Source organism: Ruegeria aquimaris (assembly GCF_025751555.1).
Taxonomy (GTDB): domain Bacteria; phylum Pseudomonadota; class Alphaproteobacteria; order Rhodobacterales; family Rhodobacteraceae; genus Ruegeria_B; species Ruegeria_B aquimaris.
On the sequence record NZ_JAOWLB010000004.1, the window covers coordinates 1 to 224125 of the forward strand.

At 64.0% G+C, this 224125-nt stretch carries 227 protein-coding genes and 1 other RNA gene (1 of these 228 cut by a window edge); 110 read left to right on the plus strand and 118 right to left on the minus strand.

From position 1 onward, the window contains the following. The 3 genes from OE747_RS07190 to OE747_RS07200 all read left to right on the plus strand — a co-directional run. The coding region (locus tag OE747_RS07190; protein WP_263827926.1) for a transposase at positions 1-252 on the plus strand (252 nt) is incomplete at its 5' end. Positions 253-265: 13 nt separating this feature from the next. Then, complete coding sequence (locus tag OE747_RS07195; RefSeq protein ID WP_263827927.1) at positions 266-598, plus strand: GIY-YIG nuclease family protein; 333 nt, start codon at positions 266-268, stop codon at positions 596-598. A gap of 63 nt (positions 599-661) precedes the next feature. Further along, the gene (locus OE747_RS07200) at positions 662-1129 is read left to right on the plus strand and encodes a DUF4177 domain-containing protein (protein WP_263827928.1); all 468 of its coding nucleotides are present in this window, start codon (positions 662-664) and stop codon (positions 1127-1129) included. A gap of 9 nt (positions 1130-1138) precedes the next feature. Here the strand turns inward: OE747_RS07200 and OE747_RS07205 are convergent, their stop codons facing one another. Continuing rightward, complete coding sequence (locus tag OE747_RS07205; RefSeq protein WP_263827929.1) at positions 1139-1393, minus strand: BolA family protein; 255 nt, start codon at positions 1391-1393, stop codon at positions 1139-1141. A 141-nt stretch (positions 1394-1534) separates the two neighbouring features. Between OE747_RS07205 and OE747_RS07210 the strand changes: the two genes are divergently transcribed. After that, a complete protein-coding gene (locus tag OE747_RS07210; protein ID WP_263827930.1) occupies positions 1535-2158 on the plus strand; it encodes a J domain-containing protein in 624 nt (207 codons plus the stop codon). A 222-nt stretch (positions 2159-2380) separates the two neighbouring features. Here the strand turns inward: OE747_RS07210 and betC are convergent, their stop codons facing one another. Further along, positions 2381-3835 carry a choline-sulfatase gene (betC, locus tag OE747_RS07215; RefSeq protein WP_263827931.1) on the minus strand — a complete coding sequence of 485 codons (1455 nt, stop codon included), beginning with the start codon at positions 3833-3835 and terminating at the stop codon, positions 2381-2383. Positions 3836-4024: 189 nt separating this feature from the next. Between betC and OE747_RS07220 the strand changes: the two genes are divergently transcribed. Then, the gene (locus OE747_RS07220) at positions 4025-4633 is read left to right on the plus strand and encodes a methyltransferase family protein (protein WP_263827932.1); all 609 of its coding nucleotides are present in this window, start codon (positions 4025-4027) and stop codon (positions 4631-4633) included. Between the two features lie 62 nt (positions 4634-4695). Here the strand turns inward: OE747_RS07220 and OE747_RS07225 are convergent, their stop codons facing one another. Next, complete coding sequence (locus OE747_RS07225) at positions 4696-6186, minus strand: arylsulfatase (protein WP_263827933.1); 1491 nt, start codon at positions 6184-6186, stop codon at positions 4696-4698. Between the two features lie 227 nt (positions 6187-6413). On the opposite strand from OE747_RS07225, the gene OE747_RS07230 reads away from it, so the two are divergent. The 3 genes from OE747_RS07230 to OE747_RS07240 all read left to right on the plus strand — a co-directional run bounded on the left by OE747_RS07230 (position 6414) and on the right by OE747_RS07240 (position 9281). Further along, positions 6414-7424: an AraC family transcriptional regulator gene (locus tag OE747_RS07230; RefSeq protein ID WP_263827934.1), complete on the plus strand. Its 1011-nt coding sequence runs from the start codon at positions 6414-6416 to the stop codon at positions 7422-7424. Positions 7425-7580: 156 nt separating this feature from the next. Continuing rightward, positions 7581-8567, plus strand: a complete 987-nt coding sequence (cobS, locus tag OE747_RS07235) for a cobaltochelatase subunit CobS (RefSeq protein ID WP_263827935.1) — start codon at positions 7581-7583, stop codon at positions 8565-8567. 12 nt (positions 8568-8579) lie between these two features. Beyond that, positions 8580-9281 carry an aspartate/glutamate racemase family protein gene (locus tag OE747_RS07240; RefSeq protein ID WP_263827936.1) on the plus strand — a complete coding sequence of 234 codons (702 nt, stop codon included), beginning with the start codon at positions 8580-8582 and terminating at the stop codon, positions 9279-9281. 4 nt (positions 9282-9285) lie between these two features. Here the strand turns inward: OE747_RS07240 and OE747_RS07245 are convergent, their stop codons facing one another. Beyond that, positions 9286-10491 (minus strand): chloride channel protein, encoded by a 1206-nt coding sequence (locus tag OE747_RS07245; RefSeq protein WP_263827937.1) that lies wholly within the window; start codon positions 10489-10491, stop codon positions 9286-9288. A 176-nt stretch (positions 10492-10667) separates the two neighbouring features. On the opposite strand from OE747_RS07245, the gene cobT reads away from it, so the two are divergent. After that, complete coding sequence (gene cobT / locus OE747_RS07250) at positions 10668-12545, plus strand: cobaltochelatase subunit CobT (RefSeq protein ID WP_263827938.1); 1878 nt, start codon at positions 10668-10670, stop codon at positions 12543-12545. Positions 12546-12687: 142 nt separating this feature from the next. On the opposite strand, the gene OE747_RS07255 is transcribed toward cobT, so the two are convergent. Then, entirely contained in the window at positions 12688-12864 is a 177-nt protein-coding gene (locus tag OE747_RS07255; protein ID WP_263827939.1) for a hypothetical protein, read from the minus strand. 139 nt (positions 12865-13003) lie between these two features. Here OE747_RS07255 and OE747_RS07260 point away from each other — a divergent pair, with 139 nt between their 5' ends. Together OE747_RS07260 and OE747_RS07265 are read left to right on the plus strand one after the other, a co-directional pair. Then, entirely contained in the window at positions 13004-14194 is a 1191-nt protein-coding gene (locus OE747_RS07260; protein WP_263827940.1) for an alpha/beta hydrolase, read from the plus strand. A gap of 6 nt (positions 14195-14200) precedes the next feature. Continuing rightward, positions 14201-15391: an alpha/beta hydrolase gene (locus tag OE747_RS07265; RefSeq protein WP_263827941.1), complete on the plus strand. Its 1191-nt coding sequence runs from the start codon at positions 14201-14203 to the stop codon at positions 15389-15391. 243 nt (positions 15392-15634) lie between these two features. On the opposite strand, the gene OE747_RS07270 is transcribed toward OE747_RS07265, so the two are convergent. Next, on the minus strand, positions 15635-16003 hold the full coding sequence (locus OE747_RS07270) for a hypothetical protein (RefSeq protein WP_263827942.1): 369 nt from the start codon (positions 16001-16003) through the stop codon (positions 15635-15637). A 110-nt stretch (positions 16004-16113) separates the two neighbouring features. Between OE747_RS07270 and OE747_RS07275 the strand changes: the two genes are divergently transcribed. Together OE747_RS07275 and OE747_RS07280 are read left to right on the plus strand one after the other, a co-directional pair. Beyond that, entirely contained in the window at positions 16114-17904 is a 1791-nt protein-coding gene (locus OE747_RS07275; RefSeq protein ID WP_263827943.1) for an aminopeptidase P family protein, read from the plus strand. Between the two features lie 81 nt (positions 17905-17985). Continuing rightward, on the plus strand, positions 17986-18330 hold the full coding sequence (locus OE747_RS07280; RefSeq protein WP_164128757.1) for a DUF427 domain-containing protein: 345 nt from the start codon (positions 17986-17988) through the stop codon (positions 18328-18330). A gap of 27 nt (positions 18331-18357) precedes the next feature. Here the strand turns inward: OE747_RS07280 and OE747_RS07285 are convergent, their stop codons facing one another. Next, positions 18358-18753, minus strand: coding sequence for a RidA family protein (locus tag OE747_RS07285; protein WP_176828106.1), 396 nt, complete (start codon positions 18751-18753; stop codon positions 18358-18360). A gap of 151 nt (positions 18754-18904) precedes the next feature. On the opposite strand from OE747_RS07285, the gene OE747_RS07290 reads away from it, so the two are divergent. After that, positions 18905-20575: a sulfatase-like hydrolase/transferase gene (locus OE747_RS07290; protein WP_263827944.1), complete on the plus strand. Its 1671-nt coding sequence runs from the start codon at positions 18905-18907 to the stop codon at positions 20573-20575. A gap of 93 nt (positions 20576-20668) precedes the next feature. Continuing rightward, on the plus strand, positions 20669-21301 hold the full coding sequence (locus OE747_RS07295) for a sulfotransferase family protein (RefSeq protein ID WP_263827945.1): 633 nt from the start codon (positions 20669-20671) through the stop codon (positions 21299-21301). A gap of 19 nt (positions 21302-21320) precedes the next feature. On the opposite strand, the gene OE747_RS07300 is transcribed toward OE747_RS07295, so the two are convergent. From OE747_RS07300 to OE747_RS07310, 3 genes are all read right to left on the minus strand, one after another. Continuing rightward, positions 21321-22325, minus strand: a complete 1005-nt coding sequence (locus OE747_RS07300) for a DUF1036 domain-containing protein (RefSeq protein WP_263827946.1) — start codon at positions 22323-22325, stop codon at positions 21321-21323. 40 nt (positions 22326-22365) lie between these two features. After that, positions 22366-23277, minus strand: a complete 912-nt coding sequence (locus tag OE747_RS07305; RefSeq protein ID WP_263827947.1) for a DMT family transporter — start codon at positions 23275-23277, stop codon at positions 22366-22368. Positions 23278-23344: 67 nt separating this feature from the next. After that, complete coding sequence (locus OE747_RS07310; protein WP_263827948.1) at positions 23345-23950, minus strand: LysE/ArgO family amino acid transporter; 606 nt, start codon at positions 23948-23950, stop codon at positions 23345-23347. A 91-nt stretch (positions 23951-24041) separates the two neighbouring features. On the opposite strand from OE747_RS07310, the gene OE747_RS07315 reads away from it, so the two are divergent. Then, a complete protein-coding gene (locus tag OE747_RS07315; RefSeq protein ID WP_263827949.1) occupies positions 24042-24926 on the plus strand; it encodes a LysR family transcriptional regulator ArgP in 885 nt (294 codons plus the stop codon). 41 nt (positions 24927-24967) lie between these two features. Continuing rightward, positions 24968-25660, plus strand: a complete 693-nt coding sequence (locus tag OE747_RS07320; protein ID WP_263827950.1) for a nitroreductase family protein — start codon at positions 24968-24970, stop codon at positions 25658-25660. 3 nt (positions 25661-25663) lie between these two features. Here OE747_RS07320 and OE747_RS07325 read toward each other — a convergent pair whose 3' ends face one another. From OE747_RS07325 to OE747_RS07340, 4 genes are read right to left on the minus strand one after another with little or no spacing between them, the layout of a single operon-like run. Next, positions 25664-27439 carry an SLC13 family permease gene (locus tag OE747_RS07325; protein ID WP_263827951.1) on the minus strand — a complete coding sequence of 592 codons (1776 nt, stop codon included), beginning with the start codon at positions 27437-27439 and terminating at the stop codon, positions 25664-25666. 59 nt (positions 27440-27498) lie between these two features. Beyond that, positions 27499-29004 carry a tripartite tricarboxylate transporter permease gene (locus OE747_RS07330; protein WP_011046822.1) on the minus strand — a complete coding sequence of 502 codons (1506 nt, stop codon included), beginning with the start codon at positions 29002-29004 and terminating at the stop codon, positions 27499-27501. Positions 29005-29031: 27 nt separating this feature from the next. Further along, positions 29032-29460, minus strand: coding sequence for a tripartite tricarboxylate transporter TctB family protein (locus OE747_RS07335; RefSeq protein WP_263827952.1), 429 nt, complete (start codon positions 29458-29460; stop codon positions 29032-29034). 10 nt (positions 29461-29470) lie between these two features. Next, positions 29471-30415, minus strand: coding sequence for a tripartite tricarboxylate transporter substrate binding protein (locus tag OE747_RS07340; RefSeq protein WP_263827953.1), 945 nt, complete (start codon positions 30413-30415; stop codon positions 29471-29473). Between the two features lie 203 nt (positions 30416-30618). Here OE747_RS07340 and OE747_RS07345 point away from each other — a divergent pair, with 203 nt between their 5' ends. The 3 genes from OE747_RS07345 (at position 30619) to OE747_RS07355 (ending at position 34024) form a co-directional block, all read left to right on the plus strand. After that, complete coding sequence (locus OE747_RS07345; RefSeq protein WP_263827954.1) at positions 30619-31359, plus strand: YebC/PmpR family DNA-binding transcriptional regulator; 741 nt, start codon at positions 30619-30621, stop codon at positions 31357-31359. Positions 31360-31560: 201 nt separating this feature from the next. Further along, entirely contained in the window at positions 31561-32295 is a 735-nt protein-coding gene (locus OE747_RS07350; RefSeq protein WP_263827955.1) for a glutamine amidotransferase, read from the plus strand. A 67-nt stretch (positions 32296-32362) separates the two neighbouring features. Beyond that, a complete protein-coding gene (locus tag OE747_RS07355) occupies positions 32363-34024 on the plus strand; it encodes an FAD-binding dehydrogenase (protein WP_263827956.1) in 1662 nt (553 codons plus the stop codon). Between the two features lie 41 nt (positions 34025-34065). Here OE747_RS07355 and OE747_RS07360 read toward each other — a convergent pair whose 3' ends face one another. From OE747_RS07360 to mgtE, 8 genes are all read right to left on the minus strand, one after another. Next, the gene (locus OE747_RS07360) at positions 34066-34491 is read right to left on the minus strand and encodes an ester cyclase (protein ID WP_263827957.1); all 426 of its coding nucleotides are present in this window, start codon (positions 34489-34491) and stop codon (positions 34066-34068) included. A 155-nt stretch (positions 34492-34646) separates the two neighbouring features. Next, positions 34647-35837, minus strand: coding sequence for a TPM domain-containing protein (locus OE747_RS07365; RefSeq protein ID WP_263827958.1), 1191 nt, complete (start codon positions 35835-35837; stop codon positions 34647-34649). 54 nt (positions 35838-35891) lie between these two features. After that, the gene (locus OE747_RS07370; RefSeq protein WP_263827959.1) at positions 35892-36617 is read right to left on the minus strand and encodes a YbaY family lipoprotein; all 726 of its coding nucleotides are present in this window, start codon (positions 36615-36617) and stop codon (positions 35892-35894) included. A 103-nt stretch (positions 36618-36720) separates the two neighbouring features. Then, a complete protein-coding gene (locus tag OE747_RS07375; RefSeq protein WP_263827960.1) occupies positions 36721-38499 on the minus strand; it encodes an SLC13 family permease in 1779 nt (592 codons plus the stop codon). 44 nt (positions 38500-38543) lie between these two features. Then, on the minus strand, positions 38544-39467 hold the full coding sequence (locus OE747_RS07380; protein ID WP_263827961.1) for a DMT family transporter: 924 nt from the start codon (positions 39465-39467) through the stop codon (positions 38544-38546). After that, complete coding sequence (locus OE747_RS07385) at positions 39464-40276, minus strand: TIGR00282 family metallophosphoesterase (RefSeq protein WP_263827962.1); 813 nt, start codon at positions 40274-40276, stop codon at positions 39464-39466. The genes OE747_RS07380 and OE747_RS07385 overlap by 4 nt, the downstream gene beginning before the upstream one ends. Positions 40277-40453: 177 nt before the next feature. Further along, positions 40454-41011 (minus strand): 5-formyltetrahydrofolate cyclo-ligase, encoded by a 558-nt coding sequence (locus tag OE747_RS07390; RefSeq protein ID WP_263827963.1) that lies wholly within the window; start codon positions 41009-41011, stop codon positions 40454-40456. 10 nt (positions 41012-41021) lie between these two features. Beyond that, positions 41022-42416, minus strand: coding sequence for a magnesium transporter (mgtE, locus tag OE747_RS07395; protein WP_263827964.1), 1395 nt, complete (start codon positions 42414-42416; stop codon positions 41022-41024). 137 nt (positions 42417-42553) lie between these two features. Here mgtE and guaD point away from each other — a divergent pair, with 137 nt between their 5' ends. Then, complete coding sequence (guaD, locus tag OE747_RS07400) at positions 42554-43837, plus strand: guanine deaminase (RefSeq protein ID WP_263827965.1); 1284 nt, start codon at positions 42554-42556, stop codon at positions 43835-43837. Between the two features lie 80 nt (positions 43838-43917). On the opposite strand, the gene OE747_RS07405 is transcribed toward guaD, so the two are convergent. From OE747_RS07405 to OE747_RS07415, 3 genes are all read right to left on the minus strand, one after another. Then, a complete protein-coding gene (locus OE747_RS07405) occupies positions 43918-45252 on the minus strand; it encodes an 8-oxoguanine deaminase (RefSeq protein WP_263827966.1) in 1335 nt (444 codons plus the stop codon). A gap of 119 nt (positions 45253-45371) precedes the next feature. Continuing rightward, positions 45372-46163 carry a histidinol-phosphatase gene (hisN, locus tag OE747_RS07410; RefSeq protein ID WP_263827967.1) on the minus strand — a complete coding sequence of 264 codons (792 nt, stop codon included), beginning with the start codon at positions 46161-46163 and terminating at the stop codon, positions 45372-45374. 49 nt (positions 46164-46212) lie between these two features. Beyond that, positions 46213-46584, minus strand: a complete 372-nt coding sequence (locus OE747_RS07415) for a helix-turn-helix domain-containing protein (RefSeq protein ID WP_263827968.1) — start codon at positions 46582-46584, stop codon at positions 46213-46215. A 348-nt stretch (positions 46585-46932) separates the two neighbouring features. On the opposite strand from OE747_RS07415, the gene OE747_RS07420 reads away from it, so the two are divergent. Then, positions 46933-47889 (plus strand): NADPH:quinone oxidoreductase family protein, encoded by a 957-nt coding sequence (locus tag OE747_RS07420; protein ID WP_263827969.1) that lies wholly within the window; start codon positions 46933-46935, stop codon positions 47887-47889. A 76-nt stretch (positions 47890-47965) separates the two neighbouring features. Here OE747_RS07420 and OE747_RS07425 read toward each other — a convergent pair whose 3' ends face one another. Next, positions 47966-48844, minus strand: coding sequence for a LysR family transcriptional regulator (locus tag OE747_RS07425; protein WP_263827970.1), 879 nt, complete (start codon positions 48842-48844; stop codon positions 47966-47968). A 120-nt stretch (positions 48845-48964) separates the two neighbouring features. Between OE747_RS07425 and OE747_RS07430 the strand changes: the two genes are divergently transcribed. Then, positions 48965-49174: a DUF1127 domain-containing protein gene (locus OE747_RS07430; protein WP_263827971.1), complete on the plus strand. Its 210-nt coding sequence runs from the start codon at positions 48965-48967 to the stop codon at positions 49172-49174. A 217-nt stretch (positions 49175-49391) separates the two neighbouring features. Next, positions 49392-50168 carry a Bax inhibitor-1/YccA family protein gene (locus tag OE747_RS07435; RefSeq protein ID WP_263827972.1) on the plus strand — a complete coding sequence of 259 codons (777 nt, stop codon included), beginning with the start codon at positions 49392-49394 and terminating at the stop codon, positions 50166-50168. Positions 50169-50237: 69 nt separating this feature from the next. Here OE747_RS07435 and OE747_RS07440 read toward each other — a convergent pair whose 3' ends face one another. Beyond that, a complete protein-coding gene (locus OE747_RS07440) occupies positions 50238-50747 on the minus strand; it encodes a hypothetical protein (RefSeq protein WP_263827973.1) in 510 nt (169 codons plus the stop codon). Positions 50748-50915: 168 nt separating this feature from the next. Beyond that, positions 50916-51083 carry a 50S ribosomal protein L33 gene (gene rpmG, locus OE747_RS07445; RefSeq protein WP_111731977.1) on the minus strand — a complete coding sequence of 56 codons (168 nt, stop codon included), beginning with the start codon at positions 51081-51083 and terminating at the stop codon, positions 50916-50918. A gap of 291 nt (positions 51084-51374) precedes the next feature. Between rpmG and OE747_RS07450 the strand changes: the two genes are divergently transcribed. The 3 genes from OE747_RS07450 (at position 51375) to OE747_RS07460 (ending at position 53266) form a co-directional block, all read left to right on the plus strand. Further along, on the plus strand, positions 51375-52010 hold the full coding sequence (locus OE747_RS07450; RefSeq protein ID WP_263827974.1) for a DUF1326 domain-containing protein: 636 nt from the start codon (positions 51375-51377) through the stop codon (positions 52008-52010). 13 nt (positions 52011-52023) lie between these two features. After that, positions 52024-52866 (plus strand): DUF2182 domain-containing protein, encoded by an 843-nt coding sequence (locus OE747_RS07455; RefSeq protein WP_263827975.1) that lies wholly within the window; start codon positions 52024-52026, stop codon positions 52864-52866. A 70-nt stretch (positions 52867-52936) separates the two neighbouring features. After that, positions 52937-53266 (plus strand): GYD domain-containing protein, encoded by a 330-nt coding sequence (locus tag OE747_RS07460; RefSeq protein WP_263827976.1) that lies wholly within the window; start codon positions 52937-52939, stop codon positions 53264-53266. Positions 53267-53275: 9 nt separating this feature from the next. Here OE747_RS07460 and rnpB read toward each other — a convergent pair. The 8 genes from rnpB to OE747_RS07500 all read right to left on the minus strand — a co-directional run bounded on the left by rnpB (position 53276) and on the right by OE747_RS07500 (position 60460). Further along, positions 53276-53669: RNase P RNA component class A (gene rnpB, locus OE747_RS07465), an RNA gene on the minus strand. A gap of 188 nt (positions 53670-53857) precedes the next feature. Next, on the minus strand, positions 53858-54517 hold the full coding sequence (locus OE747_RS07470; RefSeq protein ID WP_263827977.1) for an N-acetylmuramoyl-L-alanine amidase: 660 nt from the start codon (positions 54515-54517) through the stop codon (positions 53858-53860). 6 nt (positions 54518-54523) lie between these two features. After that, a complete protein-coding gene (locus OE747_RS07475; protein ID WP_263827978.1) occupies positions 54524-55315 on the minus strand; it encodes a hypothetical protein in 792 nt (263 codons plus the stop codon). Between the two features lie 35 nt (positions 55316-55350). Continuing rightward, complete coding sequence (gene gatA, locus OE747_RS07480) at positions 55351-56838, minus strand: Asp-tRNA(Asn)/Glu-tRNA(Gln) amidotransferase subunit GatA (protein WP_263827979.1); 1488 nt, start codon at positions 56836-56838, stop codon at positions 55351-55353. A 3-nt stretch (positions 56839-56841) separates the two neighbouring features. Next, on the minus strand, positions 56842-57129 hold the full coding sequence (gene gatC, locus OE747_RS07485; protein WP_263827980.1) for an Asp-tRNA(Asn)/Glu-tRNA(Gln) amidotransferase subunit GatC: 288 nt from the start codon (positions 57127-57129) through the stop codon (positions 56842-56844). Between the two features lie 76 nt (positions 57130-57205). Then, positions 57206-58360, minus strand: coding sequence for an MFS transporter (locus OE747_RS07490; protein WP_263827981.1), 1155 nt, complete (start codon positions 58358-58360; stop codon positions 57206-57208). Positions 58361-58475: 115 nt separating this feature from the next. Then, positions 58476-58958: a YHS domain-containing (seleno)protein gene (locus tag OE747_RS07495; protein WP_263827982.1), complete on the minus strand. Its 483-nt coding sequence runs from the start codon at positions 58956-58958 to the stop codon at positions 58476-58478. Positions 58959-59173: 215 nt separating this feature from the next. Then, complete coding sequence (locus tag OE747_RS07500) at positions 59174-60460, minus strand: FAD-dependent oxidoreductase (protein ID WP_263827983.1); 1287 nt, start codon at positions 60458-60460, stop codon at positions 59174-59176. 173 nt (positions 60461-60633) lie between these two features. Here OE747_RS07500 and OE747_RS07505 point away from each other — a divergent pair, with 173 nt between their 5' ends. From OE747_RS07505 to OE747_RS07530, 6 genes are all read left to right on the plus strand, one after another. After that, positions 60634-61326, plus strand: coding sequence for a metal-dependent hydrolase (locus OE747_RS07505; protein WP_263827984.1), 693 nt, complete (start codon positions 60634-60636; stop codon positions 61324-61326). Positions 61327-61329: 3 nt separating this feature from the next. After that, positions 61330-62301: an adenylate/guanylate cyclase domain-containing protein gene (locus OE747_RS07510; protein ID WP_263827985.1), complete on the plus strand. Its 972-nt coding sequence runs from the start codon at positions 61330-61332 to the stop codon at positions 62299-62301. After that, positions 62298-63269 (plus strand): adenylate/guanylate cyclase domain-containing protein, encoded by a 972-nt coding sequence (locus OE747_RS07515; RefSeq protein ID WP_263827986.1) that lies wholly within the window; start codon positions 62298-62300, stop codon positions 63267-63269. The genes OE747_RS07510 and OE747_RS07515 overlap by 4 nt, the downstream gene beginning before the upstream one ends. 210 nt (positions 63270-63479) lie before the next feature. After that, complete coding sequence (locus OE747_RS07520; RefSeq protein WP_263827987.1) at positions 63480-64448, plus strand: adenylate/guanylate cyclase domain-containing protein; 969 nt, start codon at positions 63480-63482, stop codon at positions 64446-64448. Further along, entirely contained in the window at positions 64445-65419 is a 975-nt protein-coding gene (locus OE747_RS07525; RefSeq protein WP_263827988.1) for an adenylate/guanylate cyclase domain-containing protein, read from the plus strand. Before OE747_RS07520 ends, OE747_RS07525 begins: the two co-directional genes overlap by 4 nt. Further along, positions 65416-66369, plus strand: coding sequence for a nuclear transport factor 2 family protein (locus OE747_RS07530; RefSeq protein ID WP_263827989.1), 954 nt, complete (start codon positions 65416-65418; stop codon positions 66367-66369). The genes OE747_RS07525 and OE747_RS07530 overlap by 4 nt, the downstream gene beginning before the upstream one ends. 93 nt (positions 66370-66462) lie before the next feature. Here OE747_RS07530 and OE747_RS07535 read toward each other — a convergent pair whose 3' ends face one another. The 3 genes from OE747_RS07535 to OE747_RS07545 form a co-directional block, all read right to left on the minus strand. After that, the gene (locus OE747_RS07535) at positions 66463-68220 is read right to left on the minus strand and encodes an AAA family ATPase (RefSeq protein ID WP_263827990.1); all 1758 of its coding nucleotides are present in this window, start codon (positions 68218-68220) and stop codon (positions 66463-66465) included. Between the two features lie 69 nt (positions 68221-68289). Next, positions 68290-68763, minus strand: coding sequence for a tRNA (N6-threonylcarbamoyladenosine(37)-N6)-methyltransferase TrmO (gene tsaA / locus OE747_RS07540; RefSeq protein ID WP_263827991.1), 474 nt, complete (start codon positions 68761-68763; stop codon positions 68290-68292). Between the two features lies 1 nt (position 68764). Next, positions 68765-69229, minus strand: a complete 465-nt coding sequence (locus OE747_RS07545; protein WP_263827992.1) for a nucleoside deaminase — start codon at positions 69227-69229, stop codon at positions 68765-68767. Positions 69230-69290: 61 nt separating this feature from the next. Between OE747_RS07545 and OE747_RS07550 the strand changes: the two genes are divergently transcribed. From OE747_RS07550 to OE747_RS07585, 8 genes are all read left to right on the plus strand, one after another. Continuing rightward, positions 69291-70382, plus strand: coding sequence for a pseudouridine synthase (locus tag OE747_RS07550; protein WP_263828250.1), 1092 nt, complete (start codon positions 69291-69293; stop codon positions 70380-70382). A gap of 176 nt (positions 70383-70558) precedes the next feature. Beyond that, the gene (locus tag OE747_RS07555) at positions 70559-71476 is read left to right on the plus strand and encodes a 5-bromo-4-chloroindolyl phosphate hydrolysis family protein (RefSeq protein WP_263827993.1); all 918 of its coding nucleotides are present in this window, start codon (positions 70559-70561) and stop codon (positions 71474-71476) included. Between the two features lie 28 nt (positions 71477-71504). Next, the gene (locus tag OE747_RS07560; protein WP_263827994.1) at positions 71505-72695 is read left to right on the plus strand and encodes a toxic anion resistance protein; all 1191 of its coding nucleotides are present in this window, start codon (positions 71505-71507) and stop codon (positions 72693-72695) included. 73 nt (positions 72696-72768) lie between these two features. Beyond that, positions 72769-73656: a DUF2927 domain-containing protein gene (locus tag OE747_RS07565; protein WP_263828251.1), complete on the plus strand. Its 888-nt coding sequence runs from the start codon at positions 72769-72771 to the stop codon at positions 73654-73656. 29 nt (positions 73657-73685) lie between these two features. Continuing rightward, complete coding sequence (locus OE747_RS07570) at positions 73686-74804, plus strand: SPFH domain-containing protein (protein ID WP_263827995.1); 1119 nt, start codon at positions 73686-73688, stop codon at positions 74802-74804. A 68-nt stretch (positions 74805-74872) separates the two neighbouring features. Next, positions 74873-75361 (plus strand): cytochrome b, encoded by a 489-nt coding sequence (locus OE747_RS07575; protein ID WP_263827996.1) that lies wholly within the window; start codon positions 74873-74875, stop codon positions 75359-75361. A gap of 3 nt (positions 75362-75364) precedes the next feature. Beyond that, positions 75365-76492, plus strand: a complete 1128-nt coding sequence (locus tag OE747_RS07580; protein ID WP_263827997.1) for a TFIIB-type zinc finger domain-containing protein — start codon at positions 75365-75367, stop codon at positions 76490-76492. A 67-nt stretch (positions 76493-76559) separates the two neighbouring features. Next, positions 76560-76715: a hypothetical protein gene (locus tag OE747_RS07585; protein ID WP_263388375.1), complete on the plus strand. Its 156-nt coding sequence runs from the start codon at positions 76560-76562 to the stop codon at positions 76713-76715. A gap of 108 nt (positions 76716-76823) precedes the next feature. Here OE747_RS07585 and OE747_RS07590 read toward each other — a convergent pair whose 3' ends face one another. Continuing rightward, on the minus strand, positions 76824-77729 hold the full coding sequence (locus tag OE747_RS07590; RefSeq protein WP_263827998.1) for a LysR family transcriptional regulator: 906 nt from the start codon (positions 77727-77729) through the stop codon (positions 76824-76826). Positions 77730-77835: 106 nt separating this feature from the next. On the opposite strand from OE747_RS07590, the gene metF reads away from it, so the two are divergent. Both metF and OE747_RS07600 read left to right on the plus strand, forming a co-directional pair. After that, positions 77836-78702 (plus strand): methylenetetrahydrofolate reductase [NAD(P)H], encoded by an 867-nt coding sequence (metF, locus tag OE747_RS07595; RefSeq protein ID WP_263827999.1) that lies wholly within the window; start codon positions 77836-77838, stop codon positions 78700-78702. A 59-nt stretch (positions 78703-78761) separates the two neighbouring features. After that, positions 78762-79247 carry a PaaI family thioesterase gene (locus OE747_RS07600; RefSeq protein WP_263828000.1) on the plus strand — a complete coding sequence of 162 codons (486 nt, stop codon included), beginning with the start codon at positions 78762-78764 and terminating at the stop codon, positions 79245-79247. 193 nt (positions 79248-79440) lie between these two features. Here OE747_RS07600 and OE747_RS07605 read toward each other — a convergent pair whose 3' ends face one another. Together OE747_RS07605 and OE747_RS07610 are read right to left on the minus strand one after the other, a co-directional pair. Next, entirely contained in the window at positions 79441-80541 is a 1101-nt protein-coding gene (locus OE747_RS07605) for a DUF2235 domain-containing protein (RefSeq protein WP_404818301.1), read from the minus strand. Beyond that, positions 80516-82807, minus strand: a complete 2292-nt coding sequence (locus OE747_RS07610; RefSeq protein WP_263828001.1) for a xanthine dehydrogenase family protein molybdopterin-binding subunit — start codon at positions 82805-82807, stop codon at positions 80516-80518. Before OE747_RS07610 ends, OE747_RS07605 begins: the two co-directional genes overlap by 26 nt. A gap of 160 nt (positions 82808-82967) precedes the next feature. On the opposite strand from OE747_RS07610, the gene OE747_RS07615 reads away from it, so the two are divergent. Next, a complete protein-coding gene (locus OE747_RS07615) occupies positions 82968-83696 on the plus strand; it encodes a dienelactone hydrolase family protein (protein WP_263828002.1) in 729 nt (242 codons plus the stop codon). Here the strand turns inward: OE747_RS07615 and OE747_RS07620 are convergent. Beyond that, positions 83669-84580, minus strand: coding sequence for a LysR substrate-binding domain-containing protein (locus tag OE747_RS07620; RefSeq protein ID WP_263828003.1), 912 nt, complete (start codon positions 84578-84580; stop codon positions 83669-83671). The two genes, OE747_RS07615 and OE747_RS07620, sit on opposite strands and share 28 nt — an antisense overlap. Positions 84581-84684: 104 nt before the next feature. Between OE747_RS07620 and OE747_RS07625 the strand changes: the two genes are divergently transcribed. The 3 genes from OE747_RS07625 to OE747_RS07635 all read left to right on the plus strand — a co-directional run bounded on the left by OE747_RS07625 (position 84685) and on the right by OE747_RS07635 (position 90679). Then, positions 84685-85572, plus strand: a complete 888-nt coding sequence (locus tag OE747_RS07625; protein WP_263828004.1) for a phytanoyl-CoA dioxygenase family protein — start codon at positions 84685-84687, stop codon at positions 85570-85572. A 358-nt stretch (positions 85573-85930) separates the two neighbouring features. After that, positions 85931-89098, plus strand: coding sequence for a valine--tRNA ligase (locus OE747_RS07630; RefSeq protein WP_263828253.1), 3168 nt, complete (start codon positions 85931-85933; stop codon positions 89096-89098). 183 nt (positions 89099-89281) lie between these two features. After that, entirely contained in the window at positions 89282-90679 is a 1398-nt protein-coding gene (locus OE747_RS07635; RefSeq protein ID WP_263828005.1) for an alpha/beta fold hydrolase, read from the plus strand. Between the two features lie 171 nt (positions 90680-90850). Here the strand turns inward: OE747_RS07635 and OE747_RS07640 are convergent, their stop codons facing one another. Then, a complete protein-coding gene (locus OE747_RS07640; protein ID WP_263828006.1) occupies positions 90851-91633 on the minus strand; it encodes a crotonase/enoyl-CoA hydratase family protein in 783 nt (260 codons plus the stop codon). A 73-nt stretch (positions 91634-91706) separates the two neighbouring features. Beyond that, positions 91707-92777 (minus strand): SMP-30/gluconolactonase/LRE family protein, encoded by a 1071-nt coding sequence (locus tag OE747_RS07645; RefSeq protein ID WP_263828007.1) that lies wholly within the window; start codon positions 92775-92777, stop codon positions 91707-91709. 92 nt (positions 92778-92869) lie between these two features. Between OE747_RS07645 and OE747_RS07650 the strand changes: the two genes are divergently transcribed. Together OE747_RS07650 and OE747_RS07655 are read left to right on the plus strand one after the other, a co-directional pair. Further along, on the plus strand, positions 92870-93976 hold the full coding sequence (locus OE747_RS07650) for a pyridoxal phosphate-dependent aminotransferase (protein WP_263828008.1): 1107 nt from the start codon (positions 92870-92872) through the stop codon (positions 93974-93976). A 50-nt stretch (positions 93977-94026) separates the two neighbouring features. Next, on the plus strand, positions 94027-94206 hold the full coding sequence (locus OE747_RS07655) for a hypothetical protein (protein WP_263828009.1): 180 nt from the start codon (positions 94027-94029) through the stop codon (positions 94204-94206). Position 94207: 1 nt separating this feature from the next. On the opposite strand, the gene OE747_RS07660 is transcribed toward OE747_RS07655, so the two are convergent. Both OE747_RS07660 and speB read right to left on the minus strand, forming a co-directional pair. Continuing rightward, entirely contained in the window at positions 94208-95413 is a 1206-nt protein-coding gene (locus OE747_RS07660) for a pyridoxal-phosphate-dependent aminotransferase family protein (RefSeq protein WP_263828010.1), read from the minus strand. Positions 95414-95465: 52 nt separating this feature from the next. Further along, entirely contained in the window at positions 95466-96443 is a 978-nt protein-coding gene (gene speB, locus OE747_RS07665) for an agmatinase (protein ID WP_263828011.1), read from the minus strand. A gap of 157 nt (positions 96444-96600) precedes the next feature. Here speB and OE747_RS07670 point away from each other — a divergent pair, with 157 nt between their 5' ends. After that, a complete protein-coding gene (locus OE747_RS07670; RefSeq protein WP_263828012.1) occupies positions 96601-98454 on the plus strand; it encodes an ABC transporter ATP-binding protein in 1854 nt (617 codons plus the stop codon). A gap of 12 nt (positions 98455-98466) precedes the next feature. Here the strand turns inward: OE747_RS07670 and OE747_RS24660 are convergent, their stop codons facing one another. Then, complete coding sequence (locus OE747_RS24660; RefSeq protein WP_404818302.1) at positions 98467-98670, minus strand: ArsR/SmtB family transcription factor; 204 nt, start codon at positions 98668-98670, stop codon at positions 98467-98469. Positions 98671-98848: 178 nt separating this feature from the next. On the opposite strand from OE747_RS24660, the gene OE747_RS07680 reads away from it, so the two are divergent. Then, a complete protein-coding gene (locus OE747_RS07680; protein ID WP_263828014.1) occupies positions 98849-99667 on the plus strand; it encodes an alpha/beta fold hydrolase in 819 nt (272 codons plus the stop codon). A 14-nt stretch (positions 99668-99681) separates the two neighbouring features. On the opposite strand, the gene eda is transcribed toward OE747_RS07680, so the two are convergent. The 5 genes from eda to OE747_RS07705 all read right to left on the minus strand — a co-directional run bounded on the left by eda (position 99682) and on the right by OE747_RS07705 (position 107893). Beyond that, positions 99682-100314: a bifunctional 4-hydroxy-2-oxoglutarate aldolase/2-dehydro-3-deoxy-phosphogluconate aldolase gene (gene eda / locus OE747_RS07685; RefSeq protein ID WP_263828015.1), complete on the minus strand. Its 633-nt coding sequence runs from the start codon at positions 100312-100314 to the stop codon at positions 99682-99684. 4 nt (positions 100315-100318) lie between these two features. Beyond that, positions 100319-102124 (minus strand): phosphogluconate dehydratase, encoded by a 1806-nt coding sequence (edd, locus tag OE747_RS07690; protein WP_263828016.1) that lies wholly within the window; start codon positions 102122-102124, stop codon positions 100319-100321. A 2-nt stretch (positions 102125-102126) separates the two neighbouring features. Next, on the minus strand, positions 102127-103578 hold the full coding sequence (gene zwf, locus OE747_RS07695; RefSeq protein WP_263828017.1) for a glucose-6-phosphate dehydrogenase: 1452 nt from the start codon (positions 103576-103578) through the stop codon (positions 102127-102129). A gap of 785 nt (positions 103579-104363) precedes the next feature. Continuing rightward, positions 104364-106607 carry a phosphoenolpyruvate--protein phosphotransferase gene (gene ptsP, locus OE747_RS07700; protein WP_263828018.1) on the minus strand — a complete coding sequence of 748 codons (2244 nt, stop codon included), beginning with the start codon at positions 106605-106607 and terminating at the stop codon, positions 104364-104366. 47 nt (positions 106608-106654) lie between these two features. Then, complete coding sequence (locus tag OE747_RS07705; RefSeq protein WP_263828019.1) at positions 106655-107893, minus strand: aspartate kinase; 1239 nt, start codon at positions 107891-107893, stop codon at positions 106655-106657. A 182-nt stretch (positions 107894-108075) separates the two neighbouring features. Here OE747_RS07705 and OE747_RS07710 point away from each other — a divergent pair, with 182 nt between their 5' ends. Beyond that, positions 108076-108429 carry a hypothetical protein gene (locus tag OE747_RS07710; RefSeq protein WP_263828020.1) on the plus strand — a complete coding sequence of 118 codons (354 nt, stop codon included), beginning with the start codon at positions 108076-108078 and terminating at the stop codon, positions 108427-108429. On the opposite strand, the gene OE747_RS07715 is transcribed toward OE747_RS07710, so the two are convergent. From OE747_RS07715 to OE747_RS07735, 5 genes are all read right to left on the minus strand, one after another. Next, entirely contained in the window at positions 108423-109061 is a 639-nt protein-coding gene (locus tag OE747_RS07715; protein ID WP_263828021.1) for an SDR family NAD(P)-dependent oxidoreductase, read from the minus strand. The genes OE747_RS07710 and OE747_RS07715 overlap by 7 nt on opposite strands. Before the next feature lies 1 nt (position 109062). Continuing rightward, the gene (locus OE747_RS07720) at positions 109063-109500 is read right to left on the minus strand and encodes a DUF1178 family protein (protein ID WP_263828022.1); all 438 of its coding nucleotides are present in this window, start codon (positions 109498-109500) and stop codon (positions 109063-109065) included. Between the two features lie 78 nt (positions 109501-109578). After that, complete coding sequence (locus tag OE747_RS07725; RefSeq protein WP_263828023.1) at positions 109579-109998, minus strand: NUDIX hydrolase; 420 nt, start codon at positions 109996-109998, stop codon at positions 109579-109581. Between the two features lie 173 nt (positions 109999-110171). Beyond that, on the minus strand, positions 110172-110930 hold the full coding sequence (locus tag OE747_RS07730) for an EcsC family protein (protein ID WP_263828024.1): 759 nt from the start codon (positions 110928-110930) through the stop codon (positions 110172-110174). A 56-nt stretch (positions 110931-110986) separates the two neighbouring features. Continuing rightward, a complete protein-coding gene (locus tag OE747_RS07735; protein ID WP_263828025.1) occupies positions 110987-111475 on the minus strand; it encodes a GNAT family N-acetyltransferase in 489 nt (162 codons plus the stop codon). An 82-nt stretch (positions 111476-111557) separates the two neighbouring features. Between OE747_RS07735 and OE747_RS07740 the strand changes: the two genes are divergently transcribed. Continuing rightward, complete coding sequence (locus OE747_RS07740) at positions 111558-112163, plus strand: flavin reductase family protein (RefSeq protein WP_263828026.1); 606 nt, start codon at positions 111558-111560, stop codon at positions 112161-112163. Then, positions 112163-112801 carry a CatB-related O-acetyltransferase gene (locus OE747_RS07745; protein WP_263828027.1) on the plus strand — a complete coding sequence of 213 codons (639 nt, stop codon included), beginning with the start codon at positions 112163-112165 and terminating at the stop codon, positions 112799-112801. Before OE747_RS07740 ends, OE747_RS07745 begins: the two co-directional genes overlap by 1 nt. 118 nt (positions 112802-112919) lie before the next feature. Here the strand turns inward: OE747_RS07745 and OE747_RS07750 are convergent, their stop codons facing one another. Next, positions 112920-114554, minus strand: coding sequence for a SulP family inorganic anion transporter (locus OE747_RS07750; RefSeq protein ID WP_263828028.1), 1635 nt, complete (start codon positions 114552-114554; stop codon positions 112920-112922). A gap of 161 nt (positions 114555-114715) precedes the next feature. Between OE747_RS07750 and OE747_RS07755 the strand changes: the two genes are divergently transcribed. The 6 genes from OE747_RS07755 to OE747_RS07780 all read left to right on the plus strand — a co-directional run bounded on the left by OE747_RS07755 (position 114716) and on the right by OE747_RS07780 (position 118645). Continuing rightward, a complete protein-coding gene (locus tag OE747_RS07755) occupies positions 114716-115297 on the plus strand; it encodes a hypothetical protein (RefSeq protein ID WP_263828029.1) in 582 nt (193 codons plus the stop codon). Positions 115298-115373: 76 nt separating this feature from the next. After that, entirely contained in the window at positions 115374-116246 is an 873-nt protein-coding gene (locus OE747_RS07760; protein ID WP_263828030.1) for an S-methyl-5'-thioadenosine phosphorylase, read from the plus strand. Positions 116247-116314: 68 nt separating this feature from the next. Continuing rightward, complete coding sequence (locus tag OE747_RS07765) at positions 116315-116944, plus strand: LysE family translocator (protein WP_263828031.1); 630 nt, start codon at positions 116315-116317, stop codon at positions 116942-116944. Positions 116945-116952: 8 nt separating this feature from the next. After that, positions 116953-117339 carry a hypothetical protein gene (locus OE747_RS07770; RefSeq protein WP_263828032.1) on the plus strand — a complete coding sequence of 129 codons (387 nt, stop codon included), beginning with the start codon at positions 116953-116955 and terminating at the stop codon, positions 117337-117339. A 115-nt stretch (positions 117340-117454) separates the two neighbouring features. Continuing rightward, entirely contained in the window at positions 117455-117994 is a 540-nt protein-coding gene (locus OE747_RS07775; protein WP_263828033.1) for an adenine phosphoribosyltransferase, read from the plus strand. A gap of 168 nt (positions 117995-118162) precedes the next feature. Then, entirely contained in the window at positions 118163-118645 is a 483-nt protein-coding gene (locus tag OE747_RS07780; protein ID WP_263828034.1) for a fasciclin domain-containing protein, read from the plus strand. Positions 118646-118687: 42 nt separating this feature from the next. Here the strand turns inward: OE747_RS07780 and OE747_RS07785 are convergent, their stop codons facing one another. The 13 genes from OE747_RS07785 to coxB form a co-directional block, all read right to left on the minus strand. Then, a complete protein-coding gene (locus OE747_RS07785; protein ID WP_263828035.1) occupies positions 118688-119122 on the minus strand; it encodes a DsrE family protein in 435 nt (144 codons plus the stop codon). A gap of 176 nt (positions 119123-119298) precedes the next feature. After that, positions 119299-120714, minus strand: a complete 1416-nt coding sequence (locus tag OE747_RS07790; RefSeq protein ID WP_263828036.1) for an FAD-binding oxidoreductase — start codon at positions 120712-120714, stop codon at positions 119299-119301. 39 nt (positions 120715-120753) lie between these two features. Then, positions 120754-121578, minus strand: coding sequence for an MBL fold metallo-hydrolase (locus OE747_RS07795; protein ID WP_263828037.1), 825 nt, complete (start codon positions 121576-121578; stop codon positions 120754-120756). 55 nt (positions 121579-121633) lie between these two features. After that, a complete protein-coding gene (locus OE747_RS07800) occupies positions 121634-122800 on the minus strand; it encodes an acyl-CoA dehydrogenase family protein (RefSeq protein ID WP_263828038.1) in 1167 nt (388 codons plus the stop codon). A gap of 103 nt (positions 122801-122903) precedes the next feature. Continuing rightward, on the minus strand, positions 122904-123488 hold the full coding sequence (locus OE747_RS07805) for a GNAT family N-acetyltransferase (RefSeq protein WP_263828039.1): 585 nt from the start codon (positions 123486-123488) through the stop codon (positions 122904-122906). After that, on the minus strand, positions 123488-124750 hold the full coding sequence (locus OE747_RS07810) for a M16 family metallopeptidase (RefSeq protein ID WP_263828040.1): 1263 nt from the start codon (positions 124748-124750) through the stop codon (positions 123488-123490). Before OE747_RS07810 ends, OE747_RS07805 begins: the two co-directional genes overlap by 1 nt. Next, complete coding sequence (gene thrC / locus OE747_RS07815) at positions 124747-126138, minus strand: threonine synthase (RefSeq protein WP_263828041.1); 1392 nt, start codon at positions 126136-126138, stop codon at positions 124747-124749. Before thrC ends, OE747_RS07810 begins: the two co-directional genes overlap by 4 nt. Before the next feature lie 5 nt (positions 126139-126143). After that, positions 126144-126815: an SURF1 family protein gene (locus OE747_RS07820; RefSeq protein ID WP_263828042.1), complete on the minus strand. Its 672-nt coding sequence runs from the start codon at positions 126813-126815 to the stop codon at positions 126144-126146. A 170-nt stretch (positions 126816-126985) separates the two neighbouring features. Further along, a complete protein-coding gene (locus OE747_RS07825; RefSeq protein WP_263828043.1) occupies positions 126986-127801 on the minus strand; it encodes a cytochrome c oxidase subunit 3 in 816 nt (271 codons plus the stop codon). Positions 127802-127823: 22 nt separating this feature from the next. Then, positions 127824-128399 (minus strand): cytochrome c oxidase assembly protein, encoded by a 576-nt coding sequence (locus OE747_RS07830; RefSeq protein ID WP_263828044.1) that lies wholly within the window; start codon positions 128397-128399, stop codon positions 127824-127826. Then, a complete protein-coding gene (locus OE747_RS07835) occupies positions 128399-128566 on the minus strand; it encodes a hypothetical protein (protein ID WP_263828045.1) in 168 nt (55 codons plus the stop codon). Before OE747_RS07835 ends, OE747_RS07830 begins: the two co-directional genes overlap by 1 nt. Continuing rightward, entirely contained in the window at positions 128566-129519 is a 954-nt protein-coding gene (gene cyoE, locus OE747_RS07840; protein WP_263828046.1) for a heme o synthase, read from the minus strand. Before cyoE ends, OE747_RS07835 begins: the two co-directional genes overlap by 1 nt. Before the next feature lie 86 nt (positions 129520-129605). Next, the gene (coxB, locus tag OE747_RS07845; protein ID WP_263828047.1) at positions 129606-130442 is read right to left on the minus strand and encodes a cytochrome c oxidase subunit II; all 837 of its coding nucleotides are present in this window, start codon (positions 130440-130442) and stop codon (positions 129606-129608) included. A gap of 177 nt (positions 130443-130619) precedes the next feature. On the opposite strand from coxB, the gene tldD reads away from it, so the two are divergent. The 3 genes from tldD (at position 130620) to topA (ending at position 136210) form a co-directional block, all read left to right on the plus strand. Further along, positions 130620-132041, plus strand: coding sequence for a metalloprotease TldD (gene tldD / locus OE747_RS07850; protein ID WP_263828254.1), 1422 nt, complete (start codon positions 130620-130622; stop codon positions 132039-132041). Between the two features lie 235 nt (positions 132042-132276). Beyond that, positions 132277-133425, plus strand: a complete 1149-nt coding sequence (gene dprA, locus OE747_RS07855; RefSeq protein WP_263828048.1) for a DNA-processing protein DprA — start codon at positions 132277-132279, stop codon at positions 133423-133425. 163 nt (positions 133426-133588) lie between these two features. Further along, positions 133589-136210, plus strand: a complete 2622-nt coding sequence (topA, locus tag OE747_RS07860) for a type I DNA topoisomerase (RefSeq protein WP_263828049.1) — start codon at positions 133589-133591, stop codon at positions 136208-136210. A gap of 20 nt (positions 136211-136230) precedes the next feature. Here topA and OE747_RS07865 read toward each other — a convergent pair whose 3' ends face one another. Further along, positions 136231-136812 carry a TetR/AcrR family transcriptional regulator gene (locus tag OE747_RS07865; RefSeq protein WP_263828050.1) on the minus strand — a complete coding sequence of 194 codons (582 nt, stop codon included), beginning with the start codon at positions 136810-136812 and terminating at the stop codon, positions 136231-136233. Between the two features lie 176 nt (positions 136813-136988). Here OE747_RS07865 and OE747_RS07870 point away from each other — a divergent pair, with 176 nt between their 5' ends. From OE747_RS07870 to OE747_RS07880, 3 genes are all read left to right on the plus strand, one after another. Then, positions 136989-137303 (plus strand): VOC family protein, encoded by a 315-nt coding sequence (locus OE747_RS07870; RefSeq protein ID WP_263828051.1) that lies wholly within the window; start codon positions 136989-136991, stop codon positions 137301-137303. Between the two features lie 132 nt (positions 137304-137435). Beyond that, on the plus strand, positions 137436-138140 hold the full coding sequence (locus OE747_RS07875; protein ID WP_164128854.1) for a CoA transferase subunit A: 705 nt from the start codon (positions 137436-137438) through the stop codon (positions 138138-138140). Beyond that, positions 138140-138769, plus strand: a complete 630-nt coding sequence (locus OE747_RS07880; RefSeq protein WP_263828052.1) for a 3-oxoacid CoA-transferase subunit B — start codon at positions 138140-138142, stop codon at positions 138767-138769. Before OE747_RS07875 ends, OE747_RS07880 begins: the two co-directional genes overlap by 1 nt. Before the next feature lie 46 nt (positions 138770-138815). Here OE747_RS07880 and OE747_RS07885 read toward each other — a convergent pair whose 3' ends face one another. Beyond that, complete coding sequence (locus OE747_RS07885) at positions 138816-139661, minus strand: lytic transglycosylase domain-containing protein (protein ID WP_263828053.1); 846 nt, start codon at positions 139659-139661, stop codon at positions 138816-138818. A gap of 353 nt (positions 139662-140014) precedes the next feature. On the opposite strand from OE747_RS07885, the gene OE747_RS07890 reads away from it, so the two are divergent. From OE747_RS07890 to pdeM, 16 genes are all read left to right on the plus strand, one after another. Further along, positions 140015-140203, plus strand: coding sequence for a hypothetical protein (locus OE747_RS07890; protein WP_263828054.1), 189 nt, complete (start codon positions 140015-140017; stop codon positions 140201-140203). 89 nt (positions 140204-140292) lie between these two features. Beyond that, positions 140293-140481 (plus strand): hypothetical protein, encoded by a 189-nt coding sequence (locus OE747_RS07895; RefSeq protein ID WP_263828055.1) that lies wholly within the window; start codon positions 140293-140295, stop codon positions 140479-140481. A gap of 171 nt (positions 140482-140652) precedes the next feature. Further along, positions 140653-141510 (plus strand): Flp pilus assembly protein CpaB, encoded by an 858-nt coding sequence (gene cpaB, locus OE747_RS07900; RefSeq protein ID WP_263828056.1) that lies wholly within the window; start codon positions 140653-140655, stop codon positions 141508-141510. 187 nt (positions 141511-141697) lie between these two features. Continuing rightward, a complete protein-coding gene (locus OE747_RS07905) occupies positions 141698-143104 on the plus strand; it encodes a type II and III secretion system protein family protein (protein WP_263828057.1) in 1407 nt (468 codons plus the stop codon). Positions 143105-143120: 16 nt separating this feature from the next. Then, the gene (locus tag OE747_RS07910) at positions 143121-143747 is read left to right on the plus strand and encodes an OmpA family protein (protein ID WP_263828058.1); all 627 of its coding nucleotides are present in this window, start codon (positions 143121-143123) and stop codon (positions 143745-143747) included. Positions 143748-143941: 194 nt separating this feature from the next. Beyond that, positions 143942-145180, plus strand: a complete 1239-nt coding sequence (locus OE747_RS07915; protein WP_263828059.1) for an AAA family ATPase — start codon at positions 143942-143944, stop codon at positions 145178-145180. A 93-nt stretch (positions 145181-145273) separates the two neighbouring features. Then, positions 145274-146644, plus strand: a complete 1371-nt coding sequence (locus OE747_RS07920) for a CpaF family protein (protein WP_404818303.1) — start codon at positions 145274-145276, stop codon at positions 146642-146644. A gap of 10 nt (positions 146645-146654) precedes the next feature. Then, positions 146655-147623, plus strand: a complete 969-nt coding sequence (locus OE747_RS07925) for a type II secretion system F family protein (protein WP_263828061.1) — start codon at positions 146655-146657, stop codon at positions 147621-147623. A gap of 10 nt (positions 147624-147633) precedes the next feature. Then, entirely contained in the window at positions 147634-148614 is a 981-nt protein-coding gene (locus OE747_RS07930) for a type II secretion system F family protein (RefSeq protein WP_263828062.1), read from the plus strand. Between the two features lie 52 nt (positions 148615-148666). Beyond that, positions 148667-149209, plus strand: coding sequence for a tetratricopeptide repeat protein (locus tag OE747_RS07935; protein WP_263828063.1), 543 nt, complete (start codon positions 148667-148669; stop codon positions 149207-149209). Between the two features lie 30 nt (positions 149210-149239). Then, entirely contained in the window at positions 149240-150088 is an 849-nt protein-coding gene (locus OE747_RS07940) for a tetratricopeptide repeat protein (RefSeq protein ID WP_263828064.1), read from the plus strand. A gap of 4 nt (positions 150089-150092) precedes the next feature. Beyond that, positions 150093-150638, plus strand: coding sequence for a prepilin peptidase (locus OE747_RS07945; protein ID WP_263828065.1), 546 nt, complete (start codon positions 150093-150095; stop codon positions 150636-150638). A 110-nt stretch (positions 150639-150748) separates the two neighbouring features. Continuing rightward, positions 150749-152056 (plus strand): P-loop NTPase family protein, encoded by a 1308-nt coding sequence (locus OE747_RS07950; protein WP_263828066.1) that lies wholly within the window; start codon positions 150749-150751, stop codon positions 152054-152056. Continuing rightward, entirely contained in the window at positions 152053-152862 is an 810-nt protein-coding gene (locus OE747_RS07955) for an NAD(P)-dependent oxidoreductase (protein ID WP_263828067.1), read from the plus strand. The genes OE747_RS07950 and OE747_RS07955 overlap by 4 nt, the downstream gene beginning before the upstream one ends. 84 nt (positions 152863-152946) lie before the next feature. Then, on the plus strand, positions 152947-155355 hold the full coding sequence (locus OE747_RS07960; protein ID WP_263828068.1) for a ligase-associated DNA damage response DEXH box helicase: 2409 nt from the start codon (positions 152947-152949) through the stop codon (positions 155353-155355). Positions 155356-155396: 41 nt separating this feature from the next. Beyond that, positions 155397-156059: a ligase-associated DNA damage response endonuclease PdeM gene (gene pdeM, locus OE747_RS07965; protein WP_263828069.1), complete on the plus strand. Its 663-nt coding sequence runs from the start codon at positions 155397-155399 to the stop codon at positions 156057-156059. Here the strand turns inward: pdeM and OE747_RS07970 are convergent. From OE747_RS07970 to ruvC, 19 genes are all read right to left on the minus strand, one after another. Further along, positions 156056-156730, minus strand: coding sequence for a LytTR family DNA-binding domain-containing protein (locus OE747_RS07970; RefSeq protein ID WP_263828070.1), 675 nt, complete (start codon positions 156728-156730; stop codon positions 156056-156058). The genes pdeM and OE747_RS07970 overlap by 4 nt on opposite strands. 317 nt (positions 156731-157047) lie before the next feature. Next, positions 157048-157938: a bifunctional methylenetetrahydrofolate dehydrogenase/methenyltetrahydrofolate cyclohydrolase FolD gene (gene folD, locus OE747_RS07975; protein WP_263828071.1), complete on the minus strand. Its 891-nt coding sequence runs from the start codon at positions 157936-157938 to the stop codon at positions 157048-157050. 43 nt (positions 157939-157981) lie between these two features. Next, positions 157982-158287: a chorismate mutase gene (locus OE747_RS07980; RefSeq protein ID WP_263828072.1), complete on the minus strand. Its 306-nt coding sequence runs from the start codon at positions 158285-158287 to the stop codon at positions 157982-157984. 56 nt (positions 158288-158343) lie between these two features. Further along, complete coding sequence (locus OE747_RS07985) at positions 158344-160020, minus strand: formate--tetrahydrofolate ligase (RefSeq protein ID WP_263828073.1); 1677 nt, start codon at positions 160018-160020, stop codon at positions 158344-158346. A gap of 165 nt (positions 160021-160185) precedes the next feature. After that, positions 160186-160761, minus strand: coding sequence for an MOSC domain-containing protein (locus tag OE747_RS07990; RefSeq protein ID WP_263828074.1), 576 nt, complete (start codon positions 160759-160761; stop codon positions 160186-160188). A 113-nt stretch (positions 160762-160874) separates the two neighbouring features. Continuing rightward, a complete protein-coding gene (gene ftsH / locus OE747_RS07995) occupies positions 160875-162788 on the minus strand; it encodes an ATP-dependent zinc metalloprotease FtsH (RefSeq protein WP_263828255.1) in 1914 nt (637 codons plus the stop codon). Between the two features lie 78 nt (positions 162789-162866). Then, positions 162867-164126, minus strand: a complete 1260-nt coding sequence (tilS, locus tag OE747_RS08000) for a tRNA lysidine(34) synthetase TilS (RefSeq protein WP_263828075.1) — start codon at positions 164124-164126, stop codon at positions 162867-162869. Further along, positions 164117-164932 carry a tol-pal system protein YbgF gene (gene ybgF, locus OE747_RS08005; protein ID WP_263828076.1) on the minus strand — a complete coding sequence of 272 codons (816 nt, stop codon included), beginning with the start codon at positions 164930-164932 and terminating at the stop codon, positions 164117-164119. The genes tilS and ybgF overlap by 10 nt, the downstream gene beginning before the upstream one ends. Positions 164933-164936: 4 nt before the next feature. Continuing rightward, positions 164937-165443 carry a peptidoglycan-associated lipoprotein Pal gene (gene pal, locus OE747_RS08010; protein WP_263828077.1) on the minus strand — a complete coding sequence of 169 codons (507 nt, stop codon included), beginning with the start codon at positions 165441-165443 and terminating at the stop codon, positions 164937-164939. Positions 165444-165534: 91 nt separating this feature from the next. Next, positions 165535-166854, minus strand: coding sequence for a Tol-Pal system beta propeller repeat protein TolB (gene tolB / locus OE747_RS08015; protein ID WP_263828078.1), 1320 nt, complete (start codon positions 166852-166854; stop codon positions 165535-165537). Further along, positions 166851-168017 (minus strand): energy transducer TonB, encoded by a 1167-nt coding sequence (locus tag OE747_RS08020; protein ID WP_263828079.1) that lies wholly within the window; start codon positions 168015-168017, stop codon positions 166851-166853. Before OE747_RS08020 ends, tolB begins: the two co-directional genes overlap by 4 nt. Before the next feature lie 9 nt (positions 168018-168026). Further along, the gene (gene tolR / locus OE747_RS08025) at positions 168027-168503 is read right to left on the minus strand and encodes a protein TolR (RefSeq protein ID WP_263828080.1); all 477 of its coding nucleotides are present in this window, start codon (positions 168501-168503) and stop codon (positions 168027-168029) included. A gap of 3 nt (positions 168504-168506) precedes the next feature. Beyond that, positions 168507-169202 carry a protein TolQ gene (gene tolQ / locus OE747_RS08030; protein ID WP_263828081.1) on the minus strand — a complete coding sequence of 232 codons (696 nt, stop codon included), beginning with the start codon at positions 169200-169202 and terminating at the stop codon, positions 168507-168509. 107 nt (positions 169203-169309) lie between these two features. After that, positions 169310-169693: a tol-pal system-associated acyl-CoA thioesterase gene (gene ybgC, locus OE747_RS08035; protein ID WP_263828082.1), complete on the minus strand. Its 384-nt coding sequence runs from the start codon at positions 169691-169693 to the stop codon at positions 169310-169312. Beyond that, positions 169690-170313 carry a hypothetical protein gene (locus OE747_RS08040; RefSeq protein WP_263828083.1) on the minus strand — a complete coding sequence of 208 codons (624 nt, stop codon included), beginning with the start codon at positions 170311-170313 and terminating at the stop codon, positions 169690-169692. The genes ybgC and OE747_RS08040 overlap by 4 nt, the downstream gene beginning before the upstream one ends. 27 nt (positions 170314-170340) lie before the next feature. After that, the gene (locus tag OE747_RS08045) at positions 170341-170964 is read right to left on the minus strand and encodes a TIGR02466 family protein (RefSeq protein WP_263828084.1); all 624 of its coding nucleotides are present in this window, start codon (positions 170962-170964) and stop codon (positions 170341-170343) included. A 42-nt stretch (positions 170965-171006) separates the two neighbouring features. Continuing rightward, on the minus strand, positions 171007-172029 hold the full coding sequence (gene ruvB, locus OE747_RS08050; protein ID WP_263828085.1) for a Holliday junction branch migration DNA helicase RuvB: 1023 nt from the start codon (positions 172027-172029) through the stop codon (positions 171007-171009). Positions 172030-172054: 25 nt separating this feature from the next. Further along, positions 172055-172729 (minus strand): Holliday junction branch migration protein RuvA, encoded by a 675-nt coding sequence (gene ruvA / locus OE747_RS08055; RefSeq protein ID WP_263828086.1) that lies wholly within the window; start codon positions 172727-172729, stop codon positions 172055-172057. Beyond that, a complete protein-coding gene (ruvC, locus tag OE747_RS08060; protein WP_263828087.1) occupies positions 172726-173223 on the minus strand; it encodes a crossover junction endodeoxyribonuclease RuvC in 498 nt (165 codons plus the stop codon). Before ruvC ends, ruvA begins: the two co-directional genes overlap by 4 nt. A gap of 333 nt (positions 173224-173556) precedes the next feature. On the opposite strand from ruvC, the gene OE747_RS08065 reads away from it, so the two are divergent. Beyond that, the gene (locus OE747_RS08065; protein WP_263828088.1) at positions 173557-173775 is read left to right on the plus strand and encodes a DUF1127 domain-containing protein; all 219 of its coding nucleotides are present in this window, start codon (positions 173557-173559) and stop codon (positions 173773-173775) included. 86 nt (positions 173776-173861) lie between these two features. On the opposite strand, the gene OE747_RS08070 is transcribed toward OE747_RS08065, so the two are convergent. From OE747_RS08070 to OE747_RS08085, 4 genes are all read right to left on the minus strand, one after another. Then, positions 173862-174206, minus strand: coding sequence for a hypothetical protein (locus OE747_RS08070; protein ID WP_263828089.1), 345 nt, complete (start codon positions 174204-174206; stop codon positions 173862-173864). A 99-nt stretch (positions 174207-174305) separates the two neighbouring features. Beyond that, positions 174306-175184 (minus strand): 50S ribosomal protein L11 methyltransferase, encoded by an 879-nt coding sequence (locus OE747_RS08075; protein WP_263828090.1) that lies wholly within the window; start codon positions 175182-175184, stop codon positions 174306-174308. Beyond that, complete coding sequence (locus tag OE747_RS08080; protein WP_263828091.1) at positions 175184-176542, minus strand: MATE family efflux transporter; 1359 nt, start codon at positions 176540-176542, stop codon at positions 175184-175186. The genes OE747_RS08075 and OE747_RS08080 overlap by 1 nt, the downstream gene beginning before the upstream one ends. 42 nt (positions 176543-176584) lie before the next feature. Then, a complete protein-coding gene (locus OE747_RS08085) occupies positions 176585-177817 on the minus strand; it encodes an MFS transporter (RefSeq protein ID WP_263828092.1) in 1233 nt (410 codons plus the stop codon). Between the two features lie 223 nt (positions 177818-178040). On the opposite strand from OE747_RS08085, the gene OE747_RS08090 reads away from it, so the two are divergent. The 4 genes from OE747_RS08090 (at position 178041) to OE747_RS08105 (ending at position 180882) form a co-directional block, all read left to right on the plus strand. Then, the gene (locus tag OE747_RS08090; RefSeq protein ID WP_263828093.1) at positions 178041-179105 is read left to right on the plus strand and encodes a YeeE/YedE family protein; all 1065 of its coding nucleotides are present in this window, start codon (positions 178041-178043) and stop codon (positions 179103-179105) included. 110 nt (positions 179106-179215) lie between these two features. Then, on the plus strand, positions 179216-179596 hold the full coding sequence (locus OE747_RS08095; protein ID WP_263828094.1) for a COG4315 family predicted lipoprotein: 381 nt from the start codon (positions 179216-179218) through the stop codon (positions 179594-179596). A 15-nt stretch (positions 179597-179611) separates the two neighbouring features. Then, complete coding sequence (locus OE747_RS08100) at positions 179612-180130, plus strand: sigma-70 family RNA polymerase sigma factor (RefSeq protein ID WP_263828095.1); 519 nt, start codon at positions 179612-179614, stop codon at positions 180128-180130. Beyond that, positions 180127-180882 (plus strand): anti-sigma factor family protein, encoded by a 756-nt coding sequence (locus OE747_RS08105; protein WP_263828096.1) that lies wholly within the window; start codon positions 180127-180129, stop codon positions 180880-180882. Before OE747_RS08100 ends, OE747_RS08105 begins: the two co-directional genes overlap by 4 nt. 148 nt (positions 180883-181030) lie before the next feature. On the opposite strand, the gene OE747_RS08110 is transcribed toward OE747_RS08105, so the two are convergent. Further along, positions 181031-183226 (minus strand): primosomal protein N', encoded by a 2196-nt coding sequence (locus OE747_RS08110; RefSeq protein ID WP_263828097.1) that lies wholly within the window; start codon positions 183224-183226, stop codon positions 181031-181033. 737 nt (positions 183227-183963) lie between these two features. Between OE747_RS08110 and fsa the strand changes: the two genes are divergently transcribed. The 4 genes from fsa (at position 183964) to OE747_RS08130 (ending at position 187258) form a co-directional block, all read left to right on the plus strand. Next, complete coding sequence (fsa, locus tag OE747_RS08115) at positions 183964-184617, plus strand: fructose-6-phosphate aldolase (RefSeq protein WP_263828098.1); 654 nt, start codon at positions 183964-183966, stop codon at positions 184615-184617. A 243-nt stretch (positions 184618-184860) separates the two neighbouring features. Continuing rightward, positions 184861-185568: a DUF484 family protein gene (locus OE747_RS08120; RefSeq protein WP_263828099.1), complete on the plus strand. Its 708-nt coding sequence runs from the start codon at positions 184861-184863 to the stop codon at positions 185566-185568. Further along, positions 185565-186485 carry a tyrosine recombinase XerC gene (locus OE747_RS08125; RefSeq protein WP_263828100.1) on the plus strand — a complete coding sequence of 307 codons (921 nt, stop codon included), beginning with the start codon at positions 185565-185567 and terminating at the stop codon, positions 186483-186485. The genes OE747_RS08120 and OE747_RS08125 overlap by 4 nt, the downstream gene beginning before the upstream one ends. Positions 186486-186550: 65 nt before the next feature. Beyond that, a complete protein-coding gene (locus tag OE747_RS08130; protein WP_263828101.1) occupies positions 186551-187258 on the plus strand; it encodes a CDP-alcohol phosphatidyltransferase family protein in 708 nt (235 codons plus the stop codon). 151 nt (positions 187259-187409) lie between these two features. On the opposite strand, the gene OE747_RS08135 is transcribed toward OE747_RS08130, so the two are convergent. From OE747_RS08135 to ileS, 5 genes are all read right to left on the minus strand, one after another. Further along, entirely contained in the window at positions 187410-187589 is a 180-nt protein-coding gene (locus OE747_RS08135) for a hypothetical protein (RefSeq protein WP_263828102.1), read from the minus strand. Further along, positions 187579-188037 carry a hypothetical protein gene (locus OE747_RS08140; protein WP_263828103.1) on the minus strand — a complete coding sequence of 153 codons (459 nt, stop codon included), beginning with the start codon at positions 188035-188037 and terminating at the stop codon, positions 187579-187581. Before OE747_RS08140 ends, OE747_RS08135 begins: the two co-directional genes overlap by 11 nt. A 67-nt stretch (positions 188038-188104) precedes the next feature. Next, the gene (locus OE747_RS08145) at positions 188105-188557 is read right to left on the minus strand and encodes a methylated-DNA--[protein]-cysteine S-methyltransferase (protein WP_263828104.1); all 453 of its coding nucleotides are present in this window, start codon (positions 188555-188557) and stop codon (positions 188105-188107) included. Positions 188558-188699: 142 nt separating this feature from the next. After that, complete coding sequence (locus OE747_RS08150) at positions 188700-189704, minus strand: P1 family peptidase (RefSeq protein WP_263828105.1); 1005 nt, start codon at positions 189702-189704, stop codon at positions 188700-188702. Beyond that, positions 189664-192651 carry an isoleucine--tRNA ligase gene (gene ileS, locus OE747_RS08155; protein WP_263828106.1) on the minus strand — a complete coding sequence of 996 codons (2988 nt, stop codon included), beginning with the start codon at positions 192649-192651 and terminating at the stop codon, positions 189664-189666. Before ileS ends, OE747_RS08150 begins: the two co-directional genes overlap by 41 nt. A 296-nt stretch (positions 192652-192947) precedes the next feature. Here ileS and OE747_RS08160 point away from each other — a divergent pair, with 296 nt between their 5' ends. Next, entirely contained in the window at positions 192948-193472 is a 525-nt protein-coding gene (locus OE747_RS08160; protein ID WP_263828107.1) for a hypothetical protein, read from the plus strand. A gap of 16 nt (positions 193473-193488) precedes the next feature. On the opposite strand, the gene OE747_RS08165 is transcribed toward OE747_RS08160, so the two are convergent. After that, positions 193489-194199 (minus strand): VIT1/CCC1 transporter family protein, encoded by a 711-nt coding sequence (locus tag OE747_RS08165; protein ID WP_263828108.1) that lies wholly within the window; start codon positions 194197-194199, stop codon positions 193489-193491. A 133-nt stretch (positions 194200-194332) separates the two neighbouring features. Between OE747_RS08165 and OE747_RS08170 the strand changes: the two genes are divergently transcribed. Further along, positions 194333-194746: a group III truncated hemoglobin gene (locus OE747_RS08170; RefSeq protein WP_263828109.1), complete on the plus strand. Its 414-nt coding sequence runs from the start codon at positions 194333-194335 to the stop codon at positions 194744-194746. Positions 194747-194822: 76 nt separating this feature from the next. Here the strand turns inward: OE747_RS08170 and OE747_RS08175 are convergent, their stop codons facing one another. From OE747_RS08175 to OE747_RS08185, 3 genes are read right to left on the minus strand one after another with little or no spacing between them, the layout of a single operon-like run. Then, complete coding sequence (locus OE747_RS08175; protein ID WP_263828110.1) at positions 194823-195818, minus strand: YcjF family protein; 996 nt, start codon at positions 195816-195818, stop codon at positions 194823-194825. After that, positions 195815-196255, minus strand: a complete 441-nt coding sequence (locus tag OE747_RS08180; protein WP_263828111.1) for a GNAT family N-acetyltransferase — start codon at positions 196253-196255, stop codon at positions 195815-195817. The genes OE747_RS08175 and OE747_RS08180 overlap by 4 nt, the downstream gene beginning before the upstream one ends. Continuing rightward, complete coding sequence (locus tag OE747_RS08185; RefSeq protein ID WP_263828112.1) at positions 196252-197667, minus strand: YcjX family GTP-binding protein; 1416 nt, start codon at positions 197665-197667, stop codon at positions 196252-196254. The genes OE747_RS08180 and OE747_RS08185 overlap by 4 nt, the downstream gene beginning before the upstream one ends. A 179-nt stretch (positions 197668-197846) precedes the next feature. Here OE747_RS08185 and gcvH point away from each other — a divergent pair, with 179 nt between their 5' ends. Beyond that, on the plus strand, positions 197847-198206 hold the full coding sequence (gcvH, locus tag OE747_RS08190; protein WP_164128912.1) for a glycine cleavage system protein GcvH: 360 nt from the start codon (positions 197847-197849) through the stop codon (positions 198204-198206). A gap of 76 nt (positions 198207-198282) precedes the next feature. Beyond that, positions 198283-199179 carry a YghX family hydrolase gene (gene yghX / locus OE747_RS08195; protein WP_263828113.1) on the plus strand — a complete coding sequence of 299 codons (897 nt, stop codon included), beginning with the start codon at positions 198283-198285 and terminating at the stop codon, positions 199177-199179. Between the two features lie 19 nt (positions 199180-199198). On the opposite strand, the gene OE747_RS08200 is transcribed toward yghX, so the two are convergent. Together OE747_RS08200 and OE747_RS08205 are read right to left on the minus strand one after the other, a co-directional pair. Further along, positions 199199-199956, minus strand: a protein-coding gene (locus OE747_RS08200) for an IS5 family transposase (RefSeq protein ID WP_263828114.1) whose coding sequence is annotated in 2 segments (ribosomal slippage) — positions 199199-199620 and positions 199620-199956 — 759 coding nt in all. Because the reading frame shifts where the segments join, the coding sequence is not laid out codon by codon here. A 194-nt stretch (positions 199957-200150) separates the two neighbouring features. After that, a complete protein-coding gene (locus OE747_RS08205) occupies positions 200151-201086 on the minus strand; it encodes a 2-hydroxyacid dehydrogenase (RefSeq protein ID WP_263828115.1) in 936 nt (311 codons plus the stop codon). Positions 201087-201218: 132 nt separating this feature from the next. Here OE747_RS08205 and OE747_RS08210 point away from each other — a divergent pair, with 132 nt between their 5' ends. Genes OE747_RS08210 through OE747_RS08225 form a run of 4 tightly spaced genes read left to right on the plus strand, consistent with a single transcriptional unit; the run spans position 201219 to position 204862 of the window. Further along, on the plus strand, positions 201219-202454 hold the full coding sequence (locus OE747_RS08210) for an acyl-CoA dehydrogenase family protein (RefSeq protein ID WP_263828256.1): 1236 nt from the start codon (positions 201219-201221) through the stop codon (positions 202452-202454). Between the two features lie 5 nt (positions 202455-202459). After that, positions 202460-203251 (plus strand): thioesterase family protein, encoded by a 792-nt coding sequence (locus OE747_RS08215; protein ID WP_263828116.1) that lies wholly within the window; start codon positions 202460-202462, stop codon positions 203249-203251. A gap of 58 nt (positions 203252-203309) precedes the next feature. Continuing rightward, positions 203310-203960: a DUF1007 family protein gene (locus OE747_RS08220; RefSeq protein WP_263828117.1), complete on the plus strand. Its 651-nt coding sequence runs from the start codon at positions 203310-203312 to the stop codon at positions 203958-203960. Then, positions 203945-204862 (plus strand): nickel/cobalt transporter, encoded by a 918-nt coding sequence (locus OE747_RS08225; RefSeq protein ID WP_263828118.1) that lies wholly within the window; start codon positions 203945-203947, stop codon positions 204860-204862. The genes OE747_RS08220 and OE747_RS08225 overlap by 16 nt, the downstream gene beginning before the upstream one ends. Positions 204863-204879: 17 nt before the next feature. Here OE747_RS08225 and OE747_RS08230 read toward each other — a convergent pair whose 3' ends face one another. Further along, entirely contained in the window at positions 204880-205827 is a 948-nt protein-coding gene (locus OE747_RS08230; protein WP_263828119.1) for a LytTR family DNA-binding domain-containing protein, read from the minus strand. A gap of 438 nt (positions 205828-206265) precedes the next feature. Between OE747_RS08230 and OE747_RS08235 the strand changes: the two genes are divergently transcribed. Genes OE747_RS08235 through OE747_RS08245 form a run of 3 tightly spaced genes read left to right on the plus strand, consistent with a single transcriptional unit; the run spans position 206266 to position 210025 of the window. After that, positions 206266-209088, plus strand: coding sequence for a Hint domain-containing protein (locus tag OE747_RS08235; RefSeq protein ID WP_263828120.1), 2823 nt, complete (start codon positions 206266-206268; stop codon positions 209086-209088). Beyond that, entirely contained in the window at positions 209082-209651 is a 570-nt protein-coding gene (locus tag OE747_RS08240) for a hypothetical protein (RefSeq protein ID WP_263828121.1), read from the plus strand. Before OE747_RS08235 ends, OE747_RS08240 begins: the two co-directional genes overlap by 7 nt. Next, positions 209648-210025 (plus strand): hypothetical protein, encoded by a 378-nt coding sequence (locus tag OE747_RS08245; protein ID WP_263828122.1) that lies wholly within the window; start codon positions 209648-209650, stop codon positions 210023-210025. The genes OE747_RS08240 and OE747_RS08245 overlap by 4 nt, the downstream gene beginning before the upstream one ends. A 39-nt stretch (positions 210026-210064) precedes the next feature. Here OE747_RS08245 and OE747_RS08250 read toward each other — a convergent pair whose 3' ends face one another. Further along, on the minus strand, positions 210065-210454 hold the full coding sequence (locus OE747_RS08250) for a VOC family protein (protein WP_263828123.1): 390 nt from the start codon (positions 210452-210454) through the stop codon (positions 210065-210067). 526 nt (positions 210455-210980) lie between these two features. On the opposite strand from OE747_RS08250, the gene OE747_RS08255 reads away from it, so the two are divergent. Further along, positions 210981-211523 carry a carboxymuconolactone decarboxylase family protein gene (locus tag OE747_RS08255; protein WP_263828124.1) on the plus strand — a complete coding sequence of 181 codons (543 nt, stop codon included), beginning with the start codon at positions 210981-210983 and terminating at the stop codon, positions 211521-211523. Between the two features lie 114 nt (positions 211524-211637). On the opposite strand, the gene truA is transcribed toward OE747_RS08255, so the two are convergent. Continuing rightward, entirely contained in the window at positions 211638-212414 is a 777-nt protein-coding gene (truA, locus tag OE747_RS08260) for a tRNA pseudouridine(38-40) synthase TruA (RefSeq protein ID WP_263828125.1), read from the minus strand. Between the two features lie 72 nt (positions 212415-212486). Further along, positions 212487-212840, minus strand: coding sequence for a hypothetical protein (locus tag OE747_RS08265; protein ID WP_263828126.1), 354 nt, complete (start codon positions 212838-212840; stop codon positions 212487-212489). A gap of 180 nt (positions 212841-213020) precedes the next feature. Between OE747_RS08265 and OE747_RS08270 the strand changes: the two genes are divergently transcribed. Continuing rightward, positions 213021-213848 (plus strand): bifunctional allantoicase/(S)-ureidoglycine aminohydrolase, encoded by an 828-nt coding sequence (locus tag OE747_RS08270; RefSeq protein ID WP_263828127.1) that lies wholly within the window; start codon positions 213021-213023, stop codon positions 213846-213848. A 124-nt stretch (positions 213849-213972) separates the two neighbouring features. Beyond that, on the plus strand, positions 213973-214290 hold the full coding sequence (locus OE747_RS08275) for a hypothetical protein (protein ID WP_263828128.1): 318 nt from the start codon (positions 213973-213975) through the stop codon (positions 214288-214290). Between the two features lie 74 nt (positions 214291-214364). Here the strand turns inward: OE747_RS08275 and OE747_RS08280 are convergent, their stop codons facing one another. Further along, a complete protein-coding gene (locus OE747_RS08280; protein WP_263828129.1) occupies positions 214365-214742 on the minus strand; it encodes a VOC family protein in 378 nt (125 codons plus the stop codon). A gap of 206 nt (positions 214743-214948) precedes the next feature. Between OE747_RS08280 and OE747_RS08285 the strand changes: the two genes are divergently transcribed. Together OE747_RS08285 and OE747_RS08290 are read left to right on the plus strand one after the other, a co-directional pair. Then, the gene (locus tag OE747_RS08285) at positions 214949-215269 is read left to right on the plus strand and encodes a hypothetical protein (protein WP_263828130.1); all 321 of its coding nucleotides are present in this window, start codon (positions 214949-214951) and stop codon (positions 215267-215269) included. A 54-nt stretch (positions 215270-215323) separates the two neighbouring features. Further along, positions 215324-216307 (plus strand): type I glyceraldehyde-3-phosphate dehydrogenase, encoded by a 984-nt coding sequence (locus tag OE747_RS08290; protein ID WP_263828131.1) that lies wholly within the window; start codon positions 215324-215326, stop codon positions 216305-216307. 108 nt (positions 216308-216415) lie between these two features. On the opposite strand, the gene OE747_RS08295 is transcribed toward OE747_RS08290, so the two are convergent. The 3 genes from OE747_RS08295 to puuE all read right to left on the minus strand — a co-directional run bounded on the left by OE747_RS08295 (position 216416) and on the right by puuE (position 219796). Next, positions 216416-217828, minus strand: a complete 1413-nt coding sequence (locus OE747_RS08295; protein ID WP_263828132.1) for a nucleobase:cation symporter-2 family protein — start codon at positions 217826-217828, stop codon at positions 216416-216418. 67 nt (positions 217829-217895) lie between these two features. After that, positions 217896-218384 carry an ureidoglycolate lyase gene (locus OE747_RS08300; protein ID WP_263828133.1) on the minus strand — a complete coding sequence of 163 codons (489 nt, stop codon included), beginning with the start codon at positions 218382-218384 and terminating at the stop codon, positions 217896-217898. Then, on the minus strand, positions 218381-219796 hold the full coding sequence (gene puuE, locus OE747_RS08305; RefSeq protein ID WP_263828134.1) for an allantoinase PuuE: 1416 nt from the start codon (positions 219794-219796) through the stop codon (positions 218381-218383). The genes OE747_RS08300 and puuE overlap by 4 nt, the downstream gene beginning before the upstream one ends. Before the next feature lie 221 nt (positions 219797-220017). On the opposite strand from puuE, the gene uraH reads away from it, so the two are divergent. Next, the gene (uraH, locus tag OE747_RS08310; RefSeq protein ID WP_263828135.1) at positions 220018-220374 is read left to right on the plus strand and encodes a hydroxyisourate hydrolase; all 357 of its coding nucleotides are present in this window, start codon (positions 220018-220020) and stop codon (positions 220372-220374) included. Between the two features lie 209 nt (positions 220375-220583). Here the strand turns inward: uraH and OE747_RS08315 are convergent, their stop codons facing one another. Further along, entirely contained in the window at positions 220584-221507 is a 924-nt protein-coding gene (locus tag OE747_RS08315; RefSeq protein WP_263828136.1) for a LysR family transcriptional regulator, read from the minus strand. A gap of 95 nt (positions 221508-221602) precedes the next feature. On the opposite strand from OE747_RS08315, the gene OE747_RS08320 reads away from it, so the two are divergent. Further along, the gene (locus tag OE747_RS08320; protein ID WP_263828137.1) at positions 221603-222832 is read left to right on the plus strand and encodes a urate hydroxylase PuuD; all 1230 of its coding nucleotides are present in this window, start codon (positions 221603-221605) and stop codon (positions 222830-222832) included. Between the two features lie 167 nt (positions 222833-222999). Then, positions 223000-224125, plus strand: the 5' portion of a protein-coding gene (locus tag OE747_RS08325; protein WP_263828138.1) for an autotransporter assembly complex protein TamA. It continues 680 nt past the right edge of the window; 1126 of the gene's 1806 nt are visible here — the first part of the coding sequence; the start codon lies at positions 223000-223002; its stop codon lies off the right edge, out of view.

Consider the following 224125-nt stretch of genomic DNA (forward strand, 5'->3'; position numbering starts at 1 on the left):
GATGGTGACAGCATCAGGGCGAAGCTGAATGCGCGCAACGTCCTGCCCGTTATCCCAATGCGAAAATCCCGTAAGAAACGTATCGGTGTCGACCGCTCGCTTTACCGCCTGCGCAACCTGGTCGAGCGCTGCTTCAACAAACTAAAGAACGCCCGCCGCGTGGCAACTCGCTACGACAAAACCATGGAAAGCTTCCTGGGTTTCATCGACATTACCTCCATCCGGCTTTGGCTCAGACATTTGTCAACATGACCTAACTCGCCGGTTGGAGCCTGATGATAGAGTAAAGGAACTGGGCGATGCCAGCGTACCTTTTAGCTTCGACACTCACGCCATGATTTATTCAGACGAGGCACCGGCACTTGAGGCCGCGTTGCATCGAGAGTTTTCAGAACGTCGGATCAATCAGATCAATATGCGCAAGGAGTTTTTCCGTGTGAGTTTGCGCGAAGTCGAGGAGGCAGTTCTGCGGTTGGCCCCAGACGCGAGCTTCTTTAAGGATCGCGAGGCTCAAGAATGGCATGAAACGCTTGCCCGTCGGAAACAGCTTCTTGACGATCTGCAATCAAGCGAGCCTCAGTTGCCAAGGGAAATCTGACCCTCTGGCCAATGCGCCCCGAGCTTGGTTATATGCGGCGCACGTCATCCGAGAGGCTTCTGCATGATCCGCTATGAATACAAGGTCGTTCCCGCCCCCGCCCGCGGCACCAAGGCCAAGGGGGTCAAGACGCCCGAGGGGCGGTTCGCGCTGTCGGTGGAAAGCCTCTTGAACCAGATGGGCACCGAGGGCTGGGAGTATCAGCGTGCCGAGCTCTTGCCCAGCGAGGAGCGGACCGGGCTGACCGGGTCGGTCACCAAGTGGCGCAACGTGCTGGTGTTCCGCCGGGCGTTGGCCGAGGGCGCGGTGGCCCCGGTGACCGCGGAAGGAACGCAACCGGAACCGGTTGCGCCCCCCGAGCCGGAAGACCTGGCCGAAACGGAAAAAGAGCCGGATGACGGTGTGCCGCGCGCCCGTCCGATTCCCGGCCCGGACGCGATGAAGGAGCAGTTGCGCGCGCCTGCCCCGATCTCCTCGCCGGTCAAGGACCCGCCGTTGCGGGTGGTCAAATCGGAGGCGGACGAGGACTGACCCTGCGCCTCATGTGCCGATGTCGAGCGCCAGCGCATGGATGCGCGGCACGATGTCGCCCAGCGCCGCATGCACCGCGCGGTGCCGCGCCACCCGGCCCATGCCGACAAAACCGGCGGCGCGGATGCGGATGGAGAAATGGCTTTCACCGCCTTCCTGGTACCCGGCATGGCCGCGATGACGTTCGCTGTCGTCGCTGATTTCCAGTTCGGTGGGCGCAAAGGCGGCCTGAAGGCGCGCGCGCATCTCCTCGGCGATGGGCATCGGCATAACTCCTCTTCTGGTCTGGTCCTGTGCTGATTTCCGCCCGGCGCCGGATATTTTTACCGCCGCCCTCTTCTATCTGTCGGCACATAGACTAAACTCCTGCCTCCGAGTCGAGAAGCATCAGCGAAAGGGCCCGAGATGAGCAAGCCAGATCCGTTCGGATTCGATATGTCCGTCTCCTCCGCAAAGAAGAAGAACCCGCGCGGGCGGCGGGGCATGTCGGGCGCATCCGAAACCTCGGTCCGGGTCTGCGAGCACGAGGGCTGCACCGAGGCGGGCAAGTTCCGTGCGCCCAAGGCACCCGATGTGCTGGACGACTATTTCTGGTTCTGCCACCAGCATGTGCGCGAGTATAACCAGAAGTGGAACTTCTTCGACGGCACCACCGAGGCCGAGATGAACGCGCAGATGTCCAAGGACAAGGTCTGGGAGCGCAAGACCCGGCCGATGGGCGACCCCGAGGCGCGCGCCTGGGCTCGGCTGGGGATCGAGGACCCGCATCAGGTGCTGGGCGCCAACGCGACCCAGAACCCCGGCCGGGCGGCCGCGGGCGGCCGCAAGCTGCCGCCGACCGAACGGCGCGCGATCGAGATCCTGGAGGCCAAGGACAGCTGGACCAAGGCGGAGGTGCGCGGGGCGTACAAGAAGCTGATCAAGGTGCTGCACCCGGACATGAACGGCGGCGACCGCAGCCAGGAAGACCAGTTGCAGGAAGTGGTCTGGGCCTGGGACCAGATCAAGGACAGCCGCAACTTCAAGTGATTGGCGACGACTGACGCATGCGTAGGCAGTCCTTGCCGCTCACAGACTTTTGGCTTCTTTCTGGTTACAAATACTCAAATTCCACCTTCGCCGCCAAGGCTACCGGTGACCTTTGTGGCCCTGACGTGACCGCGAGGCAGGCTTCGGTCGGAGCGAGGGGGCTGTCTGCCCCCTCGCGCTCCCCCGAGAGTATTTCTGACCAGAAAGAAGCAGGGCGCGGGATCAGCTGCGGATGTAGCGGGTCATCTCGCCCGGATCCGGGTGGTAATCCCATTCGGTGCCGTTTGTCGCCATGGCGGCGTTGACCACCTGTTTCTGCGCCAGCCGCGCCCAGATCTCCCGCTCGATGGCGTCGAGGTCGAAGCGCTCGGAGATGAGGGCGACCAGTTCGGCTTCGATCCTGGCTGTCTCTGGCGTTCCGGCGAGGTTCTCCCATTCGCCGGGATCGGTATCGAGATTGAAGAGCTGCGGGTTCGAGCGGTGGCAGTAGAGGTATTTCCACGGGCCTTTGCGGATCATGAAACTGGGGCGCATGATGCCCTCGCCGTGGTATTCCGAGATCACCGGCACCTCGTCCAGCGGTTGGCCGCGCAGGGCGGGCATCAGCGAGCGGCCCTCCATCGGGCGGGCGGGGGTGATGCCCACCAGATCGAGGAAGGTGGCGGGCAGGTCGATCAGCGAGACCGGCGTGTCGATGCGGCGATGTCCGGCGCCGGGATGGTCGATGATCAGCGGGATGCGGGCGGACCATTCATAGTGGCTGCGTTTCTGGATCAGGCCCTTTTCGCCCAGCATCTCGCCATGGTCCGAGGTCAGGATCACCATCGTGGTGTCGCGCAGGCCCTGCTCGTCGAGTACGTCCAGCAATTCGCCCAGCTTGTCGTCGATGTAATGCGCAAGCGCGGCAAAGCCGCGCCGCATGGCGAGCAGGTCGGTCTTGTTGCGGATGCTCTTGCGGTCGAGCCCGTACCAGCGCAGGAATGCGCGGTCGAAATCGGAATAGCGCGCGTCCATGTCCGCCGGGTAATGCGGCAGCGGCAGGTCGGCGTTCTTGTACATCTCCCAGTATTTGCGGGGCACGATATAGGGCGGGTGCGGGTTGGTGTAGGAGACCGTGAGCATGAACGGGCGGTCGGGCGCGTGGCGCAGGTATTCGAGGGCGCGGAAATGGGTTTCCTCGTCATATTGCAGCTCGGCGCTCCAGCCAGGGCCGATGTTCCCGGCCTGGTATTGGGGGGCGAAGTCGAAGGCCATCGCCTCGGGGTCGTTTTCGTCGAGCAGCGGGTAGGACCAGAGGAAGCCCGAGGGGTAGATGTCGGTGTTGAGGCGGCGGCGGAAGCCGTGCAGCTGGTCGGCGCCGATGAAATGCATCTTGCCCGAGAGCACGGTGTCGTAGCCCGCATTGGTCAGGTAATGGGCAAAGGTCGGGATGAAGCTGTGATAGGGGTCGCCATTGTCGTAGCAGCCGGTGGTCGAGGTATGCAGCCCGGTCATGAAACACGAGCGTGCAGGCACGCAGATCGGGCTGGGCGTATAGGCGGTGGTGAAATTCACCGCGCGGTCGGCCAGCGCCTTCATGTGCCTAGTGCGCGCGATCGGGTGACCGCAGGCCTCGAGCATGAAGGGGGTCATCTGGTCGGCCATGACCACAAGGATGTTCGGGGGACGCTGTGACATGATGGGCCGTGTCCTGTGCAAGGGCATTGCCGGAACGCTAAGGGCGGCGCGCGGGCCTGTAAATCCGGAAAGGCCGGGCGGGCGTCCGACGGGCTGGAGCATGTCTGTTACATTCGGCTGCTAGCAGGGATTGGGCCACGGCGGGATGCGCGCGGCCAGTATTCAACCTGATGATGGATTGGTTCACGGATGATCCCCGACCTTGCCCCGATGCTCCCCGACATCTCATTGTTCCTGGCGCTTGGCGCCGCGCTGGCGCTGGCCGCCTATCTGGCGCAGAGCCTGCGCCGCCCGGATTGGGGCCTGTGGCCCGCCGCCAGGGGCTGGCGGCACCATGCCGCCTTTGGCCTGTTCCGGCTTTACTGCGGCGCGACCGTCGTGTTCGCCCTGTCCGAGGTCTGGGTGGGTGGCTGGGGCCATTGGCTGCGCTATGCGGTCGGGGTGCCGCTGATGCTCACCGCCTTTGGCGTGACGCTGTGGGGGTACAGGTTCCTGGGTCTCGACAATACCTATTGCGAGAGCGGCGGGCTGGTGACCGGGGGCATCTATGCCTATTCGCGCAACCCGCAATATGTGACCTCGGTCCTGGCCACGGTGGGCTTGGGCATTGCCAGCGGTTCGGCTCTGACCCTGGTGCTGGCGGGCGGTCTCTTTGCGCTCTATTTCCTGTTCGTGCTGAACGAGGAGCGCTGGTTGCTCGACGGTTATGGCAGCGCCTTCCATGATTACATGGCGCGCACGCCGCGTTTCCTCGACGAGCGCAGTCTGCACCGTATGCGGGACGCGCTTCTGAACTGAGGCCCTGAAATGAAGAAGGGCGCGGCCTTTCGACCGCGCCCTGTTTCGTCAGGCCAGGGAACTCAGCCGCCCTGATTGGTTTGCAGGGTCGACAGGACCTGGTCGATGGAGAAGCTCGCCGGCTTTTGACGCGGCGGGTATTTCTCGAACGTGCTGAGGAACTGCGCCACGAAGGCCTGTGCGGGCACCAGCAGATAGGCCCGTTCCAGCCGCCATTGCGAATAGTTGATGGATTCGTGGTCGGCCTTCTCGAACGGGTCCGAGTACATGTTGAACACTTTCGGCAGTCGCAAGTAGGTAAGCGGATCCTGCCAAACCTCGAAACTTTCGGCGCGCTGCTCGGCAAAGACCACTTTCCACTGGTCATAGCGCAGGTTCATCAGGTCCCCGCCATCGGAGAAATAGAAGAACTCGCGCCGCGGACCCTTGTCGGCCTCACCCCGGAAGTAAGGCATGAAGTCGTACCCGTCGAGATGCACCGGTTCGTTGCCCTCGCCAAAGGGCGCCTCGGTCAGCATCCGCTCTTTCATGTCGCCATCGCCCAGTGCCGACATGAAGGTCGGGAACCAGTCGAGGTGGCTGATGATGGTGTTCGACTTGCGCCCCGGCTCGATCACGCCCGGCCACTTGATCATCATCGGAACGCGGAAGCCGCCATCCCAGTTGGAGTTCTTTTCGTTGCGGAACGGGGTGGTGCCGCCGTCAGGCCACGAGAAGACCTCGGCGCCGTTGTCGGTGGAATACATCACGACTGTGTTGTCGGCGATGCCCAGTTCCTCGAGCTTGTCGAGCAACTGGCCGACCATCTTGTCATGCTCGACCATGCCATCGGGGTAGACACCCAACCCGGTGACGCCCTGGCTCTCTTCCTTGAGATGGGTGAAGATGTGCATCCGGGTAGTGTTGTACCACAGGAAGAACGGCTTCTCCTCGTCATGCGCGCGCTGCATGAAGTCGAGCGCGCCTGCGGTGACCTCTTCGTCGATGGTCTCCATCCGCTTCTTGGTGAGCGGGCCGGTGTCTTCGATCGTGCCATCGACATTGGATTTGATCACGCCGCGGGGGCCGAATTTTTCCTTGAACGCGGGATCCTTGGGATAGTCGGCGTTCTCGGGCTCTTCCTCGGCGTTGAGGTGGTAGAGGTTGCCGAAGAACTCGTCGAACCCGTGGTTTGTGGGCAGATGTTCGTCGAGGTCGCCCAGGTGGTTCTTGCCGTACTGGCCGGTCATGTAGCCCTTGGACCGCATGTATTCGGCGATGGTGGGATCCTTTTCGCTCATCCCCTCCTTGGCGCCCGGCAGGCCGACTTTGAGCAGGCCGGTGCGGAAGCCCGACTGGCCGGTGACAAAGGAGGCGCGGCCGGCGGTGCAGGATTGTTCGCCATAGCCATGGGTGAACAGCATGCCTTCATTGGCGATGCGGTCGATATTGGGGGTCTCGTAGCCCATCATGCCCTGGTTATAGGCCGAAATGTTCCAATACCCGACATCGTCGCCCCAGATGATGAGAAAATTCAATGGCTTGTCTTGGGCGGCGGCGATGTTTCCGGTCATCGAAACGCCCGCGCACATCAACGCAACGGACGCCGTTCCCCTTATTTTCTTAAATACTTTAGTAGCAAGCATCGGAATCTCCCCTTTCCGTGTTGGTTTTCCGCTGCAATTCGTGTTCGCGATAGTAAGCCTTTTGCGGAAAGATGCTTAGCATTTTCGGCCAAAATCGATAACCTTGTCACATGGCAAGAACCGCTGACGGATCGCCATCGGCTCGGGAGATTGAAATGAACCGTCTCGACCTTGTGTATGCTCCAGCATTGAGTCCGGTCTTTGGAGCGGCCGCCCTGCCCAGTAGCCTGTTGGAACGTTTTGCGGAGAAGGCCGGGCTTCCTGGCAGTATCGTGGACGATCCGAAAGGGTTCGTGCCGCTCTATGCCACCGAGTTGTTTCTTGATCTGGTCCAGCGAGAAAAGGGGCAGGACACCTTTCTGTTCGACAGCCTTTCCATGGACCCGAGTGAGCGAAGCCAGGCGCATTCCGTTGTGGGGGTGCCCCTGCCGGAAGGCTTCACCAGCAAGGAAGCGCTGGATGTCATGACCCAATCCTTTAACGGGCATATTACCGGTGCCCGTTTCTCTAGCGAGATACAGGGGGGGCGGATCTGGGTGCTGCGAACCACCGCGGCAACCGAGTGGTCCGATTTGTGGTCGGTGCTGCAATACAACCTGAGTATCATGCTGGCCGGCGTGCGCCGGACTTTGAACTCCGAGATACGACCGGTCTGTCTACGCTTGCCGGCGCGCTTCAGCTCCGAGCATTTGCCAGAGATCCTGGACCTGCCGGTCGAGCTGGACGCAGGCCATTTCGGTCTCGCCTTCAATCTTTGCGACGTCATCCATGCGGACCGCATGTTGGATCAGACCTCGGCCTCGAAACCGGTCACTGTAGCGAACCCGTTATCCAACAATCTGATGGCTGCGCTTTCGGAATGCATGAACGAGTTCGCTATGTCTTCTCCCAACTGCTGTTCGGCAGATCGGGTGGCCAACGCATTCGGGTTAAGTACCCGCAGTTACCGACGAAAGTTGGCGGCGATTGGCACAAGCCACGCCCAACTGCTTTCGAATACCCGTCTGAAAAATGCGTGCAGGATGCTTGCAGGACAGTCACAAAGCGTCACCCAGGTCGCCTATGAACTGGGCTATGGCAACCCTGGCGACTTTACCCGCTTCTTCAAAGGGCGGATCGGCTGCACGCCGATGCAATACAACCAGATGCACGCAAAGGCGCAGTGAGGCGCGATCAACCTGTCGCGAAGCGCCGCAGCGTTCTGGCGCAAAAAGCGCCCGCCGGGGCGCTTTTCGCCTTTCCCTTGCGGCTGGCGACGATATGTTGCACCACGATCAGATCGGGCCCGGAGCGCGCGCGGGCCAAGCGACAAGGACGAAGGCATGGCTGACGGAATGACCGATATCAACGCAAAACCCACCGAAGAGATTTCCGTCCGCGAGGTCTTTGGCATCGACACACCGATGGTGGTCAAGGGGTTTGCCGAACGCAGCGACCGGGTGCCCGAGATCGACCCGACCTATAAGTTCGACCCCGACACCACGCTGGCGATCCTGGCGGGCTTCTCGCATAACCGCCGGGTGATGATCCAGGGCTATCACGGCACCGGCAAATCGACCCATATCGAACAGGTCGCCGCCCGGCTGAACTGGCCCTGCGTGCGCGTCAACCTCGACAGCCATATCAGCCGTATCGACCTGATCGGCAAGGACGCGATCAAGCTGCGTGATGGCAAGCAGGTGACCGAGTTCCACGAGGGCATCCTGCCCTGGGCGCTGCGCAACCCGGTGGCCATCGTGTTCGACGAATACGACGCGGGCCGCGCCGACGTGATGTTCGTGATCCAGCGGGTGCTGGAGCATGACGGCAAGCTGACGCTGCTGGACCAGAACGAGATCATCACGCCGAACAAGTATTTCCGCCTGTTCGCCACCTCGAACACGGTGGGTCTGGGCGATACCACCGGCCTTTATCACGGCACCCAGCAGATCAACCAGGCGCAGATGGACCGCTGGTCGCTGGTCGCGACGCTGAACTATCTGTCCCATGACGCGGAAACGGCGATCGTGCTGTCGAAGGCGCCGCATTACAACACCGCGCAGGGCCGCAAGACCATCGCCCAGATGGTGACCGTGGCAGACCTGACCCGGACCGCCTTCATGAACGGGGATCTGTCGACCGTGATGTCGCCCCGGACGGTGATCAACTGGGCGCAGAACGCCGAGATCTTCCGCAATGTGGGCTATGCCTTCCGGCTGTCCTTCCTGAACAAATGCGACGAGCTGGAGCGCCAGACGGTGGCCGAGTTCTATCAGCGCTGTTTCGACGAGGAACTGCCCGAAAGCGCGGCAAGCGCCAGCCTGGGCTAGGCCCGGCGCACCATGCATATCGGGCTGATCGGTGGCATAGGACCGGCAGCGACGGCGGCCTATTATCTGAAGCTGGCGGACAGGTGCCGCGCGGCGGGCGTGCCGCTGCACCTGACCATCGAGAATACCGAGATCTCTGAACTTGCGCGCAACGCGCAGACCGACCGTCGGGCCGAGCAGGCCGCGATCTATGCCCGCGCCATCGACCGGCTGGCTGCGGCCGGGGCAGAGGTTGCGGCGATCACCTCGATCGGCGGCAGTTTCTGCGAGGATGAGACCCGCGCCATTGCCGCATTGCCGCTGGTAAGCGCCTTTGGCGCGCTGGACGGCTGGTTCGTGTCCCGCGGCATTGGCACCATCGGCATTCTGGGCACCGAAACGGTGATGCGCAGCCATCTCTACGGACGGATGCAGCGGACACGCACCGTGATCCCCGCCGGCCGGGAGGCCGAGATCGGCCAGGCCTATGTCGCGACCGCGATGGCGGGGCACGCGTCGGACACGCACCGGGCGCTGTTCTTTGACGCCGGTCGGCGGATGATCGAGGACATGGGGGCGGAAGCCGTTCTGCTGGCGGGAACCGATCTGTGCCTTGCCTTCGACGGGCAGGATCCGGGGTATCCGGTGGTGGATGCCATCGACGTGCATGTCGAACAGCTCTTCGGGTTGGCCAGCGGCGCGGTGGGACTGGACGGGACGAACCCGGCCCCTTGATCCGTCAGTGTGACGGTTTCGGGCTGAACCGTGCGGCGATCAGGCCGACGGCGACGCCGATGCAGACCGCGGGCCAAGTCTGGGTTCCTACCAGAAAGACAACGATCAGCAACGCCGCAACCGGTTTGCCCATGCCTACCGTTGTCGCGGCCGCGAGCCCGGCGGCCAGCGCCACGGCCACCTCGCCGCCGCCTTGCAGGAGATGCGCGGCATAGCCCGCTGCCCCGCCCGCGAAGATGAGCGGAAAGATAGCCCCGCCCCGCCAGCCGGTGGACAGGCAAAGCACCATCGCCAGCACCTTGAGCAGCGCGATCCCGATCAAGGCCATGGCCGTGGTCTCTGCACCCATCGCGACCATGGCGTCGAACTCGTGATGGCCAGAGAAACGCACGAAGGGAAACAGTGCCGCGACCGCCCCGAATAGCAGACCGCCCAGAGCCGATTGCAAGACCGGGCTGGTGATGCGGCGCTCGACCTGTGTGGAGACAAAGGCGCGCGCATAGAGAAAAACCGCCCCCACAAGCGCCCCGAACACGGCAGGCAGAAAGGCACCAAGCAAATCCGACCCGTCGCCCGGGCTGGCGTAATGCGGCAAGTGCAGCCGGTGAAATCCCTCTTGGAACAGGACATGCCCGGCCAGTTTGAACCCGACGAAACCCGCCACGGCGGCGACGAAGCCGAGATAGGGGAAACTGGCATCCAGTGCCCGTTGCCAGCCGGTCTTGCCCTCGTCCTCAACGGTATAGGCGTAGCCGCCCGGCGGCGACGCATAGAGGCCCGCCAGCGCCGCCGAGATACTGGCCTGCCCGATCGTCCGCGCCTCGTCGGCGCTGCGCGCCAAGATCATCGAGACGAGGACCGATATCTCGGTGATCGCGGCGATCAGCCCGGCCTCGGGGCCGAGCGCGCCACCGAATCCCACCGCAAAGATGGCGCCCAGCGCGGTCATCAGGATGGTGCGCTGCTGCTCCTTCATCGGGTCCGAGGCGGCGGCGATCTGCTCCTCAAGTGTCTGGACATGGTTGCTGCCCCGCCGGGTCAGCCCGACCAGCACGCCCCCGGCAACGCAGGCGGCCAGGATATAGAGCGGCGAGGAGGCAATGTCTCGATGCCAGACGAAATCGGTGATCCAGATCATGCCTTTGAGGACCAGCGCGGCGAAGGCACCGGCCAGCAGACTGACCAGAACGGCAATAACGGTGATACGCATGTGCTCCCCCCGGGGCCATTCACCTTGGCAGGTCCAGACTAGCCCACCGGTACCGCCCCCGGTCAAGCTTTGGCTTTGTCGGGGCCGGAACCGCCGGTTTTTCCGACGGGCCCACTGGTCAATGGCGGACGATGGTTCTAGGTTGCCGTCCCAGAAGCGAAGAGATGCAGGGCGCCATGAGCAAACCGACCGACAACCCCGCCGATCCGTTCAAGAAGGCATTGGCCGAGGCGACCAAGGTCATGGCGCATGACCCCGAGCTGACGGTCAGCTATTCGGTCGACCCCTCGGGAGTGTCCGGCGACACAATGCGTCTGCCGCAGGTTAGCCGCCGGCTGACCCGCGACGAGGTGCTGCTGGCGCGCGGCACGGCGGATGCGCTGGCGCTCTATCGCCGTTATCACGATGACGCGACCCACAGCCGCTATGCCCCGCCGGGCGACATGGCGCGCGATCTGTACGAGGCGATGGAGACCGCCCGTTGCGAGGCGATGGGCGCCCGCGACATGCCCGGCACAGCGTCCAACATCGACGTGAAGATCACCCATGAGGCGCTGCGGCGCGGCTATGACCAGTGCAAGCAGCCCTCGGAAGCGCCGCTGCCGGTGGCGGCGGGCTATCTGGTGCGGCATCTGGCGACCGGGCGCGACCTGCCTGCGGCTGCCGCCAATGTGATGAACCTGTGGCGCGGCTTTATCGAGGAACAGGCTGGCGGCACGCTGGAGAACCTGAGCGATATCCTGTCTGACCAGGCCGAATTCGCCAAATTCGCCCGCCAGGTGATCAAGGACCTCGGCTATGGCGACCAGCTGGGCGATGACCCGGACGAAATGGACGAGGATCAGGAGGATCAGGCCGAGGACGACGCCGACGAGCAGCCCGATCCCGACAGCACCGGCCAGGACGATCAGGACGAGCAGGACGCCGACGCCGATCCCGAGCAGAGCCAGGAACAGCAGCAGGACGAAAGCCAGGCCCAGGTCTCGATGGACGAACTGGCCGACGAGGAGCTGGCCGAAGAAACCGAGATGCCCGATGGCGAGGCGCCGCTGGAGCCGCCCCCGCCGCCACCCGCCTCGGAGGCCGATCCGAACTACAAGGTCTATCTGGATAGCCATGACGAGGAGATCGCCGCCGAGGAGCTGGCCGAACCGGCCGAGCTGGAACGGCTGCGCGCCTATCTCGACCAGCAGCTCGAGCCGCTGAAAGGCGCGGTGAGCCGCCTGGCCAACAAGCTGCAACGCCGTCTTCAGGCACAGCAGAACCGCAGTTGGGAGTTCGACCGCGAGGAGGGCATCCTGGATGCCGGGCGGCTGGCGCGGGTTGTGGCCAACCCGACCACGCCGCTCAGCTTCAAGGTGGAAAAGGATACCGAGTTCCGCGATACCGTGGTGACGCTGCTCTTGGACAATTCCGGCTCGATGCGCGGCCGCCCGATCTCGATCGCGGCGATCTGCGCCGACGTGCTGGCGCGCACGCTGGAGCGCTGCAACGTCAAGGTCGAGATCCTGGGCTTCACCACCCGCGCCTGGAAGGGCGGGCTGGCGCGCGAGGCCTGGTTGAACGAGGGCCGCCCGCAGCAGCCCGGCCGCCTCAATGACCTGCGCCACATCATCTACAAGGCCGCCGACGCGCCGATGCGGCGCACAAGGCAGAACCTGGGTCTGATGATGAAAGAGGGGCTCCTGAAGGAAAACATCGACGGCGAGGCGCTGGAATGGGCGCATCGCCGGATGGTGGCGCGGCGCGAGCAGCGCAAGATCTTGATGGTAATCTCGGACGGGGCGCCGGTGGATGATTCCACGCTCAGCGTGAACCCCGCCAACTATCTGGAAAAACACCTGCGCGACGTGATCGCCATGGTGGAAAAGCGCAAGCAGGTCGAACTGCTGGCCATCGGCATCGGCCATGACGTGACCCGCTATTACCAGCGCGCGGTGACGATCACCGATGTGGAACAACTGGCCGGTGCCATGACCGAGCAGCTGGCGGCGCTTTTTGACAGCGACCCGCGCGCCCGCGCCCGGGTGATGGGGATCAAACGCGCCAGTTGAGTCCGAATGGCAGCGCCTGCAAAAGCGCCGGACGCCTCCGGCGGGAGTATTTGCGACCAGAAAGAAGCGCGAGGTTTTCTGCTTCTTTCTGGTTGGAAATACTTCGGGGGGTCTGGGGGGCAGAGCCCCCCAGCTTGCGGTCTCAAGAAACCTTCATCCCATGCCAGAAGGTGAAGAAGCGGGACAGGCGGTTTACAAGCCCGGATGTGAGAATGCGGCGGCGTGCAACCAACCGGGCTGCGGCCCGTTCTTCTTGCGAGAGGGGGTGCAGATGGGCGGGGCGGTGTTTCAGAAGCGCGGTATCGGTATGCAGGATCATGTCGGGTCTCCTTTGATGTGTTCCCACGATGGCGGGACCGGACGCGCGGCGCTTTCAGACGGTGCTGAGAAACCCTTGGGAAACGCCTTATTTTCACTCTGGACTTGCCGAACCTTGCAAAGCCGGGTGTTAATCACCCATGCGCTATGTCTTTTCCGACTGCGTCCTGGATGCCCGGCGGCATGTTCTGCTGCGGGACGGCGCGTCTGTTGCACTTGAACCGCAGGTGTTCGACCTGCTGCACCTGCTGGCGCGCAATCCCGGGCGGCTGGTGAGCCGGGACGAGATTCTGGCCGAGGTCTGGAACGGGCGGATTGTCTCGGAAAGCGCGATCAGCGCCCGCATCGCGGCCGCACGCAAGGCGGTGGGCGATGACGGCAAGGCTCAGCGGATCATTCAGACGGTCACCCGGCGGGGATTGCAGATGGTGGCGGAGGTTGTGGAACACTCCGACGACACCGGCTCTGCGGTTGGGTCAGAACCGATCGAAGAGCCGCGCATTCGTTACACCACACTGCCCACGGGGCACTCCTTGGCTTATTCGGTGTCGGGCACCGGCCCTCCAGTGATCCTGATCGGTCAGACCCGCTCGGACATTGCAGCAGAATGGCGCCTGCCATTCGAACGCCACCGGTTCGAAGCCTTGTCGCGTAAGAATACGCTGATCCGGTTCGACACCATCGGAGCGGGGCAATCAGATCCCCGGCCTGATCGTTCGGCGATCAATGAGCAAGCCGACGATATCCTGCACCTTGCCGATACACTGGGGCTGGATCAGTTCGCGCTTTATTCCCAATCCGGCGGCTGTTCCCAGGCCATTTACATTGCGGCGCAATATCCCGACCGCGTCACCCGCCTTGCCATGATGGGCGCCTATGCCGAGGGACGTGCGGTGCGCGACAGCGCGGATGGCAAGGAGGCCGAACCCTTGCAAGCCATGTTGCAAACCGCGCGGTCGCGTTCGGATAGCACCTTCTTCGAAGCCTTCCTGCTGGCGTATCAGCCCGAAGGACCGCTGGACTCCGTCCGGGCCTATGCCCGGATGATGCTGGACGCGGCGTCCAAGGACCATGACCTGCGCCATCGCGACGTGATCAATCATCATTCCAGCCTGCAATTCCTGCCCCGGATCACTTGTCCGACACTGATCCTGCATTCCCGCCATGACGCGGTTCATCCGTTGTCGGAAGCCCGCAAGCTGGCCGCTGGCATAGCAGGGGCCGAAATGGTGGTGCTCGAGGGCGCCAATCACGTTCCCTGGCAGGGCAATGCGGCCTATGACACCTACTTGGAAACGCTGACCAGGTTCCTTGCGACGGAGGCACGCTAGACCTTCATGCGCTATGTTTTCGCCAATTGCCTGCTGGACACCGACGCACTGACGCTGATGCGGGACTCCCAAGAGGTTGACATAGAGCCGCAGGTGTTCGACCTGTTGCACCTGCTGGCGCGCAATCCCGGGCGGCTGGTGAGCCGCGACGAGATCCTGGCCGAGGTCTGGAACGGGCGAATTGTCTCGGAGAGCGCGATCAGCGCCCGCATCGCAGCGGCACGCAAGGCGGTGGGTGATGATGGCAAGGCTCAGCGGATCATTCAGACGGTCACCCGGCGGGGTCTGAAGTTCGTGGCCGAGGTAACGGCGGACACGCCGCCTGCCCTGCCCCGGCCTGCCCCCATGGTCCAGCGCATCCGGTACACACGCACGGCGGAGGGGAAGTCGCTGGCCTATGCCGTCATCGGGACCGGCCCGCCAGTGGTGCGCGGCGGCTACAACACCACCGATCTGGAGGCGGAGTGGAACACGCCCTCGGAAAGGGCGATGTTCGATGCGATAGCCGAGCGCCACAGCCTGCTGCGGTTCGATCCGATCGGGTTCGGGCGGTCGGAGCGGTCACTGGAGGAATTCTCGTTCGATACCCTGGCCGAGAACCTGAAACAGGCGGCGGACGCGGCCGGGTTCGACCGGTTCGCGCTCTACAGCGAATCCGGCGGAGTTCTGTCGGCGCTGCGCTTTGCGGTCAAGTACCCGGAGCGGGTCAGCAGGCTGGCCATTGTTGGCGGTTATGCCGAGGGGCGCGGGCGGCGGAACCCCGAACTGAAATCCGACGTGATGCAATCGCTGGTCACCGAAGGCTGGGCCGCGCAGGAGATCAGCTTCGTCTCGGCGATGATGCTGAGCTATTTTCCCGAAGGTCCGCTGGAGGCGATCCACGACATGGCGCGCAACATGATCAACGCTTCGTCGCGCGAGACCATGCTGAAAGTGAGGGCAGCGATCCACGATGTCACGCTGATGCCGCTGTTGCCGCAGGTGCAATGCCCGACCCTGATCATCCATGCCCGGCATGACAATGTGCATCCGCTGTCGGAGGCGCAGAAACTGGCGGCGGGGATTCCGGGGGCCGAGCTGATGGTGCTGGAAACCGCCAATCACATCCCGATACCGGGCAACGCGGTCTGGGACGAATACCAGCGGGCACTGCTGGCGTTTCTGAGCTCAGAGACCGGATCGCCCACACCCGGGTGATGGGGATCAGGCGCGCGAACTGCCCCTCCGCGCGGTGGCGTTTGCGTCACGTGCGGACGCCTCCGGCGGGAGTATTTGTGACCAGAAAGAAGCCTGGGGTAGTGCTTCTTTCTGGTTAACAATACTCAAACCCCACCCTCTCAGCCTGGATATCGGTTTGCGGTGGCGCGATACGCTCGGCGATCAGAGACGGGCGCGCGGCGGGTTGAACAGCGATCGACGGCGGGCGGCGCCTGTCGGGAGCTACTGGCCCAGCATCTCGTTGAACGGTTTGTATTTTGCGCCATAGCAGGGCGACAGGAGGCCGGTCACGTTGCGGGTTTCCAGCACGGTCTTGCCATCGGCGCTGAGCGTCACCTCCCAATAGTCGCGGCCGATGTAGCTGCCGGTGCTGTTGCGGGCATCCGAGGTGGCGCAGAGTCTTATCGTTTCGCCCGCGCGGGTCAGGGGGGAAATCCGTGCCTGGCCTGGGTTTGCCGGATCGGCAAGCTGCTTGCCGATCGCCTCGGCGGCGCTGCGGCGGGCAATTTCGGCGGCCGGGCGCTCCTCTTCCTGCGCGGCGAGCGGCAGGGCAAGGCAGGCAAACAGCGGCAATGCGGTGAGGCGGATCATGCAGGCATGATAGGGGATGGGGCGCGCGCGACAAGTGTGGTCGCGGCGGTGCTGGACATTTCCGCCGCCGCGCCGCACCTTTCGCCGCGCAGGATGAAGGAGGCCGCAGCATGTATCAGTCGTTCGAGGTGACCGCCCGCCCGGATCAGGGACCGCCGCGACTGGCCCGGCTGCGCGAAGAGCTACAGGCCGAAGGGCTGAGCGGTTTTCTGGTGCCGCGCGCGGATGCACATCAGGGCGAATATGTCGCCGCCCATGACGAGCGGCTGGCCTGGCTGACAGGGTTCACCGGCTCGGCCGGGTTCTGCGCCGCGCTCATGGATGTGGCGGGCGTGTTCATCGACGGGCGCTATCGCACCCAAGTCAAGGCGCAGGTGGCGGGTGTCTATACGCCGGTGCCCTGGCCGGATGTGACCCTGACCGCATGGCTGAAGGAGAAGCTGCCGCAGGGCGGGCGCGTGGGGTTCGACCCCTGGCTGCATGCGGCGGGGCAGATTCGTTCGGCCGAGGCAGAGCTGGCGGGCAGCGGCATCGCGCTGGTCCGCTGCGATAATCTGGTTGATCGGATCTGGGAGGATCAGCCGCCGCCGCCGATGGAACCGGTCAAGGCGCATCCGCTGGAATTCGCGGGTGAAAGCGCGGCTGACAAGGCGGCGCGTCTGGCCGAGGAGTTGCGCCGCGCCGGGCAGAAGGCGGCGGTGATCACCCTGCCCGATTCGATCATGTGGCTGTTGAACATTCGCGGCGCGGATATTCCGCGCAACCCGGTGGCGCATGGTTTCGCCATTCTGCATGACGACGGGCGGGTCGATCTGTTCATGGCGGCGGCCAAGCTCTCGGGCTTGGGTGACCACCTGGGGACGGCCGTGACGCAGCACGAGCCCGAGGCGTTTCTGGACGCAGTGGCGGCGCTTGTCGGCCCGGTGCGGGTGGACCTGAGCACGGTACCGCAGATCGTGGCCGACCGGCTGGGCGACCGTCTGGCCGAGGGCGGCGATCCCTGCGCCCTGCCCAAGGCGCGCAAGAACGCCGCCGAGATCGCGGGCGCCGCCGAGGCGCATCTGCGCGACGGGGCGGCGATGGTGGAGTTGCTGGCCTGGCTCGACGGGCAAGAGCCGGGCAGCCTGACCGAGACACGGGTGGTCAGTCGGCTGGAAGAGTGCCGCCGCCGTGACAACGCGTTGCAGGATATCAGCTTCGAGACCATCGCGGGCACCGGGCCCAATGGTGCGATCATGCATTACCGGGTGACCGAGGAGACCGACAGCCGTCTGGAGAACGGGCATCTTCTGGTGCTGGACAGCGGCGGCCAGTATCTGGACGGCACCACCGACATCACCCGCACCATCGCCATCGGCACCGTGGGGGACGAGGAGAAAACCTGTTTCACCCGGGTGCTGAAGGGCATGATCGCCATGTCGATGCTGCGTTGGCCCGTGGGGTTGGCGGGGCGCGATATCGAATGCGTGGCGCGCCTGCCGCTGTGGCTGGCCGGGCAGGATTTCAACCACGGAGTCGGCCATGGCGTCGGCGCCTATCTCAGCGTGCATGAGGGGCCGCAGCGGCTGGCCCGTGTCAGTCATGTGCCGCTGGAACCCGGCATGATCCTGTCGAACGAGCCGGGATATTACCGCGAGGGCGCGTTTGGCATCCGGATCGAAAACCTTGTGGTGGTGGAAGAGGCCCCCACCCTGCCCGGCGGCGACGCGGAGCGCGCCATGCTGCACTGGCGCACGCTGACCTTTGCCCCGATCGACCGGCGGCTGATCGTCGCGGAGATGCTGACGGGTGAGGAACGCCGCTGGCTGAACGACTATCATGCCGAGGTCGCGTCGAAGATCCGTCCGAGGGTGGGCGAAGACGCGCGCCGCTGGCTGGATGCCGCAACCGCACCGATCTGACCGACATAGAAATGTTACACCACGGATACAACAAGGCGGCAACAGAACCCCGCTGGAAAGATGGACAGGAAGGAACCGAAAATGAGCGACCATATCACCATCCGCAAGGCACCGGGCAAGTGGAGCGTGCGCTCGGGCGGCGCGGTGCTGGGCGAAAGCGCCAATGCGCTGGAGCTGAGCGAGGGCGACTATGATCCGGTGATCTATTTCCCGCGCGAGGATATCGCCATGGCGTTCCTCGACCGCTCGGACAAGACCACCCATTGCCCGCACAAGGGCGACGCCAGCTATTATTCGATCGTCAACCGCTCGTCTGTGACCAAGGACGCGGTCTGGAGCTATGAGAACCCGCTGCCCGCGATGGAGCGGATCAAGGGCTATCTGGCCTTTGTGGTGGGCGACAGCGTCAAGGTCGAGCAGATCTGAGGCGACCCGCCCATCGGTCAGGCGAGGTCAATCGGCAACCACCGCATCGACCTCGATCTCGACCAGCCATTCGGGGTTCACGAACCGGTTTATCGCCATGATCGTGTCCACCGGGCGCGTGTCGCGGCAATATTCCTTGCGCGCCTCGATCGCCTGTTTCCAGTTGTCGATATCGGTCAGAATGACGCGTGTCCTGACGATGTCGTGCAGGCCGGACCCGGCCTGTTCCAGCGCGGCCTTGATGATTTCGAAACACTGCCGCGTCTGGGCATAGACATCGCCGATGCCGACGGTCTTGCCGTCCGGGCCCACCGGCGCCGTGCCTCCGACAGAGATATAGGGCCCCACCCTGACCGCGCGGCTGAAGCCGACGATCTCTTCCATCGGGTTACCATTCGAGATGAGTTGACGTTTGAAGGACATGGGCGCTCTCCTTGCACGACCGCGCAGGAACTGTAGCATGATCCCCGGTTTTCCGGTTCGGTAATCGTTCGGCGGCGATGCGTCTTTTGGTGGAATATGTTAACATGTTAAAGTACATTCCACGCAGACTGGCACGGACAGGAGCAGACACATGACCCGGAACATCCTTTTCATCATGTTCGACCAGCTCAGGTGGGATTACCTGAGCTGCTATGGTCATCCGCATCTGCACACGCCCCATATCGACCGGCTGGCGGCGCGCGGGGTGCGGTTCGACCGCGCCTATATCCAGTCGCCGATCTGCGGCTCTTCGCGGATGTCGACCTATACCGGGCGTTATGTGCATTCCCACGGGGCATCCTGGAACGGCATCCCGCTGAAAGTGGGCGAGATCACCATGGGCGATCACCTGCGCAAGGCCGGGATGGGCTGCTGGCTGGTGGGCAAGACCCATATGCGCGCCGATGCCGAGGGGATGGCCCGGCTGGGACTGGAACCCGACAGCCTGATCGGGGCGCGGGTCGCCGAATGCGGCTTTGACGTGTTCGAGCGTGACGACGGCATGCTGCCCGAAGGGCCGGATGGCGCCTATGACCCGGACGGGGCCAAGACCTATAACGAATGGCTGCGCGACAAGGGCTATGACAGCGACAATCCCTGGCACGATTTTGCCAATTCGGGGCTGGACGCGGACGGCAACGTGCTGTCGGGCTGGTTCCTGAAGAACTCTCCCGAGGCGGCCAATATCGCCGAAGAGGATAGCGAGACCCCTTATCTGACCGGGCGCGGCATCGAATTCATGCAGCAGGCCGAAAGGCCTTGGTGCTGTCACCTGAGTTACATCAAGCCGCACTGGCCCTATATCGTGCCGGAACCTTATGCCAGCATGTACGGGCCCGAACATGTGCTGCCGGTGGTCCGCTCGGAGGCGGAGCGGCAGAATGCGCACCCGGTGCTGAAGGCGTTCATGGACACCAAGATCGGCCAGACTTTCTCGCGGCAGGATGTGCGCGAGGCGGTGATCCCGGCCTATATGGGGCTGATCAAGCAGGCCGACGACCAGATGGGGCGGCTGTTTGCCTGGCTGGAGGAGACCGGGCGCGACAAGGATACGGTGATCGTGCTGACCAGCGACCATGGCGATTTCCTGGGCGATCACTGGATGGGGGAAAAGACGTTTTTCCACGATACATCCACCCGGGTGCCGCTGATCATCTTTGACCCCAGCCCCGAGGCGGACGCGACGCGCGGCACGGTCTGTGACGCGCTGGTGGAATCGATCGATCTGGCGCCGACCTTTGTCGAGATCGCGGGCGGCACGGTGGCAAACCACATCCTGGAGGGCGAGAGCCTGATACCGATCCTGCGCGGCGAGCGCGCGGGCACGCTGCGCGACTATGTGATCTGTGAATACGACTATTCCGGCTCGCCGCTGGCCAAGCTGCTGGGCGTTTCGGTGCGCGACGCGGTGATGTTCATGATCGCCGATGCGCGCTGGAAGCTGATCCATTGCGAGGGCGGCTATCGCCCGCTGCTCTTCGATCTGGAGAACGATCCGCAGGAACTGGTGGACCTGGGCGAGAGCGATGCACATGGGGAGGTGATTGCGGCGATGTACGACAAGCTCTTCCAATGGGCGCGGCGGCCGTCACAGCGCACCACCCGGTCAGAGGCACAGCTGATCGAGATGCGCGGCAAGTCGGGCCGCCGTGGCATCGTGCTGGGCGTCTATGACGAGAACGACACCCCGCTGGACCTGACGGTGAAATACCGCGGTCGCACGGCAAGACCCTGGCAGGAGATCGTCAAGCCGAAGGAGTGACCCGCCGACCCTCTTCGGAAAACATGCGACAGAAACAAGGATTTGGAGTACGGTTGCGCATCCGTAGTCCGCATGTTTCGAGGGGGAAGATACATGGCGCTGGAGGTCATCGGGGCCGGATTCGGCCGCACGGGTACTAATTCACTGAGACTGGCATTGGAGCACCTGGGCTTTGGCCCCTGCCACCACATGTTCGAGGTGCGCGACAATCCCGAGCAACTGCCCGCCTGGGAGGCCGCCGCGCGGGGCGAGGCGGTGGACTGGGACGCGATGTTTCAGGGCTATCGCTCACAGGTGGACTGGCCCGGTGCGGCCTATTGGCGGCAGCTGGCCGCACATTACCCAGGGGCCAAGGTGGTGCTGAGCGTGCGCGATCCGGATGCCTGGTTCGACAGCATACAGGCGACGATCGGGCCGTTCATGACAGTGATGCGCGGCAAGCATCCCAATGATCACATGAATGCGATCTCCGAGATGTGCGCCGATTTCATCGCGCGGGACATCTTTGACAACCGGATGGACGACCGCGCCCATGCCACCGCCGTTTTCGCGGCGCATGTGGACGAGGTGCGCGACACCATCTCGGCCGAGCGGCTGCTGGTCTACGAGACCGGCAGCGGCTGGGGGCCGCTCTGTGATTTCCTGGGCGTCCCGGTGCCCGACGAGCCCTATCCCAACACCAACAGCAGCAAGGAGTTCCGCGCGCAGCAGGGCATCACGACCTGACGGCCCGCTATCCGCCGGGTCACTGCACCCGGCGGTAGCGCAGGAGATTGCCGCGCGGCAGATAGATCAGCTCGATCCGGTCGTCCTCGGGCATCTCCAACCCGTAGCAGGCGGTTTCGCCGGTCTCGATCTCGCGCAGCGCCAGATAGCGGGCGCCGGTGGGAAAGTCGTCGCACCAGTCCTGGATGCTGATGGCTTCGGCGGTGATGTAGTCGCCGTTGTAGCGGGTGACCCGCTCGGCCCCGGTGATTTCCAGTGTCTCTGCCGGGTCGTCCAGCGAGTGCCAGCCGCCCTGCATGGCATCAAGCAGGCTGTCGGCCTCGGTCCAGGGGCGGGTGGTGACCGACCGCGCGATCAGCTCGGCGGAGCTGTCGTAGATGGCGGTCATGTCGCCCTCGACCGAGATTGGCGCGCCGGTGGTGAGGCCGCGCATGAAGCCCATCAGATGCGCCGGTGTTTCGGGCTGGTCATAGACATAGATCAGGAACCCGTCGGCGTAGAAGCTGCAATAGGAGCCACGGTCGCCGATGGCGCATTCCTGAAAGGTCCCGTTGTTGGAATAGGGCTCACCATAGGTGCCGGGCGGAGCCACGGCCGGGGTCTCGGGCCTTGTGTAGGGCCCGATATTGTAGCGGAAGTCCTTGGCGGTCTTGCCGGTGTCGATCTTGCGGAACAGGTTGGTGACATAGCCGCGCGCCTGGCAGTCCGTGTCTCCGGTGATATCGAAAGCCTGCGGGCTGACGCAGAAGGCGATATCCTCGTGATCGAAGGTCCAGCCGTCGGCGGTGGCGGTGACGTAATAGTACCGGTTCTTCAGATCGCCGGTCAGCACCGTCAGGCATTGGCCCGGCTCGAAGATGTACCAGCCTTCGCTGACCCAGTCGGTATCTTTCTTGTAGCCCAGCGCCACCGATTGCGTGGCGGTGCTGTCATTGCAGATCTCGAGCCCTGCCAGCGTTGCGGTGGGCGTGCTCAGCAGGAGGGCAAGAAGGGAAAGCTGGGGAAAAATGGAGTTGGTTTTCATCCCGCCAGCCTAGGGCGCGCGGCGGACTGCTGGCAAGCGCTCAGAGCTTAGGCGCGATGCTGGGCGGGGTGATCTGGCGGCGCTTCAGCACCGCCTCGCGCCAGGTGATGAAGCTGACCGAGGCCAGGATCAGCGTGCCGCCCGCGATCACCCAGGGGTCGATCCCCTCGCCAAAGACAAGCGCGCCCAGAAGCGTGGCCCAGATCAGTTGCAGGAAGGTCACCGGCTGGGTCACCGCCACCGGCGCGGCCTTGAGTGCCAATGTCATGAAATAGTGCCCGGCGGTGGCGAAACAGGCGATGGTGAACAGCACCGCCACCTGATGCCAGGTGGGGGTCTGCCAGACCGCCACGGCAAAGGGGATCATCGCCACCGTGACCCAGACCGACAGATGCGCAACCACCACGGCCGGGCTGAGGTCATCGACCGCCACCTTGGCCAGCAGGTAGGAACCGCCCAGCGTCAGCGTGGTACCGAGCATCGCCAGATGGCCGGGCGAGACCTCGCGAAAGCCGGGGCGCAGGATGATCGCGGCGCCGACCAGCGCCACGAAGATGGCGGTGATCCGGCGGGCGGCCAGTTTCTCGCCCAGGAACAGGGCGGCGCCCAGGCTGACATAGACCGGGGTGAGATAGTTCATCGCGGTGACCTCGGCCAGCGGGATCTGGGTCATGGCGAAGAACCACAGCATCACGCCCACCGAATGGATGGCGCCGCGCACGCCGAAGATGGTCCAGTGGCGGCGGGTCAGCCGGGCGGACAGGATCTGGCGCAGCGCCGGCAGCAGGAAGACGATGCCGAAGAGATAGCGCAGAAAGGCCGACTGGATCGGGTGCATCCCCTGCCCCATCGACTTGACCAGCGCGGTCATCACCACAAAGCAGAGCCCCGCCGCTAGCATCCAGAGGATACCGGCAACCGGGCGGGAGTCGGGGGGCAGGTCCGGGGTCATGCCAGAGGTTGAACACGCAATTTTCGACCGGGGCAACCCTTCACATGACAACAAATTCCGGCGCGGGTCACGTGAGCAGGAGTTTGGCGGCGATGGTCCACATGGTCAGCCCCACCAGCGTGTCGAGCACCTGCCAGGCGCGGGGGCGGGCAAACAGCGGCGCCAGCAGTCGCGCGCCATAGCCCAGCGCAAAGAAGAAGGTGAGGCTGGCCACCGCCGCGCCGATGCCGAAACTGAGCCGGTCGGGGTATTGCGCCGAGATCGAGCCGATCAGCACCACGGTATCGAGATAGACATGCGGGTTGAGCCAGGTGAAGGCCAGCACCGTCAGCAGCACCGGGCGCAGCGGCAGGCTTGCGCCGTTTGCGGGGCCTGTGTCCAGCGCCTCGACCTTGGTGAAGGCCGCATGCAGGCTGCGCGCGCCGTACCAGATCAGGAAGGCCGCGCCGCCATAGCGCATCAGCGGCTCGAACCAGTCCGCCGCCTGTGTCAGGCTACCGAAGCCCGCCACTCCGGCGGTGATCAGTAGCGCATCGGAGAGGGCGCAGGTCAGGCAGACGATGAACACATGCTCGCGCCGGATGCCCTGGCGCAGGACAAAGGCATTCTGCGCCCCGATGGCGAGGATCAGGCCGAGGCTGAGCGCGTATCCGGCGAAGAAGGCAGGCGACATGGGCAGTGGTCCTTGATTGTGTCGGGGTTTGACTAGATGGCGCACGAAGTTTAAGCCAGTTAAAGATACTGACAGTGGTTTAGAAATTCTAATGCAGTTCGATCCCCAGCATCTGGCGGCCCTGGCCGCCATCCTGCGGCTTGGCAGTTTCGAGGCTGCCGCAAGCGCGTTGTCGGTGACGCCTTCGGCGATCTCGCAACGGATCCGTGCGCTGGAGGAGCGCACGGGCCTGCCACTGATCCATCGCGGCACGCCCTGCACCGGCACTGCCGCCGGGCTGCGGCTGGCGCGGCACGCCGAAGACGTCGGCCTGTTGGAGGCGCAGGTGAGCCGCGATCTGGCGCTGGACCAGGGGGCGGGGCCGGTGCGGGTGCGGATCGCGGTCAATGCCGACAGTCTGGCCACCTGGTTTCTGGAAGCGATGACCGGGGTAGAGGATGTGCTCTTCGATCTGGTGATCGACGATCAGGATCATTCCGCCGACTGGCTCCGGCGTGGCGAGGTGGCCGCCGCCATCACCGCCCATGACAAGCCGGTACCGGGCTGTGACGCGCATCCGCTGGGCGCGCTGCGCTATATCGCGACGGCGAGCCCGGTGTTCATGCGGCGCTGGTTTGCCGGGGGCGTTACGGCCGAGGCGCTGGCGCGGGCGCCCTGCCTGACCTTCAACGCCAAGGACCGGCTGCAACAGCGCTGGATCGAGGCGCAGACCGGCGCGCGGCTGAACCCGCCCTGCCACTACCTGCCGTCCTCGCAGGGGTTTGTCGATGCCGCGCTGGCCGGGATCGGATGGGGGATGAACCCGCGCGCGCTGGTGCGCGGACCGCTCGACCGGGGCGAGCTGTTGCCGCTGATCCCGCACAGACCGCTGGACGTGCCGCTGACCTGGCAGGTGAGCCGGGTGCTGACCCCGGCGCTGGCGCCTCTGACCCGCGCGGTGAAGCGGGCGGCGGCGCTGGGCTTGAACCCCGTCTGAGACTGCCGGATAAGTGTGGAACAACCTTTGGAGGACCCGCCATGTTTGCCCGCGACGCGCTCAGTTATGCCGCCCTGCCCTTGCCCGACCGGGTCGAGATGAGTGACGACCAGATGCTGGCGGCAGCCGAGGCGTTTCACGACACCATGCGGCGGCGACATACGGTGCGCGACTATTCCGACCGGCCGGTGCCGCGCGCGGTGATCGAGGCTTGCATCCGCACGGCAGGCACCGCGCCCTCGGGTGCCAATCACCAGCCCTGGCATTTTGTGGCGGTGGGTGATCCGGCGCTGAAGGCGCGGATCCGCGAAGAGGCCGAGGAGGAAGAGCGGCGGTTCTATGCGGGGGGCGCAGGCGATGAGTGGATCAAGGCGCTGGAGCCCATCGGCACCAATGCGGTGAAAGAACACCTGACCGTTGCGCCCTGGCTGATCGTGGTCTTTGCCCAGCGCTGGGGCAAGTTCGACGATGGTACCCGTTACAAGAATTACTACGTTCCGGAAAGCGTCAATATCGCCACCGGCTTCCTGCTGGCGGCGCTGCATCACGCGGGGCTGTGCGCGCTGACCCATACGCCCAACCCGATGCGGTTCCTGAATGACGCTTTGGGGCGGCCCGCGTCCGAGAAACCCACGATGATCATCGCGGTGGGACATCCGGCGGCGGATGCGACCGTGCCCGAGGTGGCCAAGATCAAGAAGCCGCTGAGCGAGATCGCGAGCTTCGCGGAATAGCGCTTACATCGGCCAGAACACCAGGATGGCCGGGATGGTGACCGCAACGATCAGGAGTTCCAGCGGCAGGCCCATGCGCCAGTAGTCACCGAAGTGATAACCGCCGGGGCCGAGGATCAGCGTGTTGTTCTTGTGCCCGATCGGGGTCAGGAACGCCGCCGAGGCCGCCACCGCCACCGCCATCAGGAACGGATCGGGCGAGACGCCCAGCGCATTGGCCATCTGGATGCCGACTGGCGCGGCGACAATCGTCGTTGCGGTGTTGTTGAGCACATCCGACAAGGTCATCGTCACCACCATCAGCACGGTCAGGATGGCCCAGGCGGGCCAGCCCGCCGTCAACGTCACCAGCCCGCCCGCAATCAGCTGGGTACCGCCCGACGCCTCAAGCGCGGCGCCCAACGGGATCATTGAGCCCAGAAGCACCACCACCGGCCATTCGATATGGTCGTATAGCTCGGCAATGGGCAGGATGCCGGTCAGCACATAGGCCACAACCACCAGCCCCAGCGCCACCGGCAGGTAAAGCAGCCCGACCGAGGCCGCCAGCACCGCCGCGCCAAAGAGGCCGATGGCCAGCCAGGTCTTGTCATTGGCGGTCACGCTCAGGCCCCGCGTGGCCAGCGGCAGGCAGCCCAGCCATTCGGTCACGTCCGGCCCCCGGTCGCGTGGGCAGAGCAACAGCAGGATATCGCCCGGCTGCACCTCGGTCCGGCGAATGTGCTGGGTGATCCGGGTGCCCTGACGCGAGATGCCCATCAGCACGGTGTTCTGCCGCCAGCTGAGCCCCAGCCCCTGCGCGGTGCGCCCGGCGATGCGGGCGCCGTCGGTCACCACCACCTCGATCACGTCCAGCCCCTCGCCCGCCGCCGTCAGCGCCTGCTGCCGCTCCTTGTCGGAGAAATCGAGGCTGAGCGCGGCGCGGAACTCATCCAGCGCCTCGGGCGTGGCCTCGATCACCAGCGTGTCGCCAGCGGCCAGGATGGTGTTGGCGGCGCGGCCATAGCGGCGCTGGCCGTCGCGGATCAGACCCAGGAGCGCGACATCGGCCTTTTCCGCGTCGGCATCCAGTTCGGCCAGGCGTTTGCCGACATGGGGCGAGCCTTCGGGCACCGTCAGTTCGGCAATGTATTCGGCCAGCGCATCCGCGGCCTCGGCGGCGCCGCCGCCGCGTGTCGGGATCAGCCGCCAGCCGATCAGCGCCACAAAGATCAGCCCCGCCAGGGCCGCCGCGCCGCCGACCGGGGCGAAATCGAACATATGGTATGGCTCGCCCAGCGCCTCGGCCCGGATCGAGGCGATGATGATATTGGGCGGCGTGCCGATCAGCGTAACCATGCCACCCAGAATGGTGGCGAAGGACAAGGGCATCAGCGTCAGCGCCGCCGCCCGCCCTGCCTTGCGCGCGGTCTGGATATCGACCGGCATCAGGAGCGCCAGCGCCGCCACGTTGTTCATGAAGGCCGAGAGCACCGCGCCGATGCCGCCCATCAGCGCGATATGGGCGCCCAGCCCGCGCGAGGCATCGACCAGCGTGCGGGTGATCAGGAACACCGCGCCCGAGCGCACCAGCCCGGCGGAGACCACCAGCACCAACGCCACCACGATTGTGGCGGGATGGCCAAAGCCGGAGAACGCGTCCTTGACCGGCACCAGCCCCAGCACCACCCCCAGCATCAGCGCCGAAAATGCCACCAGATCGTAGCGGAACCGCCCCCAGAGCAGCAGCGCAAACACCGCCACGAAGAGAGAGAAGAGCAGGATCTGGTCAAGCGTCATGGGCAAAAACTCCGGTCGTCAGAGCAGCTTACCCCGCGCCGGAGGGAAGGGCCACAGGCTCAGCGCGTTTCGCTCTCGGTGTCGCGGCGGCGGGCCAGCGCCACCGCCGTGACCAGTGCCAGCGCCATCAGGACCAGCGCAAAGGGATAGTCGAGCAGCTTTTGCGGCTGACCGTTCAGCAGGGCCAGCGTCTGCGACAGCGAGATTTCCAGCCTGGGACCGAGGAAGAAGGCGATGATGAAGACCACGACCGAGATGCCGAAGGCGGACATGACATAGGCGAGAAGCGCAAAGACAAGCATCACCCCGATGCCGAACAGCCCGCCCGAGGCCAGTGCCACGCCGACGAAACACATCAGCAGCGCCGAGGCAAAGATGAAGGGTTCCGGCGCCGAGACCACCCGCACCCAGAACCGCAAGCCAAGCTGCCCGACCCAGAGGTTGATCAGGTTGGCGATGATCATCGCACCAAACAGGCCATAGACCAGCTGCCCCTGCTGCGAGAACAGGAAGGGGCCGGGCTGGATACCATGGATCATGAAGGCGCTGATGATCAGCGCGGCGCTGACGCTGCCGGGTATGCCGAGGGTCAGCATCGGGATCATGTTGGCGCCCATGACCGAGGAATTGGCCGATTCCGACGCGGCGATGCCGTGCAGGCTGCCCTTGCCAAAGCTCTCTGGCTCCTTCGACGCCTGTCGGGCCGAGGCATAGGACATGAAGGCCGCCGCCGTCGAACCGATGCCGGGAAGCGCGCCCAGGATGGTGCCGATCACCGCGCCGCGCAGCATGGTGAAGCGGCAGCCCCAGTATTCGGCCCAGCTGACGCTGCGATCGGCGCGCGGCTGGTTGCGCGGCAGGGTGATTGCCGGGCGCACGGTGCCGCGCGTTTCGCTCAGCCGTTTGAGGAGTTCCGAAATCGCCAGCATGCCGATCGCGACCGAGGCCAGCGGCAGACCGTCGTAAAGTTCGTAATTGCCGAATATCAGCCGGGGCGAGCCATGTTCGGGATCGGTGCCCACCATTGCCGCCATCAGGCCCAGCGCGATGGCCACCACGCCCTTGACCAGCGACTGGCCCATCAGCCCGGCGATGACGGCAAAGGCGAGCAGCATCAGGCCCAGAACCTCGACCGGGCCCATGCGCAGCGCCAGGATCGCCATCGGCGCCGAGACGGTGATCAGCACGATGTCGCTGAACGTGTCGCCGGTGATCGAGGAGAACAGCGCCATCTTGGTCGCCTTGAGCGGTTTGCCCTGTTTCGCCAGCGGATAGCCGTCAAGCGCGGTTGCCGCTGCGTCCGGCGTGCCGGGGGTATTGAGCAGCACCGCCGGGATGGCGCCGCCGACCAGACCGCCCTTGTTCACCCCCACCAGAAAGGCGATGCCGGTGAGCGGGTCCATGCCAAAGGTAAACGGAATGGCGATGGCCGTCGCCATCACCGGCCCGATCCCTGGCACCGCGCCGACAAACTGCCCCAGCGCCACGCCGAACAGGATGAAGAGCAGGTTGATCGGGGCAAGGGCATCGCCGAACCCGGCGAGAATGACGCTCAGTTCCGGCATCTTTGGCCTTTCGTCATGAGGGTGCGGTTACGGCAGCGGGCGGTCGAGCAGCACCGCCACCGTGAACCAGATCGCGGCGGGCATTCCGGCGGCCCCGAGCAGCAGCCAGAGCGGCCGCCGTTCATGCGCCAGCCACATCAGCAGCAGCGCCATGGGCGGTGCGACCAGGACAAAACCCAGCCAGGACATCGCCGCCAGCCCCAGCACCAGAACCCCGGCAAAGAGCATGGCGCGCGCCCAGTAAAACCGCCCCGGCCTTGCGTCGCCCGGCGGGCGGATCAGCAGCGCCAGACCGCACAGGCCCAGCACCACCGCCAGGATACGGGGCAAGGTGCGCGGCTTGAGCCAGCCATAATCGGCCGCCTGCGCCTGCCAGGGGATGATGCTGACGAAGAACAGCACCCCCAGCAGGATCAGGAACAGGCCCAAGAGCCGGTCGCTTGTCTTGGCTTGCATCGTCAGTGCATCACTTGCCGAACAATGCGCCCACGTTCACCAGCCCGTCGCGCAGCATCTTTTCGGTGCCCTCGGGGCCCATGTTCTCGATCGGGGATTTCAGCGAGTTCATCACCACCGTCTTGACCTCTTCGCTGTCGAGCGCTGCGGCCAGCGCCTCGGTGAGCGCCATGCGGGCATCCTCGGGCGTGCCCTTGGCGGCGGCAAAGAAGAACACCGGATCGACATAGATGTCATAGCCCTGTTCCGGCAGGGTCGGCGTGTCGGGGGCATAGTTGTGGCGGGTGTTGTTCATGCTGGCGATCATCTTGATCTCGCCGCTTTCCAGGAAGGGCAGATGCTCGCCCGCCTCGAACCCAGCGATGGCCTGACCGCCCAGCACCAGTTTCAGGTTCTCGGCCCCGCCCTTGGTCGAGAGGAACTGGAACTCGGCCCCCGATTTCGCCATCACCTGCCGCATCGCCAGTTCCTGCGGCTTGGCGTCAAAGGCCAGCGGCGCGGCCCCGTTGGCCTTGGCATATTCGATCAGCCCGGCGACATCGTCGAACGGCGCATCGGCACGGGCAAAGAGGCCCAGCTGCGCCCGCGCCGCGGTGCCGAGATAATCGAAACTGTCCAGATCGAAACCCAACTCTCCGGGCTTGTTCACCAGGTTCACCAGGATCGGCATGTTGACCCCGAGGCCGACCACCGAGCCATCGGCGGGGCGGTTGGCGATCCCGGCGAACATGGCGACGCCGCCGCCGCCCGGCTTGTTCTCGGCAATCACGTTCCAGCCGGTCTGTTCCTTCATCACCTTGGCCACGACCCGGCCGATGGTGTCGGTCGAGCCACCGGCACCGAACCCGATCTGAAGCGTCAGGTTGCCCTTGGGCGCCCATTCGGCCTGGGCGACCCCGGCCACGAATAGACCGGCCGCAGCCGCAAATGCGGCGAGTGTCTTGCGCAATGTCATGGTTCTGTTCCTCCCTGAACATGGCCTGCGTCCACGGGAGCGCCCGCGTCGCATCGTCGTAGGCTCTGGGTCGAGTACAGCACACACTACTTAACACGTCAACAAATTTCCGTGAACCCGGCAGGGCGCGCAACGGGGATTGAAGCCCCCCCGGCCCTTCGTCTATAGAAGCGCGGTCAAGCCAAATACGTCGGGAGTTCCACATGGCCGGCCATTCCAAATGGGCAAACATCCAGCACCGCAAGGGCCGGCAGGACGCCGCGCGGTCAAAGCTGTTCTCGAAGTTCTCGAAAGAGATCACCGTTGCGGCCAAGATGGGCGACCCGGACCCCGACAAGAACCCGCGCCTGCGCCTGGCGATCAAGGAAGCCAAGTCGCAGTCGATGCCCAAGGACAATATCGAACGCGCGATCAAGAAAGCGGTCGGCGGCGATGGAGACGCCTATGAGGAAATCCGCTACGAGGGTTATGGCCCCAATGGCGTGGCGGTGATCGTCGAGGCAATGACCGACAACCGCAACCGCACCGCGTCGAACGTACGCTCGACCTTCACCAAGCATGGCGGCAACCTGGGCGAGACCGGTTCGGTGGGTTTCATGTTCGAGCGCAAGGGCGAGGTGGTCTATCCGGCCTCGGTGGGCGATGCGGACACCGTGATGATGGCGGCGATCGAGGCGGGCGCCGAAGATGTGGAAAGCTCGGAAGAGGGCCACGTGATCTGGTGCGCCGATACCGACCTGAACGAGGTATCGACGGCGCTGGAATCGGCGCTGGGCGAATCGGATTCGACCAAGCTGGTGTGGAAACCCTCGACCACGACCGAGCTCGATCTGGATGCGATGCAGAAGCTGATGAAACTGGTGGATGCGCTGGAAGACGATGACGACGTACAGCGCGTGACCACCAATTTCGAAGCCTCCGACGAGGTGATGGCGGCGCTCTGACCCCGCCCAAGGCAGGGGTCGCTGCCCCCGCCGCCCGTTCCGGGCGACTCCCCCGGAGTATTTCCGACCAGAAAGAAGCAGCAGGGCCTGCTCTCTTCATTTCGCCCCAAATACTCCGGAGCGCGAGGCAGAGCCTCGCTTGGCCCCTTCCGGCCATGCGCGCGCTTGCCCGGCAGGGCACTGCGCGTTAGACGAAGCGCCATGAAACGCTTTCTGATCCTGCAACTGCGCCCCGAGACCGATGCCGCCGATGCCGAGTTTGCCTCGATCCTCGACAAATGCGGCATCGGGCCCGAGCGGGCGCATCGCATCCGGCTGGATTGTGAAGACCTGCCCGAGGGGCTGGATGTGACCGATTACGCGGGTGTCATCGTCGGTGGCGGCCCCGGCTGTGTCAGCGACGATCCCGCCACCAAGCCCGCGACCGAGGCGCGGATCGAGGCGGCGATCCTGGGGCTGATGCCGCAGATCACCGGCGCCGACCATCCCTTCATGGGCTGCTGCTATGGGCTGGGCGTGCTGGCGGCGCATCTGGGCGGCGCGGTCAGCAAGGCGCGCTATGGCGAGCCGGTCGGCCCCTCGACCTGCACCCTCACCGAAAGCGGCACCACCGATCCGCTGACCGCCGGTTTGCCGCCGGTTTTCGAGGCCTATGTCGGCCACAAGGAGGCCGTGCAGGCGCTGCCGCCGGGCTGTACCCATCTGGTCGCCTCGGCCCCCTGCCCCTATCAGATGATCCGCTGGGGCCAGAATGTCTATGCCACGCAATTCCACCCCGAGGCGGATGCGGATGATTTCGAACAGCGCATTCAAATCTACAAGGATCACGGCTATTTCCCGCCCGAGGATGCGGCGCGGCTGATCGCGCTCTGCCATTCGGCAGAGGTCACCGCACCCGGCGAGATCCTGCGCCGTTTCGCCCAGCGCTACGGCTGACCCAACGGCGCCGTTGCCTGCTGCCCTGCTGCCGTCCTAGGCTGAGAGCAAGACAGGGAGGACGGATATGGGCACGAATACCGCCGATGCGATCATCGTGGGCAGCGGGCTGGCCGGGCTGGCTGCCGCCGCCGAACTGGGCGACCGGGGCAAGCGGGTGATCCTGCTGGATCAGGAACCCGAGAGCTTCCTGGGCGGTCAGGCCTTCTGGTCGCTAGGCGGGCTGTTCATGGTCGATACCCCAGAACAGCGCCGCATGGGCATCCGCGACAGCGCCGATCTGGCCCTGCGCGACTGGCTGGGCAGCGCGCAGTTCGACCGCTCGGAGGACGCCTGGCCGCGCAAATGGGCTGAGGCCTATGTGGAATTCGCCGCCGGCGAGATGCGACCCTGGCTGCACCAGATGGGCCTGCGCTGGTTCCCGGTGGTTGGCTGGGCCGAGCGCGGCGGCTCCTATGCCGACGGGCATGGCAATTCTGTCCCACGCTTTCACATCACCTGGGGCACCGGGCCGGGCGTGCTGGAGCACTTTCTGCGCCGGGTGCAGGACCATGTGGCGGCGGGCCGGATCGAGATGCGGTTTCGCCACCAGGTCAGCCATATCATCATGCAGAACGCTGCCGCGACCGGGGTGTCGGGTGAGGTTCTGGCCCCGGACACTGCCCAGCGCGGGCAAAAGACCAACCGCGACGAGGTGGGCGAGTTCGAGGTCTATGCGCCCTCGATCCTGGTCACCTCGGGCGGGATCGGCGGCAATTTCGACCTAGTGCGCAAGGCCTGGCCACGCGACCGGCTGGGAGAGCCACCGCGCGACATGGTGGCGGGCGTGCCGTTCCATGTCGATGGCCGGATGATCGCGATTTCGGAACGCGCGGGCGGCCATGTCATCAACGGCGACCGGATGTGGCATTACACCGAGGGCGTGCGCAACTGGGATCCGATCTGGCCCGACCATGGCATCCGCATCCTGCCCGGCCCCTCGTCGATGTGGTTCGACGCGCGCGGCAACCGGCTGGCGCCGCCCTGTCTGCCGGGGTTCGACACGCTGACCACCCTGCGCGAAATCCTCAAGACCGGATACGAATACAGCTGGTTCGTGCTGACCCAGAAGGTGATCAAGAAGGAATTCGCGCTGTCAGGGTCTGAGCAGAATCCCGATTTCACCTCGGGCAGATGGTCCGAGGTGATCCGCCAGCGCATCCTGTCGGGCAAATCCGCCACCGCCCCGGTAGAGGCGTTCAAACAGCATGGCGAGGATTTTGTGGTCGCCCACAGCCTGAGCGAGTTGGTGCGTGGCATGAACCGGCTGGGCGAGGTGCCGATCGACGAGACCCATCTGCGCGCCCAGATCGAGGCGCGCGATGCGCAGATGGACAACCCGTTCACCAAGGACACGCAGATCATGGCGATCCATGCCGCGCGCAACTATCGCGGCGACCGGCTGATCCGCACCGCCAAGCCGCACAAGTTCCTTGACCCCGTCAACGGCCCGCTGATCGCGGTGCGCCTGCATGTGCTGACCCGCAAGACGCTGGGCGGGCTGCATACCGACCTGGATGGCCAGATGCTGGGCGCCGATGGTCAGGTGGTGCCGGGCCTTTTTGCCGCCGGAGAGGTGGCGGGGTTCGGCGGCGGCGGCTACCACGGCTACAACGCGCTGGAAGGCACCTTCCTGGGCGGCTGCATCTTCTCGGGCCGCAACGCCGGGCGGTCACGGGCAATTGCCTGAAGATCAGGTAGCAGCCCGCATTTGGTCTGCCCCGACAAATCCTAGTCCATCAGACCCAGCTGACGGACAATTGTAGCACTGTCGTAGTAGTCGCGCCCCTCGACCACCTTACCGTCCCGAACCCGCATGACCGAGCAATATCGCACCTCGGCCCGCCGACCGGTCGGCTGGAAATCGCCAAGGCTGGACCGTAGAACCCCGGTATGCGTCCCGGTGTTGCGGAATTCGACCGTCGCCCATTCGCCACATTGGCTGACGATCACATTCTCCACCTTGCACAGCCCGTCGGGAAAGGCCTCGCGCCAGCGATTGTAGTCAGCCTTGTAAGCTTGTTTGCCCGGCAGTTTTTCACCGCGTGCAATGTCTTCGAAATCGCAATCCTCGGCGATCACGGCGGCGCCGCGCTCGGGGTCGCGCATGTCCCAGGATTCGTGAAACTGGCGCACCACTCTTTCGGTTGGATGCATGGCTTTGCCTCCCTTGCCATATGCGGGCAAGGGTACCCGTCCGGCTTGGCTTGTGTCGAGGGTGCTCTCCTTCGAGCGGACCACCCTGCCCCCATCCTCTTGCTAAAAATATCCCGGGGTGAATGCGGCGCAGCCGCAGAGGGGCAGCGCCCCTGCTACCATCTGCCCGAAGCGCCGCCGCCCGAGGAAGAGCCGCCGCCGAACGACGACCGCCCCGAGCCACCGCCATTGCTCTCGCTGATCCTGGGGATCGTGCGGGTCTCGCTGTTGTGATAGGCGCAATGCCTGCAATCGTAATCCACCCGCTTGCGCCCCTCGCGGGATTTGGTGGCGGCGGTCAGCACGGTCGAGGTGGTCGAGAGCGTGCGATAGTTGCACTGCGGACAGGCGCCAAAGGAAGAGAACCAGCTTTTGTACCGGTGAATGTCGATATGGCCGCAGCCGGGGCAATGCCAGACGTCGTAATCGACGGATTTGAGAAACTCCTCCAGCCGCTGGCCGCCGTCGAGATGTTCGTCATCGGCCTCTTCCCCGGCGCGGATCATCATCGTGCGGCATTGCGGACAGGGGCGCGGCCGGTTGCGCAGATAGCGGCGCAGCCACAGCGCCAGCCCGCCCAGCGGCACCAGCACCAGCGCCAGCATCCATTCGCCGATCCGGTCGACCGCGCGCGCGATCCAGGACCAGCCACGCTGTGCCGTGCCCATGTCCCAGGCGCCGGGATAGCTGCCGGTCAGTTCGCGCACCGTCTCGTCCACGCCCGCCTCGATGCCCTGCTGGTATTCGTCGCGGCGGAAATACGGCAGGAACCCTGTGTCGATCACCCGTTGCATGCGAGTGTTCCAGCCGCTGTCATATCCAGCGCCGATCTCGATACGCATCCGCCGGTCATGACGCGCGACCAGCACCAGAACCCCGTCGTTACGGCTGGCGTTGCCGATCCCCCAGGCGTTGAACAGCCCGGTGGCAAAGGGTTCGATCTCGCCCTGATGGCCGTATTGCCCCATGTTGTCGATGGTCAGCACCGTCATCTCGATGCCCGCGTAGTCGTAGAGGTCGATCAGGACCTTGCGGATGCGGCTTTCGGCGTTGTCATCCAGCAGGTCGGCATAGTCGTTGACGTAGACATCCATATAGCCGGGATAGGTCGCGCCATCCGCACCGGTGACGGTGCGCGCGGATTTCTCGACTTCGGATTTAACGGGTTCCGCGGCCTCGACCGGCGGATTGGGCGGCACCACCGAGGCGGGCCGGGTCAGCAGGCCCGCGCCATAGCCGATGGCCCAGCCCAGAAACAGCACGAGCCCGGCGATGACCAGCGCCACGCGGATGTCCTGTTTCGTCATGCGACCTCCCTGTTGGCGCCACCTTAGCCGCAGCGCGGGACCCGGGCCAGGCGATCACGGCTGAGAGACGAACCTCAGAACCGTACTCCCCGAAGCATCGGTCAGGCTCAGCGCGTCCGCCTCCAGCACATAGCCGGTGACCTGGGCCAGCGCCTCGACAAAGCGCCTGTCCAGCGCCTCGGCCTCTTGCGAGCAGGCCATCATGGTCATTCCCATATTGTCGGGAAAGCTGATCCGCCCCGGACCGATCTCGGCCTCGCCCTGAAAGCTGTTGCAACCGCCCCGGCCAAAGTAACGCCCGCCAGCCTCGAAGGAGATGCCCGGCATGCCCGGCCCCTCGACCGGCACCCCGGCGATCTCGCGCAGTGCCCAGTCGCGCCCGTCAAGCCCGGTTGGCGCAGCCTTAACCAGCATCAGATCCACGCTGTCGCCCGCATCACGGGTCAGCACCGGGTTATGCGTGTCGGTGGTGAACAGCAGCTTGTCCCCCATCAGGATCCGCGCCGAGACGGAATAGCTCATTGCCGGGTCGATCAGCGCGTCGTCATAGGCCAGTTCAAAGGCCTGCGGCACAGCGCCCATCGCATAGCGGCGCGACGACAGGACCGTGGCCGCCACATCCATGCGCGAGACATCGAGAAGCTGCACCTCCAGCACCGCACCGGGCGGCAGCGCGATGCGCTCGCGATAGCCCGCGGTTCCGGTCACCGTTCCCGCCATGGCGCTGCCTCCGATCAGGGCGCCCAGGCACAACGCCATCCATCCAGAAAATCGTTTCATGCCACCAAAACCTTTCAACAAAGAAGCCTATCCACCTCAACAGATCGGATCAGAGAAGGCGCGTTCAAGTCAAGCGCGCTGAAACGCTCTGTTTCAGGCCGGATCAAAGCGGCCAGATGAACGGGATCAGCGCCGAGACCAGCAGACCCATGGTCAGGTTCAGCGGAATGCCCACCTTCATGAAATCGGTAAAGCGATAGCCGCCGGGCCCGTAGACCAGCATATTGGTCTGGTATCCGATGGGCGTGGCGAAAGAGGCCGAGGCCGCGATCATCACCGCCACCACCAGCGGGCGCGGATCAAGACCGGTTGCCTGCGCCAGACCGATGGCAATCGGGGTGACGACCACGGCCACCGCGTTGTTCGACACCAGTTCCGTCAGCACCGAGGTGAGCAGGTAGATCGCCCAGATCACCAGAAAGGGCGGCAGGCCGCCCAGGCCCGGCGCGATGGCCTCGACAATGAGCCGCACCGCGCCCGAGCTTTCCAGCGCAGCGCCAATGGCCAGCATGGAAAAGATCAGCGCCAGCAAGCGACCGTCAATAAATGAAAACGCCTCGTCCGCGTCGATGCAACGGGTGACCAGCACCAGCGCCACAGCCACGATCGACAACATCAGGATAGGCGCAACCCCGAGACCCGCCAGCGCCACGATCCCCACCAGCGAGGCCACCGCGATGGGCGCGTGACCGCGCCGATAGGCCCGCGCCGAGGGGTGCGAGACATCGACCATCTCCATATCGGCAGCCAGCCGCTGGATATCGGCGGGCGAACCTTCGAGCAGCAGCGTATCGCCTACCTTGACGATCAGCTGGTCCAGTTGGCGGCCGATGTTCTGGTTGCGGCGGTGCACCGCCAGCACATAGACCCCATAGCGCCGGCGCAGGCGCAATTCGCCGAGCGACCGGCCCACCATGCGGCAGCCGGGGGTGATCAGCACCTCGACCGTTGTGGTCTCGACCGCCGAGACCTGATCGACACGCTTCAACTCCTTGTTGCTTTGCAGGCTCAGAAGTTCGGTCATCTGGGTGCGCAGCACCACCCGGTCGCCGACCTGCAATTCGATCCCCTTGAGGTTGCGGCGCAAGGACAGGTCGCCCCGGATCACGTCAATGAGCCGCACGCCGGGCCGTTTGAACAGCTGCACCCCCGTCACCTCGCGCCCGATCAGGTTGCTGTCGGGGGGGATCACCGCCTCGGTGAAGAATTTCATCTTGGACTTGTCCGACAGAAGCATCGCCATGCTGTCGCGTTCGGGCAGCAGACGCGGGGCGATGAAGCGCAGATAGATCATGCCCCAGGCCACCACCGCGATGCCCAGCGGTGTGACCTCGAAGATCGAGAATGCCTCAAGCCCCTGTGCCCGCGCCACGCCGTCGACCAGCAGGTTGGTCGAGGTCCCGATCAGTGTCAGCGTGCCGCCCAGGATCGCGCCATAGCTGAGCGGGATCAACAGCTTGGAGGCGGCGACATCGAGCGTGCGGGCGATCTGGACAAAGACCGGGATCATCACCACCACGACCGGCGTGTTCGACACAAAGGCCGAGGCGACCACCACAAAGGCCATCAACAGGCCGATGGCAAAACGGGCATTGGTCTGTGCCTGCCGCTGCGCCACCGAGGTAAAGGCATCAAGCGCACCGGTGCGCACCAGCGCCCCCATGATGATGAACATGGCGGCGATGGTCCAGGGTGCAGGGTTCGACAGCACCGGCAACGCGGCATCATATGGCAGCACCCCGGTCACCAGCATTACCGAGACGCCCAGAATGGCCACCACCTCGGTCGGGAATACCTCGCGCAGGAACAGGATGAACATCAACCCCACGATCCCGAGGGTCAGGATGGCGCTGCCGGTTTCGCTCAATGTCAGGAATTGCATTTCGAACTGTTATGATCCAATCGGGCCAGGCATCAGTGCCGGCGTCAAGTTTCCCGTATCGTCCCCGTCTGGGCAAGCCCATCCTTGGGCCGCGGCTGTACCAGGAACACGCCCAGCAGGATCAGGCCCATGGCCGCCCAGATATAAGGCGAATAACTCTCTCCCAGCAGCGCCATCGCCCAGAGCACCCCGGTCGCGGTGACCACATAGCTGACCTGAACCGCAAAGACCGCGCCCGCCTGCGCCACCAGCCAGACATAGCCCGCATAGGCAAAGACATGGATCAGCGAAGAGGCGATCAGCGCCCATTCGGGCGCCCCCCAGGGCGCCAGCGGCGAGATGAACTGGCCCGAGGCCAGCGCCAGCGGCAGGGCAATCGCGGCGCCCAGCAGCGAGGCGCCGAACAGCACCTGGATCGCGTCAAGCCCGGCGGTGCCCCAGCGCGAGACATAATTGCCCTCGACCGCGTAGCAGAGCGGCGCCACCAGTGCCAGCGGCAGCCAGGCCAGCATCGCGCGGTCGGGCAGGCTTGCCTCGGGCAGCACCAGCAGCAGGACCCCCGCCAGCCCGGCGGCCAGGCCGCCGAAGCGGCGCGCGCTGAACGGCTCCAGCCCCAGGCCCAGGGCAATCGGGAAAGCCATCATCGGAATCAGCGACATCAGGATCGACATCAGCCCGGCGGGCAGATGCATGATGGCCCGGTAAGAGGCGGCGTTGGGCACCAGCGTGCCCACCAGCGCGATGATCAGGCACAGCGCCAGGGTCCGCCGGGTCACCGGCAGGCCCCTCCCGCGCAGCAGGGAGACAGCGGCCATGACACCCGCGCCGATCACCAGTTGCCAGAAGATCAGGCCCAGCGGCTGATGCCCGGTGCTGACCGCGATCTTGGTCAGCGGCTGGGTCAGACCCCAGCCGGTCCCGAACAGCAGCAACAGGCCGACATGCAGGGCCAGCGCGCGACGGTTCATGGACCGGACTGCTCCAACCGGCCGCCCACGCGCACCATCGCGATCCGGGTCGCGGCGCCGCTGCGGTCGTCGGTCTCGATATAGACGCCCGACACCGTCGCAGCACCCAGCGCCGGGGTGAAACGGGTCTTGGCCATGCCGGTGATGAAGCGGCGCATCGGCTCTGCCTTGTCCATGCCGATGACCGAGTCGTAATCGCCGCACATGCCCGCATCGCTCAGATATCCGGTGCCCCCCGGCATCACCATCGCATCCGCCGTGGGTACATGGGTATGGGTCCCCACCACCAGGCTGGCGCGCCCGTCGCAGAAATGGCCCATCGCCATCTTCTCCGAGGTCGCCTCGCAATGCATGTCGACGATCACCGCATTGGCCAGCCCGCCGCGCGGATGCGATTTCAGCACCGGCTCGATCGCCGAGAACGGATCGTCATAGGGGCGCTTCATGAACACCTGGCCCAGCACCTGCGCCACCAGCACCTTGCGCCCGCCCGGCGCGTTGAACAGGCGATGCCCCCGCCCCGGCGCGCCCTTGGCATAGTTGATCGGCCGGACGATGCGACTGTCGCCCTCGATGTATTGCAACATGTCCTTCTGGTCGAAAGCATGATCGCCAAGGGTCAGGCAATCGGCCCCGGCATCGAGCAGCACCTTGGCATGTTCGCCCGACAGGCCCATGCCGTTCGAGGCGTTCTCGCCATTCACCACCACAAAATCGAGCTTCCACTCTGCCCGCAGCCGCGGCAGGTGCTCCACCACCGCCGCGCGCCCGGCGCGGCCCATCACATCGCCAAGAAAGAGTATCTTCATGCCCCCGGTCCTAGGCGGCGGCGCGCCTTCGGGCAAGCGGGAAATGCAGGGGGCGCTGCCCCCGGCGCCTTCGGCGCCTCCCCCGGAGTATTTTCAACCAGAAAGAAGCAGGCGCGGGATCGGGCTTCTTTCTGGTCAAGAATACTCAATGCGCGCGGGCCGAACCCGGGCGAAAGGTCAAAAGCTCAGCACCCGGCTTTCGGTGACCACCATATCGAGCGGCTGGTCCGTGGGTTCCAGCGGCAGCGCCTCGGCCTCTTGCGCGTCGAAGGCGAAACCGATGGCAAGCGTGGCCCGTTTGGCGCGCAGCCCCTGCAAGGTACGGTCGTAGAAACCGCCGCCATAGCCCAGCCGCCCGCCGCGCGCGTCAAAGGCCACCAGCGGCACGATCAGGATCTCGGGTTCCATCCAGTCGTCGATTTCCGGCACCATGGCGCCAAACGGCCCCTCGCGCAGCGCCCCGTCCGGGTCCCAGCGCGAAAACCGCAAGGCCAGCCCGGCGCCCTGAATGACAGGAACGCCCACGGGACCGTGGGCGGCGGCCTCGGCCATGGCGGGCAGCGGGTCGATCTCGGTCCGGATCGGCATATAGCCTGACAGTGGCACACCGCGATACCCGGCTAGGATTTCCGACAGCCGCCCCGCAGCACCCGGGGGCCGTGCATCGAAGGCCAGTTTACGGCGGGCAAAAGCCGCCTTGCGGGCGGCGGCCTTGATCTCGGTCAGGTCGTCCATGCGAAAGCCTTTACAGCAAGAGGACAGAAGCCAGCCCGAGGAACGCGAAGAACCCCACCACATCGGTAACGGTGGTGACAAAGGTGCCCGAGGCCAGCGCCGGATCGACCCCGGCCTTTTCAAGAAGCACCGGAATGCCGGTGCCCGCCAGCCCGGCCACGACCAGATTGACCACCATTGCGGCAGCGATGACGATGCCCAGCATCGGCAGGCCAAACCAGACATAGCCGACCAGCCCCATCACCACGGCAAAGACCAGCCCGTTGGCCAGGCCCACCACCACCTCGCGCCGGATCACCCGGCCCAGGTTCGAGCCCGTAAGGTCGCGGGTGGCCAGCGCGCGCACCGCCACCGTCAGGCTCTGGGTGCCGGCATTGCCCCCCATCGAGGCCACGATCGGCATCAGCACCGCCAATGCCACAACCCCGGCAATGGTGTCCTCGAAGATCGAGATGACCAGCGAGGCCAGAATCGCCGTCGCCAGGTTGACCGCCAGCCAGGGCAGGCGCTGGCGGGTGGTCTCCATCACCGTATCGGACAGACTGCTTTCCTCGCCGACACCGGCGAGGCGCAGGATGTCCTCTTCATGCCCCTCGTCCAGCACGATCATCGCATCGTCGATGGTAATCACCCCGACCAGACGCCCCTCGTCATCGACCACGGGCGCCGAGATCAGGTGGTACTGGTTGAAGGCATAGGCGACATCTTCCTCGTCCTGATCGACGGGAATGATCTGAAACGTCTCTTCGGCAAGACCGACAAGCGGCACATCGCGCCGGGCCGACATGATCCGGCCCAGGGTCACGTTGCCGATCGGGTGCAGGCGCGGATCGACCAGCACCACGTGATAGAACTGATCCGGCAACTCATCCGAGTTGCGCATGAAGTCGATGATCTCGCCCACCGTCCAGTGTTCGGGGGCCATCACCACCTCGCGCTGCATCAGGCGGCCGGCGGAGCCTTCGGGATAGGTCAGCGACTGCTCGACCGCGACCCGGTCGGCATCGTTCAGCGCGCCGAGGATCGCCACCTGCTCGGTCTCTTCGAGATCCTCGATCAGGTCGACGACGTCGTCGCTGTCCAGTTCGCGCACCGCCTCGGCCAGAACCTCGGGCGTCAGCTGGCGGATCACGTCCTCGCGGATGCTCTCGTCAAGCTCGGACAGGATCTCACCATCGAACTCGCGGTCGTAGAGGCGGATCAGGTCCGCCCGGTCCTGGGCGTCGATCTGTTCCAGAAGGTCGGCGATGTCGGCCGCGTGCAGCGGCTCCATCAACTCGATCAGACGTTCGCGATTGCCAGCCTCGACCGCCTCGAGAATCTCGGCCACGACCTCGAGATCGAGCTCATAGGCGTCCTCGTCGCGGGGCTTTTCCAGATCGGGTGTGTCGGAACCTGTGCTCATGGTTAGCCCCTATGCGAATTGGCCGCGAATTTGAAGAAGCAGCTATCAGAAAACAATGACAATGCCACGATTTACCGCCGGGCCGCGCATGTTTTAGGGTAGCGTCCGTTTTGTACTGCGCGAAGGAGATGCGGACCATGACCGGCAAGACGATCCTCAGGGGGCAGGTGCTGTCCTATGCCCACTCTCCGTTCGACGGCGCGCCCGCAGATGTGGTGCAGGTCGATGAGGCCGTGCTGATCGACGGCTCGCATATCGCGGCTGTCGGCACGCTGGCGGCGATGCGCGCGGCGGCACCGGGTGCCGCCGAGACAAACCATGGCGGGCGTGTCATCCTGGCCGGTTTTGTAGATGCGCATGTGCATTATCCCCAGACGGCGATGATCGCCAGCTGGGGCAAGCGGCTGATCGACTGGCTGAACACTTATACCTTTCCCGAGGAGCGCAAGTTCGCCGATCCGGCCTATGCGTCCGAGATCGCCGCGCGCTATCTGGACCTGACAGCGGCGCATGGCACCACCACCATGTGCAGCTTCTGCACCATCCATCCAGAGAGCGTGGAGGCCTTCTTTGCCGAGGCGCAGGCGCGTGGGCAGCGGGTGGTGGCGGGCAAGACCTGCATGGACCGCAACGCCCCCGAATTCCTGCGCGACACGGCGCAGAGCGCCTATGACCAGTCCAAGGCGCTCTTGCAGAAATGGCACGGGGTGGACCGGATCTCCTATGCGATCACGCCCCGGTTCTCGCCCACTTCCACACCGGAACAGCTGGACGCGATGGGCGCGCTCTGGGCCGAGCATGCCGATTGCCTGATGCAGACCCATCTGAGCGAACAGACCGACGAGATCGAATGGGTCAAGGGGCTCTACCCCGAGGCACGGGACTATCTGGACACGTACGAGCAGCACGGGCTCTTGGGCGGGCGTGGGCTTTATGGCCATGCCATCCACCTGGAAAAGCGCGAGCGCGACCGGCTGCGCGAGCATGGCGCCGGGCTGATCCATTGCCCGACCTCCAACACCTTCATCGGCTCGGGCCTCTTTGACATGGCCGGGCTGATGGCTGAGGGGCAGCGGATCGGGCTGGCCACCGATACCGGCGGCGGGTCCAGCTTTTCGATGCTGCGCACCATGGCGGCGGCTTATGAGATCGGCCAGCTGCGCGGCGTGCCGCTACATGCGGCGCAGCTCTTGTGGCTGGCCACCCAGGGCTCGGCCCGGGCGCTGCGGATGGATCACCAGATCGGCAATGTCGCGGCGGGAATGGAGGCCGATCTGGTAGTGCTAGACCTCGCCTCGACCCCCGCCATCGCCCAGCGCAGCGCGGCGGCCGAGGATCTGTGGGAGGCGCTGTTCCCGACCATCATGATGGGCGACGACCGCGCCATTGCCGAGGTCTGGATCGGCGGCAGGCGGGTCTGACGACCCTCTCGGCAGGCGAAAGATTTTTCGTCGAAAAATCTTTGCCTCCGGCGGGAGTATTTTTTGCGAAATGAAGGGGCTCAGCCCATCAGCGCGCGGGCAAGGCGGTTTTGCCGTTCGATCATGCGCGGCAGGTCGATGGTGGTGATCTGGCCGTCGCGCACGATCTGGCGGCCTTCGACAAACAGGTGCTTGACACGGGTCGGCCCGGCCAGCAGCAGCGCTGCGGGATCCCAGCTGCCGGCGCTGTCGATGCCCGAGACATCCCAGATCGCGATATCGGCGCGTTTGCCTAGTTCGAGCCGGCCGCAATCGGGACGGCCCAGCACATCGGCGCCGCCGCGGGTGGCGATCTCGAGCGCCTCGCGGGCCGACATGGCATCGGCGCCCCGCGCCACCCGTTGCAGCAGCATCGTCTGCCGCGCCTCATTCATCAGGTTGCCGCTGTCATTGCTGGCCGAACCATCGACCCCCAGACCCACCGGCACGCCCGCGTCCCGCATCGCGCGGACCGGGGCGATGCCGCTGCCCAACCGACAGTTGGAACAGGGGCAATGGGCAACGCCGGTGCGCGTGCGGGCAAAGAGATCGATCTCGGCCCCGTCCAGCTTGACGCAATGGGCGTGCCAGACATCCGGGCCGGTCCAGCCCAGATCCTCGGCATATTGGCCGGGGCGGCAACCGAATTGCGCCAGGCTGTAGGCGATATCCTCGTCATTCTCCGCCAGATGGGTGTGCAGCATCACGCCTTTGTCGCGCGCCAGCAGCGCCGCGTCGCGCATCAGTTCGCGGCTGACCGAGAAGGGCGAACAGGGGGCAAGGCCCACGCGGCACTTGCTGCCCTCGCCCGCGTCGTGAAAGTTATCGACCACCCGGATCATGTCGTCCAGGATCGCGGCCTCTCGCTCGACCAGCGTATCGGGCGGCAGGCCGCCGGCGCTTTCGCCGATGCTCATGGCGCCCCGCGTGGGGTGAAAGCGAAGGCCAAGCTCGGTCGCGGCGGCGATGGTATCGTCCAGCCGCGCGCCATTTGGGTAGAGATACAGGTGATCGGAGCTGAGCGTGCAGCCCGAGAGCGCCAGTTCCGCCAGCCCGATCTGGGCCGAGACGAACATCTCCTCCGGACCAAAGCGCGCCCAGATCGGATAGAGCGTCTTGAGCCAGCCAAAGAGCAGCGCATCCTGCCCGCCCGGCACCGCACGCGTGAGGCTCTGATAGAGGTGGTGATGGGTGTTCACGAGGCCCGGCGTGACCACGCAGCCGCGCGCCTCGTGCACCGCGCCGCTGGTGGCGAGACCTTGGCCGATGTCCGCAACGACCCCGTCTCGGATCAGGATATCGGCGCCGGAGAGTTCGCGGCGACCCGCATCCATGGTCAGGATGCAATCGGCATTACGGATGAGGATTTCGGACATGTCGACACACTTCTCTTGGTCTCACCCGTCTCATGGAAGTGTGTGATGCGCCGATGGAAAACGGGGTCAAGAACCGGCACTTGCGAAGTCTAACCCAGCGGTCGGCGGACCGCAAGACATCAGACTCGGCTCAGGATCTCCAGCGCCGCCGCGTGCACCTGCGGATTGGCCGCGGCGAGCGCCCTGCCCCCTTCATGAGCCGGTCCCCCCTGCCAGTCCGTGACAACACCCCCCGCCGCCCGGATCAGGGCAATCGGGGCCTGGATGTCGACCGCCTTCAGCCCTGCCTCGATGACCAGATCCACCAGCCCGGCGGCCAGCAGCGCATAAGCGTAGCAATCCATACCGTATCGGGTGAGTTTGACCCGTCTCGACACCGCCCGGAACGCCGCCTCTTCATCGCTGCTGCCCAGTTCGGGGAAGGTGGTGAACAGCACCGCGTCCTCCAGTGTGGCGCCGTGCCGGGTGCCCAGAGCGCGCCGCCCCAGCGGCCCGACCATATGCGCCCCCTGCGGCGTGCCGATGAACCGCTCGCCGATATAAGGCTGATCGACCACCCCCAGAAACGGACCGTTCTGGTCCGAAAGGGCAATCAAAACCCCCCAGGTCGGCGTGCCTGCGATGAAGCCCCGGGTCCCGTCGATCGGATCGAGCACCCATGTCCGGCCCGACCGGCCCGGAACATTGTCGAATTCCTCGCCATGGATACCGTCCTGCGGCCGCAGATCCGCCAGGATCGCGCGCATCGCCAGCTCGGCGTCGCGATCAGCTGCCGTTACCGGATCGAACCCGGCGGTCAACTTGTTTTCCGCGCCCAGGTCCGCCTGCCGGAAATAGGGAAGAATGGCCTGCCGCGCGGCGTCGGCAAGCAATTCGGCGATCGCGACATCTGTCAGGTTTGCGTCTGTCATGACGCTGCTTTGCCATCGACGGCGCGGCAAAGCAACAGGCGTCGGACCGTCAGGCGACGTCGCTGAGGACGCGCGCCAGTTCGAACAGGCGGCGGCGCTGATTCTCGGGGATTGCATAATAGGAACGGACCAGATCAAGCGCTTCCTTGTCGCCCATCAGGTCGGCGGGCACGCTGGCCTTTTCCGAGTTGCCCCTTTGCGCATCATCCAGCCCTTCGAAGAAGAAGCTGACCGGAACATCCAACGCCTCGGCGATATCCCAAAGACGCGACGCGCTGACCCGGTTGGCACCGGTCTCGTATTTCTGGATCTGCTGGAACTTGATGCCGACCTGCTCGGCCAGCTGCTGCTGGGTCATACCAATCAGCCAGCGCCGGTGGCGGACACGCTTGCCCACATGGACGTCAACAGGATGAGTCATTGATTTCTCCTCTAACACACAGACAATCGTCCGGGGAAAACGACCGGAAGGGCGGACATGCCCTATTGTCCGGCATTGCAGACTAAGGTTTTGCTAATGACACTTGGCAACCCGAACCTTACCTCTTTGGAATATGACGAAATTACCAGTTGAATTCAAGTTGGTTGAATCGTCCGACCTGCGCATACACCTTTGGTTGTGCGATATTTTGACACGCACAACCTGTGTAGAGTAACCCCAGGCAGCGTCCGGAAAATGACCGCGACCATCTGGCCATGTGGCGTCCGGTCTGTTTGACAGCCGCGACGCACTTGACCTTTATGGCAAGAGAATCAAGAGGTAACAGCAATGCGTTCATTCACTGTGCTCGAGGACGCCACCCCGGCTGCCCTGGTCGACAGGCCGGTTCCAACGCCAGGCGCGGGGGAAATCAGGGTCGACATTCGCGCGTGTGGGCTGAATTTCGCCGACCTGCTGATGCAGAAAGGCACATACCAGGATACCCCTGCCGCGCCTTTCACTTTGGGGCTCGAAGTGGCCGGTATTGTCAACGCCGTGGGCCCGCAAGTCGACGATTTTGCCGTGGGCGACCGAATCGCCGTCTACTCCGGACAGGGCGGTTTGGCGGAACAGGGGGTATTCTCCGCCGATCGCGCCGTGAAACTGCCCGATGCGATGAGTTTCGAGCACGCCGCCGCCTTCCTGATCGCTTATGGCACCAGCCACATGGCTCTCGATCACCGCGCCCGGTTGCAACCGGGCGAGACGCTGCTGGTCACCGGAGCCGCCGGTGGGGTCGGGTTGACAGCGGTCGAGATCGGCAAGCTGATGGGCGCCCGTGTGATCGCCCATGCGCGCGGGGCAGAAAAGCTCGAAATCGCGCGGCAGGCTGGCGCCGACCTGCTGATCGACGCAAGCGAGGATCTGCGCGCCCGGCTGCTGGACCTTGGCGGGGCGGATGTCGTCTATGACGCAATCGGCGGCGAGGTGTTCAAGGCCGCCTTTCGCGCCACCAATCCCGAAGGTCGCCTGCTGCCGATCGGTTTCGCCGGTGGCGACGTTCCGCAGATCCCGGCCAACCACCTGCTGGTCAAGAACCTGACGGTGATCGGCTTCTATATCGGCGGCTACCTGAAATTCCGGCCCGAGATCATGCGGCAAAGCTTCGAAACCCTGTTCGGCTGGTACGAGCAGGGCAAGCTGAAACCGCATGTAAGCCATGTCCTGCCGCTGGACCGTGTCGAAGAGGGGATGGAACTGCTGCGCAGCCGTGCCTCGACCGGCAAGGTGGTGATCACGCCCTGACATCGGACAAGCCGGGGTCAGCCCCGCCCCTATGTCGCCCGGATCAACACACAACCCTGGCGCCCGCCACACCCGGTCAGCCGACCGCGCGGAGATGGCCGCTGCCCAGTGTCTTGAAGTTCTTGCGCACCAGGGCTGCCAGTTCCTCGACGATCTGGCCCTTGCCATCGGTGCCGCCATACAGGTTGATCTTGTGCACCGGCAGGTCGGGCAGCGCGCCCGGTTCGATCTGCACCAGGTGCTTGGCCTCGGTGCCGTCCAGCATCGCGTGCACCGCCAGATCGGCGGAAACGGTCGCCTCGATGGTGCGGTCATTCTCGGTCTCGACCGCCAGATCCCAGGGGATACCGGCAGCATCGAGCGCGGCGATTACCTTGGGCCGGAACAGGCACCGCCGCCCCAGGGCGAGCCGCAGGGGCCGCTGCCGCCAGGCAGAGCCACCGGCGGCCCCGACCCAGCGCAGCGGCAGTTCCGCGATGGTTTCGCAGTGATCGCCGCCGCCCGGCTCGGTGGTCAGGATCAGGTCGCACTCGCCCCGGTCGTAGAGCTCCTTCAACTGCGACGAATAAGAGGACAGAAGCTGCACCTTCACCCGGGGGAAGCTGGCGTTGAACTGTTGCAGCACGCGCGGGATCGCCGGGTAGACGATGTCATGCGGCACGCCCAGAATCACTTCGCCCTCAAAGCCCTGATCGGTCAGTCGCGCGATCACCTCGTCGTTCAGCGCCACCATGCGCCGCGCATAGGCCAGCAGCTGCTCGCCCGCCGCGGTCAAGGCGATGCCGCGCCCGGACCGGTCCAGCAGCTCCAGACCCAGTAACTCCTCCAGCCGCTTGAGCTGCATGGACACTGCCGACTGCGTCAGGTGCAGGAAACCGGCCGCGCGGGTCACGCCGCCGCTGTCGGCCACGGTGACAAAGCTGCGCAGGGTGGTGATATCGAGATTCCTAATCATCACAAGCCTTGATGTGTTGCGTCAAAATCATTCATTTCCATGTTGCTTATAACCCACCATATACATCAAGGCAATTGATGAAACACAAAGCAATCATCACAAAATCGAAAGGAACAGCACATGACCGCATTTACCACTGCACAGCGCTGCCGCCCTGCCCCCGTCTCCCGCCCGGGTGTTGTGACCCGGCTGGCGGCTCTCTGGCGGCAGCGCCGCGCCCTGACCCGGCTGGACGACCGGGCGCTGGACGACATCGGAGTGAGCCGCGCAGAGGCCGAAGCCGAAGCGCGCCGCCCGGTCTGGGATGCCCCCGATTTCTGGCGCCGCTGACCCCTGCCCGACCGGCGATTTTCCCCTGACTCGGCCCGTCCCCGTGACGGGCCGCCTTTTTGTGCATCCAGAATGTAAATTTAACCGGGAAAACAGCCCGGAAACTCGCGGAATTCCGTCCGAACGTCTTGAATTGAGGGGCAAGCTCTCCGATATTTGATCTGACCGCCGTCGGGGGCAACCTGGCGGCCGGAAAACGTTTTTGAGGGAGACCAACATGGCTCAATTCGACACGATCCGGTCCGCAGCCGGTTCGCGCGCCGTCCAGATCGACGAGGGCTTGCGCGCCCATATGAACAAAGTCTACGGCACGATGTCCGTGGGTATGCTGATCACCTTTGCCGCCGCCTGGGCGATCTCGGGCCTGGCCGTGACGACCGATCCCAGCGCCGCCGCCGCACAACTGAGCGCCGACAAGTTCCTGACCCAGTTCGGCTATTCGATCTATGCCTCGCCGCTGAAATGGGTGATCATGTTCGCCCCGCTGGCCTTTGTCTTTGGCTTCAGCGCCGCAATCAACCGTCTGTCGGCCGCCGCCGCGCAGCTGGTATTCTATGCCTTCGCCTTTGTGATGGGCCTGTCGATCAGCTCGATCTTTCTGGTCTTTACCGGTGAATCGATCATCCAGGTGTTCCTGATCACCGCCATCGCCTTTGCCGGTCTGTCGCTCTTTGGCTACACGACCAAGAAGGACCTGAGCGCGATGGGCACCTTCCTGGTGATGGGTCTGATCGGCCTGATCGTCGCCTCGGTGGTCAATATCTTCCTGGCGTCCTCGGCGATGGCCTTTGCGATCTCCGCGATCGGCGTGCTGATCTTTGCCGGTCTGACCGCCTATGACACCCAGAACATCAAGAACACCTATCTGCAAATGGCCCATTCGGGCGATCAGGAATGGCTGGGCAAGGCCGCCATCATGGGTGCGCTGAGCCTCTATCTGGACTTCATCAACCTGTTCATGTTCCTGCTGCAATTCCTGGGCAACCGCGAATAAGCCAGAGGCACACTGAAAGAACGAAGGGCGGGGTCATCCCCGCCCTTTTCCGTTTCCGTACCGACTTGATCAGTTGCAGTTGAGCGGCACGGCCAACCCTCGCGGGCGTTTGGATGTCCCGGCCTGATGGACCTGACCACCGGCAAGGCAACCGGTCAGGCGCGGCACCGATTGGGCAAACCCCGCCCCGGTCCCCTCGGGCAGGCGGTCGATACCATCCTCGCCCGTGCGCAGGACCGCAAACAGGATCCCGTTCACCTCGACCGTGCTGAGGAACGTGTCGACGTCACCGGCGCCGACCTCGACCGCGGTGGCCGGGTCGCGGCCGCCATTGGCGATGGCAACCCCGGCCAGACTGCCGATATCGCCCTTGTCGCTTTGCAGGCGCGGCGTCGGTTTGCCCGCCAGTTCGGCCGGCAGGCTCAGCCGACGGGCGACATAGTCGGCACCGCCCTTCTCGGCGGTAATGGTCTTTGGCTCGCCGTCAATGCCGGTAAAACCGACCCCCTCGCGATGGAACCAGCTGGCGCAGGCGGAGAGGGACAGCAGGGCAGCGACGGGGAGCAGAAGTTTTTTCATGATGGGCTTGGACTTGCTGGGACTTGTGGCAGACACCACAGCCTAGCCCCGCAAAGGCCGTCATGGCAAGCAAGTCCTTGCCTCCAGGCCGCAAGACACATCCGGGGAAAAACGGCAAAAGGCCGCGCCTTGCGGTGCGGCCCTTTGAACGGTTCTGCAAGCGCAAGATTACTTGATCTTGCCTTCCTTGTACTCGACATGCTTGCGGACGACCGGATCGTACTTACGCGCGGTCATCTTTTCGGTCATGGTGCGAGCGTTCTTCTTGGTCACATAGAAGTGGCCCGTGCCCGCGGTCGAGTTCAGACGGATCTTGATGGTCGTCGGCTTCGCCATGGTTATCTCCTGCGTCCGAAAAGGCAGGAGCCCTTCGGTTGAATTCTGTCTTGAGGCTGCGCTTTTACCCGGCTGACGGGCCGAGTCAACCGGATTCCTTGCAGTATTCCGGAATTTCCGGACAAAGCCAAAATAAGGTGCCGGACCTGCGATTTTGAAGACTCACGGTTTCGTGATATGGTCGTGATCCAAGACCGAGGAATGCCAAGCCGGATGATATCGGTGCGAGGCGACAGGTTGGCAAGACTCCCCGATCGGGCACATTTTAGGCCAGACTTTTTGGGGGATATCATGACCGAATGGAAGATCGAGGGCGAGGAACTCGCCAATTGCAACTGCAACTTTGGTTGCCCGTGCCAGTTCAGCGTTCTGCCGACCACCGGCAATTGCGAGGCGGTCGTCGTTTTCGACATTCAGAAAGGCCACTACGGAGACACCAGGCTCGATGGCCTGCGGGCCGCCGGCGTCTATCACTGGCCAGGCCCGATTCACGAGGGCAACGGCCAGATGCAGATCATCATCGACGAACGGGCTGACGCAGACCAGCGCGCCGCTCTGGAAGCGATCATCAAAGGTGAGGACACCGATGAGATGGCCACCATGTGGTATGTTTTCAGCGCCATGGCGCCGAAGAAATACGAGACATTGTTTGTACCCATAGAACTTGATTGGAGCCGTGAAGACCGAACCGGCCATGCCAAGGTCAAGGGCGTCTTCGACGTCGAAGTCGGACCGATCCCGAACATCGTCTCGGGCCAGCCGCATCGTGTCGCAATCAACCTGCCCCACGGGTTCGAGTTTCGCCACGCCGAGGCGGCATCAGGAAGCGCCAAGACGGTCGGCGGTGCGATCAGCCTGACCTTTGACGCGACCCATGCCCATCTTGCCCGGTTGAACCTCTCGGGCCACGGCATCGTGGATGCCTAGTCAGGCACCGGCAATGGCAGACCAGAACCCAAGCTCGCCCGCGCGCTCGGTCGAACGATTGCTGCGGCATGACGCCTTGATCGTTCTCGGCGGCGTCGCCTTTGTCGTCATCATAGCGGCCTGGTACACGATTGCAGGTATCGGCATGCAGATGAGTGCGGTCGAGATGACCCGGATGGCCCGTCCGATCGGCGAGCCGATGCGGATGGGTCCCGGCATCGAATGGACGCCGGGCCGCGCGGTGCTGGTGTTCCTGATGTGGTGGGTCATGATGATCGCCATGATGACACCGAGCGCCACGCCGGCGCTGCTGCTTTATGCGCGCATCAAGGGTATGGGTCCCGATCGCGCCATAGCGGGCCGTCTGGCCGGAGTGTTCCTTGCGGGCTACCTTCTGATCTGGGCCGGGTTCAGCGTGGCAGCCACGCTTGCGCAATGGGGGCTGGGCCAGCTGGACCTGACCAGCGATCCAATGATGACCCTGTCGGCGGGCTGGTTGTCCGGCGCATTGCTGCTCGCGGCGGGATTTTACCAGTTTTCAAATCTCAAACGGACCTGCTTGAAACATTGCTCCAGCCCGGCGGAGTTCCTGGTGGCACATAACCGGCCAGGCCCCAAGGGTGCTCTCACTCTTGGCGCTCACCACGGCATCTACTGCATCGGTTGCTGCTGGGCCCTGATGGCCCTGCTCTTTGTCGGCGGCGTCATGAATCTCTACTGGATTATCGGCATCGCTCTTTATGTGGCCGCCGAAAAACTCCTGCCCGACAAACGCTGGCTCGCCCCGGCCCTCGGCGCGGTCCTGATCATCGCCGGCGGTCTCGTTCTGACCGGACTGTCGATACCGACGGGTTGAACGGAATACGGACCCCCGGACCCGGTCCAAGACAAAGGGTCCGCAACCTGACAGGTCAAAGGAGAAAACCATGGCCTTGTTCATCACCTACGCATCTTATTCTCAATCCGGCATCCAGGGGCTGATGAAAAAGCCCGAAGACCGCAGCGGCCCCATACAGGCCCTGCTGGACAAAGTCGGCGGCCGGGTCGTGGCGCTTTACATGACGACTGGGACCAATGACATCGTGATGGTCAGCGAGGCGCCGGATGGGGCCGATACCGTGGCCGTCGGCATGGCTGTGGCGGCCTCGGGTTCGGTGTCCAAGGTCGAGACGGTACGGGCCTGGACCGGGGCGGAATTTGTCGCCATCGCCAAGAAGGCCGGGACCCTGACCGGCGCCTACACGCCGCCAGGATAAACAGACAACGCGCGCGGAGGGCCTGTAAGCCGGATTCTGTTCCGGGGTTTCCCCCTTCGATGACCATTCCTCTGGGGCGCCTGTTGCCAGGCGCCTCTAGCTGCCAACCCGACCCCTCTCGGCTGAAGCGACCTAGCGGAGGTATCGGCCGAAACCGACGCGTCCCGCGCGGGGGTCCTATTTGGCATTGCTCCCGGTGGGGCTTGCCGTGCCGCCCCTGTTGCCAGGGGCGCGGTGGGCTCTTACTCCACCGTTTCACCCTTGCCGCGACCTGCGCGGCGGACTGTTCTCTGTGGCGCTTTCCGTCGGGTTTCCCCGCCCGGGCGTTACCCGGCACCGCTACTTCATGGAGTCCGGACTTTCCTCGCGGGGGTCGCCCCCACGCGGCCATCCGGCCCTCCGCGCAGGGTTGCAGTTAGGCGCTGGTGCGACAGAGGTCAAGAGGGCGAGACAAGCAGGGGCGCTGCCCCTCTTGGCCTGCGGCCAATTCACCCCGGAGTATTTTTAGCGAAATGAAGAGACATGGTCTTTCACACTTCATTCCGCCACAAATACTCAAGAAAGCCAGATCGAGCCCGGCAAGCTGCGGGCTCAGGGCGCGACCTGTCCGAAGGGCGCGAAATCCTCGGGCGTGAGCGGCCCGCGCGCCCATGGCCTGTGACGCAGGCGCACGGCGGCCAAAAGGGTGTCATCATCGACCGGCGCGCTGAACCCGGCGGCACGGGCGCGAACGCGGAACGCTTCCGGCGACGGGTTCCCGGTCCCGGGATCACAAAAGGTTGGCGCAGCCAGGCCCGCCCGGGCGAGTCGCGCCCAGTCGAATCGCGGACCGGGATCGCATTTGCGACCGGGCGCCATGTCGGAATGGCCGATCACGCCCTCGGGCGGGATCGCCCAGCGGCGCAGGATATCTGTCAGCAGGATTTCCAGCCTGGCCATCAGCGGCGCCGAAAACGGATGATCGCCGCGATTGTCAAGCTCGATGCCGATGGAGCGGGAGTTGATGTCGTCCAACCCCCGCCACTCCCCCGCCCCGGCATGCCAGGCGCGGTCGGCCTCGTCCACCATATGCCAGAGCCTGCCATCGGCGCCGATCAGGTAATGGGCCGAGACCTCGGCCGCCGGATCGCAGAGCCGGTCCAGCGCCGCCTCGGCGCCGTCCATGGCGGTGTAGTGGAGCACCACCAGCGACGGGGAAAGCCCGTCGCGGCGGGGGCCGAAATTTGGCGAGGGATGCCAGACCGAGGTCACGCGGCCCTAGTTCTGCACCGCGCGCCGGAATGGCGCCGGATCCCAGGAACAGGCATAGCCGTCGCCGTCCGGGTCCAGCCCCTTGCGGTCGCGTTGCGGACCGCCATTGGCCAGAAACTCGGCCTGGGCCTGATCGGGCGAGGCGAACTCGGCGCAGTTGCGCTGCGCCTTGGCGGCCAGGTTGAAGCCCGCGCGGCTGTACATCTGCGTGCCCTTGGGATGGCTGGTCGACAGCGCGTATTGCACCACGTTGGGCGTGCCGTCGCTGGTACGTTCGGGCAGCGCGGTGGGCGCGATCACCTGATAGTTGGCGCGGTTCTGCGCGATCCGTTCGGCATCGCTCTGGATCGTCTGTCGGCTGGCCACCGCCTGGAAATCCTGCTCGTCCGAGATCGACGGGCTGCTGATCAGGTCCGGCGCCGGGTTCGAGGGGCTGGCCTGAACCGGCGCGACACCGGAATTGGCATTGGCCGCCGCCAGCGCCGCCGCCGTTTCGCGGGCAATGTCATCGGCGGTATCGGTCGGCTGCGGCGTATAGGCGGTGGCGGTTGTGGCGACCGGGTCCTCGATCGGGTTTGGCTGGATCAGCCCATCGGGCTGGGCGGGCGCCAAACCCTCGGTCGAGACGGCCGAGGGCGGAATCAGCGGATCGCCGTTGATCGTCTGCCCCTCCAGCACCGCCTCGCGCTGGGCCTGGTATTCGGGCGTGTTGAAGCCGACCCCGGCCGCCGAATCCGGGATCGCGGGATCACAGGCCGCAAGCACCCCGATCACGGGAACCAGATAGAATGCGCGCATGTTTGCCGTCCTGCTCTTTTGCTTTGCCGACAGGTTTACCACCATTTGCCGGGCTTGGCCACAAAGCCCGCCGCCTGCTCCAGCGCGTAGGCGGTGTTCAGCAGATCGCCTTCCTCCCACGGGCGGCCGATCAGTTGCAGGCCCAAGGGCAGCCCCTGCTTGTCAAGCCCGGCAGGCACCGACACACCGGGCAGACCGGCCAGGTTCACCGTCACGGTAAACACGTCGTTGAGATACATCTGCACCGGATCGGCCTCCGCCATCTCGCCCAGACCAAAAGCGGCCGAGGGGGTGGCGGGTGTCAGGATCGCATCGACCCCAGCAGCGAACACATCCTCGAAGTCCTTCTTGATCAGGGTACGCACCTTGCGGGCGCGGTTGTAATAGGCGTCATAAAACCCCGCCGACAGCACATAGGTACCGACCATGACCCGGCGCTGCACCTCGTGCCCGAACCCTTCGGCGCGGGTTTTCTCGTACATCTCGGTGATGCCGTCACCCTGCGCCAGCTTGGCGCGGTGGCCATAGCGCACCCCGTCATAGCGGGCCAGGTTCGACGACGCCTCGGCCGGCGCGATCACGTAATAGGTGGGCAGCGCGTATTTGGTATGCGGCAGCGAGATGTCGCGGATCTCGGCCCCGGCGGCGCGCAGCATCTCGGTGCCCTGCTGCCACAGCGCCTCGATCTCTTCGGGCATGCCGTCCATGCGGTATTCGCGCGGGATGCCGATCACCTTGCCGCGGATATCGCCGGTCAGCATCGCCTCGAAATCGGGCACCGCCAGATCGGCGCTGGTCGAGTCCTTGGGGTCATGGCCACACATCGCCTCGAGCATGATGGCGGCGTCGCGCACGTCCTTGGTCATCGGCCCGGCCTGATCCAGCGAGCTGGCAAAGGCGACGATACCCCAGCGCGAGCAGCGGCCATAGGTCGGCTTGATGCCGGTGATACCGACAAAGGCGGCAGGCTGGCGGATCGAGCCGCCGGTATCGGTGCCGGTCGCCGCCAGGCACAGATCGGCGGCCACGGCGGCGGCGGAGCCGCCCGAGGAGCCGCCCGGCGTCAGCGCCGCGTCGTCATTGCCGCGCCGCCAGGGGTTCACCGCATTGCCATAACACGAGGTCTCGTTGGACGAACCCATAGCGAATTCGTCCATGTTGAGCTTGCCCAGCATGACGGCACCGGCGTCGGCCAGTTGCTGGCTGACGGTGGATTCGTATTCCGGCTTGAACCCTTCAAGGATATGGCTGGCCGCCTGAGACGGCACGCCCTTGGTGCAGAACAGGTCCTTGATGCCGATCGGCAGGCCGCACATCTTGGGCGCGTCACCCGAATGCAGCCTTGCGTCGGCGGCTTTTGCACGCTCCAGCGCGATCTCGGGGGTCTTGTGGACGAATGCGTTCAGCGCCCCTGCGCCTTCGATGGCGGCAAGGCAGGCTTCGGTCAGCGCGACCGAGGTGGTCTCGCCCTTGCGCAGCGCATCGCGCGCCTGGGCCAGCGTCAGCGTGTTCAACTCGCTCATGTCTTACTCCACCACCTTGGGAACCGCGAAAAACCCCTCGCGCGCGTCGGGCGCGTTGGAAAGGACCTTAGCCTGCTGGTTGCCGTCGGTCACCCCGTCGGCGCGGCGCTTCAGCCGCATCGGCGTAACCGAGACCATCGGCTCGACGCCCTCGACATCCACCTCGTTCAGCTGCTCGATGAACCCGAGTATGGTGTTGAATTCGGCGGCGAGCGCCGGCAGCGCGTCCTCTTCCACCTTGATCCGGGCCAGCTTGGCCACTTTGGCGGCGGTGCTTTGGTCAATCGACATCGGTTTCCCTCATCTGCGTCAGGCCCGCATTTACCGCCCCATGGGCGCGGTCGCAAGGGCAACGGAAAGGCGATGGTCAGCCGCGCCGCCTGCGCAGATAGGCCAGCGCCGCCATTGCCGCGAAAATCAGCGCCAGAACCCCGGCAAAACCGCCATTGCCGGTCAGTTGCATCGCAACACCGGTGATCGGCCCGCCGATCATGCCGCCCACACCAAAGGCGATGGCAAAGGCGGCATTGCCCGCCACCAGGTCGCTGCCGCTGAACCGGTCGCCCAGTTCCGACATCGCCATCGTGTACAGGCCACCCGCCGTGGCGCCAAAGACAAAGAGAACGCCCAGGAACAGCGGCAACCGGTCGGGCAGGCCGGGCAACAGCAACGCGCCCAGCGCGGTCAACAGAGCACAGAGCACCATCACCTGCCGGCGCGAGGTCCGGTCCGACAGCCATCCGATGGGGATCTGCAACACCGTATTGCCCAGGAACGCCACCGACAGGGCCGAGGTTGCCACCGCCACCGTCAGCCCCGCCGACAGGCCAAAGACCGGAAACAGCGACAGCATCGCCCCCTCCCAGAAGGCATAGACACAGATCGCCGCCAACAGGGTCGGCGCCCGGCGCAGGAACCCCAGCGGCGACACCGGCGCCTCGTCCGAGACATCCGGCGCATGGGCGCGCACCGCCATCACCACGGCGATGGCCAGCACACAACACGCCGCGCCGACGGCAAACGGGGTGAAGCTCTGGAACCCGACCAGCGCCAGCGTGAAGGGCCCGGCACCAAAGCCCACCGACAGCGCGGTGGCATAGATGCCCACCACCCGGCCCCGGGTCTCGGGGCGGGCGAGCTGATTGATCCAGGTCTCCGACACGATGAAGATGCCCACATCGGCCATGCCCAGCATCAGGCGCAGTACCAGAAACGCGCCAAAGGAGCGGGTCAGCCCCAGCGCCACGATCAGCAGCGCCGACATCAGCAGCGAACCGATGGCCACCTGCCAGCTTCCGAATCGCTCGATCAGGCGCGGGTAAAAGGGCGAGGCGATCATGATCCCCAGCGGCGTCATCGCCGCGTTGACCCCGATGGCGGCCTCGCTGATACCCTGCTCCTCCAGCACCAGCGACGAGAGCGGAAAGCTGAGGCCAACGGTCAGCGCAAAGATGGTGGTGCAGGCAATCGCCCCCGCGATCCCGGCGCGCCGCGCCCTGTCGGTCATGTCGGCCGCCGTCATCGCTCTCTCCCTGCGCATCCGGGCAGATGACCGGCCCGGGCGGCAAAGGTCAAGCGCCCGCAAACGAAACGGCCCGCGCGAGGGTTCGCGCGGGCCACCCAGTCAGACGACGGGATCAGAGATCCTTGGCCGCCTTGTGTTCGATCTTGGTCCAGTTGGCCGCCGCTTTCGAGATGGTGCCGGCCTTGTCCTGTTCGAACATCTTGTAGATTTCCTCGTTCAGGAAGACATAGAGCTTGCCGTCGACCACGGCGGCGTAGTTCGGGTCGCCGTCGAACTTCTTGCCGACCGAGACGCCAAAGGTGCAGAAACCGCCGTTCTGCACGGAGTAGTGATCGGGGTTGGCCTGGAACGCCTTGAGGTTCTTTTCCGAGGCAAAATAATAGGCCACGCCGTCATGCACGGCGGTATGCGCGGCGCTGCCTTCGCGGTTCTTGCCCTTGTCGAGCAGTGCGACCGGGTCCGAGCCATGCAGGCCCAGCGGCGCGCCAGCGGCGGTCAGGCCGGGCACCACGTTGATTTCGTCGGCGGCCATGGCCGGGCCAAAGGCGAGCAGGGCCGACAGGGCGGCGGCGGTAAAGGTGATCATGCGAGACATCGTTTGGTTTCCTTTCGGTTGACTGATAACGCCCGGCCAGTTGATTGGCGGGTGTGTCAGGAAACTGCATCACGAGGCCGCTGCCGTGAATGTTCAGACGTTCAAGCAATACGACAGATCGTTCAAACGATTGAACGAATGATACAAATAATAGAACTTATTAGTATGGAAAATTCAAAGTTTGTGACAATAGAGGCGAATTGGTGAATCCGGCATCAGAGCGCCAGGCGCGAAACCCCCTGCTCTGACAACAGCCTCACCAGTTCGGCACTATCCACCTGCTGCACCGGCACGGCGTCACGAATCGCCAGATGCGCCGCCGATCCGGTGGCCTGCCCCATCGCCATGCATTGCGGCATCCCCCGAACCGAGGCAAAGGCCACCAGGTCAGCCGACAGGATGCGACCCGCGAACATCAGGTTCGCAACCGCTTTCGGCAGCAGCGACCGGAACGGGATGGTGTAATAGCCGCCGCGCTCGACCATGGCGTCATGGGTCATCTGGTCCGAGGTGCGCATCACATCGTCGATCGGGTTGTCACAGGCGACGATCCCGTCGGCAAACTTGGTGCCCGCGGCCAGATCGGCGCCGGTGACCTTGTACACCCCTTCCAGCTTGCGCGTTTCGCGCACACCCACGGTGGGACCCAGCTGCGCCATATGCGCAGCCTCGAATCCGGGCACATCCGTGCGCAGGAACTGCGCCAGTTGCAGACAGCGCCGCCGCCCCTCTTGCGTGGCACGGGTGACATCGGCAGGGTCGGTGCCATCCACCCCGCGAATGGCGACCGAGTTGCAGAAGACCGTGCCGGGGTGAAACCCCTTCATCAGGTAGAGCTGCGCCAGATGCGGATGCAGCCGCCCCTCGGCGATGCCCCGGGCGGCATGCCGGCGGAAATAGGGATCGTTCTCGGCAAACACCCGATCCCAGTCCGCGCCCTCCATGAAAAAGGACAGCGTCACCGCCATCATGTTGCCCTGCCCGTCACCCAGCGTGAAGGGCACGCCCGCCTTGGCCGAGATATCGCCATCGCCGGAACAGTCGATCACGATCCGCGCCGCAATCCGCTGCGGTCCGCGCCGGTCGAACACGTCGACGGCCGCGATACGGTCACCCTCCATGACCGGAGCATGCGCCACCGCGCCCAGGAAAACCCGCACGCCCGCCTCTTCCAGCATCTCGAACATCATCGTGGTGGCGGCGTCGTGGTCATACTGGATCTCGGGGCCGAAATTCTCCAGCGTACATGGGCGCTTCTCGGCCATCGGCGGGTCCATCGCCATCAACCGGCCCTCCAGCTCCTGCATCAGACCGCCGATGCTTTCACCCTGCGGATAAGCCGCGCCCCAGGGCATGCCGGGGCAGAATGCCATGACCCCACCCACCTTGGTCCCGGCCTCGAGCAGCACCACATCGAGCCCCAACCGCCCTGCCGCCACCGCCGCGCCAAAACCGGCGGTGCCGCCGCCGATCACCAGTACATCCGCCGATATTTCCTGCATCCCTGCCTCTCCGCCTGCTGTTTCCCTTTTGTCCGCCACAGAAACATGGCACGTCTGTCCCGTTCGCGACCGGTTCGGCCCGACCCTATCGCGATTTCCCGCAACCTCTCCGTAGATTTTCACCCGGCGGGTGCTAGGGTGATCTGAAACGCAGTTCACGGAGAGAAAGACACATGAAGATCATCTGGCTGGGACATGGCAGTTTCCGGATCGAAAGCGGCGAGGCCATGCTGCTGATCGACCCCTGGCTCAGCGGCAACCCCGCCCTGCCCGAGGATCAGCACGACGCCGCCGTCGCGGGCGCCACCCATATCCTGCTGACCCATACCCATTTCGACCATGTGATCGACGTGCTGCCGCTGGCCAAAAGGCTCAGGATCCCGGTCGTGGGCCAGTACGACCTGATGGGCTTTTGGGGCGAAACCGAGGGGATCGAAACCATCGGGTTCAACAAGGGCGGCACGGTCACCCTGAACGGTGTTCGGGTGTCGATGGTGCCCGCCTCGCACAGCTCGACCTTCTCCACCCCCGAGGGGCTGCGCACCGGCGGATCGGAAGTGGGCTATATGATCAGCGCCGAGAAGCACACCATCTATCATTCGGGCGACACCGCGATGATGGCCGACATGGACTGGATGGGCGAATATTACAAACCCGATATCGGCATCCTCAGCGCGGGCGGCCATTTCACCATGGACATGAAGAGCGCCGCCTGGGCGTCCAAGCGCTTCTTCAACTTCAAGACGGTGATCCCGGGCCATTACAAGACCTTCCCGATCCTCGAACAATCGGCCAAGGCGCTGATCGACGGCCTGCCCGATGTCGACGTGATCGAGCCGGAGGTGATGCAACCCATCGACATCTGAGGCATGGCCGTCATCACCCCCTCGCCCGAGCTTGGCGCCATCGTGCGACGATGGCTCCGCGCTTATGCGTCAGGGGACAAGGAGACGGTGACCAACCTTTTCTCGGCCGATCCGGCGCTGGGATATATCGGCTCCTCCCATGGCGAGATCTGGCGCGGCGACACGCTGCGCCGGGGCATGGCGAGCTATATGGAGGACATCCCCAGCTTTGCCTGGGACCGGGACGAGTTTCGCGGCTTTGAATGCGGCGAACTGGGTTGGGTCGAATGGTTCGGCGAGCGGGTGTCGCTGGATACCGGCAAGGAGATCACCTTTCGCTCCACCTTCGTTCTGCATCTGGAACAGGGCGTCTGGCGGATCGTGCATGTGCACAACTCGAACCCGGTTTCGAACATGGAGGCGCTGGGATACGAATCGCGCGGGTTCGAGGATCTGCTCGAAGCAGCACTTGCCACCCCGGCCCAGTTTCAGCGCACCGGCATGGCCACGATCATGTTCACCGATATCGCCGACAGTTCGGTGCTGGCCGAGACCCTGGGCGACGCCCGTTGGTCAGTTGCCGTGCGGGCGCATCTGAAACAAGTCGAAGGCATTGTCACCGAGCATGGCGGCACGCTGATCAAGACCTTGGGCGACGGCACCATGTCGGCCTTTCCCTCGGCCTCGGCGGCACTGTCCGCGGCGGTAACGTTGCAGAACATCATAACGAACACCACCGAGGAGCCGCATCTGCGCATCCGGATCGGCCTGCATACCGGCGATCTGGTCGAACAGGACGGCGACCTGTTCGGCACCGTCGTGAACAAGGCCGCGCGCGTTGCCGCGCTGGCGGCGCCGGGCGATATCTGCCTGTCGGACGCCACCCGCATCATGGTCGGCGCCGCGCGGCACTTCCGGTTCTCCCCACCGGTCGAAGTCAGTCTCAAGGGGCTGGAAGGGCGGCATGTGACCTATCGTCTGGAGTGGCAGGAATGAGCGCACCGCTCCAACCCAGCCCCGAGATCGCCGCCATCGCGCGCCGCTGGCACGAAGCCTATGCCAACGGCGACAGCGCCACGATGGTCAATCTGCTGACGGATGACGCGCTGTTGTGCTACGTCGGCACCGCCCCTGACGAGATCGGCAAAGGCACCGAGTTCCGGCAGGCCTTTGGCCGGTTTGTCGATGCCCACCCGCGCATGCGCCTGCGCTTCATTTCGATCGACGGTTTCGCCTGTGGTCCGGTGGGTTGGTCGATCACGCTGCACGAGGCCAAGGCCCCCGACAGCACCGCCGCCGTGGTGCGGACAACCCTGATCTTTCACCTGCAACAGGGCCAATGGCGCATCGCGCATGTCCACAACTCGATCCCGCGAACCAATACCGAAGGTCTGGGGCGAGAGCTTGCGCGCTTTGATGAGCTTCTGGATGCAGCCCTGTCCGGAACCGAGGCACCAGCCCGCACCGGGCTCGCCACCATAATGTTCACCGACATCGCCGACAGCACCGCCATCGCCGCCGCCATCGGCGACGCCCTATGGTCGGCTGCGGTCAAGACCCATATCGGCACTGTAAAGTCACTGATCGAAGGCTTGGGCGGGACATTGATCAAGTCGCTGGGCGACGGCACGATGTCCAGCTTTCCATCGGCCCGTGCCGCGCTCTCCGCCGCCGCAGCCGCCCAGCAGGCAGTGGCCCAGGCCGAAGCCGAGCCGAGGTTGCGGATCCGCATTGGCCTGCATACCGGCGACCTGATCGCCGGCGACACGGACGTTTTCGGCACCGTGGTCAACAAGGCCGCCCGCATTGCCGCCCTTGCCGGGCCGGGTGAAATCCGCGTCTCCGATGCCACCCGTCTGATGGTCGGCGACAGCGGCGGTTTTGTCTTTGCCAATCCCGCCGCCGTGGCCCTGCGCGGGCTCGCGGGCGAGCACCTGACCCATCTGCTGGAGTGGCGAGACTAACCGAACTGCTCTTCGAACCTGTCTTTCTCACCCTGAGGACTGCGGCGCGCGCTGCAAGGCTTCGATGCCGAAATCTACCCGAATGTTTCCGGCCCCTTGCATGTCTCCTGTCGGCCCGAAACCTGCACGCATGCAAGAGATTGCGGGAAAGCCGCCCGAGGCTTTAGAAAGAGAACAGTCGTCCCCATTTCCGCCGGCCGGAGGCTCTGTATGCCCGACCGCTATCAGAATTCGCCAGAACTCGCCGCCATCACAAGGCGGTTTCTCCAGTGCACGGCGCGGCGCGACGGATCTTCCAGCGGACTATTCTCACACAGCAGCGCGCTTCTCTACCTCGGGTCCGCCGAGGGCGAGTTGTTCACCGGCGACGTGCTGCGCAGGTTCTTTTCCGAAACCCGCGAAGAGCTTGCCGTCTTCCGTTACGAGGATATCGACGTTCACGCATTCGAGCGGGACGTCATGGGCTGGTCGGTCTGGAGTGCAACAATGGTCACGCCGGAAACGGGCGCAAGAATCCAGTTCCGGGGCACCATCGTTTTCGGCCTCGAAGAGGCCCAGTGGAAAATCGTTCATATCCACAACTCGAACCCGGTCCCAAACGCCACCTCGCTGGGCTACGATCCGGGCAACTTTGACGAGATCGCCAAGGCCGCCGCGCGCGACCGGCCAAACCTCGGACAGGCCGGGCTGGCCACCATCATGTTCACCGACATCGCCGACAGCACGCTGATAACCGAAACCATCGGCGATACCGCGTGGAGCGATCTGGTTCAGAACCATGTACGCGAGATCAAGACCATCGTGACCGGGCACGGCGGCGAGCTTGTCAAGACACTTGGGGACGGTACCATGTCGGCCTTTTACGGTGCCGGTCCCGCGCTGATGGCAGCTCAGGCGATCCAGGAGCGGATGGCCGAGCGCGAAACGGAACCTCCCCTCCACGTACGTATCGGCGTGCACAGCGGACAGGTCACCGAGGCCAGCGGCGATTTCTTCGGCTTGGTGGTGAACAAGGCCGCGCGGATCGCAGGCCTCGCGCAACCCTGCGACATCCGGCTGTCGGACGCCACCCGCGCACTGGTCGGGAGCCGCGATTTCCGCTTTGCCGACCCGGTCACCACGTCGCTCAAGGGACTCGCGGGCGAACATGTCATCCATCGGCTGGAGTGGCGGAAATGAGTGGCGTTGTCGCCTCTCCCGAACTGCTTGCCTTTGCGCGGCGCTGGATGGACGCGATTCCCAACAGGCGACCGAACGATCTGCGCAACCTGCTGACCGAAAGGGAACACCTGCGTTTCGTCGGAACCGGCGAGAACGAGATCTGGTCGGGTGCAGCGGTACGCGAGGGGATCGGCGCATTCTTTGGTGTCATCCCTGAGATGATCAGGCATCAAGAGGTCTTTGCCGAAGCTTACGAACACAACGGCACCGGCTGGGCCTGCATGTGCCACGAGCTGATCTTTGCCAACCAGCCCGACCGGGTGTTCCGGATCCGCTCGACCCTGATCTTCACGCTCGAGGACGGTGCCTGGAAGATCGTGCATCGCCATGGATCGGTCCCGATCCCGAACATGGAGTTCACCGGCGCCGCACAGACGGCCATCGCCGATCTGGTCGCCGCCGCGAAACAGGGATTCTCGCTGGATCAGCGCGAGGGCTTCGCCTCGGTCATGTTCACCGATATCGTCAATTCCTCGCGCCTCGCCTCGACCATGGGCGACCGGCTGTGGTCGTCCGAGGTGGCCCGCCATTTCAGCACGCTGCGCGAGATCATCGAGGCGCGGGGCGGGCAGTTCGTCAAATCGCTGGGCGACGGCACCATGTCGAGCTTTCCCTCACCCGAACAGGGATTGCGCGCCGCGCAGGCCATATTGCGCGCGACCGAGGCCTCGGACGGCCCCGCCATCGCGCTGCGGATCGGCATCCATACCGGCGAGGTGATCCAGACCAGCGAGGATTTCTTTGGCACCGTGGTCAACAAGGCCGCCCGCATAGCCGCCGCTGCGGCACCGGGCGAGATCGTGATTTCCGGCGATACCCGCGATTTGACCGGCGCTGTGGAGGGCCTCGTCATTCACCCGCCGACAGATATCCCGCTCAAAGGCTTCGACGGCCTGCACCGGGTCCACCGGCTGGAATGGCGGTCATGATCCAGCGCTCGCCCGAGATCGAAGCCATCGTCCGCCGCTGGACCACCCTGATCCGCAGCCACAAGGTGGCCGACCTGCCACATTACCTGTCGCAATCCGACGCGCTGGTCTATATCGGCAGCGCCGATGGTGAGCTCTGGCGTGGCCAACTGGTGCGCGACGGCATCGCCGATCATCTGGCCGAAGTCCCCGATTTCATCGAGGAGGACATCGAGATCGAAGCCTATGAGCATGGCGAGACCGGCTGGGCCACCTACCAGAGCCATTACACCTTTACCGGCACCGGCAGCCGGGGCACCCACAGGGTGACCTTTGTCTTTGTGCTGGAACGCGGCGGCTGGAAGATGGTGCAGCACCATATCTCGCAGGCCGATTCGAACCGCGACAAGCTGGGGATCGAGCACACCGCCTTTCAGCGCCTGATCGCGGCGGCGCAGGCCGGATCGCACCGGTTCGGCACCGGCGGACTGGCCACCATCATGTTCACCGATATCGTCGACAGTTCCGCCCAAGCCGAGGCCATGGGCGATACCGAATGGGTGCGCCTGCTCGATGCCCATTTCCGCCGCGTTGAAACCATCGTGACGGATCACGGCGGCACGCTGGTCAAGTCGCTGGGCGATGGCACCATGTCCTCGTTCACCTCCGCCACCGGCGCGGCCCGCGCGGCCTCGGCCATTCGAGCCGGGACACAAGACTCGCGCCTTGCCCTGCGCATCGGCCTGCATACCGGCGAAGTGGTGGAAAACCGGGGCGATTTCTTTGGCACCGTGGTGAACAAGGCCGCCCGCATCGCCTCGGCCGCCGGTCCCGGCGAGATCCTGGTCTCGGACGCCCTGCGCCAGATGGTCAGCAGTGACGCAGGTTGCCGTTTCTCGGCCCCGGTTTCCTTGCGTCTCAAAGGGTTCGAGGGCGAACACGCGGTTTACCGTCTGGAGGGGGACGCATGACCCCCGAGGCTGCCCGCCTCGCCAGCCCGGTGCAACCGGGATAATGCCGGGCCTCTTGACATCAACCGCCTGAGACCGGGTGATCAGCGCCCGTCACCCCTTGCCGCGCACGGCCAGCCCGTTCGCCTTGCGGATATGCCGGGCAAGCTCCGTCACCCGGTCCCGCAGGTCAAGGATATCGAGCTTGGCCGGACCTTCGCAAACCAGCCGCGCGGCACCAACCTTGTCGGCGGCCTGATGAACCTTGCCGTCCTTGCGATAGAAGAAAAACGCGTGGTCAAAGGCACCACCCTCGGCGGGATGGTCATAGATCCGGGGATGCAGGGTTTGCAGCGCCGCCTGCAAGGCCGTGTGATCGATATAATTTTCGATCTCGCGCCCCTTGGTGATCCAGACCATGCCCCATTCGTCGGTCAGTTCCCGCTTGATCCGCTCGGGAGTCCCTTTCAATCGCGCCCGCGGCCCCGCCCGGTCGCTGTCCATCACGATGGCCATGTTGCGGTTCATCCGGCGCAGGTCGATCAGGTCCTGTATCCCGTCCTCCTCCGCCCCTGCCGACAGATGCGACACCAGCCCGCCGCCATAGAACAGGATCGAATAATGGATCCCCTCGCGCAGCTCCGGATCCGCCGCCGCGATCCAGTGGTTGAGGTAGATGCGGTCCGACGGCCCCTCGACCCAGATCACCATATTGGCTTGCAACAGGTCCGAGGCGTGCAGGCCCAGATCGTCGAGCAGGTGCCACTTGTCCTGCCGAACCAGCGCCGGGCGCACCCGGGTCTGTCGCCCGTCATTCTCGACATGAAAGATCGCCGCGCCGGGCGTGTCGATAAAGGCCGCCGAATGGGTGGCGATGAAATACTGGTTGTCGGTGTGGTCGCGCAGGTATTCCACCAGCTTGCGCTGCAAGAGCGGATGCAGATGGATTTCCGGCTCTTCCATGCAGATGATCTGGTTCTGGTGGATGGTGCAGAACGAGGCGATCAACACCACCTCATGAATGCCGGTGCCCAGACTGTCGAGCGGCAGCACCTTGCCGTCGATATGCACCAGCAGGTGCGAGCGGTCATGTGGCACCTCGATCCTTGCATCGGGCTTGCCGGTTACGTCCTGAAGAAAGGCGTTGATCTGGGCAAAGAGCTTGCGGTTGTCATCCAGCCCGAAACTGGGGTTCTGAAGACGCGCCAGTTCATAGATCAGCCCCTTGCCGGTCTGATCATCGAAACTTTCATCGGTATTGCCGAGGATGCGCTTGGCGGGGATGAGTTTGGTGGGTGGGAAGGAAAGGTGCGTGCTATTCAGGAGCACTCGAACGACTTGCTGCATCCAGTGAATACGAGGATAGTTGATTGTCTCGTCTTGCACGGTCCCCCAGAGTTTGCGCCATTCATCCTCAATCAAGAGTGACAACAAGTCATCCTCTCCTGGTTCGTGTACGAACTGACTTGTTGCTCCGGCACGTTCCTGAGTGACCCAGAGTAACTCCTCGGCAGCGAGGCGGTCGGCGATCATTTCGATCTTCTCTTGATACTTTCGGACTTCGACCTCTGCCGGTGGAAACCGCTCCCAGACCGCCTCCAGAAACCGCTCCTTAGGCACCCCAACCGCCGCCACGAACTCGCCCTCCTCTCCCGATCCGCGATGGATCTCGGGCGAGTTCGGCTCCAGCCGCTGCGACTTGCCTTCGCAGAACGGCAGGCGGTCGTGGATGAAGTTCAGCACGATGGACTTGCCCGCGTTATTGGCGCCGACAAAGAAGTTGATCTCGGAAAACGGGCCGATGTGCTGCATCTCTGCCCCGATGCCGCGATAGAAGCGGATCGCCACCGCATCCAGAAACACCTGTACCATTTGCGCCCCCTGCCCTGTCCGGACCGGCAGTGAACCGGATAAACCGCAGGTTGAAAAGAGGGAAAGGCCTCAGATCCCGGGTTTGGGTGGCGCCTTGGGCGTGAACTCACAGCGGTTGGGCTTGATGTCGATCAGTGGCGTGCCGTCCAGGCAGTCGAGGCCGCGCACCACCAGCGTCGTGCCCTCCACCCGCTCCAGCCGCACCCGCGACAGGCCGATCGGGTTGGGCCGCTGCGGCGAGCGCAGGGCAAAAGTGCCAAAGAGCTTGCCGTCGCTCTTGGGGTTCTGGATGACCAGATCACGGCGGCTCTTGTCCAGCCAATAGAGCACGTCGAGCCAGGTATACTCCTCCACCCCGCGCAGCGCAGGCGCCCAGCGCGCATCCAGCTCGATCCGGCATTCCGGCCCGTCCTCGCGGCCCTGCCGGGGACAGTCCTTGCGGTCGGTCCAGGGGGTGCGGATGCGGCCGATGAAATAGACGCCCGCGTCGGTGCCTTCGGGCAGGTCCACCACTTCTTCGCCTTCGCGAAACCTGAATTCCATCTCAACCCTCTTCCTTGTCCCGCCGTTCCGCAAAGAACCCGCGCAGCAGCTCCGCCGCCGCCTCGCCGCCGATACCGTCATAAACCTCGGGCGCGTGATGGGCCTGCGGGTGCGAAAACACCCGCGCCCCATGCGCCACCCCGCCCGATTTCGGATCGGCCGCGCCATAATACACCCGCCGGATGCGCGCCGCAGCCAGCGCCGCCGCGCACATGGCGCAAGGCTCCAGCGTCACATAGAGGTCATGCCCCACCAGCCGCTCGGACCCGGCGGCGGCACAGGCCGTGCGCAGGGCCACGATCTCGGCATGCGCCGTCGGATCGCAGGTCTCGCGCGTGCGGTTGCCGGCGGCGGCCACCACGCGCCCGTCGGGGGCCACGATCACCGCGCCCACCGGCACCTCGCCGCGCGCGCCCGCCGCGCGCGCCTCCGCCAGCGCCTGATCCATATGCGATCTGAAAACCATGCCCGACCCTGCCCCGATCATCCATCTTCCGCAAGCGCGGCAAATGGTCTATTGCGCGGGCATGAGCAACACCCCTCCCCCCGGCGAGCGCATCGCCAAGATCCTGTCGCGCGCGGGCGTCGCCTCGCGCCGCGAGGCCGAACGCATGATCGAGGCCGGCCGCGTCGCGGTCAACGGCAAGGTGATCGATAGCCCGGCGCTGAACGTGACCGAACGCGACCGCGTGACGGTCGATGGCGCGCCGCTGGCCGCCGCCGAACCGGCGCGGCTGTGGCTCTATCACAAGCCCAGCGGCCTGGTGACAACAGCGCGCGACGAAAAGGGGCGCAAGACCATTTTCGACGACCTGCCCGAAGAGATGCCGAGGGTGATGAGCGTGGGCCGCCTCGACCTCAATTCCGAGGGGCTGTTGCTGCTGACCAATGACGGCGCCATCAAGCGGCAGCTCGAACTGCCCTCGACCGGCTGGCTGCGCAAGTACCGGGTGCGGATCAAGGGCACGCCCAAGGATGAGGATTTTGCGCCGCTGCGCCAGGGCCTGGTGATCGAAGGCGAGCGGTTCCAGCCGATGATCGTGACACTCGACCGCCAGCAGGGCGCCAATGCCTGGCTGACCGTCGGCCTGCGCGAGGGCAAGAACCGCGAGATCCGCCGCGCGATGGAGGATATCGGGCTGGTGGTGAACCGGCTGATCCGGGTGTCCTATGGCCCGTTCCAGCTGGGCAATCTCGAACCCGGCAAGGTCGAGGAGGTGCGCCGCCGCGTGCTGCGCGACCAGCTAGGACTGGATGCCGAGGACAAGCCGACCGACGAACGCCCGGCCCGCCCCGAACGCAAGCGCAGGCCCGCGCCGGGCGCAGCCAAGGCCGCCGCCGCGCGGAACGAGGCCCGCAAACCGGGGTCCAAACCGGTTGGCAAGCCCGGGTCCAAAGCAGTTGGCAACCCGGGGACCAAACCGGTCGGTAAACCGGGGACCAAACCGGTCGGCAAACCGGACAGTAAAGCGTTCGGAAAACCGGGCACCAAACCGGCCCCGTCCCGGCCCGCGACCGCTGGCAAACCCACCGCCCCCAAGGGGCCGCGTCCGGCCAAAGGCGCAAAACCGGGCACCCGGCCCGGCACCCGCCCCACCGGCGGCAAACCGCGGTCCTGAGCCGATTGCCCCAACCTTCCCCCTAGCAAGGCCGCGCCGCATCGCCTAGATTCCCGAGGAGGTATTCTTCAGGGGAACGGCATTGTCGCAAAACAGCATACAGAAACTGGCCTATACCGCGCTTCTGGTGCTGCTCTTCGGTGTGGCCACCGGCTGGTTGGGGGGGCTCTGACCCGATGGCCCAGCGCTATGGCGGCAAATACAGCCCCGAGACGGACCGCGCCCAGGCAGACGGCGCCAAGGCAGCGCCACCCAAACGCGGCCAGTTCGAAGGGGCCCGCGTGGACCCCGCAGGCGCGCGGGCAAACGCGATGTTCGTGCCCGCCATTCCGCTGGTCTTCACCTCGCTGAACGATGGCGCCATCGGTCTGACGCTTGGCCTGATCGCCGCCGGTTTCTGGACCGGCGCCGCCCTGCTCTTGCGCGAGGGGCTGAGGGCCGAGGCCGCCTATCACGCCCGCCGCGTGGCACGCCGCCCCGCCTTCCCGCGCAAACTGGCGGCAACGCTGCTGACCGCGCTGGGAACCGGGGGCGCCGTCTACAAATCCGGCTTGATCGACGGCGACGCCTCGGTTCTGGCCGCCGGTCTCTTTGGCCTGGCCGCAGGCGCGCTGCATCTGGTGGCCTTTGGCCCCGACCCGATGCGCGACAAGGGGATGGAGGGGATCGACACCTTCCAGCAGGACCGAGTCGCCCGCGTGGTAGGCGAGGCGGAAACCCTGCTTGCCGATATGTCCGACGCCATCCGCCGCGCTGGTAACCGCCAGATCGAGGCCCGCGTCGAACGTTTCCAGACCACCGCGCGCGAACTGTTCCGCACCGTCGAAGAGGACCCGCGCGACCTGACCGGCGCCCGCAAGTATCTGACCGTCTACCTTCAGGGGGCGCGCGACGCGACCGTCAAGTTTGCCGACATCTACCCTCGCACCCGCGACCAGAAAAGCATGCTCGATTATCTCGCGCTGCTCGACGATCTGGAGCAGAATTTCGCCGCCCGCACCCGCAAGATGCTGCTGGACGACCGCAGCGACCTGACCATCGAAATCGACGTCCTGCGCGAAAGATTGCAGCGCGAAGGCGTCCGGCTGGACTGACCGGCCCCGAACCCAAAGGAACCCACCGATGTCCGACAGCATCCAGAAGAAAGCCGCCGAAGCCGTCAGCCTGGTCGAGGAAGTCACCGCCGTCACCCTGCCCGAACCCACCACCGAGATCGTGCCCCTGGCCGAGGCCGACGCGCCCGTCGGCGCCGAGATCCGCAAGCGGATGGGCGAGATCGACATGGGCGACACCAATTCCATCGTCCGCTTCGGCTCGGGCGCGCAGGCCGAATTGCAGGAGATCAGCCAGGCCATGCTGGCCGATGTCCGCAACAAGGACGTGGGCCCCGCTGGCGACAGCCTGCGCAACATCGTCACCACCATTCGCGGTTTTTCCGTCAGCGAACTGGACGTGCGCCGCGAACGCAGCTGGTGGGAAAAACTGATCGGCCGCGCCGCCCCCTTTGCCAAGTTCACTGCCCGCTATGAAGAGGTGCAGGGCCAGATCGACAAGATCACCGACAACCTCTTGCGGCACGAACACACACTGTTGAAGGATATCAAGTCGCTCGACCTGCTCTATGAAAAGACGCTGCGCTTCTACGACGAGCTGGCACTTTACATCGCGGCGGGCGAGGAAAAGCTGGACGAGCTGGACAACCACGACATCCCCGAACGGGCCGCCGCCGTCGACGCCGCGCCCGAAGGCGAACAGGTGATGAAGGCGCAGGAACTGCGCGACCTGCGCGCCGCCCGCGACGATCTGGAACGCCGGGTGCATGACCTGAAACTGACCCGCCAGGTGACGATGCAGTCGCTGCCCTCGATCCGGCTGGTGCAGGAAAACGACAAGTCGCTGGTGACCAAGATCAACTCGACCCTGGTCAACACCGTGCCGCTCTGGGAAACCCAGCTGGCGCAGGCCGTCACCATCCAGCGCAGCGCCGAGGCCGCCGCCGCGGTGCGCGACGCCAACGACCTGACCAACGAGCTGCTGACCGCCAATGCCGCCAACCTGCGCGAAAGCAACAAGCTGATCCGCAAGGAGATGGAGCGCGGCGTGTTCGACATCGAAGCCGTGAAAAAGGCCAATGCCGACCTGATCGGCACCATTCAGGAAAGCCTTCAAATCGCCGACGAAGGCAAAGCCAAGCGCGCCGCCGCCGAGGAAGAGCTCAAGAAGATGGAGGCCGAATTGCGCGACACGCTGGCCGCCGCCCGCGCCCGTGCCGATGGCACCGGCGACACTGCTGGCACCGCCGTGCCGGGCTGATCCCTTGCTGCACTTCCTTCCGATACGCAGATTGGTCGTGCTGCTGGCGCTTGGGGCGCTGGCGGCGTGCGACATGCCGCCGCGCACCTCGCCTGTGCCACCGGCGCGGCCGGCCGGGCTGGCCCCCGTCGGGTCCGAGGTCGTACCCGCCTCGGCCGCCAGCCAGGATCTCGCGCGTTACTACAGCGCGGTGCAGAACGACCTGCTCACGCGCGGGCTCCTGCGCACCGATGGCGGCGGCCCCGACACGCCCTATGACGCCGAGGATCTGGAGCGGAATTTCGTCGACATCGCGTTTTTCAACGAATATTCCGGCAATGCCCCGGTGCCCACCGGCGGCCGTTCCAGCGGAAGGCTCAGCCGTTGGACCGCGCCGGTGCGCATCGGTGTCGAATTCGGGCCAACCGTGCCACTCGACCGCCGCGACAAAGACCGCGCCAATATCCAGTCCTACGCCGCACGGCTGGGCCGCCTGACCGGCCACCCGGTCTCGACCGCCGAGCGCAACGCCAATTTCCACGTCTTTGTCGCCGGGCTGGATGACGGGCCCTTTGTGCAGGACCGGCTGCGCCGCCTGGTGCCGGGCATCAGCGAGCAGCAGCTTGACCTCTTCGTCAACTTGCCGCGCGATTTCTACTGTTTCGTCTTTGCCGCCACCTCCGCCGACGCGCCCTATACCTATATGCGCGCCGTGGCGCTGATCCGGGCCGAACATCCCGATCTGGTGCGGCTCAGCTGCGTTCATGAGGAAATCGCCCAAGGGTTGGGCCTGTCCAACGACAGCCCCGCCGCGCGGCCCTCGATCTTCAACGACGACGACGAATTCGCCCTGCTCACCAGCCAGGACGAGATACTGCTTGCCATGCTCTATGACAAACGGCTCAGTCAGGGCATGAGCGCCGAGGAAGCCCGCCCGTTGATCCGCATCATCGCGCGGGAAAAGATGGGCTTGTCGCTGTGACGTCAGCGTAAGGAAAAGGACCAAGACACATGGGTATTTTCGATTTTCTGTCCGGCCAATTCATCGACGTCATCCACTGGACCGATGACACCCGCGACACGATGGTCTGGCGGTTCGAGCGCGAGGGTCACGAGATCAAGTACGGGGCAAAGCTGACGGTACGCGAGGGGCAGGCGGCGGTCTTCGTCCACGAGGGCCAGATCGCGGACGTGTTCACCCCCGGTCTCTACATGCTCGAGACCAACAACATGCCGATCATGACGACCTTGCAGCACTGGGACCACGGCTTCAGATCGCCGTTCAAGTCCGAGATCTATTTCGTCAACACCACCCGGTTCAACGACCTCAAATGGGGCACCAAGAACCCGATCATGCTGCGCGACCCGGAATTCGGGCCGACCCGCATCCGCGCCTTTGGCACCTATTCCATCCGGGTCACCGATCCGGCGCGGTTCATGACCGAAATCGTCGGCACCGACGGCGAATTCACCATGGACGAGATCAGCTTTCAGATCCGCAACATAATCGTGCAGGAGTTTTCCCGCGTGATCGCCGGGTCCGGCATCCCGGTGCTGGACATGGCCGCCAACACCCAGGACCTGGGCAAGCTCATCGCGGCGCAAGTGTCCAAGCCGCTGGCCGATTACGGGCTGGAAATGCCCGAATTCTATATCGAGAACATCAGCCTGCCGCCTGCGGTCGAGGCGGCGCTGGACAAACGTACCTCGATGGGTCTGGCGGGCGATCTGGGCAAGTTCACCCAGTATTCGGCGGCCGAGGCGATGACCGCCGCTGCCGCCAACCCCGCCGGCGGCGGCATGGCCGCCGGTCTGGGTGCCGGGATGGGCATGGCGATGGCCCAGCAGATGGCGCAACCCGGCCCCTGGGGCGCCGCCCCCGCCGCCGCCGCTCCGGCGGCCCCGCCGCCGCCGCCCGTCGAACATGTCTGGCATATCGCGGTCGACGGGCAGACCTCTGGCCCCTTCTCCAAGGCCAAGATGGGCCGCATGGCTACCGAGGGGACCCTGACCCGCGACACCTATGTCTGGACCGCCGGGCAGGACGGCTGGAAACGGGCCGAGGACGTGCGCGAACTGGCGCAGCTCTTCACCATCTTGCCGCCGCCCCCACCGCCCCCCGGCATCTGAACCGCGCCGACGGAAACAGGGACCAGCGTCGTTTAAGCCAGGCATAGCTTGTCCAAGGAGCCTCCGACATGTCGCCTCGCGCAGCCTATTCCCGCCTCCAGATTGCCTTGCATTGGCTCATCGCGATCCTGATCGCTGCCGCATGGCTCACGCATGAGAACATGGGCCGGGCGCTGAAGACCCGGATTGAGACCGGTGCCACCGGGTTCGAGGGCAACACGCCGCATGTCTGGCTGGGCATCGCGGTCTTTGTCCTCGTGCTGATCCGCATCGTGGTGCGCCGCGTGCAGGGCGCCCCCGGCCCGCTGCCCGGCGCAACCCCGCTGATGGAGCAGGCCGCCCTCTGGGGCCACCGGCTGCTCTATCTGCTGATGGTGCTCACCCCCGCCCTGGGCGCGGTGGCCTGGAACGCCCATTCCGAAACCGTGGGCGAGTTGCACGAGACGGTGGGCGGCGCGCTGATGCTGGTGGCGCTGGCACATGCGCTGGTTGCGATCTGGCACCAATATGTCAAAAAGGATGGCAGTTTGACCCGGATCACCCGACCACAAGGCTGAGGCATGACCGATACCCCCCCGCCCCCGCCCGGTGCCGCCCCGGCCCCGGTGCAGGAGCACCGCTTTCCCTGCGCCCAATGCGGCGCCGACTACCGGTTCAACCCGGGCGCGGGCACGCTGGTCTGCGACCATTGCGGCCATACCGAACCGATGCGCGCCGACCCGTGGAAGGGTGCCAACCTGCGTGAGCTGGATTTCGACGCCGCCATGGCCCAGACCCTGCCCGAGGCCGAGATCGAGGAGACCCGCGTCCTCTCCTGCCCCAACTGCGCAGCCCAAGTGGAATTCGACCCCGACACCCACGCCGCCGAATGCCCGTTCTGCGCCACCCCGGTGGTGACCGACACCGGCATTCACCGACATATCAAGCCCCGCGGCGTGTTGCCCTTCTCGCTGGATGAACGCAGCGCCCACAAGGCCATGACCGACTGGCTGGGTCGGCTCTGGTTCGCGCCGAACGGGTTGAAGGAATACGCCCGCAAGGGGCGCCGGATGCAGGGCATCTATGTGCCCTACTGGACCTTCGACGCCGATACCAAATCCAGCTATCGGGGCGAGCGCGGCACCGTCTACTACGAGACCCGCACCGTGGTGCGCGACGGCAAGACCGTGACCGAACAGGTGCCAAAGATCCGCTGGTCGCCGAAATCGGGCCACGTTGCCCGGTTCTTCGACGATGTGCTGGTGCTCGCCTCGCGCTCGCTGCCGAAATCGCACACCGACGCGCTGGAACCCTGGGACCTGGCCGCGCTCGAACCCTACCGGCCCGAATATCTGGCCGGGTTCCGGGCCGAAGGTTATACCGTCGAGCTGGCCGAGGCGCATGGAGAGGCGCGCGCGCATATGGCCCGCGTCATCGAACGCGACGTGCGCTTCGACATCGGCGGCGACCAGCAGCGCATCCATGCCATCGACACCACGGTGTCGGACGTGACCTTCAAGCATATCCTGCTGCCCGTCTGGCTCGCTGCCTATAAATACCGCGGCACCACCTACCGCTTTGTGGTCAACGGCCGCACCGGCCGGGTGCAGGGCGAACGCCCCTGGTCCGCGATCAAGATCACCATCGCCGTGGTGCTCGGGCTGCTGGTCGCCGCCGGTATCGGCTACCTGGCTGCAACCAACCAGTAGTTGAAACCGCGCGCAGGACGCCTAGCTGTTCCTCATGCGATATCCCGCGCGATCAAAGGACTCCGCCATGCGCCGCCTTGCCCGCTGCACCGCCACCCTCCTCGCCCTGACCCTGCTGGCCGGCTGCCTGCCCACTGGCGACGGTATTCCCGCCGGGGCCTCGCCCGACCGCTATGAACGCGCCAAGGCCAACCGAGACAGCTACATGTACCAGGGCATCTGACCCTGCTTCTTTCTGGTCGAAAATACCTCCGGGGGAGTCGCGCAAGGCGCGACGGGGGCAGCGCCACCTCGGCCCCTCCGGCAGGGGCGCCACCGGGTTCACCCCGCCCTACTGGCTTTGCAGCTTGCGCGCCTCGGTCCGGGCCAATCCCACCAGCTCCCGTACAAACGGTTTCTCCAGATCCTCGCGGCGCACCGCCGCGTAAAGCCGCCGGGTGATCCCCGTCTCGGTCAAGGGCCGCGTCACATAATCGGAACTGTACTTCACCTCGCGCACCACCCAATCGGGCAGCACCGAGACCCCCCGGTTCGACGCCACCAACAGCAGAATCACCGCCGTCAGCTCGGCCTGGCGCACCTGCGCCGGTTCCACCTTGGCCGGGATCAGCAACTGGCTGAACACATCCAGCCGCGACCGTTCCACCGGATAGGTGATCAAGGTCTCGCCCCGGAAATCCTCGGCCTCGATCCACGGTTTCTCGGCCAATGGATGGGTCGAGGCGGCGACAAACACCGCGTTGTAATCGAAGAGTTCCACGAACTCGACGCCGGGTATCTCCTCGGGATCCGAGGAGACCACCAGATCGACCTCTTCCTTTTGCAGCGCGGGCAGCGCATCAAACGCCAGACCGGGCCGGATATCCACATCCACATCCGGCCAGCTCTTGCGAAACGCCTCCAGCACCGGGAACAGCCATTCGAAACAGGCGTGACATTCGATGGCGATATGCATCCGCCCCGACCGCCCGTCGCGCAAGGACGAGAACTCGGCCTGCATCGCCTCCACCTGCGGCAGGATCTGCTCGGCCAGCCTGAGCAGCCGCATCCCCGCCGCCGACAGTTTCATCGGCTTCGACCGCCGCACGAACAACTCCACCCCCGCCTGATCCTCCAACCCCTTGATCTGATGGCTCAGCGCCGACTGGGTGATGTTCAGCTGATCGGCGGCGCGGGCCAGCCCGCCACATTCATGGATCGCCTTTATGGTCCGCAAATGCCGGAATTCGATATGCATCCTACAGTTTCGCTCATGTTGTTCTTGAGTATTATGAAGTTGTCTCACAATGCTGCGGGTGCGACAAGAGGCGAAACATCGCCCCTTGCGCAGGATGACCGCCCAAATGACCGCCCCCCAGATCTCCTTCGAATTCTTCCCGCCGAAAAACCTCGAAGCCTCGTTCCGGCTCTGGGATACGGTGCAGGTGCTGGCGCCGCTGGCCCCCCGTTTCGTCTCGGTGACCTATGGCGCCGGCGGCACCACCCGCGAGCTGACCCGCGACGCGGTTGCCACGCTGCACAAATCCTCGGGCCTCAACGTGGCCGCGCACCTGACCTGCGTGCAGGCCAGCCGCGAGGAAACCCTGGCCATTGCCGACAGTTTTGCCCAGGCCGGTGTCACTGACATCGTCGCCCTGCGTGGCGACCCGCCCCAGGGCGCAGGCCGCTTTACGCCGCATCCCGGCGGTTTTGCCAATTCGGTGGAGTTGATCCAGGCCCTGGCCGAAACCGGCAAATTCGCCATCAGGGTCGGCGCCTACCCGGACATCCACCCCGAAGCCGCCAGCGCCCAGGCCGACATTGACTGGTTGAAGGCCAAATTGGACGCAGGGGCGGATGAGGCGCTGACCCAGTTCTTCTTCGAGGCGGAAACCTTCTTCCGCTTCCGCGACGCCTGCGCCAAGGCCGGCATCGACAAGCAGATCACGCCCGGCATCCTGCCGATCGAGAACTGGAAAGGCGCGCGCAACTTCGCCCGCCGCTGCGGTACCCATATCCCGGCCTGGGTCGAGGACGCCTTTGACAAGGCCACCCGCGACGGGCGCGAGGATCTGCTGGCCACCGCCATCTGCACCGAGCTCTGCTCCGAGCTGATCGAGGGCGGCGTCGACAAGCTGCATTTCTACACGCTGAACCGCCCCGAACTGACCCGCGATGTCTGCCACGCCCTTGGCGTCACGCCCAAGGTGGCGCTCCAGAACGTCGCGTAACGGTTGAGCATCCCGCAGCCCCTGCTAGCGTTCCTCCGACCTGACCCGGAGGAACGCACATGACTTTCGCCAAAGGCCCCGAAGAGCTGCTGGGACCGGCCGACATGGCCAATATCTCCGGGCTCGACTTCATGCAGGGCATCCTCGACGGCCGCCTGCCCGCCCCGCCCATCGCGCGCACCATGGGCTATCACCTGCACGCGGTCGCCGAAGGCCGCGTCACCTTTCGCGGCACGCCGACCTTCGCTGTCTGCAACCCGCTCGGCGCCGTGCATGGCGGCTGGTACGGCACCCTTCTCGACAGCGCCATGGCCTGCGCGGTACAGACGATGGTGCCCCAGGGCGCGGCCTATACGACGCTGGAATACAAGATCAACATCATCCGCTCGATCCCGACCGGAACCGAGGTGGATTGCGTAGGCATCGCCGACCATGTCGGCCGCTCCACCGGGGTCGCCCATGGCGAAATCAGGGGTGTCGAAGACGGCCGCCTCTATGCCACCGGCTCCACCACCTGCATCGTGCTCAACATCCCGCGCGGCTAGGCCCCCCCGGGAGTATTTCAGATCAGAAAGAAGCAGCACGCGTTCGGGCTTCTTTCTGGTGAAAAATACTCCCGCCGGAGGCGCCCGCCCTCGCCACCGGAAAAACGGCAACCGAAAAGCCGTCCACCCGCCACACGCGCCCGCCCGAGGCGACGGAACGGCGCCGAGACATCGTGTTGCGCCGCAAGGCGCGCTATCTGGAAACAGCCCGTCCCAGCCGAAAATCGCGCGTCGGCATATCCAACGCGGGCAGCCCCCCGGGCTGCGTATCTGCGCTCACGCTCTCATGCAGGCGCTCGCTGCGGTCGCGGCCGACGCGGCGGGCCGAGCGGAACAGGAATATCTTGCCCCAGCCGCGCCAGGTCCCCACCGAAGGCGCATCCACACTGGTGGGAAACCGCATGCGCCAGTCCTGTGGCAAAGGCAACTGATGGCGCTCCGAGCGCTCCAGCATCCAGACCAGCGACAGGTTCGACAGCGGTCGTGCCGCCTCGAACCCGCCCAGCTGCCCGCCAACGTCACCGTGGCAGCCGGGAAACCAGACCTGTTCCACATGGCCGTCATAACCGGGGTCATACTCCCACAGGATCGGCTCGAACACCTGTCGGGTCTCGTGCAGCGCCAGTGCCTGGTACCCGTGCCGGATACTGCGGCCCAGCCGATGGCTGTGGAACGCATGCCGCTCCTCGGTCAGCCGCCACAACAGCGGCAGCCGCAAGCCCAGCGCCTTGACCGTGTCCCAGACCCCCACCATCTCGATCGGCAGCTCCGAATGGCAGTAGAGCCGCCGGAAATCCGCCGCATGACCGCCGTTCGGGTTGCATTCGTAATGGCGGTAAGCCTGCCGGATATTGCGCTCGGTCGCATGTTCCGCCCGCAGCAGCCCGACGAGGTCGATCACACCGGCCAGGCTCCGCACCGCGAATGCGCCGCGTGAATAGCCGAACAGGAACACCCGGTCACCGGGCCGGTAGCGCGAGGCGAGATAGCCATAGGCGCGCCGGATCTGCCGGTTCAGCCCGCGTCCGACCATCACGTCGGTCGTGGTCTTCCAGCTGGTCCACTGCACCCCCGCCTCGTAATAGACCGAGGCGCGCGGCCCCATCTCGCAGATCAGCCGGAACAGGCGCCCGGCATGGGTCTCATTCCCCGGCTCCAGCGTCGACATGGTGCCGTCCAGGATAATGACATGGGTCTGCGGCCCCCGTTCAAGGGTCTCGCCCGAGTGCTCGGTGCTGAGCGGTCGGCCCAGCCAGCCAAGCAGACGTCTATTCAGCCATGACAGGTTCAGCATTCAGCAGTTCCCACACTCTGAGGGGCGTAAAGGGCATGTCCGCCTGCCGCACCCCCCGGTCCCAAAGCGCGTCCTGCACCGCGTTGGCGATCGCGGCCAGCGACCCCACGGTGCCCGCCTCGCCGCAGCCCTTCATCCCCATCGGGTTGGCTGTCGACGGCACCGGCACCGAGGCAAATCCAATCATGGGAACGTCCGCCGCGCGCGGCAAGGCATAGTCCATGAACGTTGCCGTGAGCAGCTGCCCCTCATCGTCATGCACCACATGCTCCATCAGCGCCTGGCCCAACCCCTGCGCCACCCCGCCATGCACCTGCCCCTCGGCCAGCAAGGGGTTGATAAGGTTTCCGAAATCGTCCCACACCTGATACCGATCCAGATGTGCAGCGCCGGTTTCCGGGTCGATCACGATTTCGGCAACATGAGCACCGTTGGGATAAGAGCGCGCGGGCAGCGTGGCGCGCGCCTCATGGGTCAAGAGCTCGGCACGTCCGTCCGCCCGGGCCATCTCGGCGGCCTCCAGCAGGGTCGGCGTCAGGTTCGACCCCGGCGCGCGAAAGGTCTCGTTATCGAATGTCACGTCGCTCTCCTCGACCCCCATCTTGCCCGCCAGATAGGGCATGAATGCGGCGACCATACGGTCAACCGTGGCCAGTGTCGCATGGGTCTGCACCGTGACCGAACGCGACCCGCCAGTGCCGCCACCCTGCGCGATCCGGTCGCTGTCGCCCTGCACGACCCGGATCCGTTCCACCGGAATGCCGGTCTGGTCCGAGAGGAACTGGGCATAGACCGTCTCATGCCCCTGTCCGTTCGATTGCGTGCCCACCAGCAGGTCCACGGTGCCATCCTCGTTGAACACGACTCGGGCCCCTTCCGAAGGATCGCCCAGAATACTTTCGATATAGTAACACAGGCCCTGCCCCCGCAGCAGGCCCCGCGCCGCATCCGCCGCCCGCCGCGCCGCGAACCCGGCGGTACCCGTCTCGGCCAGCGTCAGCAGCCGGTCGAACGCACCCACGTCATAGGTCTCGCCCGTGGGCGTCTTGTAGGGAAACGCCTCGGGCCGGATGAAATTGCGCCGCCTCAACTCGGCACCCGACACACCCAGCTCTCGTGCCGCCCGGTCCATCGCGCGCTCCAGCACGTAAATCGCCTCGGGCCGACCCGCGCCGCGATAGGCGTCGACCTGGGTCGTGTTGGTGTAATAGCCCTCGACCTGCAACCAGACCGAGGGGATATCATAGACCCCGGTCAGCACGCGGGAAAACAGCTGCGTCTGGATCGCCTGCCCGAAATGGCTGTTATAGGCGCCCAGATTGCAGCGGGTCCGCACCCGGTAGGCGGTGATCTTCAGATCGGCGTCAAAGGCCAGCTCCGCCACCGAACTCAGGTCGCGGCCATGATTGTCGGTCAGCATCGCCTCGGTCCGTTCCGACATCCAGCGCACCGGGCGGCCCAGCACCCGTGCCGCATGCGCGACCGAGAAATACTCGGGGTAGGGAAACGCCTTCATGCCAAAGCCGCCGCCCACATCCGGCGTGGTCACCCGCAGATCCTCGGGCGCCATTCCCAGCTTCTCCGAAAGCTGCGCCTTCAGCCCCCATACCCCCTGCCCGCCATAGGAAAAATGCAGCCGCCCCTCGACCATCTCGGCAAAGCAGCCACGCGGCTCCATCGAATTGGCGATGATCCGGTTGTCATCGACGCGCAGCGACACCACCTGCGCCGCCGCGGCAAAGGCGGCCTCGGTCGCCGCCTCGTCGCCCATCCCCCAGTCAAAGGCGCGGTTTTCGGGCGCCTCGGGGTGCAGCACCGGCCCGCCCGGACCAACATCGGTCTTGACCGCCAGGTCGCGGATATCCATGCCCATCATCTCGATCGCGTCGCGCGCCTGATCCGCGGTCTCGGCGATCACCGCCACCACCGGCTCGCCTACAAATCGCACCCGGTCGCGCGCCAGCATCGGACGCTCGGGCGACGCTCCCTTGCTGCCATCGCGGTTGGGCATCGCGGCCCCAGTCATGCCCACAGTGATCCCGGCGGCCTCCAGATCGGCCAGCGTCAGCACCAGATGCACGCCCGGCGCCGTGCGCGCCGCATCGATATCCAGATCCAGGATCTCACCATGCGCCACGGGCGAGCGAAAGAACATCGCCACTAGCGCTCCACCCGGCGCGAAATCCTCCATGTAACGGCCCTGTCCGGTCAGGAACCGACTGTCCTCGACCCGGGTCACGGGTTGGCTTTTTCCGAACTTTTCCATGGGTCTCTCCTGCGCGGGGGCTTGCGTTCCGACACTAGCCCCGCCCGGGCCATTGTCCAGTGACCGCCGGTCATTTCCCGGCTTTCCGGGAATCGCCTGTCAACACTGTGTTGCGGGTGTTGATCGTGGAAAAATGCGCCCAATTCGAGTATAAGCCTGCATGACCAGCTGGGAACCCGATGCATGTTTCGATTTCACCGCCGCCCTCGACGGCGGGCAGGAGGTGACGCACCCGGTTCACGTCAAGGGCAGCGGCCCCGCGATCCTGATCCTGCAAGAGCTGCCCGGCATCGGCCCCGAAACGCTCGATCTGGCAGACCGGCTGGTGCGCGCGGGCTTTACCGTCTACCTACCGCATCTCTTCGGCACCTTTGGCAAGATCACCATGGCCCGCAACATAGCGCGCCTGTTCTGCGTCCGGCGCGAGTTCAACATCTTCCTCAAAGGGCGGCAAAGCCCGGTCGCCAGCTGGATGCGGGCGCTGGCCCGCCATATCCGCGACCGGCAGGGGGGGCCGGGCATCGGCGTGATCGGCATGTGCCTGACCGGCAGTTTCGCCCTGACACTCATGGCCGATGACGCGGTGCTGGGCGGGGTTGCCAGCCAGCCCGCGCTGCCGCTGCTGGGCGGCGGTGCCCTGCATATGAGCGAAGCGGACATTGCCGAGACCAGCGCAGGCATGGCTGCCAAGGGTCCGGGCCTGGCGCTGCGCTATCGCGGCGACCGGATGTCGCCCGCCCGCCTGATGCGCCGGATGGAGGAGGTGTTCGGCGACGGGCTGGACACGGTCGAATATCCCGGCAACCGGCATTCTCTGCTGACGCTGCATTTCCACGAACCGGCCTATAAACGGGTCGAGGCCTATTTCCGCACCCGGCTGGGCGCCTGATCCGGCGCCACCCCAAGGTGAGCCAGCAGCCAGGAGCGGAAGAGGCGCGCGGGCTTGCGCAACCGCGCGCGATCCTCACAGACCAGATGATAGCGCTCCAGCCCCGCCGTCTCGACCCCGGGCAAGCAGCGCACCAGCCCATGCCGCGCCATCAGCGTATCGCTGGCAGGCGCCCGCGCCAGCGCCAGCCCGACCCCTTCGGCCGCCAGCGCCGCCGCCATCACCGTGTTGTCGACAAACAGAAACTGCCCCGCCGCCGGTGACAGGCGCAGCGCCTCGAAGAGCCGCAACCAGCCCGCCCGATGGGCCGACACATCGATCAACCGATGCCGCAACAGGTCCTCCGGGCGGGTGATCCCAGCCGCCAGATCGGGATGCGCCACGGGATACAGCCGCTCGCCCATCAGATCGTCCGCCTGCCCGCCAAACAGTGCCGGATTGCCGAACACGATCTGCATATCCGCCACCGAACCCTGAAAATCGGCCACGTCATTGCCGGTGCTCAAGCGCAGATCGACACCGGGATATGCCGCCATGAACCCGCCCAGCGCCGGAGCCAGAACGCCCTGGGCAAACAGCAGGATCGAGCGGACATATACGATCTGCTCACCGCCGCCGCCGAACAGGCCAGCCGTTGTGGTCTCGAGCATCAAGAGCGACTGCTGCACACCGGGCAGATAGGCCCGCCCCCTCTCGGTCAGCACCACCGAATGCGCACGCCGTTCGAACAGCGCCACGCCCAGATGCCCCTCCAATGCCTTGATCTGCTGGCTGACCGCCGCCGCCGACATGTTGAGCTGCGCCCCCGCTCGGGCAAAGCTCTGCGTCCGCGCCGCCGCCTCGAAGACACGCAACCAGTTGAGCGAGGGGATCCGCGATACCATGACCACAAGGCTAAGCTGAACTTACCCTGACCGGCAAGACTTACCGTTCTGAACCGCGCCGCACCACCGCTACCCTGCCGGAAACGCGACCAAAGGAAACCCCGATGCCCAGCCCCATTCCCACCACGAACGGCCAACTCTCTGCCGAGCAGACCGCGCAATACTGGCAGAACGGCTTCCTGCACCCGTTGCAGGTGATGCGCCAGGATGAGGCCGCCGCCCTGCGCGCCGAGCTGGAACAGATCGAGCGCGACTGGCTTGCCGCCGACCTGCCGCTGCCGCTCAATATGTACAAGCGCGTCAACGCCCATGTGGTGATGCCGCTTGCCGCCCGCATCGCCCGCGACCCGCGCATCCTCGACCTGGTCCAGGGCGTGCTTGGCCCCGACCTCCTGGTCTGGTCGGCCGAATTCTTCATCAAGGAACCCCGCACCACCCATGTGGTCGGCATGCACCAGGACCTGACCTATTGGGGCATGGGCGAAACCCCCGACCAGGTGACCGCCTGGCTGGCGCTGTCGCCCGCGACGGTGGAAAGCGGCTGCATGGATTTCGTGGCGGGCAGCCACAGGAACCCGATCCTGCCCCATACCGACACCTATTCCGAAAACAACCTCCTGTCGCGCGGGCAGGAGATCGCCGTCGACGTGGCCGAGACCGACAAGACCCATATCGAGCTCGCGCCGGGCCAGATGTCGCTGCACCACGGGCTGACCATCCATGGCTCCGGCCCCAACCGCTCGGACGACCGCCGCATCGGCATGGCGATCCGCTATCTCAACCCCAATGCGCGCCAGTTGGTGGCCGAGCGCGACTATGCCATGCCCGCGCGCGGCACGGACAGTTCGGGCAATTTCATCGCTGTCGACGCGCCCGCACGCCTCTTCGCCCCCGAGGCGCTGGCGCTCTACGAGCGCATCCGCGCCGACCAGGCCAAGGCCCTTGCCCAGGGCGCCAGCAGCGCGGTGCCGCTGTATCAGACAGCCGGATAGACCCCCGGCGGTGCGCCCAGAGCCACGGGTGCGCCGTTTCAGTATTTATGACCAGAAATAAGCAGCAAACGAAGCGCCCCGATCCGGCGGCCGTCCGTCCGCAAGGGGATAATCCTGCCGTGGGACAGGGGCGGCTTCTTCCTGGTGCGGTCATCGGCTCTCCAGCCTGTACCGCATCCCCAGCCTGCGGCGATTCTGGTTAACAAAGACTTGCCGCTTCTTTCTGGTCAAAAATACTCATTTCCGCCCCCTCCACCCGCGATCCGGCCCGAAGCAACAAGAAAACATGGCCAGCCGCCTTTTCCTTCGCCTCGCCTTTGGGTAATTGATCCCTCGATTGACCGAAGGGATCCCCATGATGGCGATGGAAAAGACATTCGACGCGGCCGAGGCCGAGGCCCGCATCACCAAGGCCTGGGAAGAGGCCGGCGCCTTCAAGGCGGGCGCCAACCGCTCGCGCGACGAAAGCTTTACCATCATGATCCCGCCGCCCAACGTCACCGGCGCGCTGCATGTGGGTCATGCCTTCAACAACACGCTTCAGGACATCCTGACCCGCTGGCACCGGATGCGCGGCTTCGACACGCTCTGGCAGCCGGGCCAGGACCACGCGGGCATCGCCACCCAGATGCAGGTGGAAAAGATGCTGGCCGCGACGGGGCAGCCCTCGCGCCGCGAACTGGGGCGCGAGAAGTTCCTGGAAAAGGTTTGGGAATGGAAGGGCCAGTACGGCGGCACCATTGTCGATCAACTCAAACGCCTCGGCGCCTCCTGCGACTGGTCGCGCAATGCCTTCACCATGGCGGGCGCCGCTGGCGACCCGCGCACCGGCCATGAAAATTCGCCGAATTTTCATGATGCGGTGATCAAGGTCTTTGTCGACATGTACAACAAGGGCCTGATCTATCGCGGCAAGCGGCTGGTCAACTGGGACCCGCATTTCGAGACCGCGATCTCGGACCTCGAGGTCGAGAATATCGAGGTCGCGGGCCATATGTGGCACTTCAAATACCCGCTCGCGGACGGCGCCACCTATACATATGTCGAGAAGGACGAAGACGGCAACATCGTGCTTGAGGAAGAGCGCGACTTTATCTCCATTGCCACCACCCGGCCCGAGACCATGCTGGGCGATGGCGCCGTGGCCGTGCATCCTTCGGACGAACGCTATGCGCCCATCGTGGGCAAGCTTTGCGAAATCCCGGTGGGACCCAAGGAGCACCGCCGCCAGATCCCGATCATCATCGATGAGTACCCGGACAAGAATTTCGGCTCGGGCGCGGTCAAGATCACCGGCGCGCATGATTTCAACGACTATCAGGTGGCCAAGCGCGGCGGCATCCCGCTCTACCGCCTGATGGATACGCGCGGCCAGATGCGCGCCGACGGCGCGCCCTATGCCGAAGAGGCGGGCAAGGCGCAGGACTATGCGCGCGGGCGAGCGTTCACCGAGAACGAGATCGACGTGATCAACCTTGTCCCCGACCACCTGCGCGGGCTCGACCGGTTCGAGGCGCGGGCGAAAGTGGTCGAAGAGATCACCAGCGAGGGTCTCGCCGTGATGACCGTGGCATCGGACCCGCGCCTGGGCACCGCCGCGCTGAAACCCGGCGCCGAGGGGGCAGATGCCATCGTGCCGCTGGTCGAGGCGAAGCCCATCATGCAGCCCTTTGGCGACCGCTCCAAGGTGGTGATCGAGCCGATGCTGACCGACCAGTGGTTCGTCGACGCCGAAAAGGTCGTGGGCCCGGCGCTGGACGCGGTGCGCGACGGCACGGTCAAGATCATCCCCGAGTCGGGCGAGAAGACCTATTACCACTGGCTGGAAAACATCGAACCCTGGTGCATCTCGCGCCAGCTGTGGTGGGGGCACCAGATTCCGGTTTGGTATGGATTCGACCTGTCGACCAACGGCTTTTCCGACGATGAGAACGACGGAGCGCTCGACCTTGTCGAGATGGGCCGCCTGCTGTCGGAACAGAAACTGCTGCTCGGAGACGAACATCATTTCTGCGCGCCGGATTTCGAGGCGGTCATCCGGCAGGTGGCCGATGCCGAGGCGCCGCTGCCCACGCCGCTAAACCATGCCCGCGTGATCGAGGTCGAAGACCGTTCCGCTGCCGTGCACGCGCTGGCGGCTGGCCTGGCCGAATACGAGATATCGCAGGACCCGACCAAACTTGTCTACCCGGTCTGGCGCGACCCCGACGTGCTCGACACCTGGTTCTCCTCCGGCCTCTGGCCCATCGGCACGCTGGGCTGGCCCGAGGATACCGACGAGATGCGCCGGTACTTTCCGACCTCGGTCCTGATCACCGGCTTCGACATCCTGTTCTTCTGGGTCGCCCGGATGATGATGATGCAGCTTGCGGTCGTGAACGAGGTGCCGTTCCACACCGTCTACCTGCACCAGCTCGTCCGCGACGAGAAGGGCAAGAAGATGTCCAAGACCACCGGCAACGTCATCGACCCGCTGGAGATCGTCGACGAATTCGGCGCCGACGCGCTGCGGTTCACCAACGCGTCGATGGCGGCGATTGGTGGTGTGCTGAAACTGTCGAAAGAGCGGATCACCGGCTATCGCAACTTCACCACCAAGCTGTGGAACGCGGTCCGCTTTGCCGAGATGAACGGCGTCTATGACGGTACAAAACGGTCAATCACCCGCCTGGAAGACGTACAAAACGGTCAATTCGCGGTGAACCGCTGGATCATCGGCGAAACCGCCCGCGTGCGCGAAGAGGTGGACGCGGCGCTCGACAGCTACCGCTTCAACGACGCCGCAAACGCCTTGTACGCCTTTGTCTGGGGCAAGGTCTGCGACTGGTATGTGGAGCTTTCAAAGCCGCTCTTGCAAGGCGACGACACCGCCGCGCAAGAGGAAACCCGCGCCACCATGGCCTGGGTGATGGACCAGTGCATGATCATGCTGCACCCGATCATGCCCTTCATCACCGAAGAGCTTTGGGGGCTGACCGCCGAACGGGCAAAGATGCTGGTGCATGCCGATTGGCCCACCTACAAGGCCGCCGATCTGGTTGATCCGGACGCGGATCGCGAGGTGAACTGGGTGATCTCGGTGATCGAGAACACCCGCTCGGCCCGCGCCCAGATGCGCGTGCCCGCTGGCCTCTATGTGCCTATGATCGTTACAGAAATCGACGATCACGGACAGGCCGCCTGGGACCGGAACGAGGCACTGATCAAGCGTCTGGCGCGGATCGACAGCCTGACCAAAGCGGATGTCATGCCCAAGGGCTGCATCTCGATCGCGGCCCCCGGCGCGGCCTTTGGCCTGCCGCTTGCCGAGATCATCGACATCAGCGCCGAGAAAGACCGGCTGGAAAAGGCCAAGGCCAAGCTCGCCAAGGAGTTGGGCGGGTTGCGCGGACGTCTGAACAATCCCAAGTTCGTGGAGTCCGCGCCAGACGAAGTGGTTGAAGAGACCCGCGAAAACCTCGCCGCCCGCGAAGAGGAAGAAGCCCGGATCGACGAGGCGTTGGCCCGTTTGGCAGAACTCGGCTAACCCCTTCACTTCGCTGAAAATACTCAAAAAACCACCCCCTTCGGTATCGCATCCGATGGGGGTGGTCCCTGACGCAATCGAAAGCTGACCCGCCGCGCCTTTCGCAAATAACAGCGCGCAATGTCACCGTTTCCATGTATCATCGCAGGGACGGGTGAAGGGGCTGCAACGGGGGACCCGGTCATGGAACGCCGGCTTTGCGCCATTTTGGCCGCCGACATGGCAGGCTACTCGCGCCTGATGGAGCGCAACGAAACCGACGTTCTGGCGCGCCAGAAACTCCATAGGCGCGAGTTGATCGACCCCGCCATCGCGCAGGCGGGTGGCCAGATCGTCAAGACGACCGGCGACGGCATGCTGACGCGGTTCGACACGGCGCAGGCCGCCGTTCGCTGTGCGTTGGAAATTCAGGAAGCCATGCAACAGCGCGAGGCCGACACCCCGCACAAGGAGCGCATCCAGTACCGTATCGGCATCAACATCGGCGATATCCTCTTGGAAGACGGGGATATTTTCGGCGATGGAGTGAATGTCGCGGCGCGGCTGGAAGCGATTTCGGAACCTGGCGGGATCTGTATCTCGGACATCGTACACCAGATTGCGCAGGATCGGGTAGCGGAGCCTTTCACCGATCTGGGCCTGCAAAAGGTCAAGAACATCACCCGCCCGATCCGGGTCTGGCAATGGGTACCTGACAGCAGCCGGGACAACAGCCCCGATACCGCCCGTTCACAAGCCCAGCATGTATCGTTCTGCATTGCTGGGGATGGCACCCAACTGGCTTGGGCGCGCGTCGGCAAAGGGCCGAGCGTCTTGAAGGCACCGAACTGGCTCAACCATCTCGACTATGAATGGCGCAGCCCGGTCTGGGGTCCGTTCCTGGAGCAGATGTCGCAAAGATGCGACCTTGTCCGCTTCGACCAACGCGGCAACGGGCTTTCCGATCGGGACCCGGTCGAGATTTCCGACGACGCGATGATCTCGGACATCGGCAGCATCGTCGAGGCGGCCGGCCTGAACCGGTTCGTGCTCTTTGGTATCTCGCAGGGTTGCGCATTCTCTGTACGTTATGCCGCTGAAAATCCAGGAAAGGTTTCTGGCCTTGTGCTGGTCGCTGGCTATCTCCGGGGCGCACTCATGCGCAATTCGCCCGAACAATCGGCCCTGTCCGAGGCGACCAATGTGCTGATCCGCGAGGGTTGGGGGTCGCCCAACCCTGCTTACCGGCACCTCTTTACCGAAAGCATGATGCCGGATTCCACCAAGGCGCAGAAATCGAGCTTTGACGAGTTGCAGCGCGTCTCTTGCGCGCCGGATGTGGCGGCCCGGATCAATACGATGAACGCCTCCGTCGATGTCTCGGCCTATGCGCCACAGGTCAAGGCTCCAACACTGGTGCTGCATTCCGAGGGCGACCGCCGGGTGCCGGTGGCCGAGGGGCGCCGCATGGCGGCAATGATCCCTGGCGCGCGGTTTGTCACCCTGCCCGGCAACAACCATGCACTGATCGACGGATCACCGGCGCTGGACATGTTCCTGTCTGAGTTTTCGGCTTTTCTGGCAGAGATTGTCGAAAATTGAGATCGAAGATTGGCGGATAACCTCGTCTCTTCGCACATGGTGAGACCGAGCCAGCGAATTACAGCTGTTAGAAATGGAAATCACACTGACACGCAGGTCAATTCCTGAAAGGAATTGCCACAAATCCTCGCCGAGGATTTGCCTTCAGACTTTCGCGAAAGTCTGTATCCGCTACTTGAAGACCGGTGCGCGCCCCTGCATCTGGGCGGCGATCACTTCCATCTGGTCCGGCTTGCCGATCAGCTGCGCCTGTTCCTGCGATTCCGCCAGCAGAATATCGGTTCGCTGCTCCGATTCAGCAAGCTCGATCAACCGCTTGGCGGAACGTATCGCCGACGGGCTCTTGCCCGCGATCTCTTGCGCCAGCGCGGTGGCCTCGGCCAGCGGATCCTCGGCAAGTTCGGTCACCAGCCCCCATTCAGCGGCCTTGGCGGCCCCGATGGGCCGCGCGGTATAGGTCAGCAGACGCAGCACATCCGAGCGCACCAGTTGCGGCAACAGAACCATGCCGCCCATATCCGGGATCAGGCCCCATTTCATTTCCAGCACGGACAGTTTCGTATCCGGTGCGGCAATCCGGATATCGGCGCCCAGCGCGATCTGTAACCCACCGCCATAAACCGCCCCATGTAGCGCCGCGATCACCGGTACTGGCACCCTGCGCCAGACCAGCGCCACCTCCTGAAAGTCATTTGCATCGTGATGGCTGCGCGGCATCAGCATCTGGACCGGATCCTTGCCGGCAAAGGCCGCGAAATTCGACACGTCTAGTCCGGCGCAGAAACTCTTGCCCTCGCCCGACAGCACCACCGCCCGCGCGTCCGAGGCCGCAACCTCTTGCCCCGCCGCGATGATCGCCTGAAACATCGCCTGATCCAGCGCATTCATCTTGTCCCCCCGGGTCAGGGTGACAAATGCGATATGGTCCTTGTATTCGACGGATACGCGCGCCATCGGTGCCTCCATTCCTGTTTGGCGCCAGACTGCCCGCTCTTGTGTTCAAGCGCCAGCCCGACGTGGGGGCAGATCAGGGCAGGTCGGCGGCCTTCATGCGCGCAAAACCGGGGCTGTCGAGCGTCATGACGTAGAACCGCTCGCCCACCTGCTTGCCGCCGGTGGTGATGCCCAACCGGCCATCGGGGTCCTGCACCGTACGCAGGATGCGCCCCTGCCCGTCGAACTGGATCAGCATGCCGCGATGGATCGGCGCGGGGCGCACCTTGGGGCCCAGTCGCCAGACCACCTTGCGCAGGAAGGGGTAAGGCATCAGCGCCTCGGCGGGCACGCGGGGGCTGGCAAAGGCCAGCCAATAGGTGCCGTCGCCCTGCGCCTCGAGATTGTCGGGATAGCCGGGCAGGTTGTCGAGGAATACCTCGGTCTGGCCCGCCTTCTCGCCCTTGAGCCACAGCCGGTGCACCCGCGCCCGCCCGGTCTCGTTGATCAGCAGGAAATCCTCTTCCGGCGAAAGGGCGACGCCGTTGGTATAGACAAAGCCGGTGGCGATCTTCTCGACCCTGCCGTCGGGCGTGCGCCGGGCGACATAGCCGGTGTCGGACTGTTCCCAGACGGTCATCACCGAGGTGGGCTTGGTCCCGCCCAGGGTTCGGGGATCGAACCGGTCGGTGGAGTTCGAGAAGTAGATGGTGCCGTCCCGCCCCAGATCCAGCTGGTTGGCATAGATCACCGGGGCGCCGTCGATCTGGTCCACCACGGTCTCGACCTTGCCGGGCGCGTTCCAGCGCAGGATGCCCCGGAAACTGTCGGCGATGTAAAGCGCGCCATCGGGTCCGGCCTTGAGCCCCAGCGGCCGCCCACTCAGCCGGTCGACCAGTTCCGGCACCGCCCCGTCGATGCGATAGAGATTACCCGCCAGCGAGGTCGTGTAGACCGTTCCGTCCGGCATCACCGCGAGATCCTCGGGCCCGATCTCTCCCTCGGGGAGCGGCACGAACTCAGCCTTGTCCAGTACCCGGTTCTCGGCGAAATCACCGGTAAATCCGGGGTTTTCCGGCGGGTGATAGGCCACGGGCGCCACCGGAATGGGCCAGAACAACAGATAGCCAAGGCCAGCGAGCAACAGTATCAGAACGTAACGCATGGGCACCTCTTTGCACTTAGGCGCACCATGCGAGGCGGGACCAGCAAAGGCAAGTCTTGCCCGGCACCGCGGCTTGCGCTTATGTGGCGCGCATGACCGGACCTCGATACACCCCGCTTGCCCAATCGCTGCCCGCCACCGTGCCCTTTGTCGGCCCCGAGACACAGGAGCGCCAGCGCGGCGCACCCTTTGCCGCCCGGCTGGGTGCCAATGAAAGCATCTATGGCCCCTCGCCACGTGCGATTGCAGCAATGCAACAGGCGGCGGCTGAGGTCTGGATGTATGGCGACCCGGAAAACCATGACCTGCGTCAGGCGTTGGCCGCGCATCACGGGGTGCGCCCCGACAACATCATGTTGGGCGAAGGGATCGACGGGCTGTTGGGATATCTCGTTCGCCTGATGGTGGGACCGGGCGATCCGGTCGTCACCTCCGAGGGTGCTTATCCTACCTTCAACTATCACGTCGCGGGCTTTGGCGGTGAACTTCACAAGGTGCCATACGCGGGCGATCACGAGGACCCGAGGGCGCTCTTTGCCAAGGCGGGTGAGGTCGGGGCCAAGCTGGTCTACCTCGCCAACCCGGACAACCCGATGGGCAGCTGGCACAAGGGGGCCGATATCGTCGCCGCGATGCGGGCGCTGCCCGAAGACACGCTCTTGGTGCTGGACGAGGCCTATGTGGAATGCGCCCCCGAAGGCACCGCCGCGCCGGTGGATGCTGACGATCCGCGCCTCGTGCGGATGCGCACCTTCTCCAAAGTGTATGGCATGGCGGGCGCGCGGGTCGGCTATGCCATTGGCGCGCCCGAGCTGATCGCCGCCTTCAACAAGGTGCGCAACCATTTTGGCATGAACCGCGCGGCGCAGGCCGGGGCGCTGGCAGCACTGGCCGATGGCGATTGGCTGGCGCATGTACAGACCGAGATCGCCACCGCCCGTAACCGGATTGCTGGGATCGCACAAGAAAACGGGCTGACACCGCTGCCATCGGCCACCAATTTCGTGGCGATTGACTGCGGTAGTGACGGTGTGTTTGCAAAGGCTGTTCTCGATGCGCTGGTCTCGCTTGGCATTTTTGTACGGATGCCTTTCGCCGCGCCGCAAAACCGCTGCATTCGCGTCAGCTGCGGCCCCGCTGCCGAACTGGATGCCTTTGCCGTCGCCCTGCCCCGCGCGCTGGAGATCGCGCGCGGTTGATCGCCAAGGTTTTACCTGACATTTACGGGAAAGCCCCTAAACTTCGGTGTATGGACGACCATCGCATCGGGCGGGCGCCCGATTACACCAATGCGGCACTGATCATGCTGGGCGTGAACCTGACATGGGTTTTCGTCCTGATCTGGGCCATATGGGGTATGCCCGCGTCGCTCTTGCTGGCCATGGCCCTGAACCACGGCATTACCCGGCTGGCAAAGCGGGTGCGATAGCTCAGGACGCGATCACGCCTGCCGCCGCTTCGAGCGCACCCTTGCCATGGGGCACATTGAGTGCCGTCAACCCCGCCTGGATACTCCCGAGCAATCCCATGACCATCTGGCCGTTCAGGTGACCCATATGGCCAAGGCGGAAGAACTTGTCGCGCGCCGGATCACCGGGCGCGGCCATGCCGAGGCCGATCCCCAGTGTCAGACCAAGGGTCTGCTCGGTCCACTGGCGCAGGGCAGTGCCCTTGCCGCTGTCAAGCCGGAGCGCCGTCACCGCATGGCTGCGGAACGCAGGATCGGCCACGTTCAGAACCAGATCGCCACCCTCGGCCCAGATCTCGCAGGCGGCCCAGATGGCGCGGGCCAGCTTGGCGTGGCGCGCCCAAACATGTTCGATGCCCTCGCCATGGATCAGGTCAAGCGCCGCGCGCAGGCCATAGAGGTGATGCGTGGGCGCGGTGCCCCCGAAATACTGAAAGAACTCATCCGGATTGCCGCGCGGCACCCAGTCCCAATACCAGGACACGCGCGGCATGGTGGCCCGTTTGGCCGCCGCCTTGTCATTGAAGTAGACAAAACCGACGCCGGGCGGCACCATCAGCCCCTTTTGGCAGGCGGTGACCATGACATCGACGCCCCAGGCGTCCATCTCGAACACATCGCAGCCGAAAGAGGCGATGCAATCGGCCATCAACAGCGCCGGGTGCTCCAATTCGTCGAGCAGCTTGCGCAACCCGGGCACATCGTTGCGGATCGAGCTGGATGTATCCACATGCACCGCCAGCACTGCCTTGATCTTGTGCGCAGTATCAGCGCGCAGCGCCTCGGCGATGCGGCCCATGTCCCAAGGGGCGGATTTGCCGAAGTCGATGATCCGGGTCTCTGCCCCGAGTCCTCGCGCCATTTCGGCCCAACCATGCGAGAAGCGGCCTGACGCGGGCACAAGCACCGTTTCTCCTGGGGCGATGGTGTTGGCCAGTGCCGCCTCCCACGCGCCATGGCCGTTGGCGATGTAGATTGCAACATTGTGTTTCGTCCGGGCCATGCTACGCAGGTCGGCCGTCAGCCCGGGCATCATGTCAATCAGCGCACCGGCATAGATGTTGGGCGCGGGTCGGTGCATGGCGCGCAGCACCTCTTCGGGCATTACCGACGGCCCCGGAATCGCCAGATACTCGCGCCCCTGCGCCAGGGAGATATTGCCGGTCATGTCCATGCCTCTTGTCTGTGTTGGGCACACCCTAGCCAGCGGTTGCGCGGCGTCAATCCACCCGGCGCGACGCGGCCAGCGCCGGGGCGATGACGCAGAGCATCTCGAACAGGATCGACGCCGCCAGAAAGGCGGTACCGCCGCTGCTGTCAAAGGGCGGCGACACCTCGACCAGATCGGCACCCGCGATGTTCACACCCGCCAGTTCCCGCACAACCTGCAAAGCCTGAAAGGCGTTTGGCCCGCCGACCTCTGGCGTGCCGGTCCCGGGGGCATAGGCCGGGTCGACGAAATCGATATCATAACTGACATAGGTCGGACCGATGCCGGCGATCCGCCGCGCCTCGGCCATCACATCCTTGAGACCACGGTCGAATAGCTCCTCGATGGTGACGATTCGTATGCCTAGCGCGGCGGCAAACTCTCTGTCTTCCGAATCGTAGGCGGTACCGCGAATGCCGATCTGGATCATCCGGGCCGGGTCCAGCAGCCCCTCTTCGACAGCGCGGCGGAAGGGGGTGCCATGGGTGTACATCGAGCCGCCGAAATAGGAATGAAAGAGGTCGGTATGGCTGTCGAAATGGATCAGTCCCAGGGGCGCATCAGCAGCCAATGCCCGCAGCACCGGCAGGGTGCACAGGTGGTCACCGCCGACACAGACAGGCAGGATACCGGCCTTGTGCACGTGCGTCACCGCCTTGGTAATCCGGTCCATCGCATCCGACAGGTCGGCCGGATTGGGCGGCACGTCGCCCAAATCAGCACAATTCACCGCCTCGAACGGGCGCACCCCGCTGACCCCGTGTTGCGCGCGGATCATGGTGGACATGTCACGCACCTGCCGTGGTCCGTGGCGCGGGCCGGGGCGGTTGGTGGTTCCGGCATCCCAGGGCAGGCCGATCAAGCCGATGTCGACCTGTGGCAGGCGCGGGTCATCCAGGCCAATCATCGGCAAGCGCATGAAGCTGGCGATGCCCGCGAACCGGGGCAGATCGAACCCCGAAACCGGTTGAAACCCTGTGTCCGCCATCCTGAATCCTTTCCCGGATCAACATCTTTGGACAACACCCTGCCCGGATGCGCCGCCGGGTCAAGCGGCGCAATGCTTGCGCCACGGCGGTCTCCTGCTTAAATGGGCCGACCATGACACGCGATCTGTCCCCCCTCCCCCGACCAAAGGCCCGACCATGAGCGCAAAACCGATGTCCTCGCGCGAGCTGGTGGGCTGGCTGTGGCGAAACTACCTCAAGAGCCGGATGGGCCTGCTCGGCATCGCGCTGCTGTTCATGCTGCTCGAAGGTTCGATGGTGGGCGCGATCAGCTACATGATGCAGCCGATGTTCGACGAGATCTTTGTCAACGGCAACGCGGATGCACTGGTCTGGGTCAGCCTCGCCTTTCTGGTGATCTTTTCGGTGCGCGGCATGGCCAGCGTCGGGCAAAAGGTGCTGCTGGCGCGGATATCGCAGGAAACCGCCGCGCATCTGCGGATGGACTTGCTCCGGCGACTGATCCGGCAGGACACCGCCTTTCACCAGACCCATCCGCCCGGGTTCCTGATCCAGCGGGTGCAGGTGGATGTGGGATCGGTCAACCAGGTCTGGCAGGTGATCATCACCGGCGCGGGCAAGGATCTGGTGTCGCTCGTTGTGCTGTTGGGTGTAGCGGTGAACGTCGATCTGGTCTGGACATTGGTGATGCTGGTGGGCGTGCCGATCGCCTTCATGCCCATTGCGGCGGCACAACGCTATGTTCGCAAAAAGGCCGCAATGGCCCGTGATCAGGGCGCGACGCTCGCCACCCGGCTGGACGAGATTTTTCACGGCATCGTACCGATCAAGCTGAACGGGCTGGAGGATTACCAGATCGGCCGTTTCGGCGGACACATGAACACATATGTCCGGTCCGAAGTGCGCGCCTCGTTCGGCACCGCCTCGATCACCGGGCTGGTGGATGTGATGGCGGGTTTGGGCTTCATGGGCGTCCTGCTCTATGGCGGGGCCGAGATTATCGCGGGTGAAAAGAGCGTTGGCCAGTTCATGAGCTTTTTCACCGCCATCGGCCTCAGCTTTGACCCGATGCGGCGGCTGGCCTCGATCTCGGGCACCTGGCAGGCGGCGGCAGCGGCGCTGGAGCGGATCAAGGACCTGCTCGACGCGCCGATCCTGCTGTTATCGCCGCCCAAGCCGGTTGCGGCCCCTTCGGGCCTGCCAGGGATCGCGCTCAAGGATGTTTCGCTCTCTTATGGCGACGCGCAGGTTCTGCGCAAGCTGACCCTTACGGCCGAGCCGGGCAAGACCACCGCTTTGGTCGGCGCCTCGGGCGCGGGCAAGTCCACCATTTTCAACCTGCTGACGCGCCTGGTGGATCCGCAATCGGGCGTGGTCACGGTAGGAGACGTGCCGGTCGGTGAGATGTCACTGGAGAAATTGCGCGACCTCTTCTCTGTGGTCACGCAAGAGGCACTGCTGTTTGACGAGACCCTGCGGGAAAACATCCTGCTGGGTCGCACCGATGTCAGCGAGGCGCGGCTGAAACAGGTGCTGGATGCCGCCCATGTGTCGGATTTCCTGCCCAAGCTGGAAAAGGGGCTGGATACGCTGGTCGGCCCACGTGGGTCCGCCCTGTCGGGTGGTCAGCGGCAACGGGTAGTAATTGCCCGCGCGCTGCTGCGCGATACGCCCGTTTTGCTGTTGGACGAGGCGACCTCGGCGCTTGATGCGCAATCGGAAAAAGTCGTTCAAGCGGCGCTGGACCAACTGTCGGGCGGGCGCACGACGCTGGTCATTGCGCACCGCCTGTCCACGATCCGCAACGCCGACAAGATCGTGGTGATGGAACGCGGCGAAGTCGTGGACCAAGGCAGCCATGAGGAGCTTCTGTCTCGCGGTGGCATCTATGCCGACCTCTACCGTCTGCAATTCGAAGGCGGCAAGGAGTTGGTGGATCCGGTAGGCGCAGCCGCCCAGCGCACGCATGCCAGCGACATGGACACCTCGGGCGGTTGGTACAAACGGCTGATGTCGCGGGTGTTCGGCTGATCTCCTGCCCGCTTACCGCCCCTGTTTCACCTCCGGTCTCTGGGCCAGTTCGGCGCCGAGCCAGTTCAGATACTCCCCGATCGCGGCTTCGTCGCGCTTGCAGTAGGACCACTTCAGATGCCTCTGCACCGTTATGAACCCTGCCTGTTTCAAAATCTCCAGATGCCTGCTGGCCGTGGGTTGCGCGACACCAAGCGCCTTTGCGATCAGCGTCATGCAAACCCCGAACTCTGCCGGGTCCGCCGACAACTGTTCCCCAAAATGTCGCTGCGGTTCCGCCAGTAGCCGTAGCACCCTCAGTCGAGGCGCGCTTGCCATAGCCTTGATTTGATTTGGCCTGTTCATGTTTGCCCATCATATAGTTATTTAGCTAAATGTAAATGTGAGTCGCGCCATGTTGGACCTGTTGCATTCCTCGATCATCGAAGGCACCATCGTCCGCTGGGGAAAAACCGGTACCGGCCCCGCTCTGGTGGCCATCCACGGGACACCGTTTTCTTCGCAGGTCTGGCGCAAGATCGTGCCGTATCTCGCGGACCGCAGAACGGTCTATTTTTTCGATCTTGCCGGATACGGCCAATCCGAAATGCGCGATGGTCAAGATGTATCGCTTGCGGTTCAGAACAGAATTCTGGCCGCGTTGTTCCGGGAATGGGGTCTGGAGCGCCCCGATGTTCTGGCCCATGATTTTGGTGGCGCAACCTCCTTACGCGCTTACTTTCTCGACGGCCTTCGTTACGACTCCTTGACGATCTTCGATGCCGTTGCGCTGGCCACCTGGGGTTCGCCGTTTGTCCAGCATGTCCGCCAGCACGAGGCCGCGTTTTCCGGGATGCCGGATTACATGCACATGGCGTTGCTGCGCGCGTATTTGCAGACCGCCGCGCACCGCCCGCTTTCCGAGGAGGCGATGCAGATCTACACGGGTCCCTGGACAGGTCCTGTCGGGCAAGCGGCTTTCTATCGTCAGATCGCGCAGATGGATCAGACACATACCGACGAGGTTCAGCGCCTGTATTGCCGGATGGATTGTCCGGTCACGGTGCTTTGGGGAGAGCGGGACGCCTGGATCCCCCATGACAAAGGCAGAGAGCTGGCAGCGTTGATTTCAGCGCGCGCCTGCACCCTGGTTCCAAACGCGGGCCATCTGATGCAAGAGGATTGCCCCGAAGCAATTGTTGCCACCGTACTGAAACAAATCTCCGAAACGTAAGGGCTCTGCCTCCCCTATCCCCGTCGCAGTCGCGAGGCGGCGCGGGCGAGTGCCTCGATCCCAGCCCAGTCGCCCGAATGCACCATGTCGCGCGGCGCGACCCAACTGCCGCCTGCGCAGACCACGTTGGGCAGGCTCAGATAGGCTTCCGCGTTGTCGGGTGACACACCACCGGTCGGGCAAAAAGAGATCTGCGGCAGAGGGGCGCCAATGGCCTTGAGCGCGGGCGCGCCGCCCGATGCCTCGGCCGGGAAGAACTTGAGCATGTCATAGCCCATCTCCAACAGACGCATCGCCTCGCTGGCGGTGGCGGCGCCGGGCAGGAGCGGCAGACCCTCCGCCTCGCACGCGGCGATCAACCGGTCAGTTGCCCCCGGCGACACGCCGAACCGGGCACCGGCGGCCTTGGCGGCGCGGACGTCTTCGGGTGTGACCAGAGTGCCAGCGCCGACCACGCCGCCCGGCACTTCGGCCATGCGCCGGATCGCGTCGAGCGCGGCGGGTGTGCGCAGAGTCACTTCGAGCGCGGGCAGCCCGCCCGCGACAAGCGCCTCGGCCAGTGGCCGCGCCTGCGCCGCGTCCTCGATCACCAGAACGGGCACGATCGGGGCCAGTTCGCAGATAGCCCGCGTTTCGATGGATTTCATCGCCCTACCCTCCAAAGATGCTGGCGCCGGTGTCAGCGGATCCGACAGCCGCGCGGAAAGCCGAGAACAGCTCGCGCCCGGTGCCGAATTGATTGCCCGACAGGTCTGCCAAGACGGGCGCGCGATTCAGCGCGCTTTCTGTCAGGATGTCGAGAACGCCTGCCACGGCATCGACCCGCACGATATCGCCATCCCGCAATTGCGCAATCGGGCCACCGTCCAGCGCCTCGGGCACGACATGGATGGCGGACGGAACCTTGCCCGAGGCACCAGACATTCGGCCATCGGTGACAAGGGCCACCTTTTGCCCGCGCCCTTGCAGGATCGACAGGATCGGGGTCAGCGAATGCAGTTCGGGCATGCCGTTTGCCTTTGGTCCCTGAAACCGGACCACCACAACCATGTCACCGGTGAGTTCCCCGGCCTTGAAGGCGGATTTGACCTCTTCCTGATCGTGGAAAACCCGCGCGGGCGCCTCGACGACCCGGTGTTCCGGGGCGACAGCCGAAACCTTCATCACCGCCGTCCCAAGTGAGCCTGTCAGTCGCGACAGGCCGCCGGTCTGCTGGAACGGGTCCGAGGCAGGGCGCAGGATCTTTTCGTTGAGACTGTGGCCCGGGCCCACCTGCCATGTCAGCCCGGCATCGGTCAGCTTTGGCTCCTGCGTATAGCGCTCCAGCCCCTGCCCTGCGACCGTCTGCGTGTCGGGGTGCAGCAGGCCCGCCTCCAGCAGGGTATGGATGGTGTATCCCAGACCGCCTGCGGCATGGAAATGATTCACATCCGCCAGACCGTTGGGATAGACCCGCGCGACCAGCGGCACGACCGATGAAATCTCGGCAAAGTCGGCCCAGTCCAGCAGGATGCCCCCTGCCCGCGCCATCGCAACAAGATGGATGAGCAGATTGGTCGATCCGCCCGTCGCCATCAGCCCGACGATACCGTTGACATAGGCACGCTCGTCCAGGATCTGCGCGACCGGGGTATAGCTGTCGCCCAAAGCGCTGAGCGCAAGCGCGCGGCGCGCGGCCTCCTCGGTGAGGGCATCGCGCAGACTGGTATTCGGCGGCACAAAGCTGGCCCCCGGCAGGTGCAGCCCCATGAACTCCATCAGCATCTGATTAGTGTTGGCGGTACCGTAGAATGTGCAGGTTCCCGGCCCATGATAGGCCGCCATCTCAGCCGCCATCAGTTCGGCCCGGTCGCACTCGCCCGCCGCGAATTGCTGGCGCACCTTGGCCTTTTCATCGTTGGGCATGCCGCTGGTCATTGGCCCGGCTGGAATAAAGACGGCAGGCAGGTGCCCGAAGGTCTGCGCCGCGATCACCAGGCCCGGCACGATCTTGTCACACACGCCCAGAAACACCGCCGCATCGAAAGTGTTGTGGCTGAGCGCCACACCGGCAGCCAAAGCGATCACGTCGCGGGAGAACAGCGACAGTTCCATTCCCGGCGCGCCCTGGGTCACGCCATCGCACATGGCCGGCACGCCGCCCGCCACCTGCGCCGTTCCGCCCGCTGCCCGGGCCGTGCGGCGGATCAGGTCCGGATAACGCTCGAACGGCTGATGTGCCGACAGCATGTCGTTGTAACTGGTGACGATCCCGAGGTTGCCAGCGCTGCCACTGGCCAGTTTCTGCTGATCCTCTCCGGCCCCGGCATAGGCATGCGCCTGACCCGAGCAGCTCAGATGCGCGCGCGCGGGCCCATTGGCCCGCGCCACATCCATCCGGTCAAGATAGGCGGAGCGCGGGGCGGAACTGCGTTCCGCGATCCTGTCGGTGACGCGTTTGATGACCGATTGAACCATGCTCAACCTCCTATCTGGCGCCACCGGCGCCCGTCGCGATGCATCAGCATGAGCGCCTCCTCGGGGCCGGAACTGCCCTGATCATAGGGGAAGGGTTTGTCTCTGGTCCGCTCCCACCCTTCGATAATGGGATCGGCCCACGCCCAGGCCGCCTCAACCTCGTCGCCGCGCATGAACAGCGTCTGGTCGCCCCGGATCACATCCATCACCAGCCGCTCATAAGCGTCCTGGGGCCGGGAATCGGCGCCCAGCGCCTCGGCAAAGCTCATATCAAGCGGCACCTCGGCCAGACGAAAGCCACCCGGACCCGGGTCCTTGATCGTGGTCCGCAGGGTGATCCCTTCGTCGGGTTGCAGCCGAATGATCAGCTTATTGCCTTGAACCGGTTCCACATTGGGGAAGATCGTGTGCGGCGGGTCACGGAACTGCACCATGATCTCGGAGACCCGCGCGCGCAGCCGCTTGCCGGTTCTGAGGTAAAAGGGAACCCCGGCCCAGCGCCAGTTGGCGATCCGGACCTTCATGGCGATAAAGCTTTCCGTGCGGCTTTGCGGGTCGCCGACATGATCAAGGTATCCGTCTTCGCCCTCATCTGCACGGTATTGCCCGCGCGCGATGTCGGATGGCGCGACGGGGTCGAGCGCTTCGATCACCTTGACCTTTTCATCGCGCACCGCGTTGGGCGTGAACTTCGAGGGCGGCTCCATCGCGGTCAGGCAGAGAAGCTGCACCAGATGGTTCTGCACCATGTCCCGCATGGCGCCTGAATGGTCATAATACGCTTCCCGCCCCTCGATCCCAAGGCTTTCGGCGACGGTAATCTGGACATGGTCAATATGGGTGGCGTTCCAAAGGGGTTCGAACAGCGAGTTGGCAAACCTGAGCGCCATCAGGTTCTGCACCGTCTCCTTGCCCAGATAATGGTCAATGCGGTAAATCTGATGCTCTCGAAAGAACTTTCGCAGACTGGCGTTCAGTTCGCGCGCGGTTTCGAGGTTCCGGCCAAACGGCTTTTCCACCACGATACGCGCATCAGGCATCGCCATCCCGTGTTTTTCCAGTTGTCCGGCAATACCGGCAAAAAGCGACGGGGCGACCGACAGGTAATAGGCGCGCACGACATCCGGTCTGAGTTGGCCCTTTAGCGCGCTCCACCCCGCATCCGACATCGCATCGACCGATACGTAATCGAGACAACCAAGGAACCGCCCCAGAACCTCGGCCCGGTCGGATGTCTCGGGCGTGAATTCCTCGATGGCGGCCCTGACATCGGCCTTGAACTCGTCCGGGGTCATCTCGGAACGAGCGCTACCAATGATCCGCGCGTCTTGCGGGACCTGGCCTACTTCGTAGCGGTGAAACAGTCCTGGCAGAATCTTCCTGCGGGCCAGATCTCCGGTGGCGCCAAAGAGGACAAGATCGAATGGTTCGACGGGGATTACGCGGGATACCATCTTTTCATCCTTTGCTTGTACCTGGACAGATCACACCAAAGTCACGTCGCATCCAGCAGATGTTAGCGATAACAATGACGCGTCCTCTTTACCCGATAGCCAAAGAATATCAAGTCATCGGGAAAACAACACAACGCTCTCGCGCCCTTGAGACCGACCTACCCCTCGAAAACGCGAGTATCGCGACCAGAGACGTGTCCCAGGACCGCTGTCCTTTGCGCCGTAACGATTATTCTTTTAAATCAGAAGGCTACGCTTTCGTGTCAGCGAACTGAAACTTCAATCCCGACGCGCATGAGAAAGGTCAATGATTGCGAATCACATGGGTCTCAACCGCAAAAGTGAAGCCTATCCCATTGTAAGAAAATGCAGAATCATAGAACTTTGACACTTGGTTGTCGCTGCGCGAGACTGGGCCCATTTATTGCCGTCGGAACAAGGTAGACAAGCACATTGATACGGTGAACTTATCCAGTGTTCACCTGTGGAGAAAATGTGGATACTTCTGTTTGCACATCAGAAAACGATAATAATTTATCTTCTTTCGTCATTTGTCCTACAAATTCGTCAAATATTGACAATATATTTCTTCGTCGGCGTAGAGGGAGTTATCCACATTCGTGGTGTGTCACAAGGTTAGTGGGACAGATCAATTTGCAACATGAGATGAGAGTCCGCCATCAATATGCTGAAATAAAAAGATAAAATTTGAGTGGGTTGTAAGGCCTCGTCAACTGGGAAAAACCCACGCTTGATCACTTTACATCGAGAAGGTTTGGGTTCGATCAGCCCTGCTGACGGAACCACTCCGTTACCGCAGGGCGCACCGACTGGACACCCTCGTGACGTCCTTCGGTAATGATCTGGCGGAGTTGCTCCAAATTCGTTCTCAATAACAAGCTCTTGACCGGCCCAATTGAAGCAGGGCGCATCGACAGGGTACGGATTCCCATCGCCGCCAAACAGACCGCCTCGATCGGGCGACCCGCGTCTTCGCCACAAAAGCTGAGCTGCGTCCCGGACTGTTCGCACCGTTCAACTATGTTTTCGATGAAAGTCAGGAAACTACAGTTCAACGTATCATAGCGGCGACGCACACGCTCGTTTTCGCGGTCCGCGGCAAAGAAGAACTGCTTGAGATCGTTGCCCCCGATGGACAGAAAGCCAACCTCGTCAAAGAATTTTTGCGGAGCAAAGGCCAGCGAAGGGGTCTCGAGCATCGCACCGATTTCCAACGATTCCGGCAACTTGTGACCCAGAATTCGCTCTCGCTCGACGGTCTTGTCCACCTCGGCGCGGGCAGCACGATACTCTTCAGCCTGCGCGACAAACGGGAACATGATCGTCAACGGACGGCCAGCTGCGGCACGGATCAGGGCCTGCAACTGCATTCTCATGACACCCGGTTTGTCCAGACCAACCCGGATCGCGCGCCAGCCCAGCGCGGGGTTCGGCTCGTCGGTGGGTTTCATGTAGGGAAGCACCTTGTCCGACCCGATATCGAGCGTGCGGAACACCACGCGCTTGCCCTTGGCCGCATCCAAAACCCGGGAATACAGCGCCACCAATTCCGAGCGTTTCGGCATCTTGTTGCGCACCAGGAACTGCAACTCGGTACGGAACAGCCCCACCCCCTCGGCACCCGAGCTTTCGAGCGACGGTAGATCGGCCATCAGGCCCGCATTCATGACCAGATTGACACGGTGCCCGTCCAGCGTGACGGCAGGGGTTTCCCGAATCGACACATAGCGCGCCTGTGCATCGGCCTGCATCGCGATCTTGTCGCGAAAGGCGGTGACAACGCTGTCTTCGGGCCGCAGGTGCACGATGCCCTGATCGCCATCGACCATGATATGATCGCCGTTCAGGGCCTCGGTGGTTATGCGTTCCGCGTGCACGACCAACGGGATTGCCAAGGCACGGGCGACAATCGCAGCATGGCTGCCAACCGAGCCCTCTTCGAGCACGATCCCCTTGAGCGAGCGGCCATACTCCAGTAGGTCGCCCGGACCGATATTGCGTGCAACCAGGATCGGATCGGCGGGAAGATCGGCACCTGTCTGTTTGCCCTGGCCGGTCAGGATGCGCAGCAAACGGTTCGACAGATCGTCAAGATCCGCCAGCCGTTCGCGAAGGTAGGCATCCTGCACCTGCTCCATTCGCGCGCGCGCCTGCGACTGTTCCTTTTCCACCGCTGCCTCTGCGCTCAGACCGCGGGCGATGTCCTCTTCCATCCGCCGCATCCAGCCTTTGGAATTGGCAAACATGCGATATGCTTCAAGGACTTGCAGCTGCTCCTTATCGCCATGCTGCGACATTTCCAGCATCCGGTCGACGCCGACCCGCAACTCTTCGATCGCCTCGTTCAGCCGCTCCAACTCGCGATGCGGATCGTCGGCAATCGGGTTGGTGATAACCACGCGGGGTTCATGCAGCCAGACATGACCTTCGGCGGCGCCTTCTTGGCCGGTCCCGCCACGGAACATCGCGGATTTCTGGTGGAGCGGCGACAGAGCGGCGCCTTCTCCCACAAAAGCACCCAGTTCGGCCATTTCGGCCAGAACCATCGCGACCACTTCCAAGGCATAGACCTCGTCGGCGGAAAATTCCCTCGCAACGCGGGATTGTACGACCAGCACCCCCAGCTTTTCGCCAAGCCGCTGAACCGGGATGCCCAGAAATGAGGAAAAACGCTCTTCCCCGGTTTCCGGCATGTAGCGGAAACCTTTGGCCGAAGGTGCATCAGGCGTGTTGACCACCTTGCCGGACTTTGCGACGCGACCGACCAGACCTTCGCCCAGGCGCATGCGGGTCTGGTGCACAGATTCAGGCTTCAGCCCTTCGGTGGCACATAACTCCAGCGTTTCGGCATCACGGAACAGGTAGATCGAGCAGACCTCGGTTCCCATGCTGTCGGCGATCAGATGCGTAATGCGGTCCAGACGGGCCTGTCCGGCCTCGTCGGTCGCCATCGCCTCTCGCAGCCGCCCCAGCAGCTTGCGGGATTCGCTTTCGGTTCCGTCCGCCATGGGCCCTCTTGCCGTTACAGGGTCAGGCGCGCCCGGCTTGGATTGGATCAGGCCGCCTTGTCCAGTTCAAACGCATCATGCAGCGCCTGAACGGCAAGTTCCATGTATTTCCGGTCGATCAGAACGGAAATCTTGATCTCGGAAGTTGTGATGACCTTGATGTTGATCCCCTCATCCGAGAGGATCTTGAACATCTTGGCCGCAACGCCCGACTGGCTGCGCATGCCGATACCGACAACCGAGACCTTGCACACGTCATAGTCGACTATCAGCGACTCGAATTCGAGATGACCGGCATCGCGCACGGCATTCATCGCCTTTTCGGCGCGCGCCACCTGATCGGTCGGGCAAGAGAAGGTCATGTCGGTAATGCCCTCCTCGGACACGTTCTGCACGATCATGTCCACGTTCACCCCGCCATCGCTGAGCGCGGTAAAGATGGTGGCGGCGACACCCGGGCGGTCCTGAACCGAAACAACGGTCATCTTGGCCTCGTCGCGGGAATAGGCCACACCGGAAACGACATTGGATTCCATGATTTCCTCCTCATCGACGACCAGCGTTCCCGCCTCGTCCGTTTGTTCCTCAAAGCTGGAGAGGACACGCAGTTTCACCTTGTAGCGCATGGCCAGTTCGACCGAACGGGTTTGCAGCACCTTGGCCCCCAGCGAGGCCAGTTCGAGCATTTCCTCGAACGAGATCTTTTCAAGCTTGCGCGCCTTGGAACAGATGCGCGGGTCGGTGGTATAGACGCCATCCACGTCGGTATAGATGTCGCACCGTTCGGCCCCAAAGGCCGCAGCAAAGGCCACCGCCGTTGTGTCCGAGCCACCCCGGCCCAGCGTTGTGATCCGGCCCTCGGGGCTGACACCCTGGAACCCGGCGACCACCGCGACCTTCATGCCTTCGGCGAACTTCTGGTTGATATTGTGCGGCGGGATATCCTCGATCCGGGCCTGACTGTGGGCGCTGTTGGTGAGCAGCGGCACCTGCCAGCCCTGCCAACTACGGGCGGGGATATCCATTTCTTGCAGGGTCAGGGCCATCAGCCCCGCGGTCACGTTCTCGCCCGAAGACACGACGGCGTCGTATTCACGCGCGTCAAACAGGGGCGAGGTCTCATTGACCCAGCCCACCAACTCATTGGTCTTGCCCGCCATGGCCGAAACGATGACGATCACGTCATAGCCCTTGGCGACTTCGACGCCGACGCGTTTGGCCGCGCGGCGGATACGATCGAGATTGGCAACCGATGTGCCGCCGAATTTCATCACGAGCGTTGGCATGGGGGCAAAGTCTCCGCGCCTTGGAAATGGTCCCGAGCCTCTTATGCGAGGGGGGGTGCAAGAGCAAGGGGACATTCAGCACGCACCGATGTGACGCAGGGCCTCACCCAACCGGGTGGGGTTTACAGAATGTGGTCCAAATGCCAGCGTTGGATGACTGAACTCCAAATCAAGGATTACCCATGCGCGCCCCCCTTCTCGCCGCTGTCCTCTGTGTTTCTCCGCTGGCTGTGTTTGCCGCCACCGTCTCTGGAACCGACGGGCAGAACGCTTTGGGAACCGTGCCTTGCGCAACGGCCGGTCTGGTGCTGTCCGACTGTCCGGCGGAACTGCGCCGCAAGGAGGACGGTACCGCAACGCTGGCTGTCATCCTGCCGGGTGGCGAAGTGCGCAACATCTATTTCGAAGGTGGCAAGCCGGTGTCGAGCAGTTCACCCTCATCCATCAGTTCGGAAACTATCGGCGGTACAATGCGGATCTTCATCGAGCCCGGCGAAGTCTTTGAATTGCCGGTTGCAGCAGTCGCATCTCAGTAAGGATGCGCCCGCCCGTCCCAGGTTTCGAAACATCCGCTGGTATCCGTGGAAAGCGCAGCAAACCGCGCAACCAGCCCGTCGGCGGCCGCCTCCGCCGTGATATCGGCGGCCCCGCCGCCCATATCCGTCTGCACCCAACCTGGGTGATAGACGCCGACGGCAATCCCGTCGCCCGCAAGATCCGCAGCCAGATTACGGCCCAGATTCAGCGCCGCCGCCTTGGAGGCGCGATAGATATAGCTGCCGCCAGGCGCCCGTGTGTGGGATGCCATCTGTGACGAGATGATCGCGATCTTGCCCTGCGAGGCGCGCAGATTCGGCAGCAGCGCCTGAATCGTCAGGAACACGCCGGTGACATTCGCCGCAAACGTATCGGCCCACATCTGGGCCGGATATCCTTCGATTGTCTGCCCTTTGTCCAGATAGACACCGGCATTGCAGATCAGCAAATCCACATCCTGCCCGGCCAGTGCGGCGGCCATACTCCGTTGCTGCGCCGGGTCAGTCACATCGAGTGAGATCTCGCAACTTCCATCTCGCGCAGTGCCGGTTACCCGGTGGTCTTGTGCGCGATAACGCTGAGCCAGGGACTTTCCTATTCCCCGGTTCGCTCCGGTGACAACAACGTGCACGTCAGTTGGCCTTTCGGTTGGGCAGGAATGGCAATGGGGACACCGGAATACCGTCCTCGAGCAAGGCCTTGGCATCTTCGACCCGGGCCTCCCCATAGATGGAGCGCTCAGGCGTTTCGCCCAGATGCATCTTGCGTGCTTCGGCAGCAAAATCTTTGCCGACATAGTCGGAGTTCTGTTCGATTTTCTTACGGAACTCCGCCAGCGCCTGTTCCGCCGAACTGGCCGGAGTGCTGAGCGGGCGTTCCTTTTCCAGCGATCCGGCGGCGGAGCGCGCCGGACGGACCCGGGGCGTCATCATCGCTTTTTCAACCTGATTGCCGCCACAAATCGCACAACACACCAAACCGGATGCGGCCAGCTTGTCGAACGCTGTCGCCGATTGGAACCAGCTTTCAAAGCTGTGGCCTTCGCTACATTTCAGAGAATATTGAATCATCAAGACATTCCCGTGCGGTCTGACAAGTAAATATCCACCATGCCCTTAAGATCAAGTGACCCTTGTGCCGCGATGCATTCAATTCCGCATCTGACGCAAATGATCGAGATCAACCAGGGAAAGCAAACGCGCCAGGTCCGGCTCACCGGCAACCTTGGCCGCCTTGGCGACCGAGAACCATTTGCGGCGCCTTTCACCGCGTTCGGGATACCTGTCGGCCAGTTCGCTGACATGGATCGGATAGACCTGCACCATACAGGGCACCGGCCCTCGTTTCCCAAGGATCTTTGAATAGAAAAAGAGTCCTACACTGCTGGCATGAACGGTCCCGATGACACCAGCCTCTTCCCAAGCCTCGCGCGCAGCGGCACCGGCACCATCGCGCCCCTTCATCGGCCAGCCCTTAGGGAGTATCCAGCGCCCTGTGCGGCGCGTCGTTACCATCAGCACCCGAAGTGTCTCGCCCTTGAACCGATAGCACAAAGCGCCATACTGCATTTGCGGCCTTGCAAGACCAAGTTCGACGGGAAACTCTGGCTGAAGCTGTGAATTCATTGACCCACCGATTGAGCACACTTGCCACTGCCCCCGAAACTACGGCTTCGGGGTAAAGCAGTCCTTATCTCATGGCCACACCCCGGTACATATGCGAATTCGGCCGGCTCGCCCGTTCAGCGCGCTCTTAGCGCCATTCGGTTGCTTAGGCGGGCGACCAGATCGCCATGCGGGATGTCCGCATCGATTGCCAGCTTGCGCAATCCGAAATGCACATGCGCGATCTGCTGGTAGTACCGGGTATAGACATAGTTGACCGATGCACCGGCCATAGCGCCAAGAATCGGCACGGATTGAACCGCCAGTTTCTGGCCCATCGCCGCCGCCAGCCGGGGCGCAACCGCGGAAATCATCTTTTGCATCGCATTGCCGGTCAAGGTCAGTCTGAGCGAGACAAAGCCCAGGTCGGCCCCATCGTCCACCGCAAGCGGACCCGCAGCCGAGAACACCCGGATACAGTCGAACTGTACATTTTCCGAAGCCGGGTCAAAACCGTACTCGGCCGCTACGTCCTGTATCGCCCGCAACAGCACCGTGGTCGTAACCGGCAGTTCCACCAGAGCGGTAGATAGGCCGCCAAGCCCTCCAGCCGCACCCATGGCCGTTGTCCAGACCATGTTACCCCGTTCCGTCTGTTTCGGCACCGCGCGCCGCGACCCTTGCGCCGCTCGCATCGCCAGAGAAAGGGCGCGTTCGGTCGCCTCGGTCAGGCCGCCCCGCACCTGCTGCGGCAGTTTGTCCAAAAGCGACTCGGCCTTGCCCCCGACCGCGTTCAGCACCTGAATACCGATGCCCCCGGCCGCCCGGTACCGCTGTGCAAGCGCATCCAGTTCCGCCTCGACGTCAACCGGCGCGACAATCACGATATCCTGCATGGACTCACCTCCCGATCCTCTTCAACATCGGGTGTGTTCAACCGGATTTCAACGGATCACCTTGTCCAGCGGGTAACGTGGCCGGTGACGCCCTTCCAGGCATCCGGCGTCAGTTCCAGCCCCAGAACCCGATCCGGGTTCGTGGGCGGCGGCATGATCACGCCATCAAGCCGGGAGAAGCCGAACCGGCTGTAATAAGGGAAATCGCCTACCAGCATCACCCGATCCCAACCGCTGTTGCGCCCGGCCTCAAGGCCTTCCTGGATCAGGAATCCGCCCAGCCCCTCACCCTGATGGGTCGGGTGCACGGCAACCGGCCCCAGCAAGAGTGCGTCCTCGGCCCCGACATGGACCGGCCAGAACCGGATCGCACCCGCCATGGTGCCATCACTGTCCCGCGCCACCATCGACAGGCCCGTGACAGGCGGGACGTCATCACGCAATCGGTAAGATGACAGCGCAGTGCGGCCCGGAGCAAAACACAGGTCATAGAGCGCCTCGACTTCCCACCAATCGTCCGGTGTTTCCGGTTTGACTTCGATCACCTTCCGCCCTGCCTCTCCTCTTGGGTGGAAATCGCCCTATCACTTCGTTACCCCTAGGGCAAACGCTTGGAGACGACCGCACATGTTCTACAGACCCGAAGACGGGCACGGCCTGCCGCATAATCCGTTCAACGCGATCATCACGCCGCGCCCCATCGGCTGGATATCCACCCGCGCCGCGGACGGCACCAACAATCTCGCGCCCTACAGCTTCTTCAATGGCGCCGCCTATGTCCCGCCACAGGTGATGTTCTCGACCACGGGCAGCAAGCCCGACCAGGACAACACAAAGGACACGGTCGCAAATATCGAGGCAACCGGTGTCTTCTGTGTGAACATCGTCGAATACGCGATGCGCGATGCGATGAACGCGACCTCTCAGACGCTCCCGCGTGAGGTGGATGAATTCGCCCATGCCGGGCTGACCCCAATCGAATGCGAAACCATTGCCTGCGCCCGCGTCGCAGGTGCCCCCGCCGCGCTGGAATGCAAGCTGACCCAGATCGTCACCCTGCCCGGCATGTCAAACCGGGTGGTCTTTGGTGAGGTGACGGGCATCCACATGCGCGACGACTGCCTGAAGGATGGGATTTTCGACGTCACGACCTACCAGCCGCTGGCCCGGCTTGGCTATCGCGACTATACCGTGGTGCGCGATCTCTTCACGCTCGCCCGGCCTGACGACTGATGCCACTGCCCGAGGCCAGCCGCCGCTACCCGATCACCCTTCCGGACGGAACGGAACATACCGGCACGGTCTTTCTTAACCAGGTGATCGACCATCCCCGGCTCCAAGTCGGCGACTACAGCTATGCTTCGGACTTCGACCCTCCTACGGATTGGGCGACCCGGCTGGCGCCCTATCTGTTCCCGAATTCCCGCGAAACGCTGACACTTGGGCGGTTCTGCCAGATCGCCCACGGGGTGCGTTTCATTACCGCCTCGGCCAATCACGCGATGGACGGAATCACCTGCTTTCCCTTCCCGGTTTTCGATCCGGCGCAAATGACCTCCTACCAACCCGACTGCCGCGATACCGTGGTGGGCCACGATGTCTGGATCGGCTATGGCGCGATGATCCTGCCCGGCGCCCGGATCGGAGACGGCGCCCTCATCGGCGCCGGAGCGGTGGTACGCGGCACGGTGCCGCCCTATGCGGTTGTTACCGGTAATCCCGCGCGGGTGATCCGCTACCGGTTTGACCCGGACACCATTGCTGCGCTTCTTGACCTGCGCTGGTGGGACTGGACACCCGACCTCATCAGCCGGGCCGAACCGGCACTCCTGACGGGCGATCTCGCTGCGCTTACCGCTCTCGCCCTCTGATCCCACTTTCCTCTTGCCTGAAATATCCCGGAGCGCGAGGCAGCGCCTCGCATCCCGCGCCAAAAGGCGCGGCAAGAAAAGAGCGCGCGCCGTTAGGCGCGCTCCGCTTGGTAAAAGTTCAATGCGCGCCCAGGATGCCGGTCCGCACCGAGTAATCCACCGCCAGCCCGTAATCGGGGTCATCGTCGCTGTCGACCATCAGATGCCCGGCCTTGGTCAGCAGCTGGTGGCAGTCGCGGCTCAGATGCCGCAGCATCACCTGCTTGCCCGCCGCCTCGTATTTCAGCGCCACCGCCTCGATCGCCTGCAAAGCCGACTGATCGACAACCCGGCTCTCCTTGAAATCGACGATCACGGTTGCGGGGTCCTGTTCGACCTCAAAAAGCTCCACGAACCCATCGGTCGAACCAAAGAAAAGAGGCCCCTGAATCTCATAGACCTTGGCGCCCTTCGCCGTGTGCGACTCGCGCGTCACCGCATGGATGCGCTTGGCATTGTTCCAGGCATAGGCCAGCGCCGAGACGATCACCCCAACCACCACGGCAACGGCCAGATCCTCCATCACCGTGACTACGGTGACCAGCACGGTGACGAAGGCATCGGTCAGCGGGACCTTGCGCAGGATCATCAGCGAGTTCCATGCAAAGGTGCCTATCACCACCATGAACATCACACCCACCAGCGCGGCCAGCGGAATCTGCTCGATCAGCGGTGCGCCCACCAGGATGAACACCAGCAGGAACAGCGCCGCCGCGATACCGGCCACACGGGTCCGCCCGCCGGATTTCACGTTGATCATCGACTGGCCGATCATCGCGCAGCCGCCCATGCCGCCAAAGAAGCCGGTCACCACATTGGCCGCACCCTGGGCAATGCATTCCTGGCTGGCGCCACCGCGCTTACCGGTGATGTCGCCCACCAGGTTCAGGGTCAGCAGCGACTCGATCAGTCCGATCGCCGCGAGGATCACCGCATAAGGCAGGATGATCTCCAGCGTTTCCCAGTTCAGCGGCACCATCGGGATATGAAACTGCGGCAAGCCGCCCTCGATCGAGGCCATATCGCCCACGCGCGGCACATCTAGCCCGGCGCCGATCACCAAAGCGGCGACCACGGCGATGCCCGCGAGCGGCGCAGGGATCACCCGCGTCACACGCGGCATGATCCAGATCACCACCATGGTCAGCGCCACCAGCGCCAGCATCAGGATCAGCGGGCCACCTGACAGCCATTCGCCGCCGCCCATCCCGTGGCCGGTATTTTCCATGCTGCCCGGCACCTTGAACTGGCCCATCTGCGCCAGAAAGATCACGATGGCCAGCCCGTTGACAAAGCCCAGCATGACCGGATGCGGCACCAGCCGGATGAACTTGCCCCATTGCATGACCCCGGCGACCAGCTGCAACAGCCCCATCAGCACCACGGTCGCAAACAGGTACTCGACCCCGTGCTGCGCCACCAGCGCCACCATCACCACCGCCAAGGCCCCTGTCGCGCCCGAGATCATGCCCGGCCGCCCACCAATCAGCGCGGTGATCAGCCCGACCAGAAAGGCCGCGTAAAGCCCCACCAGCGGGTGCACCCCGGCGACAAAGGCAAAGGCCACCGCCTCGGGCACCAGCGCCAGCGCCACGGTCAGCCCCGACAACAGCTCGATCCTGAGCCGCGAGGCAGTCAGCGGCTCGTCCGGCATCCAGCGCAGGTCGGGAATGGCGAGACGATTGGCAACACTTGCCAGGAAGGCACGGGGCATGGGGCAGATCCAGATGGGGAAGTTCGCGTTCCGGGCTTTCTAACGAATCGCCACCCATACGGCCATGGCGCAGCACGGGTAACAGCTATGCGTTGCGCGCATGACTTTCGCTCGCGGTAAGGTGACTTGCACGCGGCCCGTCCGCTGCTCACCTGTCTGGCATGCGTTCCCTGATCCCCTTGCTGCTATTCGCCCTGATCGCCCTGCCCGCCCATGCCCAGGACATGCAGGGCAACGATACCGCCGGAAACTGGCGGGTCACCCATCACCGGCTGATCGGCATCTGGGATTCCATGTGCGACGAGCGCGTCGAGCAAGGGCAATTGGTACAGCGCTGCTATCTGCGGCATGTGGACGTGTTCTCGCCGCAACCACGGTTTGCCGCGCAATACCTCTTTGTCACCCCCGACGGCACAGGCTTCGCTGTCGAAATCGGGATCGAGCCGGGCACGCTCTTTGCGCCCGGCGGCATCCGGATCGAGAGGGCTGGAGAACGTCTCTGGCACAGCAACTGGCCCGGTTGTCTGGCCGGGCTCGGCTGCACCTTCTCCGAGGGCCGAGCCGAGACCCTGATCGCGGCGATGCGGCAAGGCGGAAGCTTTCGCTTCACGTTCCGAGACCGCCACGGAAAGGCACAGGATCGCACCTGGCCGCTGGGCCAGTTCGAGGCGGCCTGGCAGGATTTTCTCGATCAATCCCGCCAGCGCGGCCTGACCGGCGCAGACGCCCGTCAGGGCGGATAAGCCCCACCCTTGAAAAGCGCGCCGGAATCCGCACAACTCGGACGCGAAACGCCCGCAACAGGAAAAGGCCACCGATATGCGCAACACCAAGATCGCCGTGATCGGCGGCTCAGGCATCTATGACATCGACGGGCTGGACGCGGCGGAATGGGTCAGCGTCGACACCCCATGGGGGGCGCCCTCGGACCAGATCCTGACCGGGCGGCTTGGTGGCGTCGACATGGCCTTTCTGCCCCGCCACGGGCGCGGCCACGTACATTCCCCGACCGAGGTCCCCTATCGCGCCAATATCGACGCGCTGAAACGGCTGGGTGTCACCGACGTGATCTCGGTTTCCGCCTGCGGATCGTTCCGCGAGGCGGTGGCGCCGGGGCATTTCGTGATCGTCGACCAGTTCATCGACCGGACCTTTGCCCGCGAGAAGAGCTTCTTTGGCACCGGCTGCGTCGCCCATGTCAGCGTCGCCCATCCCACCTGCCCGCGCCTGTCGGACGCCTGCGAATCCTCTGCCCGCGCCGCTGGCATCACCGTGCATCGCGGTGGCACCTATCTGGCAATGGAGGGGCCACAATTCTCGACGCTAGCGGAATCGAAGATGTACCGCGAACACTGGGGCGCCGATGTGATCGGCATGACCAACATGCCCGAGGCGAAACTCGCCCGCGAGGCCGAGCTTTGTTATGCCTCCGTCGCGATGGTCACCGATTACGACAGCTGGCACCCCGATCATGGCGAGGTGGACGTGAGCCAGATCATCGCCACGCTGATGGGCAATGCCGACAAAGGCCGCGCCATGGTCAAGGGCCTGCCCGCCCTCCTGGGTGCCGCGCGCACACCCTGCCCGCATGGCTGCGACCGGGCGCTGGAGCATGCCATCCTGACCGCACCCGAGGCGCGCGACCCGGCGCTGCTCGCCCGGCTTGACGCGGTTGCCGGTCGGGTGTTGTAGGCAAACAGGCGCTTGACCGCGACCGGGAAAGCAGGCTGACTGCGATCTGTTCAGTTTGGAGAACAGTCATGCCCCTTGATCTCTGGCTTGCCTTTGTTGCCGCTTCGACTGCCCTTCTGCTGATCCCCGGCCCCACAGTGCTGCTGGTCTTGAGCTATGCCCTGTCCAAGGGGCGTGGTGTGGCCGTTGCCTCGGCCACGGGAGTGGCTCTGGGAGATCTCATCGCGATGAGCGCCTCTCTCGCAGGGCTTGGCGCATTGGTGCTGGCCTCGGCCACGCTGTTTGCGGTGCTCAAATGGGTCGGCGCCGCCTATCTTCTGTGGCTGGGCTATCGCCTGTTCCGCAGCGCGGGCAGCGCGGGACTGGCGCAGATGCGCGTCTCGCCGGATGTGAGCGAACGGTCGGTCTTTGCCCATGCCGCCGCTGTCACAGCGCTGAATCCGAAATCCATCGCCTTCTTCATCGCCTTCGTGCCGCAGTTCCTGCGCCCCGAGGTGCCACTGATGCCGCAGTTCGCCGTGCTGATCGTAACCTTTGTCGGGCTAGCCGCATTGAACGCCCTTGCCTATGCGCTGCTGGCCGACCGGCTGCGCCGCTGGGTTGACCGGCCTTCGGTGATTGTGGGGCTGACCCGAACCGGAGGCGTGACCCTGATGGGCATGGGGCTTGCCACCGCATTGCTGCGGCGCCCCGCCTAGCTGTCCTGATGCGCCTTCATGAATTCGCGGATGAAGCGGCGAATCTCGCGCGCGGCACTGGTATCGAGCGCCTTGCAGGTTTCGACAAAGGCGTCCCGCTCTTTCTTATCCAGCCGCAGAACAAGCTGCGCATCCTTGGTAGAAGCGTTTTTTCCGTCTTTCTTGCCCACGAATCCATCCGCGCGGTTGAAGATTTGGCATATGCATTGTATATACAATGCATAGAATATGTCGGTGCGCCGCACCGTAACAAAAAGACCGAGGCAATTGCAATGAACCTGCATACCGCACAATCGCTACTGATCCAGGACCGGCGGGACTGGGTGAAACCACATCTCTCCTGGCTTCCCGCGACGCTCTACCGCTCTTTCGCCAGCCTCAAGACCCGGCGCTGACCTCATCAGGCCCACCTCTGTTGGCGCGTCTGTTGGCGCGGCACCGTCCTCCCTCTTGCACCAGCGCGTTTCATGCGCCAAACCGCTGGAAACGCAGATCTTACAGGGGGACCTCATGTCCAGAACGAAATCGGTTCAGGATTACATCCGCACCATCGTCGATTTCCCGCATGAGGGAATCCTGTTTCGGGATGTCACCACTCTGTTTGCTGATCCGCGCGGGTTTCGCATGGCGATCGACCAGATGCTGCACCCCTACGCGGGCGAGCGGATCGACAAGGTCGTCGGATTGGAGGCGCGCGGCTTCATCCTCGGTGGGGCCATTGCCCACCAGCTGAGCGTCGGTTTCGTGCCGATCCGCAAGAAAGGCAAACTGCCCGGCACCACGATCAGCCAAGACTACAAGCTGGAATATGGCGAAGCGATTGTCGAGATCCACGATGACGCGATCCAGCCGGGCGAAAAGATCCTGCTGGTCGACGATCTGCTGGCAACCGGTGGAACGGCGGCCGCAGGCATCAAACTGATCGAGCGGCTCGGGGGCGAGATCGTCTCTTGCGCCTTTGTCATCGATCTGCCGGAGCTTGGTGGCCGAAAGGTTCTGGAAAAAATGGGAATGGACGTGCACGCCCTGTGCGAATTCGAAGGGCTGTGATCACGTTGTTTCACTAAATTTTGATTGGCTGAACCAAAAACCTGCGGCTTAGGCCGCGTTCTTCTGCCGTCAAGTGAGCGGGCCGCCAATTTGCGGACATCCGGTACCCTGAATTTTGCGTAATCGACTTCGATGCCAACACCGGCAGCAAACCGAAGGAGATACCGAATGTTTCGAAAGTCAGCCCTTGCTACCGTCGCCGCTGCTCTGTTTGCCACCTCGGCCGGCGCGGGTGGCAACGCCAAGGATATCGTCGATACCGCCGTGGGCGCGGGCTCGTTCTCGACACTCGTGGCCGCTGTTCAGGCGGCAGGGCTTGTCGATACCCTGAAAGGGGATGGCCCCTTCACCGTTTTTGCCCCGACGGATGAAGCCTTTGCCGCGCTGCCTGCGGGCACGGTCGAGAACCTGCTGAAACCGGAAAACAAGGACCAGCTGATTGCCGTGCTCACTTATCACGTGGTTCCCGGCAAGGTGATGTCGACGGATCTGAGCGACGACATGACCGCGACGACCGTGCAGGGCGGCGCCGTGACCATCGATCTGGATAACGGCGTGATGGTAAACGATGCGACCGTATCGGCAGCGGATATCGAAGCCAGCAATGGCGTTATTCACGTCATCGACAAGGTTATCCTGCCGAAGGGATAAGCCGCAGATGCGGGGCCGGACGAACCGGCCCCGCTTTCCCGATCAAGGGCGCACGTAGGCATAGCCCTGTTCTTGCAGTTCGATGAGGCGCACAACGCCCGAAGGAACGACGGTCGCCTCTGCCATCAGCTCAATCTCGTGCCCAGCCTTCTTGCTCATCGCTGCCTTGGTGTTGCCGCAGGCTGCAAAAGACAGGTTCTCCATCTCCAAGCTCATGGCCGAGATACGGTCCGCGACCGGGCTCTTGCCCGGAATGTACATGTTGAGCCCCGGACCATAGGCCACGACCTCCACCATGACCGTATCGCCGATGCTTTCATAGTGCTTGGTGACATTCGCGACGTTGTTGAGCGCCATGTTCATGACCTGAGGATCATTCTCGTCCACATGAACAGCGACGTAATGCGTTTTGCCTTCGGCCCAGGCTCCGCTCGCCGTCGAAAGAGCCAGAGCAGCTGCCAGAAAAAGATATTTCATTTTCGTGTTCCTCCCTGAACACTATCATTGTCACGCAGTAGGAGGGATATGCATAGAAAAATCATATTTCTTGCATTCATTTATCTGTGACAGTTGGCTTTATGCGTAACAGTGAACGGGTTTTCCTGTAGCCCTGTCCGCGACTTGCTGTTGCGAGCAGAGGCACAAAACCCAGTCTAACCGCGCAGGACCGCTCCAGGGTTCATGATACCTACGGGATCGAGCGCTGTCTTGATCGCCCGCATTGCCGCCAGCTTCACCGGGTCTCCATAGCGGATCAGGTCATCGGCCTTCAGCCTGCCGATCCCGTGTTCGGCGCTGACCGATCCGTCCAACGCGTGAACGAGGTCGTGAACGGCGCGCTGGACCTGCCCGGCCACTGCCGCGAACTCGGTCCGGCTGTGCCCTTTGGGCGGGAAGACGTTGTAATGCAGGTTACCATCGCCAAGATGGCCGAATTTGTTGATCCGGAAAGGTCCGATTTCTGCAACAGCGGCGGCGGCCCGCTTGATGAAGTCCGGGATCGCCGAAAGCGGCAGAGACACATCGTGGCTCGAGACTGAGCCGATCAGCCGATTGGCCTCGGGCAGGTGTTCGCGAACAGTCCACAGCGCGTGGCGCTGCGCCTCACTTTGGGCGATTACTCCGTCGTCAGCGAGACCAGCGGAAAGCGCGGTCTCGAACAGATGCTCCAGCGCCTCGCTTGCCGCACGACCGCCCGAGAGACCCAGTTCGACCAGAACGCACCACTCCGGCAGTGTTTCAAAAGGCTGACGCACCTGAGGCAGAACTTCGGTCAGGAACTCAAGGCCCTGCCGGTGGATGAGTTCGAAAGCGCTGACCGCCTCGCCGACTTGGGCGCGCGCCAAAGACAGCAGCTCCAGCGCCGCCTTGGGCGACGCCACAGAGAGCATGGCCGTACCGATTGACCCCGGCACCGGCGATAGTTTGAGCGCAGCCGCCGTAATGATGCCCAGCGTCCCCTCGGCACCGATCAGCAGGTTGCGAAGATCATAGCCGGTATTGTCCTTTCTGAGCCGCGACAACCCGTGCCAAATCTGACCCGAAGGCAACACAGCCTCCAGTCCCAGGCACAGGTCACGGGTATTGCCGTAACGCAATACGTTCACCCCACCCGCGTTGGTCGACAGATTTCCACCGATGCGGCACGATCCTTCGGCGGCCAGCGACAGGGGAAACAAGCGGTCTGCTTTGGCCGCAGCCGCCTGGATATCGGCCAGGATGCATCCGGCCTCGGCGAGCAGTACGTTTTCTTCGGGATGGACGGCGCGGATGTGGTTCATCCTTTCCAGTGAAACGAGAAGAGGCGCGGGGCCATCTGGCATCACCTGCCCACCGACCAACCCGGTCCCACCGCCATAGGGTACCACCGGAACCCTCCATTGGCCCGCCGCACGCACAAGGGTTGCGACGTCATCCACCGTGCGCGGCAGCGCAAGCACACCCACCTGTCCCTGCCAGCGGCCACGCGGCTCGGTCAGATAGCGTGGCTCGACCGGGCGCAGGACGCCCTCGGGCAACAGCCCGCTCAGATGAGCGGCAAACGGGGCATCGGCGGCATTCAGCGTCATGACCCCACTGATGCCTCAGCGTCACTTCCCCGGCAAGCCCTATTCATCGGGGCGCAGGTAACGCGGTTCCAGCACGATTACCGTGGGACGATCCGGCAGGTTTCGCAGGCTGACCTCGATCGAGGAAACCCCATCGCGGCGAATGTCGAACTCGTTGCCAATCCCGGCCAGAAAGGCGTTCAGCGAATACCCCGAAAACCAGTGCATCGGGATCACGACCGAGGATTTCAGGCGTCTGAGCACCTGCATCATTTCCGGCAGTGACATGGTCGTGCCCCCGTCGACCGCAGCCATGACCACATCAAGCCGCCCCAGCGCCGCAAATTGCGCATCGTCGGGGACATGATGCAAATGACCAAGATGCCCAATGCAGAGCCCAGCCACCTCGAAGACAAAGATCGAGTTCCCGTTCGGCTCGATACCGCTGAAATCCGACCTGATATCGGTCGAAACATTGCGCACCAGCATCTCGCCCAGATCGAGATAGTGGTCGACCCCTTCGCCAAACGGCCCCCACCCTTCGAGGACATGGGGAATCGCCGGGTCGGGAAAGGCTGTCCAATGCGTCTCGTGCGCGTGGTTCATGGTCACGATGTCGGGGATCAACGGTGCGGTGCCGAGAAAACCGGTGAAATCCGTCACCGCTGTCAGCCCACCCTCGGTCTGAAGCAGGAAAGAGGCGTGGGCAATATAGCTGATCCGCACCGCGTATTGCGGCACCGGGGCCCGCCAGTTGGCCAGTTGCACATACTCCAAGCCCGGGGCGGCATCGGCTATAGCGATGCAATGGCTTGGACGGCGCTCTTGCGCGCTGATCGGGGTGGTGATCAGGGCAAGAAAGAGAATGACAAGCGAGCGCAGCATCGGTATCCCTCCTGTCCGCAAAGATAGCACGGCTTGACCCGACGTCGAACCTCGCTCAATTTCCCAACAAGTCGCGCGCGATGACTTCGCGTTGAATCTCGCTGGTGCCTTCGTAGATGCGCATGACGCGGGCATCGCGATACAGCCGCTCGATCTCGTACTCGCGGGAGTAGCCGTTGCCGCCATGCAGTTGCAGCATCTGATCGACGACCCGGCCGCAGGTTTCCGAGGCGACCAGTTTTGCCATCGACGCTTCGCCGCGAATCGGGATTCCGCTGTCCAGCAGGCGCGCGGCCCGGAGCATCAACAACCAGGCCTGATCCAGAGCACAGCGCATATCGGCCAGCACAAAACGGCTATTCTGAAAGGCCGCCACCGGTTGGCCGAACACCCGCCGTTCCTGCGCATAGGACAAACCCAGTTCAAACGCCCGTTCGGCGATGCCCAAGGATTGCGCGGCAATCGCGACCCGGCTGGGCGCCAAGGCGCCAAGAGCCACACGATATCCTTGCCCAACCGCTCCGACCACACTTGACGCGGGCACCCGGACGCCATCGAAATGCAGTTGGGCGGTGCCTGATGACCTGAGGCCCATCTTGTCCTCGACCCGGCCCACGGTGAAACCGGGCGCACCGGCCTCGACAATGAAACATGTGACCGCCCCCTCGCCCGCCTCGGGGGTCTTGGCGAATATCACAAAGACGTCGGCCCGGGCAGCACCGGTGATCCACTGTTTCGTGCCGTCGATGATCCAACTGTCGCCTTGCAAGCGCGCCGTGGTGCGGATTGCTGCGGCGTCCGACCCGGCCCCCGGTTCTGTCAGACCAAAGGACAGCGCCCCCCGTTCGCCGCGCGCCACGGGCCGCAGAAACCGGTCGCGTTGATCCTCGGTGGCGTGCGCGGCAAGGATGGCCGCCGAAAGGTTCGACGCCACCATGATCACCGCAACCGATGCGTCCGCCCGGGCGATCGCCTCGACTGCAAGCGCATAGGCGAGATTGTCGGCCCCGGGCCCGTCGTCCTCGGCAGAGGTCTTCATTGCCATCCCACCCAGCCCGGCCAGTTCCGACACCAGCGCCGTTGGAAAGGTCCCGTTGCGGTCTCGGTCCGCAGCACCCGGCGCCAACCGTTCGTCGGCAAATCGCGCCATTGTTTCGCGTATCGCGCGCTGCTCGTCGCTGAAATGGAACCCCAGCCGTTCGATATCCGGAAACTTCCCCATACCTTTGCCTTCCCCATGCTTGTTCTGGGGCAGCTTCGGCACCGGGAGTGCGTCGGGTCAAATTCTATGATTGTGACGCTGCGTTATTGGACGCCGCGTGCCCTCAACCCGCGTCAGTGCGCCCCCGCCTGTCCGAGCGCAAGGCGGCATAGAGAACGTGGGTTCGCCAGCGTCCATTGATCTGAAGGTAGGATTGCGCGACCCCTTCGTATTTGAAACCCGAGCTTTCCAGGAGCCCGCGCGATGGCAGATTCTCGGGCAGGCAAGCCGCCTCGATCCGGCTGAGGTCAAGCTGAGTAAATGCGTGATGCACAACCGCTCCGATGGCCTCGCGCATATATCCCTGACGAGCATAGGCCTGTCCGGTCCAATATCCAAGCGTCCCGGCCTGAGCCGGGCCGCGACGGATGTTGTCGAGTGTGATCGCCCCGACCAGAACGTCATCCTCGCGCCGGAACAGGAACAGGGGAACCGCCGTATCACCCGATACCGATCGCTGTGCCCAGTAGACCCGGTTGGTGAAACTCTTGCGGCTGAGGTGGTCTGTGGCCCATGCCGGTTCCCACGGGGTCAGGTATCCCATGGACGCCCGCCGCAACGCCGCCCAATCGCGAAAATCGGAATGGACGGGCGGGCGCAGACTCAGCCGCTCGGTCTCGAGTTTCAGCTTGCGCCTGCCCAACAGCATCACGCCGCGCGCCTCTCCTGCAATTCGGCGAGACCGGGCGCTCCGGTCACCGGGCCATAAAGCGCCAGCGCAGCCGGGGCGGACACCGCCATATTCTCGGCAAAGGCACGAACATCCGCCGTCGTGACCGCGTCGATCCGGGCAACCGTTTCCTCCAGCGAAGGCACGGTGCCCCAGATCTGCACCAGCCGCGCCAGCCGTTCAGCCCTGTTCGACGGGCTTTCCAGGCCCATCAGCATCCCGGCCTTCATCTGCGCGCGGGCGCGCGCCACCTCGGCCTCGGACATGTCCTCGGCGGCACGCTTCATCTCGTCGATGGTGATCGTCGCCAGTTCGCCCAATTGCTCGGCACTGGTGCCCGCATAGATGGTCGTGGTGCCGGTGTCGGCATAGGCGCCAGTCTGGGCAAAGATGGTGTAGCAGAGGCCCCGCACTTCGCGCACTTCCTGGAACAGCCGCGAAGACATGCCACCACCCAGGGCAGACGAATAGATCTGTGCGGTATAGATAGAATCGTCACGATACCCCGGCCCTTCGAAGGCCAGAGCGAAATGCGCCTGTTCCAGCGCCTTATCGTGTCGCGCCTCACCGCCGGTAAACCGGGCAGGAGCGGGAATGAGACCCTTGCACGGCCTGAGATGACCGAACATCTCGGTCGCCAGCCGCACCAGCTTGTCGTGATCGACCGCCCCTGCGGCAGACAGAATCATCTGCTCGGGACCGTAGTGCTCGGACACAAAGGCAGACAGATCTTCGCGAGAGAACGCCCGCACACGTTCCACCGGCCCGAGAATGGTCCGGCCAAGCGGCTGATCGCGATAGCTTTCTTCCTGGAGCCAATCAAAGATGACGTCATCGGGCGTATCATGCGCCTGTCCGATCTCTTGCAGGATCACTCCGCGTTCGACCTCGATCTCGCGCGGGTCGAACACCGGGTTCAGGACGATGTCGCCGATCACGTCCAGACCCAGCGCAACATCGTCTTTCAGGACCCGTGCATAATAGGCGGTCACCTCGCGCGAGGTATAGGCGTTGATATAGCCGCCCACATCCTCGATCGCTTCGGCAATCTCAAGCGCGCTACGGCGCTTGGTGCCTTTGAACGCCATGTGTTCAAGGAAATGCGCGATACCGTTCTGTTCGATCCGCTCGTGGCGGCCACCGGCGGTTACCCAGATGCCGATGGCCGCCGATTGCAGGCCCGGCATATGTTCGCTGACGATCCGGAAACCGTTGGCCAGTTGGTCTTGTCTTACAGTCACTCGGCGATATGCCCTCTGATATGATCCTGGATGGCCGCCAGATCGTTGGCGATGCGGGTCAGCCGTTCCGGACGTTCATACAGATCGGACATGCGCGGGGGAAGAGGCGGAAACACTCCGCTAGCCTGTTCCACCGCAGCCGGGAATTTCGCCGGATGCGCGGTGGCAAGCGTGATCATCGGCGTGCGGTCACCCACACGAGCCTCTTCGGCGACCTTCACACCCACAGCCGAATGCGGACAGAGCAATTCACCGCTGGTCACGAGCGTTGCCTTGATCGTTGCCAGCGTTTCCTCTTCCGACGCGCGGCCAGAGGTGTAGACCTCGCGCAAGCTTTCCATCGCACCCTGGCTGACGTCGAAACCACCGGACTTCAATTCGGCCATCAGCTGCGATACCGCCGCGCCATCTTCGTCATAGGCGTAGTAGAGGGCACGCTCGAAGTTGGACGAGACCTGAATATCCATCGACGGGCTGACCGACGGAATCGTCTGGCCCTTGAAATAACCCTGCCCGGACAGGCAGCGATGCAGGATATCGTTCTGGTTGGTGGCCACGACCAGCCGGTCGATGGGCAGACCCATGCGCTTGGCGATATAGCCCGCAAAAATGTCGCCGAAATTGCCGGTCGGCACGGTAAAGCTGACCTTTCGGTGCGGCGCACCAAGGCTGGTGGCGGCGGAAAAGTAGTAGACGACCTGGGCTAGGACCCGCGCGAAGTTGATCGAGTTCACCCCGGCCAGCCGGACACCGTCGCGGAAGGCAAAGTCGTTGAACATGTCCTTGACCCGCGCCTGACAGTCGTCGAAATCGCCATCCAGTGCCAGCGCGTGCACATTGCCATCCGCTGGTGTGGTCATCTGGCGGCGCTGCACCTCGCTGACCCGGCCATGCGGGAAGAGGATGAAGACATTAACCGCGTCGAGCCCACGGAACGCCTCGATCGCGGCGGAGCCGGTATCACCCGAGGTGGCGCCGACGATGGTCACCGTCTCGCCCCGCCGTTTCAGGGCCAGTTGGAACAATTGCCCGATCAGCTGCATGGCAAAGTCCTTGAAGGCCAAGGTTGGGCCGTGGAACAGCTCGAGCAGGAAATGGTTCTCGTTCAGTTGCTTCAGCGGTGCCCGGGCAGCATGACCGAACCCGGCATAAGCGCGCGCGATTGCGCCCTTGAACTCGTCTTCGGAAAACGAACCGCTAACGAAGGGCCACATCACGCGAAACGCGATCTCTTCGTAGGGCAACCCGGCAAGGGCAGCGATCGCGTCTTGGGTCAGGGTCGGTATCTCGGCCGGCAGATACAGGCCGCCATCACGCGCGAGACCGGTCAACATCGCCTCTTCAAAGGTCAGTTCGGGTGCCTGGCCCCGGGTTGAGACATACTTCATGGATATCAGCCTTTTGTGCGGGCGCGGCTGCGCCACAGGAACAGCAAGGTCATCGCGACCCAAACGAGGGCCAGTCCAAACCAGGTGATTGCGTATTGCAGGTGGTCGTTCGGAATCCCGGCGGAATCGACCGGCAGCGGCGTGACGCCCGGGTCGGTCCGGCTTCGGGCGATCACCAGAACCGGTTCGGTTCCCAGCTCCGCCGCCATCGCCGGGACATCCCGCGCGAACCAGATATTGGAATTGCGATCCGGTTCGGGAGTATACCCGTCAATCTCATCCGGCCAGTGCAGGTTGCCGAAAACCTCCAACGGCCCGGGCGCGCGTGCGGCCTGTTTTGCCGCGGTCGAGACAAAGCCGCGGTCGACCAGAATCCGACGACCCGAGTCGGTGAGGAATGGCGCAATGATCCTGTACCCGGGCCCTACCATCTTTACCGACACCAGAACATGCAACTCTTGTGTGTCGAACACACCGGTAATCGCCACAGGCAGATACTTGTCTTGGTCCGGGTCAGGAAGCGCCGGAAGCGACACCGTCGCCCCCGCGATGCGGTTGTCGATCTCGGCGAGCAGCCCCTCTTTCCAGGCCAGCCTGCGCATCTGCCATGTCCCCAGGGACAGGAGGATGGCAAGGCCCGCAATCCCGAAAATCAACAAAAACAAAACCCGGCGCATTGTGGCTCCGTCAGGAAGGTGTTCGGCCCGGCGCGGGCCGGTGCCTTGTTATGTTGGGAAAGCCCGACAATGCAACCGGGCAATTGTATCGGGTGCAATAGTTCGTATCGCGAGAAAAAGGAAAGCCGCCTTGGCGGCGGCTTTCCGGGATATCGCGTTGAACTTTGCGCTCAGAGCAGCGGCCACTGGCCCCAGATGTAGACCGCAAAGAACAGGAACAGCCAGACCACATCAACGAAGTGCCAGTACCAGGCGGCGGCTTCGAAGCCGATGTGCTTCTCGGGTGTGAAGTCGCCCTTGAGCGCGCGCAGCAGACAGATGGTCAGGAAAATGGTTCCGATGATCACATGGGCACCGTGGAAACCCGTTGCCATGAAGAAGTTCGAGTAGAACTGGTCGCCGCCAAATGTCCAGTCTTCGTGCAGAAGCAGTTCGGCATATTCATAGGCTTGCAAGAAGGTGAACAGAACGCCAAAGACGATGCCGATGGACAGCCCCTGGATCAGCGCCTTGCGGTCGTTGTTATGCACCAGCGCGTGGTGCGCCCAGGTCACGGCGCAGCCCGACAGGAGCAGAACCAGCGTATTGATCAGCGGCAGGTGGAACGGATCGACCGCATGAATGCTCGGCGCCACATACTCGGTGCCGATATAGTCCTGCATCGGATACATGCGGTGTTTGAAGAACGACCAGAACCAGGCGAAGAAGAACATCACTTCGGACATGATGAACAGGATCACGCCGTAGCGCAGACCAAGGCGGACAACCGGTGTATGATCGCCCTGACGGCTTTCAACGACAACTTCGGACCACCAGGCGAACATGACGTAGAGCACAGCCACCAGACCAGCCCAGAACAGCCAGGCGGTGATGCCATGCATCCAGAGCACAGCCCCGAACAGCATGACGAAACCGCCAATCGCGCCGATCAGCGGCCAGATCGACGGGGCCAGAATATGATAATCGTGGTTCTTAGCGTGTGCCATCAGTGTCCCTCACCTTGCGGCGTTAGTTCGTATTGGTTTCCGCCTGCTTGTCGAGGGCGGCATAGCCCTCGGGCAGGTCGATTTCGTAGAATGTATACGACAGCGTGATCGTATGCACATATTTCGCGTCCCGATCATTTACGATCTCGGGATCGACAAAGAAGCTGACGGGCATCTGTACCCGTTCGCCCGGTTGCAGCACCTGCTCTTCGAAGCAGAAACAGGCGATCTTGTCGAAATAACCGCCTGCCGAATAAGGCGCGACGTTATACGATGCCTGCCCTGCCACCGGCCGGTCCGTCGGATTGTAGGCCTCGTAAAAGGCCAGTCCGGTCTCGCCGATGCGCAGTTCCATCTCGGTCTGCACTGGACGGAACTCCCACGGCATGCCGCGCTCTTTCGAGGCGTCAAAACGGACCTTGATGGTCTTGTCCAGGATGGTGTCAGACCCGGTTTCGGCCACGCCGGTGGCGCCGCCAAAACCTGTGACCCGGCAGAACCAGTCGTAGAACGGGACCGATGCCCAGGACAGCGCGCCCATCACGAGCACAACCGATACCAGCTGCACAACTGTTTTCCGAGGTCCGTTCAACGCCATCAGTTCTGCGCCTCCACATTGCCGCGCGGCGGTTCGAAGTCCCCGCGGGTCACTTTGACCACGGTCAGACCGAAGATGATCACGATGAACCCGGCCAGGGTCAGCGCCACACCCAGATTCCGGCCAAAGCGTCGATGATGCAGTTCATGGGTCGGACGCAGGCTCATTACCAGCCTCCCAGCCCGTAAGGCTTGAGCAGGGCTTCGACCAAAATCGCACCGAAGTGCAGGAAGAGATACAAGAGCGACAGTTTGAAGAAACTGCGCTCGACCCGGAAATTATCGACCTCGGAGTCGTTTTCGTCACGACGCCAGATCCGCACTGAGCCCATCAGAAAGAGCGCGTTCAAGAGCAGTGCAACAGTCAGGTAGACCGGGCCGCCGATATCCGAGAAAGCGGTACCCAAAGCGAGCAGCGCAAGCAGGATCGTGTAGACGAGAATATGCACCCTCGTGGCGCGGCGACCGTGGGTCACGGTCAGCATCGGCACGCCTGCATCGTCGTAGTCCGAGCGCATGAACAGCGCCAGCGCCCAGAAATGCGGCGGGGTCCACATGAAGGTCAGCGCGAACATCAGCCAGGGTTCGACCGACATGTCGCCGGTCGCCGCGATCCAGCCGATCACCGGCGGGAACGCTCCGGCGGCACCGCCGATGACGATGTTCTGCGGTGTCGTCCGCTTAAGCCACATGGTGTAGACGACCACGTAGAAGAAGATGGTGAAGGCCAGAAAGGCCCCGGCATAGACATTTGTGGCCAGCGCCAGCATCATCACCGACATGCCGGAAAGCGCCAGGCCCAGCGCCAGCGCTTCGCCTGGCTCGACCTTGCCCGCCGGAATCGGACGCTTCTTGGTGCGCTTCATGACGCGATCGATATCCGCATCCCACCACATGTTCAGCGCGCCCGACGCGCCGCCACCGATCGCGATAAAGAGGATCGCGCAAAACGCAATGAAAGGGTGCACGGGAATCGGCGCGGCCAGAAGCCCGACCAATGCGGTGAACACGACAAGCGACATCACGCGCGGCTTCAGCAGCGCGAAATAATCGCCAAAGCCAGCCTCGTCTTGGCGGTTCGCGATCCGGGAAGTGCTGGCGTTGATGCTTGCGTCGCTCATGCGCTCGTCTCTTGGGGCGAAAGCTGCGCGGTGGTCGCGCAGCTCTTAATCAGTGGTGTTTCGGCGATCGTAACGCCGGGTGCGGATCAGTTGGAAGCAACCTGGATAGACCGCGGAACACCCGCATACTCTTCCTTGGCGCCTTCCAGCCACTTGGCATATTCCGCTTCGCTCACAACCTTGACCGTGATCGGCATATAGGCGTGATCCTTGCCGCAAAGTTCGGAGCACTGGCCGAAATACACGCCCTCTTTCTCGGCAGCGAACCACAACTGGGCAAGGCGACCGGGAACGGCATCCTGCTTCACGCCAAAGGCCGGGATGGTCCAGGCGTGGATGACATCGGCGCCGGTCACGCTCATGACCACGACCTTACCCACGGGCACGACAACGGCGGTGTCGGTGGCAAGCAGGTACTCGTCTTCGGAATAGCCGTGCTCGGCCAGGGCATCTTTTTCAAGCTTGAAGCTTTCAAAGCCAAAACCTTCGTCAGTGTACTCGTAGCCCCAGTACCACTGATAGCCGGTCACCTTGATGTGGATATCAGCGTTGGGAATTTCCTGATTCTTGAACAGAACCGGAAGCGAGAATGCACCAATGAACACAAGAATCAGAATCGGCCCCACGGTCCACAGGATCTCGACCGGAGTATAGTGCGAAAACTTGGCGGGGGTCGGGTTTGCGCGGCTGTTGAAGCGTACGATGCACCAGACCAAGAGGCCAGCGACGAGGATACAGATCGCCGTAATGATGACCAGCACCATGTGATCGAGCGACTGCAACTCGCGGGCCAATTCAGTGGCGGCCGGCTGGAAACCCATGGCTGCGTCTACCGGTTTCCCGATCGATTCAAGTTCCTGCGCCATTGCCGGAAGGCCGGTAAACGTGGCGAGAAGCGCTGAAAGCGTCAAAGCGTTCTTCATGTTCTGTCCTGATCGTTTGATCTTTGCGTCCCTTACGGACGAATAATGAATCGAGATCCACTCCGCCCGTTGTCTTTGGTCGCGTTAAAAATCATATTCCGGGAGGCAGATAAAGCAAAATGCTTGCGTCAAACAGACGCTATTTTTGATCTGGATCAAATGACAAGGACGCAAACCATGGCGCAGGACCGTTTTCGCCCCTTTGAAACCGCGCTTCCGCTGGACCAGGCTCAGACGATCCTGCGTCAGGCGACGGACGGCGCCGAGGACGGCGAAATCTATGTCGAGCGGCGCAAATCAGAGGCCCTGAGCTTTGATGACGGGCGCCTTCGCTCGGCGTCTTATGACGCGTCCGAAGGATTCGGCCTGCGCGCCGTTTGCGGCGAGGTGGCGGGCTACGCACATTCGACCGAAGTCTCGATCCCCGCGCTGCGCCGCGCATCCGAAACCGCGCGGCTGGCGGTTCAAGAAGGCGGTGGCACCCTCGCCGAGGCCCCGAAACCGACCAACAGACGTCTATACGCCGAAGACGATCCTATTGAGTCGGCCTCTTTCCCGGTAAAGATCGAGACCTTGAGAGAGATCGACGCGTTCACCCGCGACCTTGACCCAAGGGTGGTGCAAGTCTCGGCGTCGATTGCGGCCAGCCTTCAGGAAATCGAGATTCTGCGCCCCGACGGCGTGCATGTCAGGGATGTGCGACCGATGACGCGTGTGAACGTATCCGTGATCGTCGAACGCAGCGGCCGCCGGGAAAGCGGCAGCGCCGGTGGTGGAGGTCGTGTCGGGCTCGATGGCCTGGTCGACCCGGCCTATTGGCAGGCCCAGGCGCGGGAGGCGCTGAGAATCGCGCTGATCAACCTGGATGCCGAACCCGCGCCTGCGGGCGTCATGGAGGTTGCCCTTGGGCCGGGTTGGCCCGGGATCCTGCTGCACGAGGCAATCGGCCATGGGTTGGAGGGCGATTTCAACCGCAAGGGAAGCTCGGCCTTTGCCGGGCTGATGGGTCAGCAGGTGGCCGCACGCGGGGTTACCGTGGTCGATGACGGCACCCTGCCCGACCGCCGCGGCTCGATAACCATTGATGACGAGGGCACGCCCTCGCGTCGCACCGTACTGATCGAGGACGGAAAACTGACAGGCTATATGCAGGACAGGCAGAACGCCCGTCTGATGGGGGTCGAACCCACCGGCAACGGGCGACGTCAGAGCTATGCTCACAAGCCGATGCCACGCATGACCAATACTGTTATGCTGGGCGGCGAGGCCGACCCCGCCGATCTGGTGGCCGAGATCAAGGACGGTATCTGGGCGGTGGGATTCGGCGGCGGTCAGGTCGACATCACCAATGGCAAGTTCGTATTCTCGTGCACCGAGGCCTACCGGGTGCGCAACGGCCGTATCGGTGCCCCGGTCAAAGGAGCCACCTTGATCGGCGACGGTCCTTCGGCGCTGATGCGCATCCGGGGGTTGGGCAATGACATGGCGCTCGACCCGGGCATGGGCACCTGCGGCAAGGAAGGCCAATGGGTGCCGGTGGGTGTGGGACAGCCCACGGTGCTGATGGACGGGCTGACGGTTGGAGGGTCGACAACCTGAGGCCAGACGGCCCGAAAACCGGCGGTAAGGTAAACGACTTTGTCGCCGAAGCGCGCGCCATGGTCGGCACCGGGCAAGAACATGCAAAGAAGATGTCAAATTTAGTTCATTGCTTTCAATTAGTTAGCCGCAGTAGCGCGTAATGGTCAAAAAAACTGCGCCGAATTTAGTTTGATTCACCGCCTGTTAACGGGCCGGGCTGTAAACCTGTTTCTGCAAACAGGCGGAGCGACGGATGACCGAGGAACAGTTTTCTTCCTATCACCCCCCACTCCCACCCACCACGGAAGAGGACCGGTTTTCCTGGCTCCGCCTTTTGCGCTCGCGCAGAGTTGGCCCGACAACGTTTCGCCGACTGATGCACGAGCATGGCACGGCGCAGAACGCGCTGGCCGCGTTGCCTGAAGTGGCACGTGCCGCCGGGGTCGAGGGCTATGAAATATGCCCGCCCGGTGTTGTCGAAGCAGAGCTCAAGGCCGCAAAAGCCGCGCGAGCGCGGCTTTTGTGCCTGGGTGATGACGACTACCCCCTTCACCTGGCCGAGTTGTCGGATGCGCCGCCGATCCTGTGGCTGATTGGCGACCCGGCCCTGTTGCGGCGCCCGATGATCGCAATGGTGGGCGCGCGAAATGCCTCGTCGCTGGGCACCCGCATGGCGCGAGCCTTGGCGCAGGATCTTGGTGCGGCGGGTTATGTCGTGGTCTCGGGCCTGGCGCGCGGTATTGATACCGCCGCGCATCTGGCCGCACTGCCCAACGGCACCATCGCGGTCATGGCCGGTGGCGTCGACACGATTTATCCCGCCGAAAACACCCATCTGGCGGGCGATATCGCAAGACAGGGGTTGCGGCTATCGGAACAACCGATGCGCCTGGCGCCGCAGGCCCGCCATTTCCCGCGCCGCAACCGTATCATCTCGGGCCTGGCCCAGGCCGTTGTGGTCGTCGAGGCGGCCGCCAAGTCCGGCAGCCTGATCACGGCGCGCGATGCGCTGGATCAGGGCCGCGAGGTGCTGGCTGTACCCGGTCACCCCTTCGACGCCCGCGCCGCCGGCTGCAACATGCTGATCCGCGACGGCGCCCATCTGGTGCGCAATGCCGAAGATGTGATCGCCGCCCTTCCCGCCCTGACAGCGCCGGAACCGCAGCCCGACCTGTGCGACCTGATGCAACAGCCGGCGCCGCCACCCAAACGCAGCCTGCGCGAGACCGCGGCGCTGCACAGCCAGATCCTGGACCGGCTCGGCCCCTCGCCGGTGGCCGAGGATCAGTTGATCCGCGATCTGGCCGCCAGCCCGGGTGAGGTCGCCCCGGTGCTGGTCGATCTGGAATTGGAAGGCCGCATCAACCGTCAGGCCGGCGGGCTGCTGTCGCGCGTCAACTGAGCCCTCCCGACACATGCCAAGGGCCCCGACGGACCGGTCCCATCTGCCTCTGACACTTGGAACAACTGCGCCCAAACAGCACCGATTGACAATCGGGGCTTGCACCCCACATGTTGCCCCGCCATAGAACGCGCCGTGTCCGATGAAAGAGGTTGTCACTTAAATGCCTGTTGTTGTTGTAGAATCCCCTGCCAAAGCGAAAACGATCAACAAATACCTCGGCTCGGACTACACGGTTCTGGCATCTTATGGACATGTGCGCGACCTGCCTGCAAAGGACGGATCGGTTGATCCCGAGCATGATTTTGACATGACCTGGGAGGTCGCCGCCGACAGCCGCAAGCATGTCAAGGCGATTGCCGACGCGCTTGCCAAGGATAACGAACTGATCCTCGCCACCGACCCTGATCGCGAGGGCGAGGCGATCAGCTGGCACCTGCAGGAGGCTCTGACCAAGCGCCGTTCGATCAAGAAGGGCACCGCCGTCAGTCGCGTCACCTTCAACGCCATCACCAAGGACGCGGTGACCAAGGCGATGCAGAATCCCCGCCAGGTCGACATGCCGCTGGTCGAGGCCTATCTGGCCCGCCGCGCGCTGGACTACCTTGTGGGCTTCAACCTGTCCCCGGTGCTGTGGCGCAAGCTGCCCGGAGCGCGCAGCGCGGGCCGGGTGCAATCGGTCTGCCTGCGCCTGATCGTCGAGCGCGAGATGGAGATCGAGGCCTTCAAGCCGGTGGAATACTGGTCGGTCAAGGCGCTGTTGGAAACGCCCCGTGGCCAGGTCTACGAGGCGCGGTTGGTCACGCTGGCGGGCAACAAGCTCGACAAGATGGACCTGTCCAACGCCACCCAGGCCGAACTGGCGGTGCAGGCGATCACCAGCCGCGCGCTGAGCATCCAGTCGGTCGAGGCGAAACCGGCGGCGCGCAACCCTTCAGCGCCCTTCATGACATCGACCCTGCAACAAGAGGCCAGCCGCAAGTTCGGCATGGGCGCGCGCCACTGCATGAGCGCGGCGCAGCGCCTCTATGAGGCGGGGCACATCACCTATATGCGGACCGACGGCATCGACATGGCGCCCGAGGCGGTCATGGCCACCCGCGACGCCATTGCCGACCGGTTCGGGGCCGAATACGTGCCCGACAACCCGCGCATGTACAAGAACAAGGCCAAGAACGCACAAGAGGCACATGAATGCATCCGCCCCACCGACATGCGCAAGGATACAGCCGCGCTGAAGCTGAAAGACGAGGATCAGCGCCGTCTTTATGACCTGATCTGGAAACGCACCATCGCGTGTCAGATGGCCGCCGCCCGGCTGGAGCGGACCACGGTCGAGATCGGCAGCGCCGATGGCCAGGTCGGCCTGCGCGCCACCGGCCAGGTGGTGTTGTTCGACGGGTTCCTGCGCGTCTACGAAGAGGGGCGCGACGATGTCGAGAACGACGAGGACAAGCGCCTGCCGCAGATCTCGATGGGGGAAAAGGCCGTCTTTGCCAAGACCTCGCTGGCCGATCAGTTCGCCAAGGCAACGGGGGATACCCCGCTGACCGAGGGTGCCAAGATCGCCAAAGAGGCGATTCTGTCCGAGAACGAGGCCGTGCTGGCGCTGCAACACCACACCCAGCCGCCGCCGCGCTATACCGAGGCGACGCTGGTCAAGCGGATGGAAGAGCTGGGGATCGGGCGCCCCTCGACCTATGCCTCGGTCATCACCACGATTCAGGACCGCGAATATGTCCGCAAGGACAAGAACCGCCTGATCCCCGAGGAAAAGGGGCGGATCGTCACCATCTTCCTGCTGAACTTCTTCCGCCAGTATGTGGGTTACGAGTTCACCGCCAATCTGGAAGAGCAGTTGGACGATGTCAGCGCGGGCTCACGCGATTACAAGGATCTGCTGGGCCGGTTCTGGCGCGATTTCTCGGCGGCGATCAGCGAAACATCCGAGCTGCGCATTTCCGAAGTGCTCGACAAGCTGGACGAGGCATTGGCGCCTCAGCTCTATCCGCCGCGCGAGGATGGCTCCGACCCGCGGATCTGCCCCAAATGCGGCACCGGCCAGCTGCATCTGAAAACCTCGCGCACCGGCGGATTCGTCGGCTGCGGCAACTATCCCGAATGCCGCTATACCCGCCCGATCAGCGGCGATGCGGACGACAGCGCCGAGCGGCTCCTGGGCGAGGATGGCGGCGACGAGATCTGGCTCAAGGCGGGCCGGTTCGGGCCCTATGTCCAGCGCGGCGAGGTTAGCGAAGAGAACAAGAAGCCGCCGCGCGCCAGCCTGCCCCGTGGCTGGTCGACCGATGACATTGACCTCGAAAGAGCGCTGCTGCTGCTGAATCTCCCGCGCGAGGTCGGCGCCCATCCCGAAGATGGCGTCATGATCGAAGCGGGGATCGGGCGGTTCGGCCCCTTTGTGAAACATGGGACGCTCTATGCCAACCTCAAGGAGGTCGACGAGGTCTTTACCATCGGCATGAACCGGGCGGTCGAAGTCCTGGCACAAAAGGCCGCAGGCCGCGCCGGGCGTGGCGCCGCGGCGGCCCCGCTCAAGGAGTTGGGCGAACATCCGGAACTGGGCGGTGCGGTCAACGTTCTGAACGGGCGCTACGGGCCTTATGTCAAGTGGGAGAAGGTCAACGCGACCCTTCCCAAGGACGTGGAACCAGCCAACGTGACGATGGAGATGGCCGTCGCGTTGATCGCCGAGAAGTCGACCAAGAAGGGCACCAAGAAGAAAGCCGCCCCTCGCAAGAAGACCACCAAGAAGACCGAGGATTAAGCCAGCTTAGGCGGCGGGGATTACCGCCGCCCCAGCCCCGCGACCAGCCGCTCCATCGCCCGTTCAAATGGCGCCGCTTTTGACCCCTGCGCAATCGAGAGGGCGGCGCGGTCAAAGGCGGCGGAAAGCACTTCGGCCAACGCCCGCATCTCATCCTCGTCGACACCGCCAACCACCAGATCGAGCCCCGCGCGCAGCGAGGCGCGCCCGCCGCCGGCGTCGATTCGGCTCATTTCCTCGGGTCCCAACACCGCCGGTCCGTCGATCAGCAACAGCCGCGCCCGGCCCGGCTCGGACATGGCCCGAAAAAACGCGGCACTGCCTGCGGCCATTGCCTCTGCCCCGGCGTCGACGGCCTCGGCGTCGATCCGGCGCGCCAGCGCCTCGGCCTCGGCCTCGACCACCGCGCGAAACAGATCGGCCTTGTCGGTGAAGTGGTGGTAAAGCGCGCCGCGCGTCACCTCGGCAGCACGCACGATCTCGGGAGTCGAGGTCTCGGCATATCCCTTGTCCACGAACAGCGCCCGCGCGGCGGCGATCAGACGTGCCCGCATCGCGGCGCGGCGGTCGGCATTGGGGACGGGGGTGTTTTTCTCTTGCATACATACAGCCTGTATGTTTAATTCCAATCAACATACAGACTGTATGCATGTTGAGGGGAAAGGCAATATGAAAACGACCAGTATTACCCCGTGATCCAGACCGGCGACGTGCAGGCACCGCCGATTTCTATCGCAGCGATTTCGGGTTCAACACCGCGTTCGCGGCCGATTGGTACGTGCATCTTCAATCCAGCGCCGACCCCTCGGTCAATCTGGCCATTCTGGACGGGCAGCATGAAACCATCCCCGCCCAAGCCCGCGGCCCCGTGCGCGGGGTGATCCTGAAATTCGAGGTGGCCGACGCGGCGGCGGAATATGACCGGCTGTCGGCGGCGGGCCTGCCGATGCTGAAACCGCTCAAGGACGAAGCGTTCGGGCAACGTCATTTCATCACCACCGACCCCAATGGCGTCTTGATCGACGTTATCACCCCGATCCCGCCCAGCGCCGAGTTTGCTGCACAATACATTGCCGAGGCCCTGCCTCAGTAACATTGTCGGGTGGGGCAACCCGCCCGGCCCCGCCGCCATTCCGTAGAAATACCATCCCCCGAACCTGTCATTGACTCCGCGATGACGCAGCGGCAAAACCGGCGCAATCACCAAGTCATTGGGGGAGTTTCCATGAAGAAAGTCTATGCCAACGCCACCGAGGCACTCGATGGGGTGCTGCGGGATGGCATGTTGATCGCGGCGGGCGGGTTCGGCCTGTGCGGCATTCCCGAGCTACTGCTTCAGGCAATCAAGGAATCGGGCGTCAAGGACCTGACCTTTGCCTCGAACAATGCCGGTGTCGACGATTTCGGCATCGGCATCCTGTTGCAGACCAAGCAGGTCAAGAAGATGATCAGCTCTTACGTGGGCGAGAATGCCGAGTTCATGCGCCAGTATCTCTCGGGCGAGCTGGAACTGGAATTCAACCCGCAAGGCACCCTGGCCGAGCGCATGCGCGCGGGTGGCGCGGGCATCCCGGGTTTCTACACCAAGACCGGTGTCGGCACCGTCATTGCCGACGGCAAGGAACACAAGGACTTCAACGGCCAGACCTATATCCTGGAGGAAGGCATCTTTGCCGATCTCTCGATCGTCAAGGCCTGGAAAGCGGACGAGACCGGCAACCTCGTGTTCCGCAAGACCGCGCGCAACTTCAACCTGCCTGCCGCGACCTGCGGCAAGATCTGCGTGGCCGAAGTGGAAGAGATCGTGCCGACAGGCTCGCTCGACCCTGATTGCATCCATCTGCCCGGCATCTATGTGCACCGTCTGATCCAGGGCGAGCATGAAAAACGTATCGAGCAGCGCACCGTGCGCAAGAAGGAGACCGCATAATGGCTTGGGACCGCAACCAGATGGCCGCCCGTGCGGCACAAGAGCTTCAGGACGGTTGGTATGTGAACCTCGGCATCGGCATTCCGACGCTGGTTTCAAACTACATCCCCAAGGGTGTGAACGTGACCCTGCAATCGGAAAACGGCATGTTGGGCATGGGCCCCTTTCCGATTGAGGGCGATGAGGATCCCGACCTGATCAACGCGGGCAAGCAGACCATCACCGAACTGCCGCAAACCGCCTATTTCGACAGCGCGACCTCATTTGCGATGATCCGGGGCGGCAAGATCGCCATGGCGATCCTGGGCGCGATGGAAGTGGCCGAGAACGGTGATCTGGCGAACTGGATGATTCCCGGCAAGTTGGTCAAGGGCATGGGCGGCGCGATGGATCTGGTGGCCGGTGTCGGCCGCGTGGTCGTTGTCATGGACCATGCCAACAAACATGGTGAGTCCAAAGTGCTGAAAGAGTGCACCCTGCCGCTGACCGGGAAGGGCGTGGTCGACCGCATCATTACCAACCTTGGCGTGCTGGACGTGGTCGAAGGCGGTCTCAAGATCGTCGAACTGGCCGACGGGGTCAGCGAAGAGGAGTTTCGCGCAGCGACCGAGGCAACTCTGGTCAACTGATCGACACAGGTATTGTGACAGGCCCGCCCGTTCCGGCGGGCCTTTTCTATTGCAGGGCGGTGAACACACAACCGTCGGTGATCAGTTGCGGCGGCGTCGCACACAGGCCGCGCGCCACCTGATACGCAGCCAGAACCTTTGGGACATAGTCCCGCGTCTCGGCAAAGGGAGGAACGCCGCTGTGCTGACGTACCGCGCCTTCACCGGCGTTGTATCCAGCCAGCACCATGACAGGGTCGCGCCCGAACTCTCCCATCAGCCAATCGAGATACTTGACGCCGCCTGCGATATTCTCGTCTGGAGACAGGCTGTCGGAAACACCAAAGCGTGCGGCCGTCGCGGGCATCAGCTGCATCAGCCCCTGGGCCCCTGCCCGGCTCACGGCATCCGACTTGCCCGCCGATTCCACCGCGATCACCGCCAGGACAAGAGCCGGGGAAACGTCGGTCCCTATCGTAGAGCGGAGAATCGTACGCCCCTGCGCGCGCGCAATCTCCTGCAAGGTCTGCATGCGCGGGGCATCTATCCCACCGCCGGACAGTGTCGCAAGGATCTCGTCAATACGACCCGGCGCCGACTGTTCCAGGGCTGGCGACACCTTGTCCCAAAACCAGGCATATCGTCCCTGTTTGTCGGGCACCGGCAGGCTGGAGGCGATTTCGGTCTCGGGGGGTGTGGATTCCTCAACCGGTCGTGCACGGCCGCCAACCGGCGCCAAAGCGTGCTCTTCCGCTGTAATCTGAACATCCACGCGCGGACGGGTTCCGGGTGCCGGAGCCTTGATCCGTTTGGACTTCACCTCTGGAAACGGTGGCGGGCTGTCGGCCGAAACACTCATAGGCATCGCCACAAGGGCGATTCCCGCAATCATCGCAAGGTATCTGAGGTCCATCTGCTCGCCTCTAGATATGTTTTTTGCAGTTTTGTGCGGAACAACGGCGCCAAAAGCCAGAAAAACCTGTCAAAATGCGGCGATTTCGCCTCATTTGAAGCCTTTCGGCACCGGCACAACCATGACGGGCAGCTTTCTGTGATTTTCTTTTTATTTGAATTCAAGGCGTTACGCAAAAAGTGAGGGAAAAGTTAAATTCGGGCAGAAAATTTCTGGTTTTGGCCCAAATCCTGCCACGGCTGACCGGCAAATATACACCCATACCGCGACGGACATGAGCCAACGAGAGAGAGCAGGTTCAAACGGACGGCGAGGTTGAGAAAAAATCTTGTGATCCTTAGGAGGGACTAACCATGATCAACTTCATCAAAAACTTCCGCAAAGACGAAGATGGCGCAGTGACCGTTGACTGGGTCGTGCTGACCGCAGCTGTCGTGGCCCTGGCCGCCGTCGCCTACAACGGCATCTCTTCCGGCACGGGCACCCTGTCGGGCGCCATCAACACCGAACTGAGCGGCGTGACGCCGTCGACCGGCCTCTAATAGGCAGGCTCGCCAAATCAGAACGGGGCCGCGTCTTTGAAAAAAGACGTGGCCCTTTTTTCTGAACTCAACGCGACGGAGGTACTGCCATGCTGAAACGCTACAAGCTCTTCGCAAGTGAAGAAGACGGCGCCGTCACGGTTGACTGGGTGGTTTTGACCGCCGCAGTCGTGTCCCTGGCGGGAATAACCTACTCGGCAATCAACGGCCCGACCGGAGACGTGTCGTCAGCCGTTTCCGACACAATCGGTGGGGTGACGGTGGACAGCGGTCTCTAGACCCGTCTGCGCCTAGCCTGACCAAAGACTTCAATTGTTCTCAATCGGCAAACAACCGACAAGTTGGAACCCCTATTCTGACACAATTGCGGTGCAGAAATATCAAGTTGAACCCCACGACAGTCGGCGATCAGGCTGATGTTGGAACGGGTACGGAAAAGAGGTGATAGGATGCGAGCAGTATTTGGACTGGTTCTGATCGTGGGCGTCGCACTCGCCGGAGGCGCGGTGATGATGGCCCGGAACTACATTTCGGCATATCAGAGCGAGCTCGCACGTGAACGCCAGGCGCGCGCTCAGATCGTTCCGACCAAGGAAGTGATCGTTGCCGCACGCCCGCTCCGCTACGGTGAACGCCTGACAAAAGAAGACATTCGGCTGGTGAAATGGCCGGTGAACGCCATCCCCGAGGGCACGTTCACCGATGCCGCCGCGCTGTTCCCCGAGCGGGAAGAAGACAACCGGTTCATCCTGCGGGCCATCGAGAAGGATGAGGCAATCATGACCGTCAAGGTGACCAAGCCCGGCGAGGATGCGGGTTTGACCTCGCAGCTCGAACGCGGCATGCGCGCCTTTGCGATCAAGGTTGATGTCGCTTCGGGTGTGTCGGGCTTCCTGCGCCCGGGTGACCGCGTCGATGTATACTGGACCGGTGGCTTGAATGGCACTCTCGAAGGGATTCAAGGCGAAATCACCCGCCTGATCCAAAGCAGCATTCAAATCGTAGCCGTCGATCAATCCGCTGGCGGAGATCTGACCGGAGCGACCATTGCCCGGACAGTGACTGTGGCCGCGCGTCCCGAACAGGTCGCCGCGCTGGCCCAGGCGCAGACCACCGGCCGTCTGTCGCTGGCCCTGGTTGGCGTCGATGACGATACGGTGGTTTCGGCCGTGGAGGTCGATCAGCGCAGCCTTCTTGGCCTGGGAGCGCTGCAATCGGCCCCGGAAGCTGTGGAAGAAAAGGTTTGTACGATTCGGACCCGCCGCGGTGCAGATGTTGTCGACATCCCGATCCCCTGCACGAATTGACATCCGGTTCGACACCAAACATGCGACCGCGTCCAGGCGCGGTCGTTTTTGTCTTGTTGCTCAATCCACACATAAAGAGCGGACCCAAAAGCATTGATTCTTGCAAAAAAACGGCAAGTCGCGCACACTAATCAAAAGATCGGGCAAAAAGACCCGCACCTGAGGCGTGATCGGAAAGGCAGGTCACATGAGTATTGACGGTTGGATCAAGGCGGCCCTTACCGGGCTTGCGTTGGCGTGGGGTCCGGTTTCGGGGCCTGCCTCGGCGCAGGATTTGCGTGTGGTCAAGAAGGGCATGGCCGAAACGCTCGATGTCCCGATGAACCGGGCCATCGTCGTCGAAAGCGACGTTCCCTTCGCCGAACTGTCCATTGCCAATGCCGGCATCGCGGATATCTCATCGCTTTCCGACCGTACGATCTATGTTCTAGGGAAATCTCCCGGCCTGACGACGCTGACTCTTTTTGACGCCGGGGGCCGTCTGATCACCAACGTCAACGTTCGGGTTTCGGCCGACGTGACTGAGTTCAAGGAACGCCTGAAACAGATCCTACCCAACGAGCGGATCGAGGTGCGCACAGCAAACGACGGGATCGTGTTGTCCGGCACCGTATCCAGTTCCGCGCGCCTGCAACGCGCTCTCGATCTGGCCGAGCGTTATGCGCCCGAGCGGGTATCGAACCTGATGAGCGTGGCGGGCGTTCAACAAGTCATGCTCAAGGTGCGCTTCGCCGAGATGCAGCGCGCTGTCTCCAAATCGCTGAGCGCTTCGCTCGGCTTTAGCGGCGGCAATGCGGTCGGTGGCATCAACACGCTGAACAACCAGCCTGCTCTGACCAACGCGATCGCCGGCAGCATTCCGGCCCTGAACGACAATACCGGGGCAATTCTCTTTGGCTTTAGCGCGGGCGCGACCCAGGTTCGCCTGCTTCTTGAAGCGCTGGAGCGGAAAGGCGTCGTGCGGACCCTGGCCGAACCCAACCTGTCGGCCCTTTCGGGACAGGAGGCAAAATTCCTTGCAGGCGGCGAATACCCCATTCCCGTGGCACAGCGTGACGGGCTGTTCTCTGTCGAATACAAGCCCTTCGGCGTCGAAATGTCGTTCATTCCGCGCGTGGTCGACGGAGACCTGATCAATCTCGAGCTTCTGGCGGCGGTGTCGTCCTTGGACCCCAACAACTCGGTCACAGTGAATGGCTTTGACATCGCGGCGTTCCAACGCCGCGAAACCTCCACCACTGTCGAACTGCGCGACGGCGAGAGTTTCGCCATTGCAGGTCTGATCGAAGACGAGTTCCTGGATAACAATTCCCAGCTTCCCTGGATCGGCGATGTACCTGTTCTGGGTGCACTTTTCCGCAGCGCGAATTATCAGAGATCACAGACCGAACTGGTGATCATCATCACCGCGCATCTGGTTTCGCCAACCCGGGGCGAAGCGCTGGCCCTGCCTACGGATCGCGTCAAACCCCCAAGCGAAACGGATCTGTTCCTGCGCGGCAAGACCACCCGTACGGAACGGGCGCGTAGCGGCGCCGCCTCCGAGGTGGCGCGTCAGGATTTCAGCGGTTCCTACGGCTACGTGTTGGAGTGATCAAAGGATGAAACCGATGCGGAAATGGTTTGTTTGTCTGGGATTGGCAGGGGCTGTTTCCGCCTGCGGCCTCGAAGCGGGCTACGAGGTCGATTCCGGGACCTTTGGCAACGCCACGCTGAACAACGTGCAGATGATGAACGGCGAACGCAGCTATGCACAGACGCTCGCCGACCGGTTTGCCCGCGAAGTGCCCACGCAGATCAACTTTGCCTTTGACAGCGCACAGTTGGATGCGGCGGCTCAACAGACTCTTACCTTGCAAGCCGACTGGATCCGCCAGTTTCCAGAAGTGCGTTTCCGTGTGTATGGCCACACCGACGCTGTCGGTTCGGCCGGATACAACAAAAGCCTGGGCATGCGCCGGGCACAGGCGGTCGTGTCCTTCTTCGCCAGCCGGGGGATCAGCCGCTCCCGTCTGGAAGCTGTTGTTTCTTATGGAGAAACACAGCCTCTGGTTCCCACCAGCGACCGTGAACGGCGCAACCGTCGTACAGTAACTCAGGTTTCTGGCTTCGTGGACAAGCATCAGAACATTCTCGACGGAAAATACGCCCAGGTCGTCTACCGCGAGTACATCAAGAGCGCTGAACCGAAGACATCGCTCAAGATTGAAACAAGCTCCAGCGCGTTCGAACAATAACGGTGAATCGGGCGGTATCGTCGCCCTATTCCCTACAATTGGTTCTTTTCGGCCCAAATCTCGCCCAACTTACCCGCGACATTGCTTTCAGAAGGTGACGTGCGACCAGAATCTCGGTCGCATGCGGGATTAGACGAGCCAGATTGCCGAACGGTGTCTGCCTCTGCCTCCCGCCCCGTAAAGAGGATAAGGCAATGAGCAGCGCAATGCCGCAACCGGAAACAACACCGATCCTGGCCTGCACGGTCAGCAGGGATGTGCAGAATTTCGACCTCTTGATCGAGGACATGGAAGCCGCGATGGGCGAAAGCTGGGGCGATCTCGGCTTTGCCGAGGCACTGGCCTTTTTTGGCCAACCCGACGCCGAGGCGCTGGAGTTCATCGCGCTCGCAATAGATTCCGACGACGAGGACAACCTTGTCCTTATGGGGGAGATCATTACCCAGGCCAAATCCCGTGGGATCAAGGTGATCCTGATCGCCGAAGACGTAACCCCGGCATCGTTGCATCAGCTGCTGCGCAAGGGGGCAGACGAATTCGTGCCCTATCCGCTTCCCGAGCGGGAGTTGCAATCGGCCATAGACCGGTTGAGTGAGCCGGAACCGCAACCCGAACAATCACACCACAACACGGCGCATCTGAACAAAGGCGCTTCACGTGAAGGGGCCTTGATTGTCGTGCATGGCCTGGCCGGTGGCACGGGCGCAACCACCATGGCCGTGAACCTGGCTTGGGAACTCGCCAACATCGGCGGAGACGACGCCCCGCGCGTATGCCTGTTGGACTTTGACATGCAGTACGGTTCGGTCTCGACCTATCTCGATCTGCCTCGTCGTGATGCCGTGTTCGAGATGCTGTCCGAGACCGCCAACATGGATGAAGAGGTTTTCGGCCAGGCGCTGCTGAGTTTTGAGAACAAGCTACAGGTTCTGACGGCACCGTCGGACATGGTGCCCCTGGACATCATCACGCCAGAGGACATCGCGCGCGTGATCGAGATGGCGCGGGCGCATTTCGACTATGTTGTCGTGGACATGCCCAAGACACTGGTTCAGTGGTCGGAAACGGTGCTTCAGGCCGCCCACATCTACTTTGCGATGATCGAGCTCGATATGCGGTCGGCGCAGAACGCGCTGCGGATGAAGCGCGCGCTACAGTCCGAGGACCTGCCGTTCAACAAGCTCCGCTTCGCGCTGAACAAGGCGCCCAAGTTCACCGATCTGAGCGGCAAGAGCCGGGTGAAGCGGATGGGAGAGTCGTTGGGCATTTCCATCGACCTTCAGTTGCCGGACGGCGGCAAACAGGTCACCCAGGGTGCGGATCATGGACTGCCGCTGGCATCCTCGGCGCCCAAGAACCCGTTGCGCCGCGAAATCGCAAAGCTGGCGCAGTCCTTGCACGAACTTGGTCGCAACGACGCAAAAGCAGCCTGAACACTATAGACGAGGGGGTCGAACGTGTTTTCGAGATACAGGAAGACGGACAAGGCAGAACCAGTCGCCGCAGCTACTGCGCCGAAAGCTGAGTTGCAGATCGCGAAATCCGACACAAATAAGCCCGCAAGCCTTCGCAAACCCGTGCAGAAGACTGCGGCCGAAGCGCTCCCCATGGATCGCGAGCGCAAGCGCAAGGAGCGGATGAGTGAGATCAAGATCGAGCTGCACCGCGATCTGCTTGAGAACCTGAACCTTGCCGCGCTGGAACATGCATCCGAGGCAGAGCTTCGGTCCGAGATCACCGCGATCACCAACGAGATGCTTGAAACAAAAGGCATCGTGTTGAACCGCGACGACCGCGCCCAGCTCAACAAAGAGCTGTATGACGAGGTCACCGGCCTTGGCCCCTTGGAAACCCTGCTCCAGGATGAGACCGTAAACGACATTCTGGTGAACGGGCCGCACCAGATCTTTGTCGAACGGGCCGGCAAGCTTCAACTGACCGACATCACGTTCAAGGATGAAAAGCACCTGCTGCGGATCATTGACAAGATTGTCAGCGCGGTCGGTCGGCGCGTCGATGAATCGAACCCCTATGTCGACGCCCGTCTGGCTGATGGCTCACGCTTCAACGCGATGGTGCCGCCGATCGCGGTCGATGGTTCTCTGGTGTCGATCCGGAAGTTCAAAAAGGACAAGCTGGGCATCGATGACCTGGTCAAGTTCGGCGCCTTCACCGAAGAGATGGCCGCCTATCTTCAGGCCGCCGTCGCCACCCGGCTGAACGTGATCGTGTCGGGCGGTACCGGTTCGGGCAAAACGACCACGTTGAACGCGTTGTCGAGCTTCATCGACAATTCCGAACGCATCCTGACCATCGAGGATACGGCGGAACTTCAATTGCAACAGACCCATGTGGGCCGGATGGAAAGCCGCCCGCCAAACGTCGAGGGCAAGGGAGAGGTTTCCCCTCGCGACTGTCTGAAGAACGCGCTGCGGATGCGCCCCGACCGTATCATCGTCGGCGAGACGCGCGGCGAGGAAGTCATCGACATGCTTCAGGCCATGAACACCGGCCACGACGGTTCCATGACCACGATCCACGCCAACTCGGCCCGCGACGGGGTCAGCCGACTGGAGAACATGATCGCCATGGCCGGGATCGAAATGCCGATCAAGGCGGTCCGCTCCCAGATCTCTTCGGCTGTGAACCTGATCGTCCAGGCCAGCCGCCTTCAGGACGGCAGCCGCCGCATGACCTCGATCACCGAGATCACCGGGATGGAGGGCGACGTCATCTCGATGCAGGAAATCTTCCGCTATCAGCGGGTGGGCCTGACCCCCGACAACAAGATCATCGGCCATTTCACCGCCACCGGCGTGCGCAGCCATTTCTCGGAACGGTTCCGCATGTGGGGCTATGACCTGCCGGCTTCGATCTACGAACCGACCACGATGTAAGGATAAAACCATGCAACTCAGCGCCGAACCAATCATCTACGGCCTGATCTTCGTCGGGGTCCTGGTCCTGGTCGAGGGTCTCTATCTCGTCGCCTTCGGGAAATCCATCAGCCTCAACAGCCGGGTGAACCGCCGGCTGGAAATGCTGGACAAGGGCGCCGGTCGCGAACAGGTGCTGGAGCAGCTCCGCAAGGAGATGCAGCAGCACATGAAGTCGAAGTCGATCCCGCTTTACTCTCTGCTGGCCGAAAAGGCGCAGAAAGCGGCCATCGCCTTTACCCCGCGCCAGTTGATCATGATCATGGGTCTTCTGGCCTGTATCGCCTTTGTCGGCCTAAGCGTCGGCACCCAGACCGAGGTCAAGATCCGCGCCGCTATCTCGGTCGCGATCGGCATCGGCGCGGTTTATATCTGGGTCAATCACAAGGCCAAGAAGCGCCTTGGGCTGATCGAGGAACAATTGCCGGATGCGGTGGAACTCATGGTGCGTTCGCTGCGTGTCGGTCACCCGTTCGTGTCTGCGATCCAGATCGTCGCAAAGGAATCCGAAGATCCGATCGCCACCGAGTTTGGCATCATCGCGGACGAGGCCGCCTATGGCCGCGAGATCGGCGAAGCGCTCAAGGAAATGGCCGAACGCCTGGACATGCAGGATCTCCGCTTTCTCTCGGTTGCCGTCACCATTCAGCAGCAATCGGGCGGCAACCTGGCCGAAGTTCTGGCGGGCCTGGCCAAGGTGATCCGCGCCCGTTTTCGCCTGTTCCGCCGGGTCAAGGCCATCACTGCCGAGGCGCAATGGTCAGGCAAGTTCCTGTCCGCCTTCCCGCTGGTCGCGCTGATGGTGATCCTGATCAACGATCCCGGCTATTATGACGGCGTGCAGGATCACGAATTGTTCATTCCGGCCTGTTTCGTTGTGGGCATCCTTCTGACGGTGAACCTGTTCGTCATGCGCATGCTGACCAATATCAAGGTGTGAGGAGATCGACATGGAATTGCTGAACACAATGAACGATTTCATCACCGCCAATCTGGGTGAATTCGGGCCCCTTATCGTGGTGGGCGGACTTGGTCTGTTCATGATCCTGCTGACCATCCCGATGATGCTCAATCAGCCCGAGGACCCGCTGAAGAAGCTCAAGCGGGATCAAAACCCGAAAACGCCCCAGAAATCGAAGAAGGAGCAACTGCGTCAGGCCGGTCGCAACGAACAGCTGCAACGTTTCGCGACCTTTCTGGAGCCGCAAGACGCCGACCAGCTGTCGGCGATGCAACTGAAGTTACGGCAGGCCGGGTACCAATCGAAGGATGCGGTCCGCTTTTTCCATTTCGCACAGATGGCGCTCGGCCTGGTCGGTCTGTTTCTGGGCGTGATTTATGTGACGGTCATCAACGCCGATCAGAATTACGACGGGCAGGCGATGCTGATGCGCGTTCTGGGACCCGGCGCCGTGGGGTATTTCCTGCCCAAGTACTGGATCACCCGCCGGGTCGACACCCGCAAGGAGAACATCACCCGCGCCTTTCCCGATGCGCTTGACATGATGCTTGTCTGTGTCGAAGCCGGTCAGTCGCTTGACCAGTCGATCGTTCGCGTTGCGCGCGAACTGCGCGCCTCATACCCCGATCTGGCGGACGAATTCGAAATCGTCGCTTATGAGATGAAAGCGGGCAAGGAAAAGGACAAGGTGCTACGCGACATGGGTACCCGCTGTGGTGTGGTCGATGTGTCGTCCTTTGTAACCGTTATGATCCAGTCGTCTCAGTTCGGTACGTCGATTGCCGAGGCCCTGCGCGTCTATGCCGGGGAAATGCGAGACAAGCGTGTGATGCGTGCCGAGGAAGCGGCAAACAAGTTGCCAACAAAAATGACACTCGCCACAATGATGCTGACCGTGCCGCCCCTGCTGATCATCCTTGTCGGCCCATCGGCAAAAGGTATCATGGATCTGGGCAACATGAGCAAATGACAAGATGAAACAACAGGGTGGGCGACCTCCCGCATCGACTCTGCTGAAAGTTATGGCCATCGTCGCAACAGTGACGGTGGCCAATTGCACGAGGGACGATGCGGCGGCATTGCCGGACAGCCCCTTTCCGCCCGGCGTCGACCATCGAAAAGAGGCGGTAAACGGGGTCGAGGTTGGTCAGCGGCTGATGGCGGCGGGGGAGTATGAGCTTGCGCTGGACAGTTTCACGCGCGCCGCACTGGATCAGGGCATGACCCCCGAGATCCTGACCGGGATCGGTACCGCCAATCTGGGCCTGGGACGTCTTGGGCAGGCTGAACCGATGCTGAGGCGCGCGGTCAGCGAGGCGCCGGATTGGCCCGAGGCCTGGAACAACCTTGGCGTGCTCCTGATGGAAACAGGCGAATTGTCCGAGGCGAAGCAGGTTTTTCAGAAAGCCTATGCGCTCGACAATGGCGAAAGTGACTCAATCCGGGACAATTTGCGGATAGCACTCGCAAAATCGGAAAATGTTGTTCATACTGAGCCGCAACAAGAAGAATTCAAATTGGTGCAGCGGGGGCAAGGCGACTTTGTGATCCGTAAGACACCGTAACGAGGGCAAGAGCAGCAAAAGGACGCAAAAATGCGCCACCTTATCCTGATTCCGGTCATGCTGGCAGGCAGTCTGACCCTTTCGGCGTGTTCGGACAATGCCGACGAAACTGTCGAGCGGGCATTCCAGGACGTCAACGTCGTGGATGAAACCAATCTCAACGATGTGATGCTTACGGTCGCGGACCCCAACGAGGCTGTCGACTATTTCCAGCGCGCCCTGAAAGACAATTCGGATCGCATCGATCTGCAACGTGGGTTGGCCAAGTCCCTGACGCGCGCCCACCGCAATACCGAAGCCGTGGCGGTCTGGGGCAAGGTCGCAAAGATGGACGGCGCCATTCCGGATGACGCGGTCGACTATGCAGACGCCCTGATCCGCAACAACGAGTGGGAGCGCGCCGAGCAGGTCTTGGATTCCGTGCCCCCCACCCACGAGACGTTCAACCGCTACCGGCTTGAGGCGATGGTTGCGGATTCCAACCACGAGTGGAAGAACGCCGACACGTTCTATGAAACCGCAGTTGGTCTGACCACACGGCCTGCCGGTGTCATGAACAACTGGGGGTACTCCAAACTGACGCGCGGCGATTTCGCCGAGGCCGAGCGTCTGTTCGGAGAGGCCATTCGCCAGGACAGCAGCCTGTTCACCGCCAAGAACAATCTGGTTCTCGCCCGGAGCGCACAGCGCAACTATACACTGCCGGTTGTGCCGATGACACAAACCGAACGGGCGCAACTCTTGCACACGATGGCGCTTTCGGCGGTCAAACAGGGCGATCTCACAACCGGAAAATCACTGCTGCGCGAGGCGATAGACACTCATCCCCAGCACTTCGAGGATGCGGTCCGGTCCTTGCGTGCGCTTGAACTCGGCTGATCCGATGGTCATCCCTGCCCAGGCGGCGCTTTGGTTTGTACCTTTTGTACTGCCGATCTGCCTCTATGTCGCCTATACCGACCTGCGCGAGATGAAGATCCGCAACCATGCCGTAACAACTCTGGCTGCGGTTTTTGTCTTTGTCGGCCTGATCGCCTATGCTCCGTTCACCAGCGAATGGATTTCGGGCCGCATAGGCCCGATCCCTCTGGCCTTGCCGACCTATGTCTGGCAACTCCTGCACCTTCCTGTGGTGTTGCTGATCGGCGTGTTGCTGAATGCGGCAGGGGCGCTGGGGGCTGGTGACGCCAAGTTCGCCGCCGCCGCTGCGCCCTTTGTCTGGACCGGCGATCTGAGACTTGCGACAGGTCTGCTGACAGCCGGGTTGCTGGGTGCCTTCGTCACCCACCGCATTGCCAAGCATTCGCCATTAAGGCGGATCGCACCCAACTGGAAAAGCTGGGACACCGGCAAGAAGTTTCCGATGGGCCTGGCCCTGGGTGGAAGTCTGGCGGCCTATCTCGTGCTCGGCGCGATCCACGGCACCTGAGTACAAAACCCGCCCCCTGCCCGCCCTTGTCCTGCCACATTGATCGGACAAACTGATACTCGAAGTGATCGCTTCACCGATCAACCCGGGAAACTTTTCGGACCGCTACGATGAACATGCAGCCTACCGCCGTTCTGGCGCCTCCCGCTCCGAAACGGATGTCTGAAATGCAGCTCCCCATCGTCATGATGCGGGACATTCTGCTCAAGACGATCTTTCGCAAGACCGTCGAAACCGTTTCGGAAATCGCCGAGGCCATTTGCCTGCCGGTTACGGTGGCGCAAGAACTCGTCGACATGGCGCGGACCCAGAAACTGCTCGAGGCGACCGGTACGCTCAATGCCAACAACGGCAACGAGATGGGGTATCAGCTGACCGATGCCGGCAAGGCGCGCGCGCTCGACGCGCTCAGCCAGTCGGAATATTTCGGTGCCATGCCGGTACCGCTCGAGGTTTACCGGGAGCAGGTCAAACGGCAATCCATTCGCAACATTCAGGTCACCCGCGACCAGCTGGTCAAGGCGATGGGCCATCTGGTACTGCCCGACAGCCTGCTGGGCCATCTCGGCCCCGCTGTCAGCGCCGGCCGCTCGATCCTGATGTATGGCCCACCGGGCAATGGTAAATCCTCGATCTCGAACGGGATCCGCGACGCGCTGGGCGACAATGTCTATGTGCCGCGCGCGATCGAGTATTCCGGCCAGGTCATCACCGTCTATGACCCGATCGTCCACACGGCCATCGAACAGGAACCCGACGACCCGACCCAGCTGCGCCGCCGCGCCCGCTTCGATAGCCGCTATGTGATGTGCGCGCGTCCCACGGTGATTACCGGGGGTGAGCTGTCGCTGTCGATGCTCGATCTGGTCTACAACCCCACCGCGCGCACCTATCAGGCGCCCTTGCAGCTGAAATCCACCGGCGGCATCTTCATCATCGACGACCTTGGCCGCCAGGCCGAGCCGCCACAGGCGATCATCAACCGCTGGATTGTGCCGCTGGAAGAGGGCAAGGACATCTTGGGCCTGCAATCGGGCGAGAAATTCGAGGTTCCCTTTGACACGCTGGTGATTTTCTCGACCAACTTTCACCCCAACGAGATCTTCGACCAGGCGGCGCTGCGCCGGATCTTCTTCAAGATCAAGATCGACGGCCCGAACCAGGAAAACTTCCTGAAAATCTTTGCCATGGTCGCCCGCAAGAAAGGCGTGCCGCTCGATGAAAAGGCGCTGGTGCATCTGCTCAAGGTGAAATACCCGACCATCGACAACATCTATGCCAATTATCAGCCGGTCTTCCTGATCGACCAGATGATCGCTATTTGCGAGTTCGAAGGCATCCCCTATCAGATGAGCCCCGACCTGATCGACCGCGCCTGGGCCAACATGTTCGTCAAGGACGAGAAGATCGTGAAATGATCGGGATCGCGGGCTGTGGCCGGATGGGGGCACCGATGCTGGCCGCCCTGAGACGCGCCGGATTCCAGGCGCAGGGCTTTGATATCCGTCCCCTTGGTGATTTTCCCGGCGCCGATCACGGAATTACTGATGACATAGAAGTGTTTTCGCAAAGCTTGCGTACCCTCATCACTGTTGTCCGGGACATATCGCAAACTGAACAGGTATTGTTCACAGACCAGAAACTCATTCACGCAAAACACCTCGATTGTGTCATCATCTGCTCCACCCTGTCGCCCCGCTACATACGCGAGCTGCGGGCGCGGGTGCCGGATCATATCGCCCTGATCGACGCGCCGATGTCCGGCGCGCAGGTCGCGGCCCAGGAGGCGCGGCTCTCTTTCATGCTGGGTGGCGAGCCTGCCGATCTCGCGACGGCCCAACCGCTTTTCGACGCCATGGGCAGCCACTTTCACCACATGGGCCCCTATGGGTCGGGCATGCAGGCCAAGGTGCTCAACAACCTGCTCGCTGCCGCCAACACGGCGATGACGCGGCTGGTGCTGGACTGGGGTGATGCCGGGGGCCTCGGCGAGGCCGCGCTGCTTGCCCTCATCCACACCAGCTCGGGCCAGAACTGGTTCGCAAGCAATTTCGACCAGATCGAATTCTCCCGCGACGGTTTGAGCGCGGACAATACGATCGGCATTCTGGTCAAGGATGTCGAAAGCGCGCTCGACGCCGCGCCGCCGGGCGCCGACACCACTCTGCCCCGCGCGGTACAAGACCTGATCCGCAAATTGCGACCACGCCCTTCCTCTTGCTGAAAATATCCCGGGGGAGTCGCCCGGCACGGGCGGCGGGGGCAGCGCCCCCTTCCTTTGCCCGAGGCAGGTGATAGTGTCACCGCCATGCCGCAGCTCTCCGCGCTCCTCACCGACTGGTTCACCGCCAAGGGCTGGTCCGTCCATCCCCATCAACAAGCGATGTTTGATCGCGCCGACCGCCCCGCGACCCTGCTCATCGCGCCCACCGGTGGCGGCAAGACCATGGCCGGGTTTCTCCCCACACTGGCCGAGCTGGCAGCGGGACAGCATCAGGGCCTGCACACGCTCTATGTCTCTCCGCTCAAGGCGCTGGCCGCCGATATCAAGCGCAACCTGAGCACTCCGGTTGACGAGATCGGCCTGGCCATCCGGATCGAGGATCGCACCGGCGACACCTCGGCCACGCAAAAGAAGCGTCAGCGCGCCGACCCGCCCCATATCCTGCTGACCACTCCGGAAAGCCTCGCGCTCCTGACCTCGTACGAGGACGCGCCACGCATGTTCGCCGGGCTGCGCCGCGTGGTCGTCGACGAGATCCACGCCCTGGCCGAAAGCAAGCGCGGCGACCAGCTGATGCTGGCGCTGGCGCGGCTGCAAACGCTCTGCCCCGACCTGCGCCGGGTGGGCCTTTCGGCCACGGTCGAGGACCCGGAGGCCATCGCCCGCTTCCTTGCCCGCCACCCCGACCCTTGCGAGATCCTGCTGGCTGATCCCGGCCCCGATCCCGATATCGCCATGCTGGAAACCGAGGAAATGCCGCCCTGGTCGGGCGGCGGTGCCGCCTATGCCATCCCCGCCGTGTTGGACCAGATCCGGCGGCACAGGACGACGCTCATCTTTCACAACACCCGCGCCCAGGCCGAGATCTTCTTTCACAACCTGTGGCTGGCCAATGACGAAGGTTTGCCCATCGGCATCCATCACGGCAGCCTCGACCGGACACAGCGCGAACGGGTCGAGGCGGCGATGGTGCGGGGCGAACTGCGCGCCATCGTCTGCACCGGCAGTCTCGACCTGGGCATCGATTGGGGTGACGTGGACCTGGTGATCCAGATCGGCGCCCCCAAGAACGTCAAGCGGCTGGTACAGCGGATCGGGCGGGCCAATCACCGCTATAACGCGCCCTCCAAGGCGCTGCTGGTGCCCGCCAACCGGTTCGAGGTGGTCGAATGCATCGCCGCGCTTGAGGCGGTGCGCGCCCACGCGCTCGACGGTGATCCGCGCGGTCCCGGGCCGCGCGACGTGCTCTGCCAGCATATCCTGATCGCCGCCTGTTCCGGCCCGTTTGACGCCGATGCACTCTTTGCCGAGATGACCTCCGCCGGGCCTTATGCCGATCTTGCCCGGTCCGAATTCGACGCCTGTCTCGATTTCTGCGCCACCGGCGGCTACGCTCTGCGCGCCTATGACCGCTGGCAGCGCCTGCAACAGCGCCCCGACGGGCAATGGCAGTTGCGCGACCCGCGCAGCGCCCAGCGGATCCGCCAGAATATCGGCACCATCCAGGACACGGATACGCTCAAGGTGCGGCTCCGGCGCAATCGCGGCGGCAAGCCGCTGGGCGAGGTCGAAGAAGGTTTTGCTGCCTCGCTTACCCCCGGCGACACATTTCTGATCGGCGGCCAGATCGTGCGGTACGAGGGCCTGCGCGAGATGGTAGTCGAGGTCAGCCACCGCGCCGACAAAAAGCCCAAGATCGCTACCTTCATGGGCACCAAATTTGCCACCTCGACCCAGCTCAGCGCCCGCATCCTCGACCTGTTTTCACAGGCCGACTGGCCGCAGCTGCCGCACCACACCGCCGAGTGGCTGGCCCTGCAACGCCAGGTCTCGCGCCTGCCCGAACGCGGGCGGCTGCTGATCGAGAGCTTTCCGCAGGACGGGCGCGAGCATCTTTGCGTCTACGGCTTTGCCGGACGCAACGCGATGCAGACGCTGGGCCTGTTGCTGACCAAACGAATGGAGGAGACGGGCCTGAACCCCCTGGGCTTTGTCGCCACCGATTACGCGGTGCTGATCTGGGGGCTTGAGGCTACAACCGACCCGGCGCCGCTCTTCGAAATCGACAGCCTGCGCGCAGGGCTCGATCAGTGGCTGGCCGGTAACGCGGTGATGAAACGCACCTTTCGCGCCTCGGCCACCATCGCCGGGCTGATCGAGCGCAATCTGGGCGGCCAGCGCAAGACCGGGCGGCAGGCGACCTTCAGCTCGGATATCCTCTATGAGACCTTGTTGAAATACGACCCCCATCACCTGATGATGCAGATCACCCAGGCCGAGGCGATGCGGGGGCTGGTCGATTTCGGCCGCATCGAAGAGATGATCGCCCGGGTCGGCGACCGGATCGACCTAGTGCGGCTGGATCGGGTAACACCACTGGCCGCGCCGCTGTTTCTGGAGGTCGGCAAGGTGCCGGTGCAGGGTGCCGCCGAAGAGCGGCTCTTGGCCGAGGAAAGCGCCCGTCTGCTGGCCGATGCCGGACTGACCGCCTGAAAAAGCTTGCGCATCCCGGCCCCACAGGCAAAGAACACATCATGAACGGATATGATTTCACCTTTGCCGGGGCGCGGCTTACGGCGCTTGGGTCTGGCGCGCTCTGGTGGGGCGAGCAGCGACTCTTGTGTGTGTCAGACCTGCATCTGGGCAAATCCGAACGCATCGCGCGGCGCGGGGGCATCCCGCTGCCACCCTATGAGGTGACCGATACGCTGGACAGGCTTGCCGCCGATCTGGCGCGCACCGCACCCGAGACGGTGATCTGCCTGGGCGACAGTTTCGACGATGCCGAGGCCGCCCGCGCCCTGCCCGAACCCGCCCGCCTGCACATCGCCACGCTCCAAGCCGGGTTGCGCTGGGTCTGGATCGAAGGCAACCACGACCCCGGCCCGGTGGACATTGGCGGCACGCATCTGCGCGAACTGACACTTGGGCCGCTGCTGTTTCGCCATATCGCGCAAGATGGAGCACAGGGAGAGATCTCGGGCCATTACCATCCAAAGGCGGCGCTGCGCCTGCGCGGGCGCAGCCTGTCGCGCCCCGCGTTCCTGCTCGATCAGGACAGGATCGTGATGCCTGCCTATGGTACCTATACCGGCGGCTTGCGCAGCGATGCGCCGGTGCTGGCCCGGTTGATGCGCCCCGGGGCGCTGGCCATCGTCACCGGCCCCAGCCCGGTCGCGGTGCCGATGCCGCGCTAGACGATCCCCGCCTCTTCCAGTCCCGGGCGGTACTTGCGGCTGACGGGGATCAGATCGCCATTGGTCAGGCGCAGATGGATCTTGCCGCCGCTGCGCTCGACACTTTCGATCGCGGCATCGGTCACCCAATGGGACCTGTGGGTACAATGGCCGGAGATCGGCGCCATCTCGTCTATGGCATCGCCGAAGCGCGACCGGATCGTGTGTATGCCCTGATCGGTCACCACATCCACATAGTGGTCGCGAACAGTGAGGCGCAGGATTTGCTCCGAGAACCCCTCGGGCAGACGTTTATAGATCCGGGGTTGCGGCGGTTCCGGCTCTGCCGGTCCGGGCAGGCCCCGCCGCAGGATGATCAGGCCTGAGGCAAAGATGGTACCATAGCGCGCCATGCTCCACACGTCCGGGGCCGCATCCGCGGTGGGCATCGCAAGCAAGCGAATCAAAACCCACAGCGCAGGTGTGAACAGAAGCGTCACCAGGATGACGATCAACAGATCCTTGCGCAAGAGCGCCGCGCCCGGCGCGTGCCGCTCGACCACGCTATGGCTCAGCCGGGCGATACCGCCCGCGACCCCCATTACCAGCAACCAGAAGAGAAACCGCTGCCCAAAGGACATGCCATGCCCGCCAAACGGATCAGAAATACTGGCCAGAAGGGACAAGAACACGAATGCCGGTCCAATCAGACCCCGTTTGTCGGCACTCAGAAATGATCTCAGTTTGGAAATCATGAAAAACTTACGTGAACTGATCTGACGCGGAATACCGTCATACAGCAAATCAATCCCTGCCACAAATAGCGCACGTACCGGAATGAGACAGAATGTTGCGCTTTGGCGTCAGGCGACGTAGAGACCCACGCTTGGTAGTCGATTTCTTGAAACCACTTCCTTGTCTACCGGTCAATACCGGCAAACGGACAGCAACTGGTGTCAGGGCCAACGTGGCAATTGCACTCGATGGCCCTGACCTGTGACCGCAACAGTCAGGCGGTCAGGCCCTTTGGTTCGGGCAAATTGTTTGCACGCGTGCAGGCGGTAAGCGTGTTGGCCAGCAGGCATGCAATGGTCATCGGGCCAACCCCGCCAGGGACCGGCGTGATGGCACCGGCAACCTCGGCACAGCTGTCGTAGTGGACATCACCAACCAGCTTGGTCTTGCCGTCCCGTTCGATCCGGTTGATGCCCACGTCGATCACCGTGGCGCCGGGCTTGATCCAGTCGCCGGGCACCATTTCGGGTCGGCCCACAGCGGCCACCACGATATCGGCGCGACGCACAACCTCGGCCAGGTTCTTGGTGCGCGAATGCGCGATGGTCACGGTGCAGCTGTCGCCCAGCAAGAGCTGTGCCATCGGCTTGCCCACGATGTTCGAGCGCCCGATCACCACGGCATCCATACCGCTGAGGCTGCCGTGATGGTCGCGCAGCATCATCAGACAGCCGAGCGGCGTGCAGGGCACCATGCTCTTCTGACCGGTTCCCAGAAGCCCCACGTTCGAGATGTGGAACCCATCCACGTCCTTGGCCGGGTCGATGGCATTGATTACCAGGTCTTCGTTCAGGTGTTTCGGCAGCGGCAGTTGCACCAGAATGCCGTGAACCTCCGGATCGTTGTTCAAGCGGTCGATCAACGCCAGAAGATCCTCTTCCGAGGTCGAGGCATCAAGCTTGTGCTCGTAAGAGTTCATGCCAACCTCGACCGTCTGCTTGCCCTTGGAGCGGACATAGACCTGGCTGGCCGGATCCTCGCCCACCAGGACAACCGCAAGGCCGGGGATAATCCCATGCGCCTCTTTCAGCGTGGCGACCTGTTCAGCCACTTGCGCCCGCAGCTTGGCTGCAAAGGCTTTTCCGTCGATGACTTGCGCTACCATGCTTGTCCCTCTCCTTAGTCACGTACCGGGGCCGAACCAGCCCTCATGCAGCCCCAAGCACGCGTTCTTCGCGAGCGATGGACCAATCGATCAAAATGCGCCACAGCTGTTCGGCCAGATCAGGGTCCAGCCCTTTGAGCAGCGCTTCGTTGCGCACATTCTGCACCACCGCTTCGACCCGGTCCGGAATGCGGGCCGGAAGGCCCTCTGCCGGTTTCAGCTCTGCAGCGCGGTCGATATAGGCCGCGCGCCGCACCAGCATCTCGACCAACTGGCGGTCGAACCTGTCGATCTCTGTTCTGAGGTCCCGCATCGAATGGCATTGGTCCGGCGGTGTCAGAGGTGGCATCAGAATCTCCTGTGGCCCGGGGTGATCCCGGGCCACGAGTTGACGTATTTGACGGCTTAGAACAAGCCCTCGATCTGCCCTGCGTCATTCAGACGGATGGTTTCGGCGGCAGGCTTCCGGGGCAGACCCGGCATGGTCATGATCTCGCCGCAGACCACCACGATAAATCCGGCACCGGCGCTCAACCGAACCTCGCGCACCGGAACCGAGTGGCCGGTGGGCGCACCACGGCGGTTCGGATCGGTGGTGAAGCTGTACTGGGTCTTGGCCATGCAGACCGGCAGGTTGCCATATCCGGCCTCTTCCCATTCCTTCAGCTGACCGCGGATCTTCGAGTCCGCCAGAACTTCGTCGGCACGATAGATGCGCTTGGCGATGGTTTCGATCTTTTCGAACAGCGGCATTTCGTCGGGATAGATCGGCGCGAAATGCGCGACACCAGAGTCGGCCAAGGCCACGACCTTGCGCGCCAGTTCTTCGGATCCTTCCGAGCCCAGTTCCCAATGCCGCGCCAGCACGGCCTCGACGCCATGCGCGCCGCAGTAATCCTTGACCGCCTGGATTTCGGCCTCGGTGTCGGTGACAAAGTGGTTGATTGCCACAACCACCGGCACGCCAAAGGACTTCACGTTCTCGATATGACGGCCCAGGTTGGCACAACCCTTCTTGACCGCCGCAGTGTTCTCTGCGCCCAGATCGGCCTTGGCCACGCCGCCGTTCATCTTCATCGCCCGCACGGTGGCAACGATCACCACGGCCGAGGGGGCGATGCCCGCCTTGCGGCACTTGATGTTCATGAACTTCTCGGCCCCCAGGTCAGCACCAAAGCCCGCCTCGGTGACCACATAATCGGCAACCTTGAGCGCGGTCTTGGTCGCGATGACCGAGTTGCAGCCGTGGGCGATGTTGGCAAACGGGCCGCCATGTACAAAGGCCGGGTTGTTTTCCAGTGTCTGCACCAGGTTCGGTTGCATCGCGTCTTTCAAGAGAACGGTCATCGCGCCTTCGGCCTTGATGTCGCGGCAATAGACCGGGGTCTTGTCGCGGCGATAGGCGACGATGATGTCACCCAGGCGCTTTTCAAGGTCTTTCAGGTCGTTCGCCAGACACAGGATCGCCATCACTTCCGAGGCCACGGTGATGTCGAAACCGGCTTCGCGCGGGAAGCCGTTCGACACACCACCCAGCGAGCAGGTGATCTGGCGCAGCGCACGGTCGTTCATGTCGACAACACGACGCCAGGCAACCCGGCGGGTGTCGATATCCTGCTCGTTGCCCCAGTAGATGTGGTTGTCGATCATCGCCGACAACAGCGAATGGGCGCTGGTGATGGCGTGGAAGTCGCCAGTGAAGTGCAGGTTCATCTCTTCCATCGGGACGATCTGCGCATAGCCGCCACCGGCGGCGCCGCCCTTCATGCCGAAGTTCGGCCCGAGCGAGGCTTCGCGGATACAGATCATCGCCTTTTTCCCGATGCGGTTCAGGCCATCGCCCAGACCCACGGTGGTGGTGGTCTTGCCCTCGCCCGCCGGGGTCGGGTTGATCGCGGTCACCAGGATCAGCTTGCCGTTCTCGCGGTCCTGGACCGAGTTGATGAAGTTCTGGCTGACCTTCGCCTTGTCATGGCCATAGGGCAGCAGATCCTCGCTGGCGATGCCCAGCTTTGCACCGATCTCCAGGATCGGTTTCTTGTTTGCCTCACGGGCGATTTCGATGTCGGATTTGTAGGCCATGGGTGCAATCCCTGCTTGGTGTCCCGGTATACCGGCGCGCACGCGCCGGGCTTGGGCACAGGATTAACGTCGCAAATCGCTCGGCATGATGTGGATTCCGACATTTTCACGACGTGAAACGTCGCGACCCGATTTCCCCGGACGCAGATCGGAAACTCCGGGTCGTCAAGGGCGCCAAGCGCGCTGTTCAGGGACAAACAGGGTCAATTGGTCGCCAACCGCCAGTTTCCCGGGCCTTTCGACCCAGGCGGTGACGCCGCGCCGCCCCTCTGCGGCAGGTTTGAAGGCGGCGCCATGTCCGGGTTCTTCGGCCTCGATCTCGCGTCCGGGCAAAACACAGGGCCGGTTTTCCATGTCGATGGTCAGGGTGGTTCCCGCGCCACTCTGCAAACGCGACGAAGGCGGCACATGGGTGAAGTCGGGAATGCCGCGGACCACGATCGAGGCGCCGAGCAAGGCCGGGTCGAGCCGGTCGAGTCCCATCTCAGCGGCAATCGCCGCCAATTCCTCGGCCGACAGGATAGTCAACTGGCGGACATTGCGGATCTCGGTGTCACGGTCATAGAGGTTGCGGACCCGCACACAGGAAGGGCGAGTTGCGCCCTCGTGCCGTTCGCCGGGAATACCGGCGAAGCTCAGGTCCAGCGCAGCGACCGGTTCGGCGCGCAGAGAGCCACCCGCAGGCACGTGGCCCAGCCATTCCACCCGGCCGAGATGGCCACTCTTCTCCAAAACAGGCACCCAGTCCCTCCATCATCCGCATGCTCGGCAACCCTAGCGGTATCGCGGCGATCGACCAGCCCAAACGACAAAGGCCCGGACATACGCCGGGCCTTGTGTTGTTCTATTCTCGCTCAAGCCGTCGGTTCAGGCTCCATGCCCCCGCGCGGCGCGGGTTTCGGCTTGGTCTTGGGGATCGCGGTCACGCTGGCTGCATTGCCCTTGTCAGCATTGTCGTCTTCGTCATCCCCGGCTGTGGGCGGTTCCCCCCGCATCACGCGCTTGATCTCATCGCCTGTCAGCGTCTCATACTCCAGCAGACCCTGAGCCAGCCGCTCCCAATCTTCCTGCTGTTCCGTCAGGATCTGGTGGGCGCGCTCATAGCCCTCCTGAATGAAGCGTTTGACCTCTTCCTCGATCAGTTCCTTGGTATGGGCCGAGACCGAGAAACCGGCAGTATTGCCCGAATATCCCTCATGCGCCTCGGCATAGTCGATATTGCCGACCTTGTCGGACATGCCCCAGCGCATAACCATGGCGCGCGCCAACTGGCTCGCTTGCATGATGTCGCCCGCCGGTCCGTTCGAAACATGGTCTTCGCCATACTTGAGAACTTCTGCCGCCTTGCCCGCCATGGTCATGGCAAGCTTCTGCTGACACTCGTCCTTGTGCCAGTTCAACCGATCCATTTCAGGCAGGCTGACCACCATGCCCAGCGCGCCGCCGCGCGGAATGATCGTGGCCTTGTAGACCGGATCGCACATCGGCAGGGCAAGGCCCACCACCGCGTGACCGGCCTCGTGATAGGCGGTCTTTTCCTTCTGGTCCTGGGTCAGCACCATCGAGCGGCGCTCGGCCCCCATCATGACCTTGTCCTTGGCGTTCTCGAAATCCTCCATGGTCACAAAACGCCGGCCAACACGGGCCGCCATCAGCGCCGCCTCGTTTACCAGGTTGGCCAGATCGGCACCCGAGAAGCCCGGCGTGCCACGCGCAATGATGCGCAGATCGACATCGGGGCCCAGAGGGGTTTTGCGGGCATGTACGCCCAGGATCTTCTCGCGGCCCTTGATATCGGGATTGCCGACGGTGACCTGACGGTCAAACCGGCCCGGACGCAACAGCGCGGGATCCAGCACGTCCTTGCGGTTGGTGGCAGCCAGGATGATGACGCCCTCGTTGGCCTCGAACCCGTCCATCTCAACCAAGAGCTGGTTTAGGGTCTGCTCGCGCTCGTCATTGCCACCGCCGTAACCGGCGCCACGATGGCGGCCCACGGCATCGATCTCGTCGATGAAGACGATACAGGGCGCGTTCTTCTTGGCCTGTTCGAACATGTCGCGCACGCGCGACGCACCGACACCCACGAACATTTCAACAAAGTCAGAGCCAGAGATGGTGAAGAAGGGCACGCCCGCCTCACCCGCGATGGCGCGCGCCAGCAAGGTCTTGCCGGTGCCCGGAGGGCCCACCAGCAGCGCGCCCTTGGGGATCTTGCCGCCCAGACGGCTGAATTTCTGCGGATTGCGCAGGAATTCGACAATCTCTTCCAGCTCTTCCTTGGCCTCGTCGATACCCGCCACGTCGTCAAAGGTCACGCGGCCATGTTTCTCGGTCAGCAGCTTGGCGCGTGACTTGCCAAAACCCATGGCGCCACCGCGCCCGCCGCCCTGCATCCGGTTCATGAAATAGACCCAGACGCCAATCAGCAACAGGAAGGGTAGCAGCGTGATCAGAAACGACTGGAACCCGGATTGCTGCTGTTTCTCGGCGCGGACCGGAATGTCCTTGTCGATAAGCAGGGTCGTTACCTCGGCATCGCCCGGTTTGATGGTGACATAGTCGCGCCCATCCGCGGTGCGATACCTGATCTGTTCGCCGTCCAAGGTCACCTTGGTCACACTGCCCGCATCCACGGCACTGACGAATTCGGAATAGGTCTTTTCCTGGCTCTGCAATGTTCCGCCCGACCCGCTGAACAGGTTGAACAGGGCGAGGATCAACAGAAACAGGACGACCCAGAAGGCGATGTTGCGTGCGTTGCCCAAGGACATTCTCCCAAAACTTTCCGGCCGTACGGAGGTACAGCCAGCTTGAACCTTAAAATAGAGATGATCGGGCGAGGTTCAATGCGATAAAAGGGAAGCATAGAAGTCTTCTTCCCCACTCTCCAACCGCGCCGACCATCCCCTTGATTCTCCGGCCAAGGGTGCGGCGATCAGGCTTTCGCCCTGCCAGATGGCCGGTGTCGCCTGCAATGACGCATGCGGACGGCCGGTATCGCGCCAGTTCGGACATTGCTCCAGGCCTTGGGGGCCCAGCGGGCGGATCTCGGCCTCGGGCAGCACTGCCCCGGACAATACCCAACGGCCATCCCAAAGCTCGCCCATCTGAGCCCGCATATCTTCGACCGCCTTGTATTCGCGGCAAATCCGCGCCTGTCTGCCCTGGTTCAGGATCAGGCACCCGCCCAATTGAGCCGAGCGTTCGTGGCGCAGCGCGCTCATGGCCTCGGCCACCGCGACCCGACGTGGCGGGTAGCGACCGCCACCGATCCAGCACACGACGTGCAGCAGCAAACGGCGTGCGATCTCTTCCGGCAAGGTGCGAAAGCCACGCAAATCCAGCAGCACGTCGCCAGCGTCGATCAGGGCGAGGTCTTTGGCAGCAAGAAACGTGTACCAATCCAACGCCTCGCGCGCGCGCGACATATTTCCGGCGACTTCTGTGAGGACCCGCGCATCCAGACCAAGCGGGCGCAACGAATCGAGGACCTTGCGAACGCGAATCCGTTCGTACCGGGTGTCGGCGTTAGACGGGTCTTCGAACCAGGCCAGGTTCTCAGACCTCAGATAGGACCGAAGGGCCTCGCGCGTAACCCCGAGCAGCGGCCGGACCAGTACCACGCCATCCTGCATCCGTCGGCTTGGCATGGCCGCAAGCCCGGAAACCCCTGCTGCGCGACCGAGCCGCATCAACAACGTCTCGGCCTGATCGTCCGCTGTATGGGCCAGCGCAAGCGTCACGATCTGGTGGCGATGTGCCCATTCAGTCAACAAGGCATACCGCGCCCTGCGCGCGTGATCTTGCAGGTTGCCGTTTCCGTCCCAGCCCCGCCAGTTCAGCGTCTCGTGGGAAACCCCCAGGTCGGCCGCCAGCCGCGCCACCCATTGCGCCTCATCGGCGGCCTCCGGGCGCAGGCCATGATCAACCGTCGCAGCGAACAGCTCGACATCCTCGTTCGCAAAACACTGGCTGGCCAGATGTAACAGGGCCACGGAATCGCCGCCGCCGGATACGGCAATGCCCAGCCGTTTTGGCGGCTGGGCAGGAAACTGTGCCCTAAGGACTGACAGAAGCTCTGCTGAGGTATTCGTCAAGAGCACCCCAGAGAAGACATTTCGCGTCCCGCGTCCGCGACCGCCGCCGCGTTCGGGAAACGCACGGACACCTCGCCCAAGGTGACACAGGCCTGGCTGGTCTGGCCGAGCTTGCCCAGCGAGGCGCCGAGCTTGTACAGCGCTTCGGCGGCGACGGGTCCGGTGCTGTCACCGCTGAAACTGGCGAGATATGCCCGCGCGGCCTCACGGGTATCGCCCATAGCTTCAAGCGCCTTGCCGCGCATCAGACTCGCCTCTGCCGCCAGCGGGCTGCCGGGATAGGATTGGTCGAACGTGGCAAGAAGATCAGACGCGGTGCGATAATCCCCCGCCTCGAACGCCTGTTTCGCCGCCTCGAACTCGGCCTGTTCGCCCACGGCGAACTCGGTCTGAGGTTGCGGCGCGGCAGGTGCCGGGGCCGCAACCGACGGTGCGGCCCCCCCCAGGGTCGATGTTTCCGACAGCTTCCCGATATCGCAGTTTGCTTCAAGCTCGCACAACCGGAACTCAAGATCACCGACCCTGTTGGTGCCGTCGGACACGATGCGGTCGATTCGCGCGTTGAGCTGCTCGGTCAGACCGGTCAGGCGTTGCAACTCCACCTCGATCGCATCCACGCGTTCCAAGACCGTGTTTCCGGACAGGTTGGGCGACGGCGCGCCGGTCGTCGAGAACTCACGTTTCAGCCGCTGAATTTCGACATGCAGAACGGTCAGTTCCTGGCGGATATCCGCCAGTGTCTGCTGTTCCTGTGCCGGGGCCTGTCCCGTCAGAACAATCGAGAGCCCGAGTGCCAACGCCGCCAGTCTCATTGGGTCACCCCGTCAATCCGGCCGTCAGAACCGTCACCGCGCGGCGGTTCTTGGCATAACAGCCCTCGTCGCTGCAAATCTCGATCGGGCGTTCCTTGCCATAACTGACGGTTTTCAGTCGCGACCCGGCGACCCCGCGCGAAACCAGGAACTCGCGCGCGGCATTGGCCCGGCGCGCGCCCAGAGCGAGGTTATACTCTCGCGTACCCTGCTCGTCGGCATGGCCTTCGATCGTGGCGGTGTAGTCCGTGTTGGTCAGTAGCCATTGCGCCTGTGCCGACAGAATCGATTGCGCCTCGTCGCTCAGGGTGGACTGGTCCACCGCAAACAAGACCCGGTCGCCGATGGCCTGCTGGAAATAGGCAGGCGAGGTCGGGTCACTGGCCAGACCAGTTCCACCGACACCGTTGTTCAGATTGACAGCATCGTCACCGCCGAGGCTGTCAGGGTTGGTGCATGCCGCCAAGGCCACCAGGGCGGCTGCGGCTGCGATCTTGCTCAATACGTTCATTCCAAGTGCCTCATGTGTCCTTGTTGTTAAGGCTTTCATACCACAGCCCCTGCCCCATGTGAACGCGGGTACAGGTGGGGAAAACCGGGTGTTACTGCAATAGCGGCGACCAGGTCGGATCACTGCCGCCGTCCGGGGTCCGGACCGGGCGCAGGTTGCGGCCCGAGATGTCCACCGAATAGAGCGAAGCGCGCCCGTCCGCGCCTTGCGTTTCGCGGGTGAACATGATGACGCGCCCGTTTGGCGACCAGGTCGGCCCCTCGTCCAGGAAGGACGCGGTCAACAGGCGTTCTTCGCTGCCGTCGGTCCGCATGACACCGATGTGGAACCGCCCCTTGTTTTGTTTGGTAAAGGCGATCAGATCGCCGCGCGGCGACCAGACCGGAGTGCCGTAGCGGCCCTGACCAAAGCTGATCCGCTGCGCCTCGCCGCCCGATGCGGCCATGATGTAGAGCTGCGGCGTGCCCGAGCGGTCGCTTTCGAACACGATACGGCTACCGTCGGGGGAATAGCTGGGCGCGGTCTCGATCGACGGCGCGCTGGTCAGGCGCGCGCTCTGCCCGCTGGCGATGTTCATGGTGTAAAGGTCGGTATTGCCGCCCTGCGCCAGCGAAAACAGCACCGTCTGACCGTCGGGCGAAAAGCGCGGCGCAAAGCTCATGGTGCCTTCCTGGCTTTGCAGTACCCTTTGCTCGACCCGCCCCACATCCAGAATATGGATGCGCGGGAAGCCCCCCTGATAGCTGGTGTAGAGCACCCGGTCCCCAGTCGGAGAAAAGCGCGGCGCCAGCACGATAGAGGTGCTGTCGGTCAGGTACTGCACATTCGCGCCGTCGTAGTCCATGATTGCCAGCCGCTTGCGTCGCTGATCCTTGGGGCCGCTTTCAGACACGAACACGACGCGGCTGTCGAAATAGCCACCCTCGCCGGTAATCCGGCTATAGACCGCATCGGCCACCTTGTGCGCCATCCGGCGCCATCCGTCGGTGGTACCCGCAAATTGCAGCCCACTGCCCAGTTCCGTTCCCGCGAACACGTCCCACAGCCGGAACCGAACCGTCAACCGATCGCCCGACAGGCTGACACTGCCGGTGACCAATGCCTGAGCGTTGATCGCCTTCCAGTCGGCAAACTGGACCGGCGCATCAAAACTGGTGACCTGGCTGATATAGGCGCTCGACGGGATCTCCCGGAACAATCCGCTGCCGGTCAGGTCCGCCGCCACGACCTGGGCGATCTGGGTGGCGTATTCGGTCGCTGCGACACCGTCAGGCACAAAGTTGGGCACTGCCAACGGCAAGGGTTCGATGATCCCCTCGTCGATTGTGATCCTGAGCGGCTGGTTCTGCGCCTGCGCCGGCGCGGCAAGCAGTGTGGCGCCGACAAGCAGGCTGGTCAGAAATCTCATCATTTGATCCGCATCCTCTCGGGATTGAATGTCATTTCGATATCGCGCCAGTGATCGTATTTTTCACTGGGAAGTTTATAGCCTTTGGCCCCGCAACGGATGATAGCACGCCGGGCGGCCTCATACGCCTGTTTCGCCGCACCTGACGATCCGCCCGAGCTTTCGATCATCCGGATCGTCCCGGTATCCGGCGTTCCATCGGCGTTCATGCGCACCGACACCACAACAGTAGTGTTCAGCGCCTCGGTGGAAAGCGACCCGACGTTCCAGCACTCGGACACCGCCACGCGCAGCGCGTCTTTTTCGCCGCTGGTCAGCGGCGGCCCGCTCGGCGCCGGTGCCGCTGCCGGTTCGGAGGCCTCGGCCAATGCTTCGGCCAGCGCCGCGTTCACCGCGGCGTTCGGGGTGGCGGCGGGTTTCTCCGTCGGTTTTTCCGTGGGCTTTGCCGCCGGTTTGGCTTCGGGCGTCGCTGCGGGCTTGGTGTCCGGCTTCGCCGCCGCCGTCTGGGTGGGCTGCGGCCGCGTCTTGGGGCGCGGCGAACGCGATGGCGCGACCTCGACGGTGGGTTCCGCCTCGGGCGTGATCCGATCGGTTGCTTCCTCGGGCGCGGTGGCCTGCTGTTCCGGCTGGGGCGCTTCGGCCCCCTGCTCGGCGCTGACCGGCGGGGTCTCCACCGGATCGGGCCGCGCATCAGGCGGTGGCGGCGCCACCGGCTCGGGGGCCACACGCTCGACCGGGCGCGGTTTGGGCCGCTTGCCCGGCGGCTCGGGCAGCAGAACCGTTTCCGGCTCCGGTTGCTCAAGGCTGGGGGCCTCGGCGGGTTGTGCCGGTTCCGGCGTGGGAGCAACTGCCTCAGGGGCCGGTTCGGGCTCGGGCGCGGGGACCGACACGGGTTCAGGCCGGGTTTCCACCGGCTCGGGCTGTTGTGCCGGTTCGACAGGTGCGGCTTGTTCTACCGGGGCCTCGGGTTGGGCGGGTTCCGCCGGGTTCTGGATGATCTCAGGCGCCTCGCGCGGTGCGCTGAGCGCGGCGAATTCCTCGGCCGAGATCACCGAGACTTCCTGAATTTCAAAGGGTAACGGTTCCGAGCGGAAGGCACCGCCCAGAAAGGCCCATGCAACCAGAGTGACATGGGCGATACCAGAGATCTTGGTGCCGGTCTGCAACCCGCTGCCTCACTCTCCGCTGCCGTCAAGGCGGGGGCCGCCGGTATCTGTGACAAGCCCCACATTGGAAAATCCACCCGCGTTCAATGCGCCCATCACCTGCATGACCTGAGCATAGGGAATGTTCCCATCCGCCCGCAGGTAGACCCGGTCGCTGGTGCGCTCGGCCGCAATCGCGCGCAGGCGGGCAATGAATTCTTCCCGTGCCACCGGCGTGGTCTGGATCTGTACCTCGCCCCCGACGGTGATGGTTACGGTCAACGGTTCCTCGTCATCCGAGGGCAGCGCCCCGGCGGCGGTCTTGGGCAGCTCCACAGGCACCCCCACCGTCATCAACGGTGCTGCCACCATGAAGATGATCAGCAACACCAGCATGACGTCCACAAAGGGCGTCACGTTGATCTCGGACATCGGCCGGGCCCGGCCACGCCGCCGTCCGCGGCGGCGCCCTCCGCCCGCATCCGATTGTTGAACCGCGGCACCCATGGCTCAGCTGTCCAGCTGGCGTGAAAGGATGGTGGCGAACTCGTCGGCAAACGCCTCGTAACCTGCAAGGATCCTGTCGCTGTCCGAACTGAGCTTGTTGTAGAAGATCACCGCTGGAATTGCGGCCAACAGGCCCAGCCCCGTCGCCAGCAGAGCCTCGGCAATACCGGGGGCCACAACGGCAAGGTTGGTGTTCTGCTGTTCGGCGATCTGGATAAAGGCATGCATGATACCCCAGACCGTACCGAAAAGACCGACGAATGGTGCGGTGGACCCGACGGTCGCCAGCACCGGCAAGCCGCGCTGAAGCTCCTCGGCCTCCTTGGCGATGGCCACATCCATCGACCGGTCGATACGCGATTGCGCCCCGGCGATCAGCCCACCGTCGTTGCGGTGCGAGCGCCGCCATTCGATCATGCCTGCGGCAAATATCTTCTCCGAGCGTCCCGAAGGCTGCGTGCCGATCTGTTCAAAGAGCTCGTCCAGAGGCTCTCCTGACCAAAAGGCGCGATCAAACCTGTCCGCCTCGCGCCGCGCGGCGCGGTAAGAGATGTGTTTCTGGATGATGATCGACCAGGCCCAGAACGAACTGACCATCAGCAACAACATGACCAGCTTGACGGTAAGTGTCGCGCGGGCAAAAAGACCCCACATCGAGAAATCGATTTCCTGCGCCAGCGCCAGGGCTTCCGTTTCCATGAACCTGCTCATTTCTGCCGTTCGGCCGCTTTTTTGGCCTTGTTTCGCGGCAGGCTATAGCAGATTCTTTGCGATTTCCAACAGAACAGATGCGGTGCCGCAAAATGTTACATCAATGCGCGAATCTCCGCCGGGAGCCGCACCGGGCGACCTTCGGCATTCATGCAGACGGCAGTCACGGTGGCACGGAAAACCTCGGTCTCGCCGCGCCGCACCAGTTGCGACATGGTCAGCCGCGCGCCTGACAGCGACACGACATCGGTCTCGATCACCAACTCGTCCTCAAACTTCGCAGGCGCCAGATAGTCTGCCTCGATCCGGCGCACCACCCAGACCAGACCAGCATCGCGCATGGCATTCTGGTCGTTGCCCAGCTTGCGCACCCAATCCGACCGTGCCCGCTCGATATAGCGCAGGTAATTGGCGTGATAGACGATGCCCCCCATGTCGGTGTCTTCGTAATAGACCCTGACATGATACACATGGCTCATTGCGCGCGCTCCATGCGGGCAAACAGGCGAAGCGCATGGGAAGCGTCCCGCGCCGCCCCCGGCAGGACCGGATCATAGGCAGCCCGGATCAAACCGGCAATCTCAGGTCTGAGGATCGTTGCGTCACCCGCCAGCGCGAGCGGGGATTGGGTGGAAAATGCCTGTTCCGACCACAAAAGCATCACCTGCACCACCTGGGTCAGCGCGAGGGTCTCCGCCGGTTGGTCCGACATCTCGGCATCCATCCGCAAGAAGACAAACGCCGCCTTGATCGTCCCGTCCTTGTCAAAGCGGAACGCCCGGTACTGGTTCGCGCCCGCCGCGATCAGCTTTTCGACCAACGGTCCCAGATCGGGAATCAGCCGGTCCAGATCGGGGACGGCCAGCAGTTCCTCCCAGTCGCGGAAGAAGAAGACCATGCAGTTGGCGCCAAGCTCGGGATCGGTTTCGGCCATCTTGTGCCCCGCAACCGCGACAACCGCTTCGAACGCGCCCTTGACCACCGACAGGGTCCGGTCCTCGACACCGAACACGATGGGCACGATCGGACGCCCCCAGCGCGCAAACAGGAAGGTACCGTCAGAGCGGGTGAAATGTCGTGTGATCTCGGTATGGTCCATGTGCCCCGCCTACCCGATCCATCCGGGTTATGGAAGGTACTCGTCCCGCCAGCGCAACACGATGTTGAACGAAATCGAAATCCGTGCCGCGTGGCTGAGGTTCACATGCACCATGTGATGCAGGAAAGCGGGCCAGAGCAGCATGTCGCCCCCCTGCGGCAGGATCCGGTGTTCGGGGTCGACCTGCGGGTCGCCCTTGATCGCCAGCATATTGGCCTGCGGGCGCGGGTCGAAAAAGCTGATCGCGTTGGGGGTTCGGTCGCTGCGGCCCGGCGGTGCATCTTCACCTTGTGGCACCCGCACATAATAGGTGCCCGACAGCCAGGAATGCGGATGGTTGTGCAGGTCGTGATAGTCGCCGAACCGGTTCACATTGGGCCAGGCCTGCACCCTGAAATCCAGCGGATAGTCGATGCCGGTACCGCGCGCGTAATCCAGAACCGCCCGCTCGACACAGGACTTGAGCCAGCCCAGCGCCGGATGCGGATGCGCGAAGAGATCACCGGACAGGTAGTCGGTGGTCATCTGGTCGTGCTCCGCATCCATCTGCTCGATCAGTTGGGCAAGGATCGGGTTGGCCTGATCTGCCCCCGGCAAGCGGATCCGCATCAGGTGAGTCGGCCAAAGCGCGGTAAAGTCCGGCGTGGTCATTCGTTCCCCTTCCCCCAGACCGCGCCATTGACCGGCGCCGATTCAGAATAGCTCTGCCTGCCCCGGTGCGGAAGGTGCCGCAATTCCCAGATGCGTCCACGCCTTTTGCGCCAGCATGCGCCCACGCGGGGTACGCTGGATCAGCCCCTGTTGCAGCAGATAGGGCTCGATCACCTCTTCCAGCGAATCCCGGCTCTCGCTCAGCGCCGCCGAAAGGGTCTCGATCCCGACCGGCCCGCCTCCGTAACTCTCGGCGATCAGTCGCAGATAGCGCCGATCGGCCCCGTCAAGACCCAGCTGATCCACACCCAGCCGGGTCAGCGCATGATCGGCCAGTTCGCGGGTGATGCGCCCGTCGCCCTCGACCACGGCAAAATCGACGACCCGGCGCAGCAGCCGCCCGGCGATCCGCGGGGTGCCGCGCGCACGCCGCGCGATCTCGCGCGCGCCCGCCTCGTCGGCAGGCGCGCCCAGCTTGCGGGCGTTTCGGGTGACGATCTCAAAGAGTTCGTCCACCGTGTAGAACAGCAGCCGGGTCGGAATGCCGAACCGGTCGCGCAAAGGGGTCGTCAGCAGACCCATCCGCGTGGTCGCCCCGACCAGGGTAAAGGGCTGCAACTCGATCCGCACGGTACGCGCAGCCGGTCCCTCGCCGATCACCAGATCCAGCTCGAAATCCTCCATCGCGGGATAGAGCACCTCTTCGACCGCCGGGTTCAGCCGGTGGATCTCGTCGATGAACAACACGTCGCGCGATTCCAGATTGGTCAGGATCGCCGCCAGATCGCCCGCCTTGGCAAGCACGGGGCCGGATGTCATTCGGAAATTCACCCCCAGCTCGCGCGCCATGATCTGCGCCAGCGTGGTCTTGCCCAACCCCGGAGGTCCATGGAACAACGTGTGGTCCATCGCCTCGCCCCGTTGCCGGGCGGACTGGATAAAGATGCGCAGGTTCGCCCGCGCCTCGGCCTGGCCAATGAACTCGCTCAGCGCCTGCGGCCGCAGGGCGCGGTCGTTATCCTCGGGTAGCGGCTCGGGCCGCAGGGTCGGGTCGGCGTCGATCATCGGTCACCTTTGGCGCGTCTACATGTCATGACTTGGGGGCCAGCAATCTCAGCGCCGCCTTGATCAGCGCCGCCTCTCCGGCATCCGGCGCCTCTGCCGCCGCCTGCGCGACGGCTCCTGCCGCATCGGACGGGCCATAGCCGAGGTTCGCAAGCGCGGACAATGCGCCTGCGGTCGCCGCGGCGGCCCCGGCCGGTGCCGCCGACTGAGGCCGCGCGGGCGCTTTCGGTTCCGGCGCCTCGATCACCTCGACCGCGCCCTCCATCGCCTGGGCCACCGTGCCACCCATGGCCATGACCCCCGGCGCCTTGTCCTTGAGGTCCAGCACGATCCGCTGAGCGGTCTTCGGACCCACACCCTTGGCCGACTTGACCGAGGCCCAGTCACCCAGCGCAATCGCGCGGCTCACCCCGTCCGGACCCAGCGCACCCAGGATCGCCAGCGACACCTTGGCGCCCACCCCCTGAACCGAGCACAACAGCCGGTGCCATTCCTTTTCCACCAGCGACGGAAAGCCATAAAGCTGCATCAGGTCCTCGCGCACCACCATGTCGGTATAAAGCGCGACCACCTCGCCCACGCCCGGCAGGGCCGCCATCGTCCGGTCCGAGCAATAGACGATGTATCCGACACCGCGCACGTCGATCAGGATATGATCGGTCGCGCGATAGTCCAGCCGCCCGGTCAGCTTTCCGATCATGCGCGCACCTCCCTCAGGCTCAGCGCCTGCGCTCCGCCGTAATAGGCGTGACAGATTGCGATGGCCAGCGCGTCAGCCGCATCTGCGCCCTTGGGCAGGCAGCCTGGCAATTGCAGCTTGACCATGTGAATGATCTGTTCCTTCTCGGCATGCCCGACACCGACCACCGTCTTCTTGACCCGGTTCGGGGCATATTCCCCCACCGGCAAGCCCGCCTGCGCCAACGTCAGGAGCGCCACCCCGCGCGCCTGGCCCAGCTTGAGCGTGCCGGCGCCGTCCTTGTTGACGAATGTCTGCTCGATAGCGGCCTGATCAGGCTGGTACTTCGCGATCACCTCGACAATCTGGTTGTGCAGCGACAACAGCCGCTCTCCCAGATCGTCGCCATCCGAATGGCACAACCCGTTTGCAACATGGCTCAGGCGGCTTCCCTTCGATTCGATCACACCCCAGCCCATTGTTCTGAGCCCCGGATCGATGCCAAGTATGCGCATGCTGCCGCCCTGTTCTGCTCTTTTTGAAACTTTTCTCACGAACTAGCACGAAACAAGAACATTATCCAAGCGATTTGCGCTCACTCCCGTTTTCGACGTCTCGCGGTTCGTTTGCGTCATCGCGCCCAAAAGCGACATGCTGCAACGCAGAAAACGACATGTTTCGAACCCGATTTTCACCAATGTTTCAAAGGGGTTTCAGCGATTCTTACCTATGTCAAAAATGCATGCCGCACTTGCGCTTTCTGCACTTGCACGGTCTCGAATGAACCCCTAGATGCCCGCCATCAGAAAACGAACACGACTTACAGTCTATCACCAAGGACACAGAAAATGGCTGCACTGGACACCACCCGCACCATCACTGGCTCGAACGGCCTCGTTGGCCGGATCGCAGCCGTTTACAACACCTTCGCAACAGCAATCGTCGAATGGAACGACGCGCGCGTCACCCGCAACGCCCTGGCTGAACTTTCGGATCGTGAACTGGAAGACATCGGCCTGACCCGCAGCGATATCGACGCCGTTGCCGCTGGCAAAGGTGGTTTCTGAGCGAGTTTCCCGACCTCCCTCTCGGGCAAAAGAAAACGCCGCATGCCGATAGTCCGCATGCGGCGTTTTTTCTGCCGAGGGAAAACTCAGCGCAGAACCGGTCCGATTTGCTCCGCAAGCAAGACACTCAGCGGATCGGGCTGCATGACCCAGGCACCGGCCTGTTCCACCGCCGTTCCGCCGGCGAGTTTCTCGACGCGGTAACCATAGGTGTCGCTCCCCAGACTGGCGAGCAGAAACCCCTTGAAGACGAAAATGCCGGCGACGAGCAGCAGCAACGCCCGAAGCGGAAGCTTGATCCCGCCACGGCGTGGCTTCATCTCGATCAAGCCGTCTTTGCGAATCCGCCCGTAATATCCACGAGTCATGGCCTCGTGTTTCTTGGTCAAACGACGGACCCGGTGGTCAAAGTCGATACGGTTATCGACCATGGCAGCCTCCATACACTGGCCCCCACCAGCGTTGAAACAAAGCTACGTCGAAATTGGGGCGAAACCAAGACCCACACCTAAAATGCCCCTAAAACTGGTCTAAATTCGGCCATTTTTGGACAGCAGCAGCGTCGTCCAGTCACCAATCTTTTCCCGTTCCACCAGATTGGTTCCAACCTGTGCATAAACCGCGATCACGTCATCGGCCTGTTCGTTCAAAATACCCGACAGAATCGCGTATCCCCCGTCGCGCAAATGCGCCGCGACATCGGGCGCGAGCGCCACAAGCGGTCCTTTGAGGATATTGGCGAAGATCAGGTCATAAGGGGCATGCTTGCCAAGCGCGGGGTGATCGAACCCGGCGGCTTCCAGGCATGTGACCGCCCCCGCCATGCCATTGGCCTTCAGGTTTGCCTCGGCCACCTCGACCGCGACCGCGTCGATGTCCGAAGCCAGCATCTCGCCATCCCAGACCCGCGCGGCGGCCATGGCCAGCACGGCGGTGCCGCAGCCGATATCGGCCACCTTGCGCGCCTCGAACCCCTGTGCGATCAACCGGTCGAGCGCGCGCAGGCAGCCGAGTGTCGTTCCGTGATGTCCGGTACCAAAGGCCATCGACGCCTCGATCAAAAGCGGAATGCGGCCCTCGGGTACCTTGTCGGCGTCATGGCTGCCATAGACAAAGAACCGCCCGGCCTCGACCGGGGACAGTTCGCGTTTGACATGGGCGACCCAATCCGTCTCGGGCAGTTCAGACACGACAAAAGGCTGCGCCCCATAGGCCGCCGCCAGCAGCGCCAGTCCGGCGCCGTCGGGTGTCTCGGTGAAATACCCGCCGACCTCCCACAGGCCCGAGCTATCCTCCAGTTCAAACACACCCACACCCGTCGGTTCGGGGGTCAGTTGCTCCATCGCCTCGCCCAGCGCCTCGGCCTGGGATTTGCCGGTCAGGGTGGTCAGCGCGGTAAAGGTGGGCATCAGCGTCTCCTGTATCTATCGGGATGCGCGTAGGGCCGTGGCGGCGCAAGGTCAAGCGGTGGCAGCATCTGGCGGCCAAGCCCGATGACGAACCGCCAGCCCCAATAAGCCGCCCCCAGTCCGACAACCAGACTGCACAAGGCCTGGGCAAAGATCACCCCCTCGGCGCCGTAGAGACCCGCCAGCCACAACGCGGCGGGGAGGGTTAGCACCCCGTCGCGCAGCCAGTTGGTCAGCGTCGCGCGCCGTGCCTTGCCCAGCGCATTGAACGCAGCGTTCGACACGAATAGCAGTGCGGCAAACACAAAACCGCCCGCGCCCACATGGGTAAAGGCGCGCAGCACCTCCTGCGCGGGGCCTTGCAGGTCGAACACCGCGGCGATCCCCGGCGCGGCCGCGCTGAGCACCGCCCACATGATCAGCGTATAGCCAACCCCGAAGAGCACCGCGTCCCGATATGTCGACCGCAGACGCGCGTGTTCGCGCGCGCCGAAGTTCTGGCCAAAGATACCGCCAATGGCCCCCGCCAGCGAGAAGATACCGCCAAAGGCCACGACCGTCAGTCGTCCGACAACCGCCCAGCCCGCCATCGCCTGATCACCGAACTGCGCCATGACCGAGGTCAGGATGTAATTGCCGACCGGAGCGGCCAAGTGGGTCAGAATGGCCGCGACGGCAATCGCCATAAAGGGCCGGAGCGTGCCCCTCACATCCCGTCGCCGGGGCCGCGCCAGCAGGTCGTGCGGCCCGGTGGCAAAGCGAAGCGCCATCCCCAGCATGACGAAGCGCGACAGCACCACGCCCAGCGCCGCACCGTCCAGCCCCATGCCAAGGCCATAGATCAGGAACGGGTCGATCACCATCGCCACACCGCCGGATGTCAGGGTGACGGACATCGAGCGCACCCCGTCGCCTTCGGCGCGCAGCGCGCCATTGGCGACCATGCCCGCCGCCATCACACCCAGCGAGGGCACCGTCATAGCAAGATAGCGCGCCGCCAGCGCCGCCGTCTCGCCGGTCGCGCCGGACAGGCTGACGATCTGGTCGCGAAACACAAAGATAAGCAGGCCGACAAGGCTCTGGACGCCAAAGGCGATCAGCATCGCGCTGGTGGCGTGCCGTCGTGCCAGGCCACGCCGCCCCTGCCCGATCCCGCGCGAGACAAGTGCCACCGCGCCAATCATCAGCCCGATGCCGACGCTGACCGACAGGAACTGGATGGCAAAGGAAAACCCGATCGCTGCCATCAGGCGCGGCTCGCCCAGCCGGGAAATCCAGTAGAGATTGGCGGCATCCACCAGGAAAACAAAGGTGATGCCCATGGCGCCGGTCAGGGTCATCCGGACGACATGCCCCATGGTCGAGCCGCTCAGGAATCTCCCGCGCCGCTCCACCCGCGCCTACTCCGCCGGGGCGGGTGCGTATTTCGACAGCACCGTTTCGTTGCCCGGTTCGGGATGGCGGGGAATGAGCAGTGACAGCGCCAGCGACCCCAGCGCCATGCATGCGGCCAGACCAAACACTGCCGAGGGCGAGACCACCCACAAAAGACCCAGCAGAACCGGCAGGAACACTGCCGCGATATGGTTGATGGTAAAGGCCACGGCAGCCGTGGGGGCGATATCGGCCGGGTCGGCGATCTTCTGGAAATAGGTCTTCAGCGCCAGTGCCAGCGCAAACAGGATATGATCGATCACATAGAGAACCGCCGCGATCATCACTCCCCAGCCAAACCAGTAGATGCCGCCGTAACAGGCAAAGACCAGCGCCAGCCCCGAATACTCGAACATCAGCGTGCGCCGTTCTCCGAACCGCGCCACCGCCCGGCCCAGCATTGGCGCCGCGATCATGTTGATCACCAGGTTGATCAGGTACAGGCCAGTGAGTTCATGGACGTCGAAGCCGAACTTCTCGACCATCATAAACCCTGCAAATACAACGAAAATCTGCCGTCGTGCACCCGCCATGAACTGGAGCAGATAGTAGAGCCAGTAGCGCCGGCGCAGCACCAGTTTTCTGACCTGCGGGGTTGGCGCCTCGAACTGCGGATAGGCCAAGAGACAGAACAGAGCCATCGCCGCCGTCAGCCCGCCCGCCGCCATGAACACGGTGTTATAGCTCAGCTCGAACCGGTCCCAGGTCAGCACGATCAGCCCATAGATCACCAGCGTCGAGGCCGAGCCGGTGGCGACCAGCCATCCCAGCACCTGCGGCGCCCGGTCCTTGGGCAGCCATTGCAGTTGCAGCGACTGGTTGACCGTCTCGTAATAGTGAAAGCCGATCGAGCTGAAGAGCGTCACCATCAAGAGCCCGCCGAGGCTTGGAAACCACGCCGTGACGGCGGTCGCGACGCCCAGAAGGACCAATGAAACAAGGCCCAAAACCTGTTCACGCATCACCAGCAGCACGGCGATCACACCGATGGCCAGAAAGCCTGGGATCTCGCGCACCGTGTGCAGCAGGCCGATATCGGCACCGTCGAAATTCGCGGCCTCGATCACAAAATTGTTGAGCAGCGCGCTCCAGGCGTTGAAGGCAATGGGCATGGTCATCGCCATCACGAACAACAGCGTGACGGGACGGCGCCAGAACGGCAGGCTTTGCGCCTCGGACAGGGGAACGAGCGATCTCATGAATTTCCTCTACGCCCAATCCGAACCCTTGGCGAGAGGAAAGCCGGGGCCGCACAGTCACCTTGCGCCGATGCGCAGAACCCCGAATTGACCGTTTTGTACCGGCCCCGGAGCACCGATTGACCGTTTTGTACACCGCTTCCGCGCCCGAGATGACATAAATCAAATCAGATATTGGAATGTTTCCCTATAAGTCATCAACCGGAATCGGAGGATGCCCGCCATGGATATCGTCAGCCTTGTCGAGCGTATCGGCGAAGCCCCCACCGCCGCCCTGTTCGGTCTGATCACCGGCATCACCTTTGGCGTCGCCGCGCAGCGGTCGCGCTTCTGCCTGCGCGCCGCGACGGTGGAGTTTGCCCGTGGCCAGATGGGCGACAAGGTAGCTGTCTGGCTGCTGACCTTTTCGACCGCGCTGGTCTGGGTGCAGGCGGCGCAGCTGATCGGGCTGATGAACGCCGCCGATGCCCGCATGATGGCGGTGCCCGGCAGCTGGTCGGGGGCGATCATCGGCGGGCTGATGTTCGGCGCGGGCATGGTGCTGGCGCGCGGATGTTCCGGGCGCTTGCTGGTGCTGGCGGCGACCGGCAACCTGCGCTCGGTCGTGTCGGGGCTGATCTTTGCGGTGGTGGCGCAAATGAGCCTGTCGGGCCTGTTGTCGCCGCTGCGCGACAAGCTGGCGGCGCTGTGGATCACCGAAGGCGGGCGCAACATGAACCTGCTCTCCACCTTTGGCCTGCCGGAATACGGCGGTCTGGTGCTGGGCCTGATGTGCGCGGTGGTGGCGCTGGTGATCGCGCGCCGCAACGAGATTGGCGCCGCAAGGCTGGTCTTTGCCTCGGGCGTGGGGTTTGCCGTGGCGCTGGGCTGGGTACTGACCTATGCGCTGAGCCAGGTGGCCTTTGAACCGGTGCAGATCGAAAGCGCCACCTTCACCGGACCCTCGGCGCATACGCTGATGTTCTTTCTCGACCGGAACGCGGTTCTGGAATTCGATGTCGGGCTGGTGCCGGGCGTGTTCATCGGCGCGATGATCGCGGCGGCGCTGGCGGGCGAGATGAAGATCCAGGCCTTTGACGGGCCGGTCACCATGCGCAAGGCAATGATCGGCGCGGCGCTGATGGGGTTCGGCGGGATGCTGGCGGGCGGCTGCGCCATCGGGGCAGGCGTGACCGGCGGCTCGATCTTTGTCGGTACCGCCTGGGCGGCGCTGTTCTTCATGTGGGTGGGGGCCATGGCCACCGATTTCCTGATCGACCAGCGCGCCGCCAGCCCCAGAGCCGCATAGGCGCGCGATCACGAAAACGCGAGGTCACGGATTATTTCCGGCGCGCTGGCGTCCTTTGTTCTGCCGGTTGCATGAGGCACCGGTTGCGTGAGATCAGAAGGACACCCGATATGACCCTGAAACCCAGCCTTGCCCTGGCCGCCCTGTCGCTGGCCATTGCCACATCCGCTCTGGCGGGCGCCGCGATCCAGACCGGCGACACCGCCAAGGGCGCGGTGCTGACCGATGGCAATGGCCTGTCGCTTTATACCTTTGACAAGGACACGCCTGCCGTGTCGAACTGCTATGACGATTGCGCGGCAAAATGGCCACCGCTCGAGGCCGCCAATACCGCCCGGCCGCAGGGCGAATTCGGCATCGTGCTGCGCGCCGACGGCTCGCGCCAGTGGACCCACAAGGGCATGCCGCTTTACACTTGGGTCAAGGATGCCAAGGCCGGTGACATCACCGGTGACGGGGTCAAGGGCGTTTGGCACCTGGCCCGTCCCTGACGGCGGAGCGGTTGAATGGCGGTCCTCGACCAGATCGAAGCCCTGATCCCCGACTTGCGCCGCTATGCCCATGCGCTGATGCGGGACCGCGAGGCGGGCGACGACCTGGTTCAGGATTGCCTGGAACGGGCGGTGGCAGGCCTTGCCGGCCGCCGCCCGGACGGCGCGCTCAGGGCCTGGCTGTTTCGCATCCTGATCAACCGGCATCGCGACCTGCGCCGCCGCGCGGCGCGCGCGGGCCATCTGGTGGCGGTCGAGGATCTGGTGGTGGAACCGGCCCATCCCGCAGGCCAAGACAGCCATATGGCGCTGCGCGAGACCGAGGCCGCGATTGCCCGCCTGCCCGAGGATCAGCGCCGCGCGCTCTTGCTCGTGGCGCTGGAAGGGGCCAGTTTCGACGAGGCGGCGGCAGCGCTCGACATTCCCAAGGGCACGCTGATGTCGCGGCTGGCCCGCGCGCGGGCCAATCTGAGATCCATGACCGGGCGCGGGGAACCCTCCGCTGGCCCGCGCAAGAAGGGCAGAGGCGCATGACCCAGGACCCGCTGAGCGACGAAGAGCTGATCGCCTATTTCGAGGACGCGCTGCCACCCGCCGAGCGCGCCGCGCTGGAGGCGCGGCTGGCGCAGGATCCCCGCGCGCAGGCGCTGCTGGAGGACTGGGCACGGCAGAATGCCGAGATCCGCGCGCTTTATGGCGAAACGGATGCCGAACCGGTGCCCGCGCGGCTGCGCGAGGCCCTGCGCCCGCCCCCGGCGCCGCGTGCGCCGCTGCTGCGGCAGGCGCTGGCGGCCATGGCCCTGCTCGCGCTGGGTCTTGTCGGCGGCTGGGCCGGCCACGCCCGGCTGGGCGCCCCCGCCCCCGCCCCGGCGCTGGCCGAGGCGGCGCTGACCGCGCACAGGACATATGTCGTCGAGGTGGTGCATCCGGTCGAGGTGCCCGCCAGCCAGCGCGACCATATGGACAGCTGGATGTCCAAGCGCATCGGCACCCCGGTCAGCCCGCCGGACCTGTCGGCCTCGGGCTTTGCCCTGATGGGCGGGCGTGTCCTGCCCGCGGGCGACCGTGTGGCCGGGCTCTACATGTATGAAAATGCCCAAGGTCAGCGGATTACCCTCTTTGTGGCGCAGCAAGAGGCAGGCGACAGCGCCTTTCGCTTTGGTGGAGACCGGCAGACCGAAAGCCTGCACTGGGCCGAGGGCGGGCTGGGATTTGTCCTGACCGGCGCCCTGCCCCGTGACGCTCTGCGCCAGATGGCCACCAGCGCCTATGAGCAGTTGCTGTAGCAGCGGAGAGGCCGGACAGGGGGCGCTGCCCCCTTGGCCTTCGGCCTCACCCCCGGAGTATTGCCGACCAGAATGAAGCCGGACCGGGCTGCCGCTTCTTTCTGGTTCAAAATACTCCGGAGCGCGAGGCGGAGCCTCGCAAAAAAACTCAAAGAAAGCTCTGCGGGTCGATATCGACGCTGAGGCGCAGGTCGCCCTTCAGCCGCAGCGGCGCGATCCAGCGGGCGATCGCTTCTTGCAGCGGCGCGCCCTTGGGCGCCTTGACCAGGAGCCGCACCCGGTGGCGGCCCCGGACGCGGGCGATGGGGGCGGGCGCCGGGCCGAACACCTGCGCCCCGACCTGACGCAGGGGCGCGTCATTGCGCGCCAGCGCGTTGCCGAGGTCGAAGACCGGCCCGGCCTCGGGGCCGGACAGGATGATCCCGGCCATGCGCCCGTAGGGCGGCACGCCCGCGGTCTGGCGCTCGGCGGCCTCGGCCTGCCAGAACCGTTCCTCGTCGCCGCCGAGGATGGCGCGGATCACCGGGTGGTCGGGCTGGAACGTCTGCAACAGCGCCTGGCCCGGTTTCTCGGCGCGCCCTGCCCGGCCCGCCACCTGGCGCATCAGCTGAAAGGTGCGTTCGGCGGCGCGCAGGTCCGAGCCTTGCAGGCCCAGATCGGCGTCGATCACCCCCACCAGCGTCAGTTGCGGAAAGTTGTGCCCCTTGGCCACCAGCTGAGTGCCGATGACGATATCGGCCTCGCCCGCCGCGATCTGTTCGATCCGCTCCTTGAGCGCGCGGGCCGAGCCGAAGAGATCGGAGCTGAGCACCGCGAGCCGCGCCTCGGGAAAACTGGCGGCGGCCTCTTCAGCCAGCCGCTCGATGCCGGGGCCGACCGGGGCCAACCGCCCCTCGGCGCCGCAATGGGGGCAGGTGTCGGGGATCGGCTTGGTCTCGCCGCATTGGTGGCACATCAGCCGTTTCAGGAACCGGTGTTCGACCATGCGCGCGTCGCAATGATCGCAGCCGATCTGCTGGCCGCAAGCGCGGCAGAGCGTGACCGGGGCATAGCCGCGCCGGTTGATGAAAAGGAGCGACTGTTCGCCTTTGGCCAGCCGGTCGGCCACCGCCGCGCGCAAGCTCGGCGAAATCCAGGTGCCGGGGGTCATCGCCTCGGCCCGCATGTCGATGGCGCGCATTTCGGGCAGGGTGGCGGCGCCGAACCGGGACGAAAGCTCCAGCCGTTCGTATTTGCCCGCCTCGGCATTGGCCCAGCTTTCGAGCGACGGCGTGGCGCTGGCCAGCACCACCCGCGCGCCGCAGATCGCCGCGCGCAGCACGGCCATGTCGCGGGCATTATAGAGAACGCCATCCTCCTGCTTGTAGGAGGTGTCGTGCTCCTCATCCACGATGATCAGGCCCAGGTCGCGGAAGGGCAGGAATAGCGCCGAGCGGGCGCCCACCACCAGTTGCGTCTCGCCCTGCCCCACCATGCGCCAGATGCGGCGGCGTTCGGTCATGGTCGCGCCCGAGTGCCATTCGGCGGGGCGCGCGCCAAAGCGCGCCTCGACCCGCGTAAGGAACTCGGCCGTGAGCGCAATCTCGGGCAGTAGCACCAGCGCCTGACGGCCCATGCGCAGCGCCTCGGCCACCGCCTCGAGATAGACCTCGGTCTTGCCGGCGCCGGTAACGCCCTTGAGGAGCGTGGTGCCATAGCTGCCGCTGCGGAGCCCTGCGCGCAACCTGTCGGCCGCGCCCGCCTGATCCTCGGTCAGCGGCTTGCCGGGCAGATCGGGGTCGAGATGCGGATAGGGCAGATCGCGGGGGCTGTCCTCTTCGCGGACGGCGCCCTGTTTGACCAGCCCCTTGACCACGGACGAGGTCACCCCGGCCATCTCGGCCAGTTCGCGTAAGGTGAAGGCCAGCCCACCATAGTCGCGCAGCACCGCGAGCACGCGGGCCCGGGCCTCGGTCATGCGGTCGGGTTCGGCCCCGCCCAGCCGGTATATCTTTCGCATCGAGGGCGGATCGCCCAGGCCCGGCGCACGGGTGGCCAGGCGCAGCATCGCGGGCAGCGGGGTCAGCGTGTAATCGGCGGCCCGGATCAGAAAGGCGCGCATTTCCTCGCGCATGGGCGGGACATCGAGCACCCGCAGCACCGAGCGGACCTTGGAGCGGTCGAAATCGCCCCGGCCCGGTCCCCAGATCACGCCCAGCACCTTGCGCGGGCCAAGCGGCACCTCGACAAAGGCGCCCGCGAAACAGCCGCCTTCGGGTGCCTTGTAATCGAGCGGCCGGTCGAGCGGTTGCGTGGTCAGGACCGAGACAAGGGAACCAGCATCGTAGAACGCTCCTTCTTCCATTGCCGATTGCCCCCGGATCGCCTGCTGCCGACACCGCCCGGTGGCTGCGGCCTGGGATCGGCAGGGCGCAGCGGGCGGTCTCATTTGGTTCGAGGTACCGCAGATGCTGCGGCAAGGGCAAGACCGGGCAGGAGGCGGCTGCTCCGACCGGCAGCGGCGCGGCCCGAAACCGGAGGCGATGGCGCGGGGTTTGACGGTGCCCGATCGGCGATGAACCGGTGCCAGAGGCGATACCGGACAAGCGTTGGAGACCGGCTGCGCGGGCCCGGATCATGCGGCGGATCGCGCGTTAGGGTGGTACCGGGCCGGGATCGCCGCTTGCCGGGTCGTTCGCCGCATTTCGGGGCGCCGAAGCAGGCGGCGTCTCCGAAATGCCGATGTGTCCCCTCCCCGATGCGGCGGCGAGGTCGCGGCTCCGGTGATCCCCCGGCGGGGACGGTCACAGGCAGACCGTCCTGACGGAGTTGCCGGACCTAGATGAGGTCGCCCCTGGCCTTGCCCATCGGCAGGCAACGGACCGGAATACCGAATGGCCTGTATCCCGGGCGTCCCGGTGGCGCAGGATGCCGTTGCAGGGCACGCATGACGGCGACAGGCCGGTCAGGTCGTGCTTTCGAACCGGCAGATCGACATCGCAGCCAAGGCGGGCCTTCTCTCATTTGGCGGGTGGGACTCCCGCTCCGGGGCGGGCTGCGTTAAGAGGGGCAATCCCGCGTGAATCGCTGACAGGAGCATCCATGAAATTCTTCGTTGATACCGCCGAGATCGACGCCATTGCCGAGCTGAACGATCTGGGCATGGTGGATGGCGTCACCACCAACCCCTCGCTGATCAAGAAATCGGGCCGCGATATCATCGAGGTCACCCGCGAAATCTGTGCCATGGTCGATGGGCCGGTGTCCGCCGAGGTGACGGCGACCGATGCCGAGACCATGATCGCCGAAGGGCGCAAGCTGGTCGAGATCGCAGGAAACATCGCGGTCAAGGTGCCGCTGACCTGGGACGGGCTGAAAGCCTGCAAGGTGCTGTCGGACGATGGCCATATGGTGAACGTGACGCTGTGCTTCTCGGCCAATCAGGCGTTGTTGGCGGCCAAGGCGGGGGCGACCTTCATCTCTCCGTTCATCGGGCGGCTCGACGATATCAACCTGGACGGGATGGAGCTGATCGAGGATATCCGCACCATCTATGACAATTACGGGTTCGAGACGCAGATCCTGGCGGCCTCGATCCGTTCGGTGAACCATATCCTCGACAGTGCCCGGATCGGCGCCGATGTGATCACCGCGCCGCCCGCCGTGATCAAGGCGATGGTGAACCATCCGCTGACCGACAAGGGGCTGGATGCCTTCCTGGCCGATATCAAGGCGGCGGGGATCAAGATCCTCTGAACAGGATCGTCCCCCGGAACCGGGGCAAAGAAAATTCGTCGAATTTTCTTCGGCGCGCCGCGCGGCAGCGCGGCGCCCGGCCCAACGGGAGGCGCCCGATCGGCAGATCGGGCAACGACGGGCGGGAGCGGCCCGCCCCATGGGTTGCATCCACAGGTAGAAATCTGCCCAGATGTAGATTTTTTCAGCGGCAAAGCCGCGATCCCGTGTTATAAAACCGCCCAACAAGAATACGAGGCTGGAATGAGCAGTAGCCCGAAACTGGACGACATGCTGCGCGAGGCGATCCTCGCCAAACCGCAATCCGTGCTGGATGACAAGGATGTCATGCATGCGCTTGTGGCCGCCAACGAGCGCGCCATGGGCGGCAATATCATCGATCTGCGCGGCATCGCGATGGAGCGGCTCGAGGCGCGGCTGGACCGGCTGGAGGACACCCACCGTTCGGTCATCGCCGCCGCCTATGAGAACCTGGCGGGCACCAACCAGGTGCATCGCGCGGTGCTGCGGCTGCTTGAGGCGGCCGATTTCGAGACCTTCCTGCGCGATCTCGGCGGCGAGATCGGCGAGATCCTGCGCGTCGATTCGGTGCGGCTGGTGCTGGAGAGCGCCCAGCCGGAACAGGGCCGCACGCTGGAGCGGCTGGGCGAGGTGCTGAGCGTGGCCGAGCCGGGTTTCATCGAACGCTACCTCACCGGCGGGCGCGGCCCCGGCGCGCGGCAGGTCACCCTCAGGCAGATGCAGACCGGGTCGCGCCAGGTCTATGGCCGTCAGGCGGACTGGATCCGCTCCGAGGCCTGCCTGAAGCTTGACCTTGGTGCCGGGCGGCTGCCCGGCATGCTGGCCTTTGGGGCCGAGGATCCGCATCAGTTCACGCCGCAACTGGGGTCTGACCTGTTGGCGTTTTTTGCCGGTGTCTTCGAACGCTCGATGCGCCGCTGGCTGTCGTGACCCTGATCTCGCCCGCCTGCAGCGACGCGCTCCAGCATTGGCTGGAGACCCGGTCGGCGCTGGCGGGCCAGGCCGAGAACACCATTGCCGCCTATCGCGGCGACGTGACCGATTTCATCGCCTTCATGACGGAACACCACGGCGCGCCGCAGGGTCTGGGCGCGCTGGTCCGGATCGGGGTGCCCGACATGCGCGCCTGGATGGCGCGGACGCGGGCCGATGGCACCGGCGCTCGGTCACTGGCGCGCAAGCTCTCGGCGGTCAAGAGCTTCTACCGCTGGCTGGCCGAGCGCGAGGGGTTCGAGCCGACCGCCGTGCTGTCCACCCGCGCGCCCAAGTTCCAGAAGAAACTGCCGCGCCCGCTGGCCGAAGACGCCGCCCGCGCCATGATCGACACGGTCGAGCTGCAATCGTCCAAACCCTGGGTCGCTGCCCGCGACATGGCGGTGGTGACCCTGCTTTATGGCTGTGGCCTGCGGATCTCCGAGGCGCTGACGCTGACCGGTCACGACGCGCCGCTGCCCGCGACGCTGCGCATTCGCGGCAAGGGCGGCAAAGAGCGGCTGGTGCCGGTGATCCCCGCCGCGCGCGACGCGGTCGACACCTATCTGCGCCTCTGCCCCTGGCCGCAGGAGGTCAACGGGCCGCTTTTCCGCGGTGTCCGTGGCGGCGCGCTGAACGCGCGCACCATCCAGTCGGTGGTGGCGCGGGCGCGGATGCAGCTAGGCCTGCCCTCGACCGCCACGCCGCACGCGATGCGCCACAGCTTTGCCACCCACCTGCTGGAAGCGGGCGGCGACCTGCGCGCGATCCAGGAATTGCTGGGCCATGCCTCGCTGTCGACAACCCAGGCCTATACCGCCGTTAACACCGCGCATCTTATGGATGTCTACAACCGCACCCATCCAAAAGCGTGACGTCGAAGCGGGCCGGGCCGCGATCTCGGTTTGCATGATGGCGGATTTTCCGTCATGAGGAGGGCATGACTCCTCAACTCCGCGCCCTCTTCGTCCATCTCTTCACTGCCACTGGCGCCGTCTTCTCGATGCTGGCGATGCTGGCGGCGGTGGATGCCAAATGGGATCTGATGTTTCTCTGGCTGGTCGTGGCCTTTGTGGTCGATGGAATCGACGGGCCGCTGGCGCGGAAGTATCACGTCAAGACCTATGCGCCCGAGTTCGACGGGGTGCTGTTGGACCTGATCATCGACTATCTGACCTATGTGTTCATCCCCGCATTTGCCCTGTTCAAATCCGGGCTGATGGACGGCTGGACCGGCTGGTTCGCGATCATCGTCATCACCTTCGCCAGCGCAATGTATTTCGCCGACACGCGGATGAAGACCAAGGACAACTCGTTCTCCGGATTTCCGGGCTGCTGGAACATGGTGGTTCTGGTGGTCTTTGCGCTGGAGCCCAATTTCTGGGTCAGCCTGGTGCTGGTGACCGTGCTGGCGGTGGCGATGTTCCTGCCGCTGAAATTCGTGCATCCGGTGCGGACCAAGCGCTGGCGCAAGGTGACCCTGCCAATGGCGCTGGCCTGGACCTTCTTTGCGGGCTGGGCGGCCTGGGTCGGGTTCCATCCCGAAAGCTGGGCGCATTGGGGGCTGGTGGTGACCAGCATCTACCTGATCTTCGCGGGCATCGCCCAGATGATCATTCCCGAGAAAGACACAGCCAGTCCGTTCTGACCCTGGCGGCGCGGTTTTCCGGCTGGACCGAGGTCAGCCCGGTGCGGCAGCGCAGGATGGTCAGGCCATGCCGTTCCGCGTGATGGGCCAGAGCGGTCGTGTCGATGGCGAACCCGGGCCGGTCCGGCGGCGTCGGCCCATGGCGCGCCAGTCAGGCCGCGTCGCGGCCTGTCCCCGCCCCGATGTCCAGCGCCGGTCCGGGCGGCGGCGGCAGGAGATCGGCCACCGGCGCAAGGATCTGCGACGAGAACAGCGCCTCGAACCGCGCGATCAACCCGGGTGCGGCCGTCTGATAGCCGGCCAGAACCCGGGCGACCGTGTCACATGACATCGTCGATGACGACCTCGGCTCCGTTATGGGTAAAGCTCTCGCCCGCCTTCAACCCGGCCATCGCCAGGTAAATCGGGCTCTGCGTCGAGATGCCCATATAGGTCTTGCCATTGGCCTCGAACCGGGTGGTCGAGACGCAGACGATGAAGTTGCGGCCGCCAAACGATACCGCAGCCCCGGGACGCACCGTGTCGGTCAGCGCGAAATCGGTATTCTCGATCGCGTCAACCTTGGCATGGTGCGCCTGCACCGGGGCGTCAAAGGCGGCGGCCAGGTCGCGGCTCTCGCGCGAGGCGACGAGGTCGTCCTTGTCATGCACCTCGCGCTCGTCCAGCTGCGATTCCTTGAGATAGGCCTCGTAATGGGCCTTGGCCGCGGCCAGTTCGGCGGCCTCCAGCGACATCAGCTTGTCGTGCACGGCCTGTTTCAGAACGGCGCGGTCGGTCATGGGCGTCTCCTTGCTCTTCTCCGGCGGTTATCTGGCCGGGCTGCGGGTCAGATTGCCTTGATCTGGGTCAGATGAGCAAGCCCGCAGCGCCTTCGAGTCGCAAAAGAGCCACTTTTGTCTCCACCCCGCCGGCGCCGGAAAACCCGGTCAGCCCCCTGGCACCCATCACCCGATGGCAGGGAATGATCACCGGGATCGGATTGCCGCCGCAACACTGGCCCACCGCCTGCGCCGAGGAGCCCAGGTCGCGGGCGATTTCGCCATAGGTGCGGGTATAGCCAAAGGGGATGGCGATCATCGCGTCACAGACTGCGCGTTGCAGGGCCGAGCCGCGCACCCGCAGCGGCAGGTCAAAGGTCTCTCGCGCGCCTTGGAAATACGCGGTCAACTGCGCCGCCGCCTGGTCGAGCAGCGGCGTGTGGTCCGAGCCGCCCTGCCCCCATGTGGCACGGGTGATCGCGCCCTCCTCCTCGGTCAGGACAAAGGCGCCGGTGGGCGTATCTACGGTCAGGCTGGGCATATCCCGACCATGGCCGTGCCCGGGTCCCGGCGCAAGAGGCGACCGCGCCAATCGCCTCTTCATTTCGCCGGAAATACTCCGGGGGGTCCGGGGGGGCAGCGCCCCCCGGCCAGTCGCCGCCGTCAGGCGGCGAAACCCGGGATCAAAGCTTCAGCCCCGCCACCCGGTTGGGCCGGTCGTGGCGGGCATCATACCCCTCCATGTCCCCCGCCATCAGAAGCGCGTTCAGGATGGCTTCCTCCGCCGCCTCGATCACCGCCTCGAACAGGGGCGAGCAAGCGTCATTGGCCAGGGGCGCGCCGGGCCCCACCGAAAAGGCCAGCGCGTAATCGCCCGATCCGTTCGACAGCGACGAGCCGATGCGCGCCAGCCCGGCAAAGCTGCGGCTGGCGAGACGGGTCAGGTTGCGGGACGACAGCGGCGCGTCGGTGGCGATCACCAGCACGATGGACCCATCACCATCCACCTCGGGCACGCCCGCGACGGGACGCCCGTCCACCCGCAGGGTGCCGCCGAAATTGGCCTGGACCAGCACGCCCAGCATATGTTCGCTCACCCGCCGCGAGGCGGTGCCGATCCCGCCTTTCAGGCCAAAGGAGATGGTACCCGTCCCCGCCCCCACCGTGCCCTCGGCCACCGGGCCGGGGCGGGCGTTCGCCAGTGCCGCCCGCATCTCTTCCACCGTGGGCCGGGCCGCACGGATGTCATTGAGACGCCCGTCATTGGTCTCGCCCACCACCGCGTTGATCGAGGTGACATGTGCATTGTCCGGCTGCGCCAGCGTATGGCGCACCAGCGCCTCGACCCCGCGACCCACCGCCAGCGTGTTGGTGAGCAGAATGGGCGTTTCGATCTCGCCCAGTTCCTGCACCTGGGTGGCGCCCGCGAACTTGCCGAACCCGTTCAGCACCGACAGGCCCGCGCGGGGTCGATCGGCAAACACATTGCCCGGATGCGGCAGGATGGCGGTGGCGCCGGTGCGGGTGCGCTCGCCTTCGATCAGGGTCACGTGGCCGACGGCCACCCGCCCCACATCGGTGATCGCGTTTAGCGGACCGGGCGTGAACCGCCCGATCACAAGGCCCAGATCACGGGCGCGGGGCATCTCAGCCCAGCGCCGCGTCGCAGCGGCCGCAGACGCCCGCATGGGCGTGGCGGCCGACATCGGGCAGGATCTTCCAGCAGCGCTGGCATTTCTCGCCCTCGGCCATTTCGAACACCACGCCGACGCCCTCGATCTCGGGCAGGCGGAAGGCCTCGGAGGGTGCCGGATCGCCGGTCACCGTCAGGCCCGAGGTGATGCAGAGATCGTCCATGTCGATCCCGGCGAGCAATTCACGCAGGCCCGCATCCTCGACATGCACCACCGGCGCCGCCTCAAGGCTCGACCCGATGACCTTGTCGCGACGCTGGATTTCCAGCGCCGAGGTCACCACCCGGCGCACCCGGCGGATGCGGGCAACGCGCGCCTCCAGCTCGGCATCGCGCCAGTTGGCGGGTGTGCCGGGGAAATCGACCAGGTGGACCGAGCTGTCCTCGCCCGGATAACGCTCCAGCCAGACCTCTTCCATGGTGAACACCAGCACCGGCGCCAGCCAGGTGGTCAGGCGGTGGAACAGCAGGTCGAGCACGGTGCGTGCCGCCCGGCGCCGCGTCGTGTCGCCGTCGCAATAGAGCACGTCCTTGCGGATATCGAAGTAGAAGGCCGACAGGTCCACGGTGGCGAAGTTGAACACCGCGCTATAGACGCCCTGGAAGTCGAAACCGGCATAGCCCTTGCGCACCTGCTCATCCAGCTCGGCCATGCGGCTCAGCACCCAGCGTTCCAGCGGCGGCATTTCGGCCGGGTCCGTGACCCGGTCGGCCTCGGTGAAATCCGAGAGCGAGCCTAGCATGAAACGCATCGTGTTGCGCAGCCGGCGATAGCTGTCGGCCACGCCTTTCAGGATCTCGGGCCCGATGCGCTGGTCGGCGGTATAGTCGGTCTGCGCCACCCAGAGCCGCAGGATATCGGCGCCATATTGCTTGACCACCTCGTCGGGCACGATGGTGTTGCCCAGCGACTTGGACATTTTCATGCCCTTCTCGTCGAGGGTGAAGCCATGCGTGACCACGTTGCGATAGGGCGCGCGGCCCAGCGTGCCGCAAGCCTGCAACAGCGAGGAATGGAACCAGCCGCGATGCTGGTCGGTGCCCTCCATGTAGACATCGGCGATGCCGTCCTCGGTACCGTCAGCGCGGTCGCGCAGCACAAAGGCATGGGTCGAGCCGCTGTCGAACCAGACGTCGAGCACGTCGAACACCTGATCCCATTCGTCGGCCTTGTAGTCATTACCCAGGAAGCGTTCCTTTGCCCCCTCGGCATACCAGCAATCGGCGCCTTCGGCCTCGAAGGCCGCAAAGATGCGGGCGTTGACGGCCGGATCGCGCAGCAGGAAATCCGGGTCGGTCGGCAGCGCGCCCTTGCGGGTGAAACACGTGAGCGGCACGCCCCAGGCACGTTGGCGCGACAGCACCCAGTCGGGCCGCGCCTCGATCATCGAGTAGAGCCGGTTGCGCCCCGTCAGCGGGGTGAACTTCACCAGCTGGTCGATCGAGGTCAGCGCGCGTTCGCGGATGGTCTTGCCATAGGTATCCTGCCCGTCATTGACGGGACGGTCGACGCTGGCGAACCATTGCGGCGTGTTGCGATAGATGATCGGCGCCTTCGACCGCCAGCTATGCGGGTACGAATGCTTGATCTTGCCACGCGCGAGCAGACCGCCCACCTCGACCAGCTTGTCGATCACCGCCTTGTTGGCGTCGCCCTCACCGCCCTTGCGGTTGAGGATGTACTTGCCGCCGAAAAACGGCAGATCGGCGCGGAACGAGCCATCGTCCATCACATTATAGGTGATGACCTGCTCCAGCATGCCCAGATCGCGATAAAGCTCGAATTCCTCCATCCCGTGGGAGGGGGCGCAATGGACAAAGCCGGTGCCCTCGGTATCGGTCACGAACTCGGCGGCGCGGAAATCGCGGATATCGTCCCATTCGCCATTGCCGCCGTCAGCACCATGCAGCGGGTGGGTCAGTACCAATCCGGCCAATTGTTCGGCTGGTACATCGCGTACCCGGCGATACATGTCTGGCTCCAGCCGGGCGCGACGCATCACGTCATCCGCCAACTTGTCGGCAAGGATAAACTTGTCGCCCACCGACGCCCAGCACTCGTCCGGTGTACCGTTGACCTCGTAGAGGCCGTAGGCAATATCCTTGCCAAACACCACCGCCTTGTTCGACGGGATGGTCCAAGGAGTGGTAGTCCAGATTACTACGAAAGCACCATTCAAATCTTGATACTTTGTTGTATCCGGTTTCGTCGCCTTTTCGTCGCCCTTCGCCGGTGGCGTCATGTCAAGCGCCACGTAACCTTCAACCCGGAACTTCACCCAGATGGTGAAGCTTTCCTTGTCGTGATACTCGACCTCGGCCTCGGCCAGCGCGGTCTGTTCGATGGGCGACCACATCACGGGTTTCGAGCCCTGATAAAGCGTGCCGTTCATCAGGAATTTCATGAACTCGTCGGCGATCACCGCCTCGGCGTGATAATCCATCGTCACATAGGGATCGGCCCAGTTGCCGGTGATGCCCAGGCGCTTGAATTCCTCGCGCTGGATGTCGATCCAGCCCTCGGCAAAGCGGCGGCATTCCTGGCGGAACTCGACGACGTTGACGTCATCCTTGCTCTTGCCCTTCTTGCGGTACTGTTCCTCGATCTTCCATTCGATGGGAAGGCCATGACAGTCCCAGCCGGGCACATAGCGCGCGTCGAACCCCATCATCTGGTGGCTGCGCACGATCATGTCCTTGATCGTCTTGTTCAACGCGTGGCCGATATGCAGGTGGCCGTTGGCGTAGGGAGGGCCGTCATGCAGGGTAAAGGGCGCGCGGCCCGTTTTCTCGCGCAGGCGGTCATAGACGCCGATCTTCTCCCAGCGCTCCAGCCACTGCGGCTCGCGCGCGGGCAGTCCGGCGCGCATCGGGAAGTCGGTTTTCGGCAGGTTCAGCGTGTCTTTGTATTCGGGCGTTTCAGCGGTCTTGTCGGCGCACATCTCGGGCGTCCTCTGGCAAACATGTCGGTTGGGGAATATTCGGTTCGGTGCGATGGCTCAAGCACCTTTGCCCGGCGTCTCGATCTGGTCAGAGCGCCGGGGAGCTAATTCGAATAATGATGGCCGCGCGGTGGGTCATGGGCGCCTTATAGGCAATTCGCGGGCGGGGTGAAAGCGCCGATATGACACAGCCGGATATCTTTGTCGGCGCAGGGCAACAAAGGCTTGCATTTCCGACACTTGCGGTCAGAACGGCGACTGGAAACCACCACACAAGCGCGCACAAAGACATAAGAATGCTCAAACCGCTGTTTTCGATCGCTCCCCTGACACTCCTGCTGGCGCTGGCCGCCTGTACCGAGCCCACTCCGGCCGGCGGGCACAAGGCGCTGACCCTGTCCGATACGGTTCAACTGACCGCCACCGGTGCCTCGCCCGCGCCGGACAAGATCACCCCGGTGCGGATCACCTTTCCCGACAGCCGCTCCTACTCTGCCGTGCCACCGGCCTTTCACCCCAAGACCTGCGAGTTGAGCAGCAGCCATTTCACCGCCGTGGTGAATATCCCGGGACAGGTCAACCTGCCCTCTTACGGGGCAGGAACGCCACCGATGCGGGTGCGCTGCGTCTCCGATCAGTTCGCGTTTGACGAGACGGTGAAGCCGGTGAACCTGACGCAGCAGGCCTATTCGACAGCGGCCGCGGCGCATATCCTTGTGGGGTACGGTCTGGTTGGCGCCGCTGTCACCGCCAGCCAGGCAAGCCAGCGGGACAAGTCGCAGGATGTATATGGGTATCCGCTGAAGATCGAGTTGCAGTAGACGGGCCGACACCGGCTCAGGCGTGGAACAACAGCCCCACGCCATAGGCGATCAGCGCCGCCGCGCCGCCGATGGCCAGTGTCTCGAGCCCAGATCGCCACCAGGGCGCCAGCGACCAGAAGCTTTTCATCGTGCCGATGGCAAAGAACACCGCCCCGGTCATCCAGGCCGAGACGGTGAACGCCTCGGCGATACCGAACAAAAAGGGCAGGAGTGGGATCATGCCCGCCACCAGAAAGGCCGCAAACGTCGCCAGCGCCGCCCGCATCGGATGGGGGTCGACGCTGCCCAGGCCGTATTCGCCCTCGATCATCAGCGCGACCCAGTTTTCCCGATTGGCGGTGATGGCGTCGGTGGCCTGATCCAGCACATCGCCCGACAGGCCCTTTTGCGCCAGGATCTCGCGCACCTCCAGCCGCTCGCCCTCGGGGTAGCGGGCGATATGGCGCTCTTCGACGACGCGCAGGCGGCGGATATTGTCCAGCTCGGCCTTGGTGCCCGAATAATTGCCCGCCGCCATGGAAAACCCGTCGGCCAGCACATTGGCCAGCCCCAGCGCCACGATGATGAAAGGCGACAGGCCCGCGCCCGCCACGCCCGCCACGATGGCGAATGTCGTCACCGAGCCGTCGATGCCGCCATAGACCACGTCGCGCAGCACCCCGCGCCCCGGTGGCGCGCCGATGCGGGCGGCAATGGCATCGGGTGAATGGCTGTGTTCCGGCATGACGCGTTCCCCTGGCTGGTTCTGAACACTCTGTACCGCAATTGGACCCCGCGACCTTGCGTCAGGTCAAACCGGCTTTGCACCGGCGCGGCAAGCGCCTATATCCGACTGGTAAACTCAGGAATGCGTACCCATGTCCCTGCCCAACCCGCTCGCCCGGTTCGCCATCACCGCCGCCCAGATAGACCGGGTGGTGACCCGGTTCTACGCGCAAGTGCGCAGCCACCCGGTACTGGGGCCGGTGTTTGCCGCCCATGTGACCGACTGGCCCGAGCACGAGGCGAAGATCGCCGGGTTCTGGCGCAACGCCATCCTGCGCGAGCGCAGCTATGACGGCAACCCGATGCGGGTGCATGTAACCCGCCCCGAGATCAAACCCGAGCATTTCGCGGTCTGGCTTGGCCTGTTCCGCGAGGTTCTGCGCGCGGAACTGCCCGAAGACATCGCCGCGCAATGGGCCGCGCTGGCCGACCGGATCGGCGAAGGCTTCCGCACCGGTATCGTCTCGATGCGCCAGCGTCCGGATGAGGTGCCCTCGCTGTTCTGATCCCGCTTCTTTCTGGTTCGAAATACTCCGGGGGAGTCGCCGCCTGCGGCGACGGGGGCAGCGCCCCCTGCCCCGGTCAGCCCGATCTGCCGACCAGTCCGGTCAGCGCCCGGCGCACGACCTTGCGGACCGAGGGCCTGCGGCCGTCGGAAAACGGCAGCGGCCGACAGACCTCCATCGCGGCGACGCCCACGCGCGCGGTCAGCGCGCCGTTGACCAGCCCCTCGCCGAACCGGCGCGACAGCTTGCTGAGCACCGAACCGCCCAGCACCGGCTCCAAGAGGTCGTCGCCAACGGCGACGGCCCCGGTTGCCACCAGATGCGTCAGCACCGCCCGGGTCAGGCGCCAGCTGCCCAGCACCCCGGCCCGGCCGCCATAGATCTCGGCCACCCGGCGGATCATCCTGAGCGACGAGGCCAGCGCGGTGGCCACATCGGCGAGCGCCATCGGCACCAGCGCCGTCACCGTGGCGACCCGGCGGGCCGCCGCCTCGACCTCGCGCTGCGCCTCGGCGTCGAGCGGCGCCAGCAGTGTCTCTTCGGCCAGCGCCAGCAGCGTCGCGACGTCGAACTGTTCGCCCGCGCGCTCGGTCAGCCGCGCGCGGCCCCAGGCGGTATCCTCGCGGCCGCGATAGAAGGCGTCGAGCCGGGTGCAGACCGCCCGCGCCTGCCCAAGGTCCGCCTCGGCCAGCGCCGCATCGGAGGCGCGGCGCAGCCCGTCGACCCGGCCGAGCCGGGCAATCGCCGCCAGTTCGCGCAGCGCGATCAGGGCGCAGACCAGCACAAACGCCGCCAGCAGCGCCGCCATGGCCCAGCCCAGCACCGGCAACCGCGCGATCAGGTCGGTGACCCAGGCCCAGGCCGCCAGCGAAATCACCGCGCCCAGAAGCGACAGCGCCAGCCCCCAGAACCAGCGCGCCAGGCGCGAGGGCGGCCGCGCCGCGATGCGCGCGGCGGTTTGCATCGCGGTCCCTTGCGGGTGGTCGAGATCGGGGACCATGGGCGCCTCGGTCACGGGCGGTGGCAGCGTGGTCTCGTCGCCGAGGTCGATCAGCACCGGGCCTTGGGTCATGTGCGGCTCCATTCATAACGGATATCGGGCAGACGCTCGTCGTTGCGGCTGCCATCGGTGCGTTGGGTTTCGCGGAACCCGTGCCGCTCGTAGAACCGTCGGGCGCGCGTATTGGCCTGAAAGGTCCAGAGTTCCAGTTGCTCGGCGCTGTGCTGAGCCTGTTGCAGCAGGCGCGCGCCTAGGCCCTGCCGTTGCGCAGCAGGTGCAAGGTAGAGCGAACAGATCTCGCCGCCGTCGCGGGCGATGAAGCCCGCGACCCGGCCGTGCAGAACCGCCACCGTGACCCAGCCGCGCGCGATCATCACGCCGCAGAAATGCTCGGCCTCGTGCTGGCTGTGCAACAGCGGCATCCAGTCGGTATCGCGGGCGAAACCATGGAGGATCTCGCCCGTGGCCGCGGCATCATCGGGCCGCGCAGGGCGCAAAAGGGCGGTCACAAGCGATCTCCGATCAGGAACTGGGCGGCACGGTCAAGCCGGATATGCGGCGGGCCGTCGCCGGGTTTCAGCTGCATCGGAGCGGGCGCGAAGGTCATCGCCTGGAACCCGTCGTTCAGCCATGCGGTGGCGCCGCCGCGGGCCGGGCCAAGCAGCTGGCCCGGATCCTGCGGCAAGGCGCCGGGGTAAAAGGCGGCCTGCCGCCCACCCTCCAGCAAGGTGCCACGCACGCAGGGCAATTCGCGCCCCTGATGGGCGCGCATCTCCTCGGTGGTGACACGCAGCGCGGCCAGCGCCAGCGCCTCGGTCCGGGCGCCCGCGAATTGCGCGCGGTCGCGGGCCTCGCGGGTCAGCGCCTCGATGATCGCGGTCAATGCCGGGTGTTGCAGGTGGTGCAGGTGATCGGCCTTGGTGGCGGCAAAGAGGATACGGTCGACCCGGCGGCCCAGCAGCAGCCGGTTCAGCCAGGCGTTGCGGCCGGGGCGGAAGGCGCCCAGGATATCGGCCATGGCGTGGCGCATGTCCTCGACCGCCTGCGGTCCCTTGTGGATCGCGCCCAGCGCATCGACCAGCACCACCTGCCGGTCTATGCGGGCGAAATGGTCGCGAAAGAAAGGCCGCACCACCTGTGACTTGTAAGCCTCGAAGCGGCGTTCCATCTCGCGCAGGAGCGAGCCCCGGCGCGATGGCCCCGAGACCGGCAGCGGCGCAAAGGTCAGGACCGGCGAGCCCGCCAGATCGCCCGGCAACAGGAAGCGGCCCGGCGTGCAGTCGGAATAGCCCGCCGCGCGCGCCGTTTCGAGATAGGCGGTAAAGCCGCGCGCCAGGGCCTGCGCCTGCGGCTCGTCATGGCGGGCATCGGGGTCGGTGCCAGAGAGCGCCGCCAGATACTCTGCCGCCTCGGGCCGGGCGCGCAGACGCGCCAGCGTCTCGGCCGCCCATTCGGCATAGCTCTTGTCCATCAGCCCGAGGTCGAGCAGCCATTCGCCCGGATAGTCGACAATGTCGAGATGTACGGTGCGCGGCCCCTGCAAGCCCGCCAGCAGCCCGCCGGGACGCACCCGCAGCGACAGGCGCAGTTCGCTGACCGCGCGGGTGCTGTCGGGCCAGTGCGGCGCGGGGCCGGTGAGCACGGCCAGATGCGCCTCGTAATCGAAACGCGGCACGGTGTCGTCGGGCTGGGGTTGCAGGAAGGCGGCCTCGATCCGGCCCTCTTGCGCGGCGACAAGGCCGGGCATCCGGCCCCGGTCGAGCAGGTTGGCCACCAGCGAGGTGATGAACACGGTCTTGCCCGAGCGCGCCAGCCCGGTGACGCCGAGACGGATCACCGGCTCGAACAGCGCCTCGCTGACCGTATCGGAAACGGTTTCGACGCCGCGCACCAGACGCTCTGCGATGGAGGAAATGACCAAACCCTGCCCCTGCCTGTTTCCGGGTCAAGATAGAGACCGCCGCGTCGGGTTGCTAGGGCCGGGCGTCATAATGGGGCTTTGGCGTCCGGGGCGATTGAAGCGATTTGATCTATTGCCGCAATCGGGGACCGGGGCTAGGCTTGCCGCCACCATGCGTTTTTCACAGGGAAAGACACCGGATGAAATACACCGAAGAACATGAATGGCTGCTGCCCGAGGACGATCTGATCGTGGTCGGCATCACCGCCTATGCCGCCGAACAACTGGGGGATGTGGTTTTTGTCGAACTGCCCGAGGTCGGCACCGAGGTCACCAAGGACGAAGAGATCGTGGTGATCGAATCGGTCAAGGCGGCATCCGACATCCTGGCGCCGCTGGATGGCGAGATCGTCGAGGTCAACGAGGCGCTGGCCGACAATCCCGGCCTGGTGAACGAAGACCCGACCGGCGATGCCTGGTTCTTCAAGATGCGGCCCAGCGACCTGTCGCCGATGGACGACTACATGGACGAGGCCGCCTACAAGGATTTCATCGGCTGATCCTGAGAATACTCCCTTTGCCGGGCGGGTTTCGTGCTATGTTGCGCCTGCCCGCCCCGCATCGGAGGATCCCCGGATGGCACAGGCCCCCCGCAAGACGGCGCAGGATTTCGATCCGCGCATTCTGGAAATTTTCGACGGCTACGTGCATGGCACCCTGTCAAAGCGCGAGTTCATCACCCAGGCCGGGCGTTATGCCGCCGCCGGGGTGACCGGGGCCATGCTGCTGGACCAGTTGCAGCCCAATTATGCGCTGGCCCAGCAGGTGGCCGCCGACGATCCGGCGATCGAGACCGCGCGCGTCACCTACGACAGCGCGCAGGGCAACGGCGCGATCACCGGGCTGATGGCACGCCCTGCGGGCGCGGCGGGCAAGCTGCCCGCGATCCTGGTGGTGCATGAGAATCGCGGCCTGAACCCCTATATCGAGGATGTGGTGCGGCGCTGCGCCAAGGCGGGCTATCTCGCCTTTGGCCCCGACGGGCTGAGCCCGCTGGGCGGTTATCCGGGCACCGATGACGAGGGCCGGGAAATGCAGAAGATGCTGGATCCCGCCAAGCTGATGGCGGATTTCTTTGCCGCCTTCGAGTTCCTGCGCGACCACGAGGGATCGACCGGCAAGGTGGGCGCGGTCGGGTTCTGCTATGGCGGCGGCGTCTGCAACGCGCTGGCGGTGGCCTATCCCGATCTGGCCGCCTCGGTCCCGTTCTATGGCCGACAGCCCGCGGCCGAGGACGTGCCCGCGATCCAGGCGCCGCTGATGATCCATTACGCGGGGCTCGACGACCGCATCAATGCCGGTTGGCCCGCCTATTCCGAGGCGCTGCGCGCGCACCAGAAGGCGTTTACCGTGCATTTCTATCCCAACGTGAACCACGGGTTCCACAACGACACCACGCCGCGCTACGACGCGGAGGCCGCCGAACTGGCCTGGGCCCGGACGATGGAGTTCTTCGGGACAGCGTTGACTTAGGCTCCAGACTCATTGATTTTCAAAGCCAGAACATGACGGTTGCGGCGAGGGCGACGGCGGAGAGGAATACCTTCGGACATCGGTCGTAGCGGGTGGCGACCCTGCGCCAGTCCTTGAGCCTGCCAAACATGATCTCGATCCGGTTGCGTCGTTTGTAGCGGCGCTTGTCGTAGCGGACGGTTTTGCCTCGGGACTTCCGGCCGGGGATACAGGGGCGTATCCCCTTGTCTTTCAGCGCGTCCCTGAACCAGTCGGCTTCATAGCCCCGGTCTGCGATCAACCACTCGGCCGCAGGCAGGCTGCCCAGCAAGGCCGCCGCACCGGTGTAGTCGCTGACCTGGCCTGCCGTCATGAAGAACCGCAGCGGGCGGCCCTTCGCGTCTGTGACCGCGTGCAGATTGGTGTTCAACCCTCCCTTCGTGCGCCCGATCAGACGCCCGCACCCCCCTTTTTCGCCCGCAGGCTCGAGGCCGTGCGGTGCGCTTTCAGATAGGTTGCGTCGATCATGATGGTCTTCTGCTCGGCACCTTCGGAGGCCAGCCCCTCCATCATCCGGGCGAAGACGCCCATGTCACCCCACCGCTTCCAGCAGTTGTAGAGGGTCTTGGGTGGCCCATACTCTCTTGGCGCGTCGCACCACCTCAAGCCATTGCGATTGATGAAGATAATTCCACTCAGGACGCGCCGGTCGTCCACATGCGGCTTGCCGTGGCTCTTGGGGAAGAAGGGCTGAAGACGCGCCATCTGCTCGTCCGTCAGCCAGAAAAGGTTGCCCATATCCAGATCTCCTTGCGGAGCCTGAATCATGCCGACAGTCGGAAATCAATGGGTCCTGTGCCGAGAAAACGCCGATCTGCACATCATGGACATCCCGCGAGGAGGACGCGGACTGCCAAAAGCTGGCCGGATTGCAGATCGAGCTATTGGTTCACCGGGAAGGAGGAGAATTGCCGGATCTCCTCTGGCATAAGTCAATAGCCCCGCTGGCGGTCGACCTCGTGCAACAGGGCCTCGCCCGCGCCGAGGCGGCGGAAGTTTTCGGCCACGTCCTTCATCGCGTCCCCCAGGTGCCAGCCCGAGATATGCGGGGTGAGCGTGACGCCCGGATGCGACCAGAGCGGGTTGCCCTTGGGCAGCGGTTCGGTGCTGACCACGTCCAGGACGGCGTGGCCCGGTCGCCCGGTGTCAAGCGCGGCCAGAAGGGCCGCCTCGTCGATCAGGTCGCCGCGCCCGGCGTTCAAGAGCTGGCTGCCCGGTTTCATCGCGGCGAGCAGTTCTGCGTCGAAGAGGCCGTTTGTCTCGGCGGTAGAGGGCAGGATGGCGCAGACGTGGTCGCACTCGCCCAGCATCTCGGGCAGCGCCGCCGCGCCGTGGCGGCAATCGACCCCATCGATGTCACGCGGCGAGCGTGACCAGCCGCGCACCTGAAAGCCGATATCGCGGAACATGCGCGCCGTGCGCCCGCCGATATGGCCCAGACCCAGCACGCCGACCACCGTGTCAGGGGTGTATTTCGGCTCGATATCGACCCAGGCCGCCCGCGCCTGGTTGGCGCGGTGGGCGTCCAGATTGCGATGAGTGCGCAGCACATAGGCCAGGAACCATTCGGCGATCTCGCGCGCCGGATCGTCGGGTTTCAGCCGCGTCACCCGCACATGCGGCGGCAGGGCGGGATGGGCGACGATGGTTTCGACCCCTGCCCCCAGCTTCTGCACCAGTGCCAGGTTCGGCAGGCGCGCAGGCCAGTCGGCGCGCAGGTTGGCCACCGCCATCATCGTGACCTGCGCCGGGTCACCCAGATCGTCAGGCGTGCGTATATCGGCGCCGGGCAGTTGCGCGCGCAACTGCGCCGCGATCTCTTGGTTCGACATCCAGCCGGAAATTCCGGTATCGACCAGCAGGGCCATGCGCCTCTCCCTTTCACATTCAGCGCGGTGACGTTTCGTCACGCCGCTAGACTTTGCCGTGGCAGCTAAGTCATCCTTTCGGCCAAGGTAAACCCCGAATGTCGGGGTATGGGAGGCACCATGGCAAACATCATGAACATGTCCTTTGGGATGCGCGAGGAAAACCGCAAGCTCTTGGGCCGGGTCGCCGACATGATCCGCGACGAGATCATGCCGCTGGAAGACGAATACCATGCCGAAGTCGCAAAGGGCGACCGCTGGCAATATACCGACCGCCAGACCGAGATCCTGGAAGGGCTGAAGGCCAAGGCCAAGGCCGCCGGTCTGTGGAACTTCTGGCTAACCGATAGCGCGCGGGGCTTTGGCCTGTCGACCGTCGAATATGCCTATTTCGCCGAGGAGATGGGCAAGACGCCGCTGGGCGCCGAGGTGTTCAACTGCTCGGCCCCCGATACCGGCAACATGGAAGTGTTCGAGCGCTACGGCAGCGAGAAGATGAAGAAACAGTGGCTGGAGCCGCTGCTGGATGGTCAGATCCGCTCGGCCTATCTGATGACGGAACCCGATGTTGCCAGTTCGGATGCCACCAATATCTCGATGTCCTGCGTGCGCGACGGCGACGATTATGTGCTGAACGGCGAGAAATACTGGGCCTCTGGCGCCGGCGATCCGCGCTGCAAGGTCTATATCGTGATGGTCAAGACCGGGGGCGAGGATACGCCCAAGCACCAGCGCCATTCGATGATCGTGGTGCCCGCAGGAACCGAGGGGATCGAGGTGCTGCGCCCGATGCTGGTATTTGGCCACGATGACGCGCCGCATGGGCATATGCATATCCGGTTCACCAATGTGCGGGTGCCGGCCGAGAACATCCTGGTGGGCGAGGGGCGCGGTTTCGAGATCGCGCAAGGCCGGCTTGGGCCGGGCCGCATCCACCATTGCATGCGCTCGATCGGGCAGGCCGAGATCGCGCTGGAACGCATGTGCAAGCGGGCGCTGGCGAAAGAGGCGTTCGGCAAGAAGCTGGCTCATCTGGGGGCCAACTACGACATCATCGCCGAGTGCAGGATGGATATCGAGATGGCGCGCCTGTTGTGCCTCAAGGCCGCCTGGATGATGGATCAGGGCGATGCCCGGGCTGCCGCGCCCTGGATCAGCCAGATCAAGGTGGTGGCGCCGCGCGTCTCGCTCAAGGTGATCGACGAGGCGATGCAGATGCATGGCGGTCAGGGCATCAGCCAGGACACGCCACTGGCCGCGGCCTGGACCGGGCAACGCACATTGCGCTTTGCCGATGGTCCCGACGCGGTGCACCGCCGTCAGATCGCCCGCACCGAGCTGAAGAAATACACGCAGGAAAAGGTCTGATACGCGTGACGGCCGCGGTCTATTTCACTCAAACCGAACCGGGGCTGTTTGTTGGCAACGATCCGGCGCGCGGGCCATGGTCGCCCGATCACTGCCATGCGGGGCCGGTTACCGGCCTTGTCGTGCGCGCCGCCGAGGGTGCAGCCGGGCCGGGAAAGATGCTGACGCGGCTGACGCTTGACGTGCTGCGACCGCTGCCGCTGTCTGGTCTGCGGGTCACGGTCGAGGTGCAGCGCGACAGCCGCACGCTGACCACGACGCGGGTTGCGGTGCATGACAGCGAGGGCACACTGTGCCTGTCGGGCACTTCGATGCACCTCGTGCGCAAGGACCTGGGCGAGGTGCCTACCGCAGATATTGCCGGGCCGGATTTCGCCGACGCCGTTGTCGGCGCGCCGCTCTTGGTGGGCAAGCTGCATGACAAGCCCGCCTTTGGCCAGTTCATCGAGATGGCCTATCCCCGCGGCGAAGACCTGGGCCCCGGGCCCAAGACCGTTTGGATGAAGGCGCCGCATCTGCTGGCCGGAGAGCCCCCCTCGCCGATACAGGCGATCTGCCCGCTGGCCGATTGCGGCAACGGTATTTCCTGGAACGAACCGCCGGTGCGGTTTGGTTTCATGAACACCGATCTGACGCTGCAAATCCACCGCGAACCGCAAGGAGACTGGTTCGCGGCGCAGGCGGTATCGCACTGGCAGCCCAATGGCGTCGGCATGTCGCAAGCGGTGCTCTATGACGTGGCCGGGCCGGTGGGGATGGCGCTTCAGACCCTTGTCCTGCACCCGATGGCGAAATAGCGCCGCCGCCGCGCAGGTTCGGATTGCCAGCCCCGCACCTGCGCCCTATCGTCCGGCCATGCGCCGGATTGCCCTTATCCTCTCGACCCTGTTTCCCGCGTCGCTTGCGGCGCATCCGCATGTCTTTGTCGACACCGGGTTCGAGTTGATCTTTGACGCCGAAGGGCGCCTGAGCCATGTGCGCGTCACCTGGGCCTATGACGATTTCTATTCGCTGCTGATCCTTGAGGATATGGGCCTTGACCCCGATGGCGACGGTGTTCTGACGCCTGAGGAACAGGCGCAGCTGCGCGGGTTCGACGCGCAGTGGATCGAAGGCTTTACCGGCGATCTCGACATGCGGCTGGGGGATATGGCGCTGGAGCTTTCCGGCCCGCTTGAGCCGACCGCTGCCACCGAGGCCGGGCGGATCGTGACGACGCATCTGCGGGCGGTGAGTGGCTCTCCCCGGTTGGACGGCGCGGCGCTGTCGGTCAAACCTTATGACGAGACCTATTACACCGCCTATGAGGTTGCCCGCCCCGTCACGCTGACCGGGCGGGAGGATTGCACGCTGGAGCGGTTCGAGCCGGATATCGACGGGCAACTGGCGCAGATGCAGCAGATGCTGTTGCGCATCGACGCCGACGCCGACCTGGAAGAGATGGACATTCCCCTGATGGGGGCCGAATTCGCGACCGAGATCCGGGTGACATGCCCCGGCTCGTGATCCTACCCGTGGGTCTGGCGCTGGTGGCGCTGGGTCTGTTCTGGGCCAGCGGCGGCTTTGACCAGCTGGCGCTGTGGGCGGCGGGCGAACAGCGCGCCTTTCAGAACCAGATCGCCCAGGCGCTGCGCGGGCTGCGCGGCGGGCAGGCGGGCGCGCTGGCGCTGCTGTTGACGGTCTGTTTCGCCTATGGGTTCTTTCACGCGGTCGGTCCGGGCCATGGCAAGGTGCTGATCGGCGGATATGGGCTGGGCCGCCGGGTGCCGGTGCTGCGGCTTACGCTGATCGGGCTGGCCGCCAGCCTTGGGCAGGCGGTGACGGCGGTGGTGCTGGTCTATGCGGGTGTGGCGGTGTTCAACCTGTCGCGCCAGCATCTGGTCGGCGTGACCGAGCAGGTGATGGCCCCGGTCAGCTATGCGGCGATTGCCTTGATCGGGTTCTGGCTGGTCTGGCGGGGAGTGCGACGGCTGGCGGCGGCCCGTCGGGGCCGCGATCCTGACCCTCATCACGACCACCATCACCACCACGATGGCGGCACCTGTGCCCAGTGCGGTCACAGGCACGGACCGGACCTGGCCGAGATCGAACAGGCCGGAACCCTGCGCGAGGCGCTGATCCTGATCGCCAGCATCGCCGCGCGCCCCTGTACCGGGGCGCTTTTTGTGCTGATCCTGACGTGGCAGATGGGCATCGCCGGTGCCGGTATCGCAGGCGCCTTTGCCATGGCGCTGGGGACGGCCAGTGTCACCATCGGAGTGGGTCTCGCCTCGGTCGGGCTACGCGGCGGGCTGGTGGGCGCGGCCTCGGCCTGGCGGGTGGCGGGGGTCGCGCTGCCGATGGTCGAACTGGCAGCCGGGCTGGTGGTGGCGAGCATCGCGGGCGGTCTGTTCCTGCGCGCGATCTGACAGCCCTGCCCGCGTTCCTATCGACCTGCACCGTCTCGCCCGGCCAAGGGCGCCCCGCCGCCCGCGCCAAAAACCGGCTGGCCCCTTCGCTGGAACGCTTCGCGAAAGGCGCGCGCACGGCTGCGCGCGCCGGGAATGGCGGTCTTGTCCTTCAGGATGAGTTTCAGCCCGCCATCCCTCTTGGAATGCACCTTGTGGATATGGTCGAAGGCCACCCAGTAGGACTTGTGCACCTGCATTCCCGCCGCCTTGTCGAGCGCCCTGACCAGTGACCCGAAGCTTTCGCGCACATGTGTCTTGCGATCCGCGAAATGGACGAAGACGTAATGCTCGTCGGCTTCCACCAGCTTGATGTCTTCGGCCACGACGGGTTCGCCTGCGAGCAGCAGATGCATGACATCCGGTCTTGCCCGAGGCCCGTCCCGCGCGTCGTCCTCCGCCGCATTCTGAACGAGCGCGGTGTCCTTGGCCGCCTCGGCGAGACGCTTCCGCTTCATCATTGGCACCACCAGCGCGGCAAACAGGAACTCGAACCCCAGATGCACCGCATAGGCCAGCAGGATGACTTTCCAGACAGAGACAAGATTCCAGGTTTCGGGGCTGAACACGCGGCTGACGGCCCAAAGTGCCGGAATGTTGTTGGTCAGGATCGTCGCCAGCCCGGCCAGCGGCACCGGCAGCCGCACCGCCCGTTTCCTGTTCCGTCCGATCCGGGTCAGTGCCAGCCCCAGGCCCGTCAGTGTCAGCCAATGCACCCCCGCCAAGACAAGACCAAGGGCAAGGGCCTGGATAAAGGCCAAGGGCACGCCCAGCATGAAGACGTTCAGCACATGTATGATACTGGCGGAGAACACCACGATGAACACGCCAACCGGACATGTCATCAACGTCAGCACGTCCTTGCGATCGACGCACAGAGATGTGCCGTCCAGAAAATGCAACTCGAGTGGTCTTACCGGCGTCATTGCGCAAATCCTGCCGCGATCCACCCATGGGCGGCGCGCGTGCAACCTGTCTTCCTGTTTCCCGGGCGCCTTCTGCGGCTGCTCGTTTCCTCGTCCGTCGAGTTACTTATGCAGCCTGAGATGACATGCCAGTCACGATCGATTGAGGCCTGGCAGATCGATTCGAAACCTCCATCACCGCGCGCCACCGGTCATTGACATGATTGGTGGCGCGTCCACCGATCACGACTCGAAACCGGCGTTCGACCACGGTTCATGACTGGAGGGCTGCGCCGCGGCGGCCCGATCCCTAGCGTTATGGCAGGCGCACTGGGTGGGGGCTCAGACGACGCCAGCAGCGTCAGTGTCGATGGTTCCAAGTCAGGGCACCCGCATGAGGTCCCAGGGTGTGTACTCGGATCGGCACTGACGCGCTGCCGACAATAGGGGTGAACATCCATGCAAGACACCATCTGGCTTTTCCTTGGCACGCTCGCAGCCCAGGGGAAGGGCAAAGCCGCACTTTCCGGAGAACTGCTGCACACCGGGCTGAAGGGGGCGCTGTTCCGGCCCGAAGGTTATGTCGCCGTATCCGGTCATGGGTCGGCATCTGCCGACGCAGGGGCGCTGAGCTATGCCGTACCCGGGCGCGAGAGCGCCTCGGCGGTGCCGGGACAGGCGCTGTTGTCATCCGTCCGGGTCACATTCGGCGATGGCGGGGCGCAACTGGTGGATGGCGGGCGGTTAGTGCCCATGTCGAACGGCGACCTGTTCTATACGGTTCCGGCCGGAAACCCGACCGTCGCGGAAGCCTTCACCGCACCGGGTGGCGGCGCCAGACTTGTCACCGGCCTGCGTCCCGTCGGGCCCCGGCACGAGACGCTGGCGGACCTGGGCGGCCAGAGCTTCCCGTCGGCCTTTGTCCTTGCCACCGATGGCGAAGAACCACCCATCATCGTGGAGGAAGATCCCAGCGGACTTCTGTCGGACGGCACGGTGACCGGGTCTGGTAACGCCGATGTGATCGACGGCCGGTATCTTGGCGATACGGATGGCGACCTGGTGGACAATCTCGATGCCCAGGGTCTGAACGGCGAACTCGTGGAAAGCGATGATGACCGGATCGACGCCCTGGGCGGGAACGATACGGTCAGCGCCGGACGCGGTCATGACACGGTTCTGGGCGGTGATGGCAACGATTCAATTGACGGCGGCGCAGGCGCCGATCTGCTGCAGGGGGGTGCGGGGTTCGATACGCTCGATGGCGGTGTCGGCGCCGATCCGCTGTCTCCGGTCTATCAGCAGGTCACCTCGGTCAACCAGATCCTGAACGGTGTGAACAGCCGGCCGGATTTTGGCGTCACGACGACCTCTGACACCGGGAATGTCGCCTTCACCAATTCCGGTGTCATCAGCAACGGCTTTTTCCTCGGCAACACTTTCAATTCGGTCGGGATTGGGTCCAGGGAAACTCACGCCCATATCGCGTCATCGCAGGCGGCGGGAGCGCGGATCGTGCTGAACCGGCTGGAAAGCCAAGAGGGTCTGAGCATTTCCGTCGATGGCAACGCGCTAGACCTGAATGCGGCCATCGCATCCGGCGATGTCGAGTTCGACGGTGCGGGCGTCTATGTGATCAACGCATCCGGCATGATTGTCAGCACCAGCAGCTCCATCGCGGTGACCGCCAACACCGAGTTGACGTTGACCATCAAGGTTCCGCTCAGCCGCATCGACCTTTCACTGATCAAGACCAGCTTCACCGACGACGGCGCAGTCTATGCGCTGTCGTTTGACACCAATCCGCTGGTGGCGCCGCGCCTGTCGACCGCAAACGACACACTGGATGGTGGTCTCGGCAATGACCTTCTGCTTGGCAATGATGGCAACGACTCGCTGATCGGCGGCGGCGGTGATGACACGCTCGATGGCGGTTCGGGCGCTGACACCCTGGACGGCGGCGATGATAACGACTCGGTCCTGGGCGGCATCGGCAACGATTCCCTGCGCGGCAGCGCGGGCAACGACTCGCTGATCGGCGGCAGCGGAGATGACACGCTCGATGGCGGTTCGGACGCTGACACCCTGGACGGCGGCGATGGCAACGACTCGGTCCTGGGCGGCATCGGCAACGATTCCCTGCGCGGAGGATCGGGCAATGACACGCTCAGCGGCGATGACGGGAACGATACGCTGAACGGTGACACCGGACGGGACCTCGTGCTTGGCGGGGCCGGCAACGATAGCGTTTTCGGCGGTGGCGAGAGCGACACCCTTGTCGGCGGAACAGGGAATGACACTCTGTTCGATGGTGGCGGCGACGACCTTGTCCTTGGGTCGGAGGGGGACGATGTGTTTCTGCTTGGGCAGGGACATAACACGATCGATGATTTCGGCTTTGACAGCGGGCTGAAGAACGACGGGAACCAGAGCAACAACGATTTCGTCAACCTGGCGGCCAACTACAACCGAACCAGCTATGACACGGCGGTTCTTAACGGCGATATCGACCCGCTGCTGATCCGCAACCCATTGCAATGGCTGCGCGCCGACCATGCCGACGACGGGATCCTGAACGATACCACCGCCAATTGGTCCGCAAACAACAGTCTGACGCTTCGCAATGGCGGCGCGCCGGTCGATCCCGGCACGCTGACCTTCGACACGACCAATGTGATGTGTTTCTGCCGGGGGACCTTGATCGCCACCGCGCGCGGCGAAGTCCCGGTCGAAGAGTTGGTCATCGACGACCGGGTGATCACCCGCGACCGGGGGTATCAGCGCATTCGCTGGATCGGCAGCACCGCGCGCGACGCACAATCGGACATCACTCCGGTCCGTATCCGCAAAGGCGCGCTCAAGAACCGCCGCGACCTGCTGGTGTCGCCCAACCACCGCGTCTTGCTGATGGGGCCGATGGTCGATTTCTTTGTCGGTCATACCGAGGTTCTTGTCCCCGCCAAATTCCTTGTGGACGGCGCGGGAATCCTCTGGGAACCGGCGGGACGGGTGGAGTATTTCCACATGCTCTTCGACCAGCACGAACTGGTTCTGTCCGAAGGATGCTGGACCGAAAGCTTTCATCCCGGCCGTGTCGGCTGGTCCACGCTCTGCGCCGAGACGCGAGCCGAGATCCTGGAGCTTTTTCCCGAACTCGACCGGGTGACCGGTGCATCCGAGATGTCGACCGCGCGTTATGTGGTCGACCGCAAAGAGGCGCTGGTGCTGCTGAAGTCGCTTGCCGGAAATGGCATCCCGAACAAGGAGATCGCAAAATGCTGATGCGAGAAGACGGTTTGCGGGCGCGGTCTGCGCATGCAGTGGCGGATGAAACGGAATGCGCGTACAAAGCCGACGCCCATAGTGACCTGCCTTCAGGTTCGGGTCTGATCCTGCTCGTGGGTAGCGGGGTGCTGGGCATCCTTGCGGCTGCGGTCGCGCTGCTGCTCGGCAAAGGGCTGTTGACCGCGGTCTGGCTGTACTTCGCCGTGTCCCTGCTCGTTTTCGGTGGCGCGCTGGCGGTGGCTCTGTGCGTCCGCAGCTGTAGGCAGCTGCCAGCCGTCGCGCTCGATTGTGACGCGGGGGGTGCGGCACGGACCATGTTCCTGCGCAATCGGCTGATCCGCACGAGAATCGGCCTTGCCCTTGTCATGATACTTGCCGTGTTCATGCTGACCGACAGCACGGCGATTCAGGAAGGAGTCGTCCTGCTGTGCTGCGGCGGCCTCCTCTGGTCTGTTCAGGCGCGGCGCGCGCCGCCGCACAGCGATACAAGCGGCATCGCCAGACGCGAGAGCGGTACACAGGCGGGACCTGCGGCGAGAACGCTGGACGACGCCGCATGAACGAGCCGTTCAATCGCGAAAGCGTGGCGATCCTCAGCTCTGAGCGCAGCACCGACCGAAACCTGGTGTCGGCCAGTGTCAGGCTCCGGTTCAGCCTTGCCGGGCAGGAGAGCGCTCATGTCAGCCAGATTGTTGTCAGCGTGGCTCTGACCGCCGAGGAAGGTCAGCCGTGGCGGCGCATTCGGCGCCAGATCTTCGCCAAGGCCTGGGCGTGGCTGGACCAGTATTTCGAGGGCGCATGCCTGGAAACCGGGGATCCGAACCTGTTTTCGGACGTCTTTGCTCCCGACCGGAACGGTCGCACGCTCAGCCCTGAACTGGAACGAAGCCTGCAACGCGACCTGCGCCAGATCGAGCGTGAACTGGCGCTTTAAGAAGGCAGCGACACGGCCTCGGGGCCGTGTCGCGGTGTTTCAGGCAGAAAAACCGCCATTCACGATTTCCAGCTTGTTGCCCCACGGGTCGCGCAGATAGGCGGCAAAGACGCCCGGCATGGGATAAGCCTCGCGCACGCCCGGTGCGCCTTCGTCCGCCGCTCCGGCTTCGAGCCCCGCAGCGTGGGCCGCCGAAACCGCCGCGCGGTCAGGAGCGGCAAACGCCACATGCGCGCCATTTCCGGCGCTGGCCTGTCCACCGTCAAAGGGCGACAGCAACAGGAACTCAACGCGCGCCTTGCCGAAAGCGGCGAACCCATCGCCCGAAGCGAGGCAATTGATGCCAAGGGTCGAGAGCAGACCCGCATAGAATTTCTGTGCTGCCGGGACGTCGGGAACGCCGAGGCTCAGGTGGTCGATTGTGGTCATGGTTGTCCTTTCAGGTTTGATCGTCTTGGTCGGCCGGAGACGGCAGGCCATCCTGGGCCGCATTCCCGGATGTCGCCTTGGAAAAGCCTTCGCACTTTCCGATAGCCCCGAATCTGCCTGCGTTTGAATGCCAGCGCGTTCGGAGTTTCTGCCGGATCGTACGATGTTCCCGATCACGTTCACCGCCCCCTTGACTTGATGGGTCGGCCCAGACCTCAAGTAGCAGTGATCGAACTCATAACCCAATCCTTTGTACGATCTACACAGCAAGTTGAACTATCGCTCATACAACGTTCAGAAATACCATCATATCTAGCGCCCACGGCTTTCGGGCCGGGACCTCGAAAACAACATCGCCGGCATGACATGCACCGTGAAACCAGATCGCTCTCTACCCGCACTGGCGCGCTCGACCTTGTCGGCTGTCAAGCCCGGTGGCGTCGCTACGGATCTGCCCTGGATGCGTCGTCCGGCCGAGCCTGTCCCGGATGCCGTCTCAACTCCCTGCCAATCGAAAGGATTTTCCATGGCACGTCTCACCCAATTGTCCGATGCCGCCGCGAGCCCCGAGGCCGCGACCCTGTTCAGCGCCATCAAGGGCAAGGTCGGCATGGTGCCGAACCTCTATCGCGTGGCTGGTAACCAGCCTGCGGTTCTGGCCGGAATGCTGGGCCTCAATGAGGCCCTTGGCGGCGGCAGCTTCGACGCCCGCACCCGCGAAGCGATCGCGCTCACCGTCGCCGGTGCAAATGCCTGCGACTATTGCGCCTCGGCCCATGCCGCGATCTCGGCGGGTCTCAAGGTCACGCCGGACACCATCGACGCGCACCTGGCCGGTCGCTCGGACGACCCGCGCACCGCGGCCATCCTTGCACTGGCCTCTGCCATCGTATCGTCGCGGGGCATGGTTTCGGATGCGGATCTGGACGCGGCAAAGGCCGCTGACCTGAGCGAAGCAGATATCGTCGAAACCACCGCTAACGTGGTTGCCAATATCTTCACCAACTACCTCAACCATGTCGCGGGTACCGATATCGACTTCCCCGTCCGCAGCGCCAAGGCAGCTTGACCCGGGACACCCCGTCACTCCCCGGTTCGGGGCGCCCGAGGCGGCCGGCACCAATTCCTGGTGCCGGCCATCAAACTACGGGCAAGTTTGGCAAATGGTCCAGATGCCGTCGAGTTAGCCCAGCTTGTCGAACACCGGCTCGGGATAGCCGACCCGCGCCAGATAGAGGCCCTGCGGCGGACAGACCGGGCCGCAGGCGGCGCGGTCCCGCGCCTCCAATGCAGCGCGCACCTGATCGGGAGTCCAGGCCCCTGCCCCCACCCGTTCGAGCGTGCCGACGAAACTGCGTACCTGGTTGTGCAGGAACGAGCGCGCCCGCACGTGAAAGCGAATCTCGGAGCCGGAGAAACTTTCCACCGCCTCGACCCGCAATTCGTCCAATGTCTTGACCGGGCTGGCCGCCTGGCAGATCGACGAGCGGAAGGTGGTAAAATCATGCCGCCCGACCAGCAGATCGGCGGCCGCCTGCATGGCGGCGGCATCCAGATGGTGACCCACCTGCCAGACCAGTCCGGCATCATGCGTGGCAGGCGCCCGCCGCATCAGCAGCCGGAAAAGATACTGCCGCTCGGTGGCCGAGAAGCGGGCGTGCCAGTCATCCGCCACCCGCGCCGCCGCGACGATGGCCACGGGCTGTGGTTTCAGATGCCAGTTCAACGCCTCGGACAGGCGGAACGGGTCCCAGTCCCTGGACATATCGCAATGGGCAACCTGCCCCAGCCCGTGCACGCCTGCGTCGGTGCGCCCGGCGGCGGCGATCGTGTGCGGCCCCGGTTCCAGCCGGGCCAGCGCCGCCTCGATGGCGCCCTGAACCGACGGCAGGTCCTTCTGCCTTTGCCAACCGGCAAAGGGGGCGCCATGGTATTCGACTTTCAACGCGTATCTGGGCATGGCTGCGCTGGTATCGCGGGTATGCCACTCTGTCCAGTGCGGGCGCCGCAGCCGCCAAGAAACCCGGTCGTGTCAGGGGGTCAGTTGCCAGGCGCCGTCCGCCCCCTTGCACAGGCGGGTGCCGATCAGCTTGGCCTGGGCCGCGCCAGCCGGGTGGATGGTGTGATGCAAGGTGGCACATTCGCCCTGTACCGCGTCCACCCGCACCGATCCGCGCGAGTCGGTTCCGGCGTTCTCCCATGTCGCCTCGCGCCCGACAACAGGGCGGTTATCGACCACCAGCTGACGCGAGGCCGCGCCCATCAGCTGGAAATCCTCGGGCGAGAGGCCGATCTCGGCAATGATGCGCGACAGCGGCTTGGCGTCGGCTCCGCCGCCAAGGCCAATGGCGGCGACAGTCAGAAGAGAAAGTAATGCGCGTTTCATCTGGTCCTCGAAATCGGTTCCGGTCTGCCGCCATCGTTACACGTCTGGGCGGTGCAGACCAAGATGCCGAACTGTCCCGGTCATCTTCAAAATATCCCGAAGGAACCTATCGGGTCTTTTGTCCTAGGACCAAGCGAAGGCTTGTCCCAGATTGGCGGATAACACAGGTACGAGGCACAGATGGCACATCCCACCTATTACGCACCCCAGGGCGGGCATCCGGGGCAAGAGCAGCTTTTGACCGACCGGGCGATGTTCACCACCGCCTATGCGGTGATCCCAAAGGGCACGATGCGCGACATCGTGACCAGCTTCCTGCCGTTCTGGGACAAGACGCGGGTCTGGGTGCTGGCGCGTCCCTTGAGCGGGTTTGCCGAGACGTTCTCGCATTACATCATGGAGGTGCAGCCCGGCGGCGGCAGCACCCGGCCCGAGACCGACCCGGGCGCGCAGGGCGTGCTCTTTGTGGTCGAGGGCGCGGTGACGCTGACCATCGCTGGCACCGATCACGTGTTGGAGCCGGGCGGATACGCCTATCTGCCCGCGGGCTGTGACTGGCATCTGCGCAACCATGCGGGGCCTGCGGCACGGTTCCACTGGATCCGCAAGGCATACGAGGCAGTCGAGGGGATCGACCGGCCCGAGCCCTTTGTCACCCGCGAGCAGGATGTCGCCCCGCGCGAGATGCCGGGCACCGAAGGGCGCTGGTCGACCACGCGGTTTGTCGACCCCGAAGACCTGCGTCACGACATGCATGTCAACATCGTCAACTTCCTGCCCGGCGGCGTGATTCCCTTTGCCGAGACCCATGTGATGGAACACGGGCTTTACGTGCTGGAAGGCAAGGCGGTCTACCGGCTGAACCAGGATTGGGTCGAGGTCGAGGCGGGCGATTACATGTGGCTGCGCGCCTTTTGCCCGCAGGCCTGTTATGCCGGTGGTCCGGGGCGGTTCCGCTATCTGCTCTACAAGGATGTGAACCGGCACATGGCGCTGCCGCGCCGGTGAGGCGATACCCAAGGGGAGTGGCTGCCAAAGCAAGATCATATAGATTTCGCGCTCTTCCTTGTGCACGATAAGTCGCGGCTTTCGGAGCCGGAAACTCGAAACCAGTTCAGTCCGGAACTCCTTTGTGCATCGGAACCTGCGGCTTTCGCGTCTGCGCGACATTGGCTGGAAATTATGGGACCCAATCGGGCTGCTGGACGGTGAGACCGGTTGGGAAGGAAAGCCTTTTGCCGATGAATATGACCGCTACTTGATCAACGCAGTCGATCAGTTGCGGCAAGGCGCATTGGAACAGGGCGTCGTGGAGTACCTCACCCTGATCGAGGCGGATCACATGGGGCTGGGAGCGGTCCCCGGAATGGAAGAACGCGCCTGGCGCGTCGTCAAAGCCATCCAGGCGGAGGGCGATTTGTGGTCCATGCCGGACGAGAGGGAGGGTTGAACAAACCGTTCCAGAACACCAGGCATCGGGGAATAGCCGAGGCTTTTGCCGGTGACGCCTTGTCCGGGTTGCGCCTATTCGCCAAATCCTGCGTCTGACCTCAAGGCGCAGAGATTGCCGTCGGGGTCGGCAAACTCGGCGGTCATCCCCCAGGTATGCTCATGGATCCGCACCTCGACGCCTCTTTGCCGGAGCGCCGCACTTGTAGCCAACACATTGGGAACATTGAAACGGATTTTTGTCGGGTTTTGCCGGGTAGTTTTTCCGTGGCTGGACGCGACGCCGCCAGTTTCTATCATCAGATATGTATCGCCCAACAGAAAGGTGGTTAACCGTTCGCCAGGGCGATCGATCTTGTGCAGGATCTCCAACCCAAGGGTTGAGCCGTAGAACTCCACACAGTCTTCATAGTTCTGTGTAAAAAGAATAATCCCGGCCATTGTGAAGTTCATTCTCGCCCCCGCTTCTGGGTTTTCGATTGGCAACATGCCCGCCGTACCGAGGCTACAAGCTCAAGCAAGGTTGAGCTCAAGCACTATCTGACCTGTGAGGCAATTCAGCCATCCCAGCCCCTTCAACCCGCCGTTCACACCGCGGGGCTTCTCAGAACGCCTTCGATCTGCTCAGATCAGGATGGCATGACAGAGGAGGCTTTATCATGAATGCACATCTTATGCATGCGGCCCGGGCCGGCCTGGTCGCCCTGTCCATCCTGGCGACACCCGCCACGGCGCAGGGCGAGGCCGTGACCGTTCAGGTGATGAACCGGACATGGGCTGTCGCGCAAGTATCGCAAGAGCCCGTCGTCTATCGGGCCACGCGCGACCTGAACAACCTCAACCCCTTTGGCCCGCCCGCCCGGCTGCGGACCCTTCAGGCGATTGCCGCCGTCCAGCAGGCCACGGGATGCACCGTCGACCGCAAGACGCTCTACCAGAACATCTCGGGCCAGTTCTTTGCCCGGGTCACGTGCCGGTGAGGTCGCGCAAACCGGGGCATTGAGGTTGGTCAAGGCTCCTGCCATAGCTTGCGCATGAAAATCGCGATCAACGGATTCGGCCGTATCGGCCGCACCATCCTGCGGCAGCTGATGGCTCGGCCGCGGATCACCGATGTCGAGCTTGTGCTGATCAACGATATCGCACCGCTGGACACCTGCGCCTATCTCTTCGAATACGACAGCACCTTCGGCCCCTGGCGCGGCAGCGTAGAGACCGGGAACGAGACGCTGGTCGTGGACGGGGTCGCGATGCCGATGAACCACAGCGCCGATCTGGCGCGGGTGGATCTGTCGGGGGTGGATGTGCTGCTCGATTGCACCGGCGTCGCGCGCACCTCGGATGTGGCCGCGCGCGGTCTTGCCGCCGGGGCGGGCAAGGTGCTGATCTCGGGGCCGTCCCCGGCGGCCGAAATCACCGTGGTGCTGGGCGCGAACGAGGCGCGGCTGGGCAATGCACGGATCGTATCGAACGCCTCGTGCACCACCAATGCGCTGGCGCCGCTGGCGCGGGTGATCGACGAGATCGCGGGCATCGCCAGCGCCCATATGACCACGATCCACTGCTATACCAACAGCCAACCGATGGTGGATGCGCCGCGCGGCGATTCGGCGCGCTCGCGCGCCGGGGCGCTGTCGATGGTGCCGACCACATCGAGCGCCACCCATCTGATCGACGAGGTGCTGCCGCATCTGGCGGGCCTCATCTCGGGCGCGGCGGTGCGGGTGCCGACGGCCAGCGTTTCGGCCGTGGATCTGGTGGTACAGTTGCAGCGCCCGATGTCGGAGGCGGAGTTCGATACCGCCCTGCGCAGCGCGGTCGCGGCCTCGCCGGTACTGGGCTGGACCGACAAGCCGCTGGTTTCCTCGGACCTGCGCGCGCGGCCGGAATCGCTGGTCGTCGCAGGGCCCGAAACCCGCATGGTGGGCGACCGTCAGGTGCGGGTATTTGGCTGGTATGACAATGAATGGGGATTTTCGGCACGGATGCTGGACGTGGCGCGCCTGATGGCGGGCTGAGGGCGGAAGCCGCGCGCGGGGCCTGGGCCCCGCGCGCCCGGCCCAACCGGGGCCAACGCATCTGTGATGCGGCGGAACCGGGCGGGAGCGGCCCGCCCGGTGACAGGCTTACCGACGCCCGTGACCGGCCATGCCGCCCGAGACTTCCTCGGTCGCCTCTTCCCCCAACTCCTGCGGCAGGATCAGGTTCAGCACGATGGCAATCACGGCGGCGGGCAACAAGCCACTGGTCATCAGGATGCGCGCCGTATCGGGCAGGTGCTGCACCGCGCCGGGCTCCAGCTGCAACCCCAGCCCGACCGACAACGCGATGGCGAAAATCACCATGTTGCGCCGGTTCCACTGCACATCCGACAGCATCGAGACACCGGCGGCAACCACCATTCCGAACATCACGATGACACCGCCGCCCAGCACCTCGATGGGCACCGTGCGGATGATCGCCCCCACCTTGGGCACCAGCCCGCACAGGATCAGAAACAGCGCCCCGATGGTGACCACATGGCGGCTCATCACCCCGGTCATGGCGATCAGGCCCACATTCTGGCTGAACGAGGTGTTGGGGAAGGCGCCGAAGAGGCCCGCAACCGCGGTGCCCAGACCGTCGGCATAGGTGGCGCCCGCAATCTCCTTGTCGGTTGCCTCGCGCCCCGCGCCGCCCTTGGTGATGCCCGAGACATCGCCCACCGTCTCGATGGCCGAAACCACCGCCATCATCGAAAACCCGATCACCGCGGCGAGCGAGAACTCGAACCCGTATTTGAACGGCACCGGCAGGGCGAACCCGGCCGCGCGGTTCCAGCTGGTGCCAATCGCCTCGAAGGTCACCATGCCCACCATCAGCGCATAGGCATAGCCCATGATCAGCCCCAGCAGCACCGCCGAGACCGACGGCATGCCACGGGCAAAGAATTTCAGCCCCAGCGTCACCAGGATCACCACCAGCGCTGCCGACCAGTTCAGGAGCGAGCCGTATTCCGGCGTGCCGATGGCGGGCACGCCGCCAGCGGCATACTGGATACCGACCTTGACCAGCGCCAGACCGATCATCGTCACCACCAGACCGGTCACCAGCGGCGGCAGCGCAAAGCGGATGCGCCCGATGAAGAAGCCGAGGCAGAAATGAAACAGGCCGCCGATGATCGCACCGCCGAACAGCGCCGCCAGCGCATCCACCCCCTTACCCGCGACCAGCGGGATCATGATCGGCAGAAAGGCAAAGCTGGTCCCCTGCACGATCGGCAGGCCCGCGCCGACCCGCCCGATGGTCACCGTCTGCAACAGCGTCGCGACACCCGCGAACAGCATCGACATCTGGATCAGGTAGAGCAGTTGCGGAAAATCGGGCGAGTTCGAGCCGAAACCGAATCCCGCCGCCCCCGCCACGATGATCGCGGGCGTGACGTTCGAGACGAACATCGCCAGCACATGCTGGATACCCAGCGGCACCGCCTTTGCCAGCGGCGGGGTGTAATTCGGATCGCGGAGCTGATCCGCAGTCCCTATCGAAGTGTCGGCCATGATATCACTGTCCTCCCTGTGTGGATCATGGGGGTCTTGCCGCCTCTTTTTACGCGGGCGGCTTCGATTATCCGGCGACCACCTCCCATGGGTCGTCGAACCAGAATTCTTCCAGATTGGCGCCGGGGCCGATACGGTCGACCACCGCAAAGAGGCCCGGCGCAGCCAGTGGCGTCAGCACCCCGTGCCAGGTGCCGCGATGATAGTTCACCGCCTGCCCTGCTTCGGTGACAAAGGCGCGTGGCGTGCCGGGGCGGTCGTCCTCGTCGGGGGCCACGATCACCAGAAAGGGCTGATGGCTCATCGGGATGAAGGCCTGGCTGCCATCGGGGTGCCGCTCGACCATGTCGAGCGTATAGGGCAGCGCGCGCGGATTGGCGTCGAACAGGCTGATACCCGCGCGCCCGTCGTTGAAATCAAGCAGCGCCCGGTCGTGATAGCGCCCGCACTGGCCCTGATTGATGATCTTGTCCGGAGCGCCTGAGACCGACAGCAAATCGCCAAAGGGCGCGAAGGCGGCGACCGTGAGCGGTTCTGTCTTGATGCGGCGGCTCATGAGGGCAGCACGTCCCTCAGGCGGAACTCGGCGATGCGCTCGACCTGACGGCAGGCCTCGGCAAATTCAGTCTCGCGGTCATTGCCGATGCGACGCTGAAAGGCGGCAAGGATCGAGGCCTTGTCATGGTCGCGCACCGCGATGATGAAGGGAAAGCCGAAGCGCGCCACATATTCGGTATTGAGCCGGGTAAAGGTCGCGCGCTCCTCGTCGGTCAGCGCATCGAGCCCGGCCGAGGCCTGTTCCGAGGTGCTTTCCGCCGTCAGCCGTTTGGCCTGCGCCAGCTTGCCCGCCAGGTCCGGGTGGGCGGTCAGCACGCCCAGCCTTTCCTCGGCGCTGGCCGAGCGGAACATGCGGCAGAGCGCGTTGTGCAGCCCGCCCGCCGTGTCATGGGCGGGGCCAAGCTCCAGCCCATGGGCGCGCTCGGCGATCCAGGGGGAATGTTCGAAAATGCCGCCATAGGCCGCCACGAAATCGGCCTTGGGCATCTCGGAGGGGCGGGTGCGCGCCACGGGCGGATGCTCCTGCGCCCAATGCTCGGCAATTTGCAGGCGGGTGGCGAACCAGACGTCCGCGTGCCCGCGCGCATAGTCGAGGAAGCGTTTCAGCGCCATCACCCGGCCCGGACGGCCGATCAGGCGGCAATGCAGGCCGATGGAGAGCATCTTGGGCGCGCCCGCGGCCCCTTCGGCGTAGAGCGCGTCGAAGCTGTCCTTGAGATAGGCATAGAACTGATCGCCCGAGTTGAACCCCTGCGGCGTGGCAAAGCGCATGTCGTTGCAATCGAGCGTATAGGGCACGATCAGCTGGTCGCGCCCACCCAGCCGTTTCCAATAGGGCAGATCGTCGTCATAGGTGTCGGCGATGTAATCCATCCCGGCCTCGGACGCGAGGCGCACGGTGTTCATCGAGCATCGTCCGGTGTACCAGCCACGCGGACGGCTGCCCGTCACCTCGGTATGCAGGCGGATCGCCTCGGCGATCTGGGCGCGCTCCTCCGCCTCGGGCATATCCTTGTGTTCGACCCATTTCAGCCCGTGGCTGGCAATCTCCCAACCGGCCGATTTCATCGCCGCGACCTGATCGGGCGAGCGGGCCAGCGCGGTAGCCACGCCATAGACGGTAACGGGCAGGTCCCGCATCAGCCGGTGCAGACGCCAGAACCCGGCCCGCGCACCGTATTCATAAATCGTCTCCATGTTCCAATGGCGCTGGCCGGGCCATTGCGCGGCGCCGACGATCTCGGACAGGAACGCCTCGGACGCCGCATCGCCATGCAGGATGTTGTTCTCGCCCCCCTCTTCGTAATTCAACACGATCTGCACCGCGAGCTTTGCACCGCCCGGCCAGTTTGCATTCGGCGGCGTGGCGCCATAGCCGATCATGTCGCGGGGGTATCGGGGGGCGGTCATGGGCAAGGTCCTGCGTTTTACGGATATCCGATTTCCTCAATAGCTCAGAAAATCTCGACCGTTTATCAAATGCAATTTGACGCAGCTTTCGGAAATGACAAAGAGCGCGGTACTGGCCCCCTGCGCGCGATCTTCAAAAAGGAGCAGAAACTGTGTTGCCGGATCGGGGTTTGCAACTTGGACAATCTGCATGAAATCTAGGGAAAAGACAGGAGACCGGGATGAACGGATATCTGACCACACATGTTCTGGACACCGCGCGCGGCTGCCCTGCCGAGGGGCTGACCATAACGCTTTACCGGCTGGATGGGGGTGCGCGGCAGCAACTGGCCGAAATGCACACCAATGACGATGGGCGGACCGACAGCCCGATCCTGCCCAAGGGTGAATTCGTACCCGGGGTTTACGAACTGGTCTTCGCCGCGGGGGACTATCTGCGGATAACCGGCCAATCCGGCGATGAACCGCTGTTTCTGGACGAGGTGCCGATCCGGTTCGGGATCACCGATGGCGCGGCGCATTACCATGTGCCGCTGCTCTTGTCGCCCTTCGGCTATTCGACCTATCGCGGCAGCTAGGCCGCCGGAGCTCTCCCGCCCGTCGATCGGGCATCAAAGATGCCCTCCTCCCGTTGGGCCGGGCGCCGCGCCCATGGGCGCGGCGCGGTCACACTTGGGGGCGACCTTGCCGCGTGGGCCGGCCGCGCCGGACCGCAGGTCCGGCGCCGGACCCAACTCCGGGGATCGCCCGGCATGGCGCGATCCGGAGGCGGGAGCGCATGCCCCGCTCAGCTGGCGCGCGCTTCGGCGGATTTGACCGCGCGGCCGATCCGTTCGGTCATGAATTCCATCAGCAGGCGGGTCTTGGGATCCTGATGCCGCCGGTGCGTATAGAGGCAGGCCATCTGCACCGGCACCGGCGGTGTCTGCTGCGCCACCGGCACCAGACGGCCCCCCTTGAGATGATCCGCCACCTCATAGACGGGTTTCAGCGCAATCCCTTGCCCGGACAGTGCCCAGTCGGTCAGCACATCGCCATCGTCGCATTCATAACGCCCCGAGACGGCAAAGCGCCTTGGCCCGTCTGGCGTCTGTAGCATCCACTGAAACTCGGTCGCGCCGGGAAACCGCAGATTGAGGCACTCGTGACGCTGATCGATCAGCGCCTGCCCGTGCTCGGGCAGTCCACGGCGCGCGATATAATCCGGGGCCGCGCAGAGCACCCGCCGACAGTCGGCGATCTTGCGGATGCGCAGGTTGCTGTCCTCGGGCAGGCCGAGAAAGAAGGCCAGATCCAGCCCCTCGGTGGTCAGGTCGACGGTGCGGTCGGTCAGGCGCAGACGGATGTCGATCTGGGGATACTGCTCCAGAAACTCCGGCACGTTCGGGGCCAGCAGCCGCCGCCCAAGCACCAGAGGCGCAGCCACATAGATCGCGCCGCGCGGCGCTTCGGTCAGGTGCATGACCTGCGCCTCGGCCTCGTCCACCGCGTCGAGCACCGCCACCGCCCCGGGATAGAAGGCCCGGCCCTGCTCCGTGGGCGTCAGGTTGCGGGTGGTGCGCTGGAACAGGCGCACGTTCAGGTGTTCTTCGAGCTGCGAAATCCGGGCCGAGGTCACTGCCGGCGAGATCCGCAAGTCGCGCCCGGCGGCCGACATGCTGCCCAGATCGTAGACCCGCACGAAGGTTCGGATATTGTCGAGATAGGACATTGTTCCGGATTTTTTGATACAGCTTGGCAATATGCTGGAATACCGGAAAAAATCGCTCTTGCATAGTCTGGTGCAAACAGTTCGGAGATTGCCCCATGTATGATCTTGCCGTGTTCTGGGAATGGCTGGGCTTTGGTGTGCGCTGGCTGCATGTGATCACCGCCGTGGCCTGGATCGGATCGTCGTTTTATTTCATCGCGCTCGACCTCGGGCTGCGCAAGGCGCCCGATCTGCCGCCCGGCGCCCATGGCGAGGAATGGCAGGTGCATGGCGGCGGGTTCTACCACATCCGCAAGTTTCTGGTGGCGCCGGAACGCATGCCCGAGCATCTGACCTGGTTCAAATGGGAGAGCTATTCGACCTGGCTCAGCGGTTTTGCCCTGCTGATGATCGTCTATTGGGCGGGGGGCGAGCTCTATCTGATCGACCAGTCCAAGGCGGAGCTGGCGCTGTGGCAGGGCATCGCGATCTCGGCAGCGACGCTGTCGATCGGGTGGCTGGTCTATGACCGGCTGTGCAAATCCGGCCTGGCCGAGCGCCCGACGCTGTTGATGGTGCTGCTCTTTGTCCTCCTGGTGGTGATGGGCTGGGCCCTGAACCAGGTGTTCACCGGGCGGGCGATGATGCTGCATCTGGGTGCCTTTACCGCTACGATCATGAGCGCCAACGTCTTCTTCATCATCATTCCCAACCAGAAGATCGTGGTGGCCGACCTGATGGCCGGGCGCGCGCCCGATCCCAAATATGGCAAGATCGCCAAGCTGCGCTCGACCCATAACAACTATCTGACGCTGCCGGTCGTGTTCCTGATGCTGTCGAACCACTACCCGCTGGCCTTTGCCACCCAGTACAACTGGATCATCGCGGCGCTGGTGTTTCTGATGGGGGTGACGATCCGGCACTATTTCAATTCGCTGCATGCCCGTACCGGCAACCCGACCTGGACCTGGCTGGTCACCGCGCTCCTGTTCCTCGCCATCATGTGGCTGTCCACCGCCCCGATGCACCAGCCGCTGGAAGAGGCCGAGGCACAGCCGATGACCCCGACCGAGCAGCGCGTGGTCGCCGCTCCCGGCTTTGCCGAGGCGCATGACATCGTGCTGGGACGCTGCTCCATGTGCCATGCCCGCGAGCCGGTCTGGGAGGGCATCCTCTGGGCGCCCAAGGGCGTATTGCTGGAAACCGAGGCCGATATCGCCCGCAATGCCCGGTCGATCTATCTCCAGTCGGGCGTGACCCATGCGATGCCGCCTGCGAACGTGACCTTCATGGAGCCCGAGGACCGGGCCACCATTATTGCCTGGTACCGCGCCGCCACTAAATGACAGCGGCATATTGCCGTTTTTGCCCTCGATCCTACCATCCATGGGGGCGGCGGCCGCTTTATGCGTTCCTATTGCTCACGGGACTGTGTTATCCCGAACATGTCTGACGAGTCATCCTTGGGGGGAGGACCCGTACTGTCGAGGCGGAGCTGTCTGGAGCCGGAAAAATGACGTTCAAAGGCGCTATGGGTGCCCTGTCGCGCGGAGCCGCGACCGTGGTATTGCTGTTGTCCCCCGGCCTGGCAGCAGCACTTGAGGCGACGTTGATCGCGCCAGGCGCGCCCGAGGAGTTGACCAAGCGGCTGGAGCAGAGTTCCGCCGCCTTGTCGGCACCCGCGCGGGGTCTCGATTCGCCGCTTGAGCTTCTGTCCTCGGCGCTGGCCGACTACCGGACGCTGATCCAGATCCTCTATGACGAAGGCTATTTCAGCCCGGTTGTGAACATCCGGCTCGACGGGCGCGAGGCCGCCAGTATCGACCCGATCCAGACACCGGCCCGCATCGACCGGATCGAGATCCGCGTCGAAACCGGTCCACCCTTCCGGTTCGGGACGGCGCGGATTGACCCGACCGCGCCCGGCACCATGGTGCCGCCCGAGTTCGCGACGGGCAAACCCGCATCGACCAAGGTGCTGCAATCTACGGTGCGCACCAGTATCTCGGACTGGCGCGACGCGGGGTATCCCAAGGCGAAGGTCGGCGATCAGCGGATCCGCGCACGCCATGCCGACGCCGAACTGGATGCCGACATCCGCCTGCTGCCTGGGCCGCAGCTGCGATTTGGCCAGATGCACGTGCAGGGCAATACCGCCGTCAAGACCGATGCGATCCGCCGCATTGCCGGTTTCCCGACCGGCGAGATCTATTCGCCGGCCCATGTGCAAAAGGTCGGCACCCGCCTGCGCCGGACGGGAACCTTTGACCTGGTTTCGATCACCGAACGCGAAACCCCAAATGCCGACGGCACGCTCGATTTCGATGCCACTTTCGAAGATCTGCCGAAACGCCGGATCCGGTTTGGCGCCGAGCTTTCCTCGCGCGAAGGGCTCGACCTGTCCGCAGTCTGGATCCATCGCAACCTGACGGGCCGGGCGGACCGGCTGCGGCTGGAGGCGACGGTGCGCAATATCGGTGGCACCGAGGATATCGACGGCCGCATCGGTTTTCGTCTGGAAAAACCCGACCGGCTGGGTCCGGATGACAGTATCTTTTACCTCGGCGAGGCGGAACGCCGGAACCGGACGCATTACAACATAACCCGCGCGGTTCTGGGCGTGGGCGCGCGGCGCACCT

Bases quoted from the DNA above. Each gene is read 5' to 3' on its own strand.
- OE747_RS07200 (WP_263827928.1), top strand. From the start codon at position 662: ATGATCCGCTATGAATACAAGGTCGTTCCCGCCCCCGCCCGCGGCACC.
- OE747_RS07205 (WP_263827929.1), bottom strand. From the start codon at position 1,393: ATGCCCATCGCCGAGGAGATGCGCGCGCGCCTTCAGGCCGCCTTTGCG.
- OE747_RS07210 (WP_263827930.1), top strand. From the start codon at position 1,535: ATGAGCAAGCCAGATCCGTTCGGATTCGATATGTCCGTCTCCTCCGCA.
- betC (WP_263827931.1), bottom strand. From the start codon at position 3,835: ATGTCACAGCGTCCCCCGAACATCCTTGTGGTCATGGCCGACCAGATG.
- OE747_RS07220 (WP_263827932.1), top strand. From the start codon at position 4,025: ATGATCCCCGACCTTGCCCCGATGCTCCCCGACATCTCATTGTTCCTG.
- OE747_RS07225 (WP_263827933.1), bottom strand. From the start codon at position 6,186: ATGACCGGAAACATCGCCGCCGCCCAAGACAAGCCATTGAATTTTCTC.
- OE747_RS07230 (WP_263827934.1), top strand. From the start codon at position 6,414: ATGAACCGTCTCGACCTTGTGTATGCTCCAGCATTGAGTCCGGTCTTT.
- cobS (WP_263827935.1), top strand. From the start codon at position 7,581: ATGGCTGACGGAATGACCGATATCAACGCAAAACCCACCGAAGAGATT.
- OE747_RS07240 (WP_263827936.1), top strand. From the start codon at position 8,580: ATGCATATCGGGCTGATCGGTGGCATAGGACCGGCAGCGACGGCGGCC.
- OE747_RS07245 (WP_263827937.1), bottom strand. From the start codon at position 10,491: ATGCGTATCACCGTTATTGCCGTTCTGGTCAGTCTGCTGGCCGGTGCC.
- cobT (WP_263827938.1), top strand. From the start codon at position 10,668: ATGAGCAAACCGACCGACAACCCCGCCGATCCGTTCAAGAAGGCATTG.
- OE747_RS07255 (WP_263827939.1), bottom strand. From the start codon at position 12,864: ATGATCCTGCATACCGATACCGCGCTTCTGAAACACCGCCCCGCCCAT.
- OE747_RS07260 (WP_263827940.1), top strand. From the start codon at position 13,004: ATGCGCTATGTCTTTTCCGACTGCGTCCTGGATGCCCGGCGGCATGTT.
- OE747_RS07265 (WP_263827941.1), top strand. From the start codon at position 14,201: ATGCGCTATGTTTTCGCCAATTGCCTGCTGGACACCGACGCACTGACG.
- OE747_RS07270 (WP_263827942.1), bottom strand. From the start codon at position 16,003: ATGATCCGCCTCACCGCATTGCCGCTGTTTGCCTGCCTTGCCCTGCCG.
- OE747_RS07275 (WP_263827943.1), top strand. From the start codon at position 16,114: ATGTATCAGTCGTTCGAGGTGACCGCCCGCCCGGATCAGGGACCGCCG.
- OE747_RS07280 (WP_164128757.1), top strand. From the start codon at position 17,986: ATGAGCGACCATATCACCATCCGCAAGGCACCGGGCAAGTGGAGCGTG.
- OE747_RS07285 (WP_176828106.1), bottom strand. From the start codon at position 18,753: ATGTCCTTCAAACGTCAACTCATCTCGAATGGTAACCCGATGGAAGAG.
- OE747_RS07290 (WP_263827944.1), top strand. From the start codon at position 18,905: ATGACCCGGAACATCCTTTTCATCATGTTCGACCAGCTCAGGTGGGAT.
- OE747_RS07295 (WP_263827945.1), top strand. From the start codon at position 20,669: ATGGCGCTGGAGGTCATCGGGGCCGGATTCGGCCGCACGGGTACTAAT.
- OE747_RS07300 (WP_263827946.1), bottom strand. From the start codon at position 22,325: ATGAAAACCAACTCCATTTTTCCCCAGCTTTCCCTTCTTGCCCTCCTG.
- OE747_RS07305 (WP_263827947.1), bottom strand. From the start codon at position 23,277: ATGACCCCGGACCTGCCCCCCGACTCCCGCCCGGTTGCCGGTATCCTC.
- OE747_RS07310 (WP_263827948.1), bottom strand. From the start codon at position 23,950: ATGTCGCCTGCCTTCTTCGCCGGATACGCGCTCAGCCTCGGCCTGATC.
- OE747_RS07315 (WP_263827949.1), top strand. From the start codon at position 24,042: ATGCAGTTCGATCCCCAGCATCTGGCGGCCCTGGCCGCCATCCTGCGG.
- OE747_RS07320 (WP_263827950.1), top strand. From the start codon at position 24,968: ATGTTTGCCCGCGACGCGCTCAGTTATGCCGCCCTGCCCTTGCCCGAC.
- OE747_RS07325 (WP_263827951.1), bottom strand. From the start codon at position 27,439: ATGACGCTTGACCAGATCCTGCTCTTCTCTCTCTTCGTGGCGGTGTTT.
- OE747_RS07330 (WP_011046822.1), bottom strand. From the start codon at position 29,004: ATGCCGGAACTGAGCGTCATTCTCGCCGGGTTCGGCGATGCCCTTGCC.
- OE747_RS07335 (WP_263827952.1), bottom strand. From the start codon at position 29,460: ATGCAAGCCAAGACAAGCGACCGGCTCTTGGGCCTGTTCCTGATCCTG.
- OE747_RS07340 (WP_263827953.1), bottom strand. From the start codon at position 30,415: ATGACATTGCGCAAGACACTCGCCGCATTTGCGGCTGCGGCCGGTCTA.
- OE747_RS07345 (WP_263827954.1), top strand. From the start codon at position 30,619: ATGGCCGGCCATTCCAAATGGGCAAACATCCAGCACCGCAAGGGCCGG.
- OE747_RS07350 (WP_263827955.1), top strand. From the start codon at position 31,561: ATGAAACGCTTTCTGATCCTGCAACTGCGCCCCGAGACCGATGCCGCC.
- OE747_RS07355 (WP_263827956.1), top strand. From the start codon at position 32,363: ATGGGCACGAATACCGCCGATGCGATCATCGTGGGCAGCGGGCTGGCC.
- OE747_RS07360 (WP_263827957.1), bottom strand. From the start codon at position 34,491: ATGCATCCAACCGAAAGAGTGGTGCGCCAGTTTCACGAATCCTGGGAC.
- OE747_RS07365 (WP_263827958.1), bottom strand. From the start codon at position 35,837: ATGACGAAACAGGACATCCGCGTGGCGCTGGTCATCGCCGGGCTCGTG.
- OE747_RS07370 (WP_263827959.1), bottom strand. From the start codon at position 36,617: ATGAAACGATTTTCTGGATGGATGGCGTTGTGCCTGGGCGCCCTGATC.
- OE747_RS07375 (WP_263827960.1), bottom strand. From the start codon at position 38,499: ATGCAATTCCTGACATTGAGCGAAACCGGCAGCGCCATCCTGACCCTC.
- OE747_RS07380 (WP_263827961.1), bottom strand. From the start codon at position 39,467: ATGAACCGTCGCGCGCTGGCCCTGCATGTCGGCCTGTTGCTGCTGTTC.
- OE747_RS07385 (WP_263827962.1), bottom strand. From the start codon at position 40,276: ATGAAGATACTCTTTCTTGGCGATGTGATGGGCCGCGCCGGGCGCGCG.
- OE747_RS07390 (WP_263827963.1), bottom strand. From the start codon at position 41,011: ATGGACGACCTGACCGAGATCAAGGCCGCCGCCCGCAAGGCGGCTTTT.
- mgtE (WP_263827964.1), bottom strand. From the start codon at position 42,416: ATGAGCACAGGTTCCGACACACCCGATCTGGAAAAGCCCCGCGACGAG.
- guaD (WP_263827965.1), top strand. From the start codon at position 42,554: ATGACCGGCAAGACGATCCTCAGGGGGCAGGTGCTGTCCTATGCCCAC.
- OE747_RS07405 (WP_263827966.1), bottom strand. From the start codon at position 45,252: ATGTCCGAAATCCTCATCCGTAATGCCGATTGCATCCTGACCATGGAT.
- hisN (WP_263827967.1), bottom strand. From the start codon at position 46,163: ATGACAGACGCAAACCTGACAGATGTCGCGATCGCCGAATTGCTTGCC.
- OE747_RS07415 (WP_263827968.1), bottom strand. From the start codon at position 46,584: ATGACTCATCCTGTTGACGTCCATGTGGGCAAGCGTGTCCGCCACCGG.
- OE747_RS07420 (WP_263827969.1), top strand. From the start codon at position 46,933: ATGCGTTCATTCACTGTGCTCGAGGACGCCACCCCGGCTGCCCTGGTC.
- OE747_RS07425 (WP_263827970.1), bottom strand. From the start codon at position 48,844: ATGATTAGGAATCTCGATATCACCACCCTGCGCAGCTTTGTCACCGTG.
- OE747_RS07430 (WP_263827971.1), top strand. From the start codon at position 48,965: ATGACCGCATTTACCACTGCACAGCGCTGCCGCCCTGCCCCCGTCTCC.
- OE747_RS07435 (WP_263827972.1), top strand. From the start codon at position 49,392: ATGGCTCAATTCGACACGATCCGGTCCGCAGCCGGTTCGCGCGCCGTC.
- OE747_RS07440 (WP_263827973.1), bottom strand. From the start codon at position 50,747: ATGAAAAAACTTCTGCTCCCCGTCGCTGCCCTGCTGTCCCTCTCCGCC.
- rpmG (WP_111731977.1), bottom strand. From the start codon at position 51,083: ATGGCGAAGCCGACGACCATCAAGATCCGTCTGAACTCGACCGCGGGC.
- OE747_RS07450 (WP_263827974.1), top strand. From the start codon at position 51,375: ATGACCGAATGGAAGATCGAGGGCGAGGAACTCGCCAATTGCAACTGC.
- OE747_RS07455 (WP_263827975.1), top strand. From the start codon at position 52,024: ATGGCAGACCAGAACCCAAGCTCGCCCGCGCGCTCGGTCGAACGATTG.
- OE747_RS07460 (WP_263827976.1), top strand. From the start codon at position 52,937: ATGGCCTTGTTCATCACCTACGCATCTTATTCTCAATCCGGCATCCAG.
- OE747_RS07475 (WP_263827978.1), bottom strand. From the start codon at position 55,315: ATGCGCGCATTCTATCTGGTTCCCGTGATCGGGGTGCTTGCGGCCTGT.
- gatA (WP_263827979.1), bottom strand. From the start codon at position 56,838: ATGAGCGAGTTGAACACGCTGACGCTGGCCCAGGCGCGCGATGCGCTG.
- gatC (WP_263827980.1), bottom strand. From the start codon at position 57,129: ATGTCGATTGACCAAAGCACCGCCGCCAAAGTGGCCAAGCTGGCCCGG.
- OE747_RS07490 (WP_263827981.1), bottom strand. From the start codon at position 58,360: ATGACGGCGGCCGACATGACCGACAGGGCGCGGCGCGCCGGGATCGCG.
- OE747_RS07495 (WP_263827982.1), bottom strand. From the start codon at position 58,958: ATGTCTCGCATGATCACCTTTACCGCCGCCGCCCTGTCGGCCCTGCTC.
- OE747_RS07500 (WP_263827983.1), bottom strand. From the start codon at position 60,460: ATGCAGGAAATATCGGCGGATGTACTGGTGATCGGCGGCGGCACCGCC.
- OE747_RS07505 (WP_263827984.1), top strand. From the start codon at position 60,634: ATGAAGATCATCTGGCTGGGACATGGCAGTTTCCGGATCGAAAGCGGC.
- OE747_RS07510 (WP_263827985.1), top strand. From the start codon at position 61,330: ATGGCCGTCATCACCCCCTCGCCCGAGCTTGGCGCCATCGTGCGACGA.
- OE747_RS07515 (WP_263827986.1), top strand. From the start codon at position 62,298: ATGAGCGCACCGCTCCAACCCAGCCCCGAGATCGCCGCCATCGCGCGC.
- OE747_RS07520 (WP_263827987.1), top strand. From the start codon at position 63,480: ATGCCCGACCGCTATCAGAATTCGCCAGAACTCGCCGCCATCACAAGG.
- OE747_RS07525 (WP_263827988.1), top strand. From the start codon at position 64,445: ATGAGTGGCGTTGTCGCCTCTCCCGAACTGCTTGCCTTTGCGCGGCGC.
- OE747_RS07530 (WP_263827989.1), top strand. From the start codon at position 65,416: ATGATCCAGCGCTCGCCCGAGATCGAAGCCATCGTCCGCCGCTGGACC.
- OE747_RS07535 (WP_263827990.1), bottom strand. From the start codon at position 68,220: ATGGTACAGGTGTTTCTGGATGCGGTGGCGATCCGCTTCTATCGCGGC.
- tsaA (WP_263827991.1), bottom strand. From the start codon at position 68,763: ATGGAATTCAGGTTTCGCGAAGGCGAAGAAGTGGTGGACCTGCCCGAA.
- OE747_RS07545 (WP_263827992.1), bottom strand. From the start codon at position 69,229: ATGGTTTTCAGATCGCATATGGATCAGGCGCTGGCGGAGGCGCGCGCG.
- OE747_RS07550 (WP_263828250.1), top strand. From the start codon at position 69,291: ATGAGCAACACCCCTCCCCCCGGCGAGCGCATCGCCAAGATCCTGTCG.
- OE747_RS07555 (WP_263827993.1), top strand. From the start codon at position 70,559: ATGGCCCAGCGCTATGGCGGCAAATACAGCCCCGAGACGGACCGCGCC.
- OE747_RS07560 (WP_263827994.1), top strand. From the start codon at position 71,505: ATGTCCGACAGCATCCAGAAGAAAGCCGCCGAAGCCGTCAGCCTGGTC.
- OE747_RS07565 (WP_263828251.1), top strand. From the start codon at position 72,769: ATGCCGCCGCGCACCTCGCCTGTGCCACCGGCGCGGCCGGCCGGGCTG.
- OE747_RS07570 (WP_263827995.1), top strand. From the start codon at position 73,686: ATGGGTATTTTCGATTTTCTGTCCGGCCAATTCATCGACGTCATCCAC.
- OE747_RS07575 (WP_263827996.1), top strand. From the start codon at position 74,873: ATGTCGCCTCGCGCAGCCTATTCCCGCCTCCAGATTGCCTTGCATTGG.
- OE747_RS07580 (WP_263827997.1), top strand. From the start codon at position 75,365: ATGACCGATACCCCCCCGCCCCCGCCCGGTGCCGCCCCGGCCCCGGTG.
- OE747_RS07585 (WP_263388375.1), top strand. From the start codon at position 76,560: ATGCGCCGCCTTGCCCGCTGCACCGCCACCCTCCTCGCCCTGACCCTG.
- OE747_RS07590 (WP_263827998.1), bottom strand. From the start codon at position 77,729: ATGCATATCGAATTCCGGCATTTGCGGACCATAAAGGCGATCCATGAA.
- metF (WP_263827999.1), top strand. From the start codon at position 77,836: ATGACCGCCCCCCAGATCTCCTTCGAATTCTTCCCGCCGAAAAACCTC.
- OE747_RS07600 (WP_263828000.1), top strand. From the start codon at position 78,762: ATGACTTTCGCCAAAGGCCCCGAAGAGCTGCTGGGACCGGCCGACATG.
- OE747_RS07605 (WP_404818301.1), bottom strand. From the start codon at position 80,541: ATGCTGAACCTGTCATGGCTGAATAGACGTCTGCTTGGCTGGCTGGGC.
- OE747_RS07610 (WP_263828001.1), bottom strand. From the start codon at position 82,807: ATGGAAAAGTTCGGAAAAAGCCAACCCGTGACCCGGGTCGAGGACAGT.
- OE747_RS07615 (WP_263828002.1), top strand. From the start codon at position 82,968: ATGACCAGCTGGGAACCCGATGCATGTTTCGATTTCACCGCCGCCCTC.
- OE747_RS07620 (WP_263828003.1), bottom strand. From the start codon at position 84,580: ATGGTATCGCGGATCCCCTCGCTCAACTGGTTGCGTGTCTTCGAGGCG.
- OE747_RS07625 (WP_263828004.1), top strand. From the start codon at position 84,685: ATGCCCAGCCCCATTCCCACCACGAACGGCCAACTCTCTGCCGAGCAG.
- OE747_RS07630 (WP_263828253.1), top strand. From the start codon at position 85,931: ATGGCGATGGAAAAGACATTCGACGCGGCCGAGGCCGAGGCCCGCATC.
- OE747_RS07635 (WP_263828005.1), top strand. From the start codon at position 89,282: ATGGAACGCCGGCTTTGCGCCATTTTGGCCGCCGACATGGCAGGCTAC.
- OE747_RS07640 (WP_263828006.1), bottom strand. From the start codon at position 91,633: ATGGCGCGCGTATCCGTCGAATACAAGGACCATATCGCATTTGTCACC.
- OE747_RS07645 (WP_263828007.1), bottom strand. From the start codon at position 92,777: ATGCGTTACGTTCTGATACTGTTGCTCGCTGGCCTTGGCTATCTGTTG.
- OE747_RS07650 (WP_263828008.1), top strand. From the start codon at position 92,870: ATGACCGGACCTCGATACACCCCGCTTGCCCAATCGCTGCCCGCCACC.
- OE747_RS07655 (WP_263828009.1), top strand. From the start codon at position 94,027: ATGGACGACCATCGCATCGGGCGGGCGCCCGATTACACCAATGCGGCA.
- OE747_RS07660 (WP_263828010.1), bottom strand. From the start codon at position 95,413: ATGACCGGCAATATCTCCCTGGCGCAGGGGCGCGAGTATCTGGCGATT.
- speB (WP_263828011.1), bottom strand. From the start codon at position 96,443: ATGGCGGACACAGGGTTTCAACCGGTTTCGGGGTTCGATCTGCCCCGG.
- OE747_RS07670 (WP_263828012.1), top strand. From the start codon at position 96,601: ATGAGCGCAAAACCGATGTCCTCGCGCGAGCTGGTGGGCTGGCTGTGG.
- OE747_RS24660 (WP_404818302.1), bottom strand. From the start codon at position 98,670: ATGACGCTGATCGCAAAGGCGCTTGGTGTCGCGCAACCCACGGCCAGC.
- OE747_RS07680 (WP_263828014.1), top strand. From the start codon at position 98,849: ATGTTGGACCTGTTGCATTCCTCGATCATCGAAGGCACCATCGTCCGC.
- eda (WP_263828015.1), bottom strand. From the start codon at position 100,314: ATGAAATCCATCGAAACGCGGGCTATCTGCGAACTGGCCCCGATCGTG.
- edd (WP_263828016.1), bottom strand. From the start codon at position 102,124: ATGGTTCAATCGGTCATCAAACGCGTCACCGACAGGATCGCGGAACGC.
- zwf (WP_263828017.1), bottom strand. From the start codon at position 103,578: ATGGTATCCCGCGTAATCCCCGTCGAACCATTCGATCTTGTCCTCTTT.
- ptsP (WP_263828018.1), bottom strand. From the start codon at position 106,607: ATGGCGGACGGAACCGAAAGCGAATCCCGCAAGCTGCTGGGGCGGCTG.
- OE747_RS07705 (WP_263828019.1), bottom strand. From the start codon at position 107,893: ATGCCAACGCTCGTGATGAAATTCGGCGGCACATCGGTTGCCAATCTC.
- OE747_RS07710 (WP_263828020.1), top strand. From the start codon at position 108,076: ATGCGCGCCCCCCTTCTCGCCGCTGTCCTCTGTGTTTCTCCGCTGGCT.
- OE747_RS07720 (WP_263828022.1), bottom strand. From the start codon at position 109,500: ATGATTCAATATTCTCTGAAATGTAGCGAAGGCCACAGCTTTGAAAGC.
- OE747_RS07725 (WP_263828023.1), bottom strand. From the start codon at position 109,998: ATGCAGTATGGCGCTTTGTGCTATCGGTTCAAGGGCGAGACACTTCGG.
- OE747_RS07730 (WP_263828024.1), bottom strand. From the start codon at position 110,930: ATGCAGGATATCGTGATTGTCGCGCCGGTTGACGTCGAGGCGGAACTG.
- OE747_RS07740 (WP_263828026.1), top strand. From the start codon at position 111,558: ATGTTCTACAGACCCGAAGACGGGCACGGCCTGCCGCATAATCCGTTC.
- OE747_RS07745 (WP_263828027.1), top strand. From the start codon at position 112,163: ATGCCACTGCCCGAGGCCAGCCGCCGCTACCCGATCACCCTTCCGGAC.
- OE747_RS07750 (WP_263828028.1), bottom strand. From the start codon at position 114,554: ATGCCCCGTGCCTTCCTGGCAAGTGTTGCCAATCGTCTCGCCATTCCC.
- OE747_RS07755 (WP_263828029.1), top strand. From the start codon at position 114,716: ATGCGTTCCCTGATCCCCTTGCTGCTATTCGCCCTGATCGCCCTGCCC.
- OE747_RS07760 (WP_263828030.1), top strand. From the start codon at position 115,374: ATGCGCAACACCAAGATCGCCGTGATCGGCGGCTCAGGCATCTATGAC.
- OE747_RS07765 (WP_263828031.1), top strand. From the start codon at position 116,315: ATGCCCCTTGATCTCTGGCTTGCCTTTGTTGCCGCTTCGACTGCCCTT.
- OE747_RS07770 (WP_263828032.1), top strand. From the start codon at position 116,953: ATGCGCCTTCATGAATTCGCGGATGAAGCGGCGAATCTCGCGCGCGGC.
- OE747_RS07775 (WP_263828033.1), top strand. From the start codon at position 117,455: ATGTCCAGAACGAAATCGGTTCAGGATTACATCCGCACCATCGTCGAT.
- OE747_RS07780 (WP_263828034.1), top strand. From the start codon at position 118,163: ATGTTTCGAAAGTCAGCCCTTGCTACCGTCGCCGCTGCTCTGTTTGCC.
- OE747_RS07785 (WP_263828035.1), bottom strand. From the start codon at position 119,122: ATGAAATATCTTTTTCTGGCAGCTGCTCTGGCTCTTTCGACGGCGAGC.
- OE747_RS07790 (WP_263828036.1), bottom strand. From the start codon at position 120,714: ATGACGCTGAATGCCGCCGATGCCCCGTTTGCCGCTCATCTGAGCGGG.
- OE747_RS07795 (WP_263828037.1), bottom strand. From the start codon at position 121,578: ATGCTGCGCTCGCTTGTCATTCTCTTTCTTGCCCTGATCACCACCCCG.
- OE747_RS07800 (WP_263828038.1), bottom strand. From the start codon at position 122,800: ATGGGGAAGTTTCCGGATATCGAACGGCTGGGGTTCCATTTCAGCGAC.
- OE747_RS07805 (WP_263828039.1), bottom strand. From the start codon at position 123,488: ATGCTGTTGGGCAGGCGCAAGCTGAAACTCGAGACCGAGCGGCTGAGT.
- thrC (WP_263828041.1), bottom strand. From the start codon at position 126,138: ATGAAGTATGTCTCAACCCGGGGCCAGGCACCCGAACTGACCTTTGAA.
- OE747_RS07820 (WP_263828042.1), bottom strand. From the start codon at position 126,815: ATGCGCCGGGTTTTGTTTTTGTTGATTTTCGGGATTGCGGGCCTTGCC.
- OE747_RS07825 (WP_263828043.1), bottom strand. From the start codon at position 127,801: ATGGCACACGCTAAGAACCACGATTATCATATTCTGGCCCCGTCGATC.
- OE747_RS07830 (WP_263828044.1), bottom strand. From the start codon at position 128,399: ATGGCGTTGAACGGACCTCGGAAAACAGTTGTGCAGCTGGTATCGGTT.
- OE747_RS07835 (WP_263828045.1), bottom strand. From the start codon at position 128,566: ATGAGCCTGCGTCCGACCCATGAACTGCATCATCGACGCTTTGGCCGG.
- cyoE (WP_263828046.1), bottom strand. From the start codon at position 129,519: ATGAGCGACGCAAGCATCAACGCCAGCACTTCCCGGATCGCGAACCGC.
- coxB (WP_263828047.1), bottom strand. From the start codon at position 130,442: ATGAAGAACGCTTTGACGCTTTCAGCGCTTCTCGCCACGTTTACCGGC.
- tldD (WP_263828254.1), top strand. From the start codon at position 130,620: ATGGCGCAGGACCGTTTTCGCCCCTTTGAAACCGCGCTTCCGCTGGAC.
- dprA (WP_263828048.1), top strand. From the start codon at position 132,277: ATGACCGAGGAACAGTTTTCTTCCTATCACCCCCCACTCCCACCCACC.
- topA (WP_263828049.1), top strand. From the start codon at position 133,589: ATGCCTGTTGTTGTTGTAGAATCCCCTGCCAAAGCGAAAACGATCAAC.
- OE747_RS07865 (WP_263828050.1), bottom strand. From the start codon at position 136,812: ATGCAAGAGAAAAACACCCCCGTCCCCAATGCCGACCGCCGCGCCGCG.
- OE747_RS07875 (WP_164128854.1), top strand. From the start codon at position 137,436: ATGAAGAAAGTCTATGCCAACGCCACCGAGGCACTCGATGGGGTGCTG.
- OE747_RS07880 (WP_263828052.1), top strand. From the start codon at position 138,140: ATGGCTTGGGACCGCAACCAGATGGCCGCCCGTGCGGCACAAGAGCTT.
- OE747_RS07885 (WP_263828053.1), bottom strand. From the start codon at position 139,661: ATGGACCTCAGATACCTTGCGATGATTGCGGGAATCGCCCTTGTGGCG.
- OE747_RS07890 (WP_263828054.1), top strand. From the start codon at position 140,015: ATGATCAACTTCATCAAAAACTTCCGCAAAGACGAAGATGGCGCAGTG.
- OE747_RS07895 (WP_263828055.1), top strand. From the start codon at position 140,293: ATGCTGAAACGCTACAAGCTCTTCGCAAGTGAAGAAGACGGCGCCGTC.
- cpaB (WP_263828056.1), top strand. From the start codon at position 140,653: ATGCGAGCAGTATTTGGACTGGTTCTGATCGTGGGCGTCGCACTCGCC.
- OE747_RS07905 (WP_263828057.1), top strand. From the start codon at position 141,698: ATGAGTATTGACGGTTGGATCAAGGCGGCCCTTACCGGGCTTGCGTTG.
- OE747_RS07910 (WP_263828058.1), top strand. From the start codon at position 143,121: ATGCGGAAATGGTTTGTTTGTCTGGGATTGGCAGGGGCTGTTTCCGCC.
- OE747_RS07915 (WP_263828059.1), top strand. From the start codon at position 143,942: ATGAGCAGCGCAATGCCGCAACCGGAAACAACACCGATCCTGGCCTGC.
- OE747_RS07925 (WP_263828061.1), top strand. From the start codon at position 146,655: ATGCAACTCAGCGCCGAACCAATCATCTACGGCCTGATCTTCGTCGGG.
- OE747_RS07930 (WP_263828062.1), top strand. From the start codon at position 147,634: ATGGAATTGCTGAACACAATGAACGATTTCATCACCGCCAATCTGGGT.
- OE747_RS07935 (WP_263828063.1), top strand. From the start codon at position 148,667: ATGGCCATCGTCGCAACAGTGACGGTGGCCAATTGCACGAGGGACGAT.
- OE747_RS07940 (WP_263828064.1), top strand. From the start codon at position 149,240: ATGCGCCACCTTATCCTGATTCCGGTCATGCTGGCAGGCAGTCTGACC.
- OE747_RS07945 (WP_263828065.1), top strand. From the start codon at position 150,093: ATGGTCATCCCTGCCCAGGCGGCGCTTTGGTTTGTACCTTTTGTACTG.
- OE747_RS07950 (WP_263828066.1), top strand. From the start codon at position 150,749: ATGAACATGCAGCCTACCGCCGTTCTGGCGCCTCCCGCTCCGAAACGG.
- OE747_RS07955 (WP_263828067.1), top strand. From the start codon at position 152,053: ATGATCGGGATCGCGGGCTGTGGCCGGATGGGGGCACCGATGCTGGCC.
- OE747_RS07960 (WP_263828068.1), top strand. From the start codon at position 152,947: ATGCCGCAGCTCTCCGCGCTCCTCACCGACTGGTTCACCGCCAAGGGC.
- pdeM (WP_263828069.1), top strand. From the start codon at position 155,397: ATGAACGGATATGATTTCACCTTTGCCGGGGCGCGGCTTACGGCGCTT.
- folD (WP_263828071.1), bottom strand. From the start codon at position 157,938: ATGGTAGCGCAAGTCATCGACGGAAAAGCCTTTGCAGCCAAGCTGCGG.
- OE747_RS07980 (WP_263828072.1), bottom strand. From the start codon at position 158,287: ATGCCACCTCTGACACCGCCGGACCAATGCCATTCGATGCGGGACCTC.
- OE747_RS07985 (WP_263828073.1), bottom strand. From the start codon at position 160,020: ATGGCCTACAAATCCGACATCGAAATCGCCCGTGAGGCAAACAAGAAA.
- ybgF (WP_263828076.1), bottom strand. From the start codon at position 164,932: ATGAGACTGGCGGCGTTGGCACTCGGGCTCTCGATTGTTCTGACGGGA.
- pal (WP_263828077.1), bottom strand. From the start codon at position 165,443: ATGAACGTATTGAGCAAGATCGCAGCCGCAGCCGCCCTGGTGGCCTTG.
- tolB (WP_263828078.1), bottom strand. From the start codon at position 166,854: ATGATGAGATTTCTGACCAGCCTGCTTGTCGGCGCCACACTGCTTGCC.
- tolR (WP_263828080.1), bottom strand. From the start codon at position 168,503: ATGGGTGCCGCGGTTCAACAATCGGATGCGGGCGGAGGGCGCCGCCGC.
- tolQ (WP_263828081.1), bottom strand. From the start codon at position 169,202: ATGGAAACGGAAGCCCTGGCGCTGGCGCAGGAAATCGATTTCTCGATG.
- ybgC (WP_263828082.1), bottom strand. From the start codon at position 169,693: ATGAGCCATGTGTATCATGTCAGGGTCTATTACGAAGACACCGACATG.
- OE747_RS08040 (WP_263828083.1), bottom strand. From the start codon at position 170,313: ATGGACCATACCGAGATCACACGACATTTCACCCGCTCTGACGGTACC.
- OE747_RS08045 (WP_263828084.1), bottom strand. From the start codon at position 170,964: ATGACCACGCCGGACTTTACCGCGCTTTGGCCGACTCACCTGATGCGG.
- ruvB (WP_263828085.1), bottom strand. From the start codon at position 172,029: ATGATCGACGCCGACCCGACCCTGCGGCCCGAGCCGCTACCCGAGGAT.
- ruvA (WP_263828086.1), bottom strand. From the start codon at position 172,729: ATGATCGGAAAGCTGACCGGGCGGCTGGACTATCGCGCGACCGATCAT.
- ruvC (WP_263828087.1), bottom strand. From the start codon at position 173,223: ATGCGCATACTTGGCATCGATCCGGGGCTCAGAACAATGGGCTGGGGT.
- OE747_RS08065 (WP_263828088.1), top strand. From the start codon at position 173,557: ATGGCTGCACTGGACACCACCCGCACCATCACTGGCTCGAACGGCCTC.
- OE747_RS08070 (WP_263828089.1), bottom strand. From the start codon at position 174,206: ATGGTCGATAACCGTATCGACTTTGACCACCGGGTCCGTCGTTTGACC.
- OE747_RS08075 (WP_263828090.1), bottom strand. From the start codon at position 175,184: ATGCCCACCTTTACCGCGCTGACCACCCTGACCGGCAAATCCCAGGCC.
- OE747_RS08080 (WP_263828091.1), bottom strand. From the start codon at position 176,542: ATGGGGCATGTCGTCCGGATGACCCTGACCGGCGCCATGGGCATCACC.
- OE747_RS08085 (WP_263828092.1), bottom strand. From the start codon at position 177,817: ATGAGATCGCTCGTTCCCCTGTCCGAGGCGCAAAGCCTGCCGTTCTGG.
- OE747_RS08090 (WP_263828093.1), top strand. From the start codon at position 178,041: ATGGATATCGTCAGCCTTGTCGAGCGTATCGGCGAAGCCCCCACCGCC.
- OE747_RS08095 (WP_263828094.1), top strand. From the start codon at position 179,216: ATGACCCTGAAACCCAGCCTTGCCCTGGCCGCCCTGTCGCTGGCCATT.
- OE747_RS08100 (WP_263828095.1), top strand. From the start codon at position 179,612: ATGGCGGTCCTCGACCAGATCGAAGCCCTGATCCCCGACTTGCGCCGC.
- OE747_RS08105 (WP_263828096.1), top strand. From the start codon at position 180,127: ATGACCCAGGACCCGCTGAGCGACGAAGAGCTGATCGCCTATTTCGAG.
- OE747_RS08110 (WP_263828097.1), bottom strand. From the start codon at position 183,226: ATGGAAGAAGGAGCGTTCTACGATGCTGGTTCCCTTGTCTCGGTCCTG.
- fsa (WP_263828098.1), top strand. From the start codon at position 183,964: ATGAAATTCTTCGTTGATACCGCCGAGATCGACGCCATTGCCGAGCTG.
- OE747_RS08120 (WP_263828099.1), top strand. From the start codon at position 184,861: ATGAGCAGTAGCCCGAAACTGGACGACATGCTGCGCGAGGCGATCCTC.
- OE747_RS08130 (WP_263828101.1), top strand. From the start codon at position 186,551: ATGACTCCTCAACTCCGCGCCCTCTTCGTCCATCTCTTCACTGCCACT.
- OE747_RS08135 (WP_263828102.1), bottom strand. From the start codon at position 187,589: ATGTCATGTGACACGGTCGCCCGGGTTCTGGCCGGCTATCAGACGGCC.
- OE747_RS08140 (WP_263828103.1), bottom strand. From the start codon at position 188,037: ATGACCGACCGCGCCGTTCTGAAACAGGCCGTGCACGACAAGCTGATG.
- OE747_RS08145 (WP_263828104.1), bottom strand. From the start codon at position 188,557: ATGCCCAGCCTGACCGTAGATACGCCCACCGGCGCCTTTGTCCTGACC.
- OE747_RS08150 (WP_263828105.1), bottom strand. From the start codon at position 189,704: ATGCGGGCGTCTGCGGCCGCTGCGACGCGGCGCTGGGCTGAGATGCCC.
- ileS (WP_263828106.1), bottom strand. From the start codon at position 192,651: ATGTGCGCCGACAAGACCGCTGAAACGCCCGAATACAAAGACACGCTG.
- OE747_RS08160 (WP_263828107.1), top strand. From the start codon at position 192,948: ATGCTCAAACCGCTGTTTTCGATCGCTCCCCTGACACTCCTGCTGGCG.
- OE747_RS08165 (WP_263828108.1), bottom strand. From the start codon at position 194,199: ATGCCGGAACACAGCCATTCACCCGATGCCATTGCCGCCCGCATCGGC.
- OE747_RS08170 (WP_263828109.1), top strand. From the start codon at position 194,333: ATGTCCCTGCCCAACCCGCTCGCCCGGTTCGCCATCACCGCCGCCCAG.
- OE747_RS08175 (WP_263828110.1), bottom strand. From the start codon at position 195,818: ATGACCCAAGGCCCGGTGCTGATCGACCTCGGCGACGAGACCACGCTG.
- gcvH (WP_164128912.1), top strand. From the start codon at position 197,847: ATGAAATACACCGAAGAACATGAATGGCTGCTGCCCGAGGACGATCTG.
- yghX (WP_263828113.1), top strand. From the start codon at position 198,283: ATGGCACAGGCCCCCCGCAAGACGGCGCAGGATTTCGATCCGCGCATT.
- OE747_RS08205 (WP_263828115.1), bottom strand. From the start codon at position 201,086: ATGGCCCTGCTGGTCGATACCGGAATTTCCGGCTGGATGTCGAACCAA.
- OE747_RS08210 (WP_263828256.1), top strand. From the start codon at position 201,219: ATGAACATGTCCTTTGGGATGCGCGAGGAAAACCGCAAGCTCTTGGGC.
- OE747_RS08220 (WP_263828117.1), top strand. From the start codon at position 203,310: ATGCGCCGGATTGCCCTTATCCTCTCGACCCTGTTTCCCGCGTCGCTT.
- OE747_RS08225 (WP_263828118.1), top strand. From the start codon at position 203,945: ATGCCCCGGCTCGTGATCCTACCCGTGGGTCTGGCGCTGGTGGCGCTG.
- OE747_RS08230 (WP_263828119.1), bottom strand. From the start codon at position 205,827: ATGACGCCGGTAAGACCACTCGAGTTGCATTTTCTGGACGGCACATCT.
- OE747_RS08235 (WP_263828120.1), top strand. From the start codon at position 206,266: ATGCAAGACACCATCTGGCTTTTCCTTGGCACGCTCGCAGCCCAGGGG.
- OE747_RS08240 (WP_263828121.1), top strand. From the start codon at position 209,082: ATGCTGATGCGAGAAGACGGTTTGCGGGCGCGGTCTGCGCATGCAGTG.
- OE747_RS08245 (WP_263828122.1), top strand. From the start codon at position 209,648: ATGAACGAGCCGTTCAATCGCGAAAGCGTGGCGATCCTCAGCTCTGAG.
- OE747_RS08250 (WP_263828123.1), bottom strand. From the start codon at position 210,454: ATGACCACAATCGACCACCTGAGCCTCGGCGTTCCCGACGTCCCGGCA.
- OE747_RS08255 (WP_263828124.1), top strand. From the start codon at position 210,981: ATGGCACGTCTCACCCAATTGTCCGATGCCGCCGCGAGCCCCGAGGCC.
- truA (WP_263828125.1), bottom strand. From the start codon at position 212,414: ATGCCCAGATACGCGTTGAAAGTCGAATACCATGGCGCCCCCTTTGCC.
- OE747_RS08265 (WP_263828126.1), bottom strand. From the start codon at position 212,840: ATGAAACGCGCATTACTTTCTCTTCTGACTGTCGCCGCCATTGGCCTT.
- OE747_RS08270 (WP_263828127.1), top strand. From the start codon at position 213,021: ATGGCACATCCCACCTATTACGCACCCCAGGGCGGGCATCCGGGGCAA.
- OE747_RS08280 (WP_263828129.1), bottom strand. From the start codon at position 214,742: ATGAACTTCACAATGGCCGGGATTATTCTTTTTACACAGAACTATGAA.
- OE747_RS08285 (WP_263828130.1), top strand. From the start codon at position 214,949: ATGAATGCACATCTTATGCATGCGGCCCGGGCCGGCCTGGTCGCCCTG.
- OE747_RS08290 (WP_263828131.1), top strand. From the start codon at position 215,324: ATGAAAATCGCGATCAACGGATTCGGCCGTATCGGCCGCACCATCCTG.
- OE747_RS08295 (WP_263828132.1), bottom strand. From the start codon at position 217,828: ATGGCCGACACTTCGATAGGGACTGCGGATCAGCTCCGCGATCCGAAT.
- OE747_RS08300 (WP_263828133.1), bottom strand. From the start codon at position 218,384: ATGAGCCGCCGCATCAAGACAGAACCGCTCACGGTCGCCGCCTTCGCG.
- puuE (WP_263828134.1), bottom strand. From the start codon at position 219,796: ATGACCGCCCCCCGATACCCCCGCGACATGATCGGCTATGGCGCCACG.
- uraH (WP_263828135.1), top strand. From the start codon at position 220,018: ATGAACGGATATCTGACCACACATGTTCTGGACACCGCGCGCGGCTGC.
- OE747_RS08315 (WP_263828136.1), bottom strand. From the start codon at position 221,507: ATGTCCTATCTCGACAATATCCGAACCTTCGTGCGGGTCTACGATCTG.
- OE747_RS08320 (WP_263828137.1), top strand. From the start codon at position 221,603: ATGTATGATCTTGCCGTGTTCTGGGAATGGCTGGGCTTTGGTGTGCGC.